We start from the raw sequence: 225,832 nt of genomic DNA, 5'->3' as shown, positions 1-225,832 counted from the left end.
TGCACACCAGTGTGCAATGAAGAGTTGCGCTGCGCTTCAAGGCTCAGGAGAAGACGGCAATGACCGCACCGACACGACCGACCTCCGCCCTGGTCCGCCCGTTCACCGTCTCGATCCCGGATTCGGAGATCGACGAGGTGAAGCAGCGACTGGCCAGAACTCGATGGCCGGATCCAGAAACGGTGGGCGACTGGTCGCAAGGGGTTCGCGTAGAGAACGCCAGATCTCTGGTCGACTACTGGGAGCGCGGCTACGACTGGCGGCGCGTGGAGTCCGAGCTCAATCGCTTCCCCCAATTCCTGACCGAGATTGATGGGCTGGACATCCACTTCATCCACGTCAGGTCCGAGAATCCCGACGCGATGCCGCTGCTACTCACGCACGGATGGCCGGGCTCGATCGTCGATTTCCTGAAGCTGATCGGCCCGCTGACCGATCCGGTGTCGTTCGGAGGAGACGCCGCCGATTCGTTCGACGTCGTCGTCCCGTCGCTGCCCGGGTTCGGGTTCTCCCAGAAGCCCACGGAGACCGGGTGGACCGTGTCGCGCATCGCCAGCGCGTGGGTGGAGCTGATGCAGCGTCTCGGCTACCCGAGATGGGCAGCGCAAGGCGGCGATTGGGGTGCGGTCGTCACCACCGCCCTCGGGGCCATGCAACCCGAGGGGCTGCTCGGAATTCATCTGAACACCCAGTACGCCTTTCCCGCACAGATACCCGACACCTTGTCGCCCGAACAGCGCCATGCCGTGGAGACCCTCGCCCGCTACACCGGCGATCTCGGTGGGTCGAACCACCTTCAGGGCACGAAGCCGGAGACCGTCGGATTCGCCCTGGCGGACTCTCCCGCCGGTCAGGCAGCCTGGATCTACGAGAAGTTCCAGTCCAAGACCGACAACCACGGGCTCGCTGAGGACACCCTCAGCGTCGAAGACATGCTCGACGCGATATCCCTCTACTGGTTCACCAACAGCGCAGCGTCGTCCGGCCGCATCTACTGGGAGAACAAGTCGCTCACCTTCGCCGGCCCGAAGCTGACGCTTCCGGTCGCGGTGACCGTCTTCCCGAGGGACATCCCACGACTGCCACGAAGCTGGATCGAAGACACCTACAGCAATCTGATCCACTACGGCGAGGCCGACAAGGGCGGGCACTTCGCGGCCTTGGAACAGCCCGAGATCCTGGTCAACGAAATCCGCACCGGCCTACGCACCCTTCGTACCTGACGCCGACGCGCGAGCCCGGGAGCCGCATCACGTAGCGGGGTCGGGGTCGGAACGGCGAAATCGGCTGCCGCACACAGCGACGACGGTATCGTGCCGCAGTGGCACACCGAGGCGGTATTGCGCGAGTCGCCCGAGTCATCCGGGGTGAAGGTCGAGTGGTCGACCGAGCTGGTCGACTTCCCCCAGGACGAGCGTGGCGTGACAGCGTCGGTTCGGGGCCCGAGTGGCGAGATCCGATCGATCCGGAGTGTTTACCTCGTCGGTGGCGACGGTGCCAGGAGTACGGTTCGAAAGGCGCTCGGGATCAAATACGTTGGCGGAGTCATTCCCGACGCTCACTGGCTGGTCGGTGATGTCGAGATCGACGGCCTTGAACATCCCGAGCCGGCGACCGGTGCGAACGGGTACGGCTGGGTAGCCGAAGGGGGAGCGCTGTTTTCGCGTTCGGTGAGAAGTGGCAGTTCCAGGCACAGATCGAGGCGGACAAGGGGGGTCAGCTCCCACCGGCCACGCTGAAGACGATGCAGCGATTGATCACCGACCGCGGTGAGCGAACCGATATTCACATCCACAACGCCGGTGGTTGGGTGAATGCCTTCCGTGTGAGGGTCGCTTATGCCGAACAGTTCCGCATTGGGCCTGTCTTTCTCGCCGGTGAAGCAGCACACGTTCAAACGGGTGGCGGACTATGTTCTGCGATCTACGACAGTTCGAACCTGTCATGGAAGCTCGCCACAGCACTCTGCGGCGGGCCGAGTTGGCTGCTGGATACCTACGAGGAAGAACGTGGCTGCAGTGCCCGGCACGAAATCGAGACAACGTGGGAATTGATGTATCGCGCGACCGGCCTGGATTCCGATGGCGGCGGTCGCGCGGAGCCGAACCCCCACCAAATGCTGACAGCACTCAACGATCCACAAATGCATCGTCAGATGTCGGGGTTGGCAATCCGCTACCGGGAAAGCCCGCTCTCGCTCACCTGGGGAGACGCCACGGGCAAGGATGTCGTCGCCGGCGATCGCGCCCCCGACGCACCGTGCCGAGATCTCCTGGCCGACACTATGGTTCGACTGTTCGACCTGTACCGCGGGCCGCACTGGACTCTCCTGGGTTTCGGCCCGCAAGGCGCCGAAACCATTCGCGCCTATCACGCTCCTGGCTTCATCAATATGAAGCCCCATGCCGTGCTGAAGCCGACCGATCCAGCAGCCGAAAACGCCGTAATCGATGTCGAAGGTCACGCCCACCGCTCCTTCCAGATCGATGACAGCGCCATTGTGCTGATCAGGCTCGACAACTACATCGGCCTGATCGCCTGGCCCGCCGATGCAGCGGCACTAGATGCCTATTTCGACCACCTCCGCGACCCACATTTCTGAGCTTGCCTATCATTTGCGTGCGAGGAGCGTCGATAATCAAATGGCCGCCGAAACCCGCAAGTCATGCCCTCAATGTCACACTGCGCGTGCCTACTGGCTTGATCCGCAGCGTCGGCCCTTCGGCCGTCAGGTGGTTCGGATTGATTAGCGTTAGGACCACCGAGGATGCAGGTCGGGGCCGGTAATTTACCGGTCCTGACCTGTTTTATTTGGCCTAACCCCCGCAAACCCCACATTTTCGGAACGGCATTTGGTTTGGGCCGGGTGTGGCGACGGCGATGTGGTTCTGCTGTCTATTCGTCGGGCTTGGGCGGGGCTGCGAGAGTACTCAGGGCGCCTTCGTACCATGCGTGTACAGCTAGCCAGACGTATGGGGGCTGTCCTTCGGTGTCGGCTAGTTCCTGGGCTTTGCGGACGAGGTATTCGAGTATCGGGTTGTCGCGGTCTGGGAAGGGTAGGGGAATGCATGGTCGCTAGCGGCGATGCTGTCAGCTCTGTAGTCGCGGTATCCGTTCGCGATGATTCGCGTCGACTGGCGGGTGACGTAGTCGGTTGGGATCGTTGCCGGTCCGTCTGGCTGCATTGTGGGTGGCCTTGGGCTCGGTGTGGTGTGGGTTCGATTTCTCGACTCCGCTTTCGCGGTTCTTGACGAACGGGTGTTCGATGCATATCGCGCACTCAGCGGCACTATGGAGTGTGGCAGGGCGTCTCAGAAGGTGGCTGCGGCTTCCTGTAGTTCCTCGATGACGATGCGGCCGGGATAGTAGCGGTGCGGGTATCGGTTTCGGTAGTAGCAGTCCCAGTAGCTGGCGACACGTTGGCTGGTCAGGTGGAGAAACTCGGGGTTTGTGGCGGCGAATCGACCGTACGCCTCGTGGTGGGCAGCCTCGACCGTAGCCACATTGGCGAGTCCCCGCTGGATGTCGACGACGATGTCGAGCACGTATTCGCCGACGAGCTTGACAACGAAGGGCATGATCCATGGCTCGGTGGCGTCGATGATCCGGTTGAGGTGGCGCTGGCGGACATAGCCGTTGCTGTGGCGGCTGTAGAGGCAGTGCAGGATCTTGGTCTGTGTCGCAGACAGTCGATTTGTGGGATGGTTCGGGATTGCGCAGGCGGTACGGGACGATGAGCTGCTCGCCCTGGACCCGGACGGCGGAACTGTGTGACATCAGCGGTAGGCGTGCTGGTGGCAGAGTACGCACGACGATACGCACGTCGGTGGCAAGGGCTGTGGGGAATGCTGGGAGCAACGCGTCGGTGAGAAGAGTGGTCTGGTCATCGGTGTCGTCGGAAACCAGCCACTTGCCGGGCGTCACCGGCAGGGGCGCATGGCGCCCTTTCCGCAGGAGAAGATCACGGCCCCATCATATCCGGCGCTCACGGCGCTTGGAGTATTCGTTCGGACAGTTGCTGGCCCGTCCGGACGGTGGTTCGATGCAATCTCGACCGCTTCTGTTGTCGGGCGATCACCCGTGTAGGCGTGAACCTGTGGTCGCACGCACATCGGCTACCGGATACTTTAGTCAGCAATAGTCAGGGTGGGTCGGGCTGTCGGAAGACAGCTGGCGTGTGTGCGACAGGCCGGTGATCATGTCGGCGTGTCGAGCGATCGCTACGGTGTCCGCGCCACGATGATCGGCGGTTTGTGTCGATCCGATCCGTGCCGCCGGTGCCGAAGTCGTTGCAGCCCTTGCTGGAAGCGTTCCGGCCGTGTTTCACTACCCCCACCTTCACCACCTTCGTCGCACTGACCGTCGGGTTGATCGCGGCACCAGCCCGGCGGACCGTCTGTGGCATGTTCACCGCCGCCCGCATCGGCGGGCATCACAGTCGTGCGCACCGGTTCTTCGCTTCGGCCACTTGGAGCCTCGACCAGGTCGGGCTCATCATGCTGGGCCTGGTCGTGGGCTGGCTCACCGCGGCCGGCGCCCCGCTGATCGTCGCGGTGGATGACACCCTGTTCCAGCGCAGCGGCAAGAAGGTGCACGCCGCGGCGTGGGCCTACGATGGCTCGCGCCAGGTCGCCAAAGGGCAGGCCAAACTCTCCCGGGGCACCACGTTCGTGGTTGCCGCGGTGGTGGTGACGCTGCCGTTCGCGGAGCGTCCGATCGCGTTGCCGGTGTTGTTCCGGTTGTGGCGCCCCGGCGGCCCGACCAAGACCGTCCTCGCGCGCGAGTTGATCGGCCGGATCGCCGCCGCGCGCCCCGACCGTGTCGTCGATGTGGTCGCCGACAGCGCGTACGTGTGCAGCACCCTGCGGCACCTGCCCGCGAATGTGACCTTGACCGGGCCGCTGCCTCGCAACGCTGCCCTGTTCGAGGTGCATCCCGACCTGGACGACCCGCCCAACATGCGCGGTCGACGGGGCCGTCCCCGCACCCGCGGTACCAGGATCGGCACACCGGCAGACCTGGCCGCCGCCACACCAGGACAGCAGGTCACCGTGACTCGGTACGGTCGTACCGCGACGGTGACCGTGCACGAGCGCCGCTGCCTGTGGTATGGCGCCTTCCGCTCCCAACCGGTGCGGGTCATCGTCGTGCGCGAACCCCGCCGTCCGACTCTGGCGCTGCTCACCACCGACATGGCCACTGCCGCTGCCGAACTCATCGAACGCTACTCGAGCCGTTGGTCCATCGAGGTCGCATTTTTCCAGGGAAAACACGTCACCGGTGCCGGTGAGGCCCGCAACCGCACCCGGGCGGCGGTGGAGCGGACCATCCCGTTCGGGATGCTCACCCAGACCCTCGTGGTCCTTTGGTACTACCTCGCCGGGCACTCGCCGGCCGTCGTCGCCGACCACCGCGCTCGGTCGCGCTGGTACACGACCAAGACCCATCCCAGCTACGACGACATGCTCGCCAAGCTCCGCCGCACGTTGATCGCCGCCCAATATTGTGCCGACCTACCCGTCGACCCCACCCCCGAACAAATTCACACCATCCGCCTGGCCTGGGCAAACGCTGCCGCTTGATCGCGAAAGTCGAGATTTCTCGACCCTAACTAATCCTTTCGAACTCACGTTCGAAATGGGTGTTGAGCTTGCCCTCTCGTGTTTCGCGATCAGGCGACAGTGTTTGCCCAGGCCAGGCGGATAGTGTGGATTTGTTCCGGGGTGGGGTCGCCGGGCAGGTCGGCACAATATTGGGCCGCGATCAGCGTGCGCCGCAGCTTGGCGAGCATGTCGTAGTAGCTGAGGTCCTCGGGGACGATGTGGGGTCCCGGTCGGCGCGATCGGAACCTAGCGGAACGGTGACCAAGGCGACCCGCCGCGTTGGTTGTGAGCGCTAGTGTGAGCCGCCGTGAACCGCCGCGTCCACGAGTAGTCGCGCCGCGGTGTCCAGTCGCTCGCCGTCGTTGGTGACCAGCAGATCCTGGCACAGCCCGCGTAGCCCTGAGACGACAAGTGTGGCGCGTGCCGCCGCCTCGCCGGGGGTGAAGTCGGTCGTGACGAACGCCGCAGTGATCGGGGTGAGTATCACCTCGACAGCAGTGCGGGCGTGCTCGCCGTAGGTGCCGGGGTCTGTGGCGGCCAGGCTGAGCACCTGCAGCAGCATACGCACACTATGCCGTTGGTCACCGCGGGTCAGTGCATGCCACAACTGCATTGCCGACTCGGCGAGTTGATCGCGGGTGTTGACACCGTCGAAGATCTTCCCGACGTCGGGCCGGCTGGCCTCGAGTACTTGGGAGATCAGTTCGCCTCGATCTCCGAAGTAGTACAACAACATTCGTTTGCTGGTGCCGATCGCCTCGGCCAACGGCGCCAGCGAGAGATCGTTGACACCGGATTCTGCCAGATGGCCGACGACGGCTCGAAGGAGTTCCACACGTTTGCCGGGGTCTGGGGTTCTGGCCACCCCTTGACTGTACCGATCGGTACGTCTATGGTCAATCTTGTGCCGATCGGTACAAGAATCGATTTCCTGAAGGAGCAACGATGAACGGCAAAATCGCTCTCGAAGAGCACTGGGAGTCGGCGGCTTTCCCTGCTACCGGATCTCATGACTTCACCGAGCCGGACTATTTCGGTGATGTGCAGCGCCGGCTGCAGGAGGTCGACGAACGCATCGCCGATATGGACCGCACCGGTATCGATGTGTCGATCCTGTCGCTGACCCAGCCCGGCATCGAAGCCATCACCGACACCCAGTTGGCCATCGATACCGCCGCCCGGATGAATGACCACGCCGCTGAAAAGCTCGTCTCGCGTCACCCCGACCGGTTGCGGATGTTCGCTGCAGTGCCATTGCAGGATCCCGAGGCCGCTGCCGCTGAGTTGGAACGCGCGGTCAAGGATCTCGGCGCTGTGGGCGCGTTGATCAACGGTTACACCAACATCGGTGACGAGAACACCGCCCGCTACCTCGATGAGGCGCCGGTAGATCCGTTCTGGGCGAAGGTGAGTGAACTGGATGTTCCCGTGTACCTGCATCCGCGGATTCCGCTGCCCAACCAACAGCGCATTTACCAGGGGTATGAGGGCCTGCTGGGTTCGGCGTGGGGGTTCGGCTTCGAAACGGCGACCCATGCGCTGCGACTGATCCTCTCGGGCCTGTTCGATCGCTATCCGAACGTCAACGTCATCCTCGGACATCTCGGCGAGGCGCTGCCGTTCACCCTGCCGCGCGTCGAGCATCGGCTGCGCCATCAGCGCCGCGAAACCCATGGTGCGCACGAGCATGAGCCGACCAAGTACCTGCGGGAGAACTTCTACCTGACCACAAGTGGCGTGTTCCGTACCCAGGCCCTGTTGGACACGCTCCTCGAGGTCGGAGCCGACCGCACACTGTTCTCGGTCGACTATCCCTACGAATCCATGTACGAAATCGCGCCCTGGTTCGACAGCTGCCCGATCAGCGAGAACGATCGAGTCAAGATCGGACGGACCAACGCCGCCAAGCTGTTCGGCCTCGACGACTGAACATCGACGGGATGGCTCACGATGTTGGGGTGAGGGTTCACCCCGGCACCGTGGTCTGCAGATCAGTGTCCGGCCACGCCGAGGGGAGGCCATCTACCATCGAGCATCTGCGGCTCGGCGTGTGCGAAATGACCATTGCATCAGATGCGAGATTCTTCCATCTGATGGCCATCAACACCGAGGATCGCGGCCCGCAACCTGCCGGTATGAGGGGGCACTATAAGGACGGGAAGACTTCGGTGGTCACTGTCTTCAGCGACGGCGGGGACCAGACGCATTCCGAGAGCGGGCCGGAAAGGACATCACGGACGTCGGTCCAGGTCCGGACACCGACCGCCGTGGCGGGATCGACCGGGGTCGGCGGCGGGTTCAGCTCCCGAGCGCCGTTGAGCCGGTCCGCGATCTCGGCGTAGCCGACGCGTTCTTCCAACCGCCACTTGAACATTCGTTCGACCACGGGCCCTGGACTGGCTCGGGTTCCAAAACGTGTCTTCTGTAGCGCGTTCGGCGGGAACCGGGGTGCGGGACACGCCGGGCGCGGAATGCGTACGCACGGATGGTCTGGAGCCACCCCGGCCGAGGTCGAAGAGACCCAGATCCTGCGCCACACCCCACTGGCGATCGTGCCGTCGGCGCAGATCCCACAGCCCAACGACTACGTGGTCCCGCCTGCGGTTCCGGTAACGCCACCCGCTTCACCTGCCCGTATCACGCCTGGACCTACAAGAACACCGGAGAACTGGCCGGACTGCCGGATCCGCATCGAATTCAAGATCGCTGTGCTTCAGCCTGTTCGGGTGCTGTTCCTCATCCGCAAATCGTCTGCTTGTCCCGGCCAGGCGGCACGTACCGCGACCAATCGTCAAGGCCCGACTATGACGACGAAGACTCCTCGAGGCCGTCTCGGTACATCCGCCGAACTCCACATCGACCAGCGCGTTACGCGGATCACTCGTCTTCATCGCGGCGAATTTCCGTCCCGGTACACCCGCACAGTGACGGTTCGAGCCCGTCTGGGGCACTGCGGCGCGATCAGAATTCGGCGCCGTCGGCATACAAGGTCTGACCGGAGATCCAGCCCGCGTCGGCGCCGATCAGCCAGCCGACCAAGGCGGCGACGTCGGCCGTGGTCGCGAGCCGGTGGCGGGGGTTGCGCAGTGCGGCTGCCACGAGCGCGCCCGGGGGCTTCGCCGCCCGGAAGAAGCTGGTGTCGACCGGGCTCGGGGCTACCGCGTTGACAGTGATGCCGCGGTGACCCAGCTCGCGGGCCGCGGCCGCCACCAGGTGCTCGATCGCGGCCTTGGCTCCGGTATAGAGGCCGTATGAGGGCGCCGGGCGGGCGGTGAGCGCGCTGGACAGGACGACGTAGCGGCCGTCGTCGTGCAAGTGCCGAGCGGCCGCGCGCAGCGTGTGGAACGCGGTGCGGAGGTTGGCGTCCACCAGGTGGTCGAAGTCGTCGTCTGTGCTGTCGGCGATGGTCTTCTCGACGACCGCGCCGGGCGTGTGAACGACGATGTCGAGCCGGTGGTGGCGTTCGATCACCCCTTCGAACAGGATCGCGACGTCCGCGGCGATCCTGGCGTCGGACCGGACGGCCTCCACGGTGGCAGGCAGCCCGCCCAGCGCTGCCAGCAGGCGATCGGCGGCGGTGTCGTCGTGCGCGTAGCTCACCACCGTGGCCGCGCCGCGTGCGGCGATCAGGCGAGCACAGGCCGCGCCTTGATTACGGCTGCCACCAACGACCAGGGCGACTCTGCCGGACAAGTCTCGCGCCGGCTGCGCCGTCCGCGTCTGCACCGGCTCCTCCACAGTGTCGATCATGCGGGCCGCCGGGGGATTACTGAAACAATGATTCAGGACGACGCCACAAGCCCGGCTTGTGTGGGCACATCCGGGGTGGCTTCCCACCCGGTGATGGCGCGGACCTCACTGATCAGCCGCATGACGAGGTCCTTCGGTGCACTGGGCAGCCAGACGACGGCCAGGTCGCTGGATTCGGCGTCGATCACCGGAATCCAGCGGACACCCGGTGTCGCGGCCCAGTCGCCGACCGGCTTCGGCGCAAGCCACACGCCCCGGCCGCGGGCGACCGTCATGAGTGCCTCGGCGATTTCCGCGGTCGCCGGGCCCCGCACCGCGTGCTGTCCGCCGGGGCGCGGTTCGGCCAGCCAGTGGCGGACGGCCACATCGGATAGCAGCACATTCGGCTGTACCACCGGATCGTCGGCGAGTTCGGCGAGGACGACCGACTCCCGGCCGGCCAGCGGGTGATTCGCGGCGACGGCGACCGCGCGCTCGTCCCGGCGGATCTCGGCGTGCCGGAGCCGGTCGTCGCCGACCGGCAGCCACATGAACGCGGCGTCGGCCGCGCCGCGCAACAACAGCTCCATTTCGGCGGGTTGTGTTGTGACAGTGACGAGTTCGACTTCGATGCCCGGCACCGCGCGTTCCATCGCTTCGGCGATGGAGGTAGCGAAGAGGGTCGTCGAGTAGGGGCAGCAGGCCAAGCGCAGGGTGCCTTCCTGTCGTCTGGCGACCGCCTGCACCCGCAGCGCAAGCGTCTCCAGATCGGCCAGGACTTCCGATCCGCCACGAGCGAATTCGTCACCGGCGGCCGTCAGCACCACACCGCGCGAGGTGCGCACCAGCAAGGCGACGCCCAGGGCGCGTTCCAGCTGCTGGATGTGCAGCGAAACGGCCTGCTGGGTCAGATGCAGCCGCGCGGCCGCGCGGGTGATGTTGCCCTCCTGGGCTACAGCTACGAATGAGCGAACGTGTTGCGTGTCGAGATAGGCCACGTACCAATGTAAATCAGCTTCTCGCCGGCGGTCCAGAGGTGCCGGCAGGCACAAGACCGCCTTGTGGCCGCAGCTCATTCGGTTGTTTCCCCTTGCCCTATCAGGCATTTGATGATTGTCGGGCTACCGAAGCGAATCGAGCGAAGGGAACTCACAATGAGTGAGCAGGTTCAGCAGAATCGACGTGGGCAGGCCGGCGGTGCCGCACTGTAGCTGAACCAGCTACCGGATACCTCGCCTACATGTCAACGCGGACAGCAGATTTCGCTGAATATGTTGATGAGGTGGCACCGCTGCGCGGTGCCACCTCATCAGCTACTTCGAAACAACCGAATCACATACTTGCATCAGGAGGATTACGACACCATGGCATCGACCCAGGATCGGCTGGACATCATCGAGACCTGCACTCGCATGGCCTGGTACGCCGATCACCGGGAATGGGAGCGGCTGGGCGAGATCTTCGCCGACCCGACCGTCCTGGACTACACCAGCCTCAACGGCGGCGAACCGGCGACCGTATCACCCGAGCAGATCGGCAACGCCTGGGCGCAGGCGCTGGGCCGATTCGACGCCACCCAGCACCTGATCACCAACCATCTGGTGACCGTCGCCGGCGACGATGCCGTCTGCACTGCGGCCTTTCAGGCCACGCATCGCAAGGGCGCACCGTTCGGGGCATCGCTGTGGACCCTGGGCGGGACCTACCGTTTCGAGCTGACCCGCACCGACGAGACATGGAAGATCGTGACGGTCGTCATGACCGCGACCTGGGGTGACGGCAACCAGGGGCTCGTCGGTTAGCCGGTCATGCACCTACAGCTCCGAGGGCCGGTCTCGATCATCGGCGAAGACGGGAAGACGGTGGCCATCAGCGGGCCGCGGAGACGAACGCTGTTGACGCTGCTGGCCCTTCGGGCCGCTGAGGTCGTTCCCGCCGAACGACTGGTCGACGGCATCTGGGGCAAGCGGCCACCCTTGGATGCCGGCAATGCTCTGCATGGAGCTGGGATCTGCTCAGCGATCCGGAAGCCGAACTGGCGCGCCGGATGGCGATTTTCGCCGGCCTGCACTCGCTCAACCCGACCGGCTGAGGGTGCGCTGAGGCCATCATCTTTCGATGGGCAGGCCCGCACCTGTCCAGTCCTCGATGCCGTCGCGGTATTTGCGGACATTGGTGTAGCCGAGCCGCTCCAGCTTGGTCGCCACGTTCTGACTGTTGGGGCACGCGGCGTTCGAGCAATACGTGACGATTGCCGCCGCCCGGTCGGGGAGCAGTTGGGGTGCGCGGCTGTCCACTTCGGCCTCGACGAGCGCGAGCGCACCGGGCAGATGCGCCTTGGCGTAGTACGCGCCGCCGAGTGCGTCCAGGACGATCACCGATCCGGCCTCGATCTCCTGGGCCAGCTCGTCGCGAGTGATCACTGCGGTCATGGGCATTCCTTTCTTGAGCACGAAATATGAGTGCGTGTGCACGCTACTATAAATGTGCGGGTGCACGCAATCGGTTATGCTGGGTGATGTGCCGCACTCTTCGAAACAAACTCACCCGGCCGTCGACGCCTGGGCGGCGTTGCTGCAGGTGCACGCCAAGCTGGTGCCCGAGCTCGACACGGAGCTGCGCCGCGCAACCGGACTCCCGTTGAGCTGGTACGACGTCCTGCTGGAGCTGAACGGGCCGCAACAGCTGCGCATGAGCGACCTCGGAGAACGCGTGGTGCTCAGCCGCACGAGGGTGAGCCGCCTAGTCACCGAAATGGAGTCGCACAGCCTGGTGCGGCGTGAGACCAATCCCGACGACGGGCGCTCCGCCTTCGTGAGTATCACCGACGAAGGGCGCAAGCGCTTCCGCGAAGCGGCACCGCACTACCTCGAAGGGATCGAGCGGCGGTTCGGCGGGCGGCTCGATACTGGTGAACTCCATGCCGTCGCATCGGCGTTACGAAAGGTGCTCGCGCCCGGGGGCGGACAGGGCGTACCGCATCACGCGTGACCCCGCCTGTCAGAGGTCTGCCAGGCGGGGTGCTTTATCTCCGTAGCGATCTGGAGTTGGTGCGGGTCCTAGTGGTGATCGCGATCGCTGTGTCCGGGTTCGGGTTCTGGTTACAAAGCTGGCATCGCCAGCCCGGGCGGGCCATAAAGTAGGCGGCCGCCGCGGGACTCGTTCGTCGAGGTAGAAGCGCTGTTCGACCTGGTCGTGGGCCGTGGATCGCCCGCAGTACCGGGTCGGCGAGCCTGAGCACGGTCGGCGGGACCCCGCCACCGCGCGGCTGCCCTCGACGGCCCCACCGGCCACCGGTCCCACGGGCGGTGCGCTGAGGCAGGCTGGCCGGGTTCGGCGCGCATGGCGTGGCAGGGCAATCCCTCGCCCCGATTCCGATCTCCGTGAACCAGGCATCCACCTCGTCATCGGGGATCCGGCTGTTGCGCCAGGCGCCATATCCGAGTCCGAGGCGGAGGCGGAGTCCGAGGCGGAGGCGGAGGCGGAGGTTCGGTTGTCCACCGGGCGGTGGCCGTACTCCCGCGGGAGTATCGAAGGAATACGCGCCGGGGACGATGCTGCTGTCCGGTCCGACGAGGAAGATGAACCGGTGCGACGTCCAGGAAGGGTCGGTCCGTCCGGTGCCGGCGCCGAACGGGTTCAGTGGCGACGTGTCCTGCGGTCGGGCTCGGCGCTCCGTCCGCGCGACCTTTTGTTCGGCGTCGTGGTCATGGCGGTCGCCGTGGCTTCAGGGGCGGCAACGAGTGCTTACCACGGCACATCAGGTGCCGCCGGATACGCCGTGGCCGCGATTGCCGGCGCCGCGGTCGCGTGGTGGCGGGTGAGTCCGACACCTGCTCTGGCAACGGTATTCGGTCTGTATCTCGTCGACGTCGTCGTGCTGAGGGTGGTTCCGGCACCGGTGTTCCTTCCGTTGGTCATCACTTTCGTTGCGACCGTGTTGTTCGGCCGGCGCTGGCTGGCCCACCTGGTGCTGGTCCTCGGGTACCTGGTGGCCGTCAGCGTTCCGGTACCGGACTGGAATTCGCCGAGCGTGATCTCCGCGGCCGGACTGGCTGCCTGGTTCCTGGTGCTGTCCGCGGGCACGGAGATCGTCCGGACCCGCCGGCAGGCCCGCCGGGCCCGAGCCGCGGAACTGGTCAGCGAGGCACAGGCGCGTCAGGAACACGCACTGCGTCGTGCCGGGGAAGAACGGCTGAGCATCGCGCGGGACCTACACGACGTGCTCGCCCACCAGCTGGCGCTGATCACGGTTCAAGCCAATGCCGGGCTCGCCCTGCTGCACAGCGATCGGGACGGTACCGAACAGGCGTTGACCGCGATCAAGGCCGCCGGCAACTCGGCGCTCGGAGAATTGCGAAGCGTGCTCGATATCCTCCGCGCGGGGCAGGCGGCCCCGATCTCGCTTCGATCCAGCCCGCAGATCTCGCGCGCCGGTGACCTCGCCGAGCTGCTCGACGGAGCTCGCGCCGCCGGGTTGACCGTCCGGACGGACACCGTCGGCCCACCAGCCGAGCTGCCCGGCATGGTGGGTCAGGCTGCCTATCGGATCGTCCAAGAGGCCGTGACCAATGCGATCCGGCATGCCGGCGCCGGGACCGACCTGGCGCTGACACTGGCATACCGACCCGATCGGCTGGAGTTGACGGTGACAGACGACGGCGCCGGATCTCCGAGTATTCGAGCGTCCCGCGGCGGCAACGGTATTCCGGGAATGCGTGAGCGCGCGGCCGCGCTCGGCGGGACGATCACCGCTCGGCCGTTGGCCGGTGGGGGCTACCGGGTGGCCGCGATATTGCCGCTCCGGAAAGTACCGACCTTATGACCGCCGACCGGTCGTCGGCGCAGATCCGCGTCGTACTGGCCGATGACCAGCTACTGATCCGCGCCGGAATCCGGGTGCTACTGGAGACCCAGCCGGATATCGCCGTGGTGGGTGATGCCGAGGACGGCGAAGCCGCGCTCGCACTCGTTGCCGGCCTGCGGCCGGACGTGGTGCTCATGGACATTCGGATGCCGGGTCTCGATGGGCTCGCCGCGACCCGGCGAATCACCGCCGACCCGGAGTTCGCCGGAACGCACGTCGTCATGCTGACCACGTTCGACCTAGACGAGTACGTATTCGAGGCGCTGCGACTCGGAGCCGCAGGGTTCCTGGTCAAGAACAGCGAACCCGAGGAACTCGTGCGTGGCGTGCGTGCCGCCGCGGCCGGAGACGCGCTGCTCACCCCGGACGTGACCCGGCGGCTCATCGCGGAGTACTCCACACGCGCCAGAACCGTTCCCGCTGCCGTCACCGGATTGGACGCCCTCACCGAGCGGGAACGGGAGGTATTGACGCTGGTCGGTTCCGGCCTGTCCAATGCCGAGATTGCCGCCCGGCTCGTCGTCAGCCCGCTGACCGCGAAAACCCACGTCTCGCGGATCATGCTCAAGCTGTCCGTGCGCGACCGGGTGGGCCTGGTCGTCCTCGCATACGAGACGGGCCTGGTGCGCCCGGGCTGGGCCGCGGACTGATACTCCCGCCGGCGTAGGTGGAATGTCGCCGCCCGGACGATGCAGGCGATAGCCGCCCGGCTGCAGAATCGGGCGTGAATTGCTTTCTCCTGCAGGTTGATCGAAGGGAAGTATCATGACCGCGCCCGACTCCGCGCTCGACAGTCGGCCCCGGCGCATAGTTGCGCTGACAGCTGTCTGCTATGTGGTGTTCTTCGTCGTCTCGCTGGTTCTCCAGTTCCGAATGAACGGCCACGCATCGATTTTCACGCCCTATTCCTCGGACGAGACGGTGGCCCGGTATCTCGCCGAGACCACCCGCGGCGCAACGGCCTTCGGAGCTTTTTTCCAGGCAATGAGTGCGCTGGCTCTGCTGGTCCTCACCGCATCTGCCGCGGACTATGTGCGGCGGATGGTGCCGGAGGGCGGGTACGCGAGCGTTATCCGTAGCGGTGGCGCGGTTTCCACTGCACTGCTGCTGGTCTCGTCGTCGGCTCAGTGGGTGATGAACCGGCCCGGGACAGGTGACGATCTGCGCGTATTTCGTGCGATCTCGGATCTCGTCTTCGTCACCGGAGCCGCCCCGCACGTCGCGACGCTCGGTCTGTCGGTCGGAGCCCTGGCCGCGGCCGGTTTTCGGACCGGAGCGCTGCCACGCTGGTTGTCCTGGTCCGGATCGGTCATCGCCGCGGCGTCACTGCTGTCGATGCTGTCGCTGCTGTTCGAGCCCGCCACGATCTTCATCCCATTCGGACGCTATATCGGCATGCTGTGGTTCCTCGCGCTCGCGGTGACATTCCTGCTGCACCGGCCGCCCCGCGATGCCGCGGTCGGGCGGGCTCCACTCGTCGCCGGCCGATAGCCCGATTCCGGCACATGGAAAGAGCAATGGGTCGTTGGCTGGCGTGGTCCTGGTTCGGAGTGCTCGGACCGCTGATCGGCTCCCTGTCGGTCGGTGGTCTCACCGGGATCTTGCCGCACCCGATCTATCACCCGGTCTATATCGTGCTGTCGTCGGGTGCGTGGTACGCGGGCAACCGTCTTCGGTCAACGGCAACGTCCAGTGCCCTCCGCAGGATAGCTTCGGTCCTGGTCGCTGCCATTGTCACCGATATCGTCGGGCAGGTCGGGCAGGAGATCGCGGTTCTCGGGCACGGCGGGTTCCGCGCGGGCAAGCAAGTGCTCACCGAGCCGTTCCACATGACGTGCGCCGTGATCTCCGCGCTGGCCATCGTATTGTCCGTCGTAGTACTGGCGATCATGTCGTTCGTCGCCGTGATACGGCCACCCAGCCGGGCCGACGGACGTTGTGGTTTTTGCATTTTCGTCAGCAGCGCGAGGAGGGTGCCCTGTTTCTGCGCGTCGAGGCCGGCGAAGGGGCCCGAGGCGTGCAGCGCTAACTCCTTAATCGGGTGAGCCCTGGCGCAGTCCAGGTCATCCCAGCGCCACTGCCGCACGAGGCAGGTTCGGACTCAGCGAAATGGGGACAGCAGACAGCTGTATCGTGCGCGGTTGAGTCGCTCCTATGGGCTGGGATAGGTCACTTCCGCACTGCTGTCGGCGTTTCCGCGCTCTCGACTGTGTTGCGCAAGCACGCCGTGGAACCGCGCGACCAGCGGGCTCGGGTCGTCCGTACGCCACGCAACATGCAGCGACGTCGAGGTGTCGGCCAGCCGTCTCGGGGCTACCCCGACACGGCGTAACGCGCGATGCGAGTCGGCTAGTACGGCGGCGCCGAATCCGGCGGCTACCAGTGCCAAAAGTGTTTGGGCGCTTCGTCCTTCAGCGCCGATGCGCGGGACCACCCCGGCTCGATGGCAGAGCGCGATGATCTCGTCGTAGGAGCGGGAGGAGACCTCGCGTGGCCAGATGACCAATGGGATCTGGCCCAGTGCGGACAGCGGTGCCGGTCCGACCGCGTGGGCGAGGGGGTGGGCGGCGGGAAGGAACAAGGTCAGCGGTTCCTTCCACCAGGCGCGGGTTGCCAGACGGGCGTCGCGCGCAGGCAGTCGCTGTACGGCGATGTCGTAGCGGCCGTCCAGGACACCGGCGGACATCTCCGCATCGCTGAAGCTTTCCTCGAGCCGCAGGTCCACCCCGGACAGTTCCCTGCGCAGCCTGCCGAGCACCGCCCCGAGCGGTCCATTGATGCCGGATCCGGCGAATGTCACGGTCAGCCGTCCGGTCATCCCTTGTGCGGCAAGCCGGACATCCTCGAGTGCGGCGTCCGCTTCGGCCAGGACGGTGGCGGCTCGTCGTGCCAGGGCCGCTCCCGCCGCGGTCGGCGTCAGCCCACGTCCCTCCCGCTCGAAAAGTGCTACGCCGAGCCGTCTTTCGAGTTCGCGCACCTGTCTACTCAAGGTCGGCTGGGTCACGTGCAAGCGCCGCGCCGCGCCGCTGACCGTGCCTTCCTCGGCGATCGCGACCACATAGCCGAGCAGTCGAAGCTCCATCAATAGATACCTCCCAAGCATAGGAAGCATATCCACCAATGCCTGTGGGGCTGATTCGGTCGTTCGGTGCGCGACAGTTGAGCAGTCACACCGACCGAATCATCCGAATCATCCAAGGAGAAATCATGAACCGCGAACAGCGTTACGCCCACGGCCTCGAGGTCCTCAACCGCGTCGATGGCGAAGCGGGACAACGGATTGTGGCGTCGCTGGCCGACACCTCACCTGAGCTCGGACATCAGGTGGTGGCCTGGGCATTCGGCGATATGTACGACCGACCCGAACTCGCGCCCCGCGACCGGCAGCTGGTCACCCTCGGGGTGCTCGCGGCGCTCGGCGGCTGCGAGATCGAGTTGGACGTGCACATCAATGCGGGACTCAACGTCGGACTCACCCCCATCGAGATTTCGGAAGCGTTGCTGCACACCGCCGTCTACGCGGGCATGCCGAGGTCCATCAACGCCACCCTGGTCGCGAAAAAGGTCTTCGGTGAGCGGGGCATGCTGCCGCTGACCAACGTGTCCTGACCCGGATGCAACAAGCGTCGACAACAGCGGCCCAGCACTATCGCGTCGGCACGCGATAGTGCCGGGCAGTGACCACAACTGACCGGCCTGCACGTCCCCTACCACGGCACGTTCGCCTACGTGACCGGCGAGCTCACCGACGGCACCCGGCTGCCACTCATGCGACTGTGCTATGCCGGATCGGCGTCGACCTGGGGATTCGCCGTCTACCTGGCCAGCCGCGACGGCTACGAGAACTCGATCCTGCCCAGCGGATACCCCGCCGGCAGTCCAGCCGCGGCCCTCGACTGCGCCTGCGGCCTCTACCTCAACGACTCCACCGCCTGGCTACCCCGACGAACTAGCGGGCGCACCCACTAGCTACAACTGACCAGCAGCGTCCGAGCAGGCCCCCTAGCTGTGAGCTCTCACAGAGAAGGGCCTGCTCGGCGCTCAGTTCAATGCGGATTCCGACAGCGATTACGGCGCTGGCGCTTCGAGAGCTTCCTCGAGGACCGATAGATGTTGATCCACCGACGATGACCCCAGCCCCAATGCGTCGATATCGAAGTGGGTCGCACCCAAAGCGCGCCAATCGTTGACGTATTCGATTCGTGCGTCCGGGGGCGTGGTGGCGAGGGTGAGTCGTGGTTGCAGCCCGATGTCACCGGGATCCCGGCCGGCATCGAGCGCGTAGGCGCGCATTCGCTCGACCATCGCCTCGGCCGTGGAGTCCGGAGCGATGTGCGGCAGCCAACCATCCCCTATTCGGCCGATTCGGCGCAGGGTCGCCTCCACGTGCCCACCGAACCAGACCGGAATCCCGCCGCGGGCCGGCCGCGGTTCGATCCCCGCGTCGACCACCTTCTCCCACCGCCCCGCATAGCTGACCGTAGGCTGCGCCCAGAGCGCCCGCAGCAGTTCCACCTGTTCGCCGAGTTTCGCGCCTCGCCCCGGCGGTGAAGCTCTTGCGCAAGCGTTCAGCGATTCTGCTGAGCGCCTCACTCAGCGGGAGCTCCGGCATCCCGCGGGCCTCCCGTCGGATATCCACCCGCGCCGACCCGACCAGCCGGCGTCCCCGGATATCGGACCGATTCCGCGCTGTTCCCGCTACTGAGAACCCGGGCCGCCCGCCATTCGGACCGCACCCTATACCGAGGCGGTCGACAGGCCGCCGGTCTCGAACTTCCTGATCTCGCCCTATCGACTCATTAAACTAGCAAACCAATCGGTCTCATCCGAGTCTGGCAGATAGGGCCATCGCCGACAGCTGCGATTGTGCCCGACACATCCCACCCGAGAACGACCGGAAAATCGGCGCCGCCCGAACCTTGGCCGTTGCGGCTCAACCAGTCGATCGCGTTGACCCCAGCGGCATGCACCCGCACGATCACCTCACCCGCCGACGCATGGGGAACCGGCAATTCCACGATGTGAAGGACCTCTGGCGGGCCGAAACGATCAATCACAGCAGCGCGCATCATGGTCCCGATCAACTGTTCCTCCGCATACTTGTCATACTTGTCATACTTGTCATACTTGTCGCTCGTTCTTGTCGCTCGTTCGAAACCCGAATAACCATCCAACACTCGCTGAAGGTCAGCCGCGCCACATATCCTCGGCCAGCGTTTCGGCAAAGCTGTCGACATCGTCGATGGTGATATCGAAGGAACACATCCATCGGAGCCCACAGTTGGGCGAAGCCTTCGGCCAGGACTCGACCGCCGGTGACCAGGTAGTCCCCTACGAGCAGCCGACCGATCTCCGTGGTGGCAGCCACGCGAAGTCCCGTGTGGGACCGCCCGCAGCATGCACAAGCTCCCACAGCTGGCGCTGCGCTGCGATCGGAATACGGCTGAGGTCGTCTTCGAATGCGGCTGGTTCGAACTCTGGGATCAACGCGATCTCATCACATGAGACGCCGAACCGCACCCCAGCATCGAGCACCAGCCGCGCAAGGTGCTCCGACACTGTGTCTCGAACCGTCGCGGCCAGGTCGAACGCTGGTTCGGTTGCGGCACTGGAGAAAGACGTCAAGAACTGGATCGAGAACTGAAACGCAGCCCCGAAACCGTTATCTGGCGCAAGACCGACGACGAGATCCTCGAATCACTATCCAAATATATAGCGATAATTTCCAGACCAGAACACTAGCTAGGCCGTGTCCTGCAAGTCATCACAGTCATAGGATGAGAGCGGCGATGGCGAGTTCGGCCTGACAATACCGGAGTGAACGCCCTCGACGGCCCCAACACCGCTAGCCGCGATAGATCTCGACGTAAGCGTTGGTGGTCACGGCGATAACGCCAGGACCCATACCCGTACAGCCTGTGGTGATGCGCTGGCCTGCCGATGTGAAGGGGTAGCTGAGTACAGGATAGGAACCGACACCGTACAGGGGGAACGGCCCGCTGGCATAGAGGCCGAAGCAGTCGACGTGCAAGACGTAGCTGCTTCCCCCGTCGGGTTGGCACGTCGCCGACGCACCGGAAAGATCTCGCTCGACGAAGCAATCCCCCGGCGCCGCTTGGGCGGCGCCGGAGCCGATAATTGCTACAGCGGCCAGACCCGAAAAGCCAGCGGTCGCGACTCGTGCAACGGCAACAATTGTTTTCTTCATGGAAACTCCTCCAGTGTCAGGTGATCTTCGGGTGAGAGCCGCTGAACGTTACGCCCCATACAGCATGGCGTTGGTGGCATTGGGTGCTGTCGCGAAGGTCGTTGCCCAGGTGAGCGCGTGGACAGCGTCCATACCGAAGATCGCGCGGGACGTGGGCTCTAGCTACTTGCTCCTGAAATAGTCGGTTGGAAGGGCTTGCGCGACAGGGGTGATCGCTGATCGGTGTGCGGGCCGATTGCTTTTCGGGTGGTGCTGGCCGGACCCCGGTTTTCACCGGGCGGTCACGGTCATCCGCTGGAGGTTGTAGGCGAAGATGCCCAGCCCGATCCAGGTCTGGGCTCCGGTGAGGCGGCGCATCCGGCTGCGGCGCAGCCCGAATCCTCGTTTGAGATGGCTGATGCGGGCCTCAACGCCGACGCGCCAGTTCCGCATGCGCCGGAAGGAGCGGGTGTGTTCGTGCTCGCGACGGGTCTTGGACAGGGTGCCGCTGCGTTGCAGTCCGATGTGCCGAACGCCGAGTTCGGCCATGGCCTTGTCGTTGGCAGCGGTGCCGAAGCCGCGGTCGGCGACCACGGTGGCCGGGATCGCGCCGGTGGCTGCGATGACCTGTTCGACAGCGGGGACCAGTTGCCGTGCGTCGTTCGGGTTGCCCTTGTTGACCTGGTGGAACGGTATGAAACCGCGGTCGTCCTCGACGACGAGGGTGGTGTAGCCGAACTGGGTGGGGTGCTGGGGTTTACCCTTGCGGATTGGCCGCGCGTCCGGGTCGGCCAGCGACACCATCCGGTCCGGAATGATACGGTTGCCCGCCAGCCGTTGCGCGGTTTGAGCCAACAACCGCTGGGTGCCTGTGATCGTGTCTTCCAGGTCGGTGACCAGCCTCTGCAACCGCCGGGACGGGCGTCGGTCCAGCATCCGGCGGGCATTGCATGCCACCGCGGTCACTTCGGTGACCGTGGCGGTCGCGATGTCGGCGATCTGGCCGGTGAGCCGGTCGATTTCCCCCAGGGCGTGGCCGGTGCGTCGGCGCAGTGTGCGGCTGATCTGCCTGATTCTGCGCCCGGCAGCGCGACTGCGGTCGCGGAACGTGGTGCGTGTCGCCGCGCCGGCTGCCTTGATCCGCCGCACCAGTCCGCCCAGTTTGCGCACGCCGTGATCGAGCAGATCGGCGTCGGTGGGATGGTCGATATCGGCCTCGACCACCGTGGTGTCGATGCGCAGCTTGCGAGCCCGCAGGATCCTGTCCTGGGTCAGTTTGCCCACCAGCGCCGTGTTGAGCTGGTCGAACACCTGCGGACCGGCCCGCCCGACCAGCTTGACCAGCGTGGTCGGGTGCGGCACACGAGCTTCCAGCGGGATCCGGCAGAACCGGCGCCAGGTGATCGAATCCGACACCTCCCGGCACACGTCTCGTATCCGAACTGGTAACGGTGCTTCAGATACAACAGCCGCAACAGCGTGTCGACTGGCACCGACGGCCGCCCCAACCGGGCATCGAACATTCCTCGCCAGGGTGTGAGGAACCGTTCGTCGTCGAGATAGGCATCGATACGAGCCAGCTCGTCGGGAAGCCGGAGCAACTCTGGTGGCAACACCACATCCCACAACGACAGCTGCTCATCCGCGACTCGCAACATCGACTGCCACAACCTCCATCGAGAACGACACCGATGCCATTATCGCAACGAAACACTCACTGCCACAACATATTCCGAAAACACGACAGCGTTTACAGGGGCGAATTTTTCAGGGGCAAGTAGCTAGTTCTTCGCCCGGACTGGGCCGCTACCCGCACCGGTGGCGGTGATGACCTCGGAAATGGCGGACAGGTCCGCAGGAGTGAGGATGAGCTCGGCCGCGTCGATCCAGCCGTCGATCTGGTCGGGGCGGCGGGCGCCCACGATCGCGCCTGTGACGCCGGGCCAGGCCAGGGTCCAGGCGATGGCGACGGACGCCACTGTGGTGTTGTGCGCCTCCGCGATTGGGCGCAGGCCGGCCATCAGCGCCAGATTGCGGTCGAGTTCGGTGGTGAACTCGGGGAAGGTTTTGCGCCAGTCATCGTCGGGCAGTGCGGCTACCCGCTCGGCGGAGAAGGCACCGGTCAGCAGGCCCGAGTGCAGCGGCTGGTAGACGATGGCGCCTGCGTCGACGGCGTCCGCCCAGGCGAGCTGGTCGGACGAGTCGCGCTTGATAGCGGAGAACTGCGGCTGGATCGAATCCACGTGTGCGATCTTCTCGGCGGCCCGCAGTTGGGGAATGTCGTGGTTGGACAACCCGATTGCGCCGACCTTGCCTTCGGCCTTCAGATCGGCCATCAGCTGCCAGTACTCCTCGAGCGAGGTCGCGACCGCGGTGTCGTCTTGTTCGCCGCCCCACTCCAGCGAACGGCCGGTGGCCGGCCAGTGCACCTGGTACAGGTCGATGCGCTCCACGCCCAGCCGCTTCAGTGATCCCTCGAGCTCCCGCCGGACGCTGGCCGGTTCCATGATCCGCATGGGTGCGGCAAGCCGGTCATTGTCGTCCCACACCAGGCCGCACTTGGTGAAGACATACGGTCGGTCGGTCTCCGGAATCCCGGAAAGCGCCTTGGCGACAATCTCTTCCGAGTGTCCGAGTCCGTACACCGCGGCGGTGTCGATCCAGTTCACGCCCGCCTCGACGACGCGGCGGATGGTGGCGATGGAATCATCATCGTCCTGTGCACCCCAGGAATAGCGCCATCCAGCGCCGCCGATGGCCCACGCGCCGAACCCGACTCGGGTCAGCTGAAGATCGGTGGTGCCGAGAATGTTGGTGGGAAGCAAGTTGAATCTCCTTGTTTTCTGGGCGATTACGTGCGGTGACCAGTCATGCGGTGATGTGCTTTGAGCAGGCACGGGACCACTAATAAACGGCCAGGGGAACGATCACAGCGGTGAGGACGAGCGCTCGCAGCGCTGGCGGCCAGCCCGCGCTGAACGGAGTCATCACGATCAAGCCAACGGTAACCATCGGGAAAATCGCCAGCCCGGTGATCGCCGCGCGGACGTGGACCGAAGGGCTAGGTGGGGCTTCAGTTTTCGACATCGCATCCTCGGTCAGCGGTCGGCAAGCGGGCCGTTCCGTGACGCAGAGCGCGGTGGGCGACGAGTCAACCGGACCCACCAGCACTGAGTGGTCGAGTCAGTTGCTCAGCGGGTGGGCACCTTGTTGATCAGGCAGCCGAGGAAGGTCGACCCGGCACTCTGCGAATCCATCTGTGTGATGTCTCCGATAATCGGCTGGACCTCGGAGTGATTGTCAGCAGTGTCGGTTGTCGGCTCGAGTGGGATCGTGGCCGCGAACGCGGGAGCCGCGCCGAATCCGGTGGCGAACAGCACCGCGCCGACAATGACGGCCTTCTTACCAAAGCGGTTCATCTCCCGATATCTTTCGTTTTGTCCCAGACCCGGGCGGAGCATATCGACCGAACGACCGGGCGCGATTTCTAAACGATGGGAACAACACCCCTCCCGGCTGCACGCTGCGTCAAGCAATTTCCCAACAGTGGGAAGATGTGGGAATGAGCTCGAATCAGAGAGGCGGTCTGTCGTGAGCGATGGAAGTACATCCGCGGGGGAACCGAGTCGCAGGAAGTCGCGACAACTCGAAGGCCGCCGCCGTCGTGAAGACCCTGAATCCGTTTTGAGAATTCGCAGTGACCACGTCCGACCGCGGGGATCGCTCACATCGAGACTCTGAAAGCTCGATCGAGGTCCCGATAGACGGCGGGCCGGGAGACGTTGAACAGTTCAGCCAGCTCGACGATTGTGTGTGTGCCGTCTGCCGCAGTTCGACCAGGTGGGCTTGCCGGCGGGCGGACAGTTTGGGCTGTTTGCCCCGCAGTTTACCCTTGGATTTGGCAATGGCCATACCTTCGGGTGGCCCGAACCGTTCGACCACTACGGCGCGCATTCGCGTCATCTGGATATCCCATTTCGCATCACAACCGGCTCGCGATCGGGGCCTCGCAACCTGTCTGTGGCCCGATAGCGGCGGTCCTGATACCGGTAGAAGACGGCCATGAGCGCTGTGGACAGCACCACCGCGACGGGAACAGCCACTGCGAGATCAACACCGAACAGTCTCACCAGCAGCAAGACAATTCCGGCTCCCGCCACCACGCTGTTGATCGAAGCGATCGTGCTGGCGGTGGTGAACAGACCGACCAACGGGCTTCCCGTCACCGCCAATGACGCCGAGGCTTGCCCGGTTTCGTCCTCCGCATCGCCCCAGGACCGGAAGAACTGGGCCGCCTCCGGTGAAAGGGTTCGGTAGCGAGCCCTGATCCGAGCTATGCTCGCCAAATAGGTGACGTTCTGAATTCCGGTGTCGACCAGCCGAACGACGGTGAGCACGCCCAGCAGAAGGAGCACCGGAATCACGGCAGCCGCAAACGCGGGAAAGATGTCGGGTGACTGGGCAGCAAAACCCATGGCCACCAGCGAACTCGACAGCGACGATAGATACAGTGTGGCGCGCCCCAAAGCCTCGCTGACGGTTGTGCTGGCGGCGGATTGCAGCACGAAGTGCTCGGTTACCGAGGCGTTCATCAACGCAGGCGCGATCGGCTCATCCACCATGGCCCACCACCACATCGTCGGGCACGACTCCGCGGGAAAGACCCCCGTCGGGAGCCGGCGTCGCTCGACCTCTCCGCATGCACTGAGCTGTGGTGATCGTGCCCATCGACCTCGTACCTTCCGTCTTCTAGTGGAACGCGAGCAACGTTAGGTTCGCCGGGACCGCGATTGAATGGCTGATACGCTCGCATTTCTGTCCCAACGTCTTCGAGATGCGGTGCGGTAGCGAGTGGATGTATTCAGTGACGCCCTCACTGCGCTGCGAACCGGTACACCGGTGTTCGCCCGCACCGACGCCCGCGCGCCGTGGAGCATGCGATTCCCTGCTGTCTCCGGCGCCAGCTTCCATGTGGTCCTGCACGGCAGCTGCTTGCTCGTCCCGCCCGAAGGCGGCGCCTCGGTCCGGCTCGATACCGGCGACACCGTGTTCCTGCGACAGGGCAGCGGACATACGCTGTGCAGCGACCAGGGCCTGGCGCCGGACGTGTTCACCCAGGATCGGGTCGACCACAGCTCCTACATCCGTCAGTTGCTGATCGACGGCAAGACGGTAGACCGCCGAGTGGCCGTCGAAGCGCAAGTGAGTCCCCGGGTCGTAGTAGGTGGTGGCGGTCTCGGTCTCGCCGGGTCCGAACTCTGCGGTCTGCAGTTGGAGGCCACCTGCTTCGATCGCCGCGCCGGGTGCGAACGTGTGGTCCGGGTAGGTGATTTCGGGCGCGTAGTCGGAGTTGGGCAGTGCGCGCGTGATGTCGTAGAAGTGCAGCGGATCGGTGCGCATCGCCACATCCACAGGTTGGGAAGCGTAGACGGGAACGTTCGGCGCTGCCTGATGGAACACACCGACGCCACCGACATGGTCCGGGTGTGCATGGGTGATCAGGACCGCGGCGATAGGGGAACCGGTTGATTCGGCAGCGGCCAGTGCCGCGCGAGCGTCGGTCAGTGACCGCTGGGTATCGACGATGACCAGCCCTTGTGGCGCCCGCAACCAGTAGGTGCTGACCGACCCCGGGTTGGCCGAGGCGAATCGGCCGACCTCCGATCCGGGATCGCCGACCCGCGTGGACGGCAGGTCCGCGGTCGAGCAGCCCGCGGCGACGATCAGTACGAACAACAGTGGTGCTGCCAGCCGTTTCATCTGAACGCGCTCGCGTGATGTAGGGCCCATTCCTCGAAGGTGTGTGGCCGCCGCCCGGTGAGATCCCGGACAGCGGGAAGAACTGCGGAGTCATCGAATTCGCCATCGACGAAGAATCGGAAGAAGGCGTCGACGTACCGAGCCGGGGTGGTGCGACTCATTTCGGCTCGCGCCTCGTCGTCGGGCTGCGCTTCGAAACGCAGTGGCCTGCCGAGGGTTTCGGCCAGGATCGCGAGACGATCCTCCGGGAGCAAGGCTGTCGGTCCGCTGAGTGCGTAGCTGTGTCCGTAGTGTTCGGCGGCGATGAGCACCGTCGCGGCGACAGCGGCGATATCGCGCGGGTCGATGGCGGCGATCGGCACCTCGGCGAACGGTGCGCGCACCACGTCACCCTCGCGGAGCTGTTGCGTCCACTCGAATGTGTTGGACATGAACCCGCTGGGCCGCAAGAACGTCCAGTCGATACCGGATTCGCGGACGGCGGTTTCCCCGGTCAGATGCATCCCGACGACAGCGTTATCCGGCCGGCCACCCACCACCGATCGCGACGACAACAGCACGACATGTTCGACCCCCGCCGCTCGCGCCCGCGCGAGCACTGCCGGCATATCAGCGAATCCACCGAGCAGAAACAGACCGGTGACGCCGGTAAACGCATCGGACAGGCTGTCCGGACGATTCAGGTCGCCTTCGACGATTTGTACCCCTGGTGGCACGGCCGCGCCACCAGGCTCGCGCACCAATGCTCGTACCGGTCTCTTCGCGGCGGCCAATTGCTCGACCAATGCGCCGCCGACATTTCCGGAGGCACCTGTTACCAGGATCATTTCTGCGTCCTTTCGAGGCCAGGGCTCGACAGAGTCCTGGTAGCGGCTGAGGTCTCGTTGATCATCGAGGGCCGGCGCCGATACCGGAAACAAGTCGTCGCCGCGGCGAGACAAGCACCGCTTGTATTGCGGGGTCAGGTGCAGTCCGGCTTCTCGACCCAGCCGGTGATGGTTCGGACGACGCAGGTCAGTTGCGCGATCAGTTGTGTCGGTGCGCTCGGTACCCAGACAACGGCCAGATAGGTGGGTTCGGCGTCGACGACTGGAATCCAGCGAATGCCTGGCACCGATGCCCATACGGCGACGGCCTCGGGCGCCAGCCAGACTCCACGACCACGAGCAACCGTCAGCAGTGCGTCGGAGATTTCGGTCGAGACCGGCCCCCGAATCGCGTTGCGCCCGCCCGGGCGTGGTTCGGCCAGCCAGTGGCGCACCGCCGCCTCCGACAGCAGGACATTCGGCATCACCACGGGGTCGTCGGCGAGGTCGACGAGAGTCACGGATTCACGGTCGGCGAGCCGATGTCCTTCGGCCACCGCGACCAGGCGCGAATCACGACGCACACGGGCATGATTCAGCCTGTCATCGCCCACCGGCATCCACATGAACGCGGCGTCGGCCTGCCCGGACACCAGCAGCTGCAGCTCTGCGGGCTGCGTGTGAACTGTCAAGAGCTCGACCTCGATGTCGGTAATCGATTTTTCCATCGCATCGGCAACAGTTCCGGCGAACCCCATGGTCGAGTAAGGGCAGCACGCCACGCGCAAGCGACCCTCCTGCCGCCGGGCGACCGCCTGAACGCGCACAGCGAGCGCAGCGAAGTCCGTCAGCAGTTCCGCACCGCCCCGGGCGAGCTCTTCGCCTGCCGGAGTGAGGATTACGCCGGTGCTGGTCCGGACCAGCAGGGTGACGCCCAGTGTGCGTTCCAAATGCTGAATATGCAGCGACACTGCTTGCTGAGTCAGATGCAGACGCGCCGCCGCTCGGGTGATGTTCTCCTGGCCGGCCACAGCTACGAACGAGCGAATGTGTTGGGTGTCCAGATAGGTCATAGCAAACTCCGGAAGGGCAGCACCCGGCAAACTACTCGATGCCATGCCCCAGTGTCAGACTGTGGCGGTTTCGACGTTGAGCGTCATACGTTCGAGGACGGAAACCGCTGTGCGATATTCGTCGCTGGTGATGCCGTTCATGGACTGGGCGCGGAAGGCCGCGACGCGGTCGCTGACGTCTGCGAGGCGTCGGTGCCCGTGGTCGGTGAGTGCGATGCGACCGGATTCGGGGCGGGTGGTCCAGTGATCGGTGAGGGTCGCGGCGATAGCGGTGTCGAGTGTGGCGGGATCGGCGTTGGCAGCCAGGACGGTGTGGATATCGACATCGGTGGCGTCGGCGGTGTCGGCGACGACATTGAGGACCTGCCAGGCGATTCGGGTGAGCCCGAACTCGATGAGCATGGTGTTCATGTGGACGGTGAAGGCGTGGTCGGCGCGGTTGAGCCAGTAGCCGATGGGTTTCAATGGAACTCCTCGGTGCGGGTGCGAGTCGATGCGTGAGTGGAAGCGCAGGGGGTCAGTGGCCGGCCGGTGCGGCGGCCAGGAGGGTCGACCAGTCCTGGCGCGTGGCCCAGTCGGCGAAACCGTGCCACACGAGGTCGGGGTAGTCGCGGCGCAGGCCGGTGACGTCGACGTCTAGGCCCACGGTGGTGAAGTACTCGAACATCGCGGCCAGGTCTTCGGAGCGGCTGCGGACGTATTCGAGCGGAACCTGCTGGTGCGCAATGGGAGTGGCGAGGGCGTCGGCAAGCGCAGCGGCGATCTGCGCAGGAGTGAGCTCGTCGGCGGCGATGTCGATGCGACGGCCGAGGAAATCACCGCGGCGGTCGAGGACGAGGGCGGCGAAAGCGCCGATGTCGTCGGCGCTGATGAGAGTAAGGGGCTGGTCGGAGGGCATGGGCCAGGCGAAGGTGCCCGTGCGAAGGCCGTCGAGGGTCCAGCCGGTGGCGTAGTTGTCCATGAACGCGGCGGGGCCGATGATCGTCGAGGGCACACCGGACTCGAGTAGGTACTGCTCGATGGCGAACTTGCTCTCGTAGTGCGGGACCCCGGTATCGCGGTCGGCGTGCGCGGCGGAGGTGAAGACGATATGGCCGAGGCCGGCAGCACCCGCGGCGTCGATGAGGGTCTGGCCATGGCGGGTTTCGACGGTGGTGTCGGTGTCGAACGGGGTGGTGACCGCGAACAGCGAGTCGGCGCCGGCCAGTGCGGCATCGAGGGATTCGCGATCGTCGAAGTCGGCGTGGCGAATCTGGGCGCCGAGGTCGCGCAGGGCGCCGGCGGCGGGGGAGTCCGGGAAGCGGGTGAGGGCGCGGACCTGATGGCCCTTGGCGAGCAGAGCGCGGGCGGTGGCGCCGCCCTGAGCGCCGGTGGCGCCGGTGACCGCGATGGTGAGCACGAAATCCTCCTAGTAGTATCTACTGCGTGACGCATTAACTGCGCCACGCAAGAATCTATCGGAGATCGCTGCGCCGCGCAGCTAATTGGGAGTGTGATCTGGATGACATCCGAGCGCCGGCGCGCGCTGTACGAAGAGCTGTCGAACGAATCGCGCCGCTACATGGCGGCATACACACTGTTCAACCAAGCCGTCGCCGACCGGCTCGGCCTGCACCCCACGGATCTGCAAGGCCTGAGCCTGCTGACCGCTGAGCCCGAACCGCTGACGGTGAAACAGATCGCCGACATGACCGGGTTGACCACCGGCTCGGCCACTCGCCTGGTCGACCGGCTCGAGCACGGCGGGTATGTCTCCCGCGTGCCTGACACGCACGACCGCCGTCGGGTACTGGTTACGCCGATTCCCGAGCATGTCGCTCGCGTCACCGCGGTCTGGGACGACCTCGGCGAAGGCTGGCGAGCCATGCTCGGCGAGCACACCGACGCCGAGCTCGAAGTGATCATCCGCTACCTGCAAAATGCCCAGCAGCTCAGCCAGATCCAGATAGAACACCTGCGAACCAGTAACAAGCCCAGCACCTTGAACTGAACCGGCCCCGAATTCACCGCCTCACCGACGATGACGACACGTTCGGTCGGCTCCGGCGATCAGCCACGCGCACGCTCGCACATCGGCAAGTCAGTGCGTTCGCCGACCGGTCCCGTCGGAGCTGCACCCGTTCAGAACGGGTGCCATTCAAAGTCGCGGGGGTTGCCGGGCGCGCGGCCGTACCTACGCGCGGTGCCGCCCGCGCAAACGGTGCAGATCTCGGACCGGCGCATGCTGGAATACGCGGTCATCCGCGACGAGCCTGGTGGGCTGGACACACGGTGGCGGTGCACAGCAGCGGAACCAAAGCCATCCGCACCCGATAGTTGGAGAACTCACACTCGCCCACGAAACCTTGACGCCGGTCTCGGCTCCCGACATCCGTATCGTCACCTACCTCGCCGATCCCGGCGCCCTCAGCCTGCTCCGCAGCTGGACCGCGACTGCAGCAGAACGACAGATTCCCCACACGACACGCGATCTACCTGCATAAAAGCGATAAGTAACCTTGAACCGTCACATGGCATCGGTGGCAACTGCCGTACCCAATGGACAGCAGAATCGGCACATCCCGCGCCGCCGCCTCCGCCGAGGCATCGGCGTCCCACTCTCGCCGATCCACCGAGTCGGCGGCGAGCTGACGCGGGTAAGGCGATGTCGCACCGACCGATCGGTTCAGGTTTCCAGCCTCCAACATCTGGCCAGGACCCGGAGAGGCCCGCGCACAACCATGCCGGGCCGGATAACACAGGACCACACGAACACGACATGCGTCCCACTTGCCCCAGTACCGACTACGGCGCGAGCGCTCCGATCGTCTCCTCGAGTACCGCCAGATGTTGATCCACCGACGATGACCCCAGCCCCAATGCGTCGATATCGAAGTGGGTCGCACCCAAAGCGCGCCAATCGTTGACGTATTCGATTCGTGCGTCCGGGGGCGTGGTGGCGAGGGTGAGTCGTGGTTGCAGCCCGATGTCACCGGGATCCCGGCCGGCATCGAGCGCGTAGGCGCGCATTCGCTCGACCATCGCCTCGGCCGTGGAGTCCGGAGCGATGTGCGGCAGCCAACCATCCCCTATTCGGCCGATTCGGCGCAGGGTCGCCTCCACGTGCCCACCGAACCAGACCGGAATCCCGCCGCGGGCCGGCCGCGGTTCGATCCCCGCGTCGACCAAACCTCGCGCGGCCAGGCGATCGCGGTATTCCGGCGTTCGAGGCTTCGGCGGTGACGGCAGTCGACGAATAGGGGAATCGTTATGTCTGTTGAAGGATCTGACCCACACTCCGGCGAGCACCACATGGGACCGGGGGCTGCCAGCATCGAGGAGTTGACCGACTCGACTACCGCACCGGAGCAGGCGCAGCCGCGGTACACCGTCAGTGCAGCCGAAGCGCGTCAGATGGCGGCGGCGCAGTTGGAGGAGGCGCGGCGGCTGGAGGACGAGCAGATCGCGGAGCTGCCCGCAGACAGCCAGCAGGCGATCCAGGAGATCCAAGACGAGTTGGCTGCCCGTGGGGCTGAGGTTCATGCCGTGACGAAGTGGTGGGGGTTCGAGATCCACCTCAACGCCGAGGCCGCCCAGATCGCCGCCCAGATCACCGAACAGGTCGGCAAGATCCTGTCCAATATCCCGAAGCTGAAGCCGTTCTCGCCGTTGATCAAGGCGTTCTGCAAGCTGAAAGCCGCCTGGATCAAGGCGGTGGGCAAAGACTATGGCTGCAAGCTGGTGTCGCCGTGGATCGCGCCGGGCATGCTCATCCCCATCGCGCTGGCGCCCAAGGACGACACCAGCTTGTGGTGGACGGTGTTCACCGACGGCAACAAGTGGAACGAAGACCAGAAGTTCACCGACCACTACTCCAAATCCAACCCCGCCCTGGCGGTCTACAAGGGGAGGCTGTACTGCGCGCACCGCGGCAACACCAACGACGCCTCGCTGTGGTGGACGATGTATGAAACCACCCAAGCCGACGCGGCCGAACCCAAGAGCGGGTGGACACCGGACACCAAATTCCCCGCGCACTACTCTTCCGCGGGGCCCGCGCTGGCCACCTTCGGTGACTACCTGTACTGCGTGCATCGCGGCAACGGCAGCGACACCGAACTGTGGTGGTCCCGCTTCAACGGCACCAGCTGGAGCACCGACACCCGAATGTCTGGGCGGACCAGCGACGGTCCCGCTCTGGCGGTGTTCAACAACAAGCTGTGGTGTGTCTATAAGGGCTACAACAACAACCGGTTGTACTCGAGAACCTTCGACGGCACCAGATGGAGCGGCGAATCGGAGATGGCTCCCCAAACCGACTCCAACCCCGCTCTGGCCGTCTACAAGAACCACCTGTACGTGGTGTTCAAGGGCAAGGGCACCACGATGCTGTGGTTCACCCGCAACAACGGCAACGGGTGGGAATCCGACCGGGCGCTGGGCGCGCACGCCAGCCAGGAAGGACCGGGACTGGCGGTGTTCGGCGACCACCTCTACTGCGTGCACCGCGGCGGGTCCACCGCACGCCTGTGGTGGACCCGCTACAACGGCAGTAGCTGGAGCGCCGACACCCAATTCCCCGGCCACTACAGCGAACAAGGCCCCGCTCTCGTCACCTTCCGCGACCCCAACGGCACCGAAGACCAACTGCTGTGCGTACACCGCGGCTCATAGAAACACCGCACAATCCCCACTGAACAGGTAGCTCCCGGCCACGCACCCACTGCCACGCCGGGCACAAACCCTGAACCACCAAAAGATGGGCCCCGCCGCAAGCGGGGCCCATCACCGCATCCACAGCACCGATAGATAGACGAGCCCGGTCTGTCACGCAGCCCCCGGAGAAGTGCCCAACAATGGATCGGTTCTTGAACACCCCCCCAGGCGGCCGGAATCGCCCGACCAGGCCCGCCAGAGCGCTGCGACGGGCATCCCGCCCAACCAACGTCCGCAAATGCCGCATACCGGGCGTTGGTCGGCCGTCCAATCTGGCTGGCTGGCAGCACTTCTCAACGTGCGCACATCAGCGTGAGACGTCTGCATCCCACCTATCCATGCTGACTTCAGTCAGAACGAGTGAGAGATCATGCCGCCTATCGCGCGTTCGGCGGACGAGACCGGCAGTGGCGACCGTTCAGGCATCGGGCCGCATGTGCTGCTGTGCCCATTCTTCGAAGCTGGTGAGTGGGATGTCGAGGTCCCGGGCGTACTGCGGGCGGCCCGGCTGGCCGGCCACGTTGAGCCACTCGTGCGAGGCGCCCATCGCCGGCATTCCGGCGGCGATGGCCTGTTCCTCGGTCATGTCCGGGGCGGACAGCTGCGTGTCCAGAGCGTGAGAGAGGACCTCGGCGATCTCTGTCATCGACAGGTAGTCGCTCGCCAGTTCCAGCTCGACCCCGTCGAAGCGCTGCGGCGCGGCGATGGCTGCGGCGGCGGCGCGGCCGATGTCGTCCACTGCGACCAGGGGTAGCCGGGTCTCGGGGCGCAGCAGAGTGACTAGGCCGCCCTCGATGCCGCGTGGGAACAGGTAGGCCATGGACGGGAGGAAGTTCTCCATGAAAAAGACCGGCTTGAGCAGCGTCCAGTGCGGGAAGCCTGCCGTGCGAAGTTGTTCCTGGATCGCGCTTTTCGCGCCGAGGACGGGTTCCATTCCAGCCCAGCGGCCTTCGGCCCAGCCGGGAGTTTCGGTGTGCTGGCCGGCGCCGGAGACTGAGGTGTGCACGAACTGCGGAACTCCGGCGGCCAACGCGGCCTCGATGAGGTTGACGCCCTGGGCCACCTCCCCGTCGAAGTCGACGCTGTCCGCGGTCATGCTGGGCATCTGTACGGAGAACACTGCGCGGGCACCGGTGGCGGCCCGGATCACCGAGTCTCGGTCGTGTAGATCGCCGGTGACCAGTTCGGCGCCGAGCGCTTCGACGGCTTTTGCCCGGTCGGTGGCAGGGTCGCGCACCAGGGCGCGGACTCGAACGCCTGCCGCGAGCAGGGCGCGGGCGGTGGCGCCGCCCTGTCGCCCGGTGGCGCCGGTGACCAGGACGGGTGCGAAATCTGTGGACATGGTGTTCCTCGAATGTTCATCCGTTAAACGGCGGGGCCCGCCATTTATTCTCCGGTAGAATATGGCGGACCCCGCCGTTTTGGCAAGACTGGAGGTGACGCCATGCCCGAACAGCAGCGCGCGGACGCTCGCCGCAACTACGCACGAGTCCTCGCCGTGGCCGAGGAGCAGATCGCCGCCCACGGTGCCAGTGCCTCCTTGGAACAGATCGCCCGTATCGCGGGGGTCGGCTCGGCGACCGTGCGCCGGCACTTTCCCACCCGCCAGGCATTGCTGGAAGCGGTCTCCCGCAAACAGATCGAGGCCCTGTGCGCCCGAGCCCACGACCTGACCGGCACCGGTGACAGCCGCGGCGCGCTGCTGGAATGGCTGACCGAGGTGGTGAACTACTGCGTCCGCGCCCGGGGCCTGGCAGTCGCGCTGGCTCATGACACTGCCGGATCCGACCCGATACGCGACAACGCCTGCTCGGCGGCGCTGGAAGAGGCCGGAAAACCTTTGCTGCGCCGCGCAATTCAGGACGGCGCGGTGACGAAGGGTGTCACCGTCGCCGACCTGATCGCGCTGATCGTCGGCATCGCCCTGGCCACCGAACACCACCCCGACCCCGCCGCCCAGGCGGAGCGGCTGTTCGGACTGACCGTGGCTGGACTGAACCCGCAGAGCTGAACCAGGCGCACGACCGGCAAAGCCCGGTCCGAACCCACCGCGGACCAGCTGATGATCATCCGAGAAAGCGCTACTTTGCGACTGGGACAGCCTCGGGATCCCCAGCCGACAATGACGTCGAATTTCACCGATACGGGACGCCCGAACCGGGGCCCAACTGACGTCAGAATTCGCCGATAAGCGCTGTCAGATTTCACCCTTACGGCCAGAGGTCAGAAGCTGCCGCAGGCATCTCACCCGAACCGATGTCCGGTAATGCCGCTGATCGCGCGGCAGGCTGGGGCGAAAACGATCTTGGTCTCAACAGGTCAGCGCATCACTACTGATGAGAGGATGCGTGATCGTGGAGGCACGGAGCAACCCGGTGCTGGCCTGCCGATCTGACTCAGTTGGTGTGCGGGTGCCTGATGGAGTCGCCGCCCTTTGTCTCGTGCAGGCGGTCGAACCGGCTGGCGAGCAGATGTGCCATGCTCTCGGCCGCACCTCGGCAGGCGTCGTCGATGGTTGTAGCGTTGTGGGTCACCGCGACCGGAGGCTGACCGGACGGACGGACCTCCAGCACGCATCGCTTGTCATCCGGTCCGCCTTTGCCTGCGTTCTGGTCACTGAGGTGTGCTTCGATGCTGGTGATCTTGTCGCTGAAGTGCTCGAGCATCGAAGCGATCTCTTCCTCTATGTGCAGGATCAGCTTTTCGCCGCCATCGATATTGCTGTCGGTGTTGATCTGAATCTGCATGTGCGTATCCATTCCGGTAGGGGCAACTGTTACTCGGACGGAGGCGGATGTGTTGGTCGTCGACTCCACTCACCGTACGCGGTGGAGCAGCGCCAGTCCTGAACCTGTCCAGCAGGGCGGTGTTGCCTGCCGTCCAGTGCCGTGTGCTGATCATGCGTGATGTCCAAGTGAGCGCTCATGCCGCTTACCGCTCGGTCAAGTGGCGCCTGCGATCCATGATCGAATAAATGTTCGAGCAAGATTGCGAAAGTAGAGTGCCCTCATGGCTCGTGTAGGTGATGACCTGAAGGTGCTGCTGGCCGAAGCGGTGCGCAACGCGACACACAGCCACAGCCGGCCATACGGGCGGGCATTGCTGATCGAAGAGATCCTTGGTGAGGTGCTCCACCGCCGCGATGATCTCCGCGCGGACTGCCGCCTCGGCGAACGGCTCGCCGAGCCAATGGAACTTCTCCACGACACGTTCGCACGACATCGGCTGCGTCGGTGATCCCTCGAAGTCCGATTGTTCGCGGTGGAACTCCCGGCCGTCGTGGAGAAAGACATGCACGCGCGCCGAGGTCCGTTCCGGGTAAGCCGCAGTCAGGTCGGGGGCGGCTGTGACGTCCACCCGCGCCAGCTGATGTTCCCCTGGTTTCGTGGAGTCGGGAAACTTCTGGGTCACACCCCGAGCCCGGCCGATGCGGTGAGCAAGCCCGCCGCGCCGATCGGAATCGCGGGCCGATGGGTCCTTAGCGGGACACCCGCTGGTCTCAGGAAAACTCCGAGTCACACCTACGGTTCCGCGTTAGTGCGGTGAGCGGGCTCCATCTTGACTGGAAAATTCTGAGCCCAGCGGCCAAGCGCCGTGCTGTCGACATGCTCGGGCAGGTGATGGGTGCGTCGGAACGGTTCGCGTGCAAGACCTCCGATGACTTTAAAAGTCAAGCGGCAGTTTCCTCGGGCGGTGCTGCGGTTGGGTGACCGAAGGCTTTGATGGGATCGAATGGCTCGCGAGATTGGAGGCAGTGGTGGAGCTGTCCGAGCATCTTGCTGAACAGGTGCCGCAGTGCCGCCGCGTGCCGGTCTCCGTGTGCTCGACGGCGTTGGTAGTGCTCGCGGGCGGGGCCGTATCGACCGGCGGCGGTGAATGCCCAGACCCAGCCGGCGGCGGCCGGGCGGTCGTTCTTGACTCGGCGGTGGGTGATGGAGATCGTCTTGCCGGATGCGCGGTTACCGGTGCGGATCCGGCATAGGCCTTCAGCGCGCGGTCGGTGGCGAATTTGGTTCTGTCATCGCCGATCTCGGCCGGCACCCGAGCGCCGGTGAGGTCGGCCAGGCCGGGAAAGCTGGTGATGATGGCGTGGTCGAGGTGTTTGCGGAATTCCTCGGCCGCAGCCTGTTCGAGGTCGGCAGCACCGGCGCAGGCGGTGTCGAGAGCGACGAGCAGTGCCATGGCCTGCCGGCCCAAGGCCTTCTCGACCAGCTCGGGTTGGCGCAATTGCGGGAGTCGCAAACCCTCGAGGATCTCGGTCAGCGAGCTGATCGCGCGCACCAACGGGCTGTGACCACCCAAGAGCCGGACATCTTGGACGGTTCAGCAGGAATTATCCCCGCGCGACGGTGATGCGCTCGACCTGTAGGACGTAGACCAGTCCGCGTGCGGTGAGTCCCAGCCGGAACTCGGTCGCGTTGCCGTAACCGGACCGATCACTGGGCGTGTCGGCAGGCCCCACCCGTCGGCGGACCCATTGGTAGACCCGCTGGTGGGTGGGGCGATCATCTGATCGAGCATGTCCAGGGCCAGTCGCCGCCTCTCCCGGTGCTGCACGTCATCCGGGATCCCGGCGCGCGCTTACCTGCTCGGCCGTCTCCGCGTCGTCGATCTTGTTGTCATCGGGCCTGCTCGTGGATCCCGATGTCGGCGAACGCGGTCAGTCCGCCGGCGAATATCTCATGAAATGAATTTAGTTCAGCTCAGGCCTTCTCGTCGAGACGCGTTCTCGCTACCCTCAAACTATTGAACCGAACTCAACTCAATCGGAGGATCATGTCCGTACCATTGGCCGCCACGGGCGAAATCCGCTGGCCACGTTCCGAACCGGCTGGGTTCATACCCGGTCCGGAGCAGTCCGCCCTGCGTGAATCTCTGCGGGCGCTGCTGGGTAAACACGGCGACATCACCCAGGTTCGCGAAGCCTCTTCCACGGAACGCGGGTTTTCGGCATCGCTGTGGCGGGCCCTCGTCGATGACATGTCGGTTACCACACTCGCCGTATCCGAGGATCGGGGCGGGCTGGGATACGGCGTGGCCGAACTGGCGACGATTCTCGAGGAGTGCGGGCGCGCACTGGTTTGCGAGCCGGTCTACAGCTCCGCTGTGCTGGGCGTGCAGGCTCTGCTGCTGGCCCGCCCCGGCGACGACGACCTCCTGGCGGGCGTACTGGCTGGGAACCTGCTGTCCACCCTCAGCGCTCTCGATGCCACGACGGACGATCTGCGTGCGGCCCGGACATCAGCCGTATGGGTCGTCGATGGCACCGCCACTCACCTCACCTGCGGCGGAACCGCCGACGTGATCGTCGCATCCGCGGACTGCCCGGACGGACGCCGCCTGTTCGCCCTGCGTCTGGGCGAGGACTGCATACGAACCGAGCGAACGGTCCTGGATCCCACCCGCCGACAGGCGGACGTGACGGTGCGCGGCTGTCCGGCCGTCGCCCTCACCGAACCGGAGGAGACCGCCGCCGCGGCCACACGCTTGCGCGATCTCGCCACCCTCGCCCTCGCCAGCGAGAACACCGGCATCATCGACATGCTGCTGGAGATGACTGTGGCCTATACGTCGACGCGCCGCCAGTTCGACCGGGCGATCGGTTCCTTCCAGGCCGTCAAGCATCGACTTGCCGATCTACTGGTCCTGCTCGAGCGTGCGCGATCGGCTTCCCGGTATGCGGCCGCGGCTTTCGCCGAGGACCCGGATGCGGCGAGGCTGGCGGTTGCGGTGGCCGGTGCGGTGTGTACCGACGCGGCCGTCCAGGCCGCGGCCGAGGCTGTCCAGTTGCACGGCGGGATCGGTTTCACCTGGGAGCACCCTGCTCACTCCTATTTTCGTCGCGTCATGGGAAACCAAGCGGCACAGGGCGGTTCCCGTGCCCACCGGAGCGCGATAGCCGCCCTCGTCGGACTGTGAGCGGTGGGGCCGCCACATCGGATTGTGGTCGACGGCGCGTATTGACGCCGACGATCCAAGGCGGTAAAACTGAAGTGAATCCAGTTCAGGAACTTCCCCGATCGAAAGAGGTCACATGATCGACACCGACCACATCGTGCTCGAGAAGGACGGCGACATCGCGCGGGTCTGGCTCAACCGCCCGCACAAGAAGAACGCCGTCACCACCGAACTGCTGCACCGTCTCGACGAGATCATCGTCGAGGTCGACAACGACCCCGAGCTGAAACTGCTCGTCCTGCGCGGGCGCGGGAACACCTTCTGCTCGGGCTTCGACCTCGACGAACTGCGCGCGAACTATGTCGGCAAGACCACCTCCATGGACGTGGCAGTGCTCTCGGCGAAGGTCTGCGACCGCCTGTACTCGATGAACACCCCGTCGCTCGCGGTGCTGGAGGGCTATGTCACCGCGGGTGGTTTCGAGCTCATGATCTCCTGCGACTTCGCCGTCGCGGCCGACGATGCCAAGATCGGCGACTTCCACATCCGCCGGGCGCTGTTCGGTGGCGCGGGCCCGATCTACCGGCTGCCGCGGATGATCGGCATCCGCAAGACCAAGGAGCTGATGCTGACCGGGAAGCTGTTGACCGGTCAGCAGGCCGCCGCGTTCGACCTCATCAACGCTTCGGCGCCGGCCGCCGAACTCGACCAGTTGGTGGCCGATTTCGCCGCACCCATCGTCGACAAGAGCCCGTTCACGATGAAGCTCACCAAGATGACCATCGACCGCGGCCTGGATGCCGACATCCAGTCGCTGATGGTGATGGAGCACCTGGCCGTCGGCAACGCGCTGCAGTCCGAGGACGCCGCCGAGGGCGTGAACGCCTTCCTGGAGAAGCGCCAGCCGAAGTGGGTCGGTCGCTGAACCGCGAATCGGTTCAATCCTTTCCGTCGACGTAAGAAGGAAAAGACATGGGCGTTCCGGAGGTCCTCGCACTCGAGGGCAGCAGGTGCACGACGTGCGGCACCGTGGCATTCCCGGCCGGCACGATGTGCGGGCGGTGCGCCACTCCGACCTCGACCACGATTCCGCTGAGCGACCACGGCGTGGTCTGGGCGTACACCGTGCAGCGGTTCGCGCCCAAGTCACCGCCCTATGTCGTTCCGGGCGAGGGCTTTTCGCCGTTCGCGGTCGGATATGTCGAACTTCCGGAAGGCATCAGGATCGAGGCGGTCCTGGACTGCACCGACTTCGCCGAACTGGCCGGGGCACGGGTGCGGCTGGTCGCCGTCGCGCCGGTGCCCCGGTTCGCGACTCTCACGTTCATTCAGGAAGGTAAAGCGCAGTGACACAGTCGGTCTCGATCATCGGCACCGGGCTGTCCAGGTTCGGCAGGCAGCCCGAGGTCACCGGCCGGCAGCTCGCGGTCGTCGCGATCAACGCCGCACTCGACGACGCCGGATTGACGTGGCCGGACATCCAGCTGGCCTGCGGCGGGAGCGACAGCTCCGGGCTGGCCGATACCCTCGTCGCCGAATTGGGCTTCACCGGAATACCGTTCACCAACGTCAAGAACGGCTGCGCGACCGGCGGCAGCGCACTGCTCGGCGCGGTCAATGCCGTCCGCTCCGGAATCGCCGAGATCGCGCTGGCCGTGGGTTTCGACAAGCATCCGCGCGGTGCGTTCGACCCGACGCCGGAGGAATGGGGTCTGCCGCACGGCTACGGCGAGGCCGGGCTGATGGTCACTACACAGTTCTTCGGCGCGAAGATCAACCGGTACATGCGACTGCACGGCATCTCCACCATGACGCTGGCCAGGGTCGCCGAGAAGGCTTACCGCAACGGCAGTCTCAACCCCAACGCCTGGCGGACGGAGGCGATGTCCGCGGCAGAGATCGCGGCGGCCCCCATGGTGAACGACCCGCTGACCAGGTTCATGTTCTGCTCACCCGGTACTGGTGGCGCCGCGGTGATCGTGGCGAGCGAGCCCGTGACCCGGCGCCTCGGCGCCCACGGCATCCGCCTGCGCGCGATCAGTCACCGCACCCGCCGCTTCGGCTCCTTCGAGGTGTTCAGCCCGGCGATCCAGGGCAGCGGCGAACCGACCAGCGTGAGCTCCGACGCGGCAGCCGCGGCGTTCGAGGAGGCCGGCCTCGGTCCCGCCGACGTCGACGTCGCACAGCTGCAGGACACCGAGAGCGGTGCGGAGATCATGCACATGGCCGAATGCGGCTTCTGCGAACACGGCGAGCAGGAGGCGATGCTGGCCGCGGGCGATACCGAGATCGGTGGGCGCCTGCCGGTCAATACCGATGGCGGCTGCATCGCCAACGGTGAGCCGATCGGCGCGTCGGGGCTGCGTCAGGTCCACGAGATAGTCACCCAGCTGCGCGGCGCGGCGGGAGCCCGACAGGTTCCGGGGACGCCGAGGGTGGGGTTCACACACGTCTACGGGGCGCCCGGGATCAGCGCCTGCACCGTGCTCTCGGTGTGAGCCGAGCACATCGATCGAGGGAAAACAGTGTCCGAACCAGTAATTCCCGAGTTGGGCCAGTTCATTGAACAAGCCACATCCTGGCTGGCCAGTGTGGCCGCACCCCGCACCGAGAGTCCGTGGGGGAGTGGGTCCGACTCGGTCGCGGTCTTCGAAAACTGGACCGAAGCGCAGGAGCGTGCCGAGACCGAACGCGTGTGCGCCTACGAACGCGCCAAATTCGACGCGGGCTGGGGTGCGCTGAACTGGCCGCGCGGCTACGGCGGCCGTGAGCTCCCGCTGTCGCACGTACTCGCGTTCCGGCGCGCCGAGGAAGCCTTCGAACTGCCGAAGCGCACCGAAATGTTCTCGGTGACACAGCAATTGGTGGCACCGGCGATCGACCAGTGGGGCACCCAGGAGCAGCGGGAGCGGTATGTCCGCGCCATGCTGCGCACCGATGTCATCGCCTGCCAGCTCTTCTCCGAGACCGAGGCAGGGTCGGATCTGGCCGCGGTACGGACCAGGGCGGTCCGGACCGACGACGATGCCTGGATTCTCAACGGGCACAAGGTGTGGACCTCCGGCGCCCGGATCGCCGACCTCGGCGTCGCGGTGTGCCGGACCGATCCGGCCGTCGCCAAACATGCGGGCCTGACCGTGTTCCTGGTTCCGATGGACGCTCCCGGCGTCACCGTGCGCCCGATCCGGCAGATGACCGGGGGAAGTTCATTCAACGAGGTCTATCTCGACAACGTTCGCCTCGGCGACGGCCATCGGCTCGGGCCGGTCGGCAAGGGCTGGCAGGTTGCGCTGACGGTGCTGGCGGCCGAGCGCCTGGACGGGGCCAATCTGGGTCTGGCCAATGCCGATCGCGCGATCGCGCTGGCCGGGAATCTGGATCGTGCCCTCAGCGAAATAGAACGCGACCGAGTGGCCGATCTGGTGACTCGCGGTTACGTGCAGCGCGTCGCCGCCATGCGGGTGGCCGCGGCCGTGGTGGCCGGGCGCGATCCGGGACCCGAGGCATCGATCGGGAAGCTGCTGGCCACCGACACGATGGCCCGGACCTCGGAGGTCGTGCGGCTGCTGCTCGGCCGCGACCTGGCCGCCGATTCCGGCGCGTGGGGCACCTTCGCGTGGACCGAACATGTGCTCGGCGCGCCCGGATACCGGATCGCGGGCGGCACCGACGAGATCCAGCACAACATCATCGCCGAGCGCGTGCTCGGCCTGCCCAAGGAGCCGCGCCTATGAGCCCGACACTGGAACAGCGGGTCGCAGCGCGACTGCGCGCCGATCTCGGCGTGAGCCTGACATCCTTCGAACGGCTGCCCGGCGGCCATTCCGGTCTGACCTTCCGGGCGGAAACCAGCGGCGAATCGTATGTCGTCAAGGCGGTGCCGGAGGGCAGCAAACCGATCGGCCGCCACGACATGTTGCGTCAGGCACACATCATGCAGGTGTTGGCGCAGACTCCCGTGCCGGTGCCGCGCATCGCGGTAGTGGACAGCGACGAACCCGCTTGGTTCGCCATGGAACTCGTCGTCGGTGAGTCGCTGGAGCCGGTACTCGACGATCCCGCGGTCGCCGCGGACCTGGCCGCGGCCCGGATGCGCCGCGCCGCGCAGCTACTGCCAGCGCTGCACGCGGTCGATCCGGCCGACATTTCCGTGCCCGCGCTGACGCCGGCCCAGGAGCTCGCCCGCTGGGCGCGCACCCTCGGCGCCGTGCCACCCGAACTGGTCGCCGGCGGCGACCGGCTGCTCGCACTGCTCGAGCACAGGATCCCCGAACCGATGACGCCGACGCTTGTGCACGGCGACTATCGCCTGGGCAACATCATCTCCGCCGGCCCGGAACCGGTCGCCCTGATCGACTGGGAGATCTGGAGCATGGGCGATCCGCGCGTGGAACTCGGCTGGTTCCACGTCTTCGCGGACGGCAGCAATTTCCCCGGTGTCGGCCGGGAGTTGCCCGGTCTGCCCAGCGCGGCGGAACTGCTGGACATCTACTGCGCCGGCGGACCCGCGCTCGCCGAGCAAACCTGGTTCGACGCGCTCGGGCGGCTCAAGATGGCCGCGATCATGGGCCACAACCTCCGCAGGCATCGTGAGGGCCGGCACCACGATCCGGACCAGGAAAAACTGCCCGCGACCATCACTCGCCTCATCGAGACCGGAACCGCGCTACTAGCCGGTTGACCCTCGCCCTCCCGCTCAGGAGCCGCACTGTGGACTTTTCCTACTCCGCCCGCACCCGGGATCTGCTCGTCGAACTCGAAGACTTCATGAACAGCCACGTGTATCCGGCCGAGCCGGTATACGAGGCGCAGATCGCCGCCAATGCCAACCCGCACGAGCAGCCGCAGATCATGCGCGATCTGCAAGCCGAGGCCAGGCGCAGGGGTCTGTGGAACCTGTTCATGACGCACGACGGCCTGGGCGCGGGCCTCACCAACCTCGAATACGCGCCGCTGGCCGAGGTGGTGGGGCGCTCGGTGATCGGCAACGAGGCGATCAATTGTTCGGCGCCGGACACCGGCAACATGGAGATCCTGGCCATGTACGGCACCGAGCAGCAGAAGCAACAGTGGCTGAACCCATTGCTGGACTGCGGGATTCGCTCCGCCTTCGCGATGACCGAGCCCGCGGTGGCCAGCTCGGACGCCACCAACATCACCTCGACGATTCGCCGCGACGGTGACGAGTTCGTTCTGAACGGGCGCAAGTGGTACATCTCCGGAGTTCTCGATCCGGACTGCAAGTTGATCATCTTCATGGGCAAGTCCGATCCGGAGGCGAAGACCTACCGCCAGCAGAGCATGATCCTGGTGCCCGCCGACGCTCCCGGCATCGAGGTGCTGCGCGATCTGCCGATGTTCGGCTTCCACGATCGTCTCGGCCACGGTGAGGTCCAATTCACCGATGTCCGGGTGCCCGCGGCGAACATGCTGGGCGCGCAGGGCGATGGTTTCGCCATCGCCCAGGGCCGGCTCGGGCCGGGCCGCATGCATTACGCGATGCGCGCCATCGGCATGGCCGAACGAGCCATGGAGCTGATGTGCCGCCGAGCACTGGAACGCACCGCGTTCGGTGGCCCGCTCGCCGATCGGGGCGTGGTCCGCGAGTGGATCGCGCGCAGCCGCATCGAGATCGATCAGATCCGGTTGCTGGTGCTGCAGTCGTCCTGGCTGATGGACACTCAGGGTAATGCCGCAGTGCGCTCGCAAGTCGCGGCGATCAAGGTCGCGGCGATGGAGGTGGCACACACCGTCGTCGATCGCGCCGTGCAGACCTTCGGCGCCGCCGGGGTGAGCAACGACACCGTCCTTGCCCGGATGCACGCCATCACCCGGGCACTGCAGATCGCCGACGGCCCCAACGAGGTGCATCTGCGCACGATCGCCCGTCTCGAAGTGGAGAAATACCGATGAACACATCCGATCTGACCGGCAAGGTCGCCCTGGTCACCGGCGCCAGCCGAGGGCTCGGACTGGCCATTGCCCGGGGACTGCGCGACGCGGGCGCCACGGTGATCGTGTCGAGCCGGAAACTGGCGGCCTGCCAGGAGGCGGTGGCGAGACTGGGCGAATCCCCGGTCGGCAGCGCCCATCCGCTGGAACTGCACGTCGGCAAGTGGGACGCCATCGAGCCGGCCCTCGATCGGGTCATCGCGGAGTTCGGGCGGCTGGACATCGTCGTGAACAATGCGGGCATCGCACCGGTGGCCGACGATCTCGCTTCCGTGACGGAATCGTTGTGGGACAAAACCATCGAGGTCAATCTGAAGGGGCCGTTCCGGCTGATGGCCGCGGCCGGCGCGCGGATGGCCGATGCCGACGGCGGATCGATCATCAACATCTCCAGCATCGGCGCCCTGCGGCCGAGCCCGTCGGAAACGATGTACGCGGCCGCCAAGAGCGGGCTCAACGCCCTGACCCTGGCCTTCGCTCAGGCGTACGCGCCGACGGTCCGGGTGAACTGTGTCCTGCCGGGCGGGTTCGCGACGGATATGGCCGAGCACTGGGACGACGAGTTCATCGCTAAGATCGTCGATCGGCTGCCGGCGGGACGGCTGGGCAGGCCGGAGGAAATCGCCGGACTCGTCACCCATCTCGCCAGTGATGCGGCCAGCTACACCACCGGCGCGATCATTCCGGTCGACGGTGGCCGGACCGCGGTGTACTGAGATGGATCCTGCAATGACCGACACCCGGACTACCGCCGACGTCGATACCCTCACCCGCCTGTTCGGCTTGCCCGGCCGGACCGCCGTGGTCACCGGCTCCTCGTCGGGCCTCGGGCTCGGCTTCGCCAAGACGCTCGCCGATGCCGGGGCCACGGTGTTCGCCGCGGCTCGCCGCACCGACCGCTTGGCCGCCCTGGCCGACAGCGATCCGCGCATCGTGCCGATCGGTTGCGATGTCACGCTCGACGACGATCGCCGGGCACTGGTGGATCGCTGCTACGAACAGACCGGCCGCCTGGACGTGCTGGTCAACAACGCGGGCATGCCCGGACCGTCGCAGGCGGAGCAGGAATCGGCCGAGGGTTTCGCGGCCCTGCTCGAGGTGAATCTGCTTGCCGGATTCCATCTCGCCGTGTACGCGGCCGAACGGCTGCCCGAGGGACGAGGCGCGTCGATCATCAATATCTCCTCGATCATCGGACTGGCCTCGACGGCGCCGGTCGGCGGGGCGAGCTATGCCGCATCCAAGGCGGGAGTTCTGGGACTGACCCGCGAACTCGCGGGTCAGTGGGGACGCCGGGGGATTCGCGTCAACGCCGTCGTGCCCGGATGGTTCGATACCGAGATGACCGACGGGCTGTTCAGCAACGACAAGTCCGCCGGCTGGGTTCGGCGCAACACCATGCTCGGTCGGGGCGGTGCGGCCGGGGAGGTCGACGGCGCGGTGCTCTTCCTCGCCTCGGATGCGTCGTCGTACGTGACCGGCCAGACGGTGGTTGTCGACGGCGGATGGACGGCACGCTGATGTTGGCCATACAGCTGACCGAATGGGGGCGGCCGCCGGAACCGCGGGAAGTACCGGTACCGCAGCCCGTCGGCGAGGAACTTCTGCTCCAGGTCACCGCCGCAGGACTGTGCCGATCCGATCTGCACGTGATGGACGCGGCGGTGGCGAGTTTCGACTGCCCGTTGCCGCTGACCCTCGGGCACGAAGTTGCCGGAACCGTGGTCGCGACCGGACCGGACGTCGCCCCCGGATGGATCGGTGAAACCGTTGTGGTGCACGGCATCTGGAGTTGCGGGCACTGCCGAAACTGCGCGCGGGGCCGGGAGAACTACTGCCTGCGGCTGCGTCCGCGCACCCTCGGCGCGCCGCCACCGATAGGCAACGGCCTCGGATATCACGGCGGCCTGGCCCAGGCGATGCTGGTCCCGTCGGCCCGGCATCTCGTGCGCACCCACGGCCTGGACCCGGTCCGGTCCGCGCCGCTGACCGATGCCGGACTGACGGCTTACCATGCAGTGCAGGAACACGCCGCTCTGATAGACGAGCACGCGATCTGTGTGGTGATCGGCATCGGCGGCCTCGGCCATCTCGGCGTCCAGATCCTGCGCGACCTCGGTGCCGGGCGAATCGTCGCAGTCGACGACCGCTCCGACGCACGGGCGATGGCCCTGTGGCTGGGCGCCGACGCGGCATTCGCCGACGTGGATTCCGCGCGGACCGCCGTAGCCGACGGCGCGGATCTGGTCATCGACTTCGTCGGCGCGCCGCAGACGACGGGGCCCGCTACCCGAATCCTCGCCCCGGGTGGCCGCCTGACGGTGGTGGGCAGCGCGGGTGCTCGAGTCGAGGTCGGCAAGGATGTCGGCCTCGCGGCCGGATGGGAGATCACGGCACCGTTCTGGGGCCCGCGCACAGACCTCGTCGCGGTGGTCGACATGGTGCGACGCGGGGCGCTGCACGTGGCGGCCACGGCCTACCCGCTCACAGACGGGGTCGAGATCTATCAGCGTCTGCGCGATGGAGACATCACCGGACGTGCCGTGCTGGTCCCGCCACCGCTGGCGGGCTGATGTCCATCCGTGTGCGGTGAAGGATCGGATAGACCTACGAGGAACAGGCGATGAAGACACTTGCGAAAGAAATGCTCGAGCGGGCACAGCACAGCCCGGATCGGATCGCGGTCGTCGACGAGCTCGGCGAACATAGCCTCGGTGAGATCGTCGCAGCGGCATCGACCCTGGCCGCCCGCATCGAGGCGATCGATCCAGGCGCCCCGACGGTACTCGTGCAGGCGGACAACACCTGGCACACCGTGGCCGCCGCGCTCGCTGTCGGGATGCGGGGCGGGGTCGTCGCGGTGCTGAGCCCGCACGCGGCCGACTCCGAGTTCCGCCTCGCCGTTGCCGATATCGCGCCGGATCTGGTGTTCGCCGAGCCCGAGCCGCTGGATCGGTGGGACGTGCCTGCCCGCTTCGCCATCCGGGAGACCACCTTCGCCGGTCGAGTGGTATGTGCCCGGCCGGGGCCGTTCGGACCGGTGGAACGCTGGCGCGGCGGGACGGCCATCGCGATGACCTCGGGATCCACGGGCCGACCCAAATGCGTTGTGCAGTCCGAGGAGGCTATCCGCTACGCCTGCGCCCGCACGATCGATGTCGTGGGCATGCAGCCCGGTGACGCCGTCGGAGCGTTCGTTCCACTGTCGTCGGTGGCCGCGTTCTGCTTCGGCATGTATCTGCCCGCTTACCTGGGCGGGAGCATGGTGACGATCGACAAATGGTCTCCGGCTCCCGCGTTGCGCGCGATGGCGGCCCATCGCGTCGCCTGGACGATGTTGGTCCCGACCATGGCCCTGCAGCTGTCGCTGGTCGACAATTCCCCGGGCGCGTTGGCGCTGCGGGCTATGACCGTGGGCGGCGGTCCGATGAACGAGGCCGCCATGGCCGCTGCGGAGAGCCGCCTCGGCACCACCTTCCTGCGGGTATTCGGCATGTCCGAATGCCTCGGCCACACCACGCCGCGGATCGACGACCCGCCCGCGATCCGCCTCGGCCGCGACGGACGCCCGTTCGAGGGCACCGTGGTCCGAGCCGTCGACGGCGCGGGGAACATCCTGGGCCCGGGTGAGGTCGGCGACGCCCAGGTGAAGGGACCGTCGTTGTTCGTGGGCTACGCCAGGGACGGTGTTCCGGTGCCGCCGGAACTCACCCCCGACGGATTTCTGCCCACCGGCGATCTGGTCGAGGTCGCCGACGACGGCTCGATCCGCGTTCTGGGCCGACAGAAGCAGATCATCATCCGTGGTGGCCGCAACATCGACATCAACGAGATGGAGGCGGCGATCGCGGGCCTGCCCGCGGTCGTCCAGGTGTGCGTGGTCGCGGTGCCGGACGATCTGCTCGGTGAGCGGGCGGCCGCGCTGGTCGTCACCGATGGTCTCCCGCTGACGCTGGACAGCGTCACCACGCAGCTCGCGGCCGCGGACGTGCCCAAGTTCAAGTGGCCGGAATATCTGTTCACCGTGTCGGATCTGCCACAGAACCGGGTCGGCAAACTGGACCGGTCGGAGGCGGTTCGCCTGGCGGCCCGCTTGACCACCTCGACTGACTCGAGTTCAGCTCAGGTGGGGTAATGTCGACCGAGCTATATATCCGAGACGCATGGGGGTACATCACCGATGGTCGCTGATACCGAAGCTCGCCGCGAGAGCGCCCGTTCGAAGCGCAGCCATATCCTCAGCACGGCCATCGAGAAATTTGGGCAGGTCGGCTACGAGCAGACCAAGTGGGCATCGGTCGCGGGCGAGGTCGGTATCGGCCAGACCGCGCTGTATCACTACTTCGAGTCCAAGGCGCATTGCCTGCTGACGATCATGCGCCTCGAACTGGCCGATTCCGTCGACCGCTTCGTCGCCGCCACCGAGAATCAGGACGACCCCGAGCAGGCTCTGCGCGCAGCGGTCGCCGGAGCCCTGGCGGGGACACCGACCGACGCCCTGCGACGGCGGATCCTGCAGAGCCACATGGATCTGCTCACCGCACCGCGCCAGTCCGAGAAGGAGGAGGCCGAACGGCTGCGCTCCCGGGAACTGGTACAGGAGATCGAACAGAACTGGGCCGGGCTGGTGTCGCGCGGTATGGACACCGGCGTCTTCGTCGACGGTGACCCGCGTCTGCTCGGGCAGTTGATCCTCGGCATGATCGTCAGCATCTGGCGCTGGTACCGGCCCCAGGGCGATCTCAGCCTGGCCGAGATCACGGAGACGATCAGCACCTCGGCCGTCCGGCTTCTGGTCAAGTAAATCCGAGGCACCTCCGGACACGGGTTCGGCATGCCCGCAGAAACCAAACAGAATTCAATTAGGAGAATTGTGTACAATCTCATCGTTCTGGCATCCCGCCCCAGTGATTGGTCTCACGAGCAGTTCATCGAGTGGTGGCGCGGCGAACACGCCGAGGTCACCTACCCCATTCCCGGACTGCTGCGCTGGCAGCACACCGAACTGCTCGAGTCGATGGACGATAAGTCGGCAGGCTGGGATGGGCTCTCGATCCTGAGCTTCGAATCCCGCGAGGCGCTCGACGCCGCGCTGGCGAGTGCGGAATGGCAGGCCGCGGTGCGGCACGTCGGCGCCATGCGGGGGCGGCGCATGATCTGGTTCGGCGACGAGCGGACGATGGTGCCGCTTACCGAGACCGCCGCGTGAGTACACACTGGGCGGAACCCGGGTGTTACCCGATAGCCGAAGGCATCCATCGCATTCCGCTGCAAATGCCACAGGACGGATTGCGTGCGACCAACGTGTACGTGCTGGAAACCGATGCCGGCCTCGCATTGATCGACGGGGGCTGGCATCGGCCGGACACCTACCGTGAACTCGCCGCCGGGCTCGCTCGAATCGGCCGTTCCCCCGATGAGATCCACGATGTGTTCGTCACGCACGTGCACCGCGATCATTACACCTTCGCCGTCGAGCTGCGTCGCAGGCACGGGTGCCGAGTCCATCTGGGCGCCGAGGAATCTCCCGGCCTCGAGGCCATTCACCGTCTCGGCACCAACGAGCCCGAGAATGCCCTGCACGAGTTGCGCCGCGCGGGCGCAAGCGATCTCGCCACCTGCGCCCGGACCGGCAGCCTGGCCGAGCCCTTCGATCCACAGGACTGGGAGCCACCCGACCACTGGTTGCGGCCGGACGCCGTCGAGCTGTCGGGGTACCGTCTGCACGCCCAGGCAACTCCCGGTCATACCAAGGGCCACATGGTCTTTCGGGACCTCGATCGAGGGCTGATCTTCACCGGGGACCACGTGCTGCCGACGATCACCCCTTCGATCGGGTTCGAACTCGGCCCATGGGAACTGCCGTTGGACAACTTCCTGCGCTCGCTGACGCTACTGAGCGACGACGACGCACCGGTCATGCTGCCCGCGCACGGCCTGCCCGGCGGGAGCGTTGGCCGGCGAGCGCGCGCACTGCTCGCTCACCACGAACATCGGTTCGCCCAGATAGTTTCCGTCGTCCGCGAACTCGCGCCGTGCACGGGAGCGATCGTGGCGCGGGCACTGACCTGGACGCGGCACGACCGCCAGTTCGACACCCTGGGCACCTTCGACCGGATGTTCGCCACCTGTGAGACGCTCGCGCATCTCGATGTGCTGGTCGCTCGAAATGTGTTGACCGCGAAGGACAACGACGGTGTGGACGTCTTCGGCATCGCTCGCTGAAGACGTCCACACCGCCGTTTCCCACCTCGCTCAGGCGCAGGTCCACCCACCGTCGACGTAGAGTTCGGTGCCGGTGATGAAGGTCGAATCGTCGCCGGCCAGGAATGCAACCGCCGCGGCGACCTCCTCGGCACGGCCGAGCCGACCCATCGGGGTGTGCTCGAGCATCGCCCGGTGCCGGTCACTTCCCTCGTATCGGTCCAGCAACTGGCGCGTCTCGATGAATGCCGGGTGGATCGAATTGACTCGGACACCCTTGGTCGCCCAGTACAGGGCCGCATTCTTGGTCATCGTCCGGACCGCGCCCTTGGCTGCCGCATACGCCAGACTGTTGCCCAGTCCGCCGACGGTGCCCAGGATCGAGCAGAGGTTGACGATCGACCCCCCGCCGGTGCGCTCGATGAGCGCACCGGCGTGCTTCATACCCAGCCAGGTGCCGGTCTGGCTGATCGCGATCACCTTGTTGTACCGCTCGAGGTCTTCGTCCACCACCGTGGCCAGGCTGCCGATGGCGCCGTTGGCGACGAGCGCATCCAGGCCCGAGAAGCGCTCGGCGACCACCTCGACCGCGTTGCGCCACTGCTGCTCGTCGCTGATATCCAGCTCGAGCACATGGTGTCGTTCGGGATTCGGGATGTCCGCCGCCACCCGCGCGCATGCCTCGGCATCCAGATCCGTCAGCACGAGCACGGCGCCCTCGCCGGCGAGCCGCCGCGCGATCTCCACGCCGATGCCGCCGGAAGATCCCGTCAGCAGGACCACTTTGTCGTGCAATCTCGCACTACCGGTCGTCATATCCATCTCTCCACTTCCGGCCTTCGCCGCCCAGTTCGAATCACAGATTGCTCAACACGTTCCGGCCGCCCACGAGCATCGCCGCCGCCACTCCCACGGTGGTGACCGTGGTCATCAGCAGTGCCATCGCGGCGACGAGTGGATAGGAGCCGTTCTCCCACAGATCGAACAGCAGGGTGCCCATCACCTGGGTGGTCGATGCGCGCACCAGCAGTGAGGCGGCGAACTCGTGCGTGAGCAGGATGAACATCAGCGCGACGGCACTGAGTATGGTCGGGCGCATCAGCGGGAGCATCACCCGGATGTTCGTGACCATCGGTGAGGCTCCGCTGGTCGCCGACGCCTCACTGTAGGTGTTGCCCAGCGAGAGCAGCGCGGTCATCTGCATCCGGATCGCGTAGGGCAGCATCAGGACGATGTAGACCAGGATGATGACGGCGCGGGTTCCGTACAGGATCAGTGGCGGCTCGGTATAGGTCAGCAGGAATCCCACACCGAAGATGACCGCTGGAATACCCATCGGCAGCACGGCGATGAGGTCGGCGATCAGTGCGAGGATCCGGAATCGCCTGCCGCGCACCAGCAATGTGGCCACCGCGTAGCCGATGGGAATGCATATCGCCACGGCGACCAGCGAAGTGACGACGCTGGTGACCACCGAGTTCACGATCGCCTGGTTCGAGGCGAGACTCCGGAAGTTCGCGAGGGTCAGGATGTGCGGGGACAGCGAGCCCGACCAGTACGGCGTCAACGAGACGACGACCAGCCCGAGCAGGGGGATGACCAAGGCCAGCAGGGCGTAGATCACCATGGTGACCGAGGCCCAGGCCGAGCGTCCCGGCGGCGCCGAGAATGCCTTGCCGCCGTGGGTGACGAATCGAGTCTGGTTGCCCAGCAATCCTTTCTGGATCAGTACCACCGCAAGCCCGAAGAGCACCAGGGGCGAACCCGCGGCCGCGGCCGCGGCGAAATCCGACGGTGACTCCGATACCCGGCTGTACATTTCGGTGGTCAGCACCTTCACGCCCTTGTTCTGCCCGAGCAGCAGCGGACCGGTGAACTGGCCCAGGCCCAGCAGCAGGGCGATGCCGCCGCCGTAGACCAGCGACGGGCGCAGTAGGGGAAGCACGACCCGGAAGAACACGCCGACGGTCGAGGACCCGTTGACCTGAGCCGCCTCGAGATGTTCGGAATTGATGCTCTGCATTCCGGCACTGACGAACAGATAGACGAACGAGGTCAGACCGAAACCGGTGAGGACGACGATCCAGGGCACCGTGTACACGTCGACCGGTCCGGTGTCCGAGCCACTCCACCAGGGCAGGTGGCGTAGCAGCACATTGAGATAACCCGGCCCGGGGGACAGCAGGAACGTCCAGCCGACGATATTGGCGACCGCGGGCATCACGATCGGCAGGATCGGGACGATGCGCAGAAACGACAGGCGGGCCGGCAGCCGGCTCGCGGCGAAGGCGAGCAGGGTCCCGAGGACCATCGCGATCACCAGCGATCCGACGGCCAGCAAGATCGTGGTCCGGATCGTTTCGCCGATGTCGTATCGGCCGTACTGACTCCGGTAGCCGTGCGCGCCGTCCTGGAATGCCAGCGCCTGCAACCGGATCATCGGCACGACGACCAGATCGGCGAGAACCGCGAGCAGGGCCAGGTATCCGATCCGGGACCGCCACTGCGCCGGAATCGCGATCGGTCCGGCGGCGGTGATGCTCAACGAGGTCATCAGGCGTGTCCTTGCGCGCTCACGGGTACCGCCACGGGTACCGCTGGGTCGAGATCGCCTGCCGGAGCGAAGATCCGGAGGCTCGCGGGCGAGAAACTGACCACCACCGGAGCACCGGGGCGGCTGTTGCGCAGCGCTGGACCGTGTGTCGCGGCGTCCGCTCGCAGCAGGAGTTGCTCGCTGCCGGTCGCCACCGTCACCTCGAAGTAGCGGCCACCGTATTCGTAGGTGACGAGTTCCGCGCTCAGGACGACGTTGCCCAGCGGCACATCCTGAGCCGAGGCATGTAACAGCACGTCGTCGGGACGTAGTCGCGCAATCGCCGCCGAGCCCCGGTCGGCCGCGCCCCGGACCAGCGCATGGGTCAGGTCGATGGCGTCTCCCGCCGACGTGCGCCAGCCGTCGTGCTCACGGTGCAGCTCGAGACGGTTGGCCATGCCGATGAAGGCCGCGACGTACTCCGATACCGGATTCTCGAAGACCCGCTCGGGTGTGTCGTATTGTTCGATCCTGCCGGACTTCATGATCGCGAGCCGATCGCCGAGCGCGAACGCCTCGGCCTGATCGTGGGTCACGAATACCGCGGTGAAGCCCAATTTCTGGTGCAACTGGTGGATCTGGGTGCGTACCTGGTCGCGCAGCCTGGCGTCGAGGTTGCTCAAGGGTTCGTCGAACAGCACCAGATCCGGTTGCGCGACGAGGCCGCGCGCGACGGCCACCCGCTGCTGCTGCCCGCCACTGAGCTGGGAGGGATAGCGATCGAGCAGTGCGCCGCAGTCCACCATCTCGGCGGCGGCCTCGACCGCGCCCTCGGCGATCGCCTGTTTGCGCCCCCGCACCTTCAGCGGATAACGGATGTTGTTCCGGACCGTCATGTGCGGCCACAGCGCGTACGACTGGAACACCATCCCGATATTGCGCTTGTGCGGGGGCACATTCGTCCGGGCCCGTCCGTCGAAGACGACGTGATCTTTGAATGTGATCGATCCGCCCTGCGGAGTTTCCAATCCTGCCAGGCAGCGCAGCGTCGTCGTCTTTCCGCACCCGCTCGGACCGAGCAGGACCAGGAACTCTCCCTCCTCGATCGCGAGGTGGAGTTGATCGACCACGACGTTGGATCCGTAGGTCTTGGTGAGCCCGGCGACGGTGAATTGCGACATCGGCTCATACCTCCTGCGGCTGTCGCTTGGGGGTGTGCACGCCCGCGCCGGTACCGCCGTCGACGAGCAGGTCCACGCCGGTGATATAGGCGCTGTCGACACTGGCCAGGAACGCGATCACCTTGGCCACCTCCTCGGCCGAACCCCGGCGCTGCATCGGGATGCTGCGCACATAGGCCTGGACGTCGTCGGATTCGAAACCCGGACCCGCGGTGATATCGGTTTCGATGCTGCCGGGGCACACCGAATTGACCCGGATACCACGGCCCGCCAGCTCCAGGGCCGCGACCTTCGTCAGCGCACGGACGCCGAACTTGGCGGCGCCGTAGGCGCCCAGCTCGGCTGTGGCCAGCACGCCGCGCAGCGACGAGATGGTGACCACCGCGCCGCCGTCGCACATGGCCGACGCGGCGGTCCGCAAGGCCAGGAAGGTGCCGACCAGATGCTGATCGAGGATCGTGCGGAACTGCTGCAGTGTGGTGTGCTCGAGCGGGGCCTTCAGCGCAGAGCCGGCGCAGTTGACCAGCACCTGGAGCGGGTGGTCCGCCCATTCCATCTCGGAAACGACTGCCTGCCAATCGGATTCGGCGGTCACATCGAGTTTGCGATAGTGCGCGCCGGGCCCGAGTCGGCGGGCTCGTTCGCGCCCTGCGGCATCGTGGACATCGGTGAGGTAGACCGTCGCGCCACGTCCGGCGAACAGTTCCGCGGTTGCGCCGCCGATTCCACCGGATGCCCCGGTCACCAGCACATTGACGCCGCGTAGCGGCTCGGCTGTCTCGTCCATCTGCTGTCCTTCGTCAATGGGGGAGTGGTTGGGAGGTTGCGTCGGCGATCAGCCCTGGAAGCGCTTCGACCAAACCTGGGAATACTGCGACACTTTGTCCGGCGTCAGGTTCGCCGTATTCGGCGTGGGGAGGTCCTGGGCTCGGGCGACCGCGCCGCGAATATCCGGCAAGACCGCGGCGTAGCCGGAATTGAGCGCGGCCTGTCCGTCGTGGGTGACCATGAAATCGGCCAGTACCTGCGCGGCGTTCGGATGCGGCGCCACCTTCGTGACGTGGCTGTACCACGGTGTTCCGAACGGCGACTGCGGTAGAACCCAATTCACCGGCGCGCCCGCGGCCACCTCGGTGGTCAGCGGTTGCACAGAAGGGGTGACGGAGATTTCACCGGACGTGAGTGCCTGCGCGATGCCGAGGGCGCTCGGATACACCCGGGGCGCGAGCTCGGCGAGCCGCTTCCAGTAGTCCGCGCCGTAGGTCTTCTCGTAATACTGATACATATCGACGTACGCGGCGATACCGGTGGGGTTGGTGATGCCGATCTTGCCCCGGTACTTCGGATCGAGAATGTCGCGCGGGTCCTTCAGTCCGCCCGGGACGGCCGCGGTGTTCCAGCCGAGGGAGAAGACCGCTGCGCTGGTGAGCGCGAAGCGGTTGTGCAGCAGGCTGACTTCCGGCCGGTACTCGGCGGCGTGCAGGTCGGGACCTACGAGGTCGGACGAATAGGTGCCGGACTGCGCGGCGGTCTGCGCCCAGGCCATGTCGGTCAACATATGCACATCTGCTATGCCTTTGCCGGTCTTGTTCTCGGTCTCCACCCGCGGATTGATATCCGCATCGGTTCCGCGCACGTACTCCATGTGGATCTGCGGATACTTCGCCTCGAACGCCCGTTTCAGGGCGTCCAGATTGGCCGGCTTCTGGCTGGAATAGAGCACCACCTTGCCCTCGTGCTCTGCGGCTGTGACTACGTCCGACCAGCTCCCTGATACCGGCTTCGTCGTCCCGGAAGCCCCACCGCAGGCGCTCAGGCCCGCGACGGCGGCGAAGACCGCGCCGATGGCCACAGCCTTCGACAGGGTTCTGATGATGCGATGCGTTTGCTGAAAGGTCACCGAATCCACCTAACTGAACTGATGTCAGTTTGAGAAACTAAGCCAGAGGGCCTTGTGGTGTCAATCACTCTGTGTCAATAATGTGAATTGAATCCAGTTCAAGGAGGATCTCATGGCCACACTGTCGGCTCCGCTACGGATCGGCGCATTGCGCCTGGCCAACCGCCTGGTAGCCACCGCGCACGGGTCCGGCGCCGTCGCAGGTGGTCTGGCGCAGTCGGGAGACGACGAGTACTGGCGTCGCTGCGCGGCCGGCGGCGCGGCGATGGTGATCGCGGGCGGAACGGTGGTGAGCCCGGAATCGACCAACCGGGTCGGCAACACCACCGAGGCGTGGCGGCCCGAAGCCGTCTCCGGGCTGCGCAGGCGCGCCGCGGCAATCGCCCAGGAGGGTGCGATACCGGTCTGTCAGCTGGTGCATCTCGGGCGCGAGACGCTGGGAGCGGAGATCTGGGGGCATCCGATCGGCCCGTCGGCCATCCGGTCCCCACGGGAACCGGTGCGTGCCCGCACGATGACCGAGGCCGATATCGACCGGGTCGTCGATGATTTCGTGGTGAGCGCACGGCACGCCGCCGAAGCGGGCTTCGCCGCGGTGGAACTGCATGCCGCGCACGGCTATCTGCTCGCGCAGTTCCTGTCCGCGGCGTCCAACCGCCGCGCCGATGCGGGCACGATCGCCGGCCGGGTCCGCATACTGCACCGGTTGCACGCGGCGATCACCGACGCCTGCGCGGATCTCGTTCTCGGCGTTCGGGTTTCGATCGACGGCGCCGAAGAGGCCGGCCTGGACATCGACGGGCTGTGCGAGCTGCTGCCGCAGCTGGAGATGTTCGACTACATCAATGTGACGGCGGGCGTTCGCACCACCTACGTCCGGGACATGGCCACCGACGTGCCGCCGCTGCTGACGCACGGGGCCCGCTTGCGGGCCGCGACGACGCGGCCGCTGCTGGTCTCGCAGGCGTTTCGGTCCCGCAGCGACATCGAATCGGCGTTGGACGACGGCGCCGATCTCGTGGGCATGGCGCGTCCGTTCATTGCCGATCCGCAGATCGCCGAGAAGCTGCTCCGCGGTGACGATGCCACGATCCGCCCATGCGTCTCCTGCAACGAGGACTGCCGCACTTTCACTCCGGCGCTGCTGTGTTCGGTCAATCCCGACCTGGGCCCCGGCGGCTCGGGCGACCGTCCGGCGATGCCGCTGCGGCTCGGCCGACGACCCGGGCCCGGCAATCGTGTGGCGATCATCGGCGCCGGACCCGCCGGGCTGGAGGCCACTCTGCGACTGGCGCCGACGCACGATGTCACGTTGTTCGAGGCCGGTGCCCACATCGGCGGGCAGCTGCGGACCGCCTCGCAGGCGCCCCATCGGGACGGGTGGGCCCGATTGCTCCGGTTCTATCAGGACAACATCGGCGCTGCGACGCTGAAGCTCGAGCACTCCGCGCGGCCGGCGGATCTGGACGGCTTCGGCGAGATCATCATCGCCACCGGGGCGACGGAGATGTCGAGGGAGGGTGCGTTCTCGGCCACCGAGGTCATCCTGGACCGGGACAGGATCGGGCCGGGCAGCCGGGTGATGGTCGCCGACGACGGCTTCGGGTACTGGGCGGCCGTCGGCGCGGTCGAGTCGGCGCTGGCGGCCGACGCGGCCGAGGTCACGGTGCTCGTTCCCGGGCCTGCGTTCGCGTCGTCGATTCCCGCGGAGAGCCGAGTCCAGCTGCGCAAGCGGCTGGCGGGCCACCCGGTGACCTTCGTTGTCGAGGCCACGCCTGTCGAGGTGAGCCCCGCGCTGGATGCCGCCGCGCAGACCATAGTGATCTACCGAAACATTCTGTCCGGCAGCACTTCTCAGCTGAGCTGCGACCGATTTATCGCAGTCGGCGAGCGGGTCGCCCGAGACTGGCAGCCGTTCGTGCAGGAGTTGCCGCACGCCCGCATTCAGGTGATCGGCGACGCGGCCGTGCCGCGTCGCGTCGCGCACGCCATCGCCGAGGGATACGCCGCCGCTGAAACGATCACCTCGAGCCCGTACGCGTTCACCGGGGCATGACGTGAAAGTCCCAGGACGCGATGGGCTTCCGTCGAGCGCTCGACGCCCCCTACGCCATCGCGCACGCGCGGCGGAGGCATCCTTCCGGCGGTAGCAACCCCGTCGGACCTTTCGAACCCGGTCTGCCCGAATCGAATTCGGTGCCACCGGGCGAGCGAGCCACCCCCTGACTCCCCTGTACAGGTCCGGCCGGTCCGCCGACCGTCGACCCCCGGCGTCCCACGCCGGACTACACCTCCCCGGCGGTGAAGCCGAGGAGTCCGATGAGAGGAAATACCGATGAGGAAAATCGCTGCTACGTGCGCGCTGGTCGCCGGAGCCGTCAGTATCGCGGGAACCGCGCAGGCCGCTCCGGCGCCGAACGCGATCCACTACAAGACGACCGCCACACCGACGGGCACCGTCATCACCACCGACGCGGGAACCCTGAACGCCGACAACGGCGTATTCACGATCAAGAGCCCCAACGGAACCGTGCTCGCCGGATCCAACCTGTCGTTCCGGGTGGACGATTTCGTCTTCCCCATCGCCGCGAAGATCAGCGGCCACACCGCGACGCTCACTCCCCACTTCGACCTCGCGCACGCCACCTACCGGCCCGTCGCCCTGCCCTATGAGGACTCGGCGCCCTGGAAGACCCCGTACGACCGCGAACAGGCTGCGTGGAATCGGATGGCCAGCACGATCACCACCGGCGCGACCGTCGGAACCATGGTGGGTGGCCTGAGCGGCGCGGCAATCGGCTGCGTGCTCGGCGGCATCGCCGGCGCCACCGTCGCCGCCGCGACCATCGTCGGCATGTTCGGCCCGTTCATCCCCGCCGCCGCGATCGGCTGCCTCGGCGGCATCGTGGCCGTCGGAGCGCTGGGCACCGTCGTCGGTCAGCTGTTGGTGACCGCACCGCTCACGATCATGGCCGCGGTGCAGTATTTCACCACCATCAACGAACCCGCACCCGCCCCGGCCCCGGCCCCGGCCCCGGCCAAGTAAACCTGCAAACGGCCCGGAGTGTTCGGGTTTCGAGTGTCTTCACGACCAGATACCGAGCGCTCTGCGGTCGGGCCGCGGGCGATGCAGCGATGCCACGTCGCGCACGCCACCACCGGGGGATGCGCCGTCGCTCGGACGACTCCCTCGAGTCGGCGCTCGAACACGGCCGCATGAAGCGAAAGAGCAAGATGCACAAGATATTCCGAACTGCCGTCGTAATGGCGGCAGTCGCGCTCGCCCTGGCAGGCTGCGGAAGTTCCGCCAAGATCTCCCAGCCGGTCTCGGGCTCCTGGGCCGACATCGTGGCGGCGGCGAACAAGAGGGTTCGGTGACGCTGTACTCCACCGAGGCTCAGGCGGTTCTCGACAACCTGAAGAAGGCGTTCGAATCCGCCTACGCCGATATCGAATTGACGGTGGTGCGTGGAATCGACTCCGAACTGCTGCCCCGGATCGGTGCGGAGCAGAAGACCCACCGCGGTATCGGAGATTTTCGGCTGGAACACCAACCTGTATCCCAAGGGCATCGACTCCGCCCAGGATCTGCTCGATCCCGCGCTGCGCGGCAAGGTCGGCATCGTCGCCCCGGCCACCTCCCCGACCTACATCGACTACTACGATTTCATCGAAAAGCATTACGGCGGACGCGATTTCCTCCAGAAGCTGGCCGCGAACAAGCCGCGCATCTACCCGAGCACCCAGCCGCTGAGCCAGGCCATGGCCTCGGGTGAGATCACCGCCGCACTGATGTGCAATCCGATGCTGCCCGAGCGCGCGGCCGGTGCCCCGGTCGGTTGGAATGCGGGCAAGTACGCGTGGGGTGCGAAGTGGTACGGACTCGCCCTGGGCACCGCGCCGCACCCGAACGCGGCCCAGGTCGTGGCCGACTTCATGGTCACCAAGGCTGGTCAACAGGCGACCTCGCCAGGCTACGGGGCCGCGCTGCCCGGCATCGACGGCGCACTGGCGGTCGCCCAGGATGTGCCCGCGCAGAATCTCGAGGTCACCGTCGGCGCCGGCGCCGAGAAGTTCCGCAACGACTGGGAGTCGATCTTCCGCTGAACGGGCCGGGCAACAGTGCGAATGGCGAGAGAGAGACGATGACCGCGGATCAGTTCGAGGGAAAGGTCGCCGTGGTGACCGGCGCGGGATCGGGGATCGGCGCGGCGACCGCGCGTCTGCTCGCCCAGCGTGGCACCGCGGCGGTGTACTTGTGCGACATCAATGCCGATGCCGCCGCACGGAATGCGGCCGCGATCGGCGTCGGTCTTCCGGTCGGGCTCGACGTCTCCGACTCGGCCCGGGTGCGGGAGATGTTCGATACGGCCGTCGCCGAGCAGGGCCGGGTGGATGTGGTCGTGCATGCGGCTGGCGTCGACGATCCCAAGAGCAAGCAGTGGATATACGAGGCCGCCGAGCGCAACGAGCCCGTGGACGTGCTGACCCGGTTGGACGATGCCGACTGGCGTCGGGTGATGGCGATCAATCTCGACGGCACCTTCTTCGTGCTGCGTGAGGCGGTCCGGGTCATGCGGGGAGCCGGTGGCGGGGCGATCGTCACCGTGGGATCTTCCTCGGCGTTCGACACCCTGATCGGATATCCGCACTATTCCGCGTCGAAGGCCGGTGTGCACGCGCTGAGTCAGGCGGTCGCGAAAGAGGTTGCACCCCTGGGAATTCGGGTCAACACCGTAGCGCCTGGCCCGGTCGACACCGGGATGGCCGCGCGCACACCGGCGCATCTGCGGGCAGCGATGAACAACGGTCCCACCCGCGGCTATGCGACCGCCGAGGAATTGGCCGACAACATCTTGTACCTCGCCTCCGTGGGGGCGGCGAACGTCGTCGGCGCGGTGCTGCTCAGCAATGGCGGGCGGTTTACCGTCTGACGCTCGACTCCGACCCACGGCCTACATCAGATGTGTCATACCGAGAGCTGCGTGGCAGCGGTTTCGTTCAGGGAGCAACAATGCAGGTAATTCGGACCGACGTACTCGTCATCGGCGCCGGCATGGCCGGGCTCACGGCAGCGGCCCGGTCACTGGACCGGGGCAGCTCGGTCGTGGTGGTCGAGAAGGCGGCGGCCGTCGGCGGGTCGGCGCGGTACGCCGGATACGCGTGGACCGCGCCGACGCATGAGGTGATGGACGAGGTGAACCCCGACGGTGACCCGGCCCTGCGCGGGGCGCTCGTGGACGGGTTCGCCGACGCGATCGCCTGGATTCGTTCAGTCGGTGTCGAATGCGCCGACGCCGTGCCGATTCTGCGTTACGGCATCGGCCACCAGTTCGACACCAACCAGTACATCGACGAATGCCGACGGCGGGTCACCGCCGACGGTGAACTGTTCACCGAGACCGAAACCCTGGCACTGCTCGGCCGCAACGGAGTCGTCACCGGCGCGCACCTGCGCCTGCCGGACGGAACCGAGCTCGAAATCGACTCCGCCACAACGATTCTCGCCACCGGCGGGTTCCAGGCCGATCCCGGACTGGCCTGCGAGCACATCCATCCGAACGCGGACGTGATGCAGCTGCGTTCGAACCCCGCCAGCTCCGGGATCGGCTTGCGACTGGCCGAAGCCGTCGGCGCCGCAACCGGTGAACCCCGGTCCGGGTTCTACGGCCACCTCGTTCCGGCCGACGTTCCGTTCCGCGACTCCGGCGATTTCGTCGCACTGTCGCTGTACTACAGCGAGCACGCCTTGCTGTTCAACCTCGACAATCGCCGATTCACCGATGAGACGATGGGCGATCACCTCACCGCGATGCGACTGCTCGACCAGCCGGAGTCTCGCGGACTACTCGTCGCCGACGAACGTGTGTATCGCGATTGGGTTCTCGGCAGCTACGTCGAGGGCGCCATCGCGGTCGACAAGTTCGACCTCGCCCAACGCCGCGGCGGCCGGTGTGGAATGGCCGAGAGCCTGGAGGACTTCGCCTACCTGCCGCCGGAGTGGGGTTACGACGGTGCGTCGATCGCGGCCGAGATCCGCGCCGCGAACGCGGCCGGCGTGGCAGTGCAACCCGCACGCCTGCACGACTCGGCACCACTGGACCGGGGACCTTATTACGTGATCGAAACCCGTCCGGCGCTGACCTTTCCGTTCCACGGGATCCGCATCGACGAGCAGGGCCGGGTGCTCGCCGCAGCCGGTGGCATCGTGGACGGATTGTATGCGGCGGGATCCGATATCGGTGGTCTCTACCACCATGCGTACACCGGCGGTATCGCGCCCGCACTGGTCTTCGGCCTGGCGGCCGCCAACACCGCGGCCACGCACCGCCAGTTTCGGTGCTGAGCAACGCACATGTTCCGCACTGGCTCGACGGGCTTGGAGCTGCGTCGGGTGCACTCGTGCATCAACTGCGGGCATGCAGGCGATGTGCTGGAACCTCGCAACGCCGGTGCCCGGCCGCGACGACGGGCTTCGGCCCAACGTCCGAGGCATCTCGACAAGCAACGATCATTTGAACTAAATTCACTTCATGACTTACGTAATCGAGAATTACTACGCGACGGTCGACAGCGGCAGGTTGCGGGAGGCGACTGCTCTGCTGGCCGAGGACGTCGAGTTCGCGATGGTCCTGCCCGCAGGCGTGAACCGCGACCGCGGCCGGGAGGCGATGTTCGCCTATCTGAGCGGCAGGCCGACGGTGGACCGCAGGCACGTGCTGCTGCGCGTCGCCGCCGAGGGCGATATGCAGTTCGCTCACGGCGCGGTTACCGAGAACGGGTCCGTGACCACCGGCTGGTTCGTCGCCGCGATGCATATCGACACCGACGGCCTTATCGACCGCTATCAGGTCTCGTTCAGCGCGGATTTCGCACTGCTGCCAGTGCAGTCCTCGGGTGCGGAGGCGCGGCGATGACGACGACGGTTCCGGTTCTCACTCGCTGGTTCACCTATATGGATTCCGACGACCCGGATCGTGTGCTCGGCATGATCGCCGAAGATTTCGCGATGTCCGTGCAGTTCTCCAAGGGCGCTGGGCAGAGCGCCGAATTCGTCGGCGATCGCGACGGCTTGGTCGCCTACCTGGCACAGCGCGAGAAGAGCACGCTGACCCACCACATCGATGTCGGTGCGGTGATCGGCGAGTACGAGCTGGTTGTCGGTCGCACCACCCGAGCCGGTGCCTTCGAAGCATCCTTCAATGCGACCGCACAGCTGAACGCTGCGGGCGCTGTTCGCCGCTTGCTCATCGCGCGGACGCCCGAGGTCGCTTTCACGCAGTGATCCGCACGCTTTCGTGTGGATAAGAAAGGGACCATTGATGAATCGTCACGTGCGCCTCGCCCGGCGCCTGCTGGCCCGTCGAAGCCTCGACGACCCCACCGATATCGCCTACTACCTGTGCTTCCACCCCGCCACCATCACCCGCGAACAGGTCGTGGCAGTCGCCGGCGCCAGGTGGGCAGTCGAGGAAGGGTCTGCTGCACGGATGGGTGACATCTTGACCTGCCCACTCCGCTGTGCCGAAGGGCGAGCGGTCTACGCGCCGAGATAAACAGCGGCACAGTCGAATACAGAACATCACAGCTGTGGGCATCACGCCGACGCAGCGTTGCCTCCGCTGTGGCTCGGATCAGCAGGCAGGCCCGACGGAACCGGCTGTCGAGCGCAGGTTGATGACTGTGCTGGTCAGCCTGCGGGCAGGCCGATCCGGTCGCGCTCGAGCGCGACACGTAACTGCGAAAAGACCTGCGCGACAACCGATAGCGAAGAGTCCGAGACACTGTTGCCGAGCAGCTCGGTCAGCTGCTGGGTGAAGGTTTGTTCCGCTGCCTCGACCAGACGCCCACCGTCATCCGTCAGCGCCAGCAATGACGACCGGCGGTCCGCCGGATTCGCTTGCCGCGCCACCCATCCTTGCTTCTCCAAACGGTCGACACCTTTGCTCATCGCCCCGACGCCCACGGCGAACTCGCTCGCGAGATCGGCCACCCGGGCCCCCGGGTGATCACGCAGGAAGCGCAGGGATTCGAACTGCGAGGTGACGATCCCATGCTGCTCGCGAAGGCGATCGGTGAGCGCGTTGTACAGCCGCGTCTCGCACCGGACGAGGTCGGAGAACAAGCTCGGCAGGTTGACGGCAGCTCCCGCCCATGTATATTCCATGGCATATAGTGTAGAGGAAGATAGTTCCCAGGAAGGTTTCATATGAGCAGCGAGCAACGCGCGAAGATCGACGCACTGCTACGTCAGCCACAGCCCGCCGGAGACCGATCGGTCGAGGAGATTCGCGCCGGATTCCGAGTGCTGATGTCCCAGATGAACGTGCCGACCGAGATACGCACCCGAACCACGACACTCGGCGCCCGGCCCGCGGTACTCGTCGAACCGGCCACACCCCCGCGCCCCGGGACGATCCTGTACTTCCACGGCGGTGGCTTCGTGTTCGGCTCGCCGCAGACGGCGATGTCACTGACCGCGAATCTGGTGACCCGCACCGGATTTCGTGCCTTCTCGGTGGACTACCGGCTGGCGCCCGAACACCCCTTCCCTGCCGCGATCGAGGACACCCTCAACGCCTACCGTGCCCTGCTCGACAGCGGCGAGGATCCCTCGGCCATCGCGTTCGCCGGCGATTCCGCCGGCGGTGGCCTGACCGTCACCACGTGTCTCGCGGCCCGCGAGGCGGGTCTGCCTCTGCCGGCCGCGATCGTGGCGTTTTCCCCGGGCCTCGACATGACTCGCACCGGCGAAAGCATGGACACCAAAGCCGGCGTCGACCCGGTGTTCACCCGCGAGAGCCTCGAACACACCGGCGCCATGTACCTCGCCGGGCAGGACCCCCGCCAGCCGCTGCTCAGCCCGGCGGTCCTCGCCGATCTCAGCGGCTTCCCGCCGATGCTCCTGCAGGCAGGCGCCAACGAAATGATCCTCGACGACTCCACCCGCCTGGCCGCCCGCGCACGCGCAGCCGACGTGGACGTCATCCTCGACATCACCGCCGGCGTACCCCACGTGTTCCAATCCTTCACCGGCGTACTCGATGAAGCCGACCAAGCCTTGGACCGCGCCGCACACTTCCTCAGCCAGCACCTCCGCAGCCGGGACACCCGCGACGCACCATAATGCCGAAGAGCGAGTGTTCCAACGTGGCTGCTGCTCCAGCGAGAACGGAGTCTGCGCTGATTTCGGCTGGGGTATGCGCTATCCCGATACCAGGACAGACCTACTGGCGCAACAGCTTACGAACTGGGCGACCGTCTCGGTGTCGACCGTCGTACCGTCAGCGCGATCCTGCATCGGCACGACGTGCCGATGCGTCGGCGCGGCTTGTCCCTCGACCAGACCGAGGAGGCGATCCGCCTCTACCGTCTCGGTTGGTCCTTGGCGCGAGTCGGGAAGCACTTTGCTGTCGATCCGGACCGAGCCGGAACAGAGCACACCTTGGGGTGCTAACTAGAACAAGAAACAGGCCCTGACCAGGCGGTATGCGACACATGGCCGAAGCCGGTCTCATGGCTGAAAGATAATAAAACCCCTGATCAACAGCACTATTCGTGCCAACTTGTGGACCTTGGGGGAGCTTACTCGAACACGAAACACCAGGTAGAAGCCCTGGAGGTGCTACGGCGGAAGCTGCCGGACCCCACCACACCCGTTCCACCGCCTGCCGATCGCCCCAGGTCCGGCCGGGAGCGTCAACTTGGCAGCGATCAGGTCCAGGAGCTCATTGCTGGGTATAGGCACAGGAGCCTCCGCCCCTGAAACGGAATTCAGCCGACTGTTGTCAGCGCGGCGGTCGCCCGCCACAAGGCCGCAGCGGTGGACTCGTTCAAGCCGGCCCTGCTCGGTTTGCGAACGGTGGGGTAGCCCTTGATGCTGGCGAACCCGTCAGGTCCGACATACGCGTTGCCGGGTACGTCCTGGGTGGCGGCGTAAAGGATGGGCAGGGCGCCGCGTTCGGGGTCATTGAGGAGGAATCGCAGCCGGTTGACGGCGTTGGCCGCGGAGTGTGCGGCCAGCGAGGTTGTCGCGATGCCGGGGTGGGCCAGCACCGACTTCACGGGACTGCCCGATGCGGTCAGCCGCCGCTGTAGTTCCAGGGAGAACAGCACCAGAGCGAGCTTGCTGTCGCAGTATGCGTCCATCGGGCGGTAATCCCGCGTCCGCCAGTCGAAGTCGTCGACGGACAGCTTCGATCGGCGGTGCAGTTCGCTCGCCACACCGACCACGCGCCCGGTCACCTGCGGCAGGAGGAGGTTGGTCAAGACGAACGGTCCAGTGTAGTTCGTCGCCGTCTGGAGGTCGAAGCCGTCGACGGTCCGCGCTGCCGGGATATCCATGACCCCGGCATTGTTCACGAGGACGTCCAGATCGCCGGTCCACTCCCGCGCGAACTGGCGCACGGACGCCAGGTCGGACACGTCCAGGTGTCGCACCTCGAAGTCTCCGGCCATGCCGGCGAGCGCACGGCGGCCTTTCTCCGTATTGCGTACCCCTGACACGACTCGGGCGCCGACGCGCCCGAACTCACGGGCGGAGATCAGCCCCATACTCGGATGTATGAAGCCGAAGCCGCAGCTGGGAATGTTCTTGCAGGCGCGGCGCGCACAGCTGCAACCGGCCGATGTCGGGCTGCCGACCTTCGACGAAGGTCGCCGCGTGCCGGGGCTGCGACGCGATGAGGTGTCACGCCTGGCCGGGGTGACATCTCAGTTACGCACTCCCTACGTGCGCCCCCTGTTGCAGTGAGCGCGCGTGGGCCGGGAGGCTGCATCGGGAACAACCACGGAAGACATCATGCAGGACGAACGCCACCCACTCGGCCGGTGTCATGGCGAGCCGCATCTCAACCAGAGTAGGGGTAGCGGCGCATCCACTTGGTCATGATCCATTTTTCGCCGGCGAGGACCGGCGCTCCGGCGTGCTTTGTGATCGGGTCGAGCTGTCCGAGGTTATTGAAGTATCGGAAGTAGACGGCATGGCCTTTGCGCGGGGAAATCGAAATGTCTGCCTCGGGAAAGACAGTTTCACCGCCGCGTTCGACGTCATTGAGATATACCACGAGTGTCGCCGTGCGCTGTCCGCCGCGAGCGGTATGAGCGGCGTGCCCGGGTTGGTCCGGCGGAAAGTAGTCGAAATGGGGACGGTACTCGCCCCCGACCCCGTACCGCAGAATTTGCAGTCCCTCACCATTTTCCAATGGCCAGTTCATCAGGGTGGAGATCCGCCGATCGAGTCGGTCGATCAATGGGTTCTCGGACAACTTGAAATATGTGCCTGCGCTGGAGCGATTCCTAATTGTCTCCGCACGCCCGGTTTCGGGGTCGACGATTGTGGACCGTTGCAATTTACCTTCGGACAGCTCGATCACCTGATCGCATTCCTCGGCGGAGAGAACATTGCCGAACAGAATCAGCTGCGGCCGCTCCACCCGCAACACGGAGTAGATCTCGTGGTCGTGCGCGTGAATAATTCGATCCGGCGAAACGGGACACCTGTCGTACTCGTAGGGCGAGGAGCCTGGGACCTCTCCCGCCAGCGCAGTGCGCACCGCCGCCGAGGCCACATCCTTGTCGAAACCGCCCCTGATCATCGATTCGACTGCCGATTCGACAGAACAACCCCGTGCGAGATTTTCCTGAAGCCAATTCCGCCACGAAACATCCATTGCCACCGTCATATTCGAAGAGTCTATGCGCTGATACCATCAGGCCGACCTTCCACTGCTGGGAATTACATTTCTGAAGCCGCCTCCACGTGATGGTGATGAGTCGAAGTTTGTGCGGGGACGATTTACCGGTGACCCCTTCGGGGGATCGTCCGAAGCGGTGCCGATCGGGTTCTGATGGACATGCTGGTCATGTCGGAACCTTTCCCCATGGGGCCATGGTTGGCGGTTGTCTTCGCGTCTCCATTGCGACGCAGCTCTCATAACGGTGCAGTCCGGATGCTGTCTTTTGGAAGAGTGAAGCATCTAGGACCGTCTTCGTTGAATACGAGGTCGGGATCGCACCGGGCTTCTGGGGCTCGCTTCGAAGGCTGGCGGAGATGCATGGCGATAAACAGGTCGATTACCTTGTCGTTGACCCAGGACTGGGTAGTGTCAATATTCCCGCTGACTGTGGGGTGTATCCGTCCTTGTCGATGGATATAACCGCGTCGGCTAACGATGTTGATGCGGCATACGGCGAGTCTGTGCCAGGTAATGAAGCGTTTTCACTGATCATTGATCTATCGAATGTTATTGCGATTGCTGGAAGCTCGGGTACATGGGGATGTTGGGGTGATCGAGATCCCGGGATCATGGCGATCCGGGCTGTGGATACTGACGCCTTTCGGGACTGGATCGAGAGTCTGGATTGTTATCATGCTTCGGCCGAGGGAATTCTGGACACTGTAGCCTTAAATATTCGCGGCGGCATTGTTCCATCTGACTTCAGGGATAGGTTTTTGTTAAATTATCGCTAACAGTTATGTTGACGGATTCGTCATCTGATGCCATCCGGTTATGCCGCAATCCCATCTGGAGATCGCGGCAAGTCTGAGCGCTCACGATAACCTTAGCGCTTGTTCCGGGCGTAGCCAGTGCGCAAATATGAGCATGTACAGCCGTGACAGGTCGCTCGGCCCAGGCTGTGCAGGTTGCGGCACGGAAACGGTTCGGATAACTACACATATGCAATAAAGCCGCAGGCCGTTGACCTGCGACTTTGCCGTTCTGTGGTCTCAACGCTAATCAATCCGAACCGCCTGACGGCCGAAGGGCCGACGCTACGAATCAAACCGGTAGGCACGCGCGATCAGGGCAGGCCGTAGGCCAGTAGGACGTTGCCCGGTGCGCCTTGGGTGATCGGGTGCAGGTAGCCGGAGTTTGTGTAGAGCATGCCGTTCGAGATGACCGCGCCGTTGCCGTTGAGCGAGCCGCCGGTGCCTGGCACCAGGTTCACGGTCGTGTGGGCGCCCAACGTGTTGAGGTCCTTGAGGATCGCGCCGGTGTCGGCCGAGAAGACTCGTAGATGGCCGTCCACACTGCCTTCATAGACCAGACCGGGCGTCGCGGATACTGCATTCGGCATGGCCTGACACTGCTGGTCGACCAGCTTGATGCCGGGCGGGCACAGGGTGGGTGGGTTCGGGGTGCTCCAGACGCGTGTGCCGTCGGCTGGGTTCAGGGCGAACAGGTTGCCCGGGCCGGCCTGGTAAGTGGCCATGTACAGGCGTTTGCCGTCGTAGGCTGCGCCCCATTGGATACCTTGCAGCGACTCGGCGCCCTGCACCGGCAGGGGGGTGGATGGAGACGACAGCTGGGATTGCCAGATGATCGCGCCGTTCGTGGCATCGAGCAGATGGTAGATGCCGCTCTTCTGACCCGCGCCGACGACTCTGCGGCCGTTGATGGTGAAAATGTTCGGCTGAGTGCCGAAGTCGTAGTCGTGACCGGGATTCGGGCAGTTCCCTCCGGCCGGTGGCGTCAAGCAGCGGACGTTCCACGTGTCGTTCGGGGTCATCTGATGGTTCCAACGGACCGCCCCGCTCCCCAGGTCCAGCGCGGCGATCGCTTCCGCTCCGTCGGGCGTGCCGGTGTAGGGATTTCCGGAGGTGTAGTACAGCGTGTTGCTCGCTGGGTCGATGGTGGGTGAGGACCAGACCGCCCCACCGCTGGGCGCCAATGCCGGCGTGCCACCGGTCGGCTGTGGCGGCGGAATCGTGTAGTGCTGCCATTTGATACCGCCGGTCGCGGCATCGAGCGCCACCATGCTGCCTCGAAACGAGCAGCACTGGTAGGTGGGGTTGGCCGCCTGACCCTCCTCCTGACTCGAGGTGCCCACGTAGACCGTGCCGTTGTACACCACCGGCGAACTGGTGATGATCGCCCATGGGTGCTGGTCGAGTTTGGCGCTCCAGCGCTTGGCGCCCGTCGCTGCGTCGAGTGCCCACAGGTTGGCCGAGTTGTCACCGAAGTAGACGATGCCGTTCACGACCGCAATCCCGTCGCGCAACCCGTACGCGGGAAGGTTCCCAAGAGTCGTGTGGGCGTCGAACGACCACTTGGACTGACCGGTCTTGGCGTCGAGAGCGTACAGCTTTCCGTCGCGCCCGCCGACGTAGAGGACACCGCCTACTACTGCGGGCTGACTGGATGCGGCGACGGCGCCCGGGAAGGCGAACGCCCACTCGAGTTTCAACGAACCGACAGTGGTAGGCGTGAGAGCGGTTTCGTTCGGGTTGTATCGCGAACCGGTCGGGTCGAACTGCCACATGGGCCAGTCTCCGACGGCCGCCGGAGACTGCGCGGAGGCGACGGATGTGAACAATAGGACAACCGCGACGAGTGGAAAACAGGCGCGAAGTAGTAGCTTTCGGAGCCTGGCTGGGAGCGCGCCGAGCATGGTTGCGATGGCCTTGCTGTTCACGGTCGTACGTCCGTTCATTAGCTGAATCCTTTTGACCCACAGCGTATTTCACCGCCGCAGGTGCATGGTGCGCCGATCCCGCCTCTACTGGCCCTGGCCGATGTTCGGGAGCAGTGCATGGATGTTGTTGCAGTGCGGCAACTTTCCCACGGATTATTGCCGTCTGAACCTGAATCTGTCCCAGTTCCGCGAAATCAGACACTCGACCGACTGGTCCCCGCCGGGCGGGCCAATTCCGCTGGTTCGCCCAGGAGGCATCGCGACGTGGATCTGTGACAACATGACAGCCGATGGCATTCCGGCGCACCACGCCGTAGCGTTGGGGCAAGTCGATGCCGAGACCGTCGACCCCGCCACCGTGCTGGCCAAACTCCGCCAGCGCGGCATCCCCACACGTGATCCTCACGGGCGGCCACGCGCATAGACCCAGCAGCATCGACACAAGCAGCCGGATGTCGCAGGTCCGTGCCCCGGCGCGGCGCGCACAGGATCTGCACGTAACCGTACCCGTCATGAACCGCGGGTTTCTGTGTCAAATCCGATCAAGTCCAGTCAACGTTGGCAGAACCCCGCAGAGTGGATCAAACCTAGAGAGCATCGTATTCGGCTGTGCTGCAATGGATTCAGGATCTAACACTGAATGGAGAATGTGTGTGGCAAGAGCTTGAGAGAACCCTGCGCAAGGCAATGGACGGATGGTCCACAGCCACACCGGAGCGCGGCCAATTGAGTCCCCCCGGTGAGTCCGGAGACTTACTGGTGTGACAGCTCGGCGGGGTGCCGGGCTGATTGTTGAGCGTAGTAGGCGGCTTCCATATCGGCGGGTGGTATGTCGCCGCAGTGCTGGTAGCGTCGCCAATGGTTGAACCAGTCCACCCATTCGGCGGTGGCCACCTCGACCTGATCGACTGTGCGCCACGGGGCGCGGGGTTTGATCAGTTCGGTCTTGAACAGGCCGTTGATCGTCTCGGCGAGGGCGTTGTCGTAGGCCGATCCGACCGCCCCGACCGAGGGCTGGATCCCGGCCTCGGCGAGGCGTTCGGTGGAGGCGATGGACATGTATTGCGATCCGTGGTCATGATGGTGGACAACATCTTTCACGTCCCAGCCTTGCCGCTCACGAGCCCAGATCGCATGCTCGATGGCATCGAGCACCAGCGCGGTCGTCATCGACGTGGCCGTGCGCCAGCCGATGATCCGCCGCGCATACGCGTCGACGACGAAGGCAACATACACCCACCCCGACCACGTCCGGACATAGGTAAAGTCCGCTACCCACAATCGATTCGGCGCCGGCGGCGCGAATCGACGCTGCACCAGATCCGCCGGCCGCGACGCGGCCGGGTCCGCGATCGTGGTGCGTTTGACCCGTCTCGCAGTCCTCGAGGACGTCCGCCAGGTTGTCCAACAGGACCTGCACATGCTCATTTCGATCGGCCGCCACAACGAGTTGGGAGACGACGCTGGCGTGGGGGACACAGACCAGTGGGATCCCCTCGCCTTCGATGTTGGTGGTGGAAGCCGACTTCGCGCTGTGGCGGTCGCCGAACCTGATGTCTACTCCGTGCGGGCACATCGAATGTGGGGACTGCTCAACGCTGTGGTGGAGCGCCTGGACCTGCCCGAGGCGCGACAGCTCGGGGCAGCCTCGGCGATCGGCCGATTCGAAACGATACAAGGTCGTTAAACGGACAGTCCCGTGCTTCGTGTTGCCTGGTGCATCAGGTGGTCGGCTCGGTCGCGGGGAGTGTCGAAGGGGATGACGAGTAGGGCCGCCTGGGGGCCGCGCGACACGGTCAGGCGCATGATGCCAGGGGGTTGGTCGGCGCTCGGGTCGTGCATGTGTACGCCGTCGTCGTGATCGATGTGGCGTTGGGTGCGGCTGATCCGGTTCCAGTCGAAGCCCACTCCGGTGATCGGGCCGAGGCGCGGGGTGAGGGCGGCGATCAGGTCGTGTCGTTCGGCGGTGAGGTTGGCTGTCCAGGGCCACCATGCGCCGTCGACATCACCGGCGCGGGTACTGTTCCCGCGCATTAGTAGTCGTGGTGTGCGGGTGGGGGCGCCGAACGGTTGCGTGTGACTTCCGGGTGGGCCGGTGCTCCTGCCCATAGCGAGGTGGTTCGTGATCGGGCGGTGCGTGGGCGTGTTGCCATGAATCATGATCTTGCTTCCTGGTCGAGGGGCTGACGTGCCGGTTGTAACGCGGCGCCGAGGCGGGTGGAATGTGCGCTGTAGTAGTCGGTGGTCGAGAGGACGACCTGCAGCACGAGCATGTTGTTGTCGCTGCCGAAGATGTACATCGTGTTGCCTGCCTCGAACGGGTAGGCGTCGAGTTGGACCTCGTGATGGTCGACGGTCAAGGTGCGGGGTGCGGGTGTCCAGCTTTCCCGGTCGTAGACGACGCGGCGGATGGGGCCCATCCGAAATTCCAGAAATGTCAGCAGGCCCGGTAGTTCGGTGGTGAGTTCACCGGACCGGGGCCACCAGGCGCCGTCGATGTATGCGTCGCTTTCGGGCTCGAGCCGCAATCGCGGCGTGCTTTCGGGTGGGCCGCGGTGCCGTGTGGTCCGGCGGCGGATGTGGAATGGCGCCATAGTGGTTCTCCCTGGGGCGGTTACCTTCAGTAGACGCCGCACAGCGCTGTATGTCAACGTTGTAGATCTACATCATATGTTGTGGTGTGTTCGGAGGGATGGAGTCCGCATGTGATGGCTGAATCGCCGAGTAGTCGAAACAAGGTCAGGCTGGGCGCGGCGACAGTCCGCTGACTTGGGCAGCGGTGTTGAGCGCAGCGCTGGAGATTGTGGATCGCGACGGGATCGGGGGGTTGTCGATGCGGCGGCTGGCCGAGACGGTGGGCCGCGATCTGATGGTGATCTATCGGCATGTGCCGAACAAGGCCGCGGTGATTGATGGTGTCGCCGAGGTCGTGTTCGCCGAATTGTCGGTTGATGCTGCGGAGCCAGACTGGGTCGCCGAGGTACGCCGGGTGGCCCGGGAGTTCCGGCGGGTGACGTTGGCGCATCCGTGCGAGGCATGGTTCCGCGGCGTGAACGACGTCGCCACCGCGCTGCTCGACCCCGACAGCAACGGTTGTTCCGACGGGCTGGAACCCACTGGCAGCAACGAGAACCAAAGCGCCGAAGCGACACTCGCACTGATCTCCACCCAGCAGCAGGCCCGGTGGCTCGCGCGGAGATCCTAGGCGCGAAACAGGATTCGCTGAGGACTCACACCGGGCGAGCCGCTACGGCACCCGGGCAGCGTCGAATCCTTGGCTCGAGAAGTCGAGTGGTCCAACCGGAGGGCCCGCGGGCGCGGGCGCGGATCACTCGTCAGCGAATCTTCTCGGGGATCGTATCGAGGGCATTCAGTACCTGGACCGCGAGCGCGGTCGCGGCGGCGTCGTCGAGTTCCGAGTTCTTCCGCACCGCATCTCGGACGCGAGCCACTCGGCGCTCGTAAGGCGTTTTCGTCGCCATTTTCTTATTCCTTTCGGAAATAGGTCTTCTGATCTCGACTCTTCGCATGGCCGGCGCTGTCGTCGCGGCCGGCGTGGGAGGCGATGTCGACGCCCTCCTCAGCGTATCCCGCGGTCACAACGGTGTCTACAGCGTAGAGTTACACCGTAGGCAATATCCGGTCCGGCAACGCCGAGCAACCGTCGGCGCGACGCCTCGGACAAGCACCGGACCCCGATCCGAATCACCATGGCGGACCGCAACGGCCGCGACAGGAGTGTCGATCATGGCACCACAACCGCACGTGACGAACGCTGGTCGACAGGCGTCGCCGTCCCGCAGTCTGCGGCTCGAACTCGATGCCGCCGGCGCCGGAGATGTCGACGGGGCCTGGTGGCCGCACAGCCGTGATCTCGTCGCGGAGCTGACGGATCTGCTCTCGGTGTTGCGGCCCGGCCTCGGCCCGATCCGTCGCGTTATCTACCATCTCGACGAATGGTCTGCTGCGCCAAGGGAACTGGACAGCCCCGGGCGGCGGGTCCGGCTCGACGGCTACCGGCACCGGCCCGCGCGCATGCTCGATGTGATCGGACGCGACATCGGCGCCACCCTGACCCTTCGGATCATCACCCCGGTCGCCGACGCCGATATGACTGGCGCACAGCAGCATTGGGATTCCGAACGCGGCCGGGGAGCCGACGCCGCCGCGTGGCTCAGGGCCCGGTCGGCGGCGCGGCGGGGCCGCCGCGCAGGAAATCCGGGTCATGCATCGAGGTAGTCGGCCGGCGCGGTTCGGGCATCGCCTGCGGTTCCGGAAATCATCGGCATGGCGGCGGTTTCCGCGCCGGTCCGCGCAGGTGCCTCAGCGGCGTCGCCCTGCGTAGCGGGCCGAGCACGATGACGGCGCCGGTGGCCGATGGCGAACTGTCGTGCCGCGACTGTTCGCGTCGGCGAAGTGGTCGATGGGCTGGTTGGAGATCTGGTTACAGGGGGATCCGGGCGCGGGCCGCGGTGCCACCGTCTGGGACATCTGAAGTGTAGACCTACAGTGTTGACATCGCGTGCTCGTGGAATCATTCTTCTCGTCGTCGGTTTCCTGCTGAAAATCCAGATCCTCTGGGTCATCGGGATCGTGGCCCTCATCATCGGTCTGGCGCTCCTGGCCTTGGGGTCGATGGGCCACGCCGTCGGCGGGCGACGCCACTACTTCTGACGCCGGTCTTGGCTCATCCATCGACTCCAGAAGGACGGTCGTCCACCGCACATAGCCGATGCGTGCAGCAGGAGATGCGGGAAACACCGTCGAACGGAATGCTGGACACCGTATGCCGAAGCCATTCACAGAGGCCGAACGTCAAGAGTTCCTCGCAGGCAGTCCCTGCCCCCGCAAACCCCACGCTGCCGACAACCAGATTCCTGGGTGCCCGCGCGAAGCGCCAGGCACCCGCAACCGTCATACTCAGCAGAGTCCTGGATGGGCGTGGTGTGCTCGGACACCCAACCACGTCACCATCGCTGTCGGATCAGGGCGAGTGGTCTCTTGCAGTGGAAGCCGCAGCCGGGCGGCGGCGCAGGCCGATCCAGACACTGCGCGGGTCGAACACAGCGACGGAAGGGGAACGATGCCGGCTGACGAACTCGAGTCCGTGGTGCTGCACAACGACGTCCTCAAGTTCGTCGACGTCGGTGACGGACCCGCAGTAGTGTTGGTGCACGGTTTGCTCGGCTCGCACGAGTCCTGGACGCCGCAGATCACAGGACTCGCCAGGAAGCATCGAGTAATCGCCCCCGACCTGTTCGGGCACGGACAGTCGGACAAACCCGTTGGTGACTATTCACTGAGTTCTCACGCCGCCACTCTCCGCGACTTGATGGACCATCTGGAGATTCCCACGGCGGCGTTTGTGGGACATTCCCTCGGTGGCGGAATCGTGATGCAACTGTCGTACCTGTTTCCCGAGCGAGTCGACCGGCTGTGTCTGGTGAGCAGCGGAGGTCTCGGGCCCGAGGTGAGCTTGTTCCTCAGGGCGGCCACCTTGCCTGGAAGTGAAATGGTGCTGCCCATCCTGGCCTCCGACTGGGTCCGGCGCAACACCGAGACCGCACTCAGGCGACTGGGGCGTCTCGGGTTTTCAGTGCAACCGAGTCGCGGCGCTATCGAAGCGTGGCGCAGGCTCGAGACCATGTCGGACAAGTCTTCGAGAGCAGCGTTTCTGGCATCCACCCGTGCAGTTGTCGGACTGCGCGGACAGACGGTCAGCGCCAAACATCATTTCTCGAAATTCGAAACGATCCCGTCGCTGTTGGTCTGGGGTGGCAGGGACAGAACGATTCCCGCCTCGCATGCCGACAACCTCCGCCGCGAAGTAGCCCACAGTCGCATCGAGATATTTCCCAACGCCGGCCACTTTCCCCAACTTGACGAACCGCTACTGTTCTTCCAGGTACTAGACCAATTCCTCTCTTCCGGGTACTAGTGCCGCGTCGGCAACATTGGGTAGATAATCCGGGCCGTTGCGCCAACTCGCGAAACCGGTTTCGGCGCTGCGGTAGATCGCGGAATTCGCGGTCAACGCCAAGAACAACGGCAGCCAAGGGCGCAGGAAATTGCCAACCTTGATCGCGATTTCTCGATCCGGAACCCCGACAACCTGTCCCGCAGAGCACGCGCAAATTCCGGGCGGCGCGCGGTCGGATTCGTTGGACGGCCCCCGTGTGACGACTTTCGGCGAGGGCCGTACCCAACGTCCAATGAGGGAGTTACAACCTGCTGTGTAGCGGGTTGGATCGTTGATCCGCTAGGAAGGCTAGCGCGGCTCGCCGAATTTTGACGCAGGTGCACGGGCGTGTCGGGGCGGTGTGGACCTTGCCTCTGCTCGCATCCTGCGCCCTCAGGCATGGGCAGGGCCGACCGGGAGGAACGACAGCGGGCTCGGGTCTGTGGGACGGTGGGATTCGATCACGCCGAGAAGGGTGGTGAGAGTGGCCAGACTGGTGAAATGGGCTTGCCCACGAGGGGTGCCGACGAGCAGGATCTCCACCTTGCAGTTCGCGACGGTGCCGGGGCGGCCGGAGCGATCCGGCACGACCACGACCGTGCTGACGGGTTCCAGACCCGGGCCCAGATAGTCGACGCCGGTTTCGGAGGGCGGGTATCTGAAGGTAAGCAGTTTCGGGCCGGAACATTCCCGAATGAAACTCCAACCGCGGACGCGCAAAAGGATGTCCAAACCCGTGAATGTCGGCATGTCGTCCGCGGGCACCCGGTGACCACAGTCGGTGCCCAAAGCTTGAAGGACGCTGGCGGGTGGGTAGCGACGATGCCAGATCTCGGTTTGCAGCGACATGCCGAATTCTGCCTCCCACCGCGGTGCGCGGGCATCGCGGATGAATTGCCGGAGACGCCAGCGTGATGCTTTCCTTTTCCAGCCTCTGGGCATGGACACGCATCCTTGCAGCCCGGACCGGCAAACCACGAGGTGACACGCCCAGCCTTAAAAGCACCTCACCCCGATGACACTCCCGGGGGCGCCACCACCTCCCCAGCGGACGAGCAACCCGCATGGCAGGCATCGGAAACCGAAGCCTCCGACGCGGGCGTAGAAGGTGGCCATCACAGCGGCGTACGCAGAGCCGAGGACCACCCGGCGAATCCCGGCCGAAGTGACGTTGCCCTGGATGACGGAGAGCACCTGATCCTTCAACCTGTGGCCCGGAGGTGAGGCCCGGCCAGGACGGCAGGGTTTACGCCACAGCACCCCTTGGGCGGCACTCCATTTCGCTTGCCTCGGGCGGAAGCCGAACGGCACGCCACGGCCGGCATGCTGGAGTTCAACGTGATTTCGCCGCATTACACCAACATGGTGGTGCAAATCCCGTTCGTCCGGGAGTCGGACTCTGCCCGCCGGGCGCATGCCCTGCGTGCCGCGGCGCGCGAGTCCTTCCTGCGCGCTGGATTCCCCCCTTATCGCTCTAACATCGATCACGAGCCCTGGGAGATCGCCGATCGTTCGGCCGACTATCAGGCAGGTCCGCTCGACGGCCTGAAGCGGCTGTGCGACCCGCACGGGATCATCGCACCCGGACGCTACCTAGCTGGTGCGACCAATGCATGACGGTAACCGCGGACCGCACCTGCCGGTGGACGTCGACTGTGTGATCGTGGGGGCCGGGATCGGCGGATCGCTGCTGAGCCTGCTCCTGGGTCGACAGGGCCAGCGCGTGGTGGTGGTCGAGGCGAACCCGGGCGTGCCCACGCGGGGCGCGGAATTCCTGAAACCTCGCGGCATCCGCATGCTCGCCGAGCACGGCCTGCTGGCGGACCTACGCGGCAGGGGCGCCCTCAGTCGCAGCGTCATCGACTACTATCACGACGGGGCATTAATCCTGTCCTACGACTTCGCCGAACACACCGACCTCGGCCACTTCCTCATCGTTCGTATGCCGAGACGGTCGGGACGATCTTGTCGGCCTGCGCCGAATTACCGAACGTGGACATCCTGTTCGGCAACCAGGTGGTGGACGTCGTAGCCGAGGGCACGACGGTGACCGAGGTCATCCTGCAGGACGAGACCCGGCTGCGGGCGCGCGCTTTCATCGACTCGACCGGTCGCTCGCCGCTGCATGCCTTCGTCGGGCCGCAGACGCGGGACAGTTCGGCCACGCCGACCGGCTGCCGTGCGGCGTGTGTTGACTCCTCGGATCTGTCTACCTAAGATGTCCGCACTTTACGGCAACATGCTGTGCCGTGTGACGGCACAGCATGTTCGGTAAGAGATAGGAAAGCGTTGGTCATGCGCTCTGGACAGCACTTTCTGCAGGTACCCGGCCCGACGAATGTCCTGACAGGGTTCTGCGGGCGATTGCGCAGCCCACATCAACCACCATGGGCCGGATTTCGCCGCCTGATGCGTGAGGTGTTGGCGCGGATCAAGTCGCTGTTCGGCACCGTCGTCGTGTATCCCTCGTCGGGGACCGGTGCCTGGGAGGCGGCGCTGGCCAATGTGTTGTCGACGGGTGACCGTGTGCTGGACTTCGAAACCGGCCATTTCGCGACTGTGTGTGGTGCCAACTGGCGGAGCGTCTCGGGCTCGTCGTCGAGTTCGTGCCTGGGGATTGGCGGCGTGGCATCGACCCGGCCGTGGTGGCAGACCGATTGGCCGCCGAAGCCGCCTACCTTCTGTTCGGTTTGCGGGAGGCGTTGCTGCTGTTGGAGGAGGAGAGGTTGTCCCACGTTTTTGCGCGACATCGCCTCGAACGTGCCGGTGTGGCCGTCGATTCCGCGGGCATCCAGGCCGCGTTGGAGGTGTTGGGCGCCGAATGAACTTTCTGAACTCCGACACGACCAGTGCGCCGGGGCGATTGTATGTGGCGGTCGCCGAGGAGGTCTTGCACGCGATCGCGATCGGTCAGCTGCAACCTGGAGATCGGCTCCCCGACGAGCGTGCACTCGCCGGGCAGTGCTCGGTGAGTCGCGCCACCGTTCGCGAGGCTCTGCTGGTGCTGAAACTGAGCGGCGTCATCGATGTGCGTCGCGGTGCCGGGTGTTTCGTGAAATCCACCGGCCGTCCGCTCGTGGCTGGGTTGGCCCTGCCGACCGACACAGTGCCTCAGCAGATGCTGGAAGTCCGGCGTCTCCTCGAACCGGGGGCGGCCCGGTTGTGCGCGGCGACCTTGTCGCGCGAGGAGTGTCATCGACTCGCCGAGGTATTCGAGGAGGCCCGAGCGCGGTTGGGCGGGTCCGCACCCGACAGCAGGGAACGATTCAGCGAATGTAATCAGCAGTTCCACCGCGAGATCGCACATCTGAGTGGCAATGCTGTGCTGGCGGACCTGATCGGCGAACTCATGGATCCGGTCAAGCACCCGTTGTGGTCGCTGGTCGACAGTATCGCCAGCCGCGGCGACGATGTGCCCGCCGCCCAACTCGACGAGCACCGCGCAATCCTGGATGCGATCACCGACGGCGATGCGGATCGAGCCGAACGAGCGATGGCGCGTCATATCGAAGCCCTGACCGAGCGGGTGTTCGGCGTGGACGCGCATCCGATCCGCAGAGCTGCGCTGCGCACCCCGAATCGCCGTAGCGCATTTCGACGCCCGTGATCCTTGTCCCAGACACCATCCCGAAAGTCCGCTACCGACCGCAGTATCAGACAGGTGGCGTGAGCGTCGGTGCCGTCACGCCGCGGCTGAACCAGGCGGTGAACGACATCAGCATCTGATCGGCACTCGCGCGTGCCACGGCCTGGATGCCGATGGGCAGGCCCGTGGGGCCGACTGCGTACGGGATGGTGACGGTCGGCAGGCCCAGCAGCGACCACACCCGCCCGAATATCGGGTCACCGGTGCTCGACAAGCCCGCGGGGGCTTCTCCCACCGCAGCGGGTGTCAGCAGGATATCGGCGTCCCCGAACAGCGCGGGCAGATGCTGGCGGGCGTCGTCGCGCCGGCGGCGCGCGTTGTCGTAGTCGTCCTGTGTCGTGTCGCGCCCGGTGTCGAGCAGGCTCAGTAACGCGGGGGACAGTACGTGCCGCTGCTGGTGCTCCCAGGCCAATGTGCGGGCCGCTTCGAACGTCAACATGGTCAGATGGGCTTGCGCGAGGCCGTCGAGCATGTCGGTTCCGGGGTTCGGCTCGATGAGCCCGCCCAGTTCGCGCGCCGTGGCGATCGCGTCGAGAACCGCGGTCTGCGACTGCGGTGTCGCCGCCGACCAGGCCGGTGTCGGGACCAGGGCGATCCGCGGGCGATCCGTCGGTGGGCGCGCGGGCGTGTCGGCGGTCAGGCTCACCCGTGCGGCGTCTAGCGTGCGGGGATCGCGAGCGAACCAGCCCACCGTATCCAGCGACGGCGCAATCAGTTTGACTCCGTCGATCGGGACGGCGCCGTAGGTCGGTTTGAATCCGTATACCCCACAGAAGCTCGCCGGCCGGGTGATCGAGGCGGCTGTCTGTGTCCCCAACGCAATGTCGGCCATGCCGCAGGCGACGGCGGCCGCGGACCCCATCGACGATCCGCCCGGGGTGTGACCGAAGCGGTGTGGGTTGCGGGTGGGGCCGGGGTGGGCGTAGGCGAATTCGGCGGTGACCGTCTTGCCGAGCGCGATGGCGCCGCCGAGCTTCAACAACGCGACCGCGGAGGCGTCGGCGTGCGGCCGGTGGTCGGTGTAGAGCGGCGAGCCGTAGCCGGTCGGCTGGTCGGACGTATCGTAAATGTCCTTGATTCCCAGGGTCAGTCCACTCAGCGGTCGGCATTCACGGCGATCGGCGTCACGTGCCGCGGTAAGCGCGGCAACCAGATCGAGCCGGACCCACGCGTGCACGAACGATTCCCAGTTCTCGATCGCCTCGATGCAGCGGTGAACCGCGGTCAGATGGGGCTGCATCACTGTCCGGCCCCGTCGAGTGCTGCGGCGACCGTCGCTGCGGCCTGCGATGCCACCAGTTGCCAAGCGGGCGTCCACGCCCGCTCGGCGACGCTGCGGACCGACACCCACCCCGTCAGGGGGTCGCGACCGGGCAGGGGCGCCAGCATCCGGGCTCGTACACCGTAGAACATCCCGCGCTGGATATCGTTGGGCGAGTCCTGGCCACCGTAGGAGCCCAGCCAGCCGGCGACCGCGTCGACATCGACACCGATGCAGATCTGGATGTTCTTCTCGGCGCTCACGCGAGTATCCGGCTCGGCACCAGGCAACCGACCACCCAGTTGGGCTGGTCGACGATCTCGTTGATCCGCAACTCCGCGATCGTGCCCAGCAGGGCGTAGGCGACGTGGGGGTCGAGGCGCAGTGCTGCGGACACGGCGTCGACAGCCCGTGAGGCCGCAGCGCGGGCCGCAGCGAACAAGTCGGGCCCGACACCCAGGAATACGTGATGACTCTCGACCGGATCGTCGGTAGGCCCGCCCGTGGTGACGACCGGTGCTTGGAGCCCGCCGCCGGGGATCAGCCCGATGCGGATCGTGACGTCGGCTTCGCATTCGATCGCCGTGCCGCTCAACTCGCCGTCGCCCTGCAACGCGTGTGTGTCGCCGAGTGACAACAATGCGCCTTCGCACAACACGGGCAGGGAGATTCGACTGCCCGCACGGACATACTTCACGTCGATGTTTCCCCCGGCGTTCGTGGGGACGGTCGCGGGGAAGGAGCCGGGCTCGGCCGGTGCCACACCGATCACGCCGATCATCGGTTTGAGGGCGAAACGATGCCCGGCGGCGACCTCGACACTGTCGCCCTCGATATGCCAGCCGCGCAGGTACGGCTCGGGGAATTGGTCGGACAGCAAGCCCAGGCCGGGCAGGATGCCCGACCATCCCCACGCACCCAGCGTGATGTCGAGGATATCGACGGTGATCGTGTCCCCGGGTTTGGCTCCCGACACCCATATCGGACCGGTGAGCACATCCATCCGTGCCGGGTCCAGGGTCGCCAGATCGGCGGCGGTGGTCGCGGCGGTGATCTGGTAGTCCGAGGGGTCACGCAGTTCCAAGGACACCTCCTCGCCCGGTTGTACCTCGCACCGGGGCACGATGTCGTGATCCCACGCATGGTGAAACACGTTGCGGCCGAGATGATGTGTGGTCGTGATCGACATCGGATCTGTCTCCGTTCGGGTCAGGCTGCTGGATTGGGGACTTCGGCGGCGGCCAGTTTTACAGGGGTTTCCGCGAGGGGTTTCGCCGACAGCTGCACGCTGCGCGACTGGGTGATTCGGCGAAAGACGGCCGAGAAGCTTACTGCCACAATGAAATACGCCAAAGTAATATAGGGGAAGTAATCGACCGGAGCGGCCGGCACCGGATAGATGTTGCCATACAACACATAAACCAGGACCGCCAACCCGACCACCGTAATCACCGGCGGCCACCAACGGCGGGCCGCGACATCGGCTGTCCAGTACTCGCGCAGGGCGGCGGCGACGACCAACCCGTAGGAGATCAACGCACCGAAGGAACCCAGGCCACTGAGGTACCCCAGCGCGGTGACCGGCGAATGCCACAGCACCGCTCCCACCACCAGAAGCGCGACGCCGACGGTAAACGTCACGTACGTCGCGTAACGGGGAACACCGGACTCTTCGTGCAGCGCACTGGTCTGCGCCGGTGCGAAACGATCACGCGAGAGCGCGAACAACACGTGCGAACTGGCGTTGACGCTGGCCAGCGTGCAAGCGAAGAAACTGATCGCTGCGCCGACGTTGATCGCCGCCGAATATCCCGTTCCCAGGAATCGGATCGCCAAGGTGTTCAATGGCGTGCTCTGCCCAGCGAATTCGGCAACACCATGGTCGGACAAGCCGAAACCGACCGTCTGACTGTAGGAGACGTAGATGAAGAACAAGCCGGCGACAAACGCGCTCAGCAGGATAGCCAGCGGCACACTGCGTTTGGGATTCTTGGCTTCTTCACCCAGCGTCGCCGACCCCTCGAACCCGAGGAAACTCGTCAACCCGAATACGAGCGCGTGTGCGATACCCGCGACACCATACTTGTTGAGCACGAACGGTTTGACAGCGGTCGACACATGTAGACCGGAACGGGTGAGCATGAGCCCGCAGACGACCACGACCAGCACCATGCTGATGATCTCCAGCATGAGCATCAACCGCACCGAGGGCCGGATGTTGTGGATGGCGAGCAACAGCACTGCCACGGCTGCGACGCCGGCGAAGACACTCCAGGGGATATCGACACCGAACACCTGCCGAATCGCCAGTTGGGCAAACACGCCGGTCCCTGCGAGCAGCGCACCCGTGAGCAGAACATAGGTGAACACCAGGCCCCAGCCCGCGATGACACCGGACCACGCGCCCAGCGCGTGCCGCGTCAGCCCGTACGCAGAGCCTGCATGGGCGTAGCGCTGCCCCAGTCGACCGAAGCAGTACCCGATGATCATGACCGCGACCAGAGAGACGACGAACGCCAGCGGTACGTTGTAGCCGGCGGCCGCGGCCAACAAGGGAGGAACGAACACCATGCCGGTGGTCGGGGCCATCAAAGCCACCGACATCGCCACCGTCTCCGGCAGATTCAGCTGGCGCTTCAATTCACCGACGGACATCGACGTACCCCCCGTCGATGTCGCTGCCCTGCACTACGTTCACGCCCGCCGTCCACACCTGTTCTTGCCCGTTCATGTGGGTGCTCCTCTCCTAAATCGTCGAACCGCCGCACACCACATACGCGGCAGTTCGACCAATGCGGTGAGCAAACGGTATGGCGTAGGTGTTTCGTTCGTTCGATGCCCGTGTGTACGTCCGATCACCGAAGTGGTTAGACCAATTTCCCGGCTTGCGCGTCGCTCAGTGAGCGCCTGACCCGAGGCCGGCAGCACGCCGCCAAGCAGCGAAAAAGCACGGTTGAGCTGGTGAGCCACCCCGGTGAGTCCGGGGACTTCATCTCTTGGGAAGGATGGAGTCGTGTCGAGGAGGAAGTACCCGGACGAGCTGCGTCAGCGGGCTGTGCGGATGTTTGGTGAGGTCCGTGATCAGCATGGGTCGGAGTGGGCGGCGATGCGGGCGGTTGCCGAGTTGTTGGGTGTGGGCATCTGGAGACGGTTCGTGGGTGGGTGCGTCGAAGTGAGGTCGATACCGGCGCCCGTCCCGGCGTCACTACCGACGAGTCGGAGGAGTTGAGGCGACTGCGGCGGGAGAACGCAGAACTTAAGCGCGCCAACGAGATTCTGAAACTGGTCGGCTTTCTCGCGTCAATGTAATGCTGTTGGGGCCCAGCGGGGTTCGCTCGTTTTTTCGCTGCCCCGGTGTTCGGATGCTGGTGGCTTGTCACGATGTGCGGCCCCGCTGGGCCCGGCCGGTGGGGTTCGTGGCCTGATAGGAGCGCGCGACCTGCCCGATTGACGCGTGCCCGTCCTCACTCGGCTCGTCAGCCTGGATGAACGGTGGAGAGGACGAAACCCTTTGAGCCTGGTAGTGATTGGTGTTGACGCGCATAAGCGCAGCCATACCATGGTGGCCGTCGACGCGGTCGGCCGTCGGCTGGCGGTCAAGACGATCGGAACGACCAGTGAAGACCATCTGAAGGCGGTGGAATGGGCCAGGCAATGGCCCGACGCGAAGCTCGCGCTGGAAGACTGCCGCCATGTCACGCGCCGGTTCGAACGTGATCTTCTCGGCGCGGGACTCGAAGTAGTCCGGGTGCCGACGCATCTGATGGCTGCGACCCGCCGCGGTGAGCTTGTTGACCGGATCAGGCGCCGGTCCCGCCGACACCGGTGGGGGCGGTGCTGCCGCGGTTCGGCGGCGCCGGATCGAGGTGGAGCGCACCAGCCCCATCAACACCGCTGCCACCTTGGTGACCACCCCACACTCGATCAACGCGGCATACGCGGCGGTCAACGCTTCTTGCGCGGCTCGTCCGAATCCGCGCTCTCGGACAGAGTGGAGTGCTCCCGATTTTGTAGACACCGTTTAAGGGCTGCGCCAGGGTGCTCGACGATTATGGCGACGAGATCATCAGACATGTCGTGAACTTCGCCGACTACGTAGCGAAGCCGGAGTTCACCACACCCGGCCGGTTCCACAGCATCGACAGTCCCGGTGGGGTAAAGCGTGTCGATGTGACAAAGCGCCGCAGAATCCGACTGCGTCGACCGACCTGCCGCGGATCACCGCAGACCCCACCTGCATCTGTCGCTCCGACAGGCTCTTCGGAGTATGTGCGTGGGATCTCCGGCCCCCGATCGACGGATGCGGTGGCAGTCGGCGCTGGACCCGCGACCGCGAACGTCCCGGCCACGGGCATCCGCAGCTCGGTGCTGCTGTCTACCGGCGAGTTCGCGTGTCTACCGGCGAGTTCGCGTGTCTACCGGCGAGTTCGCGCGGTGCGGCCGGGCCTCAATCCGTTGCCCGTTTCTTCCTGTCGTGACGGTCGGCAGGGGGTGCGGTGCCTTGTTCCGGATAGCTTGTCAGCCCGCGTTCGAGTAGTTCCAACGCGCGTCTGCCCTGGGTGACCATGTCCTGGATCAGTGGCTGTCCGCGTCTGCCCGCCAGCACCTCGCGATGCAAATACTCTTTCAACCCTCGTTGGACCCCCATTAGCGCGTTGGCCACAACCCAAGGTGTGATGTCGCCTCCGCCTGCACCGGTCTCCTCGGTCAGCAGCTCGGCCAGCTTGGTGGTGTATTCGTCGAGCAGTTCCCGCTCGCGAGCCTGCAACGCTGCGCTGCCTGCCGTCATACGTGCCGCCGCGGCGAGTCGCTCGATTGCCTCGGGGTCGTCGTCGGTCAGCGAGCCGGTCGGTTGTACCACGAACTCGGCAAACGCGGCGAGCACGGACACCCCCTGTGGCCGAGCGCTGATCGCCTCCAGTAGGTCAGCCCCGAAGTCCTCCATCCCATTGAAGACCAGCGCTTCCTTGGTGCGGAAGTAGTTGAACACGGTCGCCTCGGACACCTCTGCTGCTCGGGCGATTTCGGCCACTGCCACGTTGTCGAAGCCGCGCTCGGCGAACAACGCCAGTGCAGTCTCGGTGATCAGCTGCCTGGTCCGCTGCTTCTTGCGCTCCCGTAGGCCGAGTTCCGTCACACATTCACGATAGCAGTTGACGCGCTTGTCACACTAAGTTTAGTGTTACTCTAAATTTGTGCCGACGGTAATGGGAGTGACTATGTGACGACAGTGGCCGTGCGGGCCGGTCGATCCGTACTTGGTGGAATCGGACGGCGGCGGGAGGGCGTGCTGCAGTGATGCGGCAGGTCATTTCGGCGTCCCGGTGAGGGGTATTCGTTGATATCCGGGGTGGACGCCGGAGGTTAGGTGCTGTTGCTCGGCGATGCGTTCGAGCAGGGTGGCGAGTTGTTGATATTCGTCGCTGTCGAGGCTTACGAGCAGGTCGGTCTCGTGCGCTTTGGCTAGTTGCCATACCTGAGCGAGCTGTTGCTGGGCGGCGGGGGTGAGGTGGAGTTCGTGGTTGCGGCGGTCGGTCGGGCTGCGTCGGCGTTCGACCAGGCCCTTGTTGTCGAGGCTATCGATAAGGGTGACGACGCGGCTGGGGACTACGCCGAGTTCGGTGGCCAGTTCCCGTTGGCTGAGGCCCGGGTTGCTGGCGATCATCCGGAGTAGGCCCACATCCGGGGGTGTGAGGCCGAGGTCGGCGATGCGTTCGGCGAATCGTTGGGTCGCGTGCGCGCCGATCTGGGCGAGCAGGAATGCCACCGCGCGTGGTGGGTTCGGTGGCGGGGTGTGGTTTTCGTCCTCTTGCCTTGCTTCGGTCACTGCGCTAGCGTACACACCACACAATCGTTCACCATAGTGAATGATTCAGTTAAGGGAATGGATCGTTATGGTGCAATCGCCACCCTTGCCCGGGCAAACGCAACGTCGGCAATCGCAATCCGATCCGCCACTCGGCGTGCTCGCCGTAATGACCACCGCCCTGTTCGTGGGCGGGCTCATCATCAGCACCGTGGTTGCCGGAGGCGATGTATTTCCGTCACCGTTCGGATCGGCCGCCGATGCGCTGACGTACTTCTCCACCCACCCCGATGCCGTTCGGGTCGGTGCGACAATGCAGTTCGCAAGCACGATCCCGCTGGTGATCTACGCGGCGACCGCGGCGGCTCGGCTGAACGCCCTCGACCTACGGGTAACGGGCGCCACCGTGACGCTCGCAGGCGGCGTGCTCGCTGCGGCGCTGCTTGCCTGCTCCGCCATCGTCACCTGGGTGTTAACCGTGCCGGAAGTCATCGCGGACCCGGCGTTGGTGCGGGCCCTGCATACTCTCGCGTTTCTCCTCGGTGGCCCGGGCAATGTCGTCTCGGCTGGCATGCTCATCGTGGGATTGGCACTGTCTGGTGTGCTCGGACAGGCATTCGGGCCACGGCTCGGCTGGAGCGGGGTGCTGATCGGGGCGATCGCCGGACCGACCATCCTCACCTTCACCCTCACCGGCGCGGCGTTTCTGCTGCCGATTGCCCGATTCGCTGGAATGGCGTGGCTGATCACCGCGGGTTTCGCACTGCCGAAGGATCGCCCACAACCGACTGCGGTCATCGACCGGAACGAAACGGAGTGAATATGAATGCCGAAGTGACCGAGAAGCTGGTGCGATTCCAGCAACCGGACAAGGTGCTGCCCTATTTGAACGGGCTCGACGAGACACGTGTCGCGGGGCTCTTCGGCCTCGATCCCGTCGAATATCGCGAACTGCGTAATGGATTCACCGAACAGGCACGACAGGCCGCCACCGAGTTGCTGGAGAATGCCGAGCTGGCTGCGCAAGTGGACCGGCTCCCGTTCGCACCGGGCCAGCGTGTCGTTGCGCTGGGCGAGAGTTCGACCGCAGACCGCCTGTCCTGGTTCGAGATTCTGCGCCAGCTGCTGGCCATTCGACGCCCTGAAGACGCGATCGAACTGACGAATCTGGCGGTGTCGGGTAGCACCACGACGCAAGCGCTGACCGTGCTGCCGAGCCTGAGCTTTCACCGACCCGACTGGGTGCTGTGCCAGCTCGGCGCGAACGACGCCCAGCGTCTGGGCGGTGCCGAAGGCCCCAGACTGGTCAGCAAGCTGGAGACGGCGCGCAATCTGCTACTACTGCGTGACCGTTGCTTCGAGCTCACTGCGGCACGCTGGGTTTGGCTCACTCCGACCGCGATCGACGAAAACTGGGCAGCCGCATTCCCGCATTTTCAGCGAGCCCAAATCGCCTGGGTCAGTGCGGATATGGAGCAGACCGCGCGGCTGGTGTCCGGGCTGCAAGAACCGACCGTCGACGCCATTTCGATCACCACGCCGACACCGGGCGCGGCAATCCATCTGGACGACGGCGTGCACCTGACCATCGTCGGCCAAAAGGCGGTCGCGGCTGCGGTCGTGGCGACACTGGCCCAACTTTCCTGAACTGATTCGGCGAGGAGCATCGTGGTGGATATCGAGAGCGCTGATTCGGGCCCCGTCGTTGGTTTTTCGGACGAGTCGGCTCGGGCAAATACGCGCCGGTGGAGCGTGCTCGTGGTGGTTTCGTTGGCGCAGTTGATGATTGCCCTCGATGCGACGGTGATGAACGTTGCTTTGCCGTCTGCGCAGGCCGACCTCGGGTTCTCCGATTCCGCTCGGGGGTGGGTGATCACCGCCTACACCCTGGCCTTCGGTGGGTTGCTGCTGATCGGAGGCCGTGTGTCCGATGTGCTCGGGCGCAGGCGGGCCTTCCTGGTGGGGCTGACCGGGTTCGCGGTCGCGTCGGGTGTGGCGGGAGCCGCGCCGAACCTCGCCGTACTGGTGGCGGCACGGGCAGCGCAAGGCGCGTTCGGTGCGCTGCTCGCGCCGACGGTGTTGGGCTTGGTAAGCGTGACTTTCACCGATCCACGTCAGCGCGCGAAGGCATTTGCGGTCTTCGGTGCGATCGCGGGAGGCGGTGGCGCCGTCGGGCTGGTGCTCGGGGGGCTACTCACGCAGACTCTGAGCTGGCGCTGGTGCTGCTATATCAACATCGCTCTGGTCGGTGCCGTCGTCGCGGGCGGCTGGTACCTGTTGTCGGGCGATCGAGGGGCGTACCGGGGAAGGCTGGACATCGTCGGCGCGGTTCTGATCACCGTTGGTGTCACCGCAGTGGTCTTCGGTGCCTCCCAGGCTGCGACGTCGACCTGGACTTCGGGGTTGGTGCTCACTTCTTTTGTGGGTGGAACGGTCACGTTGGTGGTGTTCTGGCTGTGGGAGTCCAGGGTCGCTGATCCGCTGCTGCCGCTGGCGCTGTTCAAGGATCGGAACCGGGCGGGGGCGTGGTTGACGGTGGCCAGTGCGGTGGCCGGATTGCTCGCGCTGTCACTGTTTCTGACCTACTACCTGCAATCGGTGCTCGGATACAGCCCATTGCGGGCCGGGATGGCGTTCCTGCCGTTGTCGCTGGCGGTGTTCGGCTCCGCGCAACTTATTTCGGGACCGCTGACGACCCGGGTGCCGCCACGTGCACTCCTTGTTCCCGGCCTGCTCGTTGCGGCCGTCGCGATGCTGCTGCTCACCCAGCTGACGCCGAGCAGCCGCTACGTGCCCGGCGTTTTGCCTGCCCTGTTGCTGCTCGGCGCGGGGATGGGATGTGTTTTCGCGCCTGCGATCAGTGTTGCGACCGCGGACGTGCCACCTCGGCAGGCCGGGGTGGTCGCCGCCGCTGTCAACGCGGGTCAGCAGGTCGGTGGCTCGTTAGGTGTGGCGGTCCTCAATACCGTGGCCGCGGGTTCTACTGGGCGGTTCCTCAGTCGGCACCCGCAGCAGTTTCCGGTCGTGGCTGTAGTCCACGGCTACACCACAGCGGCCGCGTGGGCGGCCGCGCTGCTATTCCTCGCCGCGCTTGCGGCGGGCCTACTCATCAACCGTCGAGCGGCGGGGCATAGCAACGCAGGCTGACCAGCTCGCCCCGAAGCTATCCACCGGATCCGGATACGCCGGGCCGGACAACCCATCGAAGGAGAGATATGAATACTCAGGATCAGGTGCGCGAACTCTGCCGGCGTTGGGCCGAGGCCGAACAGCGCGAAGACGTTGCCGCTCTCGACGAATTGTCCACCGCCGATTTCGCGCTGGTCGGGCCTGCCGGATTCGTGCTCGACAAGACGGCATGGCTGGACCGCTACCGAACCGGCGCCCTACGCACTCGATCCGTGACCTGGCAGGACGAGGTCAGCGTGCGCGACTTCGGTACCGCGGCGGTCGCGATCGGTCGACACTTCCAAGAGGCCGACTACCAGGGGAATACGGCTGGTGGCCGATTCCGGAGTACGCACATCGCAGTCCTGCGCGACGGTCGGTGGCTGCTGGCGGGCATGCACCTGAGTACCAGCGTCGGTCCCTAGCAGGAAACGTGTCACCACCACATCAGAGAATTGGATTGACATGGCGCTTTTGCCACCGCTGCCAAAGGCAGTAGACGATCGACAATCAGGATCCGAGCTACCGCTCGGCGTATTAGCCATCGTGACCGCCACACTATTCGTGGCCGGGCTGGTCATCAGCACAGTGCGTGCCGGCGGTGACGTATTTCCCTCACCTTTCGGGTCGGCAGCCGCCGCGTTGACCTATTTCACCGCACATCCCGATGCCGTCCGGACCGGGGCGACCCTGCAGTTCGCCAGCACGATCCCACTGGTGATTTATGCGTCGGCAGCGGCGGCTCGGCTGAATGCTCTCGGTCTGAGGGCGGTGGGCGCCACCGTCACACTCGCGGGCGGTGTGCTTGCCGCGGCGTTCTTAGCGTGCTCGGCCATTGTCACATGGGTGTTGACCGTGCCCGAAGTGCTCACCGACCCGCCGCTGGTCCGGGCGCTGCACACCCTGGCGTTCTTCCTCGGTGGCCCCGGTTGTGTCGTCCCGACAGGCATGCTCATTGCCGCATTGGCGGCCACCGGCGTTCTTGGACGGGGCGCTCGGGCCACGGGTCGGCTGGATCGGCATGCTGATCGGGGCAATCGCTGGGGACAGCCGGAGCCGACCGTCGACGCCGTATCCGTCACCGAACCGACGCCGGACGGCGGGATGCATCTGGAGGACGGTGTGCACCTGACCGTTCTCGGCCAGCAGATCGTCACGGGCGCAGTCATAGCGGGTCTTGCCCAACTCTCCTGAATCCGGAAAGGGGGGCCCGAGAAGCGGATTCCATCACCAACTCCGCTGCCCCGCAGGGTGCCGCGGGTGTATTCGGCTCCGCCGCGGCGTATTAAGGATCTTCCGGTAATGAGGTGAGTCGTTCCGGGGCTTTTATGTTGTCCTGCAGAACAATCGGCGTGTGTCAGGTGAGGTGCCACTGGATGGTGGGCGTGGGTGGCGGGCCCGAAAGGTCAAGCGGGGAGCGGTGTGTCGCGAGTTCGAGGCGTTGCGGGATCGGCGTATTCGGGCGGCGGAGATGTTCGACCGGGGTCCCCGCCAAGTCGATGTGGCCGTGGCGCTCGAGGTGTCGGTGCAGGGCGCGCGTCACGGTGGCGACGAGTGCGTCACGGTGGTGTAGGGCCTGGGCTGCCGGTGGCCGGGAGGCGTTGGCTGGTGCGCAGAAGCCCGGACAGCCGGTGTGGGTGACCGATAAGCAGTCGGCGGTGGTGGAACAGGCTTTGGTGAAGGGGCCCAAGGCTAATGGTTTCGGACCGACATGTGGACCCTCGCGCGGGTGGTCGAGGTGATCGAGAACCTCACCGGTGTGCGGTATTCGATCACCGGGACCTGGGAGATTGTCCGTGGCCATGAGAAGGTGGCTCTGGCGCACTTTCGATGCAGTAACTCGGCAATCGTGTTGCGGCGCTAGTAGTTCCGTTGTAGATGCTGCTGGTGGCTGTGAGTGTGGCGGAGTCGGTGTGCGGGGTGCTGTTCCCGCATCTGTCGGAGGTCCGGGTCGATGGCATGGAGGTCCGCGGGGCGACGATCTGGTTCGATGCCCGTACCGATACGGCAGATGCTGCATGCCCGACATGCGGGACGACGTCCAACCGGGTTCACAGCCGATACGTGCGGCATCTATCCGATCGCAGTGTAGGCGGGCGTGAAGTATGTATTCGCTTGCAGGTGGGGCGATTCCGTTGTCCTGACCGGCAGTGTGCTGCTCGAAGACCGCACCTCCGACACGGTCGCAGACTGGCTGCGCGAGCATCCGGAGGTTAGGGTCATTTGCCGTGACCGCGGCGGCCCCTACGCCGACGGCGCCAGCCGCGGCGCACCCGCCGCGATCCAAGTCGCCGATCGGTGGCATCTGCTGCACAACCTCACCACAGCGGTCGATCGAGTCGTTCGTGCACATCGTAAATGCCTTGTCCAGCAAGAGGATACATCTGCCCTTGGAGATGAACCGGTGACTCCGGACACTGCTCCCGCGGCTGGCCCTCCTCCACCTTTGAAACAGAAACTGGTGGCGTTCGGTGTGTGAGTCCCCGGTGATGGCTTCGATCCCCGCGTGGCCGCAGCGATCAGCCACGTCATCATGAACTCATTCGCATCCCACAGCACCTCATCGACCTGTCGGCTCGGAGTGCGCGCCCGCGGTTTGTGCGAAATTTACGGTGCCGATGGTGATTTCAGCAGCGCGCACAGTTCGGGGATCGCAGCGCGGAGGCTGTGTGCGAAGCTATGCATCTGCTGTTCGATTTCCCTCGGCGCGCTCAGATAGATACTCAGGCGATCGGGCAGCAGCACGTAGCCGATTCCGATGCAGTGAGGCGTCGTCGGACCGAAACCGAAGTAGCGGATGTTGGGCGATGGCACCGAACTTGTGCTGAGGTAGTCGCCACGCAGCTTCCGCCAGCCCGGACAATTGTAGAGCGCGAGCGGCTCGTCACCGCGGCGACGCTGGATGCGTTCCAGTTCCGCAAGGTGCCGTTCGGGAGCGCGGCCTGCCTGGCAGTCCCTGAGGCGAGCGACGTGCGCAGCGGCAGCGGCGCGCAATGCCTCCGCTCGGGCAGCGGTCGCCGCGGTCGCCTCGTTCATCACCGCTACGAAACGGACGATCTCGGGGGTGACACTGCGCATCGCTTCGGTCCGGCCGTGGCGGTAGTGCCGCATTGCAACCGATTCGTAGGTCGTGCCGAGCGCTCCTCGCGACCGCTGATGAGCCAGCTGGTATGCCACTTGTACCAATGCATCCGGCGACACCCCGAGCTGTTTGGCGATGTCCGTTCCGAAGTTGTCGAACGTCACCACAGCCGTTGCGGTTTCGGTCGCCTGCTGGTCGAAGTCGGCCGCGGCCTGCCGGATATCCTGCCTTGTCTGGGCGTCCAACCGGAATTCGATCGGTGCGTTGGCGGGCGGCTGGCCGGGCCGGTCCATGGGGGTGGTGGTGCCCGAGTTCGCCAGCACTGCGTCACAGAAACTGAGGACAGTGGTTCCGTCGAGGCCGCAGTGCTCGACGTTGATGCCTGCGCGACTGTCGGCGAACACTATGAAGGTCAACGCCTTGTCGTACCAGCGGTTGTCCCCGGAGCCGTAGAGAAGCTGATTGCAGGCGTCCAGCTCATCCTCGTGCTGGTCGCAGTCGAGAACGAGGCCGAACAGGGCCGTTTCGACAATGTCCAGCGCGGCGGCATTGTCCGGGTCTGCGGCAATTGCCTGACGAGTGTTCGCCCACGCCGAACGAGGTTTGGTCGTCAGCGCGCCGGGCCATGAATCAGCAAGCGTGGCAGCGGATCTGATTACAGACAGCCCGGCGATCAGATCGTCGATGGGGTAGGCGGTTCCGTCCGGTGCGACCACGTCCAATCGAAACCCGCCACCGCCGGCATGTACGAGGATATGCCGTGCGGTCGACGGCCCCGGCTCGGTGGCACTGTATGGGGCGCGCACCGTGTCGCACTCGGCGCCGGGAATTCTGGTGGTGGAGAAAAGAAAACGGTTCTGATGCATCGACAACGGCTGTCCGCGCAGCGCGACCGGCGGAACCACCTCGTCGTCCAGTGCGATTTTGTACTCGACCGTCCGAGCGATCATCTCGGCCGCACGTTCCAGCTGTCCGTGCGGTGAGTCCGTGAACAAGAGGAAGAAGTTCGCGTTGAGCGCGATACGGTCCCTGCGACCGAGATGACGTGACACCCAGAAGGTGTCGAGCCAGCTGTGCACGCCCGGTGACCGATCGAACTGCTCGATCTCCGCGTGCCAGGTGCGGGCCGGGCTGTCCGGCGCGAGGAACTGCTGAACCGCCGCGTTGGTGACGGACAGCTCTTCCGGAGTGAGCAACGGCGAACACGACGCGAGAAACCGCTCGCAGGTCTCCTTCAAGGTCGGCACCGGCAGCCGCGGCAATTGCTCGTCATAGTCGAACGTGCCGACCGACCGCTCGATGGCGATGGAATCGTTCACTGGCGCGCTGGCTCCTCAATTCGGTCGACCCGAGTCAACGGATTCTGCAGTTATTGTTGCTATCCCAGTAGGCCGTCGGCCTGGGAACGCTGAGACTCGTCACCGTGCAGCGGCGACACCCTGCCGAACAGCCGACGGGTTCGCCCCCGGCTGCCGACCACATCCGGATTCGCACTGTAGGCGAATATTGCCGAGAGCCTGGCATTTCTACCACGAACCTCACGGACACGGTGCAGAGAATACCTGCCGTGGAACGGCTGGAGATCACCGACTCCGAGTGCAAGGCTACGCATGCGATTCCGGCCGCCTCCGGTTAGAACCTCTCGCGAAACACTGTGCAATGAAGTTTTGAAAGCGCCCATCAGCATAGAGCCGATGGATGATCACCTCCGATGGAATACGGTCTCGCGCCACGAATGCATTTCCGCGTTCATCATGATGTGGGCCGGATGATTAGCGGGCAACGAGACATCGGGATCCACCACAGCTTCGACAGCGGATTCCGGCGTCCCCATCGTGCGCCTCCGCACCATAGGACCAACGACGGTGGAACTCTACGGCATCACGCAGCGTCACAGTGCGTTTCGATGAAACTCGCGGCTCGGCACCCCGGCTCGGGGTGCCGTGTTCTCGATGCCGCAGCGATTGACGATCAGGCGCCGGAACAGATCGGGGGAGAGTGAGTCGCTGTAGCGGTCGACCGACTGGAGCGATCCGATGGGAGATCCATTGCGGCCCTCGATCTCCGTGCTTCGGTGGTGAATGAGCCGTCGCAGATCCGCGGAGGTCAACTCCGGATGGAACTGATAGGCATGCACTGCCGACCCGTAGGAAAACCCTTCGACCGATGTCGTCGCACTCGACCAGGTCAGCCGGACCCCCTCGGCGAACCCGAGCTCTGGAGATATCGTCTCATAATGGAATGTCGGAATGGTCTCTTCGGCGTCATCTTCGTCATGACGTGTGGCCCGGATCAGGCCGATGTCGATGGCAGGCAAAGAAACTATCGAGCCCGGACGGAGAGCCTCCGCGATGATCTGCGAACCCAGGCATATACCTATCACCCTATGAGTGGTGGCGTCGGCGGTCCGCACGAGCCGCTCGGCATGGCCCACCGCCCGGCTCATCCATAATGAACCAGAATTCACCGATGTCTCACCGCCGGTGAACACATAGACCTGTGCCAGCGGCAATTCGTCCGTATTCGCCGTCGTCAGGTCTGCCCGCCTGACGTCGAACCCTTCGGTAGCAAACCGCTCTTGAATTCGCAGACCGTAATCGAGGCTATCGTAGATGAACCCATCCGCGACGCAAATCAACACATCCACCATGCCACCTCCGACGAATCAGTTCAGGAAAGTTGGGCCGGCGTCGCCACGACCGCCGCTTGCCCGACGATGGTCAGGTGCACGCCGTCCCCGATCGATTGCCGCGCCCGGTGTCGGCGCGGTGAGCGATACGGCGTCTGCGCCGGTTCCAACAGACCGGGCGCCAGGGTGCCGCCCGCTCCGTATCTGCAGCGCCCCAGGCGATTTGGGCTCGCTGAAGATGCAGGAATCCAGCTGCACGGCCTTCGTCGGCCTCGTTCGGATCGGGGTAGCGCCCTGTCCGGCTGCTGGAATCGCACCAGCGTCTCGGTCACTTCGGCAGTCATATTCAGTCCGTTTCGTTCCGGTCGATGACCACGGTCGGATGAGGGTGGACCGTCCAGTGATCAGCACCCGACTACAGTCAGCCGTGGCCCGAGTGCAATGCCTGCACTGCCCTCAGGGGGTTGTCAGGATTTCCAGGTTGTGGCCCGACGGATCCTCGAAATAGACGGCGCGGCCGCCATCCTGGTGGTCGATCTCGCCTGCTCGCCGATGCATCGGGTCCGCCCAGTAGGCCCGGCCGGTGGCCGCGAGTCGCGCGAATACGGCGTCGAAGTCCTTCTCGCTTACAAGGAATGCACAGTGGTGAGGCTCGAACCGCCCGGCAGTCATGAAGTCCAACGTGACACCGTTGCCTGTACGTATCTGCACGAACGGGCCTACTTCAGCGGCGACAGGCACACCCAGGATCTCCGCGACGAACCGCGCGGATGCATGCTTGTCGTGCACCGGGATGATGATGTGGTTCAGCTCGATTGTCATTGTCGCCCGCCCCGATCGGCGGACGGCGGGCATGGCCACCGTCGTGCGCCTCGTATGTCCTGCCGGTCCATGGTCTCGGTGATCAAGCCCCCGGAGCGGCACCGTTGCGCATCCTGCCGCTTGTTCGACACGAGGCCCGGCGGACCGACCGGCATGAAATCCCCAGTGGTCATCGCATCGAGAGCGTCGACATCCCCACGCTGCTCAGCAACAACCCAACGAGCACCCGACTCTCGAATCCCGCCCAGCGCCGTCATAGCGTCACTCCTATTTAGTGTAACACTAGTTTTATAATGACCATAAACTTGATGCTACTGTAAGTCAACTGCTATCGTGAGTGTGTGACGGAACTCGGGCTACGGGAGCGCAAGAAGCAGCGGACCAGGCAGCTGATCACCGAGACTGCACTGGCGTTGTTCGCCGAGCGCGGCTTCGACAACGTGGCAGTGGCCGAAATCGCCCGAGCAGCAGAGGTGTCCGAGGCGACCGTGTTCAACTACTTCCGCACCAAGGAAGCGCTGGTCTTCAGTGGGGTGGAGGACTTCGGGGCTGCCCGAATCCTCGACAGACTTCGAATCACGGCACCTCCCTCCCATGCGAACGACGCGGCTCGATTCCGGCGTTGTCGCATCATCGACCGATTCCTTATCAGCGAAGGGCGCACGGGGACGACACCTTCCGGTGAGCCTAATATTTGTGCTACTATAAATTTATAGTTACTCATATATTATGAGCCGGCGGCAATGGTCTCGACGCCTTCGGGTCGAACCCTGTCATCGATGAAATCTGTTGTGCCACCAATGATTCCGGCCATGCGGATCTCGGCGGAAGGCGCAGTCCCGGCAACCATGACCAGCGACGGCCGTTGGAGTAGCCGAAGGTACCAGCACAGTGATCAGCAACGCAGCCTGCGAGCTGGTCGGATCCGGTCGCGCACTACGCACCGGACGACGGAGAGGTGAGCTCATGAAGGTACTAGTGGTGGGTGCCGCGGGCCGCACCGGCGGCCTACTGGCCGAACGGGCACTGCGTGACGGGCATATCGTCACCGCACTGGCCCGCGATCCGAGCCGGTTGACCACACGCCCCGGCCTGACCGCGATGCGCGGCGACGTACGCGATTCGTCCGATCTGGCGGCGGCTATACCGGGACAAAATGCGGTCGTCGTGGCACTGGGCGTACGCGGGCGCGGCGCTACCACGGTCTTCTCCGAGGGCCTCGGGAACATAGTCGCCGCAGCACGGTCAGCTGATACGAGGCGGCTGATCGTCATGTCGTCGGCGGGCCTGTCCACCGACCAACTGCCGTTCTTCCAGCGCCAGGTCACCCGGCTGGTGGCGTCGCGCGTCTACGGCGAGATCCACGCCGATCTGGCCCGCATGGAGGCGGTGGTGGCCGACTCGGGGCTCGATTGGACGATCCTGCGCGCACCGATGCTCAAGGACGGCGAACCGACATCCACGTACCGAGTATCGGTGGGCGGCCATCTCGGCAAGGCGGCCTCGGCGGTGCGGGCCGACGTCGCGGACTGGATCGTACGAAACCTGGCAGAGCCGGCAACTTACCGCCAGCGGGTCGAGATTGCCGGATAGCGCGTGAACCGCGCGGGCAGTGCATGCGCCAATAGATAACCCACGCGCTGGCCTTTGCGGCTCGACAGGCCAAGGTCTGCGTGGTCGGGCGGGACCACGATGCGTCAGCGGCGGTCGTCGAGGGCATCGCCGCCGCCGGCGGAACTTGCCATGAGCGCCGCCGCCGACGTCACGGATTCCCTTGCACTGCCTGGAGTTCGGGAGAAGATCGAACTTCGATTCGGCCCGGTCGAGGACTCGTCATGCTCACCCGGCACCTGGCCACCGAGGTGGGGCCGCACGGCATCCGGATCAACTGCATCGCACCGTCGGCGATCGGCACCGAGAGGATCCTCGCCAACATGCCCGCCGACATTCAAGACAGGGTCGCCGCCCAGCATCCGCTTGGCACCCCGGACGACGTTGCTCGAACAGCCTTCTTCCTCGCCTCCTGTCTGCCCGTGAGCTGGGTGTCAACGAGGGCACGCTGACCACCTGGGTCGCCCGGGCTCGGCAGCGCCACGCCGAGGATGCCGGTGGCCGGTTGAGCGAGATCTCGCGGGCGACGTAGCGTTTGAGGCAGCGGATGATCTCTTTCTTCGTTTTGCCGTCGCGGGTGCGGCGTTCGGCATAGTCGCGGGTGCGCTGGTCGCGTCCGAGGCGGGTAAGCACGACGGTGTAGAGGGCGCTGTTGCTGCGCCGGTCGCCGCCGCGGTTGAGCCTGTGGCGGGTGGTTTTGCCCGAGGATGCCTCGGTCGGGTTGACGCCGCAGAGCGCGGCGAACGCAGCCTCGCTGGTGAGCCGGTCGGGGTCGTCACCGGCGGTGATCAGCATGGCGGCGGCGGTGTCGGCACCGACACCGGGGCGTTCCAGCAGTCGAGGGGCGCACGACTCGATGACAGCGGTCAAATGCTGTTCATGGGAACGGATTTCGGCTTCGAGAGTGTGGATCCGGTGCGCGAGGGACCGCGGCACGGAGATGGCCGTCGAACCGAGATCGCGCATACCGGCGTCGGGCAGCCCGGCGCAGCGGCGCACGAGGGTCGCCCTGCCGAGCCCAGCAAGGGATTCCCGCAGCGCCGGTTCAGATCTGGCGAGCACGGCCCGCAGCTGGTTGATCGCCTGGGTGCGGGCCTTGACTGCGGAGTCCTTGGCGATCTTGATCATTCGTAGCATCTCGCCGATCCCCGGGCGATCATCCCTGGCAGTAGCGCCGCGGTCAGAAGGAACGGTGCACGCACGTCGACGTCGAACATCGTGTCGAACGACTCGACGTCCTGCTCCAGTGTCGGAGCGGCCGTGAGCGAGGCCGCGTTGTTGACCAGCACGTCCACGTCACCGGCCTGTTCGGCCAGGCGTCGAACGGAGTTCCATTACGCGCTCCTCCGTTGAGTCCGCTTTCCGGACTCAGGGTATGCGAGCTGAGTAGTATTGTCAAACTCTGCTAGTGGGCCGGGCCAGTGGGGAGACCGATGGGAAGCCCGCCCCCAGGGAGGCCCGGTGGCGGTCAGCCGCCGCGACTGCGGCGAGCCGGTGCACGTGGAGGTGCGGTGCGCGCACTCCATCTCCCGGGACTCGTTAGTGCCGTTTGGGCCGAGTGGCGTGCACTGGTCGGTTGTTGCGGATCAGAACCGCGGCTGACGGGGCGGCACATTCGTCGATGGGCGGCGCCGTGTGTTCGGCCAGTCGTTGCCGGAATGCGTCAGTCAGTGTGCGGCTGATGCCTAGTAGCCGCACTTGGTCTTCGTCGGAGAGGCCGTCGAATGCGACGGAGATAGTGCGCTGATGCTGTTGCCATACCGTGCGCTGCTGGGCCAGGCCGGCCTCGGTGATTTCGATGATGGTGCTGCGCCCGTCGGTGGGATGGGCGTACCGTGCCACGAGCCCGTCATCGACCAGAGCGTCCACCAGCACGGTCACTCGCCTGCCGGTCACCCCGAGCGCTGCGGCTATTCCCGACATGGTCAACCCGTCTGGATTGCCTTCCAGCGCGGTGAGCACGCGTAACCGTGCGTAGCTCACCGCGTCATCGGGAACGCTGGCGTGTACCCAGCGGATCCACGCCTGCCCCATCTCGGAAAAGGCTTCGGCCAGCGCAATCTGCCGTGTGTCCCGGCGCGCTCTTGACATGGAGTACCTCGCTGATATCTTATGTACATATCCAGTAGTTGGTGTACCTGACCTGATTTTACCTTAAGGGTGGGCATGAGGACACGGACTGATCGATACCAGCTGGCAGACGCTGCGGTGTGGCGGGTCGGGTACGGCGCAATGCAACTGGCCGGCCCGGGAGTATTCGGTCCGCCAGATGACCACGATGAAGCCATCGCCGTGCTGCGGGAGGCCGTTGAAGCCGGCATCGATCACATCGACACGTCCCATTACTACGGGCCCGCGGTGGTCAACGAGCTTATCCGAGAAGCGCTCTCCCCCTACCCTGACAGCCTGGCACTGGTCAGCAAGGTCGGTGGCCGGCGCGACGAGGTCGGCGCCTTCCTGCCCTATAACGATCCCGACCAGCTCCGCATAGGCATCGAGGACAATCTCCGAACGCTTGACATCGAACGACTGACCGCGGTCAATCTGCGCCTGCTCGACGATGCCCCGGTGGACGAACGATTCGTCGACCAACTCCGTGCCCTGATAGCCGCGCGCGATGAGGGCTTGATCGCTGGAATCGGGATCAGCAACGTCACCCACCAGCATCTGCTGCGGGCCCTTGAAGTCACCGACATCGTCTGTGTCCAGAACGCCTACAACCTCGCGGATCGGTCCTCGCAGCCCGTGCTCGACGAATGCCGCACCCGCGGAATCGCTTTCGTTCCGTTTTGCCCGCTCGGCGGGTCTAGCCGCGAACACCGAGCGATTCGCGCCAACCCGGTTGTCACCGAGATCGCCGCCGGTCACGATGCCGCACCCGCGCAGGTCGCGTTGGCATGGCTGCTCGCGATCGCCGACAACGTGCTGCTGATCCCAGGCACGAGCTCTCGCAGCCATCTCGCCGAAAACATCGCCGCCGGCTCACTCTCGCTCAGCGACGACGAGGTTGCCGGCCTCACCGCAACATTCGAAACCCGATAAGACATCGAAAGTAGGAACAATGACCGGCATCAGCATCGAGACGCCCAACGGGAGCATCGACGCTGTACTGGAGACTCCGCCCGGAAAAGGACCCTGGCCTGGTGTCGTCGTCATCCACGACGCATTCGGTCTGCGCGAACCTCACCGCGCGATCGCGCGTCGGATCGCCGACAACGGATACCTGGCGATCGCGCCCAACCTGTTCGCCCGCGGCGGGGTCATTCGCTGTATGCGAGCGGTCATGAGCGACCTCATGGCCTTCGAGGGTCAAGCCTTCGAGGACGTAACAGCTGCACGGCAACTGCTGTCGAAGCGATCCGACTGTACCGGCGCGATCGGCGTCGCGGGGTTCTGCATGGGCGGCGGGTTCGCGCTCATCGCCGCCACAAAGGGCTTCGACGCATCCGCACCCTTCTATCCTCCGCCCCTACAGAGTAAATACTCCGAAATCGTCGACGGCGCTTGCCCTATCGTCGCCAGCTTCGGCCAGCGCGATCCGCTCAACCGAGGCAGCGGACGACGACTTGCAGAAGTGTTGACCGAGAAGCACATTCCGCACGACGTCAAGATCTACCCCCATGCGGGGCACAGCTTCGCCGACCGTGCTCCCCTCCACGCATTGGCGCGTATCACCGGATTCGGCGAGAACAAGGAGGCCGCCGCCGACGCATGGCAAAGGGTGTTCGCCTTCTTCGGCCAACACCTCCAGTAGCATCATGACCAAGTCCTCTGTAGTCGGAGTCCCGAGCGGCTCCGGCACGCGCTGACCGCGCTCATGCCGGTTCTTCTGGAGGCGAAATGACCGATTCGACGCGAGCCGCGATTGTCACCGGAGCCAACTCCGGTCTGGGTCTCGAATGTGCACGCGCATTGCTGGCCACCGACCCGTCCTGGCATGTGGTCCTGGCGGTACGCGACCCGCGGCGCGGCGCGGCCGCGGTACAGCGGCTCGGCGCCGAGCAACGATGCACGGTCATGCGGCTGGACCTGGCATCGCTGGCGTCGGTACGCGGTTTCATCGACGATTCGCGTGCCGGCGTGCTGCCACCGATACGCGCCGTCGTCTGCAATGCCGGGGTGCAGGTGGTTTCGGGCGTGCAGAGCACCGCCGACGGCTACGAGATGACGTTCGGGGTCAACCACCTCGGGCATTTCGCGCTGGTGTGCGGCCTGCTCGACACGTTGCACGCGCCGGCACGAATCGTGGTGGTCAGCAGCGGAACCCACGATCCAGCCCGCTTCACCGGCATGCCGCACCCACGCTATACATCGGGTGCCGAGCTGGCCCGGCCACCCGGCGACCTGACCGCCGAGGAGGGCCGGCGTCGATACACCACATCGAAACTGTGCAATCTGCTCTTTTGCTACGAACTCGACCGCCGATTGGACCACGGCGCCCAGGGGATGACGGTCAACGCGTTCGATCCGGGACTGATGCCCGGCTCGGGCCTGGGTCGCGACTATTCGCCATCACAGCGGTTCGCCTGGCGTTACATACTACCTGCACTGCGCGTTCTGCCCGGTGTCAATAGCACCCGCACTTCCGGGCGCCACCTCGCCGCTCTGGTGGCGGACCCGCGCTACGACGGTGTGACCGGCATGTACTTCCAAGGCAACAAGCCAGCCCTGTCGTCAGCCGACTCCTACGACATCGACAGAGCACGAGAGCTGTGGACCAGCAGCGCGCAGCTGCTGGCCGACTGACAGAGAGGATGTAGGTGAGCGCCTCCGGCTCGGGTTTGACCCACCGACTGCCGAGTGGCTGCCCACCCTCGAGCCCGACTCGATGTTCGCCACTGCCAGTGGCGGTATCGGCTGGGCCGCACCCGCCGCCGTCGGTGTCGCGCTGGGCGACCGCGACCGCGATGTCACGCGTCCGGTGATCGGTTTGATCGGAGACGGGTCGCTCCGGTACTCGGTCCAGGGTCTGTGAACCGCGGTACAGCGGAACTTGCCGATCGTGTATGTGGTGATGCGCAGCCGGGGGCCGGATGAACCGCCGACCATCTCAGCTCGTGATGTCTTCCGATGTCGCCGATGCCTCGGTTCGCTCGAGCTATGCTCGTACGCCTTGCGCGTCCTCATGCTCGGTCCACCGACGCGGGCGGCCGGTGGTGTGTCCGCCCGAACGTCATCCGGTGGAGCACGCCGTCCTTGACCACGAGTGTGTGCCACAGCACGCCGGCCAGATGTGTGGCGAAGGTGAGGTACAGGACGTAGGCGGCGACGATGTGCGCCTGCAGCAGTGCGGCGAACACGGTGATGTTCGCCGGCGCGATGGCCGGTAGGTACCACGATCCGAACAGGACGATCGGCTGTCCCGATGCCGACACCAGACCCCACCCGAACAGCGGCTGCAGCACGAGCAGAACGTAGAGCAGTCGCTCGGAGTACTTCGCGACCAAGCGGTCCAGTCGCGTCATGCCGGGCGGCCACGGCGGCGGCGTGTGCCGCAGCCGCCAAACGATCCGGATCAGCGCGAAGACCAGGATCGCCAAGCCCAGTGGTTCGTGAATGGTGACAAGCAAGTGGAAGTCGCTGATCGAGCCGACCATGAAGACCCCGATGAAGAGCATGGTGATCACGAGCACGGCCATGATCCAGTGCAAGCAGCGCGCGACAACGGTAAACCTGGCTTCACCGTTCATCGTCGACCGCCGCCACATGTGACCGCGCTGGGGGTGTGTGGTTCACGGGTGCGCCGCTGGTAGGACTTCGCGTACACCGATGACCTCGCCGCGAGCAGCGGATCGTCGGACGGGTCGATTCCGGTCGGTAGCACGAGCGGGTCGAAGTTGATGTCGCGGGCGTTGCCCGGCGCCTCGGTCGCCACCGAGTCGATGCTGAGCGTGCCGACCTCGACCTGTCGCCGGTTCGCGGGCCAGGCCTGCGTCGCGTCGTTTGTCGGGTCACCCGGCTCCGCGACCGTGACCACCAGCCGCCAGCGCACCGGCTCCCGCGCAACCCGCTTGATCAACGCGTCGAATAGGTAGTCCCGGCCCGCCCCTTGGGTACCCGCGAGGAACGGGTCCTCGGCATACAGACTCCACCGCACCGGCACTGTCGTGCCCGCGGCGTTGGTGAACCGGAACGCGTTGAGCCCGTGGAACGGGCTGTTGAAAAACCCGCTCGACGGCGGCGTCCGGTTGACGGCAGCCATTGCGCGCGCCGTCTCCGGGTATTCGGCGAGGAACGCGGCAAGCTTCGCCGGGTCCGGTCGGCCGGTCGCGGCCACCGGCTTCGTGGCGAGCAGCCGATCGTAGAATCCCTGCGGCACGCGGTCGAGGAAGACCGGGATGTTCACCATGGCGGTGCGCCACTGCTCGCGGTTGGCTAGGTGGAACAGTACCGCGAGCCCGCGTATGGCCGCGTTTGTATCGGCGACAATCGGCATCCCGCCGGAGAGGGAAAACCGTGCCGTCACCGGTGTGTGTCCCTGCTGGAACACCGTCGCGCTCGACAGCGCGACGCCGGCCCCGTTGCTGATGAACGTCCCTGAAGCGCTCAGTCCCTTGGCGTGGTTGCGCCGGAACCCGTCATGGTGCCCAAAGACCTGCTCGAACCGGTCGGCGAACCTGGCTGGGCTCAGGCTCTCCGGCGTGAACCAGCCGCCCGCCCAGAGGAACGCGCCCACGTTGACCGCGGAGATCCCGCCTACTGCGGCCATACTCATCAGCGCGCCGCGGCGGGGCAACCCTCGTCGCCACACGTCCTGACGCTCGGATGGCGGCACTGGTTCGGGCTTTGTGTGATCGTCCACACTGGCACCTTCGTGATCCGGGACAAAGGAACTGGAGGCCAGAGGCGTGAAAGTTACAATCTACCAGGAGCTTTGTTAGCGGGAGGCTGAGATTTGCAAACAAATGCACGCCGACCGTGAGCGAATGCTCATCGGAGGCGACCGGGATGCCCACCTCTGTGGTGGTGCGGTGCGTGCGCTCGGATGTCATCACATCACCTCCTCGATCGGTGTGGATGAATACCGTGAAAGCAGCTTCTCGCGCCGCGCGGCTCTCGCACCCCGTGAACTGCGCCAGGCATCCCACAGATCAGGACGATGTGGACAAACCCGGCTACCCGAGCGAGCGGGTCTGCCCACCGCGCCGGAAATAGGTGGATCCGGCGGCGCTTTCTTCTGTCCTACACGTTGTTTCGCGCCATAAAACTCCGGGCGTCACCGGATTCGGGATCGGCGAACACGATGTCGTCGGCGGCGACGCCGGGGCACGCCAACGGACAACACGACGAAGGGATGTGTGGTGATTCTCGGAATCCGGTCATGTGGTCTTTCATCTACCTCGTGTGGCCGACTTTCGGTCGCTCTGCGGCGGTCGGTTCGTGCTGCGCCTGCCTGGCACGTACTCCCTGTTCGACTCGGTCGCCGAGATCGTTGTCGATGTTGTGCAGGTATGCGAACGTTCTGGTGAGCACGGGTGGGCTCACTCCGTCGAGCAGGTGCGTGACGATGTTGCCGACCAGTCGTGTCCTGGCGGCGTCGTCGAGAACTGTCCGGACCATGGTGCGAGCCTGTCCCCAGTCGTCGTCGTCCGCGCGCAGCGTGTAGGCGGTTCGCACCAGCTCGCCATCGGCGTACCAGCTCGGGGTCGGTCCCGCTGCAGCGGGATCGGCGCGCGGTCCGCCCTTCGAGTTGGGCACATACACCGGATCGCCAGGGTTGTGGTGGCGCATGGCGCCGTCTTTCGCCCACGATCGGACCTCGGTGGCGTGTGGCGAATTGACTGGCAGTTCTTTGTAATTGATTCCTATTCGGTGTCGGTGCGCGTCGGCGTAGGAGAACCAGCGCCCGAGCAGCATCTTGTCGGGGCTGGGGCCCGTACCGGGCACTGCGTTGCTGGGCTCGAACGCCGCTTCCTCGATGTCGGTGAAGTAGTTGGCCGGGTTGCGGTTCAAGGTCATCTTGCCAACCTCGATCAGCGGATAATCGCCGTGCGGCCATACCTTGGTGAGATCGAAGGGGTTGTAGCGGTAGGTTTTCGCGTCGTCGAACGGCATGATCTGCATCTTCAAAGTCCAGCTCGGATGCTCACCGCGTTCGATCGTTGTCCACAGATCACGCTGGTGGTAGTCGATGTCGATCGAGGTCATATGATGGGCTTCGTCCTGGGTGAGGAACTTGATGCCCTGATCGGTCTTGAAGTGGTATTTGACCCAGAATCGTTCGCCCGCAGCGTTGATCCACATGTAGGTGTGGCTGGAATATCCGTTCATGTGCCGGAAGGTGGCCGGGATACCGCGATCTCCCATCAGCCAGGTCACCTGATGAGCGGATTCCGGTGACAGGGTCCAGAAATCCCATTGCATGTCGTTGTCACGTAGATTGTTGTCGGCGCGGCGCTTCTGTGACCGGATGAAGTCCTGGAACTTCATCGGGTCCCGCACGAAAAAGACGGGTGTGTTATTACCGACCAGGTCGAAATTGCCCTGTTCGGTGTAGAACCTCACCGCGAACCCACGCAGATCCCGCACGGTGTCGGGATATCCCTGTTCACCGGCGACGGCGGAAAACCGCGCCAGCACTTCCGTCTGCTTGCCTGGCTGGAACACATCAGCCATGGTGTAGGCGCTGACGTCGTGGGTTACTTCGAAGGTGCCGAATGCCCCGCCGCCTTTGGCATGCGGTTGCCGTTCGGGCAGGCGCTCACGATTGAACGCCGCCATCTTTTCGATCAGATATGCGTCGTTCAGCAAGATCGGGCCATCCGGGCCAACTGTCAAGGAATGCTCATCACTCGGTGCCGGAATTCCGGCGGCATCGGTTGTGTAGTTCGGCTCAGACATCTTTCTCCTCTCCAGACATAGAGCCGCGGCCCCATCGGACCGTTGTACGACGTCGGCGGGCGTGGGCCGCGCAATCGGTGGCTGAATCTGGCTCCACCTCGCCGCAGGCGGTTGGTCAGCCAAGTCGTCGGTCGGTGTCATACATGGAACCGCGGACAACCCGGCCATCTGCAGGCCGTCTGCCACGACCAACCATCCCGTCGTGCTCCAATTCGATCACGTCCGAGGGAACCTTTCAACCCATAAGGAATTCCGCCGCGAACTCGTCGGCTTGCTGTGGCAAAGCTCTGCCCCCGGACATCAACTCATCAGCCGAACGGCAAGGCGCTTGCTGCTGGCAGGTACGCAGGGATACCGGCTGGTGGGAAGCACGGATGGGGGTCAGCGATGGCGACATCGGTTCGCTGGAGCGCAATTCTGAATGAGTCCATACAGGGCCATCGAGGGAGTGTAACCATGCGAACCAGAAACTACATCACACCAGTGTTGGCAGTGGGAGCTGCGGCAATAGCTTTCGCCGCCGCGCCGACGGCCCAAGCCGATCCCGTTTCGGCTCCGCCGGCAGCTATCGCCAGAGCCGTGGCCGCTCCTGTTGGGTCGGCCGGTCACGGTTTCGGCTTTCACGGTTTCGGCTTTCACGGCGGCGCCTCTCAGGGTGACGCCTCTCAGGGCGGCGGCTCTCACAGCGGCGGCTTATACGGCGATCCCGCCATCTGGAACCATGGCGGTCACCGCATCTCGGATCGTGGCTGGAGTGACGGCACTCAATGACCAGAGTCATTCGACGGCGTACGGGATCATGGCGTGCAGCGACGTCCCCGCTCCGGCATGACTGGTGATACCCATCCGGCCGCCGAGGGCTTCGATGCGGTCGCGCAGACCGACCAGTCCAGATCCCTTGGCTGGATCGGCGCCGCCGATTCCGTCGTCTCGGATCGAGAGTTGGAGCGTGTTGCCGTCGGTGACGGCGCGCACGGTCACCTCGGTGGCCTGCGCGTGTTTGGCCGTGTTCGTCAGTGCCTCTGCCGCAATGTAATACGCGGCTATTTCGGCGGATTCGGGCAGGCGTGGGTCGAGGTTGAGGTCGAGATCGACCGGAACGGTGCAGCGGCGCGCGAGTGCTTTGAGCGCCGGGCCGAGTCCGCCTTTCGACAGGATCGCCGGATGGATCCCGCGTGAGATCTCGCGGAGTTCGTCCGAGACGCCGACCAGGCCCTGCACGATGTCGGAGAGTTGCGCGTCGAGCGTTGCCAGCTCGGGCGGCACCGACGCCTCTACGGCGCGAAGCTCGAGTCCCAGCGAGACGAGGCGCTGTTGCGCGCCGTCGTGCAGATCACGTTCGATCCTGCGCCGTGCCTCATCGGCAGCCGCGACGATGCGGGCGCGCGATGCGGTGAGTTCGGCGTGGGCCTCGGTGTTCGCGATCGCGGTCGCGACCAGGTCCGCGAATTCGGCGAGGCGTTCCTCGGCGTCGGCCGGCAGCGGTTCGCGGCGCGACGATCCCGCGACGATCGCGCCCCATAGGTGGCCGTCGACGACGATCGGCGCCCCGACCCCTGAGCGCTGACCCAGCTCACGGATGCGGGCGGCGGCCGATCCGGTCGCATGGTCGTGACTGTCCATCCGCGCGGTGCCTCCGGTGCGCAGCACCATCGCCGCAATGTTCTCGCCCTCGAGCGTGAACCGCTCGCCGACCGGCATCGTGGGCAATCCGGGTTCGTCGCGTGCCGCGACGAACCTGCCCGAACCATCGGGTTCGTAGCGGACCAGGGACGCGTTGACCACGCCCAGACACCTGGCCGACTCCTCCGCTACCGCAGAGAACACCTCCGACGATGTCGCGCCGCGCCCGACCAGGGTGGCAACCCGCCGCAGTGCGGCTTGCTGCTCGGCAACGAGATCGGCTGCCCGGTGGCGACGATTCGCCTCGGCGGCATGCGATCGGGCCAGTGCTGCAAGGGTATTGGCCAGTAGTGCCACGCAGAGGAAGACCACGATGACGACGGCGTTCTGGGCCGCGGTCGGGACGAAGCCTGCGGGCCAGTTACGGAAATAGTCGAAGGCGACGGCACTTGCGACCGATGTCGCCACCGCCAGCCCGATTCCCCACACGGTCGAGACCACCAGCACGCCCAGCAGATAGACGACACCGAAAGCATCGCCCGGGGCGATCTGTTTGAGCCAGAGGACGAGAACCGACTCCGCCGCAATGCCCAGTGCAGCCACCGTGACTCCGAGCAGCAGCGGCGGGGCCGCCGGGCGCATCGACATCGCAAGCAACCGTGCACGCATAGAGAAGAAGTCCGTATCGGTGCGGCGGCGTGCGGACATCGCACCCGGCGTGGCTGCCGGCCAGCCACGCACCCCAGACCGTTTCCACTTCATGACACAGCGCTCACACCGATCGCCGATGAACTCGGATGAGGTCCTCGACATTCGATCTCAATCGTAGCCGTGCAGCAGTTGTGCTCCGGCGGGCGCTTGTCGCCACAGCCAGCGCCCGCCGACAATCCCGCCAGCAGGAATTCGGGCCTTTCCGGCAGCTGCACATGCCTGCTCGGGCGCCGCAAGACCGCACTGTGGCGCGGAGATTTCCGGGTAGCGGTAATGCACACCTATCGCAAACTCAGGCACACTGCGGTCATGATGTCGCAGGTTATGCTGTTGCGCTGCCTGATTGTCGACGACAGCCGGCATTTCCTCGAGGCCGCTCGCAACCTGCTGGAACGGCAGGGGATCTCGGTTGTCGGCGTCGCGTCCAGCGGCGCCGAGGCGCTGCGGCGCGTCGAGGAACTGGCGCCCGACGTCGTGCTGGCCGACATCGATCTCGGTGCGGAGAACGGCTTCGAACTCGCCAGGCGGCTCGGTCGGAGCGTGCCGGTGATTCTGATCTCCACCCACGCCCAGCAGGACTTCGCCGACATGATCGCGGAGAGCCCGGCCGTGGGCTTCCTGCCCAAATCGGAACTGTCGTCCCACGCCATCCGTGACCTGCTCCGGGGCGGAGGCACGGAGCAGGTCAGCGCGACTCGAGGAAGGTGATCACCGCCAGCACCCGGCGGTGATCGTCTTGGGTCTCGGGCAGATTCAGTTTGATCAGAATACTGCGCACGTGCTTCTCGACGGTGCCCTCGGTGACCCACAGCTGCCGGGCGATACCGGCGTTGGAACGCCCCTCCGCCATCAAAGCCAGCACCTCGTGCTCGCGCGCACTGAGCGCTGTGAGCGGATCGTTGCGCCGGCGGGCAGCCACCAATTCCGTCACCAGCGCCGGATCGACGACCGACGCTCCCTTGGCGATTCGCTGAAGCGTGTCGATGAAATCCTCCACGTCGGTGATCCGGCTTTTGAGGAGGTAGCCGATTCCCCGGCCGCTGGCCAGCAACTCCATCGCATGCTCGACGTCGGAGTGGGCCGACAGCACGAGAATGCCGGTTTCGGGGAACTCGTCGCGGATCGCGCGGGCCGCGTCGAGCCCCTCGGTGGTGTGGGTCGGCGGCATTCGAATGTCGACCACCACCAGTTCGGGCAGATTGTCCCGGACCAGCTCCAGCAATTGCGAGGCGTCACCGGCCTGCGCCACGACGTCGAAACCCGAACGGGTGAGCAGGCTCGCCAAACCCTCCCGGAGCAGTACATCGTCCTCGGCCAGCAGCACCCGCAACGGAGTTGTCACTGAACTCTCGCTCTCCTCGAGTGCGCCGGACGTGGGTGGCCGATAGATGTCGAGCATAACCCGGGCCGATTGCAGCTAGCCGCCATACACACGGTGGTACTGGCGGGGAGCAACAATGGATGTCAGCACCGACGACACGAGCTCGGGTGACAGCGATTCTGGAAGTCCCAGAAGGCAATCCGAGGAGTCGCGACATGGTCACATTCGAAGAGGCCACCTCTGCCCGCGCCGCTGAACCCCACGAGACGACAGCTGCCCGCCGGACCGCTGCGAAGTTCGCCGTCGAGCTGATCGGGACATTCTTCCTGGTCGTCACGGTCGGAACCAGCGTCCGCAGCGGTAGCCCGCTCGCACCACTGGCGATCGGCGCGGTGCTGATGGTGATGATCTATGCCGGCGGGCACGTATCCGGTGGGCACTACAACCCTGCGGTAACGCTGGCGGTGCTGCTGCGGCATCGGATCACCCCGCGCGATGCCGTCCGATACTGGATCGCACAGCTGGTTGCCGGACTACTGGCCGCGGTGGTCGTGCGTGCTGTCGTGGATCCCGCACAGCCCGCAACCCCGACACTCCTGACCCTCAACCACCACACCGTCGGGGCCGCGTTCGTGGTCGAGCTGCTGTTCACCTTCGCGCTCTGCTATGTGGTGCTCAACGTCGCCACCAGCAAGAGCCATCCGGACAACTCGTTCTACGGGCTGGCGATCGGATCCACTGTCATGGCGGGGGCATTCGCGGTCAGCGCGATCTCCGGCGGAGCGTTCAATCCGGCGGTGACGCTCGGCGCGGCTGTGATGGGGATGTTCGCCTGGCCGACGCTGTGGGTGTACCTCGCGGCTCAACTCATCGCCGGCGCCGCCGCCGGTGTCGCCTTCCGCGCCCTCAATCCCGACGACCGATGATCCGCCGCCGACGCGGGCGGGCCCATCGAGGTCATCGAAACCAATCCCTGGCCCGAATAGTCCATCACCCCGACACGATCAGGAGCAACATCATGACCACTTACATGGAATCGGCAATCGCTTTGCGCGCGTCGTCACGACTGGCGGGCAATCTGCAGCAGGTCCTCGTCGACCTCACCGCACTGCACCTCAACGGCAAACAGGCGCATTGGAACGTCGTCGGCCACAACTTCCGCGACCTGCACCTGCAGCTCGACGAAATCGTCGACGCCGCACGCGAATCCAGTGACACCATCGCCGAACGCATGCGCGCCCTCGACGCCGTGCCGGACGGCCGAGCCAAGACGGTCGCATGCACCAACCTCCTGCCGGAACTCCCGGCCGGTGAGCACGACACCGCCGTGATCGTCGACCTGGTCACCGCACAGATTCGCGCCGCGGTCGTGACGCTGCGCGGCGTGCACGACGACACCGATGCCGAAGATCCGTCCACGGCGGACCTGCTGCATGCCGTCATCAACCAACTCGAAAAGCAGGCGTGGCTGCTCAGCGCCGAAAACCGCACCCTGGGATAGAACGCGGCGATGTCCGACAAGCGTCCGGACATAGGTAAAGCCCGCTACCCACAATCGATTCGGCGCCGGCGGCGCCGAATCGACGCTGCACCAGATCCGCAGATGCGCTTACCCCGGCAATGATCGCCCGGCGGGTGAGGAGGTGATGGCCCACAACGAGCGGGTCAACGAGAAACGCAAGCTCATCGAGGGTCGGCGGGTTGTTCCATGACCCAGCTGGCGATCTGGGTTCGTGTATTGAAGTCGAGCTTGGTGAGGATGCTTTCGACGTGATGCTCTGCAGTCCTCTGCGAGATGACCAGCCTCTTCGCGATTTCCTTGTTCGACAGTCCCGCGGCCACCATGTCGGCGACTTCGCGCTGGCGCCGCGTGAGCAGGGACCCTGCACGCAGGGTTTCGGGCACCGGTTTGGCGTGCTCTCGCAAGGCGAGCGCAAGCGTTTCCTCGGTCGTCAAGGCGCTGCCGCGCTCGAATGCTGCGTCGAATTCGGCATTTCCGATCTTTCGCCGCGCCATATTCTTGAACCGATCGCGATACGCCAGCAAGTGTATCGAGCCGATCAGCGGAAAACCGAGGGTGCGCCACACCGTCTCGGTCCCGCCGAACAGAGTGGCGGCTCGCTCCGCATCGCCCGTGGCCATCGTGGTGCAGGCGAGTGCGTCGAGCTGGAAGGCGATGCCTAGGGTGTCGTGAAAGAACCGGCAGATCCGTAGTGCCTCGCACAAGTCTGCTTCTGCTCGGTCGAGCTCACCATGGATCAGCTCGAGCCAGCCGCGCTGCCACAGGGCCCATGACAGCTCCCAATGCTCTCCGGCTGCTGTGCAGCGCTCGAGCAACCCATCGACCAGCTCGGCAGCCCTGTCGAGCTGGCCGAGAAGAATGCAGGCCGTCGCGAAGTCCAGCTGCAGGTTGTCCCGGTATTGCGCGGCAACGTCGGTGTGGGTGTATAGCTCGCGCGCCTCGACGAACAGCGGGATCGCGCCGGACAGATCGGTGTGCAGGAATAGGCGCACCCCCAGCATGTGCTTGGCATAGGCCATTACGGCGGGATCGTCGAGCCGGACGGCGAGGTCGTAGGCCTGTTCGGACAGTGCCGTCGCGGCTGCCTCGTCGCCCTGAAAGACAGCGATGTAGGCGTCGGTGGCAAGCGCCCAAGCCCGCTCGCGGCTCGGCTCGGTATCCAGCATCAGTGCTCGATCCAGCCACAACCTGCCCTCGATCATGTATCCCATGGCAAACCAGAACCAGAACACGGCAGCCATGCGGAGTCCGACGCGGGCCTCACCGGGTTGGGACAGGCAATACTCCAGCGCCCGACGCAGGTTCGCGTGCTCCGCCCGAAGCAGGCTCGCCCACTCACGCTGCCGCGGTCCGACCCATTGTTCGCCTGCTGTCTCCATGAGGTTCAGGTACCAGTCGCGGTGTCGACGGCGCAGGGACGATTCGTCGCCCGATGCGATGAGCCGGGCCTGGCCGTAGGTGCGGACGGTTTCCAGCATGCGGAAGCGGATACGTTGTCCCTGCTCCTCGCGGATGAAGATCGACTTGTCGACCAGTCCGGCGACGGTGTCGACAATGTCGCGTTCCGGCAGTGTGTCGTCGGTGCACACCGCCTCGAGCGCGTCGATGCCGAATCCACCGGCGAAGACGGAGGCGCGGGCCCACAGCGCTTGTTCGGCCGGGGTGCACAGGTCGTGGCTCCAGTCGATGAGCGCTGTCAGCGTCTGCTGCCGCTGTGGCAGGTCACGGCTTCCTTCCTGGAGAAATTGGAATCGGTCGTCCAGACGATTCACGAGTTCGTCGACGGTGAGCGCCCGCAACTTCACCGAGGCGAGCTCGATGGCGAGAGGGATTCCTTCCAGCCGGTGGCAGAGGCGAACGACCGCCGCCGAGTTATCCTCTGTGAGGGTGAATTCCGGGATGACCGCCGCCGCGCGGTCGGCAAACAGAGCAGCCGCGGGGAACTGTATACCCGTGCCTGGCTCGACGGGGTCATCCGGGTCGGGCGCAGGCAGGGGTGCGACCGGGTAGATGCGCTCGCCGGAAATCCTGAGCGGCTGTCGGCTGGTCGCCAGAATGCGGACGCCAGACGCGGCCCGCAGTATCCCATCGGCCAGGTTTGCAGCGGCTTCCACCAGGTGTTCGCAGTTGTCGAGAACTATCAGCATGCGTCGTCGGCTCAGGTAATCGCACAGAACGGTCATCGGCTTGCGCGCCGACTGTTCCTCAATCCCGAGGGCGTCGATCACGGTGTGAGCGAGCAGGGCCGGGTCTTTCAGCGATGCCAGCTCGACGAAACAGACTCCTTCGGGGAAGGTGTGTTGCACTCCGCGAGCTACGCGCAGCGCCAGCCGTGTCTTGCCCACGCCACCGATGCCGGTCAGCGTCACCAATCGTGTGACACGGATCAGTTGTCGGACCGCGGCGATATCCTGCCTGCGGCCCACGAAGCTGGTGATGTCCGCCGGCACGGTGTTCGGCATATCTGCCGAGAGTGGAGCCATCGAGTCCCTATGTGTCCAGATCGGGAGAAGTGACGCGATTCTACCGTCGCCCCCGGTGGAGTACGAGTCGATGTCTCGCCGGATCAGACCCCGTTCCGTCCAGACACTGCTGGTCGACGGCGGGTACACCGCGTGGTGAGCATCAAGACCGACCATCTCCGGTCGTCGCTCGTTCGACGACACGGGCGTTGACCACGATCCGACGCAATCGCCCGGTAGCCGTCGATCAGATCAAAGCTCGCTGGGTTCCGGTGAGCAGAGCTTCGGCATGTTTGCGGAACGCGGCGACCAGGCGGCTGCGGTCGCCGGTGCGAGTGGCGAGCACGACCTGGCTGAGCTCGATCCCGTGTACTCGATCCCGTGTAACGGGATGGTGGTGAGGCTGGGATGCAGGCCGATCGCGTAGTCGAGGGGCGGTCCGATGGCCACCGCCTGCCCGGCGGCGATGAGTTCGTGTTTGTCCTCGAGGGCTTCGGCCAGAGGGCCGTCGGGCGCGGGCCGCCCGTCGGGGCGGGGGTCGAGCCGCCAATAGGCGTTCAGCAACGGGTCGGACTGGCGTACGTGAGGATGGGCTCGTCGGCGATGTCCTCGAGGGTGACCGACTCCTTGCCGGCCAGACGATGGTCCCGCGGCACCACCAGCACGTGTGGTTCGTCGTAGAGGACGGTGACGCGCCTGCCGTTCCACAACCGCGATGCCGAGGTCCACACCCGCCTGCTCGCCTGGAACGACTCGCCGGTACGCCATCGGTAACCGCACGCCGGACCTCGCCTACGACGACCACGGTGGCCTGACCCTCGAGATCCAGAGCACTCCGCCAGCCACCGGCGACTCCAACTGGCTGCCCTGCCCACGGACCGGACCCTATTTTCTGGTTCTGCGCCTTCACCTGCCCAGCGACGAAGCCGTCAACGAATCTTGGTCTCCACCACCCGTGCAGAGCCTGACATAGCCCATTGCGCCACGAGCCGTCTTACTTATGGACGACGGCCCTCGCCGGTGAACAAACCCCGATGCGGCCGGGCGGCCCAGATCGACGTGCCCGACACCGGCGCTCGAGTACTGCAGGCCAGCGTCAATTGCTTGTCAGGCCGGGTCGGCAGGTGGTCGTCCGCGCCAGCCTCGGGGCGAGGTGTCGTGCCAGCGCCGGAAGGCGCGAGTGAAGTTGCCTTGGTTGCGGTAGCCGAGCCCTCCGGCGACTTCGGCGATGGGGAGGTCGGTATAGGTGAGCATTTGCTCGGCCAGTCGACGCCGGGTGTCGTCCACCAGCGCCTCGAAGGTCGTATCGTGCCGGGCGAGATGGCGATGCAGCGTGAGTCGGTGCACAGCAAAGAGCGCGGCCACTCGCTGTTCGTACGACAATGCGCTGTCGACCGCGCGATGGCAGATCGGGCTGAATCGAATGAGCGCCTCGATCGCCTCGCGCACCGTTGGCGTGTTGAGGATGAGAAATCGAAGCGGCCCAGTGTTGTCCAGAAAGCCTCGCTGACCGAGCAAGAGGCCCAGGTGGTCGCATTGTGTCGCTGCGGCGGCGTCCTGAACTATACGGCCGTGCAAGGTGATCGGGAGTGCTGGCCGCTTCGGGTCGGCCAGCAATCGCGCCGTCACACCGTGTGCTTCCAGCAACTCCCATGGGTCCTGGCCGAAATCGCGCATGATCTCGGGAAGCGGCGACAGCGCGCCGACCGGGATGGACTTCTGTCCAAGGTCATCGGACCAAAAACCCATTGATGATCACCTCGTGTTACCAAATGATAAGGCCGTGTGACGAAAAGAATAACAGGGACACCCGATCGTCGTTACGGTGACTTCACACCGATTGGTTCAAAAGGCTGCCCCCGGAATCGCTCCGCCTGGACAGTGCCGGCTCTGATTATTGATAAGGATCAAATTGACCATCGACAACACGCCGAGTCTCGCTGATGAACTGGGCGAACGGATTGATGTTCCGCCGACTTCGAGCGGTGTCCTGGACCCTGAACTGGCAGAGCTCATCCGGTTCGTGATCGACGTATCGGCCACTCACCTGTACGCGCCCGGAATCCGCCGCCATATCCGCCGCGCGCTCGAACTCGGTGCGACTCGGGATGAGCTCCTCGAAGTCATCAAGTTGTCCTCGGTGATCGGCATCAACTCCTGTGCCACCGGCGTTCCGATATTGGCGGCTGAACAGGACCGGAGGGGAACGCGCGGCGAACCCGAGACACCCGTCCATCCGACGCCGGCCTGTGACCGGCTTCGTGACCGTGGTGAATTCAACCCGCGCTGGGAAAGTATCTACGAATCGGTCCCTGACTTGCTGGAGACCTTTCTCGAGATCAAGGTTGCTCTCTCGTGTGATGGCGTGCTGCCTGCGCTGTGGATCGAACTGCTGTGCGTGGCGGGTGACGCGGCGCTGACCCACATGTACGAGCCCGGTACCCGCCGGCATATCCAGGCCGCACTCGAGCTCGGCGCCACCCGTGAACAGGTCCTCGAGGTCCTCGCGATCGTCGCCCAGCAGGGCTACGAGGTGTACGAGGCGGCACTGCCGATTCTGGACGAGGAATCCGAAAATTTACGTGAGCCCTGAACTGGCAGATACAGAAACAGAGGCGGTTTCCATACCTGGTCGTTGAAGGTTGTTCGGATCCTGCGCCGCCTACTCGGAAAGCCCGTATGTCCACTCCGACTGGTTGATTCGCGCATTCATGGGCTGCGGCGCAAATCCGATTACCCGGCTCATGTCTCATGCCGGATCAGCCAATTCATCCGTTCGATCGCCTGCTGGAGGTTCGCCGTGGCTGCCAAATATTCGGAAATATCTGTTATCCATCGGAAGTCGGTGCGCCGGTGACCGGGTTGGAACCCGCATTGCTCATCGGCCTGGCGGTGCTCGGGTTCGTCGCCGGTGTGGGCGTCACCGCCCGTGGTCCTGGCGGCGTATTGGTCACCATCGGTCTCTTCGCCTTCACAAGCCTTTCTCCGGCACAGATCGCCGGTACCGCGATGGTCACCAATGTCGCTACCGGCGTACTGGCTGCCGCTGCCTACACCCGTTCCGGACAGCTCCGCGCGGAGCGTTTCTGGGCTGGATCGTCGCACGCACATTGCCAATCCGCACCCTGAAATACGCTCTTGTCGCCAGCCTTCTCGGACTCGCCCCTTATCTCATCTTTCACGGCTAGCGGTGGTAGACCGTAACTGATGCCGAATTGCTTTGCAGTACAGCGAAATCGCAACTATGGCACTAGCCGGGGATGTAGGAAGCCGAGGAGTCGGGGTAGGCGCGCCACGCCCATGACAGCGAGTCGAGCAGGTTGCGTTTGAGCGTTCGCGCATCTCGGGTGTCGCTGGGACGTTGGACGAGGGCCTCGCGGATCATCTGCACGAATCGCCAGCGGGTGACGCCGAAGGCGACGAGTAGTTCGCCGGCGCTGGCGCCGCCGGACGCGGCCCGTCGGATGGCGAACTCGACCACGGATCTCGCGTCGGTGTCGAGCGATTTGTTCGCCGCCAGAAACTCGCAGTACGTCATCGATGAACGCACCCATCCCGGGTCGTGGGTGGTGTGTGTCGCGGGGGAAGTCGTCGACTGTGGGCTGTTCGGATCATTCGCGCGCGCCCTGTCGGGCGGGGTGGTGCCGTTCGGGGACCGGGGATCGATGGTGAAGACCGGGAACCGGTCCTCGGGCGGGTCGGGTTCGTATCGGACACGGATCGGCTGGTCCGATGGTGGTGGGAGTTCGCCGTCGATCGTGGCGTAGATCCAGGGGCCGTCGTCGAGTTCGACGATGGCGACCGTGGACTGTTCCCAGGTCCCGGTGTTCGATGGGTGGTGGGCCACTTTCCACGACACGATCGACCCGGTGCCCGAGGAGGGTACCCAGTCCAGGGTCGTGGCTCGGCACGATGAGCAGGTGCTGGCCATCGGCGCGACCAACGTTGCACAGTTGGTGCAACGCCGAATCATCAAGGTCGCACCATTGTGGCGCCCGGAGGGGTCGTCGACGTGTCGTGGGTCCTTGTGGTCGAACATCGGAATCCTCGCCAGTTCTTGCCTGCGCTGTCACTGACGAGCCTGCGTCACGGATGGCCCTACCCGCGACGGCAGAACTACCCGCGGCATACCTATTTTGCCGCCCCGGCCCAGCGGAGCCGCTGGTCGACGAGGGTTTTCACCGTGTTCAGGCGATCGGCACAAACGGCGGTCGCAGCCGGTGGTATCGATTTCTCCGAACCCTCGCGGCCTTGTTGCGGCGGTAGATGGTCGGTGGGTGCGCTGGGGATATTCTGATTTGTAAGTGCGGCGGTAGGTGGCAATGGTTGAGAATGATCCCCTCGAAACGCAGCGTGGACGCCGAGGAGATCGGGCGGGGTGGATTCGGCGCGGTGTACCGGTGCACTCAGATTGCCGCGGACCGCGTGGTGGCGGTCAAGGTTTTCACCGGTGAGCTCGAGGAAGGCCGGCGAACCAGTGATCGCGTGACAACGGCTTCACGAACACCGGTATGTCCAGTTTGCTGAACGGTGCTGGCGTGCTGTGTGAGTGACGATGATCAACCATCGGATCGAGGCCGGTCGGTGGGTGCTGGCACGGGCAGCATGGCGGCCCCAGTCCTACCGGGAGTGCGTTGAGTGAGACCCTTTCGCGCCACCTCGGTGACGGCGGGTTGATGACAAGGATTGTCAGTTCAGGTGGGTGGCGAAGAATCTTTCGATCCGGTTCCAGGCGTCCTTGGCGGACTCGGGTTCCGGGCCGATGCCGGCTATCCGCAGGAGGGGACGAAGCACGCGGGGGCCGGTTTCGGTGTTGTTGAGGAAGGCGTGGCTGGCGGCCGGGTATTCCTTGACGTCGTGGATCACCTCCGCTTTGTCCAGGGCCGCGTCGAGCCGTGCGGTCGCTCCCCTGAGTGAGGGGTCGCGGCCGCCGTAGTTTCCGACGATCGGGCAGGCGCCTGCCACTGCTTCGTCGAGATGACGCGGTAGCTGGCCGTAATTGACCGCGGCCGCGTCGAATCCGTCGTTCGCGGTAAGGAGCGCGAAGCCACCGCCGATGCAGAAGCCGATGACGCCGATCTTGCCGGCGCAGTCGGGAGAACCTGCCAGGTAGTCGTGGGCAGCGGAGATGTCGGCGAACGCGCGGCCGCGGCCACGCATCATGGCGGTCATCGTCGCGATCAGGCATCGCGCGGTGCTACCCGCGCTGAACAGGTCGACCGCCAGGGTGAGGTAGCCGAATTCGGCGAGCCGGTCGGCGTGGCCACGCATGACCTCGTCGAGGCCGAAGATCTCGTGGATCATCACCACGCCGGGCCACGGGCCGGTGCCCGGCGGTCTGGCGAGGTAGCCACGAAGCGGCTGGGACCCATCGTGTGCGGCGGCTCGGTCGGTCAGGTTGATGTCGGTCATGGTGAGGCCTCTCGTGATGGTGTGGCGGGCAATGTATAGGGACCGACGACGGCCGCACCGAGCAGCGATAGTCCGTTGCGCAGGGCGTCGGACGGTACGTCGTCGACGAGGTGGTGCATGACGATCAGGCCATGCATCAGCGAAAACAGGGTCGCGGCAACGGCATTGGTGTCCGAGTACGGCGGGATGTGCCCATCGTCGCGCCAGCGGCCGGCTAGTTCGGCGATGTGGCCGAGTGTTTCGAGGTACAGCGCGCGGGCACGTTTCTGCAGGACCGGATCGCGCAGGGCCTCCGCCCAGGTTTGCAGGGCGATGCGGGTCATGTCGTAGTCGGGGTTGTTGATCCTGCTGCGTAGTTCGGCGACCACCAGGGTCAGCGTTTCGGCCGGAGTGGGGCTGGGGTCGCGATCGAGTAACGCCAGGAAAATGCCCCGCACCCTCGACAGTCCTTCATCGACGGTGGCGTAGATGATCTCGTCCTTGCTGCCGAAGTAGCGGTAGACCGCCCGAGCGGACATCCCCGTCGCGGCGATCACCTGGTCCATCGAGGTGGTGTGGAAGCCGCCGCGTGAGAAGCAACTCCACGCACTGGTGAGGATGTGTTGGCGGCGCTGCGCGCGGGTCTTTTCGCTGAGTCTTGGCACATACCCATACTAAACGAACACGAATACTGGCGCTACATCCTCATCAGGCGTATATTTGAAGACAAACGAACACGATTATGTTTGTTTGGAGTTGAGATGCCACATATGAGGGCTACGCTGATCGACCTGGCCCGTGCCCGCACGATCGTGGACCGAGCGCTTACGCATGCACGCAGCAACGATTTCCCCCCGATGACAGTTGCGGTACTCGATGCCACCGCCCGGCTTGTCGCCTTCGCCGGAGAAGACGGCTCGAGCCTGCTGCGTGAACGCATTGCCCGCGGAAAAGCCCACGGCGCACTGAACATGGGTGTGGGCAGCCGCGCCTTGGCCGCACGCGCGGCATCGGATCCCGATTTCGTCAACGCCCTGGTGGCGCTGGCCGAGGGCAACCTCCTGCCCGTCCCCGGCGGCGTGCTGATCCGCGACGAGAACGGCGACCTGATCGGTGCGGTCGGGGTCAGCGGCCACCTACCCGATGACGACGAAGCGTGCGCCATCCACGCCATAACAGGGTGTGGCTTGCGAGCCGATCCCGGCACCTGATCTACCACCACCCCTGCCACTGAAAAGGAGCATCAACCATGTTCGACACCCACAACCGCCTGCTCGCCATGATCGACCAGCACCAGATTCCGTTGGGTATGCAGTGCTTCACCGGCAATCGCGCACTGATCGAAGTCCTGGGACTGACCGGCTTCGACTTCGTCATGCTCGACACCGAACATTCCCCGGCCAACCCCCGAGCCATCGAGGACGCGATCCTGGCCGCCGACATCGTCGGCTTGGTGCCGCTGGTCCGCGTGCCGAGCTGTACGGACGAAACCGCCATCCGACGCGCGATGGAAGCCGGCGCCCAAGGCCTGTTCGTGCCCGAGGTCAAATCGGCCGACGATGTGCGCCGTGTCTTCGACGCCGCGCTATTTCCGCCGTTGGGCACCCGCGGCATCTGCCCGGCCACCCGCGCCGCCCGGTACTCCTACCGCAGCTTCGTCGACTACGCCGAATGGAACAACCGAAACTTCCTCGTTGTCCCGCTCATCGAGCACCCCGCCGCAGTCGACAACATCGACGAGATCTGCGCGTTGGACCAAATCCACATCCTGGCCTTCGGTCCCGGCGATCTCGCCTACGCCATGGGCGAGGGCACCAACATGACCGACAGCCCCAAGATCCGTGAGGCGTACCTGAAGGTCCAAGCTGCCGCCGACCGGCATGGCGTCGCGGTGATCGGCGGTCCAGTACTCGATCCCAGCGTCGATGGCTGCAAATCTGCGCTTGAAGACGGCGTCAAGGTGTTCTGCCTCGGCCTGGATGTCATGGGATTCCGTCGGTTCTGCGAGCACACCGTCCGTATCGCCGGCGACTCGGTGCAAGGCACTGCCTACATCCGACCCGAAACCCCCGCCCCAGACTTCGCACCGCATATCACTGCGTGAGAAGCCGACAACCACGATTGAAAGGAACATTGCAGTGACGACTCGTTTGAACCGGTTTGTGGTCGGCCCCGACTCCGACGGCCGCTCGACGGTCCTGCAACACGGTCTGACCAATGTCCAGTCCCGCGACGGGTTCTACTGGCGCGCCACGCTGTGGGCGACCCAAGAGACCCCTGCCGACAACAGCATTGACGGCGACCGGTCGCAGACCGATGGCCTGGGCGCGCGCCGCGAACCCTTCCCCAACGGCATGATTTGCCGGGCGCTGGAAATCCCACCCGATGCCGTCGACGCCGACGAGCACCGCCGCGTCCTGGCCGACCTCAACGAAGAGGTTCACCAAAAGCACCAGCCAAGCCACACCGATCTCGCCCGGCATCCGAGCATGCACCGCACCGACACCCTCGACTGCCTCACCTGCGTCGGCGGCGAGATCTACCTCGTCACCGACACTGATGAGACACTCATGCGGCCCGGCGACACCGTCATCATCCGCGGCACCAACCACGCCTGGAGTAACCGGTCGGACGCCCCATGCCTGCTGGTCGGCACCATGACCGACGCAACCCCACCCGACGATAGCTAACAGGCAAATGTCCGGGGTCACGGTCGCTACGGCCATCCAAAGCCGATCCATCCGCGGCGCTACCGCCGTGAAGTTACTACCTGGCGCGACTCATCCGCCGCCCGGAGAGGATACTGCTGTCAGCGCCATTTCGAGCACGCTGGACCTGCTGGATCCGGGCGCGTTCACCTTCCGCGCCCCCGACGCCAGCTCCTACGCCTCAACAGTGCGAACACATCCGGTCTCTGGTGTGAGGCTGCATGAGATCCGCCGCCAAGACATAGCCGACCGGCACACATCGGACAGGATCTTTCCCGCACCTGCAGCGGCGGGCCTGCTCATCCGGCCGGACGGGGTGCTCTGCTGGCGGGCCCAATCCACCCACCCGGATCCCGCACTGGTGGTGCGCACCGCCCGAGCACGCACGCTCCACCCGAAAACCTAGATCGCAAGAGGTGATTCGCCATGCCCACCGTTCACCAGGCCACCTGGGGACTGCTCCGTGCGCTGGGTGTACGCAAGGTATTCGGCAACCCCGGGTCAACCGAGATGCCGTTCTTGGCCGACTTCCCCGAGGACATCGACTACGTTCTCGGCTTGCATGAAGGCACGGTAATCGGCATGGCCGACGTCTACGCCCAGCTGACCGGCGAGCCCACCCTGGTGAACCTGCACACCGCCGTAGGCCTCGGCAACGCGATGGGCGCAATCGTCAACGCAGCGAGCGGGCACAGCCCGCTGGTCGTCACCGCCGGCCAACAGGTGCGGGCGACGTTGACAATGGAACCGCTGCTGGCCAACCCCGATCCGACAACCCTGCCCAAGCCAGCCGTCAAGTGGGCGTTCGAGCCACCCCGCCCGCAGGACGTGCCCGCGGCGTTGGCTCGGGCGTTCCGATACGCGGCGCTGCCGCCAGCAGGCCCGGTATTCGTGTCACTCCCGATGGACGACTTCGATCAGCCCGCGGAAGCCGGCATAACAGAACTGCTGGCCGCTCGACAGGTCACCGGCCGATCCGTCCCCGCGCCCGTCGAGCTGAACGCGCTCGCGAACCGTCTCACGGCTGCCCGCAACCCCGTGCTGGTGGTGGGAGCAGGGCTGGACGCGGCACCGGGCGGGTTCGAGGCAGGCGTCGCGCTGGCCGAAACCCAGAATCTGCCGGTATGGCTCGCTCCGAACACTTCGCGCGTCGGATCTCCCACCGACCACGCACACTTCCGGGGCAGCCTCCCCGCCGGCATCGCGTGGCTGTCCGAGTCACTCGCCGGGCACGACCTGATCCTTATCGCCGGGGCACCAGTATTCCAGTACTACCCGTACGCGCCAGGCAACTACCTGCCGCCCGGCGCCGAACTCATCGCAATCATGGACGATCCGGATGCAGCTGCCCGGGCACCGCTCGGCGACGCGTTGGTCGCAGACCCGGCCCTCGCCCTGCGAGGTCTGCTGGAACTCCTACCGCAGACCAACAGGCCCGCGCCCCGCGCCACTCACGCCGCTGCAAATCCCGCCCGCCGTCGACACGCTCACCGCCTGCCAGGTCTACGACATGCTGGGGCCGCTGTTCCCGCACCACGGCATCCTCGTCACCGAATCGATGAACGGTGCGCCGGCGATGTGGGACCGAATGAAGGTGCGCCGGTCGGGTTCTTTCTTCTTCTGCGCCGCCGGCGGTCTCGGCTTCGCCATCCCTGGCGCAGTAGGTGCCCAGCTCGCCCAACCTGAACGGCCGGTGCTGGCGATCAGCGGCGACGGCAGCGCACAGTACGGCATCCAAGGGATGTATACCGCGGCCAACCGCCAGCTCCCCGTCACGTTCCTGGTCCTGATCAACCGCGAGTACGGAATCCTCAAAGGCTTCGGCGACTACCTGACCACCACCGGTGTGCCGGGCCTGGACCTCGACTACCTCGACTATGAGGCACTGGCGAAGGGCTACGGCATCCCCGCCGTGCGAACCGGACGGCCCGACGAATTGGCCGTTGCAGCGAAGCAAGCGTTCACTGCGGCAAAAGGGCCGCACATGATCATCGTCGACGTGGCACCCGGCGTCCCGTTGGGTGGCTGATCGCCCGACCTCACCGAATGATGAAAGGAACACTACCGCAATGGAATTAGGCATTCACTTCGTCAACTTCAACCTTCCGGGCGGGCCGCAAACGCTCGGGCCGACCATGGCCGCCACCGCACGGGCCGCCGAGCAGGGCGGCGCCACCATGTTCACCCTGGCCGACCACCTCTTCCAGATGGACAACCTGATGGCCGCCGAAGATCCGTTTCTCGAGGGCTACACCTCCATGGGGTTTCTGGCCGGGCAGACCGAGAAGATCGGGCTGACCATGCTGGTCACCGGCGTCACATACCGCTATCCCGGAGTGCTGGCCAAGACGGTAACCACCCTTGATGTGCTGTCGCAAGGCCGTTCCATGCTCGGCATCGGCGCCGCCTGGTATGAGCGTGAACACGCCGGGCTGGGCATACCTTTCCCTCCGATCGGCCAGCGGTTCGAGATGCTCGAGGAGACGCTCCAGATCTGCGAGCAAATGTGGAGCGACAACAACGGTCCCTTCGAAGGCACGCACTACCGACTCGCCGAAACACTCTGTGCCCCACAACCGATTCGACAGCCACGGCCCCCGATCCTGATCGGCGGTGCAGGCGAGAAGAAGACACTGCGACTGGTCGCCCAGTACGCCGACGTGTGGAACATCAGCCTCGCCGCCGGCCCCCCGGACGAAACGCGGCACAAGCTCGACGTGTTGAACCGCCATTGTGACGACGTCGGCCGCGACCCCGCAGACATTCGCAAGACGCTGGGCATACTCGTCGATCCGCTCGCCGACGTCGACGGATTCGTATCGACGGCGGCTCAATACGCCGCACTCGGGTTCGATCTCGTCAACGTCATACCGCTGCCACATATCACCGACCCAGCCGGTTTCGTCAGCCGCCTCGGCGACGAGGTCGTTCCCAAACTCGCAGCGATCAGTGACAATCAAGCGGGATCAGCCCGGAGATGACGATTGACAGCCAGGTCCTCGTCGTCGGAGTGGGGCCCGTCGGGCTGACGCTGGCAGCCGAGCTGGAGATCGCCGCAATCCACGCCGTCCTGGTCGAACAACTGGCCGAGCCCGACACCCGCAAAAGGCCCGCGGGGTCGGGGTCCTGACCGCTGAGGCGCTGCGGCGCAGGAGATTGTGCACCCAACTCCAGACGCGCCACCAGAGCGGACGCGCCGACTACCGCCACGACATGGGCAGTAACCACGCCCATGTCGCGACCTGCCCTGGCACCCCGCAACCATCTAGCAATGCCGCCAGCCGACAAACCATTTACACGCACTCTTCTGCCGCTTATCGAGCGGTTTTCAGCCGATGTAAGCTGCGCTGGGCGCTCGGTCGTCGATCGCCTGGTGCGGCCTGACCGTGTTGTAGATGATCCGGAATCGGTGAACCTCCATGTCCAGGGCAGTCCTTCTGCCGCTCTCAGGGCTTCGAGGTCAGCGAAGGGACCTGGTCCACCAGGGCGGCGCCGTGCTGCCAGACCCGCAGCTGCACCGTGGCCTCGGCCAGCGCCAGCTTCAGCTGCTCATTCTCCATCCGTAACCGCCGCTGTTCTGGCGTGCCCTGCGCCCCGGCTGGGCCGGAGGGGATCTCGTCGAGGGCCTTGGTCCCGTCCTCCAGGAACGTCTGCTTCCATTTACCCACCGATGCCGTGCTCACCCCGCGCCGCCGCGCGGCCTCCGCGGCGCTCATCTCCCCGGACAGCACCGACAGCACCACCCGCACCTTGTCCTCTACCGGGATCTTCAACCGCCGTGATCTCGCCACAGACCGGCTCCTTCCTGGTTCGATGTGCCCGGAGCGTAAACCGGGCAACCCTGCCAGGAAGTTTGACTCGCTAGATCAGTTACTCGGTGCACGTGCGTTCGACGTAGCGCGCCAGGAAGGTGCGTCGATGAGTCTCGATGCCGCAGTCGGCTTCGCACTGGGCGAGCGAGTCGAACCTGCCTCGCCGCTTCCACATTCGCTCGAGAGCCTCACCGCGCGCGAACGTCAGGTCGCGAACCTGGTCGCCGAAGGTCTGACCAACAGGGCGATCGCTGACCGCCTGACAGTTTCGCCGCGTACCGCGCAGGGACATGTCGAACATATCCTCACAAAGTTGGGGTTCACATCGCGCGCCCAGATCGCGGCATGGGCAGTAGCCCAGGCGCACAACACACTCGAATGAGCCGGCGCCGCGCAGTGTGTCTCGCCGTATCAGACCCCGGTCCGTAGTGGACGGAACCCCTCATCGCGTTCCGCCCACCATGGAATGGCTCACTTCATTTTCGCGGGCAGGTGCCGGTAGAACTGCACGGTCGCGGGGGCGAGTGGTTCGTTGCCGAGAATGAGGTCGGCGGCCTTCTCCGCGACCATCATCACCGGCGCGTAGATGTTCCCGTTGGTCACGTAGGGCATCACCGAGGCGTCGACGACCTTCAGTCCCTCGAGGCCGTGTACGCCCATGGTCTGCGGGTCGGTGACCGAGAGCGCGTCGGTACCCATCTTCGCGGTGCAGGACGGATGCAGCGCGGTCTCGGCATCACGCGCTACCCAGTCCAGGATCTCCTGATCGGTCTCGACACCGGGTCCGGGCGAGACCTCTCCACCGTTGAACGGTGCGAGTGCGGGCTGATTCAGGATTTTTCGCGCCACCCGTATCGATTCGACCCATTCACGCCGATCCTGATCGGTGGACAGGTAGTTGAACCGCAGGGCCGGATGCGCCCGGGGATCGCGGCTGGTGATCTTCACGCTCCCGCGGGCGTCGGAGTACATCGGCCCGACGTGCACCTGGTATCCGTCGCCGCCTTCCGGGGACGAGCCGTCGTAGCGGACGGCGATCGGCAGGAAGTGGAACATCAGGTTCGGGTAGGCGACGTCGTCGTTGCTGCGCACGAACCCGCCGCCTTCGAAGTGGTTGGTCGCACCCGGGCCGCGGCGCAGGAACAGCCACTGTGCGCCGATCCACGGCCGGTAGCGCCACTTCAGGTATTTCTGCATGGAAACCGGCTGCCTGCAGGCGTACTGGATATAGACCTCGAGGTGGTCCTGCAGGTTCTCACCCACACCGGGCAGGTCGTGTACGGCATGGATGCCCAGGGCCTCGAGCTCGGTGGCATTTCCGACGCCCGAAAGTTGTAGCAACTGTGGGGTATTGATTGCACCGCCACACAGGATGATCTGCTCGGCGTAGATCCGCTTGGTCCGATGGCCCCGGTGCCGGTATTCGACACCAACCGCCCGCTTGCCGTCGAAGATTACTCGCTCGACGAATGCGCGGGTGAGCACGTCGAGATTCGGCCGATGCAACACCGGATGCAGGTAGGCGCGGGCTGCCGAGAGCCGTCGGCCGTTACGGATGTTGCGATCGAACTTCGCGAAGCCTTCCTGGCGATAGCCGTTCACGTCGTCGGTGCGTGGATATCCCGCCTGCTCGGCGGCGGCGAAGAAGGCTCCGAACAACGGGTTCGCCGCAGGGCCGCGCTCGAGCTCGAGGGGGCCACTGTGACCACGGTACGGATCGTCCGGCGTAGCCGCCAGGCAGTTCTCCATCCGGTTGAAGTAGGGCAGGCAGTGTGCGAAATCCCAGGAGCCCATACCCGGGTCGGCGCCCCATCGCTCGTAGTCCAGGGGATTTCCGCGCTGGAAGATCATTCCGTTGATGCTGCTGGACCCGCCGAGTAGCTTGCCGCGTGCATGGTAGATGCGCCGGCTGTTCATATGGGGTTCGGGCTCGGACTCGTATTTCCAGTCGTAGAACCGGCTTCCGATCGGGAACGGCAGCGCTGCAGGCATGTGCACGAAGACATCCCACAGCGAATCGGTGCGTCCTGCTTCCAGGACCAGCACGCGATTGCCCTGATCTGCCGAGAGCCGGTTAGCCAGCGCGCAACCGGCGGATCCACCTCCCACAATGATGAAGTCGTAGTGGCTCGAAGCCATGTTTCCCTCCTGGATCGGACGCTATGTAGTGAAAGATATTGCGGGACAGGGTGATCCGTGAGATCCCCCGGACCGGCCGGGCTAGGGTGCAGTGCCGGCACCTGTGCCGGTCAGCCACTGGGCAACGAGGTCCGGATGTGTGTCGATGAACTTCTTCGCGGCATCGTCGTCGCTCATCCGGTCGACCGCGATCGACTTGGCGACCTCGTTCTGGTCCGCGTTGGTCCAGTGGAAGTTCTTGACCAATGCGTAAGCGGGACTACCGGATCGCGCGAACGAGGTGGAGACGATCTTGTCCAGGTCGTAGCCCGGGTAATCACAGGCGATCTTGTCCGCATCGGCATCGCAGCCGGGCGTGTACTGCGGCAGGTTCACCTTCACCAGCGGCACCTCGCTGAGGAACCACTGCGGCGAGTAGAAGTACGCAAGCATGGGAGTGCGCTGCTGCTGTGCCTGACGCAGGCTGGCGATCAACGCGGTTTCACTGCCGCCCTGGACGACCTTGTACTTCAGCTGCAGATTCTGTACCAGTGCCGCGTCGTTGGTCACGTAGGACGGATCGCCGTCCAGCAGCTGCCCCTTGCCGTCGGACTCGGTGGTGCGGAACAGGTCGGCGTACTTGTTCAGGTTGTGCCAGTCGGTGATGTCGGGGTACTGCTGGGCCATCCATGGTGGCACGTACCAGCCGATCTGCCCGATGTTTCCGGTGGAGCCGGCGCTCTGGGCGACGTGCATGAGCTGGATGTACTGTTTCTTCAGGTCGTCGTGCCCCCAGTTCTCCAGGATGGCGTCGACCTGCCCCGTCGGCAGGCCCTGCCAGGAGACCTGCTCGTCGATCTGCTTCTCGGCGACCGTGCAGCCGAGCTTGTTGCGTGCCAGATACGAGACCACGGCCGCGTCCGCCTCGTAGCCCACCCAGGCGTTGACCGCCAGATTGAGGGTGCCGCACGGGTGGGCGGCGCCGCTGGGCTGACCGCGGTGTTCCACCTCCGACACGGTTGTCGCACCACAGCCGGACAGCAGCATTGCCAGCGCGGCAACCGCCGCGACGATCGTTTTCCTCATGCCTTCACCCCTCCTATCCGCGCAGCAGCTGCTGCGGTCGTTCGATCGAGCAGTGTCCCGAGCAGCACGATGGCCAACCCGGCCGCCAGGCCCTTGCCGAACAGGCTCGTCTGCGAGAAGCCGGCCACGACGTCGTAGCCGAGGGCCCCGCCACCGACCAGTCCGGCGACCACGACCATCGACAGCACATAGATCAGGCCCTGATTGGTCGCCAACGCCAAGGTGCGCGTGGTCATCGGCAACTGGACCTTGCTGATGATCTGCCATGTATCGGACCCGGCCGATCGGGCGGCCTCGACGGTTTCCGGTGAGACGGCCCGGATGCCATCGGCCATGATCTTGATCGCCACCGGCGCGGCATACAGGATCGCAGCCAGGATGCCGGTGAACCGGGACGCGGCGAACAGTGCCAGGAAGGGCACCAGCCAGACGAACGATGGCATCGTCTGCGCGGCATCGAGGAACGGACGGACTATCCGGTCCACAGCGGCGTTGCGGCCCATCCAGACGCCGAACACCACCCCCAGCGCCACGACCACGACGGTCGCGACCAGCACCGCGGCCAGCGTGTCCATACTGTCCTGCCACAGTCCGGTGGCGATGATCAGGCCCAGGCATACCGCGGTGATGAGGGCCGAGATCCGGCCGCCGACGATGGCGGCGATCAGCACGATGGCGATGGCGGTCAGCCACCACGGTGAGCTGTCCAGCAGTGTCTGCAACGGGTTGAGTGCGTACGTGGTGACGACGTCCTTGATGTCGGTGGTGGCCGTCGCCAGGTTCGACTGGACCCATTTGGTCACCGAGTTCGCTACGTGCTGGATGTGGGCGCCGGCGTCGAGTCCGATGCGCCCGGATCCGATGGTCAGTGACGAGGGGAAGATCGCGACCAGCTGGTAGGTGTAGGAGAGCCAGATCGCGAACGCGGTGGCGATGCCACCGGCGATGATCGCCGGTCGGCGAAACCGGTGGGCTCGAGCGGACTTTCGCCGTTGGGTCTCCACCCTGACGCTGGCCGCGGTCGTGGTGCGGTCCAGGACGATCGCCATGATGACGATCGCCAAGCCGGCGTTGAATGCGGTCCCGACATCCTGGGTGGACAGTGCCTGGATCACGACCTGGCCCAGGCCGGGTGCCGCGATCAGTGCCGCGATGGTCACCATCGCCAGTGCGCACATGATGGTCTGGTTGATGCCCAGCACGATGGTGCGCTTGGCCATCGGGAGCAGTGCCCCGCGCAGGACCTGAAAACGGGTGGCGCCCATCGACTCCACCGCCTCACGGGTGTTCTCGGGCACCGCCCGGATCCCATGTGCGGTGAGCCGGATGACCGGCGGCGCCGCATAGATCACGGTGGCGATCACAGCGGCTGCCGGGCCGATGAGGAAAACCAGCGTCAGCGGTGCAAGGTAGACGAATGTCGGCATGATCTGCATGAAGTCGAGTGCGGGGGTGATCGCGCGATGGAACCACTGCGACACTCCGGCCCACACACCGAGCGGGATTCCGATGAGCAGCGAGACCGCGACCGCCGCAATGGTCAGCGCGAGAGTCGCCATGCTCTCCTGCCACAGGCCCTGCACGCCCATGAAAAGGAAGCCGCACAGGGCGAGCAAGCCGACCCTCCAGTTGCCGAGCACCCACGCGACGAAGGCGAGAAGCACCACGACACCGAGCCAGCCGATGAACGGGACCGGTCGCCCGTCGACCGGCATGGCGATCAGTTTCTCGATTGCCGTGGTGAATGTGTCGATCACCGAACGGATGGGATCGAAAAGGTAGGTGAACAGCGGACTGCTGTCTCGATGCTCGGCGACGGTGGTCTGCAGGTCGCTGAGCCAGCGGTGCAGGGCAGTGGTCTTCGCCGGGGCGAGAGCCAGGGTGGCGTGGCCGCGCAGCTGGGTGAACAGCGCGATCCAGACGATCAGTATCGCTGCCAGCGATACTCCGAGTCGAACGGGAACGCGGTCGGCGAGCCGGCGCAGGCTACGTGGCATGGGTGCGGCAACGGCGATGGTGGCCATCAGAGGCCGCCCTGTCCACCGGCGACCACCGAAAGGATCTCGCTGGGACCGACCATGCCGAGCAGGGCGCCGTCGGAGACGACCTTGACCGGCCGGTCGGCGCTGAGGACCGCGTCGATGGCGTGGCGGATCACCACATCGGGGCCGAGCTCGGGGCCGTCGAGCGGATCGTCCGGTGTGCGGTCCCGCATGATCCACTTCAGCGTCAGCACGTGTGAGCGCGGTATGTCGCGGACGAAGTCGCGCACGTAGTCGTCCGCGGGGGCGCCGACCAGTTGATCGCCCGTGCCGATCTGGACGACCTCGCCGTTACGCATGATCAGGATCCGGTCGCCCAGCTTCAGTGCCTCGGACAGGTCATGGGTGATGAAGACCATGGTCTTGCCCATTTCCTCGTGCAGCCGGATCACCTCGTTCTGCATATCGCGACGGATCAACGGATCCAGCGCCGAGAACGGCTCGTCGAACAGCAGCATCTCCGGGTCGTTCGCCAGCGCACGTGCCAGCCCGACGCGCTGCTGCATGCCGCCGGAGAGCTGATCCGGGTAGGAGTTCTCATAGCCTGCCAGGCCGACGAGCTCGGTGACCTCGGCGGCGCGTTGCATGCGGGCCTTCTTCGCGGTACCGCGTACCTCGAGCCCGTAGGCGACGTTGTCCAGCACGCGGCGATGGGGGAGCAGACCGAAGTGCTGAAAAACCATCGAGATTTTGCGGCGGCGCAGGTCACGGAGTTCCTTCTCGCCAGCTGCTGTGACCTCGGTGCCCTGGAAGCGGACTGTGCCGGCGGTCGGCTCGATCAGTCGGCTCAGACAGCGCACCAGCGTGGACTTGCCCGAGCCGGACAGGCCCATGACCACGAACACCTCGCCGCGCGCGACGGTGAAACCGACGTCGCGTACGGCCACCGCGCAGCCGGTCCGCTGTTTCACATCAGCGACGCTGAGACCCGCGAGGGCGGGGTCGGCGGGGATGTCGGATGCCTTGGCGCCGAACACCTTCCACAATCCGCTGACGCTCAGCTCCGCGTCCCCGCGACCCGGGTCGTCGTCTGCGACCACCTCACTGCGGGCCGTCTGTATCCGTGTGGTCACCGGGAACTCCTTACATAATGTGGCAATGGCCATGTGAACGATCTGCTGCGCGTCATTGCCGGAACCAGCGCTGCGGCCGGGGGTCGATGTTCTGCCAGATGTGTTTGATCTCGCGGTATTCGTCGAGACCGGCTCGGCCGAGTTCGCGGCCGTTGCCGGAACGCTTCATGCCGCCCCACTCGGCTTGCGGTACATAGGGGTGGTAGTCGTTGATCCATATGGTTCCGTGGCGCAGCCGTCGTGCTACCCGCTGCGCTTTACCCGCGTCCTGCGTCCAGACCGCACCGGCCAGTCCGTACACCGTGTCGTTCGCGATGGTCACGGCGTCGTCCTCGTCGGTGAAGGTCTCCACGGTGAGCACCGGACCGAACGATTCCTGCTGTGTCACCGACATTTTCGGCAGGCAGCGGTCCAGGACGGTCGGGAGGTAGAAGTAGCCGTCCTGCAGGTGGGGTTGCTCGGGGCGCCGGCCACCGCAGCGCAACACCGCTCCCTCGGCCAGTCCTGCCGCGACATAGGCCTCGACCCTGTCCCGATGTGCGGCCGAGATCAGCGGTCCGGTCCCGGCATCGGGATCGAACGGTCCGCCCAGGGCGATTCGCTCGGCACGCCGCACGATCTCGTCGACGAACCGATCGTGTAGGGACTCTTCGACGATCAACCGCGCCCCTGCCGAGCAGACCTGGCCCGAATGCAGAAAGACCGCGGTGAGCGCATGGTCGACCGCGGTCTCGAAGTCCGCGTCGGCGAAGACGACATTGGGATTCTTCCCACCGAGTTCGAGTGCCACCCGCTTGACCGTCGCCGCCGCCGCCGCCATCACCCGGGTACCCGAGGCGAGCCCGCCGGTGAACGACACCATGTCCACATCGGGATGCGCCGCCAGGGGAGCACCGACGACGGGGCCCGCCCCCAGCACAAGGTTGGCAACGCCGACCGGCAGTCCGGCCTCGCCGAGCACGCGCATGAGCAGCACTGCGGTGGAAGGTGTGAGCTCGCTCGGTTTGAGGATGACGGTGTTCCCAGCGAGCAGTGCCGGTGCGATCTTCCATATCGCCTGCAGCAAAGGGTAGTTCCAGGGGGTGATCAGCCCGCATACTCCGATCGGCTCGTACACGAGGCGACCGATCGCATCCGGTCGTCCCGTATCGACCACACGCCCACCGTCGGTGCCACCGATGCCGGCGAAATAGCGCAGGCAGGCGACCACGTCGTCCATGTCGTATTCGGCCTCGACCAACCGCTTTCCGGTGTCGAGTGCCTCGGCCCGGGCGAACCGATCGCGGTCGCGTTCGACCAGATCTGCGGTGCGCCGCAACACATCCGCGCGTTCGCGTTCCGAAATGTGCGGCCATGGGCCGTGATCGAAGGCCGCGCGCGCGGCCGCGATCGCCGAAAATGTGTCCTCGGTCGTTGCCTCGGCCGCCGCCGTAACGAATCGCCCGTCGGCAGGGCAGCGTATCTCGCGCCGTGCGCCGTCGCTTGCCGGGCGCCATACGCCGGCGATGAGGAGGTTCGAGTGCTCTGGCATCGGCGCAGCCTTCCGCCCGATCACCGGGCTGAGCGATGTGCGTCACACCAACACTCTGAAGTGTTGCGCATCACGCACTTAGAAGCTTGACAGGCAACAGAATGGAGGGTGTTCGCCATCGTGTCAAGTGCCCGTAGGGGTCGCGCGAGCGGTTCGTCGCCCCCGTTTCGCGTCCTGGATGTGCGTCCTGACCTCGATAAATACGCTTGTCAAGCGTCTCTCGGACGGCTAATATATCAACTTCCCATTGTCTAGTATCCCAATCATGAACGGTTGTCTGGCGGAAACGGTCCTACCGGCTGTCCGTGTTCTGTCGGGATGTCGAAGACCTCGGCTACGATGTCCGCCAGTGGTCTTCGTCCACCGGTTGTCCCGAGCTCGTTGGTGCGCCGGTCACCGAGGGCGATACGTATGCAGCGGTCCATCTCGGCATGCTCGTTGGCGAAGTTCGCGTATCCGAGCATCGTCGCCTCACCGGACGCCCAGCTGGCGCGGGCGGCCCCCATCAGCTGGGCGGCCAGTGCGAAGTCGTCATGGTGCGCGACGATCCAGGACGTCAGTTCCAGTGCCCACGCCACCAGGATGCGATCGGAGAAGGCCATGGTGAGGTGGAGGCAATCGCCCTCGCAGCGCAGTGCCAGATCGAGGTCGCCCGCGAGATAGGCGATGTGCCCCCGTGCGTAGGTCAGATACGCCAGGGTCCACTTCTCGCCGGCATCGGTACAGATCGCGACGGCCTCCCGCCACAGTCGGTCTTGCGCCGCGTCGTCCGGTGACGGCAGGCTCGACAGCAACCCGGCGACGGTGACGGCAATGCCCCGAGCGTTCTCGGCCGAGCGCTGATATCGTAACGCCCGCTGATACTCGGTAGCGGCGGCGACGGTGTCACCGGCGCAGATCGCGATGAAACCGAGCGCGTATGCGGCATACCCCCGATCGACCGGATCGTCGCGTTGCGCGGCCAGATCCCGTGCGCGCCGGGCATGGTCGGCGGCTGTGTCCGGGTCGTTCTGGAGCATCGCCAGAATCGCGGAACCCCACAGCGCCCGAGTGCGGACGCCATCGTCGATGTGTGTGCTCTGCATTGCCGAGGTAAGCCAACGGCGTGCCTCCGAGAGGCCGCAGTCGGCGAACCAGAAGAAGAACAGCGATGTTGCGATCCGAGCGCCGGCCGCGGACATCTCACCGTCCCGCTGGGTGTAGTTCAGCGCGGCGCGAATGTTCTCCCGCTCGCGGGCCACGGCGCGGTATGCCGGAATCTGCCGGGGTCCGAACCAGTTGTCCCGGAACTCCTCGGCCATCCGCTCGTATCTGCGGATGTAGCGGTCGATGCGGTCGTTCCGATCGGGCGCGTCGGCCAGGCGCTGTCGTCCGTAATCCCGCAGGGTGATCAGCATGCGATAACGACGTGCGCCCTGCTCGGATGTACTGACCAGCATGGACTTGTCCACGAGGGATGCAAGACAGAGCAGGGTCTCCGTGGCCGGCCGGTTGCATACCTCGGTAGCCGCGTCGGCGGTGAACGAGCCGGAGAACAGTGCGGTGGTGGTCCACACGTCCTGTTCCAGGGGGCTGAGCAGCCGGTAGCTCCATTCCACCAGCGCCCGAAGGGTGTGATGGCGGGGATCCGCCCCGCGGTTACCGGCGGCGAGGAGCTGGAACCGGTCGTTGACGAACTGCAGGATCTCGGAGACGCCGAACGCGCGCAACCGGGCGGCGGCCAGCTCGATCGCCAGTGGAATCCCATCGAGCTGGATACACAGCCGCGCGATGTCGGGCCATTGATCAGGCGCGACCGTGAATCCCGGCACCACCGCACGGGCGCGGTCGACGAACAGGTGCAGCGCATCCCACGAGGTGTAGTCCGCCGGATCGCTGTCACCTGGGTGGTCGCTACTCGGCAGGCTCAGCGGCGGGACCGAATAGATGTGCTCGCCGACGATTCCCAGCACCTGCCTGCTCGTCACGAGCAGCCGGAGTCCGGCGACCGTATGCAGCAGATCTTCGAACAATGGCACACACTCGTCGATCAGGTGTTCGCAGTTGTCCACGAGGATCAGCCCGGCCTGGTCGCCCAGCTTTTCGGCGATGCGCATCACGAGGGAATGAACCGGATCCGCGGCCGACACGGCCTGGTCGGCCATGCCCAGGTCGCCGATCACCTTGTCCAGGAACAGCTTCGGATCCGGTACCGACCCGAGCTCGACGAACCACACCCGACCGCTCCATCTGCGCTCGAACCGGGCGGCCAGTTCCACGGCCATCCGGGTCTTGCCGACGCCGCCGGGTCCGGTCAGCGTCACCAGGTGCGCGGTGTCGAGCAGTGTCTCGCCCCGGGCGAGGTCGCGATCACGACCGATGAAGCTGGTCACTTGGATCGGCAGTCGCCGGCGGCGGGTGGAGGGCGGTTTCGAGACCGCGGCCGACCCGACGTCGCGGAAGTCCGGCAAGTCGGCGGTCGGAACAGGCGCACGGGCGGAGGCGTGGTCGAGCAACGCCATGTCGTCGACGGACATTTCGTGCCGGCGTTCGGTCTCGCGCAGCTGCTCGCCGAATTCGGCCGCGGTGGCGGGGCGTTCGTGGGGTCGACGGGACATCGCGTGCTCGACGAGGGCGCACACGTCCTCCGGTATCCCCGCGAGCCGCAGATCCGGCAGTTTCTCGGTGGTGATCCGCAGGAACTGGGCGACCACCTCCTCGCCGCGTTTTCGTTCGAATGCGGCATGGCCGTTGAGCAGGCAGAACAGCGTGGCGCCGAGGCTGTAGATGTCCGAGGCGACGGTGGGCGAGTCGCCGACGAGGACTTCCGGTGCGGTGAACGCCAGCGATCCGGCGATCGTGTTCGCGGTGGTTTCGAAACCGCCGGTGATCCGGGCGATTCCGAAGTCGGTGAGCTGCGGCTCGCCATAGTCGGTCAGCAGGACATTCGCCGGCTTGACGTCGCGGTGCACGATGCCGGATCGATGCGCGGTCTCCAGTGCGCCGGCAAGCTTTACCCCTACCCGCAGCGCCCAGGCCCAATCGCTGGGCCCGTTCCGGCGAATCTGGGACTCGAGTGAACCGAGTGGGCAGTAGGGCATCACGATGTAGGGCCGGCCGCGGGATGTCACGCCGACCTGCAGGACGGTCATGATGTTCGGGTGCCCGGACAGCACGCCCATCACGTATTCCTCACGCATGAAGCGTTCGCGGTTGTCGCGGTCGAGTCCGGCGGACAGGACCTTGATCGCGATGGTCCGCCCCAGCGCCGGCTCGCGGCAGCGATAGACCACGCCGAAACCGCCGTGGCCAATCTGCTGGACGCAATCGAAACCTGCTTCTGCCAGTTCCGTGGCGCAGTCGGCGTAGAGATCGGGCTGCGTGGCGGAAGGGTCGAAACTCGTCACCACGGCCCGCGCTCCAACGATTCCGGTGACATCGACGCCGCACGGTGTACCCGACACGAACTCGATGTGCTCGACCAAATCCTCGACATCGGTGCTCCGAGCGCAAATCTTTCGGTGTAGTTCGGACTACGGGGTTCAGGCTACCCGGAGCGACGGCGCAAGCACCTGGCAATCCGTGCGGCGGGCCTGCCTGGGCCCGGCCTCGGATCGGCGGCTCAGCACGGACCGCACCCGATTACGTGTTGATTGCACCGCTACGCATGGCTTCGTTCACTCTTGACAGGTTTGTGTGGCCGCCCTCACACTGTTGCGTAAATCAAGTCGTGTTTCGTATGGCGCTACAGTTAGGGTCCGACATGCTGGCGATTTGTCCTCTGGCCTCGTTACCCCGCGGCGAGGCGCGTCGCGTCGACACCAGCCCTCCGATTGCCGTGTTCCACACCGAAGACGGTGAGGTCTTCGCCGTCGACGACACCTGCACTCATCAGGATGCGTCGCTGGCGGACGGCTGGGTCGAGGGATGTGAGGTCGAATGTCCGCTGCACGCATCGAAATTCGACCTGCGGACCGGCGCGGTGGACGCACCGCCGGCCAAGCTTCCCGTGCGCACCCACCGCGTCGAGATCCGGAACGGGACGATCCATGTCGACCTCAGCACCGAGGTCCCGAACCTGCCCCCGGATATTCGCGGTCGCCTGGCCGCGGAGGACGCCTCGTGAGAAGCGTCGCTGTCATCGGAGCGTCGCTGGCCGGTCTGTCCGCCGCGCGTGCGTTGCGCGCCCAAGGGTTCACCGGTGAACTCACGATCGTGGGCGCAGAGCACCGCCGACCCTACGATCGGCCGCCGCTGTCCAAGCAATTCCTGGCCGGCGGCATCGGTGCGGACGATCTGGCGCTCGAGGCCGACGACGAAGACCTCCAGGCCGACTGGCTGCTCGGTGTGGCGGCGACAGACCTGGATCCGGACTCTCGCAGTGTCGGGTTGAGCGACGGGTCCCGGGTCTACGCCGAGGGCTTCGTCCTCGCGACCGGCTCGCGGGCACGGCGGTGGCCAGGGACCGAGAACCTCAGCGGCGTGCATGTGCTGCGCACAATCGAGGACGCGGTGCGGCTGCGCGGGGACCTGCGGCCAGGGGCGCGACTGGTGGTGATCGGTGCTGGATTCATCGGCGGTGAGGTGGCCTCCACCGCGCGCAGGCTCGGCCTCGAGGTCAGCATCGTCGAGGCCGCGCCGACACCGCTGGCCGGGCCGCTCGGTCCGGAACTGGGGGCTGTGGTGGCGAATCTGCATGCCGACAATGGAACTGTGTTGCACTGTGGTGTCGGTGTCGCCGGGGTGACCGGCGGCGACCGGGTGACCGGAGTCGAGCTGGCCGATGGGCGGTATCTGCCCGCCGATGTTGTGGTGGTCGGCATCGGCGGTGTCCCGAACATCGAATGGCTGCGGGGCAGCGGACTCGAACTGGGCAACGGTGTGCTGTGCGGCCTGGGCGGCGCCACCGGTATCCCGCACGTGGTCGCCGTCGGCGACTGCGCGGCCTGGCTCGACCCGGTGACCGGCACCCATCACCGGGTCGAGCACTGGACCGGGGCCTCGGAACGGCCGGCGATCGCGGTGTCGACACTGCTCGCGGGCGGGCACTACCAGGGCACGCCGGTCAAGCCGCCCTACTTCTGGTCCGACCAGTACGGCTCGCGGATCCAATTCGCCGGCATCGCGCAGTCCGGCGACGAACCCACCGTGGAGGCCGGTGATCCCGGCCGGAGCAGCTTCCTGGCGGTCTACCGGCGCGCCGGACACCCGGTCGCGGTGCTCGGTGTCGATCAGGTTCGGCTGTTCACCCGATGGCGACGCCAACTGTCCGCGGTGCCGGCGCCGTCCTGATGATCCCTTCGAACTACCGCTTCAGACCCGATCCCGAAAGCAACAAGAGGAGCCACCAGCGATGACTACCACGAGTCTGCCGGAGAGCCTGAGGTCGACGCTGCCCGGGCATTTCTACACCGACGCCGACATCTTCACGCTCGAGCAGCAGAAGATCTTCGAGCAGATGTGGTTCTGCGCGGTGCGTGCCGCAGACCTGGACAAGCCCGGTGCATTCCGGACCGTTCAGATCGGGCGGGAGAACGTCATCGTGAGCCGATCGCGCTCGGGAGAGATTCGCGCCTTCCTGAACGTCTGCTCCCATCGGGGTGCGCAGTTGTGCACCGCGGAGTCGGGTGAGGTCAAGCGCGCATTCCAGTGCGTGTACCACGCCTGGACCTACGATCTGGACGGAAAGCTCATCGCCGCACCGAATTTGACCAAGATGCCCGACATCGACCGGGTTCGCTACGGATTGCAGGGCGTCGCGGTGCGGGAGTGGCTGGGTTATGTCTGGCTGAGCCTGGCCGAGGAACCGCCCTCGTTCGACGCCACGGTGGTCCAGGACGTGCGGGACCGCCTCGGTGACATCGAATCGCTCGAGCGCTACGGCATCGCAGATCTGAGCCTCGGCCGCCGGATCACCTACGACGTGCGGGCCAATTGGAAGCTCATCATCGAGAACTTCATGGAGTGCTACCACTGCGCGACAATCCATCCCGAGCTCACCGAGGTGCTGCCCGAATTCGCCGACGGCTACGCCGCACAGTACTACGTTGGGCACGGCGCCGAATTCGGCGAGAACATCGAGGGTTTCACAGTCGATGGAACAGCAGGACACGACGTGATCCCGAGTATCGCCGCGGAGCAGGACCGGCGATACTACGCGATCACCGTGCGCCCGCAGGTGTTTGTCAACCTGGTGCCCGACCATGTGATCATCCACCGGATGTTCCCGCTGGCCGCCGATCACACCATCGTCGAATGCGATTGGCTCTACCTGCCGCAGGTGGTGGACCGGGGCACGGACCTCGATCGTTCCGTGGAACTGTTCCATCGGGTGAACCAGCAGGACTTCGATGCCTGCGAACGCTGCCAGCCCGCCATGAGCTCACGCCGGTACCGTGACGGCGGTGTGCTGGTGCCGAGTGAGCATCACATCGGCGCGTTCCACGATTGGCTGCGCGCGGAGATCTCCCGCTGATCCGATCGGCTCAGCGATTCGCCGGGTAGCTTTCCCGGAATCCCATCCGTGCGCTGATCTCAGCGGCCGCGGTGACCACATCGTGCACCGCGGCCAGCATCTTGTCCGCACTGAATCGGTACATCGGTCCGGATACGCTCAATGCTGCGGTGGTGTGTCCGGCGTAGTTGCGGATCGGTGCGGCGATGGCGTTCAGGCCGATCTCGTATTCCTCCACGGTCATCGCGAACCCGTCCCGACGGGCGTCCTCCAGCTGCTTTTCCAGGCGTTCGCGCGAGGTGATGGTGTGGTCGGTGAATCGGGGCAGCCCGGCCTGGCGCAGGAGCTCGGCGCGTAGCTCAGGCTCGAGGTGGGCCAGTAGGATCTTGCCGCTGGATGTGGCGTGCATCGGTGTCGGTTCGCCGATCCAGTTGTGCGTGCCGATCGCCGCGGGGCCGCGTGCCTGGTCCAGATTCACCGCGAAATGGGACCGCAGTACCGCGACGTTGACGGTCTCGCCGAGCTTCTGGGCGAGCCGTTCACAGACCAGGTGCCCCTGTTCGGTGACCTCGAGCCGCTCCGGGACGGCCGCGGCCAAGCGCAGGATTCCCAGGCTCAGCCGGTATTTCCCGCGCTCGTAGGTTTGCGCCACCATCTGGTGGTCCTCCAGCGATCCGAGTAGGCGGGACACGGTCGACTTGTGCACGCCGATCTCGGCCGCGATCTCACTGACACCGGCCTCCCCCTTGCGCGCAAGGATCTCCAGCACAGTCAACGCGCGATCGACGGACTGCACACCATTGTCGGAGGATCTCTCCCCGTTGCCGCTGGCCATGAAATCACTATACGAAAGCGGGCGGCGGTGCCTACCCGAGCACGAGTCGTCCCGCTAGGGCGAACCGGGCCGCACCACGCGCTCGGGCCGGGTCGATCCGTGTGACTTGTGCCCGTGTGGTGACTCGCCCCATCAGGATTGCCGTTCCAATCGAATCGTGATCGCCTTGGACACCGGTGTATTCGACCCCCGCGCCACATGATCGAGCGGGACCAACAGGTTGGTTTCGGGGTAGTACGCGGCCACGTTGCCGACCGGGGTCGGGTACGGCACGAGCCGGAAGTCCTTCGCCCGCCGCTCTTCGACGCTGCCGTCCGGCGCGCACCACTCGGACACCAGGTCGACGCGGTCGCCCGCGTCGTAGCCGAGGCCGACGAGGTCCGTGGGGTTGATGAACAGCACCCGCCGACCGCCCTTCACACCTCGGTAGCGATCGTCCAGGCCGTACACGGTGGTGTTGTACTGATCGTGGCTGCGCATCGTCTGCAGGATCAGCCGGCCCTCGGGGACCGGCAGCCACGTCACCGCATTGACGGTGAAATTCGCTCGGCCGGTGACTGTTTCGAACCGCCGCTCGTCGCGTGGCGGGTGCGGCAACTCGAAGCCGTCAGGTTGCCGGACCCGGGCGTTGAAATCCTTGAAGCCCGGGATCACACGCGCGATGCTGTCCCGGATCAGGTCGTAGTCGTCGGCGAATCGCGTCCACGACACCGAATGATCCGGTCCGAACAACGCCTGGGCCAACCCACAGACGATGGCGACCTCACTGCGCAGATGCTCGCTCGCAGGCGTGAGGCCGCCACGGGACAGATGCACCATCGACATCGAATCCTCGACGGTGACCTGCTGTTTCTTCCCGCCTCGGAGGTCTTTGTCGGTGCGCCCGAGGGACGGCAGGATCAGGGCGGTTCTCCCGTGTACCAGGTGGCTGCGGTTCAGTTTGGTGGACACTTGGACGGTCAGAGAGCAGTTCCGCAGTGCCGCTTCGGTCGTTTCGGTGTCCGGGGTGGCGGCCACGAAGTTGCCGCCCATTGCCATGAATACATGGGCTCGGCCGTCGCGCATCGCGCGGATGGAATCGACGGCGTCCCAGCCGTGTTCGCGGGGGCTCGTGATGCCGAACTCGGTGTCGAGCGCGGCGAGGAAGGATTCGGGCATCTTCTCCCAGATGCCCATGGTGCGGTCGCCCTGGACATTGGAGTGCCCGCGCACCGGGCAGACCCCGGCGCCGGGCTTGCCGATCATGCCGCGCATCAGCAGCAGATTCACCGCGTCCTGGATGGTCGCGACGCCGTGGGTCTGCTGGGTCAGGCCCATGGCCCAGCAGATTATGGTGCGCTGCGAGGCGATCAGCGCCTCTGCCGTGCGGTGGATTCGGTCGAGTGTGAGCCCGGTCGCCGCGACGACCGTGTCGAGGTCTACCTGCCGGATGTGTGTGGCGTACTCGTCGAATCCCGCGCACGCGCTGTCGATGAAATCACGGTCGAGAACGCTGCCCGGGGCGCGGTCCTCGGCTTCGAGCACGAGTCGTGCGAGTCCCTGGAACAGCGCCTGATCGCCGCCGATGCGGATTTGCAGGAAATCGTCCGCGATGGCGACGCCCGACCCGAGGACCCCGTGCACCTTCTGCGGATCCTTGAACCTCAGCAGCCCGGCCTCGGGCAGCGGATTGATCGCGATGATCCGGGCGCCGTTGGCCTTTGCCTTCTCCAGTACGGACAGCATGCGCGGGTGGTTGGTGCCGGGGTTCTGGCCGGCGATCAGGATCAGGTCGGCGCATTCCAGGTCCGGCACCGAGACCGAGCCTTTGCCGATGCCGATCGTCTCGGTCAGTGCGGTACCAGAGGATTCGTGGCACATGTTCGAGCAGTCCGGCATGTTGTTGGTGCCGAAGCTGCGGATCATCAACTGGTACAGGAACGCTGCCTCGTTCGAGGTGCGGCCCGATGTGTAGAACACCGCCTCGTCCGGCGAATCCAGGCCACGGAGTTCGGTGGCAATGAGCGCGAACGCCTCGTCCCACGACAGCGGTGCGTAGTGGGTCTGGCCAGGCCGCAGCACCAAAGGGTGCGTGAGCCGGCCCTGTTGGCCCAGCCAGTAGTCGGTTTTCTCGAGAAGCTCCGAAACCGAGTGCGCGGCAAAGAATTCCGGCCCCACGCGGCGCGCAGTGGCCTCCTCGGCTACGGCTTTGGCGCCGTTCTCGCAGAACTCGGCGTGTTTCCGGTGTCCGGGTGTTTCCGGCCAGGCACAGCCGGGGCAGTCGAAACCGTTGCGCTGGTTGAGCTTCAACAGTGCCCGGGCGGTACGCACCGGTCCCATCTGCTCCCATCCTCGGCGCAGCGACACCAGCACCGCGGGCAAGCCCGCCGCATATGACTTCTCGTGCGTGACGACGACATCGTCCTCGTCGAAGATGTACCTGTCGGTCATGGCATGGGTGTCCTTCGATGTCAATGCCCGCGCGCGATCCATTCGGCCAGGTGCGGCGCCTCGTCGCCGATCGTGGTGGCATCACCGTGTCCGGTATGTACCCGGGTGTCCTCGGGCAGGGCGAACAGCCGGTCCCGGATGGAGCCGATGATCGTCGGGAAGCTGGAGTACGAGCGCCCGGTCGCCCCCGGACCGCCGGAGAAGAGCGTGTCGCCGGAGAACAGGGCTCCGGCCTCGGGCATATACAGGCACGACGACCCGGGCGAATGCCCCGGCGTGTGGATCACCTGAATCTCGGTGCCGGCGACGGTGATTCGCTGGCCGTCGTCCAGCCGCCGGTACCGTTCGCCCGGATGGGTCATCTTCCACAGCACGTCGTCGCCGGGGTGCAGCAGCACTGGAGCATCCAGCAGGCCGGCCAGCTCGGGGGCCACGGTGATGTGATCGTTGTGTCCGTGCGTGCAGACGATGGCCGTCACGTTGCGTCCGTCGACGGCGTCGATGATCGGCTCGACCTGGTGAGCCGCGTCGACGATCACCAGGTCGGTGTCGTCGCCGATCAGCCAGATGTTGTTGTCGACATCCCAGGATCCGCCGTCGAGGGTGAAAGTGCCCGTGGTGACGACTCGTTCGATGCGCAGCCCCCCGCTCATAGCACCACCACCGAGCGCAGGACCTCACCGGCATGCATGGTGTGGAAGGCGTGCTCCACCTCGTCGAGCTTTATCCGCTCGGTGACGAACCTGTCCAGGGGCAGACGTCCCTGCTGATAGAGGTCCACGAGCATGGGGAAATCCCGTTCGGGCAGGCAGTCCCCGTACCACGAGGACTTCAGGCCTCCGCCCCGGGAGAAGAAATCGATGAGCGGCATCTCGAGCGTCATATCCGGTGTCGGCACGCCCACGAGCACCACGGTGCCGGCCAGGTCCCGGGCGTAGAAGGCCTGTTTCCAGGTCTCCGGGCGCCCGACCGCGTCGATCACGACATCGGCGCCGAAGCCGCCGGTCAATTCCCGCACAGCCTCGACCGCATCCACATTCGAACCGTTGACGGTGTGTGTGGCGCCGAGCTCGCGGGCCCACTGCAGTTTGGTGTCGTCACGGTCGATCGCGATGATCGTGCCCGCGCCGGCAAGTCGAGCACCCATGATCGCGGCGTCACCGACGCCGCCGCAGCCGATCACGGCGACCGAATCTCCGCGGCCGACATTGCCGGTGTTCACTGCGGCGCCGAGACCGGCCATGACTCCGCACCCGAGCAGTCCGACCACTGCTGGATCCGCCGACGGGTCCACCTTGGTGCACTGCCCTGCGTGCACGAGCGTCTTGTCGGCCAGCGCGCCGATCCCCAGCGCGGGGGTGAGTTCGGTGCCGTCGGCGAGGGTCATCTTCTGCCGGGCGTTGTGAGTGTCGAAGCAATACTGCGGGCGTCCGCGTTTGCAGGCGCGGCACTGTCCGCAGACGGCACGCCAGTTCAGGACGACGAAATCGCCGACCGCGACCGAGTCCACGTTCTCTCCGACGGACTCGACCACACCGGCGGCCTCGTGACCCAGCAGGAACGGAAACTCGTCGGTGATTCCGCCTTCTCGATAGGTCAGGTCGGTGTGACAGATCCCGCACGCCGATACCGCGACGACGACTTCGCCGGGACCCGGATCAGGGATCGTGATCATGGTGAGTTCGGCGGGAGCGCCCTTGGCACGGGCGATGACACCTCGTACTTGCTGAGGCATGACTGTTCTCCTTTTCCTAGAGAGTGGATTCCGAGATTCCCTCGGCGATCTCGACGACGTTCGCGAGCAGCATGGCCCGCGTCATGGGGCCTACACCACCGGTGGCGCCGCTGAGCTTTCCGGCGACGCGGTCCACGTGGGGATGGACATCGCCGAGGATGCCCTCGACCGTACGGGTGATGCCCACCGACAAGACCGTCGCGCCGGGGCTGATCCAGTCGGGTTGCACCAGATGGGCCACACCGGCCGCGGCGATGACGACGTCGGCGGCGCGCGTATGGGCGGCGGTGTCGACGGTAGCCTCGTGGCACAGCGTCACCGTGGCGTGCTCGCTGCGGCGGGTGAGCATCAGGCCCAGGGGCCGGCCGACCGTTACGCCACAGCCGATCACGCAGAACCGGGCACCGGTGATCGGCACGTCGTAATGGCGCAGCAACTCCAGGATGCCGCGTGGCGTGCAGGGCAGGGGACCGCGCATACCGAGGACCAGCCGGCCGAGGTTCGTCGGATGCAGGCCATCGGCATCCTTGTTCGGATCGATCAGGGCCAGAACGCGATGGGTATCGATGTGCGGCGGCAGCGGCAGTTGGACGATGAATCCTGTGCAGGCGTTGTCGGTGTTGAGTTGTAGCACTGCGGCCTCGATCTCGGCCTGAGCGGCGGTGGCAGGCAGCGCCAGCTGGATGGAGTGCAGGCCGACCTCGCGGCAGTCGCGGTGTTTGGCCGCGACGTAGGCGTGGCTGCCCGGGTCGTCGCCCACGAGAATGGTGCCCAGGCCCGGCCGGATGTCCTGCACGTGCAGCAGGGCGATCCGTTCGGCCAGTTGGCGTTTGATCTGCCGGCTGACCGTCTTCCCGTCGATCGATGTCGCTGTCGCCACGACGTGTGCCTCTCTATCGCGGTCGCGGATGGTCGGGGGAGTGGGATGCGCGGTGTGATCAGCATTCGACGAAATTGACCGGGACACTCACCGCGAGTCCGCCCATCGAGGTTTCCTTGTATTTCGAGCTCATGTCCTGTCCGGTCGCCCGCATGGTGTCGATCACCTGGTCAAGACTGACTCGATGAATTCCATTGCCGCGCAGTGCCATTCGTGCCGCATTGATCGCCTTTCCGGCCGAGATGGCATTGCGCTCGATACACGGGATCTGTACCAGCCCCTCGACCGGATCGCAGGTGAGCCCCAAGCTGTGTTCCATCGCGATCTCGGCGGCGTTCTCGATCTGAGCCGGGGTGCCGCCGAGGATTTCGGCCAGGCCCGCGGCCGCCATCGATGCGGCCGATCCCACCTCGCCCTGGCATCCCACCTCGGCGCCGGAGATCGACGCTCGCTCCTTGTACAGCGAACCGATCGCTCCCGCGGTGAGCAGGAAACGAATCGCGGTATCGTCGCGGTCGGTCCGCCCGGCCTGTGTGTAGTGCACCGCGTAGTGCAGGACGGCCGGGATGATGCCGGCGGCGCCGTTGGTCGGCGCAGTGACGATCCGGCCGCCCGCGGCGTTCTCCTCGTTCACTGCCAGCGCGACCAGATTCACCCAGTCCTCGGCGAAGGCGGGGTCGCGATCCGGATCCTCGGTGTGCAGCCGCAGGTACCATTCCCGGGCTCGCCGACGGACCCGCAACACACCGGGCAGGTCGCCCTCGCGCGAGATTCCGCGTCGCTCGCAGTCGACCATGACGTCGCGAATATGCAGGAGGCGATCGAAAACCTCGGCGGCCGGCCGGAATTGGCGTTCGAAGTTCAGCATGATCTCACCGATGCTGCATTCGGATCGGTCGGTGAGCTCCAGCAGCTCCTTCGCCGAGGAGAACGACCACTCGCTGTGGCAGGGGCGTTCGGGGGGCCGCCCGGTCTCGGATTCGGTGATGACGAATCCGCCGCCGATCGAGTAGTAGGTCTCGATGTGGACGGCGATCTGTTTGTCGGTATACGCGGTGATCGTCATGGCGTTGGGGTGCAACGGCAACACGGTCAGCGGGCGCAACACCATGTCGCCCTCGGTCAGGGCGATGTCGCGAATCCCGCCCAGAGCGATCCGCCCGCTGCGGCGCATCGCATCGAGGCGGCTTTCCATTTCCTCGTTGTCGATCGTTTCGGGGGCGTATCCCTCGAGGCCGAGCAGGATCGCGGTCATGGTTCCGTGCCCGGCTCCGGTCGCCGCTAGTGAGCCGAACAATTCGACCCGCACCGCGCTGACACGCGCGAGTGTGCCACTGCCGGCCAGGTCGGACACGAAGCGAGCCGCGGCCCGCATCGGCCCGACCGTGTGCGAGCTGGAGGGGCCGATGCCTACCGAGAACAGGTCGAAGATGCTGACGGTCATGAAGCCACAATCCTGAACGGAGTTGTATGGGGTCGCTGCGGCGAATCGATACGCTGGACGGACGATCTCATACTGTCGCTCCGATTTCCTCGAGGTACTGCCTGCGTGTCAGTAGCCCGTTGGTCGAGGAACTGGGTGTCGGCAGCACCGCGAACAGCCAACCGGTGTGAAATGAGTCCTCGGCCACCGATTCCGGCCTCGCGATCGCCTCGGCGTTATGGATGGTGATCATGCCGGCGATCGGTGAGTAGATCGGAAATGCCGGTCGTCCGGCGAGCCGGACCGAGCCGCACGGCACGCGGGCCGCGACGATGCTGCGGACCGGCGGCAGTTCCACTGCGACGACCTCGTGCCCGCGCACGGCGAGCGGAGTCAGACCGGCGCGGATCGGATAGTCGGCAAAGCGGTCGCCGGGAGCCAATGCCAGCCAGCTGTGCTGGTTGCTGTATGTGCGGTCGATCGGAAAGTGCTGAACCTGCATGACGTTCCGTTCCTTGTGGCTGATTGCATTATCGGCCGGTGCCGAACTCTGCGGCGGCGTCGGTCAGCCACTGCGCGAGGTATCGCGCGAACGAGGACCGCACCAGGACTCGGTAGTCGGTCCCATAGTCGTCCAGGGCGATCAGCACTACTGCTGCGAGGCCGAGCATGCTCTGCACCGCCGAACCGGCGCGGAAGACCCTCGGGTGCAGGTCGATCGAGCAGCCTTTCGCAAGGACATCGCGGACACGAGACCCACTGAGCCGCACTGCGGTCCGTTGACCGGAGACGTCGACGGCCGCGCCGCCGTGCGTGCCGACGGCCGCGCGCAGTTCGGTTTCCAGTGTGTTCGCCGCGATCGTGCGGCTGGTCACCAGCCATTCCTGCGGGCCCAGCCAGATCGCACTCGTGTGTGACACGCCGGCCGCGGTCGCGGGTGTGGTGGGCAGGTCGAAGCCGAGTATCTCGCGCGCCGCCGTGTGGCCGGGCCCGGCCGGGTCCACCCACAGGTCCACCATCGCGAGGAACGGTTCCTCCGCCATGGTCACCGATGCGGGAAGTTCACCGAACCGTTGCCGCCAGTCGTGCAACGGGCTTGCCGCAGTGAGAGTGTCAGCCATCGCGCCGTGCTCCTTCGGGATCGACCAGGACGGTGCCGGTGACCTCGACCGGTACCAGCGTGCCGTCCACGGGAACGTGCAGGGTCTCGCCTATTCGCGAGTGACCGCCCTTGACCAGGGCAAGTGCGAACGGGCGGCCGAGTTCGGCGCTGCGATAGCTCGAGGTGACATGCCCGAGCATCGGTACGGGCGCCGGCGGCAGTTGACCGTCGGTGACCGGTTCGATGATCTGAGCGCCCTCCGGCAGCACCGTGTCTCGGTCCACGGGCAACAGCCCGACGAATTGCTTGCGCAGTGGATTGAGATTCTCCGCGCGTGTGAAGGAGCGTTTGCCCACGAAATCGGCCTTCTTCTTGGACACCGCCCAGCTCATTCCGAGATCCTGTGGTGTGACCGTGCCGTCGGTGTCCTGGCCGATGATCGGATAGCCCTTCTCGGCGCGCAGCACATGCATCGTCTCGGTGCCGTACGGCGTGATGCCGAACTCGGCGCCGGCCGAGACGAGTCGTTCCCACAGGGCTGTGGCGTGCCAGCTGTCGACGTTGACCTCGAATGCGAGCTCACCGGAGAAACTCACCCGTGCCACCCGGACAGGCACCTCGCCGATGCGGGTGTCGCGCCACGCCATGAAGGGAAAAGCCTCGTTGCTCACCTCGAGATCCGGGAAGACCCGTGCGATGACCTCGCGCGATTTCGGCCCTGCGACCGGAAAAGTCGCCCACTGCTCGGTGACCGAGGTGAGCCGGACCACCAGGTGCGGCCACTCGGTCTGCAACCATTCCTCCATCCAGTCGAGGATTTTCGCCGCATTGCCGGTCGTGGTGAACACCTGGAAACGGTCCTGCGCCAGCCGCATCACGGTGCCGTCGTCGATGACCATGCCGTCGATCCCGCACATCACGCCGTACCGGACCATCCCCACCTTCAGGGTGCTCATCATGTTCGTGTAGAGCATGTCGAGCAGCGCCCCGGCGTCGGGGCCCTGCACATCGATCTTGCCGAGCGTCGAACCGTCGAGGATACCGACGCGACGGCGGACCGCGGTGCATTCCCGCAGCACGGCGGCATCCATGTCCTCACCGGGCAACGGATAGTAGCGCGGGCGCTTCCATTGGCCGACGTCCTCGAAGACCGCGCCACGGGCGACATGCCAATCATGCACGGCCGTCACGCGTTCGGGGTCGAACAGCCGCCCTCGGCTACGTCCGGCGAGCGCCGCGAACGCCACCGGTGTGTATGGCGGCCGGAATGTGGTGGTGCCGAGGTTCTCGATCGGCATGTCCAGGAGTTCGGCGGTGATCCCCGATGCGAGGACACCGGATGTCTTTCCCTGATCGTGCGCGGTGCCGATCGTGGTGTAGCGCTTGATGTGTTCCATCGACCGCATGCCGGCACCGACGGCGCGGGCGAGGTCGGCCACGGTCGCATCGCGTTGCACGTCGACGAACTGGCTCGCCTCACCGGCCGTGTCCGGAACGCGCCAGAGCACCAACGGCGGGGCGATCTCGCCGGCGTCCTCGACGGGGAGGTCCTCGGACACGGAGGCTGTGAACCCGAGGCCGAGCAGAGCGGCGGTGCCGGCCCTGCGGCCCTCGTGCACACAGCCCGTCGGATCGAACACGCCGTTGGCAGCACCGGCGATCGAAACCCCCGGCAACGATTCACCCGGCAGGAAAGCACCGAGCTCGTCGTCGTAGCGCAGAGTGCCACGTGCCTGGCTGAAGAGATGGACGGCAGGATTCCAGCCCCCGCTGACCAGCAGTACGTCGCAGGCCAGCGGTACGCGGAGCGCACGCCCGGTATTCGAGCGCCCGGTCACGACCGCATGGGTGATGCGGTCCTCGCCGCGCGTACCGCTCACCACGGATCCGGTGCGAACGGCGATGCCCCGCCGTTCGCATTCCCGCTGCCACCGTCGCGGCGCCTCGTCGCGGGCCTCGACCACGGCGTTGATCCGGATACCGGCGTCGTGCAGGTCGATCGCGGCGAGATAGGCGCTGTCGTTGGTGGTGAAGACCACCGCCTGCGTACCGACTCTCACCCCGTAGCGGTGCAGGAAGGTGCGGGCGCTGTGCGCCAGCATGATCCCGGGTCGGTCGTTGTCGGTGAACACGACCGGCCGCTCGTGCGCGCCGGTGGCGACCAGGACGTGCCTCGCGCGGATGCGCCACACCCGCTGACGGCTCAGCGCGGCGGGCGCGGCGCAGCCCAGATGGTCGGTGCGTCGCTCGAGGGCCAGTACGAAGCCGTCGTCGTAATGGCCGAACGCGGTGGTGCGTTGCAGGTGCAGGACATCGGGGTAGGTTGCCAGCTCGGCCGCCGCCACAGCGACCCAGTCCAGGGCCGGTGCGCCCTCGATGGTGTCGGTCGAGCCCAGCAGTGCGCCGCCGGGCTCGCTCTGCTCGTCGACGAGCACCACCCGCGCACCGGCGCGCGCTGCGGTCACCGCGGCGGCGAGCCCGGCCGGTCCGGCGCCGACGATCAGCAGGTCGGCGTGCACGTGCTTGGCGTCGTACGTCGCCGAGTCGGGAATCTCGCCCAGCCGTCCCTGCCCGGGGATCCCCCGGGCCGCGAGACCGTGGAACAGCTCGATAGTCGTGGCCAGCAGCATCGGCTCCGGAAACGGCTCCTCGATCTGGACCAGCCCGCCGGTGTCCTCGGCCCACGCCGCCGAGATCCCCCGCGGCCGTCCCAGCTTGATGCTGCTGGTGATTCGGTGGATGCCGTGGGCGAGCAGCGCCGAGGCCAGCGTGTCGCCGGGGTGCCCGGTCAGCTCCCGACCGTCGAAGGTGAAGGTGCAGGTGGTATCGCGGTCGATCCGGCCACGGTCGGGGGTGCGAAATGGTTGGTTCACGGTATCGCCGGCTTCTGCTCGTCCAAGCGGTAGATGCTGTGGAATCGGTAGGTGACGGTGTCGCGGACGGCGTTGAACCACCGCCGGCAGCCGGCACTGTGGTTCCACCGTTCGGCGAACAGGCCCTTGGGATTCGAGCGATAGAACACGTACCGCGCCCATTCTTCGTCGGTCAGCGCCTGTGGATCCGCGGGGTATGCGACGTGAGCCTCACCGCCGTAGTGGAATTCGGCTTCCTCTCGTGGCCCGCACCACGGGCATTCGATCAATTGCATTGCCGCTCCTGTTCAGTGCGCCACGGCGGCGGCGCCGTGTTCGTCGACGAGGGCGCCGGTGACGAATCTGTCCAGCCCGAACGGGGCGATGTACTCGTGCGGCTCGTCGTTGGCGATCGTGTCGGCCAGACACCAGCCGACACCGGGCGTGGCCTTGAACCCGCCTGTGCCCCAACCACAATTGAGGTAGACGTTGTCGTACGGAGTGCGCCCGACGATGGGGGAGGCGTCGGGACACACATCGACGATGCCGCCCCACGTGCGCAGCAGATGCGCGCGGGAGAAGACCGGGAAGAGTTCGACGGCGGCGGCCATCTGGCGTTCGATGATGTGGAAGGCGCCGCGCTGGCCGTAACCGTTGTAGGAGTCGATTCCGGCGCCCATCACGAGCTCGCCCTTGTGCGCCTGCGACACATAGACGTGAATCGCGTTGGACATCACGATGGTCGGGTGCACGGGTTCGAGCAGTTCGGACACCAGTGCCTGCAAGGGATGGCTCTGCAACGGCGTACGGATGCCGAGCATGTCGGTGAGCGTCGAGGTGTGCCCGGCCGCGCACAGCGCTACCTGCCCGGCCGCGATGTCGCCGCGGGTGGTGCGCACTCCGGTCACCCGATTGCCGTCGGTACTGAAGCCGGTGACCTCGCAGTTCTGAATGATGTCGATGCCGGCCTCATCGGCACGGCGGGCGAATCCCCATGCCACGTAGTCGTGTTTGGCGATCCCGGCCCGCGGCTGATAGGTCGCTCCGAGCACGGGGTAGCGGATATCGGTGGAGATGTTGACGATCGGGCATAGCTTCTTGACCTCGTCCGGCTCCACCCACTGGGCGTCGATTCCGTTGAGCTTGTTGGCCTCGACGCGGCGCACGCTGTCACGGATGTCCTGGAGGCTGTGCGCCAGGTTGAGTACGCCACGCTGGCTGAACAAGATCGGATAATCGAGGTCGTCCTCGAGTCCCTCCCACAGCTTCAGGGCGTGCTCGTAGATCCTGGCGCTTTCGTCCCACAGATAGTTCGACCGGATCAGCGTCGTGTTGCGGGCCATGTTTCCGCCTGCGAGCCAACCCTTTTCCAACACCGCGACATCGGTGATGCCGTGATTTTTCGCCAGATAGTGGGCGGTGGCCAGCCCGTGGCCCCCGCCTCCGACGATGACGACATCGTAGGTCTTCTTCGGTTCGGGACTGCGCCACAGGAATTCGGGGTGTTCGGGCAGGTGGGCGCCCGGTGGCTGAGTGGTTGTCATCACAGCACCTCCGACAGGCCGGGGTAGAGCGGGAAGCGCGACGCCAGGGCATCGACCCGGGCGCGGAGCCCGTCGAGACCGGTCTCGTCGGTGCCCGGCCGCAGGGCGGTCGCGATGATGTCGGCGACCTCGACGAAGGCATCGTGATCGAAGCCGCGGGTGGCTAGTGCCGGAGTGCCGATCCGAACACCTGAACTGATCATCGGCGGGCGTGGGTCGAACGGAACCGCATTGCGGTTCACGGTGATTCCGACTCGGTGCAGCCGATCCTCGGCCTGTTTGCCGTCGAGTTCGGATTCCCGCAGATCCACCAGCACCAGATGGACATCGGTGCCGCCGCTGACCACGTTGACACCGGCCGCGCGCGAGTCCGGTTGCAGCAGGCGGTCCGCGAGAATCTTCGCGCCCGCCAAGGTGCGTTCCTGCCGTTCGCGGAATTCGGGCTCGGCGGCGAGCTTGAACGACACGGCCTTGCCGGCGATGACGTGTTCGAGCGGGCCGCCCTGCTGTCCCGGGAAAACCGAGGAGTTGATCTTCTTCGCCAGGGTCGCGTCGTTGGTCAGGATGATGCCGCCACGCGGACCGCCGAGTGTCTTGTGCGTGGTCGAGGTGACCACGTGCGCGTGCGGTACGGGGGAGGGGTGCAGTCCGGTTGCGACCAGTCCGGCGAAGTGTGCCATGTCCACCATGAGGTAGGCGCCGACCTCGTCGGCGATGCGCCGGAACGCCGCGAAGTCCAGGAAGCGTGGGTAGGCGGACCAGCCGGCCAGGATCAGTTTGGGACGGTGTTCGCGAGCGAGATGTTCAACCTCGCCCATGTCCACGAGGTGGTCCTCCGCCCGGACGTGGTAAGCGGCGACATCGTAGAGCTTGCCGGAGAAGTTCAGCTTCATACCGTGCGTCAGGTGGCCGCCGTGTGCCAGATCCAGGCCGAGAATGGTGTCGCCGGGCTGCAACAACGCCGACATCGCCGCGGCATTGGCCTGTGCCCCCGAATGCGGCTGGACATTGGCGAACCCGGCCCCGAACAACGACTTCACACGATCGATCGCCAGCTGTTCGATGACGTCGACATGCTCACAGCCGCCGTAGTAACGCCGTCCGGGATAGCCCTCGGCGTATTTGTTGGTCAAGACCGAGCCCTGGGCCTGCATGACGGCCAGTGGGGCGAAATTCTCGCTGGCGATCATTTCGAGCGTGCCCTGCTGTCGTTCGAGTTCGGCGGCGATCGCCCGATAGACATCGGGATCCAGGCCGGCAAGCTGTTCGGTCAGGGTGGGGTTTCCCTGCACGGCCTCAGCCGGACTCGAGTACGTGTCCGACGTCATGTATGCCTCCTGGGAGATCAGTATGATGGAACTAGTATATCAGCTTGCAGGTAGGCTAAGGTCACATAGGATGGAACGTCAAGAGTTTCGGGTATATCAAGAGTGGGACAGGGGACTGAGCGTGATCGACTCGCGTGCTGTGGAAATAGCTCCGGTCAACGGCACGAGCGCGGACAGCGCATACCAGGTCATCAGGGATCGGCTGGTCATGCTCGATATTCGCCCGGGGGATCCGATCAACGACGATCACCTCGCCGCGGAACTCGGCGTCGGCCGCACTCCGGTGCGTGAAGCGCTCAAGCGCTTGGAACGCGATCGATTGGTGGTCGCCTATCCCCGGCGCGGAACGTTCGCCACCGGCGTCGATATGACCGATCTCGCCGACATCTCCGAGATCCGCCGGCAACTCGAGCCCATGGCTGCTGCTCGGGCGGCCAGGACGGCGCCTGTGGAAACGCGGGATCGTCTCGTCTCGCTGATCGGCGAAATCGCCGAACTCCGTGATACGGACGACCCGCGGGACCTGTTGCGCAAGGACATCCGGATGCATCGCGAGATCTACCGGGCCGCAGGCAATCCGCATCTGGAAGACATTCTGGTGAGCCTGGATTCGCATGCGACCAGGATTTGGTGCCTGTTTCTCGACCGGCTCCCGCAGGTGGCGAGCCATGTCAAAGAGCATGTGCCGCTGCTGCAGGCCATCGTGGACGGTGACGCGGAGACCGCGGCCTCGCTGACCCTGGCTCACGTCACGGGATTCGAGCAGGCGATCCGCGAACTGCTGTAGTCGCCTGCTCCGGCCGGGTCAACTGAACACGACGGTGCGGTGTCCGTGCAGCAGCACTCGGTGTTCGCAGTGCCAGCGGACTGCCCGCGACAGCGCCAGAGCTTCGACGTCCTGCCCGACCGTGGCCAGTCGTGCGGGATCGTAGGAGTGATCGATCCGAGTGACCTCCTGCTCGATGATCGGCCCCTCGTCGAGGTCGGGGGTGACGTAATGTGCGGTAGCGCCGACGAGTTTGACCCCGCGATCGAAGGCCTGATGATAGGGCTTCGCGCCCTTGAATCCGGGTAGGAACGAATGGTGGATGTTGATCGCCCGGCCATGGAGGGCCCGGCACAGGTCATCGGACAGGATCTGCATATAGCGGGCCAGCACGACGAGATCGGCGTCGTACCGCTGCACGAGATCGAGTAGTTCGGCCTCCGCCCGCGGCTTGGTGTTCGGAGTCACCGGAACATGGACGAAGGGAAGGCCGGCCGCGTCGGCCATCGGACGCAGGTCGGTGTGGTTGGACACGACCGCCACCAGCTCGGCGCCGAGAATGCCTGCCCGCCAACGGAAGATCAGGTCGTTGAGGCAGTGCCCCATACGTGAGACCATGACGAGCACCCGGGGGGACTTGCAGTCGTTGAACTGGTAGGACATGCCGAATTCCGTGGCGACGGACTCGAATTGCTCGGTCAGATGTGCGACGTCGGTGTCGTCCTTGGGGATGAACGAAGTGCGCAGAAAGAACGAGCCGTTCCTCGTATCGTCGAACTGCTGATGCTGTGCGATATCGCAGTCGTGCTGGTACAAGAACGCGCTGACGGCGTGGACGATGCCCAAACGCTGTGCGCAGGACAGGGTGAGAGTGAAAGTATTGTTCGGCATCTGCGTCTCCAGGATTGCGGACGTTGTCGGTGCGATCGGCGTCACGCGGCGGAAGCGGCGGGCTGGGTGGTCCCGCTCCGTCCGGGACCACCCGAGCCGAGTCAGGACTTGATTTTCTTCATTTCGGGATCGAACAGCGGCTCGGCGACAACCGTGGCGGAAATTCGTGTGCCGAAATATTCGATCTCCACCGAAGTATCGATTTCGGTGGACGCGGGCAACCACGCATACGCGATCGGGGCGCCGACAGTGTGGCCGAATGCCGCGCTGGTGATGTATCCGGACGGTCGGCCATCGATGAAGACGGGCTCCTGGCCGAGCACGACCGACTGGCAATCGTCGACCATCAGACAGGCCAGCCGGCGTTCGACCGTCTCCTCGGAGAGACCTTCCAGGGCAAGGCGACCGACGAAGTCGCCCTTGTTCATTCGTACCGCGAAACCGAGCCCGGCATCGTAGGGGTTGTGCTCGGTCGTCATATCCGTGCCCCATGACCGGTACCCTTTTTCCAGCCGCAAGCTGTTGAAGGCGGCTCTTCCGGCGGCGATGACCCCGTGTTTGCGCCCCTGCGCCCAGAGCAGATCCCACAGCCGCAAGCCGTTGTCGGCGGAGGTGTACAGCTCCCAGCCGAGCTCACCGACGTACGACAGGCGCATCGCCGTCACCGGAATGCCGCCGATCCGAACCTTCTTGGCGCGGAAGTATTTGAAGTTCTCGTTCGAGAAGTCGTCGCTGCTGAGGGCCTCGACCAGGTCTCGGGCGCGCGGACCCCACAGGCCGATGCAGCAGGTGCCGCCGGTGATGTCCCGGATCTGCACGCTACCGTGCGAGGGAGCCTGCCGGCGGAAGTAGTCGAGATCGAGGTTGCCGTTCGCGCCGACCTGAAAGGTGTCCTCGGACAGCCGCGTCACCGTCAGGTCGCTGCGTATCCCGCCGGCATCGTCCAGGGCCAGGGTATACGTGACCGATCCGACGGACCTGTCCATCTTCCCGGTGGTGAGTCGGTCCAGTAGGGCCAGCGCGCCTGGTCCGGCGATCTCGAGCCGTTTGAGCGGAGTCATGTCGTACATCGCGACCGCGGTGCGGGTGCGCCAGGCCTCCGCCGCGGCGATCGGAGAGTAGAACTGGGCCGACCATGGATCCCGCTCGGGAGGAGTCCACTCGGCCGGAAGATCTTCGAGCAGGGCGGCATTCGCTTCGAACCAGTGCGGGCGCTCCCAGCCGGCGCTCTCCAGGAACACGGCGCCGAGTTCCTGCTGGCGGACGTGGAACGGGCTCACCCGCAGGTTGCGGGGCGAGACCCGTGGCTGCAGGGGGTGCAGGACATCGTAGATCTCGACGAAGTTCTGCTGCGAGGTCTCGCGGACGTAATCCGGGGCCAGCTGCACCTCTTCGAATCGGTGCACGTCGCAGCCGTGCAGCTCGATCTCACTGCGCCCGTCGATCAGCAACTGGGCCACCGACCGGGCGACACCGGCCGAATGTGTCACCCAGACTGCCTCGGCGATCCAGAACCCCGAGACGTCGGCCGATTCGCCGATCAACGGTCCGCCGTCAGGAGTGAACGAGAAGACACCGTTGAATCCCTCCTGTACTTTCGCGTCCTGGAGACAAGGCAGCAGCAGCTTGCTCTGCTTCCACGACGGTGCGAAGTCCTCCTCGGTGAACCGCAGCATCGACGGCATATCCGATTCGGAAACATCGCTGCCGTAGGCCAATTCACGAAGATCGACCGGCATGGGGCGATGCGCGTAGCTGCCGATTCCCAGGCGATCGATGTGTTCGCGGAAATACAGGTCCTGGTCTTGATGCCGCAGGATCGGGAATCCCGCCTCGGCCACTTCGGTATTGCGGCCCACGAGTTCGGGAATCGGGCCGGTCTTGGCGTACTGGTGCGCCAAAGGCAGCAGCGGAACGTCCATGCCGACCATCTCGCCGATCTCGGGCCCCCAGAAGCCCGCACAGGACACCACGATATCGGCCGGAATCACGTCATCGGCGGTTTCGACGCCGGTGACCCGGCCGTTGCTCTGCTTGATCCCGGTCACTCGGGTCTGCCCCCGGAACACCACACCGCGCACCTGCGCGCGGCGCGCCAACGCGACCACGACGCGTGAGGCCTTGGCAAGCCCGTCCGTCGGCACGTACAGACCGCCGAGGATCTGCTTCTCGTCCACCAGCGGATGCAGTTTCACGCATTCCGCGGGATCGATGACCGTGCCGGCGATACCCCACGATGTCGCCCATCCCTGTTTGCGGTGCAGGTCGGCGAGTCGCTCCGGGGTGGTGGCCACCTCGAGGCCGCCCACTTGGTTGAAGCACCATTGGCCCTCGACGTCCATGCTCAGAAACTTCTCGACCGTGTATCGGGCGAACTCGGTCATCGTCTTCGAGGCGTTGGTCTGAAAGACCAGGCCGGGTGCGTGCGAGGTCGAACCGCCGGTCAGGGGAAGCGGGCCCTGATCGAGCACGGTGATCCGGTCCCAGCCCCGAGCGGCCAGCTCGTCGGCCAGGTTGGCGCCGACGATGCCGGCTCCGATGATCACGACGCGGGGCGACGTACCCATAGTGGTCCCTTCCTGTGGCGGTTGCCGACGCGCGATGCCTGGCGCCTACAGCGGCGCGGACTCACCCGCTCTGTGACGGAGCCTGCGCAACAACTGTGTTTATAACTGATATACCAATCAGCGTAAGCGTTGTCGCGGTCATGGTCAACAGGAGGAATCGACGCGGGACCGTTGGTGGTTCAGTGCACACCGTGAACCACTGCATTGACCCCACGCCGCGGGCGATCTCGCGTGGCGACTGGCCTTCGTCGCGGCGGGCGAGGATAGCGCGACGTTTGTCTTCGTCGACCACCCGCGGTCGGCCGCCCTTGCGGCCCTGGCGAGCGGCGGTTTCGAGCCCGGATCGGTGGGAGGTCATGCGATTGTTTGCTGCATTCGTTCGCCGGCGAGGCGTAGGTCGGTGTCGGAGGCGATGATGAACAGGGTCGGGCTGGTGCCGTTGGTGCCGAGCAGTTGCATGACATCGGGTGGTTGATCGGGTTCGGGGCCGTGGGTGTGCACGCCGTCGCAGTCCTCGATGCGGCGTTGTGCGAGGCTGATTGTGTTCCAGGCGAATTCGATCCGGGCGAGGGTGCCCAGCCGTGGGGTGAGCGCGCTGATCAGGTCGTGCAGTTCAGTGGTGAGGTTCGGTGTCCACGGCCACCAGGCCCCGTCGGCCGGTGCCGATCCGGTGTCGCGGCGTCCATCGCGCCACCGGCCTTTTCGGCGCCCCGGACATCATTGAAGAAGACTTCGAAAATCCCTGAAGGCTACTTCGAAACCTGACACCCCTCGACCAGCAGCCACACCAAATCCGCCCACTTTCGGCGGTTACTACCGGAACCCACGACTGTCGATGCCCATTCGACCCCTGTGTCGCCGCCGTGGCGTAACCTGCAAAGTGCTTGCACTCCTCAGAGCCATCGTCCGCGTGGATGGAGAGCAGGATGGACCAAGACAGTTCGCCCGACTCTGCCGCGCAGGAGGCTGCTGCGGTAGCCGGCCAATTCTCTTCACGCCGGAGAAAATCTGGAGTACTTCGAGTCCAAGCTGGGGCCGCCCACCCTCACGTACTCGCAGGGCCCCGCCGCGCAGGGATGGCGGCAGATGACCTACATACGCCGTGAACACTTCGTCGACATCATCGTCGATAGCGCGAGTCGAGTGGAGGCATACTCGGTGGTGTCGTGCAGCCCAGACTTCACTCCTACCCTGACGGCACCCGATGGCTCGATCGTCTCGTTGAACTCGACGCCGCTGGCTCACGCGCAGACAGCAACGGGCGAGACGTCCGACGAGACGACCGATTCCCTGAACAACGGCCGTTATCTGTCGTACTTTCCCGGGAAGTCCGGCACTAGCACGACAGTTGTATTTCGTTGCTTTGTAATCGTTTTCGTCGATAGCGGAGTTGTCGGGCGTGGGCTTGGTGGTGTCGGCGCCAGCGGCAGGCGGCCAGGGCGTGTGTGAGTTCGCGGGCGGGGCGCAGTGCTATCGCCAGGAGACGGCGGATATCGGCGACTGTGATCGGGCCCAGCCCGCGTGGGCTTTTGGGTCGGTGGCAGCGGTGACGGCGAGGAAGGCGTGGGCGAGCATGGCCAGGGTGATGTGCCGGTACCAAGGCTCCCATTTGCGGACTTGGTAGTGGTCCAGGCCGCATTGGTCCTTGGCAGCTTGAAAACATTCCTCGACCGCCCACCGGGCTCCGGCAACGGTGACGATCTGTTCCCGGGTAACAGTGCCGGGGTGAAAACACAGGTAGTAGGCGATATCGGCAGGGTCGTCGAGGGATCGGCGGGCGAGCAGGGTGCGCACGAACCCGGCTGGGAGATCACCGAAGCAGGGCAAGGTGGCCCAGGCGAAGTCGTATTCGCGTTCTCCGCGGACTCCGGGACCGCACGAGACCCGATGCCATGCCTGAGCGGGAGCGCGGCCGATGAGGGTGTCGACACGTCGGCGACCGTCGAGGTCGGCCACGGTTTGCTTGACCGGGACCTCGACCACATAGGACAGGCGGCGAGCCTCGCAGAAGGCCCGGAACTTCCCGTCTCGCCCGTAGGCGGAATCCGCGGCCACCCACCCGGCAACCACGCCGGCGTCCAAGGCGCGGGCGATCATCGCCTCGGCCAACCGTGGCTTCGTGATAACCCCTTGACGGCAACGGCTTTCGGGAATTCCTGCCTCGGCGCAGCGGTCATGGTCACTGATCCAGGACTCGGGCAGGTAGAGCTCCCTGTCGATCAGCGCCCGACCCGAGCGCCCGGCATAGGCCAGGAACACTCCGAGCTGCGAATTCTCTACCCGTCCAGCCGTTCCCGAGTACTGGCGTTGCACACCCGCCGACTTCACCCCCTTCTTCACAAATCCGGTCTCATCCGGCGCCAGGACACCATCCGGGCAGGCCAGCGCCTCAGCGACATACGAGCGCAGGCAATCGCGCAGTTCATCAGCGTCCCACCGGGAACGATTCAGGAAGTGCTGCAACCGGCTAACCGGGCGAGGGAATTATCCGCTGAAAGTCGTGTAGGGCGGAGGTAAGGGTCTGCAGTCTTGGATGCTTGGCGCCGACGCGTCGTAGGGCGTGCACTGTGTCGGATGCGACGCGGATCGATTCGCCGGCTTCTTCGGGGTGAAGGGTGGCGGTGGCAGGGATCATCGCGATTAGTCGTTCCAGGTAGTCCACGATCAGGGATGGGTCGTGGTGGGAGTGGTCGGCGAGTTGGTAGAGCGCCTCCGCCATGCAGGCAACGGATCGGATCAGAAGACCGTCGGTGTCACGGTCGGTGAGGCTTTCCAGGCATGCCTGCTCCATGCAGCGGTAGTAGACCGCTTCTGCCCATCTGTCGAGGAAGCCAAGGGTTTCAGCGAGGTTGAACCGTCGAATTTGGGGCCCACGGTGGAGCGGATCTGGGGCCGATTGAAAAACTACATCGCCAACACCGCGGTCACCGACGCGGACCACCGGCAGATCGCCGAATGGCTGCAGGGCCACTGGCGGATCGAGAATTCCGTCCACCACGTCCGCGACGTCACCTTCGACGAGGACCGCAGCCAGGTCTGCATCGGCAGCGCGTCGCCGCCGCGCTACGACACCACGCCCGCGACTTCCACCGGCCCGCCGAACTACTGCTCACCTGCTGAAACTGACTTTGCCGGGGCCCTTGTCAAACTGCCGACACGACCGCAACCCCGAAAGGCCCCTTGACTGGTTGATAGTCACTAACTACGATCGGTGACAAGACAAGGGGGAATCAGTAGGTGCTAATCTCACGGTGATGAATCCTAAGATATGTGAGTCCCGGAGGCAAACCACCTGCCCTGTAACGGGCGACTCTATATCGCTGTAACAATGAAACTCCGCCGCGGGATAGAGCGGTCAACGACTGATCCCGGGAAATTCCTGGCGTAAGAAAAACTAGGCCGGAGCATCGGTCTAACTGCACTTCCCTCCAAGAGGGCTGCGCGACTACTGGAACGGCATGAGAGGGGGCTCTAATCTAGAACTTTGACGTCGACAAATCTAACCATTGAAGTTTCACTGCATCCCGTATGCGATGGCGTGAGAACTATCTCGTCGATGACTTGCGGGGGTATTAAATCAAAGGAGTCAAAATGATCGACAATGCAATTGGTGCAACCTTCGCCCGGGATAGTGCTCCGGTTCGCGCGTCGAAGGTGGCGTTCGCCCGGGATAGTGCTCCGGTTCGCGCGTCGAAGGTGGCGTTCGCCCGGGATAGTGCTCCGGTTCGCGCGTCGAAGGTGGCGTTCGCCACAAGCTGAGGGCGTCTGCGGTAGGTATTTCGATATGATCGCGCCCAGCTTGGCTGGGCGCGATCATATCCATAATTCGATGCACTGAGTGCTTTCCTAGGCCGAAACATTCGACCGTACTGCATCGAGAGTATTTTATTCCGCATTTCATATGCTTTGATATTAGGGGGCCGTAATCGATGGATCAGTCAGAGCTCTGGGCGACGCTGCGTACTCGATGGGGTAGACGACCGCTGGAGGTCATTGAATCTCCCCTTGCGGTCGGAGTTGACGAGTCATTGATCTGGAAAGCCCTGGTCGACGGTGCTTCCAACCGCGAGCGGTATCCAGATTTTACGCTGCGTGTGACCTTGGATAACCATCCATTGGCGATCGACGCCGAGGCCGCCTATCTGCCGGTGGAGTCTGATACAGGACTTGATGGCTACCTGAAGCGCATCGACGACCAATCTGGATCTTCGCCTTGGTCCGTGGCCGCGTCCGGCATTCACACCGTATCATCTGCGTTGTGGGACAGGGCCCGCGACTTCGCAAACGACGTACGTCACGAGCTCGGTGTCCAACCCCTCGGACATGTCGACATGGATATCTTCATGGGCCACTATCAGAGCACAAGTGTCGGCATTCATCAAGACTTCGCGCATAATTTCAGCTTTACCTTGAGAGGGCCGAAATACCTTCTCACATGGCCATCTAAGATGGGTAACAAAATTCCGAAGCGGACACTCAATTATGACAGCATTCGCGAGTCGGCCACTGTGCTACATGGGGTGCCCGGAGGCATGACCTACTTCCCCTCCGATGAGTTTCATATCGGCGAGTCGCCGACGCGGCCGACCGTTGCCGTGAACTTTGCGCTCTTCGAAACACAGAATTCAGTGTCCGAAGCCATGTACAGCTTGCAGCAGGTCGTCGAGCCGCCGACGGAACTTGCGCCGAGCACCGGCGACGGTACATCGATCAACCCAGCCGCTGTTCGGGCGATCTTTGCTCAGTTGGCACAAGCCCTCGACAGCGGTGCAGCCGAACGTGCTGCAACGGCGAGGTGGATGACGTCGATGACCTCATTTCAGCTTGACGTCGAGCGCCCCGGCGCCGATGTGCCGGCGGCGGACTCCGATCGCGTAGGCCTGAGGCCGGAGGCTCTGCTCGTGTTTGCCGACGATCCCACCGACAAAGAGCAGTTGTTGGTGTCCAGTCAGGGCTACGTGGCGGCGGTATCCAATCAGCTGAGTGTTGTGACCTGGCTGCAGGAGGTCGCCGCGGGCGTCACCTACGCGGTGAGCGGCATACCAGAGGATTGCGCCGCACTTCATAACTTGCTGGTTGATTGGGGCGCGCTCGATGCCGCATCGTGAACAGGGCCGGATGAGGACGCCGCTGCACTCCTGGCTGACGATCACAGCCGTCGGGTTTGCGGTACTGGTGGCAACCATCGGTTACGAGGTTGCCGTGGTAGCGTCGACCATCAACTTGGCTGCGACGGCGTCATCGTCTGCACGGATATCTGCAATGATGATCGTGGTCACAATGCCCTCAATTGTCTTTTCCCCGTGGATCGGGCGATTTATCGATCGATACCCGTTGCGTATTACGATCAGCGTTCCAGTTTTCGCGGCGGGCGTGACTGTCCTAGTTATCGGAAATGTGCGGAATTTTGCCGTCCTGCTTGCGGTGATCGCGATTCTTGGCCTAAACGCCGCAGCGTGCAGTAGCGCCGTCATCACCGCGCTCCCAGAGTTCATGCGTCACCTGAAACAGAATGTGCCGCAGGGAAGCGCCGCGTTGGAAGCGATCCGCAGTGGAGGTTTCCTGGTTGCGCCGCCCATCGCCGGCCTGCTCGTCGGTGGCGTGGGCTACCGGTTCGCGCTGAGCGCCGTCGCAGTGTCCTATGTTCTCGCAGGACTGATTTTTGCCTCGGTGGTTGATAAATTCCGAAATGGAAGCACTGCGGCAGATACCTCCGAGCCGGAGCAGACGTCCCGCAGGCACCTCCTCGTAGGGTTTCAGCAGGTCCTCAAAGATTCGCGAGTGTGGCCGCCGTTGACTGCCATCGCCGTCATCGTTCTAGCCTCCGCAGTTTTCGATGTTCTTCTGGTGTTCTATGCTCGCTTCAACCTCGGCTTTGGTGCCGAGATGTACGGACTATTGCTGACAGCCTGGAGTATCGGGTTGCTCATAGGCCCCCTCCTGGTCCGCTTTATCCCAATCACAACGAAACTGACACCGGCACTGCTGGCAGTCGCGTCCGGGATTGTACACGCAACCGGTTTCGGCGTAGCAGTCGCGACCGCCAACTCATACGCAACCTTTGCGCTCTTTGGTGTCGGTGGCATCGGGAATGCGCTGCAGAATGCGTACCTGCGGACGCTGGTCCTGGAGTCGACCCGAGATTCCGTTCGTGGATCTGTCGTTTCAGCCTACATAGCTACCTTGCAAACGGCCGCCATCATCGGCATGGGTGTCGGCGGACTCGTCGACCCGCATGCAGCCCGGCCCGCGTTGGTCCTAGCGGCCATGGTCTCCATAGTCGCTGCCATCGCGGTCCTGCCGTCCATCCTGCGGTCGGGTCGACCGCAGCCGGACACGTTAACACCCCAGATGAAAGGGGGCACACATGTCCATTGATCCGTTCATGACCGCATACTCACCATTCGCCGGAGCGAGACTGCCGGAGCTATGGGAGTACCTCTGGTTGCCGGAAGACCAGAAATCTCCTGTCAGCGCATACGTGACTGTGGCCGAGAAATGCGCATCACCGTCGGATCTTCGTTCGTATCCACCGATCGACCCGAGTCTGAAAGTCCGATTGGCTCCGAACACTATCTCCTCCCCGGCGGGGCCGTCTCTGCTGCGGCGGAACTCCGGAACGGTGGTAACCGGGCTCTACCAACCACGAACTGCCACAGTGTATGAGCTCGCTCCGCACCTGGCAGACTTGTTGACCGCCGGGATTTCGGTCGCGGAGTTCGCTCGAATGTGGGCTGATACGCCCGCAGTACATCCGCTACCTGGGCCGCCCGAGGCTGTGCTGCGGTCGATGCTGGTCAACGGCGTTGTAACGGCGACCGGATGGGATGCACACCCGCTCCGCGACAACGAGATTGTTCGCTGTTCGGGCGACACCCTGGTCAACAACGAAGCTGACGGCAGTGCACGGATATTGGTGTTCGCCACCGGCTACCGTTTGAAACTCTCCCCCGGCGCCACCGCATGGTGGTACGAACTGGACGGTAGCCGCACAGCGACCTGGCTCGACGCGAACAACGCCGAGCGATCCCTGTTCCTGGAGTTGGCCGGCCTCGGCTTCATTTCGCTCGAAAGGCGATAATCATGACATTTTCCCCTGATGAACTACAGCGTATGACCCAAATTGGAATGGGGACAGAAAACGTTTCACCGATGCTCGGCGCAATCGTGAAGATGATCCACCCAAAGAGCCTGCTGGAAATAGGTGCGGGTACGACGACAATGTTTCTGCTGTCGGCACTGGATGACGTTCGTTCCGAACTGGCCTATGACCAGGCAGTGGTATCCGGCGACGAACGGGGCGACGAGCGATTGTCGGTCCTCGTGCCACGCGACATACTCGCCCCTTATATGCCTGTTCTTACGGTTTTCGAGGACTTCTCCGTGCAGCCTTCCACCGCCGATACCGTCACGACCATCGCCGAGCAACGCGGATGGTCGGATCTGCTCAGGTTTGTGACTGGCGACTTCTTTGTAGAAGCCGAACATGTGCTGCCCACACTCGAACCGCTCGATTTGGTGTGGCTGGATGCCGGCGACCCTGTCGAAGACATCCGATTCCTGAATGCTATCTGGCCATATCTGGCCGACGAGGCGTATGTCCTCATGCATGAACCATTCGTCCCCCTGCCGGTGGCGATCGCGGGCGGCCCCCCGGCCGACGCTCGCTGCGTGACATCCGCACCCCGGTGCTCAACGAGCTGATCCGCCGGCACATCCGTGGTGACCTGCGATCCGTGGAGTTCACGGTCTTCCCCGAACACCACAAATGCAGGCAGGGAGGGATGCTCGTCATCCACAAACATCAAGAAGAGCCGCTGTTGTTCGAACACTACGAGGATGAGATGAGCGAACTGACTCAACTGCTAGGCATCGATGCAGTCCCTCCTGCACCTGTATTCAACTGACATTCAAGGAGCAGAACCGTGTGGTACACCACCTGCACCGACGCGGTACCGCGCACGCCATCGACCGTGCTGTGTCAGCCGGTGGCAGTAGCAAACCTCGAGACGTGGCAGCGTAAGGCGGACCAGCACGGGAAAGCTGTTCGCCCCCATTTCAAGGCGCACAAGACATTAGCGCTGAGCAGAACGCAACTCGATCAAGGCGCCGTCGGTTTCGAGGTGTCACGTCTGAGAGAGATCGAATGGATCATTCGAGAGGGGCTGATGGCGGACTTCGTGTTGTCGTGGATCCATATCAAACCGGATTTGTGGCAACGTGTGGCAGAGCTCGTCTATCAAGGGCACCGGATAACTGTGGACGTCGACAGCATCGAACTTGCCGCGGGCTACGCCGCCGCAGCCGAACGGTGTTCGGTGGTGCTGCCAGTTCGAGTGCAGGTCGACAGCGGCCTGCGAGGCTGCGATGAAGGCGCGGTTTTCGCTTTGTGTGCCATGATCGCCAGGTCACCACACTTGGAACTGACGGGATTGACGGCATATCGGAGCATTTACACCCGTGCTGAGGAGCGCAACTGGCTGCCCTTCGACGTGCTGGGCCGTAACGAGGCTGAGCTCCTGGTCGGTCTACGTGATCGGCTTCACCAGGCGGGGTTCGGAGAAGATATCAGAATCTTGTGCGGCTCCACTGCGGTGACCCGCGGCGCCCTGGCCGTCGAAGGGGTCGACGAAGTGGCCGGAGCCAGTTACGTCCTCGCCGACTGGGGTCTGGCCCAAATCGGTGTTTGTGCCACCCAGGACATCGCGGTCGGTGTGGTGGCGACGGTGACTTCCAACGTCGGCGGTATTGTGACCATTGACGCTGGTGCGGACGTTTTCGGGCGATGGGATCCCTATCCCGGCATAGCGGAGCCGGTGGCGGCGGCCACACCCAACGGGCGTGTGCTGTTCGACAAGATGGAGGCGAATTCGACCTCGTCGAAGCCAGTCGACGGCCCTGTGCCCGCGGTAGGGAGCCGTCTGTTTGTCTACCCGGGCCAGGTGTGTGAGCTGGTCAACGTGCCCGGCGAATTCCTGGTCGTCGACCACGGTGGGGACATCACCGACGCATGGCCACGGCTGTCGACCGGCTACTACAGTTCCACCGACCCCGTAATCTGATCGGCAATGGCGATGCGACACAGGAGGTTTGCAGCGTGAGCGTCCCTGGCGGCGAGCATGGGCCGATTATGCCGAGCGATGGGGCCTTGGAGGCTCTGATCGCAGCTTTGGTCCGAATGCTGCGGCCTGCAACAATTCTCGGGATCGGTGCCGACGACTCGGCAGCCCTTCTGGCGCTGGCTGCGGAGTCCGCCATACATGAACAACCAAACTCCCGATATCGGCCCGCAATCGTCGTATTCGAGCACAACACGTCGGTCAGCGCGGCCGCCACCCGAGCCCATCAGTTCCTGTCCGAGCAACAAGAGCGCTTCGATTTCCTTGAGCGGCGCGGCACCACTGTCTTCGATGAGCCACTCAATGGCCTGGACCGGCTAGGCTGCTTCGACCTCGTGTTCGTTGCCACCGGATCCATCGTCGACCACGCACGCCTCCTGCGCATACTGTGGCCCCGTATCGCACCTGGTGGGGTTCTGGCCTTCCGCAATCCGTACTTGTCCGGCAGCGAGCTTGACTCGACCCCTGTCCCCCATCCTCTGTGGGCCGCGATTCTGCACAGCCATCCCGATGACGTGGAAGTTTTCTCCGTGCCGCTGGTAGGGAGGTCCGGTGAGATGGGGATAGGCCTGGTTCGGCGACGATTCCCCTCGGAAACTCCGAGCGTGTCATCGTTCGAGCGGGAGATGGCCGCGCTGTGCGGGGCCCCAATCCCATTTACTCACATGAATTTCCACAATCCTGACCGTCTCGCCGACCAAGCAGTCGATACCTTGAGGATGCTCGCAGACCCCTCGATCCGCTCAGTAGTGTTCGCGGTAGGCAGCGGCAGTACATCGGTCAGCACGCTACAGTCCAGGTTGAGTATGACGCAGCGCAAGATTACGGCCGCCGTGGCCCGCCTGAGCGCTACCGGCGTGCTGGTTCGTGCCCAGGGCGGACTGGCCGTCAGCGATGAATTCTGGTCCCGTTTCCTTGCGCTGGAGAAACGGGCCCCCTCGTCGTCACAGGCGAAGCCGCTCACCGATCGAGCATTGTTTCTCGGGGCAATCGCAAATCACCTGAGCCCCACTGATTGGGTCGAAGAGTCGCACGTCAACGAACTCTGTTCACTATTCGACCCCGACTTCGCCACTCTTCGCCGTGAACTGGTCGACAAAGGGCATCTGGTCCGTGCGCAAGGCAGATACAAACGGGCCGTGTAGTCGAGTCACCGGCATCGGTGGGCGTGTCGGTTTCGCCAGATGATGTAGCGGCGGATCATGCTGCCCTGCTCGCGGTGGCTGGCGTGGTCGGTGCCGTTGAGGGCGAAGTAGCGCAGGGCGGTGAACTGGGCCTCTACGCGGTTGAGCCAGGTGGAGTTGGTCGGGGTGTAGGCGATCTCGACGTTGTTGGCCGACGCCCAGTCCCCGACCCGGGAGTCCTTCTTGGTGCTCAGGTGCGGGGAGAAGTTGTCCATGACCAGCGCCAGGCGCATGTAGGGCGGGTAGAGCGAGCGCAGGTACCGGCAGAACTCCAGGAACAGCGTCCGGGTCTTGCGCGGCTTGATGTGCCCGTACAGCTTGTCCTGCCGCAGGTCGTAGGCCGCCATCAAGTGCCGCACGCCTAGTGCTGCCAGGCCGTCGAGGTCGCGTTCGATGCTGAGCGCGTCAGTGCCGAGAGCATGGGCCCCGATCAGGGCTTATCTCGAACTTCATCGGATTTTTGGCGAGTTCACCCGCGCCGCGACCCAGCGGGACGCTGCTGCAGACGTTGTACCTGTCGCTGGACCCGTACATGCGCGGGCGAATGAGTGGCGCCCCGTCGCATGTACGGTGGAGCCGGTGCCCATCCTGCGCCGCCTCTATCCGAGAACGCGCCGCCGAGCACGGCGCTGCGTGTGCTCAGCATGCCGGTTTCACCGCCCATTCCGGCCTGCTCTCACCATCGGGTCCTCGCAGCCGAGCGAGACCGTGGTGGTGGCCGCCGCGAGCGCCTGCACCCGATGAATGCTCATCCACCCCTACCAGCGGTCCGGGACCAGGTCGGCGAGAGCGCTGCGCCAATCGATCGTGTCCGCAGCGTCGTACAACTCGAAGGTCTTGCCGTGCGCTTCGGGCGTCAGCAGTGCCTCGACCGTCGCCCGGGCCACCGTGTCCCGGCTGACTTGTCCGTCGCCGTGGTCGCCCTGTTCGAACCGGGCGCCGGTCGCGGGGGAGTTCGTCAGCCAGGCCGGGCGGACGATCGCATAGCGGGCGCCGCTGTCCCGCAATGCTTGCTCGCCGGCGGCGCGGGCCCGGATGATGCCGGCGATGTCGGGATGTGCTGCGGCGCGGGTGATGTAGATCTGGGACAAGAGCACTACCGGAACATCGTGTTCGGCGGCCTGGTGCGCGAGATTCTCAACTCCACGGTGCAGCACCGCAGCGGCCCCAGCATCATCGACTGGCGGTTCGACCGAGACGATCACCCCCTCGACGCCGCGCAGCAGCTCGGGACTCAGTGCACCGGACAGGTCTACGGCCACCATGCCGGCCCCGCGCGGGTGCCTGGTGCCGATGACGACGTCCCGATTCGATTTGCGCAGTAGTTCGGCGGCCCGGCGACCGGTCCGCCCGGTTCCTCCGATGACCAGATACGACACGGCGAATATTCCTTGCTCTAGTGGATTTCATTACAGGGCAGTGGGTGGCCGTACTCGCGTTCGACCCATCGCGCCGCATCGGCGATGCTCTCCTCGTCGGTGACGTCGAGTCGCAGCGGCACGGCGCCGACCGCCGCTGCGGCCGCTTTCGCGGAATCGGTTGTGTGAGCGCCCAACAGAACGGTGTACCCGCGCTCGGCGAGCTGCCGGCACACCTCCCGCCCGATGCCCCGATTACCCCGGCGACCAGCGCGATCGCGTTCGCCGCTCGGGGTAGGTGCGGGGCCGGGCGAATGTATTGGCTCACTTGTCCTTCCACGCGAAGACTAGCGAGCCGCCAACCGGGTCGGCAGGGGTGCGAGGGTGAAGTTGTTCCAGATGTAGGTGTCCATCTGGTGCTGGTCGAGGCAGAGGTTGTCGACCCGATCCACCTTGCCTTCGGAGTTGAAGTGCCACACCAGAGCCCACAGCGTGTCTACTTTACCGTCGCCTTCTGTCGAGTAGCCGCGGTGAATGTCGACAACGTATTCCTCGTTGGCTTCGAGGAAGAAGGTCTCCGCCTTCATGCCCGCCCGCGCCAACTGATCAAAGAACGCCACGACCTCCTCGAGTCCGTGCTTCGTGCCCGACAGTGCATGATGACCGGGGATCGTCCATGCGATGTCATCGGCCAGCACGGCTTTCATTCCGTCCCGGTCGTACCGCGTGTAGGCGTCGAAGAAGTCGCCGATTACCCGAATCTTGGGGTCCTGCTGCGCCACTGCATGTGTCCTTTCTAGGCTTGATTGCGAGCAGCAGCGTACGATCTGCGGCTGATACGGCGCTGGCACACACTGACAGCAGGGTGAGCGCGCTACTGGCGTAAGGATGCGCTGCTCGGCCGATGAGCAACGCAGCAACCCGCCGGGCGGCAGCGGTGGTGGCGATCAGCGGAGCTCGACTTGCGGTCGATAAGTTGTCCAAACGCTTTGTCCCGGACGAGTTGTGGGCTTCGGCCGAGCCGCTGTTACCGGAGTTCACCCCACATCCGCAGGGTGCCGGTACCGCGCCGACCGACGAGCGTGCGGTGTTCACTGCAGTTGTGTTTGTGCTGACCAGCGGTTGCGCCTGGGTACAAGAAGGTGGCGAAATCAACGACATGAGACACGGTCTTAAGCGGTTCCTCACCGAGTTCATGGCCGATTTCGCTACTTTCATCGGTCGCATTCACGGAACGGTCCCGCCGCCCATCTGACCAGTCGCCGACACTCCCCGCCGGGGCAACTGCCGTCAAGGATGCTGTCGGCACCGCGTAGAACGACCTACAAGGACGCCGAAGCTGGTGCTTGACTCTTGTGAGCGGAGCGAGACGATTATGGTGCGACGGGTGGTGAACCTGGCGTGATGCCCCCGTCGGGATAGTGCCGGGCACCCCATGTTGAAACCACCATCCAGCGCAGGTTCTGTATCAAAGGCGGGCGCACATGAGCGACGTCTTCGGAATTGCAGGGAAGACAGCACTGGTCACGGGCTCGGGGCGGAATATCGGGCGGGCGATCGTGCTCGAGCTGGCTGGCTGCGGCGCGAACGTCATTGTCAATACCCGCAGCAACCAGGCGGAAGCCGACTCAGTGGCCAAGGAGGCCAGGGATCTCGGCGTCGGCTCCCTCGTGGTGTTGGGTGACGTCGCGGACAAAGCAACAGTAGAGCGCATGCGGTCCCAGGCCGAGGCGACATTCGGCGGCGTGGATATCTATGTCAGCAACGCAGCCCGCCGGCTTTACAAGGACTTCTTCGAGATCACCGATGAGGAATGGCACTACCACCTGAACCAGCAGCTCACCGCCTCCTGGTACCTGGCCAAAGCGTTCGTGCCCGGCATGCGCGAACGCGGCTGGGGCCGGGTGGTGCATGTCAACGGGGAACTGCCATCCCCATCCGACGACAGCCGACGCCTGAGGAGCTGGCATGGGCGTGCGCCTTCCTGTGCTCGACACGTTCAGCGGCTATCACTGGTGCGGTTATCCACGTCAACGGCGGCCAATGGATGTTTGGATAAGGCATCACCGCGCCGCTCATCGTCAAATACATCATCAACCTGCAATTGGTCGCACTGGTGTAACGCGGGTGTCGCGAGTCTTCGAACCTGCAATGCAGTTGCAAAATGAAGGGAACGACCACGCATGACAAACGGACGTCCACGCCGGATCGCGGTAGTCGGTGCAGGATTGATCGGGTCCGCACTGGCTGGTCACCTGATCCTGGCCGGAAACCGAGTAATCATCGGAGCGCGACGGCCAGAAGCATTCACTCCACCGGACTACCAACGAGAAGATATCGACTATCAGGTCCGTACGATCGAAGAAGCGATCGATCGAGCAGAAGTAGTGATCCTGGCGATCCCCAACGCAGCCGTCGCATCGTTCGCCGACCTCTACCGGAATCAGTTGGCAGGCACGGTCATCATCGACCCCTCGAACCCGTTCCTCTGGCACGACGGCGGCGTCATGACCATCAAGGACTTCGGTGGCAAGACTTCCGGAACCGTGACCGCCGAACTGTTTCCGAAATCCACGGTGGCACGGGCTTTCTCGCACCAACTCGCCGAGACGCTATGGCTGCGGGGCCGCCGGGAACCAGGAAAGAATGCCATCGGATACGCGGCAGACGACAACGACACCGCATCGATCACCGCAGACATCATCACCCAAACCGGGTTCGTGCCGATCCGAGTCGGCACACTGGCCCAATCCGCGCCGCTCGATCCCGGTGGAGTGCTATTCCCCGGCCTGCTAGGAATCTTCACCCCACAAGGCATGCGAACTACCCTTGACCGTGGACCGTTCATCCTCTGACGCCCTGGGCCCGACCCCGGCAGGATGGACCCAGCCTGGGGCAAAGGCTACCGCCGGATCGCGAAACTCGAGAGTGTTTCCTCTACAGGAATTGGGGTACCTGTTCGATCACGGTCCGGGTGGCCGGGGCGCATCTCCATCGACGGCTATTGTTCCTGGCCGGCGCAGTCATCGCGGACTATCAGAAAAGTATCGAGCAGTACCGCAATATCGAGACCGGAGAAGACTTCACCGGCTACTGACATGAAGATGCCCCGATGGCATCTGCCTGGACGTCGCGGGAGTAGTGGCGTAACCGGCCGGAATCCGGCGCCAACACAGTGATGCCCTGGGAGTAGCCCCAGGGCATCACGAGAGTGGTTGTGGCTGCCTACGGCGACGGTGTCGCGGACCGGATCGAGGCCGCGGCTATGGCAAATACAAAGCCGGCCATAGGATCGAAGCAGCGTCCGAACCGGATCGAGCAGGTGACGAACGGGAGCACCGCATGAACGATCATCCGGAACACACACCCCGGGTCTCGGCTTTTCCGCGCATCGACGACTACGCGTTCATCTCCGATTCCGAGGTCACCGCCCTTATCGCGCCCAGCGGCGCCATCGAGTGGATGTGCCTGCCCCGGATGGATTCGCCCAGCGTCTTCGGGGCCATCCTCGATCGTTCCGCCGGGTTGTTTCGCTTCGCTCCCGACGACATCACGACCCCGGCCGATCGCCGATATATCCCCGGGACGATGGTCATGGAGACGAGCTGGCGTAGCGGCGAAGGGTGGGCGACTGTGCGTGATGTCCTGCTGGTCGGCCCGTGGCGGCACCAGCAGCCCGGCCGCAGTGCTCACCGCCGCGCGCCCACCGACTACGACTCCGAACACATCCTGCTGCGCACCGTGCACTGCGAGACCGGACAGATCCCATTCGTCCTCGACTGCCAGCCTGCCTACGACTACGGCCGAACTCGTGCTACGTGGGAATACCTCGACAGTTACCACATCGCCCAGGCCGGCGCCGACGGCATCGATCTGCCGCTGCGGCTGACCACCGACCTGCGCCTCGGACTCGAGGGCTCGCGAGCAGTCGCCCGTACCCTGCTCAAGAGTGGTGACACCCGCTACTGTGCGCTCTCGTGGGGTAGCCGAGCGGCTCCCGAAACCGCAGAGGAGGCCGGCGAACGGCTGGTGAGGACCGTGCACCACTGGCGGCATTGGCTTGCCGGCGGCCGGTTTCCGGACCACCCGTGGAGCGCCCAGCTCACCCGCAGCGCCCTGACCCTCAAAGGCCTGACCTTCGCCCCGACCGGGGCCATCGTCGCGGCCCCCACCACCTCACTGCCGGAAACCCCTGGCGGAGAACGCAACTGGGACTACCGCTTTACCTGGATCCGGGACTCGGCCTTCGCGCTGTGGGGTCTGTACACCCTGGGCTTCAACTGGGAAGCCAACGACTACTTCTCGCACATCATCAACCTGGCCGAAAACGCCGGGGACATGCAGATCGTCTACGGCATCGGCGGCGAAACCGACCTGCGTGAACACACGCTGGACAACCTTCGCGGGTACGAGAACTCCCGCCCGGTGCGTATCGGCAACGACGCCTATCGCCAACGCCAGCACGACGTCTGGGGTGCAGCGCTGGACTCGGTCTACCTCTACGCCCGTAATCAAGACCAGATCGACGCGCGCACCTGGCCGCTGCTGCGTTGGGCGGTCAAAAGCGCGCTCGCAGTGTGGCGCGAACCCGACCACGGCATCTGGGAAGTGCGTGGAGAGCCGCAACATTTCACCTCCAGTAAAGTCATGTGCTGGGTCGCCGCCGATCGTGGCGCACGCCTTGCCCGCATCCACCAAGACTTCCAACGCGCTGCCCGCTGGCAACAGGCAGCAGACGACATCCGTGCCGACATCTGCGCCAACGCGGTCGACTCGCGGGGCGTATTCACCCAGTACTACGGCAGCACGGCACTGGACGCCTCGACCCTGCTCATCCCGCTGGTTCGTTTCCTTCCACCCGACGACGAACGGGTACGAAAAACTGTGCTCGCCATCGCCGACGAACTCACCAGCGACGGACTCGTCCTGCGCTACCGCACCGACGAAACCGACGACGGCTGTGCCGGGGATGAAGGCACCTTCACGATCTGCTCGTTCTGGCTGGTGTCCGCGCTATCGGAAATCGGCGAGAAATACCGTGCAAAGCAGTTGTGCGAAAGACTTCTCGGCTACGCCAGCCCATTGGGCCTCTACGCCGAGGAGATCGACCCCGTGACCGGCCGGCACTGGGGCAACTATCCCCAGGCATTCACCCACCTCGCGCTGATCAACGCCGTCATGCATGTCGTGCGGGACGAGCAGATCGAGTTGCGCACGGCGCTCGGTGGAGAATCCATCGCGCCTCGTCTCGACGACGCGACGCTCACCAGCGGATACATCCACATCTGAGGACGCCCGCTGCCGGGAGCGCTGCCAGGCGCCACGCGGCGGCGCGGCATTCCGCGGGATCGATGACCGTGCCGGCGATACCCCACGATGTCGCCCATCCCTGTTTGCGGTGCAGGTCGGCGAGTCGCTCCGGGGTGGTGGCCACCTCGAGGCCGCCCACTTGGTTGAAGCACCATTGGCCCTCGACGTCCATGCTCAGAAACTTCTCGACCGTGGTGCTTCAGTTCTGCGCCGTCGCGGTCCCGGTGCGATCATGCTCCCACCCACGCGCTGCGGCTGGTGCTTTCTGACGCGTTCGGTCCCGGCCGTGGCACCGGCGGTCCTATCCGGCACCGCGATCCTGCTGCGACGCTGGGTGCCTGATACCTACGACCAGATTGGAACTTCCTGTGAGCACTCCCGAAACCACCCACGCCGCCGCTCGGATCACCGTATACAAGTACGAGCCGGCCGCCTACGATGAACCCGCCGAGGGTCCCGTGCTGACCCGCATCCACGTCGAGGAGGGCTTCAGCGGCGACATCGACGGCGACGGGGTGGTGGAGTTTCTGCAGTCCGCCACCGCCGACGGGGGCGCCAGCTTCGTCGGCATCGAGCGGGTGACCGGCACGATCGCCGGCCGGGCGGGCACCTTCCTGCTGCAAGACCAGGGCACGGTGGCCGGGAGCATCGTCAGCGGCGACTGGTTCGTGGTGCCCGGCTCGGGCACCGGCGAGTTGGTCGGCCTGCGCGGCACCGGCGGATTCAAGGCGAATCTCGGTGAGGGCGCTGAGGTCTGGCTGGACTACTGGTTCGAGTGAATCCGCAGTGCCAATCAACCCGAGGAGCTCTCATGTCCGAGAACCCTGATCCGGCACTGACCGGAAAGGTGGCGCTGGTGACCGGCGCCGCTACCGGCATCGGCAAGGCCATCGCGCATGCGCTGGCCGCGGCGGGCGCGCGAGTGGCGATCAATCACCCGCACACCCCGGAGGTGGCCGCGGCCGCGGTCGCCGAGATCACATCGTCCGGCGGTACGGTCATCGACCTGGCCGCCGACGTGCGCGACCGGGACGAGTATGCGGCCATGGTGGACCGGCTAATCGACAGCTACGGCCGCTGGGACATCCTGGTGAACAATGCGGCGGTGGCGATCAGGGCGTGTTCAACGGCCTGCAGCTGGCCTGGGACAAGCTGGCCGACGGTGGGCGAATCATCACCATCTCCAGCTCGACCACCGCCCTGATGCTGCCGGGCTATGCCGTCTACGACGCCACCAAGGGCGCGGTCGAGCAGTTCACCCACATCCTGTCCAAAGACTTCGGCAAGCGCGGGATCAGTATCAACACCGTCAGCCCCGGCGCCACCGAGACCGAGACCTACCGCATCGGCAAGAGCCTGGAGTTCCTGGCGGGCCTGGAGGCGCTGAGCGCCTTCGGCCGGCTCGGCCGCCCGGAAGAGATCGCCGCAGTGGTCACCTTTCTGGCCTCCGACGTGGGCGGCTGGGTGACCGCGCAGAACATCCGCGTCAACGGCGGCACGGTCTAGCTCGGGTCGTGAGGGTTTCGGTGCACCGGCGGGACAGGCGATGTTTCCGCGGAGGTGCCGAAACCCTCGTCGGACGCGGGCGGGTGTAAGTCGTTGCGGGGCAGCGGGTTTCTCCCGCCGTCGTCTCGGGTCGGCGGCGAGGTCGACGACCGAGTGCCACAACCACACCGGTTTCGGTATCGCCCGGAGGGCAATCGTGCGATGTCGAGGCGCCCTTGATGGCCGGCAGCTGCCCCAGCTCGGCGACCCAGGGGTGCGTCAACCTGGGGTGCAATCGATTCCATGAACCTGCCGCGGCCGGGCCGTGGAGCGTGCTCTTCGTTTTAGCGCCGGAGCGGGTCGATGGCGGCCGCTGCGTGCGGAGCGGAGGCGATCACCGTCTTCGTCATGGCGATGCTGTCCATCTGATCTTTTGCCGGTATTACCGCACGCATTCCGTCCGCGCGGGGGACGTCCTGCCACCGTCGTCGCGCGCGGCGCAGGGCCCGGGCGTCGGAGTACCCGACTCGGCGGGCAAGTGCCGCAACGCTGGGCACGGTGGCAGCCGACTGCTCGGTGGCGGCGCAGCGCGCTCGATCGAGTTCTTGTCGCCAGCTGGTGCCTGATTCGGCCAGCCGGCGCTGCAAGGTACGGGGGCTCACCAGCAGGCAACGCGCCACCGTACCGAGCGACGCGTCACCCGTCTGCAGCGCCTCGGCCAGGCAGCGCTGCACTCGCTCTGTCCAGGGAACGCCGTCCAGGATCGGGGTGGACAGCGAATCGGCATACCGGCGCAGGATTTCCGCGAGCACCGGGTCGGCGGTACGCAGCGGCAGCGCCAGATCGCGCGTCCGGAAGGTCATGCTGTCCACCGGGGCGCCGAACTCGATCCGGGTGGTCCCCAACGCCTCGCGGTAGGCGCGCAGGCGGCGGGGCGGATTCTCGCGCAAGGTGATTCGGATCGGCGTCACAGGCTCGCCGCTGGTGTGCCGGATCCGGGCCAGGGTGCTGGCATAGGCGGCCTGCACGGTCAGGTGGGCGCCTCTGCCCTCGCCCTCGACCAGCTGGAGCACCGTGGTCCGCTCGTCACCGTCACCGCCTTCGTTCACGTCGTAGATGTGGTTGGTGGTCATGCTGCCGCCGTGTGGCCGGACCGCCGCCAGCCCCGCGGCCACCGTGGGTGCGGTGGCGAACAGATAGTCGTAGATGCCGAACCGGCCGATCCGATAGGTGTCGGCGATGCGCAGCCCGACCTCCGACGCGTCCTGGTGGTGCTCGGTGCATTCCCACAGCCGCAGATAGCCCCGGCTGGAGATCATGCCGTGCTCGCTGGTCAATACCGTCTCCGGTAGCGCGGCCTCGCGCAGCAGCACCCGGTTGTCGACGCCCTGGCCTGCCGTTTCCAGCACGCAGCGGGCGAGTATTGCACTGTAAGCGGGGTCCACCGGACCATCCTAGGAAGTTCCACCGACAGTCCGCCCACCAATACATGACATGTTCGGTTCCCCGCCCGGCGTGAACGGTCCTATGCGCGGTCGCGCCCGCACAGCGACGCTGGGGCGGTGTCGGAAACAAGGGCCGGACAGCCACCACGGCTGGTGATCGGAATCAGTGGGGCGACCGGGATCGCCTATGGGATTCGCGCGCTGGAGTTGGCGCGCAAGGCCGGGGTGCAGACCCATCTGGTGGTGACGCCGGCCGGGCAGCAGACCCGCGCCTACGAGACGGAACTGTCCGCAAGGGATCTGGCGGCGATGGCGGACGTGGTGTACCGGCCTGCCGACATCGGGGCGGGCCATCGCGTCGGGTTCGTTCCGGACGGCGGGAATGCTGGTGGCGCCGTGCTCGATTCGCACGCTGTCGGCGATCGCCTACTGCAACGGCGACAACCTGCTCACCCGGGCGGCGGACGTGACGCTCAAGGAGCGCCGCCGGCTGGTGCTGCTGGTGCGCGAAACCCCGCTCACCCTGGGGCATTTGCGGGCGATGACCGCGGTCACCGAGATGGGTGGCGTCGTGATGCCACCGGTGCCCGCGTTCTACCTGCGACCCGGCAGCATCGAGGAACTGGTCGACCACACCGTGGGTCGCGCCCTCGATCTGCTGGGCATCGACATACCGGACCTGGCCCGCTGGGGCGAGGACTCGATCGACTAAAGGAGAACAGCTGTGAAGCATCTGAAGAGCCTGCGAGATTTTCTCGCCGAACTGGAACGGATCGGCGAGTTGCAGACCATCGACCACGAGGTCGACTGGGACCTCGAGATCGGTGCGGTCATCCGGCGATCCTATGATCTGCGGGCCCCGGCACCGCTTTTCACCAACGTCACCGGATATGGCGACAGCGGATTCCGGGTGCTGGGCGCGCCCGGGGCGTTCAGCGGCCCCGAGCATCAGCTGGCCCGGATCACCATGGCCCTCGGGCTGCCCGCCGGGGCGCACGGCCAGGAGCTGATGGAGGCGCTGGTCGCCGCCCGGAGCAAGCCGGGCATCCCGCCGGTGGAGGTGCCTCGCGACACGGCGCCCTGCAAGCAGAACATCCGGCTCGGCGACGACGTGGATCTGACCGCGTTCCCGGTTCCGCGCATCCACGGTAACGACGGCGGTCGCTATATCGAGACCTGGGGCATCAACATCGCCCAGACCCCGGATGGTTCGTGGACGAACTGGTCGGTCAACCGCATGATGATCCACGACCCGAAGACGCTGGCCGCCTTGATCGCTCCGGTGCAGCACCTGGGCATCGTCCGGTCCAGGTGGGCCGAGCTCGGCAAACCGATGCCGATCGCGCTGGCGCTGGGCGTCGAACCCGGGCTGCCGTTCGTGGGCGGCATGCCGTTGCCGGAGAACGTCTCCGAATGCGATTACATCGGCGCCTATTTCGGCGAGGGCATCGAGGTGGTGCGCGCCGAAACCGTCGACCTGCTGGTGCCGGCCACCGCGGAGATCGTGATCGAGGGCTATGTGGCGCTCGAGGAGACGGTGCTGGAGGGGCCGTTCAACGAATTCCCTGGTTACAACGCGACCGTCGCCTCACCCAAGGCGCGATTCGACGTCACCGCCATCACCTATCGCGACGGCGCCATCCTGCCCGTGGTCGCCGCAGGGCCGCCGGTCGAGGAGGACCACACCTGCACGGCCACCATGCACGGCGCGGAGCTCCTCTACCAGCTGCGGGAGGCCGGGCTGCCGATCGCGTCAGCCTGGCACACCCCCGAGGCGGCGATGCACTGGCTTACTCTGTCGGTGCGCAGCGATTGGCACGAGACGCTGGGCATCTCGGCCGGTGAGCTCATCGATCGGATAGCCGAGGTCGCCTTCACCGGCAAGGCATCGGTGAACGCGCCGAAGATCCTGGTGGTCGAGGACGACGTGGACATCACCAATATCAACGAGGTGGTCTGGGCGTTCGCCACCCGCTCGCATCCCGACCGTGGCGAGTTCCACTACCGGCACCGGCTCAGCGACGATCTGCCGATCTATCTGGACGAGGAGGAAAAGCGCACCTTCATGGCGGGCAAGGTTATCTTCAATTGCCTGCTTGCCGACCTGTATCCGGAGGGCGGCCGCCCGGTGAAGGGCGACTTCGCACACGGCTGGCCCGTCGAGATCCAGCAGCGCGTGCTGTCCAACTGGCAGAAGTACGGGTACCGCTGAGGAAGCGGCAGCACGGCGTCGAGAGCCTATGGTCGGCCCGGCCGATGCGGACTGGGAAGCCGACCGCGACCGGATCGACCCACATCTGCGGAAACCGTGGGCAGGTGGGTGACCTGCCGGGGCATCACAACCACGGAACCCCTGCCCGCAGCAGGATATTCGCGTAGGGCTGGGCTTGGCCGGTGCGGACTACGAAGCGACACCGGCCGATTCGGCGTTCGAATCCTCGTGGTCGATCAATTCGGTGTTCAGGCGCTCGGCGAGCAATGCTGCGGTGCCGGGGTTTTCGGTGGTCACCTCGCGGCTGGCCCAGGCTGACATCGTCGGTGCAAGGGCTGCTCCGCCAGCAGTCCGACCTGGTACCGGCGATCGCTGATCGGCCTGCCTCGCAAATACTTTCGTCGCTCACTGCGAGGCAGGCCGTCGGTATTCCCATGTGGACTGCATAGAGAGACGAAGTAGGTCAACACCTCACGACGCATCAAGCTTCGACTCGGCCGCGTTGCAGATCGCGGCGGTCGGTCAGAGGTCCACGTCCGGCGGACAGGCTGAACGGAGGAGTTGCGGGGCCGGCGGTCGGCAGAGCGGCCCGGCAACCGCGATTACTTCGCTGCCGGAAGATCCTTCACCAGCACACTCGCCATCCGCGTGGCTTCGGCACAGATATCCCCCTTGTGATCGGCAGAGAGCTTGGCCGCGGCGCCGAAATAGATGGGGTTGTCGGGTATATCGAATCCGATCGTGCAGTAATCCGGGTCGTTGGTGCGATGGAAGAGTACGGCGGGGCGTCCGCCGACGGTCACGTTCTGCGGGTTCAGCAGGTTTTCGAGATCGAAGGACTCGGCAAACGTATGACGGGCGATGGAGTCGATCTCCAGCATGTACCAGTCGTCACTCAGCCAGGTGCAGGTGGTCTTTCCGACTTTTTTGTCCGCGCCGACGTCGGGCGTCTTCTTCTCCGGATTCAGTCCGGCTGCCCGCGCATCGGTATCGGATATGGAACACGGGTTCCAGGCGACGTTGGCAGCCGACGTCGGCGCGGCGCTCGACGTGCTCACCGCTGACTTCGACGGGCCCGAACTCGCGAATATTGTGACAGTAACTCCGATTCCAACCGCTAGCGCGATCACCAGTCCCGTGCAGACGCCTATGACGACCCGCTTGCGCGAGGCGGAACGCACTGATTGCGCGCCGGCTCCGATGGCTGGGTCCACGGGTCTGTTCGCGGCAAAATTCGGGACGGTCAGTGCGTGCCATGCGGCCGTCGCGAACTCCGTACACGACGCGAAACGTTCCTCGGGCCGTTTGGCCAGTCCTCGCGCGAGTACCGACTCGAGTGCGGGTGGCAGGTCCGGGCGGATCGCACGGATCGGTGGCGGTGGCTGCTGCAGGTGACCCGCGATGACCGCAGCGGTATTCGTCGACTGGAACGGTGTCCGGCCGGTGAGCAACCAGAACAGCGTGCAGGCCAGCGAATACTGATCCGCGCGTCCGTCGAGGGCGATACCGGACAGCTGCTCGGGCGAGGCAAAAGTGATCGTCGCGTTGACCGAACCGGTCTGCGTCAGGTGACTGGCGTCGTCGCGTAGCCGGGCGATGCCGAAATCGGTGAGGAATACCCGCTCGCCCCCGGCCGCGTTGGCCAGCAGGATGTTCGCCGGTTTGACGTCCCGGTGCAGGACACCCTTCGCGTGGGCGTAGTCGAGCGCGGCCGCGATGTGCCCGATGATCTGCACCGCACACTGCGGCGGGTAGCCGACCGGGTCGACCGACGCGGCGTCGACACCCTCGATGTACGGCATGGAAATCCACGGCTGCCCGGCCTCGACACCGCGGTCGAAGACCATGACGATGCCCGGATGATCGAGGTTGGCAACAACATCGGCTTCGCGTTCGAAGCGGGCGCGCATCTCGTCGTCGGCGAACAGTTCCCGATTCAACAGCTTGAGTGCGACCAAACGCGGCAGTCGCGGGTGCTGGGCCAGATACACCGAACCCATGCCGCCGCGGCCAAGCACACCCCGAATGGTGTAGCCCGCGAAGACATCACCCTCGTTCAACATCGAGTAATCCAATCATGCTTGCACCCTTGGCATCCGGACCCTGACGCCTGCAACCGTGGCTGCCCCCGCCCGGGAATGCCTCCCGCCCTTGCGAACGCGAACACGATACTGGAGTTACGCGATTCCCGTACCGTCCGGCCGGGCGAAGCTCGCGCGTATCGGTCTACGATGTTGTCGATCATGCGGGGGGACCGTCGGCAGGCGCCTCGGCGAGCGCAACCGGGACGGGGAAAGTCATGCGGCGGCAATCCATGCGCGGTACTGCATTTCGGCGAGCCGCACACACGGTGGGGGTATTGCTGACCATCGGTGCACTCGCGGGCTGTTCGGCGGGATCGCACTCCATTGCCGGCACCGCCACGCCGATGGAGCCGGCCAAGCCCACGAATGCCGCCGCGCTCATGACAAAGCTGCGTGCGGTCGACCCCTGCTCGGTGTTCGACCTCGACACGGCCAAACAATATGGGCCGCAGGTGAAAGCCGTATCGGTACCGGGGAACGATCTGGATCAGTGCACCCTGGAGGCCCTGACCGGCGACAAACCCAGTGCGGAATTTCACATCACGCTCGGCGGCGGTCGCAGCACGGGAATCGACGAAAACGGCATTCACCTCGATGATCCCGAGCGTACGGCCGGCAGGGACGGCATCGTATACGACCGCTGCGATTCGTACTATCCCTCCGCGATCAAGGATTTCGGCTACGAACTCCAAACCACGCTGTACACCCCGCCCGGGCAGGTACCCACCGCGAGTCCGCAGCATGCCTGTGCCGCCGCGAAAGCCATGATCCTGGCGATGCGACCCGCACTCGACCGACTCGCCCCGGTCGCACCGACACTCGGACAACCGAGCCTGTACGGCAAGAACCCCTGCCGCACGGTCGATCAGGTCGCGCGCGCACTACCCGGCGCCTGGCACGCCGGTTCGAAAAGTTGGATCGGGCCCTACTCGTGTACCAGCGGGCTCACCGACGACGCGTCCCGTACCGACGTGGTGGTGGAGTTGCGGTTCACCCGGAACAACCCGATGAGCCCGGACCCGGCACAAGCGCGAGACCAGCGCTGGGTGACGGTAGCCGGACTGTCCGGTGTGGAGGCCCGGCAGTACAACGGCGGCTGCTTGGTGAGCCTGAGCTACAGACCGGAGTCGAGTCACGGAACCGGCGACGCCCACCTCATCGACATCACCGTGAGTTTCGCCAGGAAGGGAACCGGGTCGGACCCGGTACCGGACACACTCCAGAGCCCGACCTCGCCCCCGTTCGACTCGTGCGGGCAAGCCGAGCAGGTGGCACCGATCGTCGTGGCGGCCGCACACAACTGATGCTCGGCACGTAGCGCCGCCGACGACCACGAGTCCGGGCTGTAACATCTCCGGGCACGCCGAGCGCTTCCACGTCTACGCCGTCGACATGCCCGGCTGGGGTGAGTCCGTTGCGGTGACCGTCGACGGGCTCGATCATCTCGACGCCGCGGTCCTGGACGCGGTCGGCCGGGAAGAGGCTCCGTTCGTGGGCAATTCGATGGGTGGACACACCTCGCTGCGGCTGGCGCGCCGGATCGTGCAGCACGCGATTACTCGGTGGGCCTCAGCTTTTCAGGCTGTTGCAGCGCTGGACTCGGCAACCAGATCGAGCGCGATGTCGACGATGAGGTCCTCCTGTCCGCCGACCAGTCCGCGCCGGCCGACCTCCAACAGGATTGTGCGCGCGTCCAATCCGTACCGCCGGGCCGCGGCCTCCGCGTGGCGCAGGAACGAGGAGTACACACCGGCGTAGCCGAGGGTGAGCGTTTCGCGGTCGACGCGTACGGGCCGGTCCTGCAGTGGCCGCACCAGATCGTCGGCGGCGTCCTGCAGGGCGAACAGGTCGCAGTTGTGCTTCCAGTCGTGCAGATCGGCGACGGCGACGAACGCCTCGAGGGGGCAGTTGCCCGCTCCCGCACCGTGTCCGGCGAGTGAGGCATCGACGCGGGTCACGCCTTCCTCCACGGCCACAACGGAATTGGCGACCGACAGCGAGAGGTTCTCGTGGGCGTGGATGCCGATCTCGGTCGCCGGATCGAGCGTGTCACGATACGCGCGGACGCGGTCGCGCACGCCGTTCATCGTCAGCCGGCCGCCGGAGTCCGTGACGTAAACGCAGTGCGCCCCATAGGTTTCCATCAGCTTGGCCTGCCCGGCGAGCTGCTCGGCCTCGGCCATGTGGGACATCATCAGGAACCCGGATCCATGCCGAGCTCGCGCGCGGTGGTGATGTGCTGGGCGGATACGTCGGCCTCGGTGCAGTGCGTGGGGACCCGGACCGATCGAACGCCGAGCCGGTAGGCCTGCTCGAGATGTTCGATGGTGCCGATGCCGGGCAGCAGCAGGGTCGTCAACCGGGCGTGCGTGAGATTGTCGGCCGCGGCCTCGATCCATTCCCAGTCGGTATTGCTGCCGGGACCGTAGTTCAGGCTCCCGCCGGCCAGTCCGTCGCCGTGGGCGACCTCGATGGCGTCGACTCCCGCGGCATCGAGCGCTGCGACGATCCGGCCGACGTTGTCGGGCGTGATGCGGTGGCGCACGGCGTGCATGCCGTCGCGGAGCGTGACGTCTTGAATGAACAGTCGCGTGGTCATCGCAGGGTTCCCTGTCCCGCCGGTGCGGCGATCGTGTCGACGACCGATTCGGCGTAGCGCATCGCCGCGGAGGTCATGATGTCGAGGTTTCCGGCATAGGCGGGCAGGTAGTGCGCCGCGCCCTCCACCTCCAGGAACACGCTGACCTGGTGGGTGGGTGCGGGCCCGCCGTCCGCGTGCTGCAGGGTGTGGACCGGCTGGTCCGCCGGAATGGCGGTGATCTGAATCCGCTGTTTGAGGCGGTAACCCGGAACGTACCCGGCGACCTGCGCGACCATCTGCTCGATCGAGTCGCGAATCGCCGTCTGCGTGGCGGCATCCGGCGCGGTGGCCAGGCAGAGCACGGTGTCGCGCATGATCATCGGCGGTTCGGCCGGATTCAGGATGATGATCGCCTTGCCCCGGCGGGCGCCGCCCACGGTTTCGATCGCATGCGAGGTGGTTTCGGTGAACTCGTCGATGTTCGCCCGCGTCCCCGGTCCGGCGGACTTGGACGCGATGGACGCGACGATCTCGGCGTAGGCAACGGGTGCGACCCGCGAGACCGCGGCGACGATCGGGATGGTGGCCTGTCCGCCGCAGGTGACCATGTTGACGTTGGCCGCGTGCCGGTGCTCGTCCAGGTTCACCGCCGGGACGACGAACGGTCCCAGCGCCGCCGGCGTGAGATCGACCAGGCGCTTACCGAGCGGTTCCAGGATCGCCGCGTGGGCGGCGTGGGCCTTGGCCGACGTCGCGTCGAAGATCATCGAGATCTCCTCGAAGTTCGGCAGTTCCAGCAGACCCTGGACGCCGTCGGCGGTGGTGGGGACGCCCATCCGGTGGGCGCGGGCCAGGCCGTCGGATGCCGGATCGATGCCGACCATCGCCCCCATCTCGAGGACCTTCGAGTGCCGGATCACCTTGATCATCAGATCGGTGCCGATATTGCCCGATCCGATCACCGCCACCTTGACCGGAAAACTGTTGTCGCTCATATCTTTCACTCCTCGAAGATGGCGGTCACCGAGCCGAGCCCGGAGATGTCCGCGGTGACGGTTGCGGGGGCGGTGATCGCGGCCATCGGCCCCAGCGCCCCCGAAAGGACCACCTGGCCCGCGCGCAGCGGCTCGCCGAATTCCCGGGTGGTGCGCGCCAGCCAGCCCAGGGCCAGCAGCGGGTCGCCGAGGCAGGCATCCCCGGTGCCGGTGGACACCTCGGTGTCGTCGATCGACATGGTCATGCGCGCCGTCACGGGTTCGAACTCGCCGAGAGTGCGGCGGCGCGATCCGAGGACGAACAGTCCGCTGGAACCGTTGTCGGCGACGGTGTCACCGAATGTGATGTCCCAGTTGGCAATTCGGCTGTCGACGATCTCCAGCGCGGCCACCGCGTAGTCGACCGCGGCGCGGACCTGCTCGTCGTCGAGCGGGCCGTCCGACAGGTCGCGCGCGAGCACGAACGCGATCTCGGCCTCGGCCTTCGGCTGCAGCAGGCGGTTCGCGGGAATCGGCGTGTCCTGGCCGAATTCCATGTCCTCGAACAGGACGCCGAAATCCGGCTGGTCGACGCCGAGCTGCCGCTGCACGGCCTCCGAGGTCAGGCCGATCTTCCGGCCGACGATGGTGGCGCCGTCCGCCAGCCGTTCGGCGGTCAGCTGCGCCTGCACCGCGTAGGCGGTCGCGACGTCGTCGGTCCCGATCAGTTCCCGCACGGGGGCGCAGGGGGTGCCGGTGCGGGCGGCGGTGCTCAGCAGTCGGGCGGCGGCGCTCGCCGCGTCGGTTCGGTCGTCGAGTCGTGATGGTGGCATGCAAGGTCCCGGAGTATTAGCTGAAGTGGGTGTGGCCTTCACTGTCGCCCGGGGCCGGCCGGGTGCGCCAGCATCTCGTTCCGTTGAGTGGAACGCGTGGGTACGATCGGTCGAAGGAACGCGCTGGAAGGGCGGCGATGTCATCGAGTGCCACGGAACGGCAAATCGACGGAACGACCGTGCTGGGCAAGGTCATGGCCGCGCTCGAGTCGTTCTCCATCGATGACGGCGCGCTGAGCCTGGCCGAGATCGGCAGGCGCACCGGAATACCGAAGGGCACCCTGCACCGGGTCCTGGCCGACATGGTCGCCGTGCGATTGCTCGAGCGGACCGAGGCCGGCTACCGGCTCGGCGGCTACCTGTTCGAGTTGGGGATGCGCGCCTCGGTGGAGCGGAGCCTGCTCGAGGTCGCGATCCCGTTCCTCGAGGAACTCAACGGCCGCATCCACGAGACGGTGCACCTGGGCATCCTCGACGGCACGGACGTGGTCTACCTGACCAAGATCGGTGGGCGGCGCCAGGCGAGTGCCCCGTCCCGGATCGGCGGCCGGATGCCGGTGCACTGCACGGCCATCGGCAAGATGCTGCTGGCCTACGTCGATCGCTCGCTGCGCGATCAGGTGCTGGCGGGGCCTTTGCGCAGCTACACGCCCCGCACGCTGGTGCAGCCGGGCATATTGCGCAGGCAGCTCGGCCGCATCGCGACCGAGGGGGTCGCCTACGAATTCGAGGAGTCGACACCGGGACTGGTGTGCGTGGCCGCGCCCGTCCGTGAGGCCGATCGGGTGGTCGCGGCGATCAGCGTCGCGGGCCCCTCGCACCGATTCCACCCGGAGGCACACGCCGCGGCGGTGCGCGCGGCCGCCGACGGCATCGGAGTCACCCTCACCCGGCGTGCGCGGATGGTGTCGGCCTCGGACGAATGACACGGCGGGCCCTGCGGTGCGCGGTGTTTGCCCGATGAAGCGCTAGTATGTCCCGGCCGGAGCGAGTAGTGCGACACGGTCGATGTCCGGGGGGCGATGCGTGTCGGGAACGAATGTCGCGATAGTGCAGTCGATTCGAAGATTTCGTGGAGAAGTTTCGCAGGATCGCTTGGAACCATGATCCGGGGCCGACACGAGGATGTGGATGACGACGCAGGACAATCGGACAATCGGGACGGCGGCGGTCACCCTCGCTGAGCCGCCTGCGGACCCGCCGCGGCCGCGAAAGGCCAAGCGACCGTACCTGTATCAGATCGATTTGTTCCGCATCCTGACCTTCGCCTGCGTCATCGCGGTGCACGTGATCACCGGCGCCACCCCGGGCAATGTGACCGCCAACGGCCTGGAGGCGCTGCTGCACTTCACCCGCGAGGCATTCTTCGCGCTGACCGGATTCGTCCTGGTCTATCAGTACGGGCACCGGCAGTTCTCCGCGCGCGCGTTCTGGCGGCGGCGATTCGCGCTGATCGGCATCCCGTACCTGGTCTGGTCGGTGTTCTACTGGGGATATTCGATCGTCCTGCAGCAGTATCACGAGACCGTCGGGCAGTCGATTCGGCGGCTGGGCGTCGAGATCGTCACCGGCGAGGCCTGGTACCAGATGTACTTCCTGCTGGTCACCATGCAGGCGTATCTGCTGTTTCCGCTGCTGGTGCGGCTGCTGCGGGCGACCGAAGGTCGGCACCGCTGGGTGCTCGCGGCCAGCGGCGCCCTGCAACTGGCGATCCAGTGGGCGATCGTGCATCCGCCGGCGCTGAGTGGTGGCCCGGCAACGCTGTGGACCCACGTCTACGTCATCGTGTTCGCCTACCAGTTCTATATCGTGCTCGGCGCCGTGGCGGCCTGGCACCTCGACTTCGTCGACCGGGCGGTGCGCCGGTTCGGTGCGCTGTTCGTCCTGGGTGCGGTGGTGTCCGCGGGGGTGTCGGAATGGGACTACTTCCGCTCCGTCGGGCGCGGCATGGCGCCCGAGGTCGCCAACGACGTGTTCATGCCGCACCTGATCGTGTTCTATGTGCTGACGATCGCGGCGCTATACACGATCGGACGGTGGTGGGCCACGCGACGGACGGCCGATTCCGTCTCGGTCCGGGCAGTCACGTATGCGTCGGATCGGTCGTTCGCCGTATTTCTGTTGCACCCCTTGGCATTACAGCTGATGGCTCCGTGGGTCGTGCCCATGGTCACCGCCATGGGGATGCTCTGGGGCACGACCGTGCTGTATGTCTGTGTCGTGGCGATATCGCTGGCGACGGCGGAAATCGTGCGCCGCGTGCCCGGCAGTCTGTGGATGACCGGGCGTCCGATGGTTCGCACCGACTTCTCGGGGATCGTCCGGCGGCTGCGCACCGTGTAGGCGGTCCGGCGGCGCTGATCGGGGGCGGGTGTGGGCCCGCGGGCGGGCTTACCCGACATCGGCCGCGTCTGTCGGGGCCGGACACTCGCTGCCGAGTACGGGTGAGCCGCGCGCTCTCGATGTAACAATGTCGCTAGTTTTGATGCATATTGACGCAGAGTAACGCGACTTCTATCTTTGATGCATGGGTCGGGCGGCCGCCGAGGCGACGCTCGGCCGAGATATCGGTTCGAAGGAGAGCCCATGCATTCGGATGTCCCGCTCCGTCATCCCGCCGCGCCACGCCGCGTCCCGGGGGTTGGTCTCTTCGCCCGGGTGATGGGCCTGCGCGGGCCGTCGCCGGAACAGTGGCGCGAGCTGGGGGAGGCCCTGACCGTCGGCGACGCGCCGATGGACGAACTCGTCGAATGGATGTACAGGGAGGGTATGGATCGCACCCGCCCCCTGTTCGAGCGAGCGTTGTGCGAGGGCATCGCCGCGGTGCCCGCGGCGCCGGAACCGTTGCGGGACTTCTTCGTTCGCGTCGAGACGCCGCCGCCGTGGCTGGATCGGGAGCTGCTGGCCCGCGGGGAGCGGTTCTTCCGGAGCGGCGGAGCCGACGGGCTGTACATCGCGCGCGACGTGGCCCTGATCGGCGGCTACCTGGCCTCGGGATTCAACAAGACACTGGTGCGCACCGGCGCCCTGGAGAAGGGGCCCGCCAAGCGATTTGCCGAGACCCTGCAGTGGGCGCTGGACGTCAGCTCCGAGGAGGGCATGTCGCCGCTGGGGCGCGGCTATCGCTCGACGATCCACGTCCGGCTCATCCACGCGCTGGTCCGCCGCCACGTCGCGCAGCTGCCGGACTGGCGGCCGCGGGAGTGGGGGCTGCCGATCAATCAGACCGACATGGCCGCCACGCTGGTCGGGGCGTTGATCTCGCCGGTGCTCGGCGGGCTGGTGATGGGAATGCTGGCCCCGCCCCGGGATCTGGCGGCGGCGGCGCACCTGACGCGGTACGTGGGATACCTCATCGGCGTCGAGGATCGATTCCTGCCCAACGGTTTTCGCGACGCGGTGCGCATTCTGTACCACTGCCTCGCCGCGATCACCAATCCGGACGAGACCACCCGTCAGCTCGCCGCCCCGATGGCCGAGGACCCGCTGGGCTGGCACTACCCGAATCTGCCGGGGCTGCGGGGCCGCATCGCCCGCTCTCAACACCTGTCGGTCACCAGCGTGTTCCTCGGTCCCGCGGCCATGCGCACACTCGGCCTGCCGCCGTATGTGCTGCCGTGGTATCCGTTGCTGCGCCTGCCCGTCAATCTGGTCCGGAGTGTCGCGACGCAAATTCTGCCCGGTGGCATGGATCGGGCGGCGATCGCCGGGCGGCGCAAGCAGGAAGCCTTCCTGCACAGGCTGATCGGTGAGGATGCTGCGGTGATCGGAGACTCGGCCCGTCACATCGCCAGCGCGGCCTAGCGTGTGTCGCCGTCCGTGCGGCAACTCCGGCCTGCCTGTCGATCGCTCCGGTCCTTCAGCGCGCGGTGGCCGTAATCGACTGTGCCCACGATGAGCCGGGATGACGCACTGGCCCAGAACTACGTGCCGAGTTCTGTGAGCGGGGTCCGGTAGGTCTCGCGGGCGGCCGGATGGTCAAGGGCATGGGCGCGCTGGGCTGGGCGATCACCACCGACATCGCCCCGCCGCAGGCGGCCGGCTTCGTCAGCTCCGCCATGAACGGCCTGGGCAACATCGCGGGCATCGTCACGCCCATCGTCATCGGATACCTTGTCCAGCACACGGGTTCGTTCAACCTGGCACTGGGTTTCGTCGCCGCCCACGGCATCCTGGCCCTGGCCGCGCTGGCGGGTATAGGCCCGATCCGCCGGGTCCAGTTCGACTGAGTGGCAGGTAACTCCGGGACTCGCCGTCAGTTCCGCAGTGCCGGGCCCACAGTGGCGGTGGCCAGGATTCGGCGGATCCGCCAGGGCATCGCCGCGAAGAGGGCGGTCATCGCGGCGGCGGTGCCCTTCATGTCGTCGATGCCGGAGAGATAGGCGCGCTGGCGGGCCGGCGGGAGTTCGAAGAACGCGTCGAAGAACGCGGGGATGTCGTCCGGCGGTAGTGCCAGGAGCGCCCGCAACCCAGCGGTGCGCAGCGTGTGGACAGCGCGCACGGTCGAGGTTCGCCGGAATGCTCCCGCAAGCCTTGCGGATTCGGTGCCGGAAGAGCGACCACAGGTCCGGGCGAGGAAACTGTCAACAGCGGACAGGGTCGCGGCGACGCTGTAACCCGTTGCGGGATGCAGGTATCCGCCCGCTGCGCCGAACCGCCGAGCGCCCGGACGCCCGCCCTCGAGCGCGAATCTCACGCGTTCGTCCGGTTCCGTGCCGTCGAATTCGATTCCCCGGGAACGCAGCCGGGCATGGAGGCGGTCCCGGAGCTCGGTCGTGGTGATCGCGGGACGTCCGGCGAGGCAGGTCTCCTCGAACAGCATGCGATCCGGTCCGAGCGGCACCGCGTAGAGGAACGAGCGAGGTGTGCCCGGACGGGCGCCGTTGTCGGAACGCCAGTCCATGAAAATCGTCTCGTGACGCGGATCACGGTGCAGGACAAGCCCGTACGCGGTTTGTTCCGCGCGGTCGGGGGAGCGCGGCACACCGCGGGCGTCGATCACGCGGCGCGCGGACAGGATCTCGCCACCCGCAAGCCGCACCGATTCGGGCCCTCGCCCGGGCCGCCGGCCGGTGATGCCCTCGACGCGCCCCGCGATCACCCTCGCGCCCGCAATGTCGAGCGAATCCCGCAGTGCCGCAGTGGAGAACACCACATAGCGCCGATCGATCACGTAACGTCGCGAACCCCAGGCCACCGGGCGCGGCGCCGACGCGGCGATAACCTCGGGCGCGACCCAGCCGGGCAACTCGTCGGCCCACGCCGCATAGGTCGGTGTCCACCCGCGGTCCGGATGCGGGTCGACGACGGTCACCGCGAGCCCGTGCGCGAGCGCGCGATGCGCCAGGGCGCGCCCGGCGGGGCCGAGGCCGCAGATCAGGAGGTCGGGGGTCACACCGTGATTGGATCAGACGCGCGGCCGGACCCGGTGGCGCGGCCCGGATCTCGGATGCGTCGGATCGGACATCTCGGGTATGGTCTGCGCGAAGAAGGCCCGGGGGACGACCGCGACAAGGGAGCTACGGCGCCCCGGGGGAGCGGAAGGCGGCTTGTCATGACATTTCCCCCCGGTTCGGGCCCGCACGGCGGCGATCCCGCGCAGCCGTCGGACGCACCGGTCGGGGAGTCGTCCGCGGACGAGCAGCAGGATGCCAGCTGGTGGGAGACGAGGGGAAAGCTCCCGGAGGGGGACCACACCACCGGTCCGCAGGACGCGCCGGCCTGGGGGACGGGCACATCGCCGCAACAAGGCTGGGCGCAGTCCGGCGGTGCGCCGCAGGCCGCGCCGGGATTCGCCGGAGCTCAGGCACAACCGTACGACGCGGGCTGGGGGCAGACCGCCGCGGGGGCGCAGCCCGGCTACCAGCAACCGGCGTACCAGCAGCCGGGCTATCAGTCCGGTTGGAACGCCCAACCCGGTTATCCCGGCGGATTGCCCGCGACCCCGCAGCGCCGGACGGGCCTGATCGTCGGAATCGCGGTGGGCGTGGTCGCGCTGCTGGTGATCGGCGTCGCCCTGGTCGTCACGTTCACCAGCCACGACAGCACCCCCACCGCGGCCCCGAAACCTCCGGTGGCTCCCGCGACCGGCAGCGCGACGCCCAGCAGCACCAGCTCCTCGGCCGCGCCCACGGCCCCGGCCTCGTCCGGGCACCTGAGCTACACCGAATACGCCAAGAACTGGAACTTCACACTGGATTCGGTTCAGCTGCACGCGGATTGGGTGCAGGGGCGGGACGATTCGACCTGTGTGCCGGTCGAGTCCGGCACCAAGTTCACCGACCTGGGCTGCCGCTACACCGCGGAGCTCGTGTACCGGGCCGAGGGCGGCGCGCTGATGCTGACGCAATTCGTCATGGGCATGTCCGATCCCGCCAAGGCGGCCGCGGCCGTGGGCAAGTACTCCGATTCCGACCTGAAGCTGCGCCCGGGCACCTACCTCGCCCACTTCGCCGTCGGCAAGTGGCAGGGCGGTGCCCAGGGGCAGTTCCTGGTGACCACGCTCGTGACCGCCACCTCGGCCGTCCCCGAGGCCACGGCGGCGAAATACCTGCACTACATGCAGGCTGACATGGTCAGCGCGCTGATGTGGAGATGAGCGGGTTCAGCTCCACATGCGAAGCGCTGGGTGAGCTTTCTCGAATTTTCCGACCTTCGAATCGTAATTACCGCACCTGACCTGCATGTTTTCATCGCTAACATGTATGCGATGATGTGCTGTCGGTTCTGGTCCCTGGGTCGGCTGGTGAGTGGTAGCGTGCGCCGGGCCGGATCTGGCCGTCAGCTTTGAAGACATCCCCCGACCCCAATGAAAGGCTTCTGCCGATGACGGGTATCGATGTCGTTCTCGTCACCTTCAACAGCGCTGCGCTGCTGCCCGCCGCAGTCGAGTCCGTTCGTGCTCAGACTGTGGCCGACCAGGTGCGGATCTTGGTGATCGACAACGCCTCCACCGATGACACCCTCGCGGTCGCCCGCGCGCTCGGCATTGAGCCAATTGTGAACCGCAACACTGGGTTCGGTGATGCCGTCAACAAAGCCGCCGCGCTCGGGACCGGTGACTATGTGGCGACCCTGAATCCGGATGCTGTTCTCGGCGACTCGAAGTGCCTGGAGGCCATGCGCGCAACCCTCGCTGACGAACAGGTGGGCATCGTCGGCGCTCGCATGATCACCGACGGCAAGCCATATCCCAACGGTCGCCGTTTCCCATCCACCTCGGTCGCTCTCCGGCACGCGGTTATGGGCGTGTTGCGCCCCGGCAACGCCGCCAGCCGCGAATACTTCGGCGAAGCGTTCGGTCGGCCGGACGCCGATCAGGTGGTCGACTGGGTGTCCGGCTGCTGCATCATGCTCCGTCGGCCGCTGTGGGAGCGATTGGGAGGCTTCGACCGCGCCTTCTGGATGTATCTGGAGGACGCGGACTTGTGCTACCGAGCCCAGGAATTCGGCCATTCGACACTGCTGTCCGGCCCGGCGTGGGTGGACCATTCTGGTGGCCAGTCCAGCAAGTTCCGGCGTAACAAGTCGTTGTGGCAGCACCACCGCAGCGCCCTGATCTTCTACTCCCGCACCCGTAGCGGTTGGAAACGTCTGCTGCTTCCGGCCGCGGCGACGTTCCTCGGTGTTCGCCTGGTCGTCCTGGTCACTGCGAACACGATCCGCAGGCTCATCGCCCGGCCGTAGGAGTGGCTGGTCGGGCAGATGGAGCCGCAAGGTGCGGGTCATATGCCGATGCCTCTGTTACGTCTCAATAGATTCCGGACGGACAGGTCCGACAACTGGGAGTGGAAGACGTTGTAGCGGATGCCCGGGGGCAGGGTGTCTCCTACGAGTTCACCGAGGGCATCGAGGCCGGTCCAGTAAATGGTTGGGGCCTTCGCCGTCCGCGAGTTGGACGAAGGCATAGAACGCCTGCATTTCGAGCGCGGCGGCGAACAGCCTCGAGGATCGCAGGCTCGCTGGGTCGACGGTGAATTTCGCCGGGTTGGTGGTGGTGCCCTTGACTTGCACGACGAAGCGCAGGTCATCCTCACGGACAAGGAGGTCCATGAATGGGCAGTTGCCAGTGAGCTCGTTGAGGTTGAGGACCGAGAAGCCGTCCGTGCGGAGAGCATCGGCAGTTGCGGCTTCGGATTGCCGGGCGGTTTCGAGCCGGCGGTTGCTCATAGGTGTCCTTCGATGTCGAATTGCGTTCTGCCGCTGTGACTGTGGAACGTCATTGAAGAGTGCAGTGCGGTGTGGTGTTGACCTGGGCACTGCACTGTCTCGCCGAGTCGTGCCGGGTGCAGTGTCCTGTGGACTATCCCTTGGCAGGGCACACACAGGGTCCGCGATTCTCGTCCCTCCAATGTGTTGGCCCGCAATGCAATACCAGACGGCATTACTCTCGACCTGTGGGTGGATGGCAAGCTGAGCTGCTATGGCCATCCGGTTCCAATCACCTTGTCCTTCAACGATTCCGAGGCTGCTGCTGTGTCCGCGTCCGTTTCCCGGAGAGTCCTTGCTGAGCTGGGTGGATCACGTCGGCACCGAATTCGGAACCACGCGCCCGGTGACAGCCACCGCACTAGGGCTGACCGGGCGTTCTGATGCTGTCCGGTTGATCCGCGAGGAGTTCGGACTCCCGCACGATGAGGCGGCACGGACGAGCCTGGGCACATCCCTGCTCGGTGGCCGCACCCGGATAACCTGCGGCATCGACGCAGACGAGGTCGCTCGACGACAGCGGGTCAGCCTCGGTGCTATCCCGCAGTTGGAGCTGCTCGACGTGCTGATGGGCTTATATCTCGAGCTCGAGTGGTGGCCTCAAGTCTTTCAGCCCCGAGCCGAGCGCGGCGACCTCCAGTTCCTTCACGCCGACCATCTGCTGAATGTCAGCAAGTGCCTGCAGGACTGCTAGCTGGGCCTCCAGGGGTGCGTTTCTGCGGTGCGCGAGCACGAGGATGGAGGAGGGATCGACATCCAACGCAGTACGCAAGCCGAGCTCGGCCGCCGTGGTGGCCACGTTGTCGACGCCGTCCGCGATCTGCTCGCCGGCACTTGCTGTGTCACGAGTGTCGGCCTGCCGCACGTAGTAGGTGTTGAGCAGCATCCCGCTGCTGACGGCGAACTGATCAGCGGCGTCGCCGCGCCACTTTTTGAGCAGTCTCCTCCGGGTGTTCTCGAAGTCATTCCTGACCTCCTTCAGCACCGTCGACTGGGCGCGCACATTGTCCACGAGAAGGCGGATCTCCGAGGGCACGCAGTCGAGCTTGTACAATTTCGCGATCGGATCTGAGGGCGCGCCCAATACTTCTCCCGCGGCAAACAGCCTGACCATCTCGGCCGACAGAGCAGCTTCTCTCAGAACTGTGTGTCTGAAGTCCATCTGAAATCCCTCGCCTAGTGGTTCGTGATTCTGATGGTCTTACTTCCCGTTGTTGTCGACGAGTTTGCGGATGTTGGTCTGGGTGAGCCGGACCTTGGCCAGGATCTCGTCGGAGGTGGTGGTCCAGGCGAACGGCCGTGCGTCGGTGTTCCAGTGCTCGATGTAATCGCGGATCTGTTTGACCAGCATCTTCACCGAGTTGAATGTGCCGCGGCGGATGGATTGGCGGGTGATGATCGCGAACCAGGTCTCGATCATGTTCATCCACGACGATCCGATCGGAGTGAAGTGGAACTCGACAGCGGGATGGGCAGCCAGCCACTGCTGCACCTCCGGGGTGCCGTGGGTCGACAAGTTGTCGAGCACGACGTGAATTTCCTTGCCGCGGTGGGCTTTCACCGCCTTGTCGAGAAACGCGACGAAGTCGGCGCCGGTGCGGGTCGGCTTGCATTCGCCGAACACGCGCCCAGTGGCCACCTCGAGAGCGGCAAACAGATTCGTGGTGCCGTGCCGGATGTAGTCGTGAGTGCGTTTCTCGGTGACCCCGAAGTCCATCGGCAGCACCGGCTGCGTCCGATCCAGGGCCTGGACCTGAGTCTTCTCGTCCACACTGAGCACGACAGCCCCGCCGGGAGGATCGAGGTAGAGACCGACGATATCGACGACCTTCTCCGCGAACGCCGGATCGCGCGACAGCTTGAACGTGCCCTGGCGGTGTGGCTGCAACCCTTCTATACGCCACAGGTTCGACACGTAGTGGTGCGACACGTACACGCCCTCGGTCCGGCGGATGAACTTCGACATCTCCCGGGAAGACCACTGCGACAAACCATCCGGCGGGCTCGACCGCGTCGCCGCGAGGATCCGGGCACGGATCCTCGCCGGCACCTGTTCCCGCCCAGCGCCCGGCGTGCGGTTGTGCAGTCCGCTCACGCCTTCGGCCGCGTACCGGGCCAGCCACCAGTCCACCGTCGGCCGCGACACCCCGGCCAGCACCGAGATCTCCTTCTTCTGCCGATTCTCCGCATGCCACAACACAATTCGGGCACGCGTCCCCACCGACGCGGGCACGTCCGGACTGTTGATCATGCCTTGCAACTCCGCCCGCTGACCCGCCGTCAACTCCACCCCGACAGTCAACACCACCGCGCAAGACCTCACGTAAGAACAGCAGACTCACGTACCACTAGTTGCGCAGTTTGCGTTCAGATAAGCCAAATTTGTTCTGCTGACTGTTCCTCGTTTCTCCGGTAGGTGTCTGCAGCCCGCTCTAGGTTCTCAGCCATGTCTTGGGTTCTGGTGCCCAGAACGTCGGCATGTTGAGCCAGCGCGGTGATAACCCGGTCCCACTTCGCCAGGATGTCACTCGCTGCCGGCGAGTTTCCGAATATATGGTCGGCGCCCGCTCGTTCAGTCAGCCCTCTTTGGAGGTCGTCGCTGGCGTGATAGTCACGGACCGCCATCGCCCGCATCCTTGTGGCGGCCCGGTCGAGTTCGTTCGGATCCACGTCCATCGCTCGCCGTTTACCTGACATCCCCGTTGCCTCCCTGCCCGGAAAGTCCCAATTGTGTCCCAGATAAAACGGCGGAGGAAGACCCTGAAACCACTGCCCCCGGCCTTGGGGAACATCGGTACAGCGACTATCGGTGAGAACGATCATGGTCCGGCTGCCCTGCGACATCACACAGGCTCGCCCGTAGATGTCCACTGCACGATCACTGACGGAACACTGCACATTGCACTGCACGAATTAGTGACTGACTGCACGTTGTGATGGCGGTTCACAGTGACCTTGACACAGAGGTCCGACATTCATTCGATCTCAGCGGCGGAGCGATGTCGGGTCGGGTAGTCCGGATTTTGGGATCGAAGTCGCCGGAGCGACGGTGTGATCGGTCAGTTCAGCTTCGAGGTGAGCGATCCGCTGGTCGAGGAACGTTGTGTCAATCCCCTCGAAGTGTGGAGGCTCCTTTATGCGGCCTCGTCTCGTGACAGGGCCGCTGCCGAGGCCGCTCGGACTGCGGCCATGTGGGTTTCGTAGTTGATCGGCGACATTCCGCCGCACAGGCGGTGGCGGCGGGTCGGGTTGTAGAAGCCGGTGATCCAGGTGACGATCCGCAGCGCGGCTTCAGCGCGGGTGCGGAAGCGGTGCCGGTGGACGAACTCGACCTTCAGGGTGGAGTTGAACGATTCGGCCGGCGAGTTGTCCAGGGCCGAGGCGACCCGACCCATCGACTGCACCACCCCCAGATGCCGGCATAGAGCATTGGTAGCCGCGGCGGTGTATTCGCTGCCGCGGTCGGAGTGGAAGATCACCCCGTCGATCGCGTCGAACCCGCCGCGGGTGGCAGCGGCCATCTTCAGTGCGGCACAGGCCAGTTCGGCATCATGGTGGACGCTGGTGGCGTAGCCGAGCAGCCGACCGGAGAACCGGTCCTCGACCGCCGCCAAATACAGTTTCCCCTCGTCGGTGACGATCTCGGTGACATCGCCGACCCACAGCACATCCTGGGCGACAGCGGTGAACTGACGGCGCACCAAGTCCGGTGCCGCTGCCCGTTTCCCCTGCCGCGTAGTCGCGGGTCTGCGTTTGACTTTCCTTGCCACCCAACCATTTTCAGCCATGATCATGGCGATGGTGTTGTCGGAGACTCGCCAGCCCTTCTCCCGTAACTCCAGCCCGATGCGGGGGCTGCCGTAGGTGGCACCGGAATCGGCGAACTCCTTGCCGATCGCGGCGGTCAGCTTCTCGCGGCGCTGCTGGCGGCCAGTGGGCTCACGGTCGTTCCACTTGTAGAACCACGACTCGCTCACGTTCAGGGCACGGCAGGAAACGGCATGTGGCACACCGTGTTCGGTCCTCTGGGAGGCGATGAACCCAGCCACGCTCACTTGGTCGCCTCCTTCACCCACAGGACCACTGATCGCTTGAGCACATCACGCTCCATCGCCAGCTCGGCGTTCTCCCGCCGCAGCCGCAGCAACTCCTCTCGTTCGGACTCGCTGACCCGGTCACCGGCAGCGCCGTCGCGCTGGGCCCGGTCCCGGGCCACCCATGTGGTCAGCGTGCCCTCGTTGACCCCGAGCTCACGGGCAACCTGCGCGACCGGTCGCCCGGTCTCGCGCACGATCCGGACTGCTCCTTCACGGAACTCCGCATCGTACTTGCGTCTCTTCTCCGCCATCTGGCCTTTCCTCTATGGTCCGGCCTCCACGATATGAGGGGAGTCGCAGTTGTTGTCGCGGGCTCCCTGGAGTCGTTCCTGTAACCGGTGATTATCGCATTGAAGTTGCTGGACCTGCGCTTTGAGGGTGCTGTTCTCGGAAAGGGTTCGCTGGACTCCATCGCTGGGCAGGTCGGTCTCGAGATCACGGATGCGGCCGAGTAGCTCGCCGATCGTGGTCCGCTGCTGTGCGATCGCGTTGTGTGCGGCGGTCAGCCCGTCCTCGGCGTGAGGGCTCGTTCGCGCCATGACACTTCGATCTGGGCTGCGGCCTCGGTCCCGGAGCGAACCCGAGCGGCTGTGCCAGCCTCGGCGCTGTCGCGAATCAGCTTGTGCGCCTCCGGGTTCTGGTAGAGGAAGGTCCGGGAGACATCGGCTCGACGGGCAACTGCGGCGACGGTGACCTTTGCCCGCTCGCGGCGCAACTGTCCGACTGCGGCCTGGACGCGGTCGAGCATCCCAGCGGTGGATGCGCGGCGGGCCTGGTGTGCGGCGGCGGTCTTGCTCGATGGGGATGTCATGCCACTGCGGGAGCTTCGTCGTCGAAGCGGTCGAGACCAGCGATTTCTACGAGCTGATCCTCGAACGCCACCGCAAAGCCTCCACCGTGATCACCAGCAACCGGGAACCGCCGGAGATCCTGACCATGATGGCCGACCCGCTACTGGCGCAGTCGGCGATGGACCGGCTGCAATCCGCGGCCTACGAACTCGTCGTCGAGGGCGAGTCCTGCCGGCAACGGCAGAAGCCGCGCCGCGGCAAACCGGCCCAGCCCGGCGAATCGAGTTGACCCCCAGCACGTCTCACCGAAAAGCGATCGTCCTCACGCATCGGGTGTCTTCGTTACGCTCTGGTCGTGGCCATGGGTGAGTTCACCGCGTTGACCGGACTCGAGATCGAACAAATCTGGGTCTGGAAATCGTTTCTGCGCCTGGTCTTCGATCTCGGCGCACCCGATCAGCCCGGTGTTTACCTCGACCTGACCGACTTTCAGTTCGACGACGCGACGAACAAGAAGTGGGAAGTCCGGGTCCAGGACGATCCGCTCACCGCCGGCCCGGTCCTGGGCTTGCTGAACCATCGAGTCGCTACCGCGCAGGTCCGGGACTGGGAACTCACCCTCACCTTCGACACCGGCGCACACATCCTCTGCCCGCCACAGGCACGCTACGAAGCCTGGGCAGCCTGCCTTCCCGACGAACGCTGGTACTGCCCGCCCGGCGGACCTGAGACCGACTGGCCACACCCTGACACCCAGCCCGAGATAGACCAACCACCCCATAGTCGGCCACCATCAACATCAGCCCCCGCGACCGGAACCAACCCGGTCCCATACTCAGGGCAAACCGGTGGTCCCTTCAGTCGGTTCTGACGCAGATAGCGTGATCTTGCCGGTCGGCGTGTCACCGCAGGATCCGGCTCGGCATAGGTGAAGGTAACAGGCGTGCGTTGATCTTTTTCGAATCTTATTGCCGCACTTGAACGATCTGCTGGTTCAGGGTGTTCGAGCCGAGGCCGATACCGTAGTTGTAGATGCAGTCGTTGCCACCTCGACGGCCCACTGCGGCGGATGCGGAACCCCTTCCGGTCGTGTGCATTCCCGGTATCGCCGCCAGCTCGCCGACGCTGCTGTGTCCGGGCGGAAGATGGTGGTGTGGTTGGTGGTGCGCCGGTTCTTCTGCATGAATACAGGCTGCCGGGCAAAGACTTTCGCCGAACAAGTTGACGGGCTCACGGTGAAACGGTCACGCCGCACCGATCAGCTGACCGCGATGCTCACCAGGATCGCGGTAGCGCTGGCGGGACGAGCCGGTGCCCGGCTGGCCGCCCAGCTGGGATTGCCGGCCAGCCGGGATACGCTGCTGCGGCTGATCCGCGCACTGCCCGATCCGCCGGTCGGCGCGATCACCGCGCTCGGAGTGGACGACTTCGCCGTCAAGCGTTCCCGCAGGTACGCCACCATCCTGCTGGACATGGCCACCCACCGACCCATCGACGTTCTCGATGGACGCGAGTCCGACCCGGTGGCGGCGTGGTTGTCGCAGCACCCGGAAATCGAGATCATCACCCGGGATCGGGCCAGCGCCTACAGCGAGGCCGCGCGCCGCGGCGCACCCCAGGCCACCCAATGCGCGGACAGGTGGCACCTGTGGCAGAACTTGTGCCAGGCCGTGGAGAAGACAGTGGTTGCCCATCGTCGATGTCTCACGGAATCATCAACCGCCAGCGCTGATCTCGGCGACACCGACCGCCACGCTCCCGAAGCGGTCACGGACGAGACCGCCGATAACACGACACCGCTGCCCGAAGGTTATCGCGGTGGTGGATACGCGGGATTGCGTGCACGCGCGGTCGAACGGTACGAGGCGGTGCAACGGCTACGTGCCGAGGGTAAGGGCTTGCGCGCCATCGCCAGAGAACTCGATATCGATCGCAAGACCGCGCGCCGGTTCGCTCTCGCCGCCGATCCGGACGACGTCATCGCCGCCGCGACGTCTCGCGCCAAGATGATCGACGAGTTCGTGCCGCATCTGCTCACCCGCTGGAACGCCGGACACACCAATGCCGCCGCCCTGATCACCGAACTGCGCGAGCTCGGCTACCGCGGCAGCCCCAACAACGTCTACCGTTTCCTGCGGCCCTACCAGGCCAGCAAGCCATCCGCGCGACCAGCGGTGATCCCACCGCCGAAAGCGAATATCAGGGCGGTGACCAGCTGGATCACCCGCCACCCAGACAACCTGCCCGATGCCGAAACACGCCAGCTCACCACGATTCTGACGTGCTGTCCCGAACTTGCCGCCGCCCGCCGTCACGTCGGCGCGTTCGCGGTCCTTATGCGCGACCGACGTGGCGATCGCCTCCCGGAATGGATCGCGAACGTCCGGGCCGATAACCTGCCCGCACTGCACTCGTTCGCCACCGGCCTCGAGCATGACTTCGCCGCTGTCACAGCAGGACTCACCCTGAACTGGAGTAACGGACCGAGGGCACTGTGAACAAGGTCAAGGCCCTCAAGAGAGGCAGTGCTATGGCAGATCGAACCTGGACCTGCTGCGGAAGCGAATACTACTCAGCCACAACGAATCCGGCTCGACAACAGAGATCCGGCGACCCGCGGACTGATCACGCTGCGACGGTTGTCTGGGGCGTGTAGCTCTGTGGCCCCGTGTTGCTACGACGGAGGCGGAGGCAAGATGGGTGCGTTTCGGGTTCGGATGCCATCGGGAGATCGGTATTGGACGGTGGTCGACGATCGGATACGCCGGGCAGACCAGTGCACCAGCGTGAGAGCGCCACCTTACGATTGCCGACCGACGGGAGCCGACATGACCGACACAGCGAAACTGAAACTGATCAAGACCGAAGTGGGCACAATCGATTAAGGGTGGTACCTGGCTCAGGGCCATCGGGACCGACTGACCAGGTGGCTGGCAGTGGTGGCGATGATCATCGTGTTCTTCGCGGCTCGATCCGGAACACCGGATGGTTATGGTCCGCTTGCAGGGCCGCGGTCGCCCATGGGTTGCGCCGGGCCTGTCGACGCACGAGCTCGAGGACCGCCTCACGTTGCTCGCCGTCATCGACTTCGACGACGCCGAACGTCTCGGAGCGCCTGCCTCGGCGTAGCCGAACTTGCTGGGATCTGCGGGCCCGCTTCGCCCATACCGTCTCCCCGAAGATCGACACGAGCCAGTCGTGTCCGTCGTAGCGGATCAGGTCCACGGGAAAGGTCGCCCGGCCTGATTCCATTAGGCGCATTGGTCCCAGCGGGATTCCGAGATCGCTCAGCCGGACCACGATGGCGGAGATAGCTCGGACGGCGCGCGGGGGCTTGGTGTGTGTGGCGTTCACGATTCTCCTCCAGGGGTCTGTCGTGGACTCGGTCGGGCCTCGGCTCGGTCTGGTCAGGCCGACTCGGTGGTGATGGTGATGGGGTAATCGGGGCCGGGGATCTTGCGCTCGCGTTCGGTCATGACTGTGTCCTGTTCCCGGCCGCACGGGCCGATTGCTGGTATTGCTGCTGCTATCACGTTGGCTGCTGTATTCGGATTTGGACGGGCGCCTGAGACCGGGTGCGGACGCGTTTACTGCGCAGGCGGCGGTGGGTGCTCCGCGCCCGGCGGGCGGGTGTTATGCGGACAGGCCGCCGTCGACGGGAATCACGGCCCCGGTGATGTAGGAGGCATGGTCCGAGCCGACGAAGACGATCGCGTCTGCGATGTCCTTCGTGCGGGCGGGCCGCCCCACCGGAACCGTGCCGACGAGCGCAGCCTTGTTCTCGTCGGTCCCGGTGAATCGTGTGAGCATGGCGGTGTCGGTGGCGCCGGGGGCGACGGCGTTGACGCGGATTCCTGTCTTGGCGAGCTCGAGCGCCACGGACTTGGTGATGCCTTCCACGGCGTGCTTGCTGCCAACGTAGATCGCGGCTCCGGCTCCACCTTCGTGCCCGTAGGTGGAGGAGATATTGACGATGCTGCCGCCGCCCCGCTGCTGCATGACGCGTACCTGGTGCTTCATGCTGAGGATCACCCCGAGGACGTTGGTGTCGAACGTCGCGGTATAGCTCTCGGCGCTCTGGTCGGTGATGGGCCCGGGGGCGCCTTCGGTGCCTGCGTTGTTGACCGCCACATCGAGGCGGCCGAAGCGTGCGATGGTCTGGTCGACCAGAGCGCGGACTTCATCCTCGTTGCGTACGTCGGAGTTGACGAATTCGGCCTCCGCGCCGCGTGCGCGCAGCTCCTCGGCGAGTTCCTTGCCTGCGGCATCACGACGGCCGGAGACGACGAGTTTCGCGCCGGTGTCGGCGAACGCGAGCGCGGCGCCGCGGCCGATGCCGGTGAGTGCTCCGGTGATCAGAACTACGGGTGTTGCCATGATGGGTGCCTCCTGTGGGTTTACTGCTGGTCGGGGTTTACTGCTCCTCGAGGAACAAGCGGACGTGCTTGACGAACAGGTCGGGGTACTGGAAGTGAGCGCCGTGGCTGTTCGTTTGGGTTGGCCTCACCTGCCATGCGGCACTTTCCTCTCATATGCAATCAGACTTCATTGTCTGCTCATATGAACAACATAGAACGATCGATCTAACAGTGTCAAGGGGTGCTCGCCGCTTTCCGCAACACTGAGATCGACCGGGCCAACATTCGCACAACACGCCGCAGAAATGGAACTTTCTGCTGCAAGGGCGCATCGTTGCCCGGTATCACCCGCCGATTCCCTACCGTTTACCCAGGTCCGGAACCATCCTGATTGAACCGAACGGTCTATCAGTACAGAGCCGAGATTGGTAGATCGTTCGGTCTAAAATTGATATGATGGCCCCATGACTGAGGAGATGAAGGCACGAGTCTCGACCCGCGAGCGGTTGCTGGCGGCTGCCGACGAGTTGTTCTACGCCGAGGGAGTCAACTCGGTGGGCGTCGACCAGGTGATCAGGAAGGCCGGTGTGGCGAGGGCATCGCTGTACAACACCTTCGGCAGCAAGAGCGAGCTGGTCCGCGCCTACCTCAAAGGCCGCCACGCCCAGACCCGCGAGCGCATGGCCCGCGAGCTCGAGGCACGCTACCGCACACCCCGTGAGAGGTTGGTCGGCATCTTCGAGGTACAGGGCGACATCTTCGCCGACCCGGACTTCCGCGGCTGCGCGTTCATGTGCGCCAGTGCCGAATCCGAGACCAGCGAGGCGGTGGAGAAGGCGACCGACGAGTACCGGTTGTGGGTGCACTCACTATTCCTCGACCTCGCCTACGCCGCAGGCGCACCTGCCTCGGAGACGCTGGCCGAGCAGTTGGTCGTGCTCTACGACGGCTCAGGAGTTTCCGCGTGGCTCGACCACAACCCCGCCGTCGCGAAGGTCTCCGCCAGCGCCGCCAAGGCACTGGTCGATGTCGCCTTCGGCTAACTTGACTCGGTCGGTGATCTTGGCGTTCGACGCTTTCGGATCGGCAGCTGTCAAGACGGGACGCCCGGGCGCCGACGTGGCGCTGTACGACAGACGGGGGCGATGCGCCACCTCAGGTTGCGGTGTTCGGAACGGTCGAGTCCCCGTATCAGGGTTTGGGCCATTTCGAGGACCGGGACGCCCCGTTCTTCCATGACCGCGACATCGCGATAGTCGAAGTCATTCGCCGCCTGCGCGACCGGTTCGATGAGCTGGGTGTGCTGGCGGTGTCCGGGATGCCAGCAGGATCGTGGCAAGGCAGTCCCCGCACCAGCCGCAACAGTGTGTCCCGGCTCGTCGAGAATCCCAGTTGTCGGGCCAGACGGGCACCAGCACGACCGGCCAGCGACAGCCCCGATCTTGGTCAGCATCGCCGTCAGACCAGAGCACGCTTGTCACCATTACCAGCACCAGACGCCGCCCGGCAAACCTCCGACCAGCGCGATCACGCTTCCTGCGCCAGAACCCTTCAGTCTGGCAGGCGACAGGTGACCCTCGATACGTGGATACTGATGGGAGTCAGATGCCGCCGGTGGCCAGCAGCCCGCCGTCGACCCGCACCACCTCGCCCGTGATCCACGCGGCCTGGTCGGAGACCAGGAATCCGATCAGCGCCGCCACGTCCTCCGGCTTGCCCAGGCGCTTCATCGGATAGGTGGCCGCCAGCGCTTCCTCGTTCGCCGAGTACAGCGCATCGGCGAACTTCGTCTTCACCACCGCCGGCGCGACCGCGTTCACCCGGATCGAGGGTCCCAGCTGCCAGGCCAGTTCCTCGGTGAGCCGGATCAGCGCCGCCTTCGACGCGCCATAGGCCGAGATCACCCCGCTCGAGCGCAGGCCCGCGACGCTGGCCACGTTCACCACCGCGCCGCCGTTGTCCTTCATCCAGGTCCGGTAGGCCTCCTGCACATACCCCAGCGCCGCGACGACGTTGACATCGAAGATCTTGCGCACCGCGTCGAGGTCGGCGTCCATCAGCGGCCCGTAGGACGGGTTGATACCGGTGTTGTTGATCAGGATGTCCAGCGACCCGAACTCGGCCACCGCGGTCGCGACCTGATGGGCCCGCGCGGTCGAATCGCCCGAATTCCCGGCCACGGCAACGACTTTCCCGCCGTGCCCGAGCGCGCGCAGCTCCGCCGCGGCCTGCTCCAGCGGCTCGGCCTTGCGTGCGCTGATCAGCACGTTCGCGCCGCGCGACAGCAGTTCGGCCGCGACCGCCAGCCCGATTCCCCGGCTGGCCCCCGTCACCAGCGCGCTCTTGCCCTTCAGATCATCAGTCATACCCGCACGCTAGCCCATCGCCGCGGCCCCCGGACAGGTGCTGCTACCGCCCGGTATTTTCCCGCGCCCGCCCGTTCCGTGCGGGTAGTGGTCTCCGGTACGGCGCAGATCCACCCGATCACCGGGTAGGCTCGCGCTTCCGGCTATCCCTTCCGCCGTAGCGAGACTCATCATCGACGGGATTCAATCATGACCACAGCGCTGATCATCGGCGATATACAACGGGGCATCACGGGAAGCTACCCGTTCGCCAAGCAGGTCGTGCCGCCCCTCACCGACCTTCTCCCGCGCGCCCGTGCGGCCGGCACGCTGATTGTGTTCGTACGCTTCGCCTTCCGGGGCAATGGGGTCGATCTGCCGCCAGGGAACGCGCTCTTCCGATCGTTCTACGAAGCTGGGGACGATTTCCACGAGGGGTCGGCCGGAACCGAGATCGATCTGCCAGTTGCCGACGGTGACGTCGTGGTACTGAAACGACGCGCCAGCGCGTTCGCGGGCACGGATCTCGACCTGGTGCTGCGCGCCCACCACGTCGACACTCTGGCGATCGCCGGCGTCGCGACCAGCGCAATGGTTGCCGCGACCTGCTACGACGCGGCGGATCGTGACTACCGGGTGACCGTGCTGCGTGATGGTTGTGCAGACGGCGACCCGGCGGTGCACGACTTCTTCATGGACACCGTCTTTCCCGGCCGGGGGTTCGAGGTCGTGGAGTGCGCTGGATGGAGCAGAGAGGAACGATGATCCGCCGTAGCGAGCGGTGGTAGTTCTGCCGAGGGTACTGCGGTCATCGGGATGTCTTGTCTGTGAACAGGTTCGGATCGAGAGCACGCTTGAGGACCTTGCCGGTCGCGCCCTTGGGCAATTGATCGGTGAAAGCGAAGCGGTGGGGGACCTTGTAGGCGGAAAGCCGCTCCTTGGCCCAGGCGCGCAGCTCCGCCGGATCGAGGTCCACCCCGGGCGCGGTGGCCACCACCGCGCCCACTTCCTCTCCGTAGTGGTCGTCGGGAATGCCGATCACCGCCACCTCGACGATGTCGGGATGCTCGTAGAGCACCTCCTCGACCTCGCGCGGGTAGACGTTGTAGCCGCCGCGAATGATGAGATCCTTGGCGCGGTCGACGATGTAGACGTACCCGTCGGCATCGACCTTGCCCAGATCCCCGGTGCGCAGCCAGCCGTCGGACAGGTCGGCCGCGGTGGCGTCGGGACGGTTCCAATAGCTCTTCATGACACTGGGCCCGCGCATGTACAGTTCACCCACGGTGTCGGCGGGCAGCACCACGCCGTTCGGATCCCTGACCTCGATGGACGTTCCGGGCAAGGCGGTCCCCGCCGACCCGATCCGCTGTTCGCGATCCAGGGGGTTGTAGGTCGCGGCCCCGCTGGATTCGGTGAGCCCATAGCCCTCGAGAATCGTGCAGCCGAATCGCTCCGAGAAGGCGCGAATGACCGCCTCGGGCAGTGACGCCCCGCCCGAGGCGGCCAGCCGCAAGCTCGCGAAGTCCTCGGGCCCATAGTCACCGGCGGTATGCAGCATGGCATTCCACATGGTCGGCACCCCGGAGACGACGGTGAGCCTGTGGTCGCGGATCATCTCGATCATCGCGGCCGGATCGAAGGGCGACACCATCGAGAACGACGCGCCCGCGTGCAGCGTGGTGATCAGACAGACCGCCTGCCCGTACACATGGAACAGCGGCAGCCCCGTGCCGAACCGCTCCTCGGGCGTGAGCCGCAGCTGATCAATGAAAATGCGGGCGGTCTCGGTCAGATTGGAGACCGTGAGCTCCACGCCCTTCGGCTTCCCGGTGGTCCCCGAGGTGTAGAGCATGATCGCGGTGTCGTCCGGATCCCGGTGCACCGGCTCGGTCACCGGCGTGGCGGGTTCGGTGGGCGCGCCGGGTTCGAGGACCAGCAGCGGGATGCCGCGCTCCACGGCGGCCTGCTCGGCTCCCGCGCGCGCCAGATGCCATGCGACGGCGTACCGAGCGCCGGAATCGTCGAGCACGTAACCGATTTCAGGAGCGGTCGCCATGGTGTTCACCGGAATGGCGACGGCACCGATCACATGTGCGCCCAGATAGGCGATGACGAATTCGGGCACCGTGGGCGCGACCAGCACCACGCGATCACCCACCGCGACACCGGATTCGGCGAGGTAGCCGCCGAAAGCCGCGCCGCGGCGGACAAGATCACCATAGGTGATTTTTTCGTCCCTGAGACGCAGCGCGATGGCGTCGGGGCGTTCGGATGCGTGCTGCCAGATGCGGTCGGCGACATTAGTCATGGAACATCCAGATATGTAGAGACCGGAGAATGGGCGGGGTCCTGTGATCCGCGTCACGACCCGTTCGCATCGTATGTGAATCTGATGTCAAGTTCAAGGCGGTTGTGGAACGAAGTCCTCACGCCGGTCGACAGGTTCCGTCACTTTGTGTCGACACGTTCGCAGAGCCGACTTCCGGTGAACCGCCGCGGCCCGCACTGGTCGATTCGTGCTTGTCCGCGCAGGTAGGCGGGTGAAGCCGAGGTTCAGCGTGGAGCGGCGGCGCGCGGTGCTCACGGTGATACGGTGGCAATCGACAACCGTCCCGGCGAGCAAGTGAGTGATCAGCGTTGGTGTCCGAACCCGTTGCGAGCGAGGCCGAGCCTCGTCGAATTCCCCCGCGCACGAAGCGCGGCGAGCGCACGCGCACCGCGTTGGTCGCCGCGGCGCGGGAAGTCTTCGAGCGCGATGGCTACCTCGACGCGAAGATCGCCGACATCTCCAAGGCGGCGGGCACCGCCGCGGGGTCCTTCTACACCTACTTCGACAGCAAGGAAGAAATCTTCACTGCCGTCGTCGAGCAGGTGCAGGAGGAGATGCTGCACCCGCACGTGCGGGCGCGTACCGGTGTCACCGACGCACGCGACCTCATCGAGGCCGCCAATCGCGAATATCTGCTGGCCTACAAGCGCAATGCGCGCTTGATGGGGGTGTTCGAACAGGTCACCCAGATCAACGAGGGCTTCCGGATGCTGCGGCTGGAGCGCAACAAGGCGTTCGTGCAGCGCAATGCCAAGACGATTCGCGAGCTACAGGAATCAGGCCTCGCCAGCGCCGATCTCGATCCGTTGATCACAGCGCAGGCACTGTCTGTGATGGTCAGCCGCATGGCCTACATCGTCTTCGTGCAGAACCAGCGCATCGCGTTCGAGAAGCTGGTCGCCACGCTGACTCAGCTGTGGGTCAACGCGCTGCAACTGAAGTCCGAATAGTGGTGCGCTCCTGACTGTCCGGGCCTGTCCTTGCCGAAACTTGAAATTGACGTAGGATTCAAGTTTCGTGCGGGGGAAGGCTCGGAAGGAGACGATACGTGAAGGTCGCGGGCAGGACTGCGGTGGTCACCGGTGGCGGCGGCGGTATCGGCGGTGCGATCGCACTGCGCCTGGTGGAGGCCGGCGCGCGCGTGGTGGTGGCCGATCTGGACCGCGCGGCCGCCGAGGCTGTCGTCGGTCTGATTCCGGAGAACAGTCCCGGCGAGGCGGTGGCCGCCGGTGCAGACGTCTCCGACGAGGGCGAGATCCGTGGAATCATCGGGCGTGCCGAGGCCGAATTCGGCCCGGTGGACCTGTATTTCGCGAACGCGGGCGTCGGTGGGCCGGTCGGCCTCGGTGACGATATGGCCTGGGCGACCACGATCGACGTCAACGTCACCGCCCATGTGCGGGCCGCCCGCCTGCTCGTGCCGGGCTGGCTGGAACGCGGCGAGGGCTACTTCATCGGCACCGCCTCGGCGGCAGGCCTGCTGACCCAGATCGGTTCGGCTGCCTACTCGGTGACCAAGCATGCCGCGGTGGGATTCGCCGAGTGGCTCTCGGTCACCTACGGCGACAAGGGAATTCGGGTCAGTTGCCTGTGCCCGATGGGTGTCGAAACGAAACTGCTGCGCGCAGGGGAGAACTCGGGAGACCGACTTGGCGAGGCGGCCACCAGGGCGGTGACCTCCGCCGGTGCCGTCCTCGCGCCGGACGTCGTAGCGGACCTCGTGTTGGAAGCGGTCGACGACGAGCGTTTCCTCATCCTGCCCCACCCCGAGGTGCTCGAGATGTACCGCCGCAAGGGCGCCGACTACGAGAAGTGGCTGAGCGGCATGCGTCGATACCAAGCCGGGCTGCTGGCCGCCGGATAACGCCGTGTGATCGGTGCGGACGCGCGAGCCCGAGAGGGAGGTAGCTATGGCCACGACGGCCGGGGACGGTGTCGCGGCGGAGGAGATTCCGCCGCTGGCCGACACCTCGATACTGAGGGAACCGCCCAGTACGCCGCGCGGGGTGCGCACCCGCACCGCTCTGGTGGTCGCGGCGCGGACGGTGTTCGAACGCGATGGCTACTTGGAGGCGCGTCTGGCCGACATAGCGTCGGAGGCCAGGCTGTCCACAGGCTCGTTCTACACCTACTTCGCCGGCAAGCAGGAGATCCTGCACGCGGTCCTGGACCAAGCGCAGAGCGAACTCCTGCATCCGGGCATGCCGCGGCTGAGCGGCGACGAGGCCTCGCCTGCGGCGGTCATCGAAGCCAGTAATCGGGCGTATTTCGAGGCGTACAAACGCAATGCGAAGCTGATGGCGATCCTCGAGCAGGTCGCCGCCATCGACCCCAAGTTCCGTGAGCTGCGCCGTCGCCGCAGCCGCGCGTTCTGCGATCGGAACGCGCGCTCGCTCGCGCAGCTCCAGGAGCGTGGCCTGGCCGACCCGCAACTGGATCCGCAGCAGGCCGCTCGGGCGCTGTCGGGCATGGTGGGCCGGATGGCGTACTACACCTATGTACTCGGTGAGGAACACTCGGTCGACGAGCTGGTGCGAACGGTCACCCGGCTCTGGATCAATGCCGCTCGGATCGAATCCACCGGCGGCTGAACCGTATTCAGGCACCACGCCGGACGGCAGGACCGATAGCGGTCGTGCCGGGTTGCATAATCTGAATCCGACTTCAATATCGCGTTGATTTGCAGGGTGTGACCACTGCTTTCGTGAAAACTGTGTGGCATATCACATGGCTGATCGTGGGTTGACGGTCTTGACCGGAACGTGCGCGTCAAGCATGGTGGCGGAGAAAAATAAGCGCTTAGTAAGTTCTTCGGATGGCCATGGTGCTCGAACGCCTGTCGTAAGCCCCTGAACAACGAAAGGACCTGTCCGTGAACAGATTCGAAGGCAAGACCGCCATTGTCACCGGCGCCAGCCGGGGCATCGGCCTCGGCATCGCGCAGCGCCTGGTGGACGAGGGCGCGCGGGTCGTCATCACCGCCCGCAAGCAGGAAGCGCTCGACGAAGCGGTCGTCGCGCTGGGCGGACCGTCCAAGGCACTGGCCGTGGCGGGGCGCGCCGACGATGCGGCGCATCAGGCCGAGACCATCAAGCGGGCCGTCGAAACCTTCGGCAGCGCCGACCTGCTGGTGAACAACACCGGCATCAACCCGGTATTCGGCCCGATGGTGGAGCTGTCGCTCGACGCCGCCCGAAAGATCGTGGAGGTCAACTGCCTTGCGGCGCTGTCGTGGGTGCAGCAGGCGTATCAGGGATGGATGAAAGAACACGGCGGCTCGGTCGTGAACGTCTCCTCGGTCGCCGGTCTCAAGCCCGCGCCCGGCATCGGCTTCTACGGTTCCAGCAAGGCTATGCTGACCCACATCACCCAGGAGCTGGCCGCCGAACTCGGCCCGGACATCCGTGTGAACGCCGTGGCCCCCGCGGTGGTGAAGACCCAGTTCGCCAGCGCCCTTTACGAAGGCCGGGAGGAGAAGCTCGCGGCAACGTACCCGCTGAAACGGTTGGGTGTGCCGGAGGACATCGGCAGCGTGGTCGCCTTCCTGCTCTCCGCGGACGCCGCCTGGATCACCGGCCAGCTGCTCGTGATCGACGGCGGCATCACCCTCACCGGCGGTGTCTGAGTTGGCGCGAATGCAGGCCTGGCGCGTCCACGAACTCGGCGAGCCGGGAAAGGTATTGCGCCTGGACACCGTCGACCGCCCGGAACCGGGCCCGCGCCAGCTGGCCGTCCAGGTCACCGGCGCGGCGGCGAACTTCCCCGATGTGCTCATGTGCCGGGGCCTCTATCAGGTGAAGCCGCCGCTCCCGTTCACGCCCGGTGTCGAGCTGTGCGGTGAGGTAGTGGCCGTGGGTACCGAGGTCACCGGATTCGCCGTCGGCGACCGCGTCCTCGGTGGCTGCTCGCTGCCCTACGGCGGATTCGCCGAGTACGCGCTGATGGAAGCGGCTCAAACCTTTCCCGCGCCGGCGGAGTTGGACGATGCGGAAGCGTCCGCGCTGTTCATCGGCTACCAGACGGGTTGGTTCGGCTTGCATCGCCGCGCTGCGCTGAGAGCGGGGGAGACCCTGCTGGTGCATGCCGCTGCCGGTGGCGTGGGCAGTGCCGCGATCCAGCTCGGCAAGGCCGCCGGGGCCCGGGTGATCGGCGTGGTCGGCGGTCCCGAAAAGGCCGAGTACGCACGAGAACTCGGTGCCGACGTGGTCGTGGACCGATGGAGCGAGGACTTCGTCGAGGTCGTCAAGCAGGTCACGGACAATCGGGGTGCGGACGTCGTCTACGACCCGGTCGGGGGCGAGACCTACGCACGCTCGACGAAATGCATCGCCTTCGAGGGCCGGATCCTGGTCGTCGGCTTCGCGGGTGGCGAGATCCAGAGCGCCGCACTGAATCACGCCCTGATCAAGAACTATTCGATCGTCGGCCTGCACTGGGGTCTCTACAACGCTCACGACCCGGCCGCGGTCGCGCAGTGCCATCGAGCACTGACCGAGCTCGCCGCCGCAGGCTCCATCCGTCCGCTGGTCACCGAACGACTGGCCTTGGCGGACATCGCCGATGGCATCCAACGCCTCGCCGACGGCAAGACCGTCGGACGCGTGGTCTACACCCCGTCGGCTTGATCCGACTCGACCCAGGAGAACACCATGAGCAACGAAACACAACGGGTAGCACTGGTCACCGGCGCGGCACGCGGCATCGGCGCCGCCGTCGCACGCCGACTCGCGGCCGACGGAATGGCCGTGGCGGTCCTGGATTTGGACGAGGCGGCCTGCAAACCCGTCGTCGATGAGATCGTGGCCGCCGGTGGCCGGGCCCTGGCGGCCGGCGCCGACGTATCCGACGAAAGCGCGGTGGACCAGGCCGTCGAGCGGGTGGTCGCCGAACTCGGCCCGCCGACCGTGCTGGTCAACAATGCCGGCATTCTGCGTGACAACCTGCTGTTCAAGATGACCGTCGCGGACTGGGACGCCGTCATGGGCGTGCACCTGCGCGGTGCCTTCCTGTGTTCGAAAGCGGTACAGCGCCACATGGTCGACGCGGGTTTCGGTCGCATCGTGAGCCTTTCGAGCACCTCGGCACTGGGCAACCGCGGCCAGGCCAACTACTCGGCGGCCAAGGCCGGGCTGCAGGGCTTCACCAAGACGCTCGCCTTCGAGCTCGGCAAGTTCGGCATCACCGCCAACGCGGTGGCGCCGGGCTTCATCGAGACCGATATGACCCAGGCCACCGCAGCACGGATGGGGGTCGACTTCGAGGACTTCAAGAAGGCCCTCATCTCCCAGATCCCGGTGGCGCGTTCGGGAAAGCCCGAGGACATCGCGCACACCGTCTCGTTCTTGGTGAGCGAGGGCGCGGGATTCGTGTCGGGCCAGGTCATCTACGTGGCCGGCGGACCGACGAACTAGGCCGACAACGCAATCGAGAGGATCGCAACCCATGCAGGTATTTCAGGGCTGGCCCGAACTGGAGAAGGCCGTCGGCACCCACCTCGGCTACGGCGAGTGGCACACCGTGACCCAGGAACAGATCAACCGGTTCGCCGACGCCACCGGTGATCACCAGTGGATCCACGTCGACCCGGAGCGCGCCGCCGCCGGGCCGTTCGGCACCACCGTGGCCCACGGCTTCCTCACCCTGTCGCTGCTGCCCATGCTCACCGCGAGCGTGTACACCGTCGAGGGGCTGTCGATGGGAGTCAACTACGGAGCCAACAAGGTCCGCTTCCCCGCCCCGGTGCCCGTCGGCTCCCGCCTCCGGGCGGGCGTGGAACTGGTGTCGCTGACACCCGTGACCATGGGATACCAGGCGGTCAGCCGGGTCACGGTCGAGATCGAGGGCGCGGCCAAACCGGCCTGCGTGGCCGAGTCCGTCGCCCTGCTGGTGCCCTGATGAGCGGCCGCTACGCCGCCGCGGAAGCGGTCGGGAGACTGCCGGGTCTGGATCTGGAGCGGCTGGCGACCTGGCTGGCTGCCACCCGGCCCGACCTGAGCGCGGGGCCGCTCACCGGCCGACTGATCGCCGGTGGCCGATCCAACCTCACCTATGCGGTGAGTGACGGTGCCTCGCAATGGATTCTGCGTCGCCCGCCGCTCGGTCATGTGCTGGCGACCGCACACGACATGGGGCGCGAATTCCGCGTGATGAGCGCACTGGCCGACACCGATGTCCCGGTCCCGCGCACCTACGCGCTGTGTACCGATGCCGACATCCTGGGCGCACCCTTCTATCTCATGGAAAATGTTGCGGGCACGCCCTATCGGACAGCATCCGAGCTCGCGGCTCTGGGACCGACACGGGTACAAGCGATTTCGACCGGCATGATCGAGGCACTCGCCGCGCTGCACTCCGTCGATCCGGCGGGGGTGGGCCTGGCGGACTTCGGGCGGCCGTACGGATTCCTGGAACGTCAGGTGCACCGCTGGAAGAAGCAGCTGGACGCGTCCTACTCGCGCGAGCTGCCGGGTGCCGAGGAGCTGTTCACCCTGCTCGCGGTGCGCCAACCCGAGCAGTCGCCGGATGGCATCGTGCACGGCGACTACCGGCTCGACAACGTCCTGATCGCCGCCGACGACCGGGTCGTGGCCGTCATCGACTGGGAGATGGCCACTGTGGGTGATCCCCTTACCGATGTCGCGCTCCTGCTGCTGTACCAGCGACTCGGCAGCGAACTGGGCATCACCGCGGTCAGCGACGTGTCCGAGGCGCCCGGGTATCTCGGTGAATCCGACATGCTCGACCGATACGCCCGCCATTCCGGCCGCGACCTGGCGCATCTCGGCTTCTATCTGGGGCTGGCGGCCTTCAAACTTGCCGCCATCCTCGAGGGCATCCACTATCGCTACCTCCACGGCCAGACCGTGGGCTCCGGCTTCGAGGCCATCGGCGATGCGGTCGAACCGCTGCTGCGGGCCGGAATCGCCGCTGTGAGGGAGAAGAACCTATGACCGACACGGTTCGCGAGGACCTCCGCGCGCGGGTGGAATCACTACTCGCAGAACATGATCCGCGCACCACCGACGCGGTGACCTTCCACCGCGCCCGCTTCGACTCCGGGCTGGCCTGGGTGTACTTCCCGCTAGGCTCGGGCGGTCTCGGAGTGGAGCGGGAACTCCAGCCCTTCGTCGACGAACTGTTCGACCAGGCGGGAGCCCCCGGAAACAACGCCGAGGTCAACGGCATCGGCCTCGGCATGGCCGCGCCCACCATCCTGGCCTTCGGCACGCCCGAACAGCGGCGACGTTTCCTGCGCCCGCTGTGGGCCGGCGAGGAGATCTGGTGCCAGCTGTTCAGCGAACCAGGCGCCGGATCGGATCTGGCCGCGGTCTCCACCCGGGCCGTGCGGGACGGCGACGACTGGATCGTCAACGGGCAGAAGGTGTGGACGTCGGTGGCGCACAAGGCGCAGTGGGCGATCCTGGTCGCCCGGACCGACCCGAGCCGCCCCAAGCATTCGGGCCTGACCTACTTCCTCTGCGATATGACCGATCCCGGCGTCGATGTCCGGCCGCTGCGCCAGATCACCGGTGAGGCGGAGTTCAATGAGGTCTTCCTCACCGATGTACGCATTCCGGACGCGCACCGCCTCGGTCAGGAGGGGGAGGGCTGGCGTGTCGCCACCACCACGCTCAACAACGAGCGTGTCTCGATCGGCGGGCGTGCGGTGCCCCGCGAGAGCGGCGTGCTCGGCGCGGTCGCCCGCACCTGGCGGAGCAACCCGGACAGGCACACCCCGGAATTGCACGACCGGATGCTGCGGCTGTGGGTCGAGGCCGAAGCCGGGCGATTGGCCGCCACCCGGATGCGGCAACGGGTCTCCGGCGGGCAGCCCGGCCCCGAAAGTTCCGCGCTCAAACTGTCTTTCGCGCGCTCCAATCAACAGCTGGCGGGGCTCGAACTGGAGATCCTCGGCGAACGGGGCCTGCGCTACGACGACTGGACCATGGTGCGCACCGAACGGGTCGACTTCGCCGGGCGCAGCCCGGGCTACCGCTACCTGCGCGCCAAGGGCAATTCCATCGAGGGCGGCACCTCGGAGATCATGCGCAATATCGTCGCCGAGCGGGTGCTGGGTCTGCCGGTCGAACCCCGCGGGGACAAGGACATCGCCTGGAAGGACCTGGCCCGATGAGCGAGGACATCCTGCTGCTCGACACCGACACCGAGACCGCCCTGCGGCGCACGGTGCGCGATCTGCTCGAAGCCAACTGCGATCCGGGAATGGTGGCCCGAGCCTACGAAGGCGACCGCGCGCTCACCGCCGGCCTGTGGAAGGCTCTGGCCCAGGACCTCGGCCTGGCCGGGCTGCTCATTCCCGAAAACCGCGGCGGCGCAGGCGGTTCCGCCCGCGACGCCGCCGTGGTCCTCGAGGAGCTCGGGCGCTTCGTCGCCCCTGTGCCCTTCCTCACCAGCAGCGTCATCGCCGCCACCGTACTGCTCGCCGGTGACTCCGGCCTGGTCGGCGCTGTCGCCGAGGGCCGGACGACGGCCGCATTGCTCGCGCCCTTCACCGCGGCCACCGCGGCCGGTGTCCCGTTGTTCTGGACGGACGACGCCGGACGGGTGTCCGGCCGTGCGACCAGCGTCGCGGGCGCCCTGGACGCCGACATGCTGCTGGCCGCGGTCGAAACCTCCTCCGGCACCGAGATTCACGCGATTCCCGCCACCGCCGCCATCATCACCCCGGTGATCTCGCTGGACATGACCCGCCCGCTCGCCGATGTCGTCATCGAATCGGGCGCGGGTCAGGTCGTCGTTCCCGCGGGCGCGGGCGTCGCGGCTCTGCAGGAGGGCCTGGAAACCGGTGCGGCACTGCTGGCTTCGGAACAGGCCGGTCTTGCCGAGTGGTGTCTGGAGACCACCGTCGACTATCTGAAGATGCGCCGCCAATTCGGCCGCGTGGTCGGCGGATTCCAGGCGCTCAAACATCGCCTCGCCGACCTGTTTGTCGAGATGGAGATGGCGGCGGCCAGCTCCCGCTATGCCGCGGGCGTGATCGCGACGGGCGACCCCGACATTCCCGTGGGTACCGCGGTGGCTGCGGCCTATTGCGCGGACGTGGCCGTCAAGGCCGCCGAGGAAGCCGTCCAGCTGCACGGCGGCATCGGAATGACCTGGGAGTATCCGGTGCACCTGTACCTCAAGCGCGCCAAGGCTGATCAGCTCGGCCTGGGCAGCCCCGGCTACCACCGCTCGGTCCTGGCTCGCCTGGTCGATATCCGCCTGGGCGAGGAATAGCGTTTTGGCAGGTCAGAGGCCAGCCTTCCGGCAAAGTTGAAGTTGAATCCAACCTCAAGTACGGTGCGAAGTAGTGCACCGGCACTGTCGGAATGGACCAGGAGTGACCATGTTCGAGATTTCCGAGCGGGCGCAGCGTTATCGAGATGAGCTGCTCGCCTTCATGGATGAGCACATCTACCCCGCCGAAGCGGTGTACGAGGCGCAGATGGCCGAGTCCGGCGACCCGCATTTCCAGCCGCCGATCGTGGAGGAGCTCAAGACCGAGGCCAAGAAGCGGGAGCTGTGGAATCTGTTCCACCCGCACGCCGAATGGGGTCCGGGTCTGACCAATCTCGAGTACGCGCCGCTGGCCGAGATCATGGGCCGCAGTGCGCATCTCGCGCCGGAGGCCACCAACTGCGCCGCGCCCGACACCGGGAACATGGAGGTGCTGACGCTGTTCGGCACGCCCGAGCACAAGGAGCAGTGGTTGCGCCCGCTGCTCGACGGTGAGATCCGCTCGGCCTTCGCCATGACCGAGCCCGCGGTCGCCAGCTCGGACGCCACCAATATCCAGCTGCGCATGGAGCGTGACGGCGAGGACTATGTGCTCAATGGCCGGAAGTGGTGGACTTCCAACGCTTTGCACAAGAACTGCAAGGTGCTCATCGTGATGGGCAAGACCGATCCGAACGCGCCGACGCATCGTCAGCAGTCCATGATGGTCGTTCCGATCGACACCCCGGGTGTGACGGTGCAGCGCGGCTTGCCGGTGTTCGGCTATCAGGACCGTGAGGGCCACGCCGAGGTGAGTTTCGAGAACGTGCGGGTGCCCGCGACCGCGCTGCTGGCGGGTGAGGGTGACGGGTTCATGATCAGTCAGGCGCGGCTGGGTCCGGGCCGCATCCACCACTGCATGCGCGCCATCGGCATGGCCGAGCGCGCCCTGGACCTGATGATCGACCGCGCGCAGTCGCGCGTGACTTTCGGTGAGCCGGTGGCGAATCGGGCCAATATCCAGGATTGGATCGCCGAGGCGCGCATCGAGATCGACATGGCGCGGCTGCTGACCTTGAAGGCCGCGTATCTGATGGACACCGTGGGCAACAAGGCTGCGCGTACCGAGATCGCCGCGATCAAGGTCGCGGCCCCGAATGTGGCGCTGAAGGTGGTCGATCGCGCCATTCAGGTGCACGGCGGCGGGGGTGTCTCCGATGACTTCCCGCTGGCCAGTATGTACGCGCACCTGCGCACCCTGCGTCTGGCCGACGGCCCGGACGAGGTGCACAAGCGCTCGATCGCGCAGTGGGAGCTGCGTCGCCGCGACCCGAACTGGGGCAAGCGCGCCTGACACGCACAGGCGGGTCCGCACGGCACTTTTCGACATCACCCACCCAAGGAGGAAACAATGGCCGATCCCTGTGTCGTCGTGGCGACCATGATCGCGAAGCCGGGTCAGGAAGACCTGGTCGAGAAGACGCTGCGCGCGGCCGCGCCCGCCGTGCACGCCGAGCCGGGCTGCCTGCGGTACGCACTGCACCGCCGGCTCGAGCAGCCCGAGCGGTTCGTCATGATCGAGAAGTGGGCCTCCAGGGATGCGCTGCGCGAGCACGGTCAGGGCGCGGCTCTGCGCGAGGTCGGCCTCGCCTTGGCCGACGCTCTGGTGACCGCGCCCGAGGTGCTGGTCTTCGAACCGCTGCCCGCCGGCGATCCCGAAAAGGGCGCGCTCTGACGACCGGGAAGTGAGTGCACGTATGACGAAAACGCAGCAGGTCCGGCTCGCGCGACGCCCGTCCGGGCTCCCCGACGCAGATACCTGGAACGTGACGGCCGAGGATCTCCCCGCGCTCGGCGACGGCGAGATCCTGGTGAAGATCGACTACATCTCCCTCGATCCGGCCATGCGCGGCTGGCTCAACGACGTACGGTCCTACGTCCCGCCGGTCGGTCTGGGCGAGGTGATGCGGTCGCTGGACATCGCCACCGTCGTCGAGTCCACCCATCCCGATTTCGCGGTCGGCGACGCCGTCAGCGGAATCTTCGGCGTCACCGAATACGCCGTCAGCGACGGCAGGGGTGTGACGAAGATCGACCTCTGCGTCGCACCCGGCCCCACCTGGCTCGGCGCGCTCGGAATGCCAGGCATGACAGCGTATTTCGGCCTCCTGGAAGTTGGCAAGCTGAAAGCCGGTGAGACCGTGGTGGTCTCGGCCGCGGCCGGAGCGGTCGGCAGCGTCGTCGGCCAGATCGCCAAGGCCGAGGGCGCGACCGTGATCGGGATCGCCGGCGGGGCTGACAAGTGCCGAATCCTCACCGAGGAGCTCGGTTTCGACGCGGCCATCGACTACCGCGGTGAGGACGTGTTGCACCGGCTGCGCGACCTCGCGCCCGAGGGCATCGACATCTACTTCGACAATGTCGGCGGCGACATCCTCGACGCCGCGCTTGCCAACCTTCGTCGTGGAGCTCGCATCGTGCTGTGCGGCGCGGTCGCGGCCTACAACGACGAGAAGCTGCGGCCGGGACCATCGCGCTACATGTCGCTGCTGGTGTTCCGCGCGTCCATGACCGGATTCGTCGTCTTCGACTACGCCGACCGCTACCCCGAAGCCGTTGCCGCCATTGGCGGTTGGATCGCCGAGGGCACGCTGAAGAACCGCGAACATGTCGTCCAGGGCGGCGTCGCACAGTTCGGCCAGACCTTGAACATGCTGTTCACCGGCGGCAACACCGGAAAACTGGTGCTCGCACTCTGATCGGCCCACCGTGCTCAACCGCTGAACGACCAAGAGACCCCGCACCACACGGTGCGGGATCTCCTTCGTTCGTCCGGCGATCTCTCTGAGTCGACGCCGACCTGGCAGATGCTCCGGCACTCGAGATAGGTCAGCAGGAGCGGCGCATCCCCAGTGCGCCCCATAGTCGCTCGGCGGTATCGGGCGCCTCGCGATGCAGCAATCCGGTGAGTCCCGCACGCTCGGCTGCCACGACGTTCTGCCGCAGATCGTCGACCATCACGGTGTCTCGCGGTTCGGAACCCAAACCGGCACAGGCAATCATGTACGCCCGCTGCGACGGTTTCCGCACTCCGATCCGGCCGGAGATGGTCACGGCATCGAACATGGCCTCGAGATCGAAACCGGCGTAGCAGTCGTCGCCGAGCGAATTCGACAGCAGTCCGACCCGGAAACCGGCTGCCCGGACCTCGGCTGCTAGCCGGATCATGTCGGTGTCGGCCCGCAGATTGGACTGCATGCGGCGGACCAGTCCGGTGGCGTCCGCATCCACGCCGTGCGATCGCAGGCACGCTGCGAAGCCGCGTTCGAACTCCGCTTCGGCGATTCGCCCCTCCTCGTGCTCGACCAGCAGCGCCCGCGCGGCGGGGTCCTCGGCGAGCAGGCGCAGCGGCAGCCGGGGATCGCAGCCGAGCGAGGCGCCGAGCTGTTCGAAGGCCTCGAAGACACTGGAGGTCAGGACACCGCCGAAATCGAACAGCACCGCGGTGGACGTGCCGTTGCCGGCGGGCGAATCGGGTGTGGGAGTGGTCATGGATTTCCCTTCCGCAAGATCCCTCGTTCCGAGCGTATGTGAACCCGAGTTCAACTTCAACACAGACTCGGGTCTGTGAGCGGGGGCTTCCCTGTATCGTTCGATAGCGGCGACCGCGCCGGCGACAGATGTCGGGCGGACGAATGCAAGACTGTCCGGGTGACCGAATCAGAGGATCGCTCGCGCGCCGACGAGACGCGGGCCCGGCTACTGGAGGCTGCCGTCATCGCCTTCGCCGAGCGTGGGTTCCACGGTTCGACGACCCGTGACATCACCTCGATCGCGGGGCTGAGCACCGCGGCCATCTATGTGCACCACCGCTCCAAGGAGGAACTGCTCTACCAGATCTCGCACACCGGGCACCTGAATACCTTGGAGCGCATTCGAGAAGCCATGGGCTTCTCGGAAGATCCGGTCGAGCAATTGGTGGCGGTCGTACGGGAATTCGTTATCCATCACGCCCGCGCGCACACCGTCGCCCGTGTCATCAACTACGAGCTCAATGCGCTCAGTCCCGAGCATCAGCGCGAGATCAAGGAGATCCGGCACATCATCGACGCCGAGATCCGGCAGCTGATCGAGCGTGGTGTCTCGGCGGGCGTCTTCGACAACCCGAATCCGCACCTGGCGGCGGTGGCGTTGCTGTCGCTGGGCATCGACCTGGCCCGCTGGTATCGCGAGGACGGTCCGGCCTCGCCGGAGGAGATCGGTGACTACTACGTGGATCTCGCGTTGCGGATCGTCGGCGCGCGCAAATAGGTTCCGCCGCTGAGGTCTTCGATCCCGGGAACTCCGCGCGAGCTCTTGAAGCTGACATCGGATTCGGGAAACATACGTGATGTGAGCACGGTTTCCCCGCACAACGCCAGAATGACCTTCCGCACCCTCGAACCGGTGCACGGCATGATCTACTTCTCCCCACACGGCCCCGAGATGTATCGGGAGCTGGGCATGACCGATCCGCGAATGATGTATTTCGCCTCCCGGTCGGCCGCTCTGGGTGTGGTCCCCGCCGAGGTCACCATCGCGACCTTCTTCAACTTCAACCCGGCCGCGGTGCACGCGGTGATGCCTGCCGCCTGGGACATCGCTCCCCCTTCCGACATCCTGCGGGCTCGTCTGGAAGCTGTCGATCGGTCGCTGCGCCAGGCCTGGGGCGCCGACGTTGCCGGACCCGAGGTGCAGGAGGCCGCGGAGCTGGCTCGGCGTGCCGCCGTGCGTGCCTGCGAGCGACCACAGGGTCGGCCGTTGTTCGCGGCCCACGCGGCGCTACCGTGGCCCGAGGAGCCGCATCTGGTGTTGTGGCATGCGCAGTCGCTGCTCCGGGAGTTTCGCGGTGACGGGCATGTCGCACTACTGCTGACCGAGGGGTTGAGCGGGATCGAAGCCCTCATCACCCACAGCGCCACAGGCGAGATCGCGCCGGAAGTCCTGCGTATCAGCCGATCCTGGAGCGAAGAGGGCTGGGCGGCGGGGGTGGCCGCGCTCCGCGAGCGCGGATGGCTGGTCGAGGACGACATCGCGCTGAGCGTGCACGGCACCGCACGCCGCGAGGCCGTCGAGAGCCGCACCGACGAACTGGCGGTATTTCCGTACGAAGCGATCGGTGAGAGCGGGTGCGAAAGACTGCGGACCCTGGGCTCTCCGTTGGCGATTCGCGTGATGGAGGCAGACTTGGGATTCCCGCCGATGCTGTCCGAACGCTACCGGCAGGCGATTCAGGCCGGCGCGCGGTAGCTTCGAGAGAACGAGGACGCCGCGGCGGACGCCTGGCGGCGGGTGTTGCCTTCTTCGGCGAGCACCTGCGCTGACCCCCGCCGAAACCGGGCCGGAACGTTATCCGGAATTCGGCGAGTCGAGGGAATGCCCGTGCAACACCTGTGGTTGGTTTCCATGTCACCTACTGGTTTCGGCGGAATCGACAAAGGAGATCGGGACAATGGACGTAGTGGTGCTGATCGGGCGGATTCTGTTCGCTCTGCTGTTTCTCGGATCGGCGTTCGGCCATTTCGCTCAGCGCGAGCAGATGGCGCAGTACGCGCAGTCCAAGGGCGTCCCGGTGGCGGGCCTGGCGGTGCTCGGTTCCGGGGTGCTGCTGCTGCTCGGCGGGCTGAGCGTGCTGCTGGGGGTGTGGGCCGACCTGGGCTCCCTGCTGCTGGTCATCTTCCTCGTGCCGACCGCGTTCCTGATGCACCCGTTCTGGAAGGAGCAGGATGCACAGGCCAAGCAGATGGAGATGGTGTCGTTCAACAAGGACATCGGCCTGGCCGGTGCGGCGTTCATGCTGTTCGCTTTCTTCGCCCACGTGAGCAATCTCGGACTGACGATTACCGGACCGCTGTTCAATTTCTGAATTCGCGGTAGATTCCCGGATTCCGCATTGTCGCGCGGCCGGGCAGGTATCCCTCGCCGACCGATCGAAGGTGCCCGCGAGGACGGACTCGACGACACGGCCGGCCGGAGCGCGGTCTCCGGCGGCCCGCCCGGTCGCGTCGGCGTCGCCTGGACGGACAGGGCGGGATCACCCG

Annotated in this window: 226 protein-coding genes and 23 pseudogenes (1 of these 249 running past the window's edge); 135 read left to right on the top strand and 114 right to left on the bottom strand. The window is 65.5% G+C overall.

All coding sequences use genetic code 11. The features are described 5' to 3' along the window. A protein-coding gene (locus ABH933_RS21480; protein WP_429425662.1) for a TetR/AcrR family transcriptional regulator crosses the window boundary here: on the bottom strand, positions 1-40 show its beginning. Its footprint begins 638 nt before the window's first position; 40 of the gene's 678 nt are visible here — the first part of the coding sequence; the start codon lies at positions 38-40; the stop codon falls past the left edge of the window. Between the two features lie 19 nt (positions 41-59). Between ABH933_RS21480 and ABH933_RS21475 the strand changes: the two genes are divergently transcribed. Next, positions 60-1,223, top strand: coding sequence for an epoxide hydrolase family protein (locus ABH933_RS21475; RefSeq protein WP_429425664.1), 1,164 nt, complete (start codon positions 60-62; stop codon positions 1,221-1,223). A gap of 90 nt (positions 1,224-1,313) precedes the next feature. Next, a pseudogene (locus tag ABH933_RS21470) lies at positions 1,314-2,602 on the top strand (FAD-dependent monooxygenase). A gap of 709 nt (positions 2,603-3,311) precedes the next feature. Here ABH933_RS21470 and ABH933_RS21465 read toward each other — a convergent pair. Further along, complete coding sequence (locus tag ABH933_RS21465; RefSeq protein WP_429425666.1) at positions 3,312-3,578, bottom strand: hypothetical protein; 267 nt, start codon at positions 3,576-3,578, stop codon at positions 3,312-3,314. A 675-nt stretch (positions 3,579-4,253) separates the two neighbouring features. Between ABH933_RS21465 and ABH933_RS21460 the strand changes: the two genes are divergently transcribed. Beyond that, positions 4,254-5,582 carry an IS701 family transposase gene (locus tag ABH933_RS21460; protein ID WP_429425668.1) on the top strand — a complete coding sequence of 443 codons (1,329 nt, stop codon included), beginning with the start codon at positions 4,254-4,256 and terminating at the stop codon, positions 5,580-5,582. Positions 5,583-5,895: 313 nt separating this feature from the next. Here ABH933_RS21460 and ABH933_RS21455 read toward each other — a convergent pair whose 3' ends face one another. After that, positions 5,896-6,468 (bottom strand): TetR/AcrR family transcriptional regulator, encoded by a 573-nt coding sequence (locus ABH933_RS21455; RefSeq protein ID WP_429425670.1) that lies wholly within the window; start codon positions 6,466-6,468, stop codon positions 5,896-5,898. A gap of 80 nt (positions 6,469-6,548) precedes the next feature. On the opposite strand from ABH933_RS21455, the gene ABH933_RS21450 reads away from it, so the two are divergent. Further along, the gene (locus ABH933_RS21450) at positions 6,549-7,532 is read left to right on the top strand and encodes an amidohydrolase family protein (protein ID WP_429425672.1); all 984 of its coding nucleotides are present in this window, start codon (positions 6,549-6,551) and stop codon (positions 7,530-7,532) included. Positions 7,533-7,749: 217 nt separating this feature from the next. On the opposite strand, the gene ABH933_RS21445 is transcribed toward ABH933_RS21450, so the two are convergent. Continuing rightward, positions 7,750-7,989, bottom strand: coding sequence for a hypothetical protein (locus tag ABH933_RS21445; protein WP_429425674.1), 240 nt, complete (start codon positions 7,987-7,989; stop codon positions 7,750-7,752). 121 nt (positions 7,990-8,110) lie between these two features. Here ABH933_RS21445 and ABH933_RS21440 point away from each other — a divergent pair. Continuing rightward, positions 8,111-8,286: pseudogene (locus ABH933_RS21440) on the top strand (Rieske 2Fe-2S domain-containing protein); the annotation flags it as partial. A gap of 278 nt (positions 8,287-8,564) precedes the next feature. Here the strand turns inward: ABH933_RS21440 and ABH933_RS21435 are convergent. Together ABH933_RS21435 and ABH933_RS21430 are read right to left on the bottom strand one after the other, a co-directional pair. Next, positions 8,565-9,353, bottom strand: a complete 789-nt coding sequence (locus ABH933_RS21435; protein WP_429425676.1) for an SDR family oxidoreductase — start codon at positions 9,351-9,353, stop codon at positions 8,565-8,567. Between the two features lie 32 nt (positions 9,354-9,385). Continuing rightward, a complete protein-coding gene (locus ABH933_RS21430) occupies positions 9,386-10,330 on the bottom strand; it encodes a LysR family transcriptional regulator (protein WP_429425678.1) in 945 nt (314 codons plus the stop codon). A gap of 366 nt (positions 10,331-10,696) precedes the next feature. Between ABH933_RS21430 and ABH933_RS21425 the strand changes: the two genes are divergently transcribed. Beyond that, positions 10,697-11,134, top strand: coding sequence for a nuclear transport factor 2 family protein (locus ABH933_RS21425; RefSeq protein WP_429425680.1), 438 nt, complete (start codon positions 10,697-10,699; stop codon positions 11,132-11,134). 306 nt (positions 11,135-11,440) lie between these two features. Here the strand turns inward: ABH933_RS21425 and ABH933_RS21420 are convergent, their stop codons facing one another. Further along, a complete protein-coding gene (locus ABH933_RS21420; RefSeq protein WP_429425682.1) occupies positions 11,441-11,764 on the bottom strand; it encodes a rhodanese-like domain-containing protein in 324 nt (107 codons plus the stop codon). Between the two features lie 88 nt (positions 11,765-11,852). Here ABH933_RS21420 and ABH933_RS21415 point away from each other — a divergent pair, with 88 nt between their 5' ends. The 5 genes from ABH933_RS21415 to ABH933_RS21395 all read left to right on the top strand — a co-directional run bounded on the left by ABH933_RS21415 (position 11,853) and on the right by ABH933_RS21395 (position 16,244). Continuing rightward, entirely contained in the window at positions 11,853-12,323 is a 471-nt protein-coding gene (locus ABH933_RS21415; RefSeq protein ID WP_429425684.1) for a MarR family winged helix-turn-helix transcriptional regulator, read from the top strand. 790 nt (positions 12,324-13,113) lie between these two features. Beyond that, on the top strand, positions 13,114-14,157 hold the full coding sequence (locus tag ABH933_RS21410) for a sensor histidine kinase (RefSeq protein ID WP_429425686.1): 1,044 nt from the start codon (positions 13,114-13,116) through the stop codon (positions 14,155-14,157). Continuing rightward, positions 14,154-14,849, top strand: coding sequence for a response regulator (locus ABH933_RS21405; RefSeq protein ID WP_429425688.1), 696 nt, complete (start codon positions 14,154-14,156; stop codon positions 14,847-14,849). The genes ABH933_RS21410 and ABH933_RS21405 overlap by 4 nt, the downstream gene beginning before the upstream one ends. Positions 14,850-14,964: 115 nt before the next feature. Further along, the gene (locus tag ABH933_RS21400; protein ID WP_429425689.1) at positions 14,965-15,690 is read left to right on the top strand and encodes a hypothetical protein; all 726 of its coding nucleotides are present in this window, start codon (positions 14,965-14,967) and stop codon (positions 15,688-15,690) included. Positions 15,691-15,716: 26 nt separating this feature from the next. Continuing rightward, entirely contained in the window at positions 15,717-16,244 is a 528-nt protein-coding gene (locus ABH933_RS21395; RefSeq protein ID WP_429425691.1) for a hypothetical protein, read from the top strand. Positions 16,245-16,351: 107 nt separating this feature from the next. Here ABH933_RS21395 and ABH933_RS21390 read toward each other — a convergent pair whose 3' ends face one another. Further along, complete coding sequence (locus ABH933_RS21390) at positions 16,352-17,281, bottom strand: LysR family transcriptional regulator (protein WP_429425693.1); 930 nt, start codon at positions 17,279-17,281, stop codon at positions 16,352-16,354. Positions 17,282-17,406: 125 nt separating this feature from the next. Here ABH933_RS21390 and ABH933_RS21385 point away from each other — a divergent pair, with 125 nt between their 5' ends. Both ABH933_RS21385 and ABH933_RS21380 read left to right on the top strand, forming a co-directional pair. Next, positions 17,407-17,808 (top strand): carboxymuconolactone decarboxylase family protein, encoded by a 402-nt coding sequence (locus ABH933_RS21385; RefSeq protein WP_429425695.1) that lies wholly within the window; start codon positions 17,407-17,409, stop codon positions 17,806-17,808. Between the two features lie 120 nt (positions 17,809-17,928). Continuing rightward, positions 17,929-18,168 (top strand): hypothetical protein, encoded by a 240-nt coding sequence (locus ABH933_RS21380; RefSeq protein WP_429425697.1) that lies wholly within the window; start codon positions 17,929-17,931, stop codon positions 18,166-18,168. Positions 18,169-18,267: 99 nt separating this feature from the next. Here ABH933_RS21380 and ABH933_RS21375 read toward each other — a convergent pair whose 3' ends face one another. The 7 genes and pseudogenes from ABH933_RS21375 to ABH933_RS21345 all read right to left on the bottom strand — a co-directional run bounded on the left by ABH933_RS21375 (position 18,268) and on the right by ABH933_RS21345 (position 25,008). Next, on the bottom strand, positions 18,268-18,792 hold the full coding sequence (locus ABH933_RS21375; protein WP_429425699.1) for an LLM class flavin-dependent oxidoreductase: 525 nt from the start codon (positions 18,790-18,792) through the stop codon (positions 18,268-18,270). A gap of 206 nt (positions 18,793-18,998) precedes the next feature. Then, entirely contained in the window at positions 18,999-19,376 is a 378-nt protein-coding gene (locus ABH933_RS21370; RefSeq protein WP_429425701.1) for an alcohol dehydrogenase catalytic domain-containing protein, read from the bottom strand. Positions 19,377-20,044: 668 nt separating this feature from the next. Further along, positions 20,045-20,407 carry a hypothetical protein gene (locus ABH933_RS21365; RefSeq protein ID WP_429425703.1) on the bottom strand — a complete coding sequence of 121 codons (363 nt, stop codon included), beginning with the start codon at positions 20,405-20,407 and terminating at the stop codon, positions 20,045-20,047. Between the two features lie 270 nt (positions 20,408-20,677). Beyond that, positions 20,678-22,044: pseudogene (locus ABH933_RS21360) on the bottom strand (ISNCY family transposase). A gap of 123 nt (positions 22,045-22,167) precedes the next feature. Continuing rightward, complete coding sequence (locus ABH933_RS21355; protein WP_429425705.1) at positions 22,168-23,211, bottom strand: aldo/keto reductase; 1,044 nt, start codon at positions 23,209-23,211, stop codon at positions 22,168-22,170. A gap of 366 nt (positions 23,212-23,577) precedes the next feature. Then, the gene (locus ABH933_RS21350) at positions 23,578-23,805 is read right to left on the bottom strand and encodes a hypothetical protein (RefSeq protein WP_429425707.1); all 228 of its coding nucleotides are present in this window, start codon (positions 23,803-23,805) and stop codon (positions 23,578-23,580) included. Between the two features lie 540 nt (positions 23,806-24,345). Then, the gene (locus ABH933_RS21345) at positions 24,346-25,008 is read right to left on the bottom strand and encodes a hypothetical protein (RefSeq protein ID WP_429425709.1); all 663 of its coding nucleotides are present in this window, start codon (positions 25,006-25,008) and stop codon (positions 24,346-24,348) included. A 229-nt stretch (positions 25,009-25,237) separates the two neighbouring features. Here ABH933_RS21345 and ABH933_RS21340 point away from each other — a divergent pair. Further along, positions 25,238-25,447: pseudogene (locus ABH933_RS21340) on the top strand (cupin domain-containing protein); the annotation flags it as partial. A gap of 153 nt (positions 25,448-25,600) precedes the next feature. Here ABH933_RS21340 and ABH933_RS21335 read toward each other — a convergent pair. From ABH933_RS21335 to ABH933_RS21315, 5 genes and pseudogenes are all read right to left on the bottom strand, one after another. Then, positions 25,601-26,146, bottom strand: a pseudogene (locus ABH933_RS21335) (MBL fold metallo-hydrolase); the annotation flags it as partial. Continuing rightward, a complete protein-coding gene (locus ABH933_RS21330) occupies positions 26,143-26,973 on the bottom strand; it encodes an NAD(P)H-binding protein (RefSeq protein ID WP_429425711.1) in 831 nt (276 codons plus the stop codon). The pseudogene ABH933_RS21335 and the gene ABH933_RS21330, both read right to left, overlap by 4 nt. 134 nt (positions 26,974-27,107) lie before the next feature. Next, complete coding sequence (locus ABH933_RS21325; RefSeq protein ID WP_429425713.1) at positions 27,108-28,025, bottom strand: LysR family transcriptional regulator; 918 nt, start codon at positions 28,023-28,025, stop codon at positions 27,108-27,110. Positions 28,026-28,079: 54 nt separating this feature from the next. Beyond that, a complete protein-coding gene (locus ABH933_RS21320; RefSeq protein ID WP_429425715.1) occupies positions 28,080-28,490 on the bottom strand; it encodes a hypothetical protein in 411 nt (136 codons plus the stop codon). A gap of 52 nt (positions 28,491-28,542) precedes the next feature. Next, positions 28,543-29,424, bottom strand: a complete 882-nt coding sequence (locus ABH933_RS21315; RefSeq protein ID WP_429425717.1) for an NmrA/HSCARG family protein — start codon at positions 29,422-29,424, stop codon at positions 28,543-28,545. 102 nt (positions 29,425-29,526) lie between these two features. Between ABH933_RS21315 and ABH933_RS21310 the strand changes: the two genes are divergently transcribed. Then, positions 29,527-30,015 (top strand): MarR family winged helix-turn-helix transcriptional regulator, encoded by a 489-nt coding sequence (locus ABH933_RS21310; RefSeq protein ID WP_429425719.1) that lies wholly within the window; start codon positions 29,527-29,529, stop codon positions 30,013-30,015. Between the two features lie 517 nt (positions 30,016-30,532). On the opposite strand, the pseudogene ABH933_RS21305 reads toward ABH933_RS21310, so the two are convergent. Together ABH933_RS21305 and ABH933_RS21300 are read right to left on the bottom strand one after the other, a co-directional pair. Further along, a pseudogene (locus ABH933_RS21305) lies at positions 30,533-30,712 on the bottom strand (DUF255 domain-containing protein); the annotation flags it as partial. A 97-nt stretch (positions 30,713-30,809) separates the two neighbouring features. Beyond that, positions 30,810-31,301 (bottom strand): LLM class flavin-dependent oxidoreductase, encoded by a 492-nt coding sequence (locus ABH933_RS21300; protein ID WP_429455070.1) that lies wholly within the window; start codon positions 31,299-31,301, stop codon positions 30,810-30,812. 45 nt (positions 31,302-31,346) lie between these two features. Here ABH933_RS21300 and ABH933_RS21295 point away from each other — a divergent pair, with 45 nt between their 5' ends. After that, positions 31,347-32,678, top strand: a complete 1,332-nt coding sequence (locus ABH933_RS21295; protein ID WP_429425725.1) for a hypothetical protein — start codon at positions 31,347-31,349, stop codon at positions 32,676-32,678. A 460-nt stretch (positions 32,679-33,138) separates the two neighbouring features. Here the strand turns inward: ABH933_RS21295 and ABH933_RS21290 are convergent, their stop codons facing one another. Continuing rightward, a complete protein-coding gene (locus ABH933_RS21290; protein WP_429425727.1) occupies positions 33,139-34,062 on the bottom strand; it encodes an NmrA family NAD(P)-binding protein in 924 nt (307 codons plus the stop codon). A 102-nt stretch (positions 34,063-34,164) separates the two neighbouring features. Between ABH933_RS21290 and ABH933_RS21285 the strand changes: the two genes are divergently transcribed. Then, the gene (locus ABH933_RS21285; RefSeq protein WP_429425729.1) at positions 34,165-34,731 is read left to right on the top strand and encodes a TetR/AcrR family transcriptional regulator; all 567 of its coding nucleotides are present in this window, start codon (positions 34,165-34,167) and stop codon (positions 34,729-34,731) included. A gap of 385 nt (positions 34,732-35,116) precedes the next feature. Here ABH933_RS21285 and ABH933_RS21280 read toward each other — a convergent pair whose 3' ends face one another. From ABH933_RS21280 to ABH933_RS21270, 3 genes are all read right to left on the bottom strand, one after another. Further along, positions 35,117-35,467, bottom strand: coding sequence for an HPF/RaiA family ribosome-associated protein (locus tag ABH933_RS21280; protein ID WP_429425731.1), 351 nt, complete (start codon positions 35,465-35,467; stop codon positions 35,117-35,119). A gap of 184 nt (positions 35,468-35,651) precedes the next feature. Next, on the bottom strand, positions 35,652-36,131 hold the full coding sequence (locus ABH933_RS21275) for a hypothetical protein (protein ID WP_429425733.1): 480 nt from the start codon (positions 36,129-36,131) through the stop codon (positions 35,652-35,654). Positions 36,132-36,383: 252 nt separating this feature from the next. Beyond that, complete coding sequence (locus ABH933_RS21270; protein ID WP_429425735.1) at positions 36,384-37,001, bottom strand: transposase; 618 nt, start codon at positions 36,999-37,001, stop codon at positions 36,384-36,386. A 495-nt stretch (positions 37,002-37,496) separates the two neighbouring features. On the opposite strand from ABH933_RS21270, the gene ABH933_RS21265 reads away from it, so the two are divergent. The 14 genes from ABH933_RS21265 to ABH933_RS21200 all read left to right on the top strand — a co-directional run bounded on the left by ABH933_RS21265 (position 37,497) and on the right by ABH933_RS21200 (position 50,795). Further along, complete coding sequence (locus tag ABH933_RS21265) at positions 37,497-38,639, top strand: acyl-CoA dehydrogenase family protein (protein ID WP_429425737.1); 1,143 nt, start codon at positions 37,497-37,499, stop codon at positions 38,637-38,639. Positions 38,640-38,754: 115 nt separating this feature from the next. Then, entirely contained in the window at positions 38,755-39,543 is a 789-nt protein-coding gene (locus tag ABH933_RS21260; protein WP_429425739.1) for an enoyl-CoA hydratase/isomerase family protein, read from the top strand. A gap of 47 nt (positions 39,544-39,590) precedes the next feature. Continuing rightward, the gene (locus ABH933_RS21255) at positions 39,591-39,968 is read left to right on the top strand and encodes a Zn-ribbon domain-containing OB-fold protein (protein ID WP_429425741.1); all 378 of its coding nucleotides are present in this window, start codon (positions 39,591-39,593) and stop codon (positions 39,966-39,968) included. Beyond that, entirely contained in the window at positions 39,965-41,116 is a 1,152-nt protein-coding gene (locus tag ABH933_RS21250) for a thiolase family protein (protein ID WP_429425743.1), read from the top strand. Before ABH933_RS21255 ends, ABH933_RS21250 begins: the two co-directional genes overlap by 4 nt. A gap of 42 nt (positions 41,117-41,158) precedes the next feature. After that, positions 41,159-42,352, top strand: a complete 1,194-nt coding sequence (locus ABH933_RS21245; RefSeq protein WP_429426027.1) for an acyl-CoA dehydrogenase family protein — start codon at positions 41,159-41,161, stop codon at positions 42,350-42,352. Then, a complete protein-coding gene (locus tag ABH933_RS21240; protein WP_429425745.1) occupies positions 42,349-43,299 on the top strand; it encodes a phosphotransferase family protein in 951 nt (316 codons plus the stop codon). Before ABH933_RS21245 ends, ABH933_RS21240 begins: the two co-directional genes overlap by 4 nt. A gap of 29 nt (positions 43,300-43,328) precedes the next feature. Further along, the gene (locus ABH933_RS21235; protein WP_429425747.1) at positions 43,329-44,531 is read left to right on the top strand and encodes an acyl-CoA dehydrogenase family protein; all 1,203 of its coding nucleotides are present in this window, start codon (positions 43,329-43,331) and stop codon (positions 44,529-44,531) included. Further along, the gene (locus ABH933_RS21230; protein ID WP_429425749.1) at positions 44,528-45,286 is read left to right on the top strand and encodes an SDR family NAD(P)-dependent oxidoreductase; all 759 of its coding nucleotides are present in this window, start codon (positions 44,528-44,530) and stop codon (positions 45,284-45,286) included. The genes ABH933_RS21235 and ABH933_RS21230 overlap by 4 nt, the downstream gene beginning before the upstream one ends. Positions 45,287-45,299: 13 nt before the next feature. Beyond that, the gene (locus ABH933_RS21225) at positions 45,300-46,091 is read left to right on the top strand and encodes an SDR family NAD(P)-dependent oxidoreductase (RefSeq protein ID WP_429425751.1); all 792 of its coding nucleotides are present in this window, start codon (positions 45,300-45,302) and stop codon (positions 46,089-46,091) included. After that, complete coding sequence (locus ABH933_RS21220; RefSeq protein ID WP_429425753.1) at positions 46,091-47,143, top strand: alcohol dehydrogenase catalytic domain-containing protein; 1,053 nt, start codon at positions 46,091-46,093, stop codon at positions 47,141-47,143. Before ABH933_RS21225 ends, ABH933_RS21220 begins: the two co-directional genes overlap by 1 nt. Positions 47,144-47,193: 50 nt before the next feature. Continuing rightward, entirely contained in the window at positions 47,194-48,705 is a 1,512-nt protein-coding gene (locus ABH933_RS21215) for a class I adenylate-forming enzyme family protein (protein WP_429425755.1), read from the top strand. 45 nt (positions 48,706-48,750) lie between these two features. Next, positions 48,751-49,374 (top strand): TetR/AcrR family transcriptional regulator, encoded by a 624-nt coding sequence (locus ABH933_RS21210; protein ID WP_429425757.1) that lies wholly within the window; start codon positions 48,751-48,753, stop codon positions 49,372-49,374. 69 nt (positions 49,375-49,443) lie between these two features. Beyond that, complete coding sequence (locus ABH933_RS21205; RefSeq protein ID WP_429425759.1) at positions 49,444-49,779, top strand: EthD family reductase; 336 nt, start codon at positions 49,444-49,446, stop codon at positions 49,777-49,779. Between the two features lie 65 nt (positions 49,780-49,844). Further along, the gene (locus ABH933_RS21200) at positions 49,845-50,795 is read left to right on the top strand and encodes an MBL fold metallo-hydrolase (RefSeq protein ID WP_429425761.1); all 951 of its coding nucleotides are present in this window, start codon (positions 49,845-49,847) and stop codon (positions 50,793-50,795) included. A gap of 30 nt (positions 50,796-50,825) precedes the next feature. Here the strand turns inward: ABH933_RS21200 and ABH933_RS21195 are convergent, their stop codons facing one another. Genes ABH933_RS21195 through ABH933_RS21175 form a run of 5 tightly spaced genes read right to left on the bottom strand, consistent with a single transcriptional unit; the run spans position 50,826 to position 56,388 of the window. Then, entirely contained in the window at positions 50,826-51,590 is a 765-nt protein-coding gene (locus ABH933_RS21195; protein WP_429425763.1) for an SDR family NAD(P)-dependent oxidoreductase, read from the bottom strand. A 40-nt stretch (positions 51,591-51,630) separates the two neighbouring features. Then, positions 51,631-53,328: an ABC transporter permease gene (locus ABH933_RS21190; RefSeq protein ID WP_429425765.1), complete on the bottom strand. Its 1,698-nt coding sequence runs from the start codon at positions 53,326-53,328 to the stop codon at positions 51,631-51,633. Then, the gene (locus ABH933_RS21185) at positions 53,328-54,488 is read right to left on the bottom strand and encodes an ABC transporter ATP-binding protein (protein WP_429425767.1); all 1,161 of its coding nucleotides are present in this window, start codon (positions 54,486-54,488) and stop codon (positions 53,328-53,330) included. The genes ABH933_RS21190 and ABH933_RS21185 overlap by 1 nt, the downstream gene beginning before the upstream one ends. A gap of 4 nt (positions 54,489-54,492) precedes the next feature. After that, positions 54,493-55,275 (bottom strand): SDR family NAD(P)-dependent oxidoreductase, encoded by a 783-nt coding sequence (locus ABH933_RS21180; RefSeq protein WP_429425769.1) that lies wholly within the window; start codon positions 55,273-55,275, stop codon positions 54,493-54,495. Between the two features lie 48 nt (positions 55,276-55,323). Then, complete coding sequence (locus tag ABH933_RS21175; protein WP_429425771.1) at positions 55,324-56,388, bottom strand: substrate-binding domain-containing protein; 1,065 nt, start codon at positions 56,386-56,388, stop codon at positions 55,324-55,326. Positions 56,389-56,500: 112 nt separating this feature from the next. Here ABH933_RS21175 and ABH933_RS21170 point away from each other — a divergent pair, with 112 nt between their 5' ends. The 8 genes from ABH933_RS21170 (at position 56,501) to ABH933_RS21135 (ending at position 63,944) form a co-directional block, all read left to right on the top strand. Further along, positions 56,501-58,444, top strand: coding sequence for an FAD-dependent oxidoreductase (locus tag ABH933_RS21170; protein WP_429425773.1), 1,944 nt, complete (start codon positions 56,501-56,503; stop codon positions 58,442-58,444). 279 nt (positions 58,445-58,723) lie between these two features. Continuing rightward, the gene (locus tag ABH933_RS21165) at positions 58,724-59,434 is read left to right on the top strand and encodes a hypothetical protein (RefSeq protein ID WP_429425775.1); all 711 of its coding nucleotides are present in this window, start codon (positions 58,724-58,726) and stop codon (positions 59,432-59,434) included. Between the two features lie 455 nt (positions 59,435-59,889). Beyond that, positions 59,890-60,495 carry an ABC transporter substrate-binding protein gene (locus tag ABH933_RS21160; protein ID WP_429425777.1) on the top strand — a complete coding sequence of 202 codons (606 nt, stop codon included), beginning with the start codon at positions 59,890-59,892 and terminating at the stop codon, positions 60,493-60,495. A gap of 38 nt (positions 60,496-60,533) precedes the next feature. Further along, entirely contained in the window at positions 60,534-61,322 is a 789-nt protein-coding gene (locus ABH933_RS21155; RefSeq protein ID WP_429425779.1) for an SDR family NAD(P)-dependent oxidoreductase, read from the top strand. Between the two features lie 80 nt (positions 61,323-61,402). Then, positions 61,403-62,734 (top strand): FAD-binding protein, encoded by a 1,332-nt coding sequence (locus ABH933_RS21150; RefSeq protein ID WP_429425781.1) that lies wholly within the window; start codon positions 61,403-61,405, stop codon positions 62,732-62,734. A 187-nt stretch (positions 62,735-62,921) separates the two neighbouring features. Further along, positions 62,922-63,305, top strand: a complete 384-nt coding sequence (locus ABH933_RS21145) for a nuclear transport factor 2 family protein (RefSeq protein ID WP_429425783.1) — start codon at positions 62,922-62,924, stop codon at positions 63,303-63,305. Then, a complete protein-coding gene (locus tag ABH933_RS21140) occupies positions 63,302-63,673 on the top strand; it encodes a hypothetical protein (RefSeq protein ID WP_429425784.1) in 372 nt (123 codons plus the stop codon). The genes ABH933_RS21145 and ABH933_RS21140 overlap by 4 nt, the downstream gene beginning before the upstream one ends. A 37-nt stretch (positions 63,674-63,710) precedes the next feature. Next, positions 63,711-63,944 (top strand): hypothetical protein, encoded by a 234-nt coding sequence (locus ABH933_RS21135; protein WP_429425786.1) that lies wholly within the window; start codon positions 63,711-63,713, stop codon positions 63,942-63,944. A gap of 134 nt (positions 63,945-64,078) precedes the next feature. On the opposite strand, the gene ABH933_RS21130 is transcribed toward ABH933_RS21135, so the two are convergent. Then, on the bottom strand, positions 64,079-64,513 hold the full coding sequence (locus ABH933_RS21130; RefSeq protein WP_429425788.1) for a MarR family winged helix-turn-helix transcriptional regulator: 435 nt from the start codon (positions 64,511-64,513) through the stop codon (positions 64,079-64,081). A gap of 84 nt (positions 64,514-64,597) precedes the next feature. Between ABH933_RS21130 and ABH933_RS21125 the strand changes: the two genes are divergently transcribed. After that, positions 64,598-65,515 carry an alpha/beta hydrolase gene (locus ABH933_RS21125; RefSeq protein WP_429425789.1) on the top strand — a complete coding sequence of 306 codons (918 nt, stop codon included), beginning with the start codon at positions 64,598-64,600 and terminating at the stop codon, positions 65,513-65,515. Positions 65,516-66,162: 647 nt separating this feature from the next. Here ABH933_RS21125 and ABH933_RS21120 read toward each other — a convergent pair. After that, positions 66,163-66,942 carry an SDR family NAD(P)-dependent oxidoreductase gene (locus tag ABH933_RS21120; RefSeq protein ID WP_429425791.1) on the bottom strand — a complete coding sequence of 260 codons (780 nt, stop codon included), beginning with the start codon at positions 66,940-66,942 and terminating at the stop codon, positions 66,163-66,165. 10 nt (positions 66,943-66,952) lie between these two features. Here ABH933_RS21120 and ABH933_RS21115 point away from each other — a divergent pair, with 10 nt between their 5' ends. Continuing rightward, positions 66,953-67,141, top strand: coding sequence for a hypothetical protein (locus ABH933_RS21115; protein ID WP_429425793.1), 189 nt, complete (start codon positions 66,953-66,955; stop codon positions 67,139-67,141). A gap of 97 nt (positions 67,142-67,238) precedes the next feature. On the opposite strand, the gene ABH933_RS21110 is transcribed toward ABH933_RS21115, so the two are convergent. Beyond that, positions 67,239-68,072 (bottom strand): 2OG-Fe(II) oxygenase, encoded by an 834-nt coding sequence (locus tag ABH933_RS21110; RefSeq protein WP_429425795.1) that lies wholly within the window; start codon positions 68,070-68,072, stop codon positions 67,239-67,241. Positions 68,073-68,440: 368 nt separating this feature from the next. Here ABH933_RS21110 and ABH933_RS21105 point away from each other — a divergent pair, with 368 nt between their 5' ends. After that, entirely contained in the window at positions 68,441-68,860 is a 420-nt protein-coding gene (locus tag ABH933_RS21105; RefSeq protein WP_429425796.1) for a hypothetical protein, read from the top strand. A gap of 332 nt (positions 68,861-69,192) precedes the next feature. On the opposite strand, the gene ABH933_RS21100 is transcribed toward ABH933_RS21105, so the two are convergent. Both ABH933_RS21100 and ABH933_RS21095 read right to left on the bottom strand, forming a co-directional pair. Beyond that, on the bottom strand, positions 69,193-70,578 hold the full coding sequence (locus ABH933_RS21100; protein WP_429425798.1) for a PQQ-binding-like beta-propeller repeat protein: 1,386 nt from the start codon (positions 70,576-70,578) through the stop codon (positions 69,193-69,195). 981 nt (positions 70,579-71,559) lie between these two features. After that, positions 71,560-72,171, bottom strand: a pseudogene (locus ABH933_RS21095) (IS3 family transposase); the annotation flags it as partial. Between ABH933_RS21095 and ABH933_RS21090 the strand changes: the two are divergent. After that, the gene (locus tag ABH933_RS21090; protein ID WP_429426043.1) at positions 72,170-72,493 is read left to right on the top strand and encodes a hypothetical protein; all 324 of its coding nucleotides are present in this window, start codon (positions 72,170-72,172) and stop codon (positions 72,491-72,493) included. The pseudogene ABH933_RS21095 and the gene ABH933_RS21090 overlap by 2 nt on opposite strands. On the opposite strand, the gene ABH933_RS21085 is transcribed toward ABH933_RS21090, so the two are convergent. Continuing rightward, complete coding sequence (locus ABH933_RS21085; protein WP_429425799.1) at positions 72,490-72,840, bottom strand: DUF5994 family protein; 351 nt, start codon at positions 72,838-72,840, stop codon at positions 72,490-72,492. The two genes, ABH933_RS21090 and ABH933_RS21085, sit on opposite strands and share 4 nt — an antisense overlap. A gap of 122 nt (positions 72,841-72,962) precedes the next feature. Further along, positions 72,963-73,400: a DUF5994 family protein gene (locus ABH933_RS21080; RefSeq protein WP_429425801.1), complete on the bottom strand. Its 438-nt coding sequence runs from the start codon at positions 73,398-73,400 to the stop codon at positions 72,963-72,965. 170 nt (positions 73,401-73,570) lie between these two features. Here ABH933_RS21080 and ABH933_RS21075 point away from each other — a divergent pair. Further along, positions 73,571-73,834 (top strand): annotated as a pseudogene (locus ABH933_RS21075) (TetR/AcrR family transcriptional regulator); the annotation flags it as partial. A gap of 307 nt (positions 73,835-74,141) precedes the next feature. Here ABH933_RS21075 and ABH933_RS21070 read toward each other — a convergent pair. After that, entirely contained in the window at positions 74,142-74,288 is a 147-nt protein-coding gene (locus tag ABH933_RS21070; RefSeq protein ID WP_169813426.1) for a DUF6307 family protein, read from the bottom strand. Between the two features lie 265 nt (positions 74,289-74,553). Between ABH933_RS21070 and ABH933_RS21065 the strand changes: the two genes are divergently transcribed. From ABH933_RS21065 to ABH933_RS21055, 3 genes are all read left to right on the top strand, one after another. Further along, on the top strand, positions 74,554-75,045 hold the full coding sequence (locus ABH933_RS21065; RefSeq protein WP_429425803.1) for a DUF5994 family protein: 492 nt from the start codon (positions 74,554-74,556) through the stop codon (positions 75,043-75,045). A 273-nt stretch (positions 75,046-75,318) separates the two neighbouring features. Beyond that, positions 75,319-75,480, top strand: a complete 162-nt coding sequence (locus ABH933_RS21060; protein ID WP_429425805.1) for a DUF6131 family protein — start codon at positions 75,319-75,321, stop codon at positions 75,478-75,480. A 409-nt stretch (positions 75,481-75,889) separates the two neighbouring features. Beyond that, positions 75,890-76,744, top strand: a complete 855-nt coding sequence (locus ABH933_RS21055; protein ID WP_429425807.1) for an alpha/beta fold hydrolase — start codon at positions 75,890-75,892, stop codon at positions 76,742-76,744. 39 nt (positions 76,745-76,783) lie between these two features. On the opposite strand, the pseudogene ABH933_RS21050 reads toward ABH933_RS21055, so the two are convergent. Next, positions 76,784-76,933 (bottom strand): annotated as a pseudogene (locus tag ABH933_RS21050) (glutamate-cysteine ligase family protein); the annotation flags it as partial. A gap of 225 nt (positions 76,934-77,158) precedes the next feature. Next, on the bottom strand, positions 77,159-77,614 hold the full coding sequence (locus tag ABH933_RS21045; RefSeq protein WP_429425809.1) for a hypothetical protein: 456 nt from the start codon (positions 77,612-77,614) through the stop codon (positions 77,159-77,161). A gap of 474 nt (positions 77,615-78,088) precedes the next feature. Between ABH933_RS21045 and ABH933_RS21040 the strand changes: the two genes are divergently transcribed. The 5 genes from ABH933_RS21040 to ABH933_RS21020 all read left to right on the top strand — a co-directional run bounded on the left by ABH933_RS21040 (position 78,089) and on the right by ABH933_RS21020 (position 80,372). After that, the gene (locus tag ABH933_RS21040) at positions 78,089-78,382 is read left to right on the top strand and encodes a hypothetical protein (RefSeq protein WP_429425811.1); all 294 of its coding nucleotides are present in this window, start codon (positions 78,089-78,091) and stop codon (positions 78,380-78,382) included. After that, entirely contained in the window at positions 78,375-78,797 is a 423-nt protein-coding gene (locus tag ABH933_RS21035) for an FAD-dependent monooxygenase (protein ID WP_429425813.1), read from the top strand. Before ABH933_RS21040 ends, ABH933_RS21035 begins: the two co-directional genes overlap by 8 nt. Next, complete coding sequence (locus ABH933_RS21030; RefSeq protein ID WP_429425814.1) at positions 78,758-78,982, top strand: hypothetical protein; 225 nt, start codon at positions 78,758-78,760, stop codon at positions 78,980-78,982. The genes ABH933_RS21035 and ABH933_RS21030 overlap by 40 nt, the downstream gene beginning before the upstream one ends. 428 nt (positions 78,983-79,410) lie before the next feature. Then, complete coding sequence (locus tag ABH933_RS21025) at positions 79,411-79,590, top strand: hypothetical protein (protein WP_429455069.1); 180 nt, start codon at positions 79,411-79,413, stop codon at positions 79,588-79,590. Beyond that, the gene (locus ABH933_RS21020; RefSeq protein WP_429425818.1) at positions 79,587-80,372 is read left to right on the top strand and encodes a FadR/GntR family transcriptional regulator; all 786 of its coding nucleotides are present in this window, start codon (positions 79,587-79,589) and stop codon (positions 80,370-80,372) included. The genes ABH933_RS21025 and ABH933_RS21020 overlap by 4 nt, the downstream gene beginning before the upstream one ends. Positions 80,373-80,418: 46 nt before the next feature. On the opposite strand, the gene ABH933_RS21015 is transcribed toward ABH933_RS21020, so the two are convergent. The 4 genes and pseudogenes from ABH933_RS21015 to ABH933_RS21000 all read right to left on the bottom strand — a co-directional run bounded on the left by ABH933_RS21015 (position 80,419) and on the right by ABH933_RS21000 (position 84,327). After that, positions 80,419-81,651, bottom strand: coding sequence for an amidase (locus ABH933_RS21015; RefSeq protein ID WP_429426029.1), 1,233 nt, complete (start codon positions 81,649-81,651; stop codon positions 80,419-80,421). Positions 81,652-81,812: 161 nt separating this feature from the next. Further along, positions 81,813-81,935, bottom strand: a pseudogene (locus ABH933_RS21010) (polysaccharide deacetylase family protein); the annotation flags it as partial. Then, positions 81,932-82,861, bottom strand: a complete 930-nt coding sequence (locus ABH933_RS21005; RefSeq protein ID WP_429425820.1) for an acetamidase/formamidase family protein — start codon at positions 82,859-82,861, stop codon at positions 81,932-81,934. The gene ABH933_RS21005 and the pseudogene ABH933_RS21010, both read right to left, overlap by 4 nt. Positions 82,862-82,881: 20 nt before the next feature. Further along, positions 82,882-84,327: an APC family permease gene (locus ABH933_RS21000; protein WP_429425822.1), complete on the bottom strand. Its 1,446-nt coding sequence runs from the start codon at positions 84,325-84,327 to the stop codon at positions 82,882-82,884. Positions 84,328-84,733: 406 nt separating this feature from the next. On the opposite strand from ABH933_RS21000, the pseudogene ABH933_RS20995 reads away from it, so the two are divergent. Continuing rightward, positions 84,734-84,954 (top strand): annotated as a pseudogene (locus ABH933_RS20995) (IS3-like element IS987 family transposase); the annotation flags it as partial. 94 nt (positions 84,955-85,048) lie between these two features. Here the strand turns inward: ABH933_RS20995 and ABH933_RS20990 are convergent. From ABH933_RS20990 to ABH933_RS20980, 3 genes are all read right to left on the bottom strand, one after another. After that, complete coding sequence (locus ABH933_RS20990) at positions 85,049-85,621, bottom strand: hypothetical protein (protein ID WP_429425824.1); 573 nt, start codon at positions 85,619-85,621, stop codon at positions 85,049-85,051. Between the two features lie 498 nt (positions 85,622-86,119). Further along, complete coding sequence (locus ABH933_RS20985; RefSeq protein ID WP_429425826.1) at positions 86,120-86,809, bottom strand: TetR/AcrR family transcriptional regulator; 690 nt, start codon at positions 86,807-86,809, stop codon at positions 86,120-86,122. Positions 86,810-86,980: 171 nt separating this feature from the next. Continuing rightward, entirely contained in the window at positions 86,981-87,499 is a 519-nt protein-coding gene (locus tag ABH933_RS20980) for a MarR family winged helix-turn-helix transcriptional regulator (protein WP_429425828.1), read from the bottom strand. 148 nt (positions 87,500-87,647) lie between these two features. Here ABH933_RS20980 and ABH933_RS20975 point away from each other — a divergent pair, with 148 nt between their 5' ends. The 9 genes from ABH933_RS20975 to ABH933_RS20935 all read left to right on the top strand — a co-directional run bounded on the left by ABH933_RS20975 (position 87,648) and on the right by ABH933_RS20935 (position 93,125). Next, positions 87,648-88,298 (top strand): hypothetical protein, encoded by a 651-nt coding sequence (locus ABH933_RS20975; RefSeq protein ID WP_429425830.1) that lies wholly within the window; start codon positions 87,648-87,650, stop codon positions 88,296-88,298. A 65-nt stretch (positions 88,299-88,363) separates the two neighbouring features. Continuing rightward, a complete protein-coding gene (locus ABH933_RS20970) occupies positions 88,364-89,125 on the top strand; it encodes an SGNH/GDSL hydrolase family protein (protein WP_429425831.1) in 762 nt (253 codons plus the stop codon). Positions 89,126-89,236: 111 nt separating this feature from the next. Beyond that, on the top strand, positions 89,237-90,625 hold the full coding sequence (locus ABH933_RS20965) for a DHA2 family efflux MFS transporter permease subunit (RefSeq protein ID WP_429425833.1): 1,389 nt from the start codon (positions 89,237-89,239) through the stop codon (positions 90,623-90,625). Positions 90,626-90,693: 68 nt separating this feature from the next. Next, on the top strand, positions 90,694-91,071 hold the full coding sequence (locus ABH933_RS20960) for a nuclear transport factor 2 family protein (RefSeq protein WP_429425835.1): 378 nt from the start codon (positions 90,694-90,696) through the stop codon (positions 91,069-91,071). Between the two features lie 121 nt (positions 91,072-91,192). Beyond that, the gene (locus tag ABH933_RS20955) at positions 91,193-91,840 is read left to right on the top strand and encodes a hypothetical protein (RefSeq protein ID WP_429425837.1); all 648 of its coding nucleotides are present in this window, start codon (positions 91,193-91,195) and stop codon (positions 91,838-91,840) included. Positions 91,841-92,000: 160 nt separating this feature from the next. Beyond that, complete coding sequence (locus ABH933_RS20950) at positions 92,001-92,219, top strand: hypothetical protein (protein WP_429425839.1); 219 nt, start codon at positions 92,001-92,003, stop codon at positions 92,217-92,219. Between the two features lie 138 nt (positions 92,220-92,357). Continuing rightward, complete coding sequence (locus ABH933_RS20945) at positions 92,358-92,510, top strand: winged helix-turn-helix domain-containing protein (protein WP_429425841.1); 153 nt, start codon at positions 92,358-92,360, stop codon at positions 92,508-92,510. A 14-nt stretch (positions 92,511-92,524) separates the two neighbouring features. After that, a complete protein-coding gene (locus ABH933_RS20940) occupies positions 92,525-92,863 on the top strand; it encodes a transposase family protein (RefSeq protein ID WP_429455068.1) in 339 nt (112 codons plus the stop codon). Further along, complete coding sequence (locus tag ABH933_RS20935) at positions 92,745-93,125, top strand: transposase (protein ID WP_429425843.1); 381 nt, start codon at positions 92,745-92,747, stop codon at positions 93,123-93,125. The genes ABH933_RS20940 and ABH933_RS20935 overlap by 119 nt, the downstream gene beginning before the upstream one ends. A gap of 128 nt (positions 93,126-93,253) precedes the next feature. Here the strand turns inward: ABH933_RS20935 and ABH933_RS20930 are convergent, their stop codons facing one another. From ABH933_RS20930 to ABH933_RS20920, 3 genes are all read right to left on the bottom strand, one after another. Continuing rightward, positions 93,254-94,990 carry a choline/carnitine O-acyltransferase gene (locus tag ABH933_RS20930; RefSeq protein WP_429455067.1) on the bottom strand — a complete coding sequence of 579 codons (1,737 nt, stop codon included), beginning with the start codon at positions 94,988-94,990 and terminating at the stop codon, positions 93,254-93,256. Between the two features lie 629 nt (positions 94,991-95,619). Further along, complete coding sequence (locus ABH933_RS20925; RefSeq protein ID WP_429425847.1) at positions 95,620-96,378, bottom strand: glutamine amidotransferase-related protein; 759 nt, start codon at positions 96,376-96,378, stop codon at positions 95,620-95,622. Positions 96,379-96,813: 435 nt separating this feature from the next. After that, the gene (locus ABH933_RS20920) at positions 96,814-97,179 is read right to left on the bottom strand and encodes a VOC family protein (RefSeq protein ID WP_429425849.1); all 366 of its coding nucleotides are present in this window, start codon (positions 97,177-97,179) and stop codon (positions 96,814-96,816) included. Between the two features lie 341 nt (positions 97,180-97,520). On the opposite strand from ABH933_RS20920, the gene ABH933_RS20915 reads away from it, so the two are divergent. The 3 genes from ABH933_RS20915 to ABH933_RS20905 all read left to right on the top strand — a co-directional run bounded on the left by ABH933_RS20915 (position 97,521) and on the right by ABH933_RS20905 (position 99,242). Beyond that, entirely contained in the window at positions 97,521-97,895 is a 375-nt protein-coding gene (locus ABH933_RS20915; RefSeq protein ID WP_429425851.1) for a TetR/AcrR family transcriptional regulator, read from the top strand. 250 nt (positions 97,896-98,145) lie between these two features. After that, on the top strand, positions 98,146-98,772 hold the full coding sequence (locus tag ABH933_RS20910; protein ID WP_429425853.1) for an NAD(P)-dependent oxidoreductase: 627 nt from the start codon (positions 98,146-98,148) through the stop codon (positions 98,770-98,772). A 242-nt stretch (positions 98,773-99,014) separates the two neighbouring features. Beyond that, the gene (locus ABH933_RS20905; protein ID WP_429425855.1) at positions 99,015-99,242 is read left to right on the top strand and encodes an SDR family oxidoreductase; all 228 of its coding nucleotides are present in this window, start codon (positions 99,015-99,017) and stop codon (positions 99,240-99,242) included. Positions 99,243-99,303: 61 nt separating this feature from the next. On the opposite strand, the pseudogene ABH933_RS20900 reads toward ABH933_RS20905, so the two are convergent. The 3 genes and pseudogenes from ABH933_RS20900 to ABH933_RS20890 all read right to left on the bottom strand — a co-directional run. Continuing rightward, positions 99,304-99,756: pseudogene (locus ABH933_RS20900) on the bottom strand (transposase); the annotation flags it as partial. Positions 99,757-99,914: 158 nt separating this feature from the next. After that, positions 99,915-100,106: an SDR family NAD(P)-dependent oxidoreductase gene (locus ABH933_RS20895; protein WP_429426033.1), complete on the bottom strand. Its 192-nt coding sequence runs from the start codon at positions 100,104-100,106 to the stop codon at positions 99,915-99,917. Positions 100,107-100,329: 223 nt separating this feature from the next. Further along, positions 100,330-100,881 carry a MarR family winged helix-turn-helix transcriptional regulator gene (locus ABH933_RS20890; protein WP_429425857.1) on the bottom strand — a complete coding sequence of 184 codons (552 nt, stop codon included), beginning with the start codon at positions 100,879-100,881 and terminating at the stop codon, positions 100,330-100,332. A gap of 75 nt (positions 100,882-100,956) precedes the next feature. Between ABH933_RS20890 and ABH933_RS20885 the strand changes: the two genes are divergently transcribed. The 4 genes and pseudogenes from ABH933_RS20885 to ABH933_RS20870 form a co-directional block, all read left to right on the top strand. Then, entirely contained in the window at positions 100,957-101,832 is an 876-nt protein-coding gene (locus tag ABH933_RS20885) for an oxidoreductase (RefSeq protein ID WP_429425859.1), read from the top strand. A gap of 19 nt (positions 101,833-101,851) precedes the next feature. Further along, on the top strand, positions 101,852-102,544 hold the full coding sequence (locus ABH933_RS20880; protein WP_429425861.1) for a dienelactone hydrolase family protein: 693 nt from the start codon (positions 101,852-101,854) through the stop codon (positions 102,542-102,544). Between the two features lie 86 nt (positions 102,545-102,630). After that, on the top strand, positions 102,631-103,536 hold the full coding sequence (locus ABH933_RS20875; RefSeq protein WP_429425863.1) for an SDR family NAD(P)-dependent oxidoreductase: 906 nt from the start codon (positions 102,631-102,633) through the stop codon (positions 103,534-103,536). A 55-nt stretch (positions 103,537-103,591) separates the two neighbouring features. Then, a pseudogene (locus ABH933_RS20870) lies at positions 103,592-103,762 on the top strand (thiamine pyrophosphate-dependent enzyme); the annotation flags it as partial. A gap of 151 nt (positions 103,763-103,913) precedes the next feature. Here ABH933_RS20870 and ABH933_RS20865 read toward each other — a convergent pair. From ABH933_RS20865 to ABH933_RS20850, 4 genes are all read right to left on the bottom strand, one after another. Then, positions 103,914-104,480 (bottom strand): cytochrome b, encoded by a 567-nt coding sequence (locus ABH933_RS20865; RefSeq protein WP_429425865.1) that lies wholly within the window; start codon positions 104,478-104,480, stop codon positions 103,914-103,916. After that, positions 104,477-105,592, bottom strand: coding sequence for a catalase family peroxidase (locus ABH933_RS20860; protein ID WP_429425867.1), 1,116 nt, complete (start codon positions 105,590-105,592; stop codon positions 104,477-104,479). The genes ABH933_RS20865 and ABH933_RS20860 overlap by 4 nt, the downstream gene beginning before the upstream one ends. A gap of 533 nt (positions 105,593-106,125) precedes the next feature. Continuing rightward, the gene (locus tag ABH933_RS20855) at positions 106,126-107,631 is read right to left on the bottom strand and encodes a catalase (RefSeq protein ID WP_429425869.1); all 1,506 of its coding nucleotides are present in this window, start codon (positions 107,629-107,631) and stop codon (positions 106,126-106,128) included. Positions 107,632-108,408: 777 nt separating this feature from the next. Next, positions 108,409-109,962, bottom strand: a complete 1,554-nt coding sequence (locus tag ABH933_RS20850; RefSeq protein WP_429425871.1) for a GAF domain-containing sensor histidine kinase — start codon at positions 109,960-109,962, stop codon at positions 108,409-108,411. 312 nt (positions 109,963-110,274) lie between these two features. On the opposite strand from ABH933_RS20850, the gene ABH933_RS20845 reads away from it, so the two are divergent. Next, positions 110,275-110,673: a response regulator transcription factor gene (locus tag ABH933_RS20845; RefSeq protein ID WP_429425873.1), complete on the top strand. Its 399-nt coding sequence runs from the start codon at positions 110,275-110,277 to the stop codon at positions 110,671-110,673. On the opposite strand, the gene ABH933_RS20840 is transcribed toward ABH933_RS20845, so the two are convergent. Further along, positions 110,651-111,307 (bottom strand): response regulator, encoded by a 657-nt coding sequence (locus tag ABH933_RS20840; protein ID WP_429425875.1) that lies wholly within the window; start codon positions 111,305-111,307, stop codon positions 110,651-110,653. The two genes, ABH933_RS20845 and ABH933_RS20840, sit on opposite strands and share 23 nt — an antisense overlap. A 194-nt stretch (positions 111,308-111,501) precedes the next feature. On the opposite strand from ABH933_RS20840, the gene ABH933_RS20835 reads away from it, so the two are divergent. Further along, positions 111,502-112,212 carry an MIP/aquaporin family protein gene (locus ABH933_RS20835; RefSeq protein WP_429425877.1) on the top strand — a complete coding sequence of 237 codons (711 nt, stop codon included), beginning with the start codon at positions 111,502-111,504 and terminating at the stop codon, positions 112,210-112,212. A 92-nt stretch (positions 112,213-112,304) separates the two neighbouring features. Next, on the top strand, positions 112,305-112,787 hold the full coding sequence (locus ABH933_RS20830; protein WP_429425879.1) for a Dps family protein: 483 nt from the start codon (positions 112,305-112,307) through the stop codon (positions 112,785-112,787). A gap of 182 nt (positions 112,788-112,969) precedes the next feature. Here the strand turns inward: ABH933_RS20830 and ABH933_RS20825 are convergent, their stop codons facing one another. The 3 genes from ABH933_RS20825 to ABH933_RS20815 all read right to left on the bottom strand — a co-directional run bounded on the left by ABH933_RS20825 (position 112,970) and on the right by ABH933_RS20815 (position 116,001). After that, a complete protein-coding gene (locus tag ABH933_RS20825; protein ID WP_429425881.1) occupies positions 112,970-115,177 on the bottom strand; it encodes an ATP-binding protein in 2,208 nt (735 codons plus the stop codon). A gap of 345 nt (positions 115,178-115,522) precedes the next feature. After that, positions 115,523-115,834, bottom strand: coding sequence for a hypothetical protein (locus ABH933_RS20820; RefSeq protein WP_429425883.1), 312 nt, complete (start codon positions 115,832-115,834; stop codon positions 115,523-115,525). Beyond that, a complete protein-coding gene (locus ABH933_RS20815; RefSeq protein WP_429425884.1) occupies positions 115,828-116,001 on the bottom strand; it encodes a LysR family transcriptional regulator substrate-binding protein in 174 nt (57 codons plus the stop codon). The genes ABH933_RS20820 and ABH933_RS20815 overlap by 7 nt, the downstream gene beginning before the upstream one ends. On the opposite strand from ABH933_RS20815, the gene ABH933_RS20810 reads away from it, so the two are divergent. Then, positions 115,986-116,243: a DUF1214 domain-containing protein gene (locus tag ABH933_RS20810; protein WP_429425886.1), complete on the top strand. Its 258-nt coding sequence runs from the start codon at positions 115,986-115,988 to the stop codon at positions 116,241-116,243. The two genes, ABH933_RS20815 and ABH933_RS20810, sit on opposite strands and share 16 nt — an antisense overlap. A 134-nt stretch (positions 116,244-116,377) precedes the next feature. Here ABH933_RS20810 and ABH933_RS20805 read toward each other — a convergent pair whose 3' ends face one another. Further along, a complete protein-coding gene (locus ABH933_RS20805) occupies positions 116,378-117,019 on the bottom strand; it encodes a helix-turn-helix domain-containing protein (RefSeq protein ID WP_429425888.1) in 642 nt (213 codons plus the stop codon). Between the two features lie 163 nt (positions 117,020-117,182). On the opposite strand from ABH933_RS20805, the gene ABH933_RS20800 reads away from it, so the two are divergent. Beyond that, complete coding sequence (locus tag ABH933_RS20800) at positions 117,183-117,863, top strand: carboxymuconolactone decarboxylase family protein (RefSeq protein WP_429425890.1); 681 nt, start codon at positions 117,183-117,185, stop codon at positions 117,861-117,863. A 158-nt stretch (positions 117,864-118,021) separates the two neighbouring features. Further along, on the top strand, positions 118,022-118,399 hold the full coding sequence (locus ABH933_RS20795) for a hypothetical protein (protein ID WP_429425892.1): 378 nt from the start codon (positions 118,022-118,024) through the stop codon (positions 118,397-118,399). Between the two features lie 121 nt (positions 118,400-118,520). Here the strand turns inward: ABH933_RS20795 and ABH933_RS20790 are convergent, their stop codons facing one another. From ABH933_RS20790 to ABH933_RS20780, 3 genes are all read right to left on the bottom strand, one after another. Then, positions 118,521-119,201, bottom strand: a complete 681-nt coding sequence (locus ABH933_RS20790) for a Zn-ribbon domain-containing OB-fold protein (protein ID WP_429455066.1) — start codon at positions 119,199-119,201, stop codon at positions 118,521-118,523. Positions 119,202-119,959: 758 nt separating this feature from the next. After that, positions 119,960-120,682, bottom strand: coding sequence for a dienelactone hydrolase family protein (locus ABH933_RS20785; RefSeq protein ID WP_429425896.1), 723 nt, complete (start codon positions 120,680-120,682; stop codon positions 119,960-119,962). Continuing rightward, complete coding sequence (locus tag ABH933_RS20780; RefSeq protein ID WP_429425898.1) at positions 120,679-121,326, bottom strand: TetR/AcrR family transcriptional regulator; 648 nt, start codon at positions 121,324-121,326, stop codon at positions 120,679-120,681. Before ABH933_RS20780 ends, ABH933_RS20785 begins: the two co-directional genes overlap by 4 nt. 105 nt (positions 121,327-121,431) lie before the next feature. Here ABH933_RS20780 and ABH933_RS20775 point away from each other — a divergent pair, with 105 nt between their 5' ends. The 7 genes from ABH933_RS20775 to ABH933_RS20745 all read left to right on the top strand — a co-directional run bounded on the left by ABH933_RS20775 (position 121,432) and on the right by ABH933_RS20745 (position 126,499). Further along, complete coding sequence (locus ABH933_RS20775; protein WP_429425900.1) at positions 121,432-121,872, top strand: GlcG/HbpS family heme-binding protein; 441 nt, start codon at positions 121,432-121,434, stop codon at positions 121,870-121,872. A 38-nt stretch (positions 121,873-121,910) separates the two neighbouring features. After that, positions 121,911-122,765, top strand: coding sequence for an HpcH/HpaI aldolase family protein (locus ABH933_RS20770; RefSeq protein WP_429425902.1), 855 nt, complete (start codon positions 121,911-121,913; stop codon positions 122,763-122,765). Between the two features lie 34 nt (positions 122,766-122,799). Continuing rightward, positions 122,800-123,351 carry a cupin domain-containing protein gene (locus tag ABH933_RS20765; RefSeq protein WP_429425904.1) on the top strand — a complete coding sequence of 184 codons (552 nt, stop codon included), beginning with the start codon at positions 122,800-122,802 and terminating at the stop codon, positions 123,349-123,351. Positions 123,352-123,795: 444 nt separating this feature from the next. Next, the gene (locus ABH933_RS20760) at positions 123,796-125,055 is read left to right on the top strand and encodes a thiamine pyrophosphate-binding protein (protein ID WP_429425906.1); all 1,260 of its coding nucleotides are present in this window, start codon (positions 123,796-123,798) and stop codon (positions 125,053-125,055) included. Continuing rightward, positions 124,946-125,398, top strand: a complete 453-nt coding sequence (locus ABH933_RS20755) for a thiamine pyrophosphate-dependent enzyme (RefSeq protein WP_429455072.1) — start codon at positions 124,946-124,948, stop codon at positions 125,396-125,398. Before ABH933_RS20760 ends, ABH933_RS20755 begins: the two co-directional genes overlap by 110 nt. A gap of 40 nt (positions 125,399-125,438) precedes the next feature. Further along, entirely contained in the window at positions 125,439-126,350 is a 912-nt protein-coding gene (locus tag ABH933_RS20750) for an LLM class F420-dependent oxidoreductase (RefSeq protein WP_429425910.1), read from the top strand. Further along, positions 126,347-126,499, top strand: a complete 153-nt coding sequence (locus tag ABH933_RS20745; protein ID WP_429425912.1) for an FAD-dependent monooxygenase — start codon at positions 126,347-126,349, stop codon at positions 126,497-126,499. Before ABH933_RS20750 ends, ABH933_RS20745 begins: the two co-directional genes overlap by 4 nt. 316 nt (positions 126,500-126,815) lie before the next feature. Here the strand turns inward: ABH933_RS20745 and ABH933_RS20740 are convergent, their stop codons facing one another. Continuing rightward, positions 126,816-127,160: a transposase gene (locus ABH933_RS20740; protein WP_429425914.1), complete on the bottom strand. Its 345-nt coding sequence runs from the start codon at positions 127,158-127,160 to the stop codon at positions 126,816-126,818. Between the two features lie 82 nt (positions 127,161-127,242). Between ABH933_RS20740 and ABH933_RS20735 the strand changes: the two are divergent. Further along, positions 127,243-127,563 (top strand): annotated as a pseudogene (locus tag ABH933_RS20735) (response regulator transcription factor); the annotation flags it as partial. A gap of 89 nt (positions 127,564-127,652) precedes the next feature. Here ABH933_RS20735 and betA read toward each other — a convergent pair. The 6 genes from betA to ABH933_RS20705 form a co-directional block, all read right to left on the bottom strand. Then, positions 127,653-129,320, bottom strand: coding sequence for a choline dehydrogenase (betA, locus tag ABH933_RS20730; RefSeq protein WP_429425916.1), 1,668 nt, complete (start codon positions 129,318-129,320; stop codon positions 127,653-127,655). An 81-nt stretch (positions 129,321-129,401) separates the two neighbouring features. Then, a complete protein-coding gene (locus ABH933_RS20725; protein ID WP_429425918.1) occupies positions 129,402-130,385 on the bottom strand; it encodes an ABC transporter substrate-binding protein in 984 nt (327 codons plus the stop codon). Beyond that, the gene (locus ABH933_RS20720) at positions 130,382-132,409 is read right to left on the bottom strand and encodes an ABC transporter permease subunit (protein ID WP_429425920.1); all 2,028 of its coding nucleotides are present in this window, start codon (positions 132,407-132,409) and stop codon (positions 130,382-130,384) included. Before ABH933_RS20720 ends, ABH933_RS20725 begins: the two co-directional genes overlap by 4 nt. Then, the gene (locus ABH933_RS20715) at positions 132,409-133,500 is read right to left on the bottom strand and encodes a quaternary amine ABC transporter ATP-binding protein (protein WP_429425922.1); all 1,092 of its coding nucleotides are present in this window, start codon (positions 133,498-133,500) and stop codon (positions 132,409-132,411) included. The genes ABH933_RS20720 and ABH933_RS20715 overlap by 1 nt, the downstream gene beginning before the upstream one ends. A gap of 52 nt (positions 133,501-133,552) precedes the next feature. After that, complete coding sequence (locus ABH933_RS20710; protein ID WP_429425924.1) at positions 133,553-135,031, bottom strand: aldehyde dehydrogenase family protein; 1,479 nt, start codon at positions 135,029-135,031, stop codon at positions 133,553-133,555. Positions 135,032-135,294: 263 nt separating this feature from the next. Continuing rightward, positions 135,295-138,417, bottom strand: a complete 3,123-nt coding sequence (locus ABH933_RS20705; RefSeq protein WP_429425926.1) for a protein kinase domain-containing protein — start codon at positions 138,415-138,417, stop codon at positions 135,295-135,297. A 356-nt stretch (positions 138,418-138,773) separates the two neighbouring features. On the opposite strand from ABH933_RS20705, the gene ABH933_RS20700 reads away from it, so the two are divergent. From ABH933_RS20700 to ABH933_RS20690, 3 genes are all read left to right on the top strand, one after another. Continuing rightward, positions 138,774-139,136: a bifunctional 3-phenylpropionate/cinnamic acid dioxygenase ferredoxin subunit gene (locus tag ABH933_RS20700; protein WP_429425928.1), complete on the top strand. Its 363-nt coding sequence runs from the start codon at positions 138,774-138,776 to the stop codon at positions 139,134-139,136. Then, positions 139,133-140,302, top strand: coding sequence for an NAD(P)/FAD-dependent oxidoreductase (locus ABH933_RS20695; protein WP_429425930.1), 1,170 nt, complete (start codon positions 139,133-139,135; stop codon positions 140,300-140,302). The genes ABH933_RS20700 and ABH933_RS20695 overlap by 4 nt, the downstream gene beginning before the upstream one ends. Positions 140,303-140,363: 61 nt before the next feature. After that, entirely contained in the window at positions 140,364-141,485 is a 1,122-nt protein-coding gene (locus ABH933_RS20690) for an aromatic ring-hydroxylating oxygenase subunit alpha (RefSeq protein ID WP_429425932.1), read from the top strand. 10 nt (positions 141,486-141,495) lie between these two features. Here the strand turns inward: ABH933_RS20690 and ABH933_RS20685 are convergent, their stop codons facing one another. From ABH933_RS20685 to glyA, 12 genes are all read right to left on the bottom strand, one after another. Then, the gene (locus ABH933_RS20685) at positions 141,496-142,299 is read right to left on the bottom strand and encodes an IclR family transcriptional regulator (protein ID WP_429425934.1); all 804 of its coding nucleotides are present in this window, start codon (positions 142,297-142,299) and stop codon (positions 141,496-141,498) included. Between the two features lie 132 nt (positions 142,300-142,431). After that, a complete protein-coding gene (locus ABH933_RS20680) occupies positions 142,432-144,729 on the bottom strand; it encodes an FdhF/YdeP family oxidoreductase (protein WP_429425936.1) in 2,298 nt (765 codons plus the stop codon). A gap of 20 nt (positions 144,730-144,749) precedes the next feature. Next, positions 144,750-145,382 carry an MBL fold metallo-hydrolase gene (locus ABH933_RS20675; RefSeq protein WP_215923366.1) on the bottom strand — a complete coding sequence of 211 codons (633 nt, stop codon included), beginning with the start codon at positions 145,380-145,382 and terminating at the stop codon, positions 144,750-144,752. Next, complete coding sequence (locus ABH933_RS20670) at positions 145,379-146,464, bottom strand: S-(hydroxymethyl)mycothiol dehydrogenase (protein WP_429425939.1); 1,086 nt, start codon at positions 146,462-146,464, stop codon at positions 145,379-145,381. Before ABH933_RS20670 ends, ABH933_RS20675 begins: the two co-directional genes overlap by 4 nt. Before the next feature lie 16 nt (positions 146,465-146,480). Then, a complete protein-coding gene (locus ABH933_RS20665) occupies positions 146,481-147,344 on the bottom strand; it encodes a bifunctional methylenetetrahydrofolate dehydrogenase/methenyltetrahydrofolate cyclohydrolase (protein WP_429425941.1) in 864 nt (287 codons plus the stop codon). A gap of 58 nt (positions 147,345-147,402) precedes the next feature. Continuing rightward, positions 147,403-148,788: an L-serine ammonia-lyase gene (locus ABH933_RS20660; protein WP_429425943.1), complete on the bottom strand. Its 1,386-nt coding sequence runs from the start codon at positions 148,786-148,788 to the stop codon at positions 147,403-147,405. Positions 148,789-148,855: 67 nt separating this feature from the next. Continuing rightward, on the bottom strand, positions 148,856-149,269 hold the full coding sequence (locus ABH933_RS20655) for a glycine cleavage system protein H (protein WP_429425945.1): 414 nt from the start codon (positions 149,267-149,269) through the stop codon (positions 148,856-148,858). 28 nt (positions 149,270-149,297) lie between these two features. Next, positions 149,298-149,888 (bottom strand): sarcosine oxidase subunit gamma, encoded by a 591-nt coding sequence (locus ABH933_RS20650; protein ID WP_215923361.1) that lies wholly within the window; start codon positions 149,886-149,888, stop codon positions 149,298-149,300. Then, positions 149,881-152,742, bottom strand: coding sequence for a 2Fe-2S iron-sulfur cluster-binding protein (locus ABH933_RS20645; RefSeq protein ID WP_429425947.1), 2,862 nt, complete (start codon positions 152,740-152,742; stop codon positions 149,881-149,883). Before ABH933_RS20645 ends, ABH933_RS20650 begins: the two co-directional genes overlap by 8 nt. After that, positions 152,739-153,017, bottom strand: a complete 279-nt coding sequence (locus ABH933_RS20640) for a sarcosine oxidase subunit delta (RefSeq protein WP_429425949.1) — start codon at positions 153,015-153,017, stop codon at positions 152,739-152,741. The genes ABH933_RS20645 and ABH933_RS20640 overlap by 4 nt, the downstream gene beginning before the upstream one ends. Positions 153,018-153,029: 12 nt before the next feature. After that, positions 153,030-154,265, bottom strand: coding sequence for a sarcosine oxidase subunit beta family protein (locus ABH933_RS20635; RefSeq protein WP_429425951.1), 1,236 nt, complete (start codon positions 154,263-154,265; stop codon positions 153,030-153,032). Next, entirely contained in the window at positions 154,265-155,593 is a 1,329-nt protein-coding gene (gene glyA / locus ABH933_RS20630) for a serine hydroxymethyltransferase (protein ID WP_429425953.1), read from the bottom strand. Before glyA ends, ABH933_RS20635 begins: the two co-directional genes overlap by 1 nt. Before the next feature lie 70 nt (positions 155,594-155,663). On the opposite strand from glyA, the gene ABH933_RS20625 reads away from it, so the two are divergent. Next, positions 155,664-156,380, top strand: a complete 717-nt coding sequence (locus ABH933_RS20625; protein ID WP_429425955.1) for a GntR family transcriptional regulator — start codon at positions 155,664-155,666, stop codon at positions 156,378-156,380. A gap of 18 nt (positions 156,381-156,398) precedes the next feature. Here the strand turns inward: ABH933_RS20625 and purU are convergent, their stop codons facing one another. The 3 genes and pseudogenes from purU to ABH933_RS20610 form a co-directional block, all read right to left on the bottom strand. Then, a complete protein-coding gene (gene purU, locus ABH933_RS20620; protein WP_429425957.1) occupies positions 156,399-157,250 on the bottom strand; it encodes a formyltetrahydrofolate deformylase in 852 nt (283 codons plus the stop codon). 101 nt (positions 157,251-157,351) lie between these two features. Beyond that, positions 157,352-159,817, bottom strand: coding sequence for a GcvT family protein (locus ABH933_RS20615; RefSeq protein WP_429425958.1), 2,466 nt, complete (start codon positions 159,815-159,817; stop codon positions 157,352-157,354). A 354-nt stretch (positions 159,818-160,171) separates the two neighbouring features. Beyond that, a pseudogene (locus ABH933_RS20610) lies at positions 160,172-160,477 on the bottom strand (DUF5994 family protein); the annotation flags it as partial. Between the two features lie 336 nt (positions 160,478-160,813). Between ABH933_RS20610 and ABH933_RS20605 the strand changes: the two are divergent. Continuing rightward, positions 160,814-161,266: pseudogene (locus tag ABH933_RS20605) on the top strand (ETEC_3214 domain-containing protein); the annotation flags it as partial. 21 nt (positions 161,267-161,287) lie between these two features. On the opposite strand, the pseudogene ABH933_RS20600 reads toward ABH933_RS20605, so the two are convergent. Continuing rightward, positions 161,288-162,283, bottom strand: a pseudogene (locus ABH933_RS20600) (IS701 family transposase); the annotation flags it as partial. Between the two features lie 211 nt (positions 162,284-162,494). Here ABH933_RS20600 and ABH933_RS20595 point away from each other — a divergent pair. The 9 genes from ABH933_RS20595 to ABH933_RS20555 all read left to right on the top strand — a co-directional run bounded on the left by ABH933_RS20595 (position 162,495) and on the right by ABH933_RS20555 (position 170,081). Continuing rightward, positions 162,495-163,001: a hypothetical protein gene (locus ABH933_RS20595; protein ID WP_429426045.1), complete on the top strand. Its 507-nt coding sequence runs from the start codon at positions 162,495-162,497 to the stop codon at positions 162,999-163,001. Between the two features lie 407 nt (positions 163,002-163,408). Continuing rightward, positions 163,409-163,576 (top strand): hypothetical protein, encoded by a 168-nt coding sequence (locus ABH933_RS20590; RefSeq protein WP_429455065.1) that lies wholly within the window; start codon positions 163,409-163,411, stop codon positions 163,574-163,576. A 170-nt stretch (positions 163,577-163,746) separates the two neighbouring features. Then, positions 163,747-164,925, top strand: a complete 1,179-nt coding sequence (locus ABH933_RS20585; RefSeq protein WP_429425962.1) for a hypothetical protein — start codon at positions 163,747-163,749, stop codon at positions 164,923-164,925. A 10-nt stretch (positions 164,926-164,935) separates the two neighbouring features. Next, positions 164,936-166,195, top strand: a complete 1,260-nt coding sequence (locus ABH933_RS20580; RefSeq protein ID WP_429425964.1) for an MFS transporter — start codon at positions 164,936-164,938, stop codon at positions 166,193-166,195. After that, positions 166,185-166,898 (top strand): hypothetical protein, encoded by a 714-nt coding sequence (locus ABH933_RS20575; protein ID WP_429425966.1) that lies wholly within the window; start codon positions 166,185-166,187, stop codon positions 166,896-166,898. The genes ABH933_RS20580 and ABH933_RS20575 overlap by 11 nt, the downstream gene beginning before the upstream one ends. A gap of 2 nt (positions 166,899-166,900) precedes the next feature. Next, a complete protein-coding gene (locus ABH933_RS20570) occupies positions 166,901-167,521 on the top strand; it encodes a class I SAM-dependent methyltransferase (RefSeq protein WP_429455064.1) in 621 nt (206 codons plus the stop codon). Beyond that, positions 167,506-167,724: a hypothetical protein gene (locus ABH933_RS20565; RefSeq protein ID WP_429455063.1), complete on the top strand. Its 219-nt coding sequence runs from the start codon at positions 167,506-167,508 to the stop codon at positions 167,722-167,724. The genes ABH933_RS20570 and ABH933_RS20565 overlap by 16 nt, the downstream gene beginning before the upstream one ends. Positions 167,725-167,742: 18 nt before the next feature. Then, positions 167,743-168,879 carry an alanine racemase gene (locus tag ABH933_RS20560; RefSeq protein WP_429425970.1) on the top strand — a complete coding sequence of 379 codons (1,137 nt, stop codon included), beginning with the start codon at positions 167,743-167,745 and terminating at the stop codon, positions 168,877-168,879. Then, a complete protein-coding gene (locus ABH933_RS20555; RefSeq protein WP_429425971.1) occupies positions 168,828-170,081 on the top strand; it encodes a DUF2087 domain-containing protein in 1,254 nt (417 codons plus the stop codon). Before ABH933_RS20560 ends, ABH933_RS20555 begins: the two co-directional genes overlap by 52 nt. A 5-nt stretch (positions 170,082-170,086) precedes the next feature. On the opposite strand, the gene ABH933_RS20550 is transcribed toward ABH933_RS20555, so the two are convergent. The 4 genes from ABH933_RS20550 to ABH933_RS20535 form a co-directional block, all read right to left on the bottom strand. Further along, positions 170,087-170,467 carry a transposase gene (locus ABH933_RS20550; protein ID WP_429455062.1) on the bottom strand — a complete coding sequence of 127 codons (381 nt, stop codon included), beginning with the start codon at positions 170,465-170,467 and terminating at the stop codon, positions 170,087-170,089. Between the two features lie 411 nt (positions 170,468-170,878). Then, positions 170,879-171,499 carry an SDR family oxidoreductase gene (locus tag ABH933_RS20545; RefSeq protein ID WP_429425975.1) on the bottom strand — a complete coding sequence of 207 codons (621 nt, stop codon included), beginning with the start codon at positions 171,497-171,499 and terminating at the stop codon, positions 170,879-170,881. Positions 171,500-171,516: 17 nt separating this feature from the next. After that, positions 171,517-171,726 (bottom strand): SDR family NAD(P)-dependent oxidoreductase, encoded by a 210-nt coding sequence (locus ABH933_RS20540; RefSeq protein WP_429455071.1) that lies wholly within the window; start codon positions 171,724-171,726, stop codon positions 171,517-171,519. A 99-nt stretch (positions 171,727-171,825) separates the two neighbouring features. Continuing rightward, positions 171,826-172,260 (bottom strand): nuclear transport factor 2 family protein, encoded by a 435-nt coding sequence (locus ABH933_RS20535; RefSeq protein WP_429425977.1) that lies wholly within the window; start codon positions 172,258-172,260, stop codon positions 171,826-171,828. A gap of 164 nt (positions 172,261-172,424) precedes the next feature. Between ABH933_RS20535 and ABH933_RS20530 the strand changes: the two are divergent. From ABH933_RS20530 to ABH933_RS20515, 4 genes and pseudogenes are all read left to right on the top strand, one after another. Continuing rightward, positions 172,425-172,610: pseudogene (locus tag ABH933_RS20530) on the top strand (transposase); the annotation flags it as partial. Positions 172,611-172,962: 352 nt separating this feature from the next. Beyond that, positions 172,963-173,646: an SDR family NAD(P)-dependent oxidoreductase gene (locus ABH933_RS20525; RefSeq protein ID WP_429425979.1), complete on the top strand. Its 684-nt coding sequence runs from the start codon at positions 172,963-172,965 to the stop codon at positions 173,644-173,646. Between the two features lie 15 nt (positions 173,647-173,661). Further along, positions 173,662-174,333, top strand: a complete 672-nt coding sequence (locus ABH933_RS20520; RefSeq protein ID WP_429425981.1) for an NADPH-dependent F420 reductase — start codon at positions 173,662-173,664, stop codon at positions 174,331-174,333. Between the two features lie 487 nt (positions 174,334-174,820). Next, positions 174,821-176,767 (top strand): glycoside hydrolase family 15 protein, encoded by a 1,947-nt coding sequence (locus tag ABH933_RS20515; RefSeq protein ID WP_429425983.1) that lies wholly within the window; start codon positions 174,821-174,823, stop codon positions 176,765-176,767. On the opposite strand, the gene ABH933_RS20510 is transcribed toward ABH933_RS20515, so the two are convergent. Continuing rightward, positions 176,742-176,960, bottom strand: a complete 219-nt coding sequence (locus ABH933_RS20510) for a hypothetical protein (RefSeq protein WP_429425985.1) — start codon at positions 176,958-176,960, stop codon at positions 176,742-176,744. The two genes, ABH933_RS20515 and ABH933_RS20510, sit on opposite strands and share 26 nt — an antisense overlap. A gap of 196 nt (positions 176,961-177,156) precedes the next feature. On the opposite strand from ABH933_RS20510, the gene ABH933_RS20505 reads away from it, so the two are divergent. Further along, the gene (locus ABH933_RS20505; protein ID WP_429425987.1) at positions 177,157-177,567 is read left to right on the top strand and encodes a DUF3224 domain-containing protein; all 411 of its coding nucleotides are present in this window, start codon (positions 177,157-177,159) and stop codon (positions 177,565-177,567) included. 32 nt (positions 177,568-177,599) lie between these two features. After that, positions 177,600-178,294: pseudogene (locus ABH933_RS20500) on the top strand (SDR family oxidoreductase). A gap of 323 nt (positions 178,295-178,617) precedes the next feature. Here the strand turns inward: ABH933_RS20500 and ABH933_RS20495 are convergent. Next, positions 178,618-179,718, bottom strand: a complete 1,101-nt coding sequence (locus ABH933_RS20495) for an AraC family transcriptional regulator ligand-binding domain-containing protein (protein ID WP_429425989.1) — start codon at positions 179,716-179,718, stop codon at positions 178,618-178,620. Positions 179,719-179,835: 117 nt separating this feature from the next. Between ABH933_RS20495 and ABH933_RS20490 the strand changes: the two are divergent. The 3 genes and pseudogenes from ABH933_RS20490 to ABH933_RS20480 all read left to right on the top strand — a co-directional run. Then, positions 179,836-179,943: pseudogene (locus ABH933_RS20490) on the top strand (UbiX family flavin prenyltransferase); the annotation flags it as partial. Between the two features lie 157 nt (positions 179,944-180,100). Then, positions 180,101-180,430, top strand: coding sequence for a UbiX family flavin prenyltransferase (locus ABH933_RS20485; RefSeq protein WP_429425991.1), 330 nt, complete (start codon positions 180,101-180,103; stop codon positions 180,428-180,430). 12 nt (positions 180,431-180,442) lie between these two features. Then, positions 180,443-181,930, top strand: coding sequence for a UbiD family decarboxylase (locus tag ABH933_RS20480; RefSeq protein WP_429425993.1), 1,488 nt, complete (start codon positions 180,443-180,445; stop codon positions 181,928-181,930). Between the two features lie 124 nt (positions 181,931-182,054). Here ABH933_RS20480 and ABH933_RS20475 read toward each other — a convergent pair whose 3' ends face one another. The 3 genes from ABH933_RS20475 to ABH933_RS20465 form a co-directional block, all read right to left on the bottom strand. After that, complete coding sequence (locus ABH933_RS20475) at positions 182,055-182,141, bottom strand: RbsD/FucU domain-containing protein (protein ID WP_429426037.1); 87 nt, start codon at positions 182,139-182,141, stop codon at positions 182,055-182,057. Next, complete coding sequence (locus ABH933_RS20470; RefSeq protein WP_429455073.1) at positions 182,120-182,251, bottom strand: hypothetical protein; 132 nt, start codon at positions 182,249-182,251, stop codon at positions 182,120-182,122. Before ABH933_RS20470 ends, ABH933_RS20475 begins: the two co-directional genes overlap by 22 nt. Before the next feature lie 281 nt (positions 182,252-182,532). After that, the gene (locus ABH933_RS20465) at positions 182,533-183,993 is read right to left on the bottom strand and encodes a protein kinase domain-containing protein (RefSeq protein WP_429425995.1); all 1,461 of its coding nucleotides are present in this window, start codon (positions 183,991-183,993) and stop codon (positions 182,533-182,535) included. Positions 183,994-184,289: 296 nt separating this feature from the next. Between ABH933_RS20465 and ABH933_RS20460 the strand changes: the two genes are divergently transcribed. Continuing rightward, complete coding sequence (locus ABH933_RS20460) at positions 184,290-185,318, top strand: hypothetical protein (RefSeq protein WP_429425997.1); 1,029 nt, start codon at positions 184,290-184,292, stop codon at positions 185,316-185,318. Between the two features lie 88 nt (positions 185,319-185,406). Then, a pseudogene (locus ABH933_RS20455) lies at positions 185,407-185,616 on the top strand (hypothetical protein); the annotation flags it as partial. On the opposite strand, the pseudogene dmpG reads toward ABH933_RS20455, so the two are convergent. The 3 genes and pseudogenes from dmpG to ABH933_RS20440 all read right to left on the bottom strand — a co-directional run bounded on the left by dmpG (position 185,592) and on the right by ABH933_RS20440 (position 188,402). Continuing rightward, a pseudogene (gene dmpG, locus ABH933_RS20450) lies at positions 185,592-186,613 on the bottom strand (4-hydroxy-2-oxovalerate aldolase). The pseudogenes ABH933_RS20455 and dmpG sit on opposite strands and share 25 nt — an antisense overlap. Then, positions 186,610-187,590 carry an acetaldehyde dehydrogenase (acetylating) gene (locus ABH933_RS20445; RefSeq protein ID WP_429425999.1) on the bottom strand — a complete coding sequence of 327 codons (981 nt, stop codon included), beginning with the start codon at positions 187,588-187,590 and terminating at the stop codon, positions 186,610-186,612. Before ABH933_RS20445 ends, dmpG begins: the two are co-directional and overlap by 4 nt. A gap of 5 nt (positions 187,591-187,595) precedes the next feature. Next, a complete protein-coding gene (locus tag ABH933_RS20440; RefSeq protein WP_429426001.1) occupies positions 187,596-188,402 on the bottom strand; it encodes a 2-keto-4-pentenoate hydratase in 807 nt (268 codons plus the stop codon). A 137-nt stretch (positions 188,403-188,539) separates the two neighbouring features. Between ABH933_RS20440 and ABH933_RS20435 the strand changes: the two genes are divergently transcribed. From ABH933_RS20435 to ABH933_RS20420, 4 genes are all read left to right on the top strand, one after another. Beyond that, the gene (locus tag ABH933_RS20435; RefSeq protein WP_429426003.1) at positions 188,540-189,328 is read left to right on the top strand and encodes an IclR family transcriptional regulator; all 789 of its coding nucleotides are present in this window, start codon (positions 188,540-188,542) and stop codon (positions 189,326-189,328) included. A gap of 205 nt (positions 189,329-189,533) precedes the next feature. Continuing rightward, positions 189,534-190,745 carry an acyltransferase gene (locus tag ABH933_RS20430; RefSeq protein ID WP_429426005.1) on the top strand — a complete coding sequence of 404 codons (1,212 nt, stop codon included), beginning with the start codon at positions 189,534-189,536 and terminating at the stop codon, positions 190,743-190,745. A gap of 243 nt (positions 190,746-190,988) precedes the next feature. Continuing rightward, positions 190,989-192,206, top strand: coding sequence for an oxygenase MpaB family protein (locus ABH933_RS20425; RefSeq protein ID WP_429426007.1), 1,218 nt, complete (start codon positions 190,989-190,991; stop codon positions 192,204-192,206). A 170-nt stretch (positions 192,207-192,376) separates the two neighbouring features. Beyond that, a complete protein-coding gene (locus ABH933_RS20420) occupies positions 192,377-192,631 on the top strand; it encodes a hypothetical protein (protein WP_429426009.1) in 255 nt (84 codons plus the stop codon). Positions 192,632-192,657: 26 nt separating this feature from the next. On the opposite strand, the gene ABH933_RS20415 is transcribed toward ABH933_RS20420, so the two are convergent. After that, positions 192,658-193,797 (bottom strand): lycopene cyclase family protein, encoded by a 1,140-nt coding sequence (locus ABH933_RS20415; RefSeq protein WP_429426011.1) that lies wholly within the window; start codon positions 193,795-193,797, stop codon positions 192,658-192,660. Positions 193,798-193,956: 159 nt separating this feature from the next. Here ABH933_RS20415 and ABH933_RS20410 point away from each other — a divergent pair, with 159 nt between their 5' ends. Beyond that, a complete protein-coding gene (locus tag ABH933_RS20410) occupies positions 193,957-195,000 on the top strand; it encodes a hypothetical protein (protein ID WP_429426013.1) in 1,044 nt (347 codons plus the stop codon). 227 nt (positions 195,001-195,227) lie between these two features. Continuing rightward, the gene (locus tag ABH933_RS20405) at positions 195,228-196,088 is read left to right on the top strand and encodes a glycosyltransferase family 2 protein (RefSeq protein WP_429426015.1); all 861 of its coding nucleotides are present in this window, start codon (positions 195,228-195,230) and stop codon (positions 196,086-196,088) included. A 150-nt stretch (positions 196,089-196,238) separates the two neighbouring features. On the opposite strand, the gene ABH933_RS20400 is transcribed toward ABH933_RS20405, so the two are convergent. The 7 genes from ABH933_RS20400 to ABH933_RS20370 all read right to left on the bottom strand — a co-directional run bounded on the left by ABH933_RS20400 (position 196,239) and on the right by ABH933_RS20370 (position 201,518). Then, positions 196,239-196,571 carry a hypothetical protein gene (locus ABH933_RS20400; RefSeq protein ID WP_429426017.1) on the bottom strand — a complete coding sequence of 111 codons (333 nt, stop codon included), beginning with the start codon at positions 196,569-196,571 and terminating at the stop codon, positions 196,239-196,241. 613 nt (positions 196,572-197,184) lie between these two features. Continuing rightward, complete coding sequence (locus ABH933_RS20395) at positions 197,185-197,772, bottom strand: hypothetical protein (protein WP_429426019.1); 588 nt, start codon at positions 197,770-197,772, stop codon at positions 197,185-197,187. Positions 197,773-197,811: 39 nt separating this feature from the next. Continuing rightward, positions 197,812-198,918, bottom strand: coding sequence for an IS630 family transposase (locus tag ABH933_RS20390; RefSeq protein WP_429426021.1), 1,107 nt, complete (start codon positions 198,916-198,918; stop codon positions 197,812-197,814). A gap of 59 nt (positions 198,919-198,977) precedes the next feature. Further along, on the bottom strand, positions 198,978-199,481 hold the full coding sequence (locus tag ABH933_RS20385; protein WP_429426023.1) for a hypothetical protein: 504 nt from the start codon (positions 199,479-199,481) through the stop codon (positions 198,978-198,980). A 263-nt stretch (positions 199,482-199,744) separates the two neighbouring features. Further along, positions 199,745-200,665, bottom strand: coding sequence for an IS3 family transposase (locus ABH933_RS20380; protein ID WP_429455061.1), 921 nt, complete (start codon positions 200,663-200,665; stop codon positions 199,745-199,747). Next, the gene (locus ABH933_RS20375) at positions 200,662-200,958 is read right to left on the bottom strand and encodes a transposase (protein ID WP_429423770.1); all 297 of its coding nucleotides are present in this window, start codon (positions 200,956-200,958) and stop codon (positions 200,662-200,664) included. The genes ABH933_RS20380 and ABH933_RS20375 overlap by 4 nt, the downstream gene beginning before the upstream one ends. Positions 200,959-201,209: 251 nt before the next feature. After that, complete coding sequence (locus ABH933_RS20370) at positions 201,210-201,518, bottom strand: DUF6262 family protein (RefSeq protein WP_429423769.1); 309 nt, start codon at positions 201,516-201,518, stop codon at positions 201,210-201,212. A 20-nt stretch (positions 201,519-201,538) separates the two neighbouring features. Here ABH933_RS20370 and ABH933_RS20365 point away from each other — a divergent pair. From ABH933_RS20365 to ABH933_RS20355, 3 genes and pseudogenes are all read left to right on the top strand, one after another. After that, a pseudogene (locus ABH933_RS20365) lies at positions 201,539-201,787 on the top strand (ATP-binding protein); the annotation flags it as partial. Between the two features lie 72 nt (positions 201,788-201,859). Further along, complete coding sequence (locus tag ABH933_RS20360) at positions 201,860-202,369, top strand: DUF6188 family protein (RefSeq protein ID WP_429423788.1); 510 nt, start codon at positions 201,860-201,862, stop codon at positions 202,367-202,369. 97 nt (positions 202,370-202,466) lie between these two features. Further along, positions 202,467-203,996, top strand: coding sequence for an ISL3 family transposase (locus ABH933_RS20355; protein ID WP_429423768.1), 1,530 nt, complete (start codon positions 202,467-202,469; stop codon positions 203,994-203,996). Positions 203,997-204,447: 451 nt separating this feature from the next. Here the strand turns inward: ABH933_RS20355 and ABH933_RS20350 are convergent, their stop codons facing one another. Continuing rightward, positions 204,448-204,852, bottom strand: coding sequence for a hypothetical protein (locus ABH933_RS20350; RefSeq protein WP_429423767.1), 405 nt, complete (start codon positions 204,850-204,852; stop codon positions 204,448-204,450). A gap of 279 nt (positions 204,853-205,131) precedes the next feature. Continuing rightward, entirely contained in the window at positions 205,132-205,875 is a 744-nt protein-coding gene (locus ABH933_RS20345; RefSeq protein ID WP_429423766.1) for an SDR family NAD(P)-dependent oxidoreductase, read from the bottom strand. 445 nt (positions 205,876-206,320) lie between these two features. Here ABH933_RS20345 and ABH933_RS20340 point away from each other — a divergent pair, with 445 nt between their 5' ends. After that, a complete protein-coding gene (locus ABH933_RS20340; RefSeq protein ID WP_429423765.1) occupies positions 206,321-206,899 on the top strand; it encodes a TetR/AcrR family transcriptional regulator in 579 nt (192 codons plus the stop codon). Between the two features lie 558 nt (positions 206,900-207,457). Here the strand turns inward: ABH933_RS20340 and ABH933_RS20335 are convergent. Further along, positions 207,458-208,222: an SDR family oxidoreductase gene (locus ABH933_RS20335; RefSeq protein WP_215923337.1), complete on the bottom strand. Its 765-nt coding sequence runs from the start codon at positions 208,220-208,222 to the stop codon at positions 207,458-207,460. A gap of 189 nt (positions 208,223-208,411) precedes the next feature. On the opposite strand from ABH933_RS20335, the gene ABH933_RS20330 reads away from it, so the two are divergent. After that, positions 208,412-208,966, top strand: coding sequence for a cysteine hydrolase family protein (locus ABH933_RS20330; RefSeq protein WP_429423764.1), 555 nt, complete (start codon positions 208,412-208,414; stop codon positions 208,964-208,966). Between the two features lie 43 nt (positions 208,967-209,009). On the opposite strand, the gene ABH933_RS20325 is transcribed toward ABH933_RS20330, so the two are convergent. Then, positions 209,010-210,512, bottom strand: coding sequence for a long-chain-fatty-acid--CoA ligase (locus ABH933_RS20325; RefSeq protein WP_429423763.1), 1,503 nt, complete (start codon positions 210,510-210,512; stop codon positions 209,010-209,012). A gap of 413 nt (positions 210,513-210,925) precedes the next feature. Between ABH933_RS20325 and ABH933_RS20320 the strand changes: the two genes are divergently transcribed. From ABH933_RS20320 to ABH933_RS20260, 13 genes are all read left to right on the top strand, one after another. Next, positions 210,926-211,483: a TetR/AcrR family transcriptional regulator gene (locus tag ABH933_RS20320; protein WP_429423762.1), complete on the top strand. Its 558-nt coding sequence runs from the start codon at positions 210,926-210,928 to the stop codon at positions 211,481-211,483. A 98-nt stretch (positions 211,484-211,581) separates the two neighbouring features. Continuing rightward, positions 211,582-212,397, top strand: a complete 816-nt coding sequence (locus ABH933_RS20315) for an SDR family oxidoreductase (protein ID WP_429423761.1) — start codon at positions 211,582-211,584, stop codon at positions 212,395-212,397. A gap of 46 nt (positions 212,398-212,443) precedes the next feature. Beyond that, positions 212,444-213,124, top strand: a complete 681-nt coding sequence (locus ABH933_RS20310) for a TetR/AcrR family transcriptional regulator (RefSeq protein ID WP_429423760.1) — start codon at positions 212,444-212,446, stop codon at positions 213,122-213,124. A 281-nt stretch (positions 213,125-213,405) separates the two neighbouring features. Then, positions 213,406-214,158, top strand: a complete 753-nt coding sequence (locus ABH933_RS20305) for an SDR family oxidoreductase (RefSeq protein ID WP_429423759.1) — start codon at positions 213,406-213,408, stop codon at positions 214,156-214,158. Positions 214,159-214,168: 10 nt separating this feature from the next. Then, positions 214,169-215,158 (top strand): NADPH:quinone oxidoreductase family protein, encoded by a 990-nt coding sequence (locus tag ABH933_RS20300; protein WP_429423787.1) that lies wholly within the window; start codon positions 214,169-214,171, stop codon positions 215,156-215,158. Between the two features lie 24 nt (positions 215,159-215,182). Beyond that, positions 215,183-215,944 (top strand): 3-oxoacyl-ACP reductase FabG, encoded by a 762-nt coding sequence (gene fabG / locus ABH933_RS20295; protein ID WP_215923331.1) that lies wholly within the window; start codon positions 215,183-215,185, stop codon positions 215,942-215,944. A gap of 31 nt (positions 215,945-215,975) precedes the next feature. Beyond that, a complete protein-coding gene (locus ABH933_RS20290; RefSeq protein ID WP_429423758.1) occupies positions 215,976-216,428 on the top strand; it encodes a MaoC family dehydratase in 453 nt (150 codons plus the stop codon). Beyond that, positions 216,428-217,483, top strand: coding sequence for a phosphotransferase family protein (locus ABH933_RS20285; protein ID WP_429423757.1), 1,056 nt, complete (start codon positions 216,428-216,430; stop codon positions 217,481-217,483). The genes ABH933_RS20290 and ABH933_RS20285 overlap by 1 nt, the downstream gene beginning before the upstream one ends. Next, complete coding sequence (locus ABH933_RS20280; protein ID WP_429423756.1) at positions 217,480-218,667, top strand: acyl-CoA dehydrogenase family protein; 1,188 nt, start codon at positions 217,480-217,482, stop codon at positions 218,665-218,667. The genes ABH933_RS20285 and ABH933_RS20280 overlap by 4 nt, the downstream gene beginning before the upstream one ends. Further along, positions 218,664-219,773, top strand: a complete 1,110-nt coding sequence (locus ABH933_RS20275; RefSeq protein WP_429423755.1) for an acyl-CoA dehydrogenase family protein — start codon at positions 218,664-218,666, stop codon at positions 219,771-219,773. Before ABH933_RS20280 ends, ABH933_RS20275 begins: the two co-directional genes overlap by 4 nt. 109 nt (positions 219,774-219,882) lie before the next feature. Beyond that, on the top strand, positions 219,883-221,106 hold the full coding sequence (locus tag ABH933_RS20270; RefSeq protein ID WP_429423754.1) for an acyl-CoA dehydrogenase family protein: 1,224 nt from the start codon (positions 219,883-219,885) through the stop codon (positions 221,104-221,106). Positions 221,107-221,163: 57 nt separating this feature from the next. After that, positions 221,164-221,487, top strand: a complete 324-nt coding sequence (locus ABH933_RS20265) for a putative quinol monooxygenase (RefSeq protein WP_429423753.1) — start codon at positions 221,164-221,166, stop codon at positions 221,485-221,487. Between the two features lie 22 nt (positions 221,488-221,509). Continuing rightward, positions 221,510-222,511, top strand: a complete 1,002-nt coding sequence (locus tag ABH933_RS20260) for an NADP-dependent oxidoreductase (protein WP_429423752.1) — start codon at positions 221,510-221,512, stop codon at positions 222,509-222,511. 130 nt (positions 222,512-222,641) lie between these two features. On the opposite strand, the gene ABH933_RS20255 is transcribed toward ABH933_RS20260, so the two are convergent. After that, on the bottom strand, positions 222,642-223,304 hold the full coding sequence (locus ABH933_RS20255) for an HAD family hydrolase (RefSeq protein ID WP_429423751.1): 663 nt from the start codon (positions 223,302-223,304) through the stop codon (positions 222,642-222,644). Positions 223,305-223,463: 159 nt separating this feature from the next. Between ABH933_RS20255 and ABH933_RS20250 the strand changes: the two genes are divergently transcribed. From ABH933_RS20250 to ABH933_RS20240, 3 genes are all read left to right on the top strand, one after another. Continuing rightward, a complete protein-coding gene (locus ABH933_RS20250; protein WP_215923322.1) occupies positions 223,464-224,063 on the top strand; it encodes a TetR/AcrR family transcriptional regulator in 600 nt (199 codons plus the stop codon). Positions 224,064-224,144: 81 nt separating this feature from the next. Beyond that, on the top strand, positions 224,145-225,041 hold the full coding sequence (locus ABH933_RS20245; RefSeq protein ID WP_429423750.1) for an SCO6745 family protein: 897 nt from the start codon (positions 224,145-224,147) through the stop codon (positions 225,039-225,041). 202 nt (positions 225,042-225,243) lie between these two features. Further along, the gene (locus tag ABH933_RS20240; RefSeq protein WP_429423749.1) at positions 225,244-225,657 is read left to right on the top strand and encodes a DoxX family membrane protein; all 414 of its coding nucleotides are present in this window, start codon (positions 225,244-225,246) and stop codon (positions 225,655-225,657) included. The last annotated feature ends 175 nt before the right edge of the window (positions 225,658-225,832 follow it).

Source organism: Nocardia sp. GP40, from assembly GCF_050434125.1.
Taxonomy (GTDB): Bacteria; Actinomycetota; Actinomycetes; order Mycobacteriales; family Mycobacteriaceae; genus Nocardia; species Nocardia albiluteola.
The sequence above is the reverse complement of the archived record's forward strand: the minus strand, read 5'-3'. Positions and strand labels throughout refer to the sequence as shown.

Bases quoted from the DNA above. Each gene is read 5' to 3' on its own strand.
- ABH933_RS21405 (WP_429425688.1), top strand. From the start codon at position 14,154: ATGACCGCCGACCGGTCGTCGGCGCAGATCCGCGTCGTACTGGCCGAT.
- ABH933_RS20690 (WP_429425932.1), top strand. From the start codon at position 140,364: ATGACTACCACGAGTCTGCCGGAGAGCCTGAGGTCGACGCTGCCCGGG.
- ABH933_RS21395 (WP_429425691.1), top strand. From the start codon at position 15,717: ATGGGTCGTTGGCTGGCGTGGTCCTGGTTCGGAGTGCTCGGACCGCTG.
- ABH933_RS21155 (WP_429425779.1), top strand. From the start codon at position 60,534: ATGACCGCGGATCAGTTCGAGGGAAAGGTCGCCGTGGTGACCGGCGCG.
- ABH933_RS20590 (WP_429455065.1), top strand. From the start codon at position 163,409: ATGATCGACAATGCAATTGGTGCAACCTTCGCCCGGGATAGTGCTCCG.
- ABH933_RS21145 (WP_429425783.1), top strand. From the start codon at position 62,922: ATGACTTACGTAATCGAGAATTACTACGCGACGGTCGACAGCGGCAGG.
- ABH933_RS20570 (WP_429455064.1), top strand. From the start codon at position 166,901: ATGACATTTTCCCCTGATGAACTACAGCGTATGACCCAAATTGGAATG.
- ABH933_RS20675 (WP_215923366.1), bottom strand. From the start codon at position 145,382: ATGAGCGGGGGGCTGCGCATCGAACGAGTCGTCACCACGGGCACTTTC.
- betA (WP_429425916.1), bottom strand. From the start codon at position 129,320: ATGGCTTCGAGCCACTACGACTTCATCATTGTGGGAGGTGGATCCGCC.
- ABH933_RS20910 (WP_429425853.1), top strand. From the start codon at position 98,146: ATGAAGGTACTAGTGGTGGGTGCCGCGGGCCGCACCGGCGGCCTACTG.
- ABH933_RS21150 (WP_429425781.1), top strand. From the start codon at position 61,403: ATGCAGGTAATTCGGACCGACGTACTCGTCATCGGCGCCGGCATGGCC.
- ABH933_RS21280 (WP_429425731.1), bottom strand. From the start codon at position 35,467: ATGCAGATTCAGATCAACACCGACAGCAATATCGATGGCGGCGAAAAG.
- ABH933_RS20625 (WP_429425955.1), top strand. From the start codon at position 155,664: ATGGAACGTCAAGAGTTTCGGGTATATCAAGAGTGGGACAGGGGACTG.
- ABH933_RS20925 (WP_429425847.1), bottom strand. From the start codon at position 96,378: ATGGTGGATGTGTTGATTTGCGTCGCGGATGGGTTCATCTACGATAGC.
- ABH933_RS20750 (WP_429425910.1), top strand. From the start codon at position 125,439: ATGGAATTAGGCATTCACTTCGTCAACTTCAACCTTCCGGGCGGGCCG.
- ABH933_RS20260 (WP_429423752.1), top strand. From the start codon at position 221,510: ATGACGAAAACGCAGCAGGTCCGGCTCGCGCGACGCCCGTCCGGGCTC.
- ABH933_RS20525 (WP_429425979.1), top strand. From the start codon at position 172,963: ATGAGCGACGTCTTCGGAATTGCAGGGAAGACAGCACTGGTCACGGGC.
- ABH933_RS21085 (WP_429425799.1), bottom strand. From the start codon at position 72,840: ATGCGCGGGAACAGTACCCGCGCCGGTGATGTCGACGGCGCATGGTGG.
- ABH933_RS20905 (WP_429425855.1), top strand. From the start codon at position 99,015: ATGCTCACCCGGCACCTGGCCACCGAGGTGGGGCCGCACGGCATCCGG.
- ABH933_RS20550 (WP_429455062.1), bottom strand. From the start codon at position 170,467: ATGGCGGCCTACGACCTGCGGCAGGACAAGCTGTACGGGCACATCAAG.
- ABH933_RS20875 (WP_429425863.1), top strand. From the start codon at position 102,631: ATGACCGATTCGACGCGAGCCGCGATTGTCACCGGAGCCAACTCCGGT.
- ABH933_RS20615 (WP_429425958.1), bottom strand. From the start codon at position 159,817: ATGGGTACGTCGCCCCGCGTCGTGATCATCGGAGCCGGCATCGTCGGC.
- fabG (WP_215923331.1), top strand. From the start codon at position 215,183: ATGAGCAACGAAACACAACGGGTAGCACTGGTCACCGGCGCGGCACGC.
- ABH933_RS20310 (WP_429423760.1), top strand. From the start codon at position 212,444: ATGGCCACGACGGCCGGGGACGGTGTCGCGGCGGAGGAGATTCCGCCG.
- ABH933_RS21260 (WP_429425739.1), top strand. From the start codon at position 38,755: ATGATCGACACCGACCACATCGTGCTCGAGAAGGACGGCGACATCGCG.
- ABH933_RS20425 (WP_429426007.1), top strand. From the start codon at position 190,989: ATGCATTCGGATGTCCCGCTCCGTCATCCCGCCGCGCCACGCCGCGTC.
- ABH933_RS20430 (WP_429426005.1), top strand. From the start codon at position 189,534: ATGACGACGCAGGACAATCGGACAATCGGGACGGCGGCGGTCACCCTC.
- ABH933_RS21265 (WP_429425737.1), top strand. From the start codon at position 37,497: ATGTCCGTACCATTGGCCGCCACGGGCGAAATCCGCTGGCCACGTTCC.
- ABH933_RS20805 (WP_429425888.1), bottom strand. From the start codon at position 117,019: ATGGGTTTTTGGTCCGATGACCTTGGACAGAAGTCCATCCCGGTCGGC.
- ABH933_RS20335 (WP_215923337.1), bottom strand. From the start codon at position 208,222: ATGACTGATGATCTGAAGGGCAAGAGCGCGCTGGTGACGGGGGCCAGC.
- ABH933_RS20520 (WP_429425981.1), top strand. From the start codon at position 173,662: ATGACAAACGGACGTCCACGCCGGATCGCGGTAGTCGGTGCAGGATTG.
- ABH933_RS21135 (WP_429425786.1), top strand. From the start codon at position 63,711: ATGAATCGTCACGTGCGCCTCGCCCGGCGCCTGCTGGCCCGTCGAAGC.
- ABH933_RS21040 (WP_429425811.1), top strand. From the start codon at position 78,089: ATGCTGGAGTTCAACGTGATTTCGCCGCATTACACCAACATGGTGGTG.
- ABH933_RS20760 (WP_429425906.1), top strand. From the start codon at position 123,796: ATGCCCACCGTTCACCAGGCCACCTGGGGACTGCTCCGTGCGCTGGGT.
- ABH933_RS21000 (WP_429425822.1), bottom strand. From the start codon at position 84,327: ATGTCCGTCGGTGAATTGAAGCGCCAGCTGAATCTGCCGGAGACGGTG.
- ABH933_RS20865 (WP_429425865.1), bottom strand. From the start codon at position 104,480: ATGAACGGTGAAGCCAGGTTTACCGTTGTCGCGCGCTGCTTGCACTGG.
- ABH933_RS20775 (WP_429425900.1), top strand. From the start codon at position 121,432: ATGAGGGCTACGCTGATCGACCTGGCCCGTGCCCGCACGATCGTGGAC.
- ABH933_RS21220 (WP_429425753.1), top strand. From the start codon at position 46,091: ATGTTGGCCATACAGCTGACCGAATGGGGGCGGCCGCCGGAACCGCGG.
- ABH933_RS20300 (WP_429423787.1), top strand. From the start codon at position 214,169: ATGCAGGCCTGGCGCGTCCACGAACTCGGCGAGCCGGGAAAGGTATTG.
- ABH933_RS21325 (WP_429425713.1), bottom strand. From the start codon at position 28,025: ATGACCTATCTGGACACCCAACACATTCGCTCGTTCGTAGCTGTGGCC.
- ABH933_RS20745 (WP_429425912.1), top strand. From the start codon at position 126,347: ATGACGATTGACAGCCAGGTCCTCGTCGTCGGAGTGGGGCCCGTCGGG.
- ABH933_RS21125 (WP_429425789.1), top strand. From the start codon at position 64,598: ATGAGCAGCGAGCAACGCGCGAAGATCGACGCACTGCTACGTCAGCCA.
- ABH933_RS21475 (WP_429425664.1), top strand. From the start codon at position 60: ATGACCGCACCGACACGACCGACCTCCGCCCTGGTCCGCCCGTTCACC.
- purU (WP_429425957.1), bottom strand. From the start codon at position 157,250: ATGCCGAACAATACTTTCACTCTCACCCTGTCCTGCGCACAGCGTTTG.
- ABH933_RS20485 (WP_429425991.1), top strand. From the start codon at position 180,101: ATGCTGGTGGCGCCGTGCTCGATTCGCACGCTGTCGGCGATCGCCTAC.
- ABH933_RS20435 (WP_429426003.1), top strand. From the start codon at position 188,540: ATGTCATCGAGTGCCACGGAACGGCAAATCGACGGAACGACCGTGCTG.
- ABH933_RS20515 (WP_429425983.1), top strand. From the start codon at position 174,821: ATGAACGATCATCCGGAACACACACCCCGGGTCTCGGCTTTTCCGCGC.
- ABH933_RS20855 (WP_429425869.1), bottom strand. From the start codon at position 107,631: ATGTCTGAGCCGAACTACACAACCGATGCCGCCGGAATTCCGGCACCG.
- ABH933_RS21180 (WP_429425769.1), bottom strand. From the start codon at position 55,275: ATGGACGAGACAGCCGAGCCGCTACGCGGCGTCAATGTGCTGGTGACC.
- ABH933_RS20725 (WP_429425918.1), bottom strand. From the start codon at position 130,385: ATGAGGAAAACGATCGTCGCGGCGGTTGCCGCGCTGGCAATGCTGCTG.
- ABH933_RS21115 (WP_429425793.1), top strand. From the start codon at position 66,953: ATGAAGCCGAAGCCGCAGCTGGGAATGTTCTTGCAGGCGCGGCGCGCA.
- ABH933_RS21290 (WP_429425727.1), bottom strand. From the start codon at position 34,062: ATGTCCACAGATTTCGCACCCGTCCTGGTCACCGGCGCCACCGGGCGA.
- ABH933_RS20885 (WP_429425859.1), top strand. From the start codon at position 100,957: ATGAGGACACGGACTGATCGATACCAGCTGGCAGACGCTGCGGTGTGG.
- ABH933_RS20720 (WP_429425920.1), bottom strand. From the start codon at position 132,409: ATGGCCACCATCGCCGTTGCCGCACCCATGCCACGTAGCCTGCGCCGG.
- ABH933_RS21230 (WP_429425749.1), top strand. From the start codon at position 44,528: ATGAACACATCCGATCTGACCGGCAAGGTCGCCCTGGTCACCGGCGCC.
- ABH933_RS20370 (WP_429423769.1), bottom strand. From the start codon at position 201,518: ATGACATCCCCATCGAGCAAGACCGCCGCCGCACACCAGGCCCGCCGC.
- ABH933_RS20465 (WP_429425995.1), bottom strand. From the start codon at position 183,993: ATGTTGAACGAGGGTGATGTCTTCGCGGGCTACACCATTCGGGGTGTG.
- ABH933_RS20700 (WP_429425928.1), top strand. From the start codon at position 138,774: ATGCTGGCGATTTGTCCTCTGGCCTCGTTACCCCGCGGCGAGGCGCGT.
- ABH933_RS21110 (WP_429425795.1), bottom strand. From the start codon at position 68,072: ATGACGGTGGCAATGGATGTTTCGTGGCGGAATTGGCTTCAGGAAAAT.
- ABH933_RS21215 (WP_429425755.1), top strand. From the start codon at position 47,194: ATGAAGACACTTGCGAAAGAAATGCTCGAGCGGGCACAGCACAGCCCG.
- ABH933_RS21390 (WP_429425693.1), bottom strand. From the start codon at position 17,281: ATGGAGCTTCGACTGCTCGGCTATGTGGTCGCGATCGCCGAGGAAGGC.
- ABH933_RS20345 (WP_429423766.1), bottom strand. From the start codon at position 205,875: ATGGCAACACCCGTAGTTCTGATCACCGGAGCACTCACCGGCATCGGC.
- ABH933_RS20960 (WP_429425835.1), top strand. From the start codon at position 90,694: ATGAATACTCAGGATCAGGTGCGCGAACTCTGCCGGCGTTGGGCCGAG.
- ABH933_RS20810 (WP_429425886.1), top strand. From the start codon at position 115,986: ATGCCGAGGTCCACACCCGCCTGCTCGCCTGGAACGACTCGCCGGTAC.
- ABH933_RS20325 (WP_429423763.1), bottom strand. From the start codon at position 210,512: ATGACTAATGTCGCCGACCGCATCTGGCAGCACGCATCCGAACGCCCC.
- ABH933_RS21350 (WP_429425707.1), bottom strand. From the start codon at position 23,805: ATGAACCGCTTTGGTAAGAAGGCCGTCATTGTCGGCGCGGTGCTGTTC.
- ABH933_RS20845 (WP_429425873.1), top strand. From the start codon at position 110,275: ATGATGTCGCAGGTTATGCTGTTGCGCTGCCTGATTGTCGACGACAGC.
- ABH933_RS20470 (WP_429455073.1), bottom strand. From the start codon at position 182,251: ATGTCAGCCTGGGCCAGCCGCGAGGTGACCACCGAAAACCCCGGCACC.
- ABH933_RS20340 (WP_429423765.1), top strand. From the start codon at position 206,321: ATGACTGAGGAGATGAAGGCACGAGTCTCGACCCGCGAGCGGTTGCTG.
- ABH933_RS21450 (WP_429425672.1), top strand. From the start codon at position 6,549: ATGAACGGCAAAATCGCTCTCGAAGAGCACTGGGAGTCGGCGGCTTTC.
- ABH933_RS20880 (WP_429425861.1), top strand. From the start codon at position 101,852: ATGACCGGCATCAGCATCGAGACGCCCAACGGGAGCATCGACGCTGTA.
- ABH933_RS20945 (WP_429425841.1), top strand. From the start codon at position 92,358: ATGTGGACCCTCGCGCGGGTGGTCGAGGTGATCGAGAACCTCACCGGT.
- ABH933_RS21035 (WP_429425813.1), top strand. From the start codon at position 78,375: ATGCATGACGGTAACCGCGGACCGCACCTGCCGGTGGACGTCGACTGT.
- ABH933_RS20710 (WP_429425924.1), bottom strand. From the start codon at position 135,031: ATGCCAGAGCACTCGAACCTCCTCATCGCCGGCGTATGGCGCCCGGCA.
- ABH933_RS21210 (WP_429425757.1), top strand. From the start codon at position 48,751: ATGGTCGCTGATACCGAAGCTCGCCGCGAGAGCGCCCGTTCGAAGCGC.
- ABH933_RS20240 (WP_429423749.1), top strand. From the start codon at position 225,244: ATGGACGTAGTGGTGCTGATCGGGCGGATTCTGTTCGCTCTGCTGTTT.
- ABH933_RS21190 (WP_429425765.1), bottom strand. From the start codon at position 53,328: ATGACCTCGTTGAGCATCACCGCCGCCGGACCGATCGCGATTCCGGCG.
- ABH933_RS21070 (WP_169813426.1), bottom strand. From the start codon at position 74,288: ATGGCGACGAAAACGCCTTACGAGCGCCGAGTGGCTCGCGTCCGAGAT.
- ABH933_RS20580 (WP_429425964.1), top strand. From the start codon at position 164,936: ATGAGGACGCCGCTGCACTCCTGGCTGACGATCACAGCCGTCGGGTTT.
- ABH933_RS20270 (WP_429423754.1), top strand. From the start codon at position 219,883: ATGTTCGAGATTTCCGAGCGGGCGCAGCGTTATCGAGATGAGCTGCTC.
- ABH933_RS20280 (WP_429423756.1), top strand. From the start codon at position 217,480: ATGACCGACACGGTTCGCGAGGACCTCCGCGCGCGGGTGGAATCACTA.
- ABH933_RS20680 (WP_429425936.1), bottom strand. From the start codon at position 144,729: ATGACCGACAGGTACATCTTCGACGAGGACGATGTCGTCGTCACGCAC.
- ABH933_RS20440 (WP_429426001.1), bottom strand. From the start codon at position 188,402: ATGCCACCATCACGACTCGACGACCGAACCGACGCGGCGAGCGCCGCC.
- ABH933_RS20785 (WP_429425896.1), bottom strand. From the start codon at position 120,682: ATGACCGACATCAACCTGACCGACCGAGCCGCCGCACACGATGGGTCC.
- ABH933_RS21420 (WP_429425682.1), bottom strand. From the start codon at position 11,764: ATGACCGCAGTGATCACTCGCGACGAGCTGGCCCAGGAGATCGAGGCC.
- ABH933_RS21365 (WP_429425703.1), bottom strand. From the start codon at position 20,407: ATGAAGAAAACAATTGTTGCCGTTGCACGAGTCGCGACCGCTGGCTTT.
- ABH933_RS20330 (WP_429423764.1), top strand. From the start codon at position 208,412: ATGACCACAGCGCTGATCATCGGCGATATACAACGGGGCATCACGGGA.
- ABH933_RS20890 (WP_429425857.1), bottom strand. From the start codon at position 100,881: ATGTCAAGAGCGCGCCGGGACACACGGCAGATTGCGCTGGCCGAAGCC.
- ABH933_RS20400 (WP_429426017.1), bottom strand. From the start codon at position 196,571: ATGAGCAACCGCCGGCTCGAAACCGCCCGGCAATCCGAAGCCGCAACT.
- ABH933_RS20275 (WP_429423755.1), top strand. From the start codon at position 218,664: ATGAGCGAGGACATCCTGCTGCTCGACACCGACACCGAGACCGCCCTG.
- ABH933_RS21055 (WP_429425807.1), top strand. From the start codon at position 75,890: ATGCCGGCTGACGAACTCGAGTCCGTGGTGCTGCACAACGACGTCCTC.
- ABH933_RS20770 (WP_429425902.1), top strand. From the start codon at position 121,911: ATGTTCGACACCCACAACCGCCTGCTCGCCATGATCGACCAGCACCAG.
- ABH933_RS20585 (WP_429425962.1), top strand. From the start codon at position 163,747: ATGGATCAGTCAGAGCTCTGGGCGACGCTGCGTACTCGATGGGGTAGA.
- ABH933_RS20555 (WP_429425971.1), top strand. From the start codon at position 168,828: ATGGCCACGGCTGTCGACCGGCTACTACAGTTCCACCGACCCCGTAAT.
- ABH933_RS21170 (WP_429425773.1), top strand. From the start codon at position 56,501: ATGGCCACACTGTCGGCTCCGCTACGGATCGGCGCATTGCGCCTGGCC.
- ABH933_RS20830 (WP_429425879.1), top strand. From the start codon at position 112,305: ATGACCACTTACATGGAATCGGCAATCGCTTTGCGCGCGTCGTCACGA.
- ABH933_RS21020 (WP_429425818.1), top strand. From the start codon at position 79,587: ATGAACTTTCTGAACTCCGACACGACCAGTGCGCCGGGGCGATTGTAT.
- ABH933_RS20510 (WP_429425985.1), bottom strand. From the start codon at position 176,960: ATGGACGTCGAGGGCCAATGGTGCTTCAACCAAGTGGGCGGCCTCGAG.
- ABH933_RS20395 (WP_429426019.1), bottom strand. From the start codon at position 197,772: ATGGACTTCAGACACACAGTTCTGAGAGAAGCTGCTCTGTCGGCCGAG.
- ABH933_RS21065 (WP_429425803.1), top strand. From the start codon at position 74,554: ATGGCACCACAACCGCACGTGACGAACGCTGGTCGACAGGCGTCGCCG.
- ABH933_RS20835 (WP_429425877.1), top strand. From the start codon at position 111,502: ATGGTCACATTCGAAGAGGCCACCTCTGCCCGCGCCGCTGAACCCCAC.
- ABH933_RS20265 (WP_429423753.1), top strand. From the start codon at position 221,164: ATGGCCGATCCCTGTGTCGTCGTGGCGACCATGATCGCGAAGCCGGGT.
- ABH933_RS21105 (WP_429425796.1), top strand. From the start codon at position 68,441: ATGCATGGCGATAAACAGGTCGATTACCTTGTCGTTGACCCAGGACTG.
- ABH933_RS21005 (WP_429425820.1), bottom strand. From the start codon at position 82,861: ATGTCGATCACGACCACACATCATCTCGGCCGCAACGTGTTTCACCAT.
- ABH933_RS20670 (WP_429425939.1), bottom strand. From the start codon at position 146,464: ATGCCTCAGCAAGTACGAGGTGTCATCGCCCGTGCCAAGGGCGCTCCC.
- ABH933_RS21400 (WP_429425689.1), top strand. From the start codon at position 14,965: ATGACCGCGCCCGACTCCGCGCTCGACAGTCGGCCCCGGCGCATAGTT.
- ABH933_RS21015 (WP_429426029.1), bottom strand. From the start codon at position 81,651: ATGCAGCCCCATCTGACCGCGGTTCACCGCTGCATCGAGGCGATCGAG.
- ABH933_RS21345 (WP_429425709.1), bottom strand. From the start codon at position 25,008: ATGGTGGATGAGCCGATCGCGCCTGCGTTGATGAACGCCTCGGTAACC.
- ABH933_RS20755 (WP_429455072.1), top strand. From the start codon at position 124,946: ATGTGGGACCGAATGAAGGTGCGCCGGTCGGGTTCTTTCTTCTTCTGC.
- ABH933_RS21045 (WP_429425809.1), bottom strand. From the start codon at position 77,614: ATGTCGCTGCAAACCGAGATCTGGCATCGTCGCTACCCACCCGCCAGC.
- ABH933_RS20940 (WP_429455068.1), top strand. From the start codon at position 92,525: ATGCTGCTGGTGGCTGTGAGTGTGGCGGAGTCGGTGTGCGGGGTGCTG.
- ABH933_RS20975 (WP_429425830.1), top strand. From the start codon at position 87,648: ATGACCACCGCCCTGTTCGTGGGCGGGCTCATCATCAGCACCGTGGTT.
- ABH933_RS20360 (WP_429423788.1), top strand. From the start codon at position 201,860: ATGGGTGAGTTCACCGCGTTGACCGGACTCGAGATCGAACAAATCTGG.
- ABH933_RS20410 (WP_429426013.1), top strand. From the start codon at position 193,957: ATGACATTTCCCCCCGGTTCGGGCCCGCACGGCGGCGATCCCGCGCAG.
- glyA (WP_429425953.1), bottom strand. From the start codon at position 155,593: ATGACGTCGGACACGTACTCGAGTCCGGCTGAGGCCGTGCAGGGAAAC.
- ABH933_RS21310 (WP_429425719.1), top strand. From the start codon at position 29,527: ATGACATCCGAGCGCCGGCGCGCGCTGTACGAAGAGCTGTCGAACGAA.
- ABH933_RS20650 (WP_215923361.1), bottom strand. From the start codon at position 149,888: ATGGCTGACACTCTCACTGCGGCAAGCCCGTTGCACGACTGGCGGCAA.
- ABH933_RS20655 (WP_429425945.1), bottom strand. From the start codon at position 149,269: ATGCAGGTTCAGCACTTTCCGATCGACCGCACATACAGCAACCAGCAC.
- ABH933_RS20420 (WP_429426009.1), top strand. From the start codon at position 192,377: ATGGTCAAGGGCATGGGCGCGCTGGGCTGGGCGATCACCACCGACATC.
- ABH933_RS20640 (WP_429425949.1), bottom strand. From the start codon at position 153,017: ATGCAATTGATCGAATGCCCGTGGTGCGGGCCACGAGAGGAAGCCGAA.
- ABH933_RS20575 (WP_429425966.1), top strand. From the start codon at position 166,185: ATGTCCATTGATCCGTTCATGACCGCATACTCACCATTCGCCGGAGCG.
- ABH933_RS21425 (WP_429425680.1), top strand. From the start codon at position 10,697: ATGGCATCGACCCAGGATCGGCTGGACATCATCGAGACCTGCACTCGC.
- ABH933_RS20635 (WP_429425951.1), bottom strand. From the start codon at position 154,265: ATGACAACCACTCAGCCACCGGGCGCCCACCTGCCCGAACACCCCGAA.
- ABH933_RS20920 (WP_429425849.1), bottom strand. From the start codon at position 97,179: ATGACAATCGAGCTGAACCACATCATCATCCCGGTGCACGACAAGCAT.
- ABH933_RS20660 (WP_429425943.1), bottom strand. From the start codon at position 148,788: ATGACCGTCAGCATCTTCGACCTGTTCTCGGTAGGCATCGGCCCCTCC.
- ABH933_RS21195 (WP_429425763.1), bottom strand. From the start codon at position 51,590: ATGACGACCGGTAGTGCGAGATTGCACGACAAAGTGGTCCTGCTGACG.
- ABH933_RS20685 (WP_429425934.1), bottom strand. From the start codon at position 142,299: ATGGCCAGCGGCAACGGGGAGAGATCCTCCGACAATGGTGTGCAGTCC.
- ABH933_RS21200 (WP_429425761.1), top strand. From the start codon at position 49,845: ATGCCACAGGACGGATTGCGTGCGACCAACGTGTACGTGCTGGAAACC.
- ABH933_RS21140 (WP_429425784.1), top strand. From the start codon at position 63,302: ATGACGACGACGGTTCCGGTTCTCACTCGCTGGTTCACCTATATGGAT.
- ABH933_RS21465 (WP_429425666.1), bottom strand. From the start codon at position 3,578: ATGCCCTTCGTTGTCAAGCTCGTCGGCGAATACGTGCTCGACATCGTC.
- ABH933_RS20405 (WP_429426015.1), top strand. From the start codon at position 195,228: ATGACGGGTATCGATGTCGTTCTCGTCACCTTCAACAGCGCTGCGCTG.
- ABH933_RS21385 (WP_429425695.1), top strand. From the start codon at position 17,407: ATGAACCGCGAACAGCGTTACGCCCACGGCCTCGAGGTCCTCAACCGC.
- ABH933_RS21240 (WP_429425745.1), top strand. From the start codon at position 42,349: ATGAGCCCGACACTGGAACAGCGGGTCGCAGCGCGACTGCGCGCCGAT.
- ABH933_RS21185 (WP_429425767.1), bottom strand. From the start codon at position 54,488: ATGTCGCAATTCACCGTCGCCGGGCTCACCAAGACCTACGGATCCAAC.
- ABH933_RS20255 (WP_429423751.1), bottom strand. From the start codon at position 223,304: ATGACCACTCCCACACCCGATTCGCCCGCCGGCAACGGCACGTCCACC.
- ABH933_RS21225 (WP_429425751.1), top strand. From the start codon at position 45,300: ATGACCGACACCCGGACTACCGCCGACGTCGATACCCTCACCCGCCTG.
- ABH933_RS21255 (WP_429425741.1), top strand. From the start codon at position 39,591: ATGGGCGTTCCGGAGGTCCTCGCACTCGAGGGCAGCAGGTGCACGACG.
- ABH933_RS21285 (WP_429425729.1), top strand. From the start codon at position 34,165: ATGCCCGAACAGCAGCGCGCGGACGCTCGCCGCAACTACGCACGAGTC.
- ABH933_RS21330 (WP_429425711.1), bottom strand. From the start codon at position 26,973: ATGATCCTGGTAACAGGTGCCTCCGGAAATGTCGGCGGCGCATTGGTC.
- ABH933_RS20445 (WP_429425999.1), bottom strand. From the start codon at position 187,590: ATGAGCGACAACAGTTTTCCGGTCAAGGTGGCGGTGATCGGATCGGGC.
- ABH933_RS21120 (WP_429425791.1), bottom strand. From the start codon at position 66,942: ATGGGGCTGATCTCCGCCCGTGAGTTCGGGCGCGTCGGCGCCCGAGTC.
- ABH933_RS20290 (WP_429423758.1), top strand. From the start codon at position 215,976: ATGCAGGTATTTCAGGGCTGGCCCGAACTGGAGAAGGCCGTCGGCACC.
- ABH933_RS20375 (WP_429423770.1), bottom strand. From the start codon at position 200,958: ATGGCGGAGAAGAGACGCAAGTACGATGCGGAGTTCCGTGAAGGAGCA.
- ABH933_RS20850 (WP_429425871.1), bottom strand. From the start codon at position 109,962: ATGTCCGCACGCCGCCGCACCGATACGGACTTCTTCTCTATGCGTGCA.
- ABH933_RS21080 (WP_429425801.1), bottom strand. From the start codon at position 73,400: ATGGCGCCATTCCACATCCGCCGCCGGACCACACGGCACCGCGGCCCA.
- ABH933_RS21165 (WP_429425775.1), top strand. From the start codon at position 58,724: ATGAGGAAAATCGCTGCTACGTGCGCGCTGGTCGCCGGAGCCGTCAGT.
- ABH933_RS21435 (WP_429425676.1), bottom strand. From the start codon at position 9,353: ATGATCGACACTGTGGAGGAGCCGGTGCAGACGCGGACGGCGCAGCCG.
- ABH933_RS20795 (WP_429425892.1), top strand. From the start codon at position 118,022: ATGCCGGATCAGCCAATTCATCCGTTCGATCGCCTGCTGGAGGTTCGC.
- ABH933_RS20285 (WP_429423757.1), top strand. From the start codon at position 216,428: ATGAGCGGCCGCTACGCCGCCGCGGAAGCGGTCGGGAGACTGCCGGGT.
- ABH933_RS20790 (WP_429455066.1), bottom strand. From the start codon at position 119,201: ATGGCCAGCACCTGCTCATCGTGCCGAGCCACGACCCTGGACTGGGTA.